This is a genomic window from Dyella sp. Tek66A03 (genome assembly GCF_052567735.1).
In genome coordinates, this window is record NZ_CP199584.1 from 3,656,292 (window position 1) to 3,886,977 (window position 230,686).

Sequence of the window (230,686 nt, forward strand, 5' to 3'; positions counted from 1 at the left end):
AACCTGCGCATGCGGGAATCAAAATCCCGTGCCTTAACCAGCTTGGCGACGCCCCAGTATCACTGGATGTTTCTGTTACTTACCTGCCCTGACGGCACCGCGATGGCGCGCCAGGGTCACATGCAACGGAGACGTGTTCACCCCCATGGCCACGTGGGCCGTAAAGCGGGGAGGACAACGTTCCGCTATGGCTTCGGCGCGTTCCGGGGACTCCGTCTCCAGGAACACACACGCACCGCTGCCGGAAAGCCTTGCCCGGCCGAACCCGCCAAGCCAGTCCAGCGCCGCGGCCACGCGCGGATGTCGCGCGCGAACTACGGGGGTGAACGTGTTCTCGACTGTTTCGCCCGAAGCAAAGGATGAAATTGTGGCTGGCGGAGCATTTCGTGTCAATTCAGGCGCTTGAAAAAGTGCGGCCGTGGGCACGTGTTCATGCGGCTCAAGCACCACATACCAGCGCTTTGGCAGGGTCAGCGGGGTAAGTTTTTCGCCGACGCCTTCGGCCCAAGCTGAACGACCACGCACGAAGACCGGCACGTCGGCGCCCAGTTCGCGACCCAGGTCGGCCAGCGCGTCATCGCCCAGTCCCGCGTCCCACAGCCAGTTCAGGGCCACCAGCACGGCGGCGGCATCGGAGCTGCCGCCGCCCAGGCCGCCGCCCATCGGGATGCGCTTGACCAGTTCGATGTCCGCACCTGCACCAGCGGGCGCATGCGACTGCAACAAGCTGGCGGCCCGCACTACCAGGTCGCTGTCGGCGGGCACATCCGGCACGTCGGTGAGTCGGTGAATCTCGCCGTCGTGGCGCACGCGCAGGGAGATTTCGTCGCCCCAGTCGAGCAGCCGAAACACCGTTTGCAACTCGTGATAGCCATCGGCTCGACGACCGGTGATACGCAGGAACAGGTTCAATTTGGCCGGCGCCGGCCAGACGCTCCATTCGCCCGCTGCCAGCGGCGCCAACGGGCGGCTCATGAATACGCGCAGGTCATCGGGAAATCCGTTTTCGCGATCGCGCTCGCGGGCAAAGGCGAACGCGGGATCGTCTTTGTCGACTGCGACGAAACCATGTTTTGCATAGAACGGCGCATTCCACGGAACATCGGACAGCGTGCCGAGATCGACCCGATGATAACCGGCTCCCCTCGCCCAGGCGCAGGCATGCTCGAGCAAGGCGGCGCCGATGCCGCGCTGGCCGTGGGACGGCAACACATCCATCTCGGCAATACCAAGGGCATCACCGCCCTCTTCCGCATCCAGCCACACGAAGCCGACCGGCTCGCCGGAGCCGATCACCGCCACCCATACCAGGCCGCGGGCAATCGCCTCGCGCAACACCTCGGGCGGCACCGAGACGCGCCGATACGACGGCCAGGCCTGATGGCCACGGAACAGTTCCACCGCGGCCCGCTCGATGGCGCAAAGGGCATCAACCTGGTCGGGGCGGGCGCGCTCGATCTTGACGGTCATACGGTGGCTTTTTGCTTTCGCCTCCCCTCCCCAAAGGGGAGAGGATTGAGGTGAGGGGTGGGTGCTCGCGGAAACGTCTTAACGAGGCGGGCTCTGCTCCAGCGCAATCGCTAGGCCGTCCCCTCACCCCAGCCCTCTCCCCTTTGGGAAGAGGGAGAACAAGGCTACTGGATGCTCCACGACTCGACCGACAGCCTCACCTTGTACGGCGGGTTATCGGCGAACACCTTCCTCGGCACGACAGGTTTGCGCGACGTGTCCCAACCGGGGTAGCTGACCGTCCAGCCATCCTGGATCAGCTGCGTCGGCAGGCCGTCGTCACCGAACTTCAGCTCGGCCGGGCCACTGTCCGCGCGCAGACCCAGCACCCAGGCGCGCAGGTCATGCAGCGGCACATGCCAGCCCAGCACGTTCTGCACCAGCGATTCCGCGTCCGGACTGCGGCGGGGGCCGCCATCCCCTCCTTCCAGCAGCGCGCCGTCGGGCGTCACGCTGAGGCGGAAGCTCTTGCTCCCCACCGGGCCATGAACTTCGAACTGGTAGCTGTCGCCGTTCTGGGTCCAGGTCAACGTGCCGCTGCCGCCCTGGCTTTTGCCATCGACCACGCCAGACACGCCGAGCTTGCCCTGCAGGACCCAATGATCGGTATTGGCCAGCAGGTGCTCGCGGGCCCGTTGCTGGTCGAGCAGGACGGCGTAATCGGCCTTGGGCGCCGCGGGACGCACCTGTTCCCGAGGGGCGCAGGCAGCGAGCAGCAGCGGTAACGCCACCGCAGAAAGTCGAAGGGAAAGCTTCATGGATTGAGGCGCTTGAGAGTGTTGTGGAGGTTGGCGCTTTGCGGATTGATCTTACGCACTTCGTCGAATACGTGCCGCGCGTCCTCCTGGCGCCCCTGCTTCCACAGCACCTCGCCAAGGTGCACGCCGACATCGGCATCCTTGTTGGCCTTCCAGGCGCTGCGCAGGGTCGTCTCGGCCTGATCCAGATGACCCAGTCGGTACTGCAGCCAGCCCCAGGAGTCCTGAATGGCCGGATCGTTCGGCCGCGCCGCGCGGGCGGTTTCGATCAGCCGTTGCGCCTCGGACAGATCGCGATTGGCATCGGCCAGCGTATAACCAAGCGCGTTGATGGCGTCGGTGTCGTCCGGCTTGAGTTCCAGCAGACGTCGGAAATCCGTGACCGCCTGGTCGACCTGACCCTCCTCGGCGTAGGCCAGGCCACGCCCGTACAGCAACGACGGGTCATCGGGCATCACCTGCAACGCCCGACTGAAGGCATGCTCCGCCTCCGTGTACTGTTGCTCGTCCATGTACAGCTCGGCGTCCGCCTCGTACGCGCGACGCAGCAGCGCCGGCTGGTCGAGATAGTCGGTCTGCATCTGCGCCAGCTGCTCATGCGCCTCGGCGCTGCGGCCGGTGGCCTGCAGCAGCACGGCGCTGCGCAGGTCCGCATCGAACGCATGCTCGTCGTCATCGGGCACCTGGCCATACCAGGTCAGCGCCTCCTGCTTGTGGTCCAGCATTTCGGCGAGCTGGCCGAGGAGATAGGCGCTGCTCTTCTGCGTCTCTTTCGGCGAACGCTGCAACTGGTTGTACAGGCGCGTCAGCGTCTTGGTGTCGTTGCTGCGGGCGGCCAGCGCCGCGCGCAGGGCGTAGGTGTCGGCATCCTGCGGACCGTTGTCCAGCAAGCGGGCAGCCGCTGCATCATCACCGCTCTGGCCAAGCAAAGTGGCGTAGGCGAGGCGCAGCCGGGTGCTCTTCGGGTCCTTGGCCAGGGCCTTGTCGAACAGTACTTTGGCACCCGCCTTGTCGCCGTTGTGGAACTTCATCTGTGCGGCCCAGGCGTAGGTTTCCGCCGTGCCGAAGCGCTTCATGGCTGCGTCGGCGATCTGCTGCGCATAGGCGTGGCGCTCCAACTTGTCGCCGAGTTCGCTCATCGCCAGCCACGCTTGGGGATCGGCCGGCAGTCGTTGCGGGGTGGCCACCGCCTCCAGCAGCTGAGCGGCCTGGGCGGCATCGCGACTACCCAGCAGGACCCGCCCGAACTGGCGCCAGGCATCCGGATCACCTGTGCTGACCAGCAGCTCGAGCTGCCGCTGCGCCTCGTTCGTATCGCCTTGAGACAGCGCCAGCTCGGCCCGCGCCTGGGCCAGCGGCGCCGGCTTGGCACCCAAGGCCTTCCAGCGCGCGATGGCGGCTTCCGCGGCGGGCACATCGCGCACCGCAATCGCCAAGGCCGCCGCCTGCTCGGCCACGCGAGGGTCGCTGGAGAGCATCATGGCCTGGCTATAAGCGGCGGAAGCCCCCTTGAGATCGGTATGGGTCAGCGCCATCTCGCCAGCCATCAGCTGGGCCACGAGATCGTGCTCAGGGTCAGACGTCGCCACTACCATTCGATTCAGCGGCTGCGCGGAGGCGGCCGACTTGTGGGCAGGCCTGCCAGGCGCTACGGCACAGCCGGCCAGCATCAGCACCACCACCCCGATCGCCGCAAAATGCCGCAGTTGCTTGAACTTGGACCACCTGCTCAGCACACTATTCTCCGCTCATCCGTCTGTTACGGCCGCTGTTACTCTAGAACGACCGGTGCTAACCCCTAGTTTACGCCGCCGGATGCTTCCCGCCTCGAATCGCCCTAAACCATGACGCTGATCGCCCTCGGGCTTAATCACCTCACCGCGCCGGTCACCCTGCGCGAACAAGTGGCATTCGATGCGGAGGCCACCGCCGCCGCGTTGCAGGCGCTCGCCCGTGAACCCGGCGTGGAAGAGGCGATGATCCTCTCCACCTGCAACCGTACCGAACTTTACGTGAGCGTCACAGCAGGAGCGGAAGGCGTTCCACAGGCATGGCTCTCCCGGCACCATCAGCTGACTGCCAACAGGCTGGATGAGTTCCTGTATCGCCACGATGAAGATGCCGCGGTCCGCCATATGTTCCGGGTCGCCACCGGCCTGGACTCGATGGTCCTGGGTGAGCCGCAGATCCTGGGCCAGGTGAAGGACGCGTATCAGCAGGCGCGCGATGCCCAGGCCCTGCGCGCGCCGATGGAGCGCCTGCTGCAACATACCTTTGCGGTCGCCAAGCGCGTACGCACCGACACGCGGATCGGCGCACATACCGTCTCGGTGGCGTTCACCGCCGTGCGTCTGGCCGAGCAGGTGTTCGCCGACCTGAGAGAAGCCTGCGTTCTGCTGATCGGCGCCGGAGACACCATCGAGCTGGCTGCCCGCCATCTGGTCGACAAACGGGTACGCAAACTCATCGTCGCCAACCGCACGCTGGAGAACGCGCAGGAGCTGGCCAGTCGCCATGGCGGCTATGCCATTTCGCTGCAGGACCTGCCGCAACATCTTGCTGATGCCGACATCGTCATCAGCTCCACCGCCGCGCGCCAGCCGGTGGTGACGCACGCCATGGTCGAGAAGGCGATCGCCACACGGCGGCGCAAGCCGATGTTCATGGTGGATATCGCCGTGCCGCGCGACATTGAACCGTCGGTCGGCGAGCTGGGCGATGTGTTTCTCTACGGCATCGACGATCTGCGCCAGGTGATCGATGACAACATCCGCTCGCGCCAGGCCGCCGCCCGCGAGGCCGAGGCCATCATCGACCTCCAGGTCGAGCGTTATATGGCCTGGCGTCGGGCGCTCACCGTGCGTAACCCCGCGGTGGACATGCGCCAGCATGCCGAAATCTACCGCGACGAAGTGCTGGAAAAAGCCCGTGCCATGCTGGCGCGCGGCAAGTCGCCCGACGAGGCGCTGGCTTTTCTCGCCAATACGCTCACCAACAAGCTGTTGCATCATCCCAGCGCCCGTTTGCGCGATGCCGCGCTAAGTGGCGACATGGAGCTGCTACACGCGGCAGGCCGCCTCTACGGCCTGGGGGAAACATCGGAAGTGAGCGAAGACGAGTGAGAAACGAGTAGATGCGCTGATCCACGCGTTACGCTTAGCGCCCTTGCTTGTCCTCACCTCGACCCACTCGCCGCTGCCCTATGACCCCATCGATCCGCCGCAAGCTCGAATCCCTCGCCGAACGCCATGAGGAGATCGGCCTGTTGCTGGCGCAGCCCGATGTGCTCGCCGACAACAACCGCTTTCGCGAGCTGTCGCGCGAATACGCGCAACTGGAGCCGGTGGCGGCCTCGTTGCGCGGGCACGATCAGGCAGAGCGCGAGCTTCGCGAAACGCGGGCCATGCTCGACGATCCCGAAATGCGCGACATGGCGCAAGACGATATCGGACGGCTGGAAGCGCACCTGCTGGCGCTGGACGCTGAGCTGCAAATCCTGCTGCTTCCCAAGGATCCACGTGACGAGGCGAACCTGTACCTCGAAGTGCGCGCCGGCACCGGCGGCGACGAGGCCGCCATCTTCGCGGGCGACCTGTTCCGCATGTATACGCGCTACGCCGAGCGTCGCCGCTGGCATGTCGAAGTGCTCAGCGAAAACCATGGCGAGCATGGCGGCTACAAGGAAGTGGTGGCCCGCATCGAGGGCAAGGGCGCGTACTCGCGGCTGAAATTCGAGTCGGGCACGCATCGGGTGCAGCGCGTGCCGGAGACCGAATCGCAAGGGCGCATCCACACCTCGGCCGCCACCGTGGCGATCCTGCCCGAGATGGATGAGATCGACGACATCGAGATCAATCCGGCGGACCTCAAGACCGACACCTTCCGCGCCTCCGGCGCTGGCGGCCAGCACGTCAACAAGACCGACTCGGCCATCCGCATCACCCACCTGCCCACCGGCATCGTGGTCGAATGCCAGGACGAGCGCAGCCAGCACAAGAACCGCGCCCGTGCGCTGAGCCTGCTCAAGGCTCGCCTGCTCGACGACGAGCGTAGCCGGCAGGCGGCCGTGCAGGCCGAATCGCGGCGCCTGCAGGTGGGCTCGGGCGATCGTAGCCAGCGCATCCGCACCTATAACTTCCCGCAGGGTCGCATTACCGACCATCGCGTCAACCTCACGCTGTACCGGCTTCCCGAGGTGCTGCAGGGCGATCTGGACGAGCTGGTCAATACGCTCACGCGCGAGCATCAGGCTGACGAGTTGAAGGCACTCACCGCCGGCTAAATTGCGCAGATTATTCACGTCCGGATTGGCAGCCGCGGCCCGCTGCGTTAGCGTGGGCGGATGAATGATCTCTTTTCCCCCTCTTCCCAGGCGCTGGTGCAGCAAATCGTCGACCAGCTGGAACTCGGCGCCTTTGCCGATGCCGAACATGCGGCCGCGCAGGCGCGCGAGCAGTACCCGGACGACGCCGAGCTGGCCCGCCTGCAAGGCATTGCCCTGCTGCAGTTGCAACGCCCCGCCGAGGCGCTCGGTGTGCTCGAACGGGCCGCGCAGATCGCGCCCCAGAACATTGAAGTGCAATGCAACCTGGCCAGCGTCCAACTGGCCAACGGCGATGCCGACGCCGCCATTGAACGGTTGCGCGCCGCGTTGCGGCTAGCCCCTGGCAACCCCGCCGTGCTGCTGGGCCTGGGCAATGCCCTGATGGCGGCGGCGCGTTTTCAGCACGCCCGTGAGTCCTATGCCATGGCGACCCATGGCGCCCCGTTCCACCCGGGCATCCGCCTCAACCTGGCCGGCGCCGAGCTGGAGCTGGGCAATACCGAACCGGCCCTGCGTCATATCGGCGAAGCGCTGGAAATCATCCCGCAGTTCGACGCGGCGTTCGCCCTGCGCGGACGCGTGTTGCAAGTGCAAGGCAAATCCCTCGAGGCCGCCGATGCCTGGCTGCACGCCGAAAGTCTGGCGCCGCAAAACGCCCAGTATCCGTTCGCGGCGGGTCAGGCGCTGGACGACGCCGGCCAGCTCACCTCGGCCGCCGATGCTTTCGCACGGGCGCTGCAGCTTGAGCCAAAGGATGGCCCGGCACTCGGCCAACTGCTGTTCGTGCGGCGCCGCCTGTGCGACTGGCGCGGCCTCGATCAACTGAGCGAACGCCTGCAACACGCCGTATCGAAGGAGAACGCGCTGGTCAGCCCGTTCGTCCTGCTGGCCGAGGATGTGGACGCGGCCGCCCTGCAACATTGTGCCGTCACCTATGCCGCGACCATCGCGCAGCAGATGGCACCCTTGCGCAAGCAGCTCGATTTCAAGTTCGCCAAGCCATCGCCGGACCAGCCGATCCGGGTCGGTTTCGTTGCCGACGGCTTCAACGAGCACGCCACCGGCCTGTTGGTCGTCGCGATGCTGGAAGCCTTGACCGGCGAAGATGTGGAACTCCACCTGTTTGCCACCACCGCGGACGACGGCGGCCCTATCCGTCGTCGCCTGGCGACCGCCACCACGCTGCACGATGTGTCGATGCTCAATCACGCGCAGGTGGCCCAGCGCATTCACGACACCGGCATCGAGATCCTGTTCGACCTCAACGGCTATGCCGGCAAGAACAACGCCGAGCTGTTCGCGTTACGCCCTGCACCGGTGCAGGTGAACTGGCTGGCCTTCCCCGGCACGTCCGGCGCACCATGGATGGACTATCTGCTGGCCGACGCCGCTGTGCTGCCGAATGCATCGCGCGCTTATATCAGCGAAAAACTCGTGCGGCTGCCGCGTTGCTACCAGCCCAACGACAACACCCGTGTCGTCGCTGAGCCGCCTTCGCGGGCGGCTTGCGGCCTGCCAGAGCAGGGCACCGTGTTCGCCTGTTTCAACAACAGCTACAAGCTCAATCAGGCAGCGTTCGCCCGCCTGATGCTGATCCTGCAGCAGGTGCCCGACAGCGTGCTATGGCTGCTGAGCGGCCCGGAAGGCGCGGACGATCGCTTGCGCGCCGCGGCTACGGCAGCAGGCACTGCGCCAGAACGCCTGGTGTTTCTGTCGCGCCTGCCGCACGCCGATTACCTGGCGCGCTACGTCCACGCCGACCTGTTTCTCGACACGCTGCCGTACAACGCCCATACCACCGCATCCGATGCACTGTGGGCCGGCTGCCCGGTGCTTACCTGCACCGGAAGCACGTTCGCGGGCCGCGTCGCCACCAGCCTGTTGCAGGATCTTGGCTTGCCGGAGCTGGCATGCGAGGACGAGGAGTCGTTTATCGCGATGGCCGCTCAGCTGGGCAACGATCGTGAAGCGCTCGGTACGCTCCGCCATCACCTGGCCCAGCAGCGCACGCAGAGCCCGCTGTTCGACATGCAAGGCTTCGCCCGTGATTTCCATCGCGTCCTGCAAGCGATCAGTACGCGCTACCGCATCGGCCGCCCACCCGTCGATCTGGATCTCTAGCATCGAGGAGCACAACCGTGCCCAAGAAGGACAAGTTCTACCGTCACGCGTTGGAAGAACTTCAACTCGAACTGGCCGGGCTCAATCAATGGCTGCTTGGTGGCGGCCGCCGCTTGATGGTGATCCTCGAGGGCCGCGACGCCGCCGGCAAGGGCGGCACCATCAAGGCCATCACCCAGTCCATGGATACGGGCGGCTATCGCATAGCCGCCTTGCACAAGCCGAACGACATCGAGTCGACCCAATGGTATTTCCAGCGCTATGTGCAGCACCTGCCCAGCGCCGGTGAAGTCGTGCTGTTCGATCGCAGCTGGTACAACCGCGCCGTGGTCGAACCCGCCATGGGTTTCTGCACCAAGGCCCAATACAAGGCGTTCATGGCGGCAGTGCCGGCGTTCGAGAAGCTGCTTACCGACGACGGCATCATCCTGCTCAAGTACTGGCTGGCGGTTGACCAGGAAGAGCAGGAAGAGCGTTTCGCCGAACGCGCCACCAACCCGCTCAAGCACTGGAAGCTCTCGCCGAACGATCTCGCCTCGCGCGAGAAGTACGCCGAGATGGGCCGTTTGCGCGACGTCATGATCGAGCGCACGCACCGCCCTCACGCCCCATGGTTCGTGGTCGACTTCAACGATCAGAAACGCGGACGGATCAATCTCATTCGGCATCTGCTGGAGCAGATCCCTCGTCACGACGAGGCTATACCCATCGTGAAATTGCCGAAGCTCAAGGGCAAATTGAAGAATGAGCATGTCACCAGCAAGGCCTTGTGGGTGCCCGACACGTGCGGTGACTGATCAGCGCAATACAGAGCGCTGGAGAGCGTCGGAAGGAGTCGTCATTCCGGCAAAAGCCGGAGTGACAAGTACGAGGCCTTCGTGGCCGCCCTAAGCCATCGCTTTTCGCAACATATTCAAGTCGATTTTCTTCATCTTCATCATCGCGTCTGTCATCTTGCTGACCTTCGCAGGATCGGAATGGCTGAGCATCTCGATCATCTCGACGGGAATCACCTGCCAGGAAAGGCCATAACGGTCCTTCAGCCAACCGCATTGCTGTGCCTTCTCGTCGCCGCCCTGGGAGAGCTTGCTCCAGTAGTAGTCGACTTCGTCCTGCGAATGGCAGTTGACCACCAGCGAGACCGCTTCGTTGAAACGGAATATCGGGCCACCGTCGAGCGCGACAAACGACTGGCCGTCCAGTTCAAAGGCAGCCGTCATGAGGGAGCCTTCTGGGCGCCCCGACGCCGCCGCGCTTTCCGCGTTGTAGCGCGTCGTGGTGACGATGCGCGAATTTTCGAACACCGACACGTAGAAGTTCGCGGCCTCTTCCGCCTGATGGTCGAACCAAAGAAACGGGGTGATGCGCTGGAAACGGGATGACATGAAGATCTCTCCTCTGTGGGTGCCTCGGCAGATGCGCTGCGGGAGCGTCCCGTAGCGGACGCTTCTTGCATACGACGAATGGGCCAGACCCCAATCGACACACGCTCCGCCTGAGCCAGGCCGCAGTCTCCGCTCGCCCGCGTGAAATCAGCCTCACGACGCCGCGAAATTCAGCCGGTGTGAAAGCCCTGCACCTCGGGTGCGGCAGACGCTTCGCGCGCCACCGCATCCACGCGCGCGGCCGCTGGCCCTTGCCAGAGCCAACGCTCGAAGGTGTCGATCGCAGATGCCGGACCAAAAGCGAGCACTTCCACACGACCATCCGGCAGGTTTCTGGCATAGCCGGAAAGTCCCAAGGCCAACGCCTGCTCGCGCGCGCTGGCGCGATAGAACACGCCCTGCACGCGACCGCTCACCAGAAAGCGCGCGGCGGCCATGGTCTATTTACCGATGCCGATGGCCTGACCGAGCGAGGTTTCGGTCACTGGCCCTAAGAAGCGCTTGGCCACCTTGCCGTCGGGGCCAATCAGCCAGGTCGTAGGCAGTCCGCGCGGCTCGTCGAAATCCTTGAGTGGCTTGTCCATGGTGACTTGGGCAATCGGATAGCTGACCGGGTGCTTGGCCAGAAATGCCTGGATATCCGCCTTGTCGCTGTCTTCGTAGGCCAGCCCGATGGCGGCGACCTTGTCGTGATGCGTGCTGACGAAGCGGGAGATATCCGGCATTTCCTTGATGCAGGGCACGCACCATGTCGCCCAATAATTCACGATCACCCACTTGCCGCGTAGCGCTGCCAGGTCGAACGACTTGCCGTCGAGCGTGGTGACCTTGATTGCGGGTTGCTCGGGCATGGCGGCGTGCACCGAACCTGCAAGCGCAAGCGCGACGCCAAAAGTGGCAACTGACTTCAACCATTTCATGAACGGAGATCCTCGGAATCGTTGGTGGCCGGTCTCGCCGGCGGATAGGCTTGATCCAGCCGCATGCCCAGCGTGGTATTGAGTGATTGCGCCGCCGTTTCGAGCAACGCGATCAACTCCGCCGGCAAGCGTATGCGTAACGCCTGTGCCTCTTGCGCCGGGCGCAGCGGCAGGCGGTAATGACCGTGAGCATATATGCGCAGCAAATCGGTACTGTCCAGGCTGCGACTCAACAGCCATCCGCCGCCTTCCTCGCGGCGGATCACGTCGGCGCGCTGCAGGTCTTCGAAATAGCCGGCGATCAATCCGCTGGGCAGATAGGGCTCGCTGATGCGCAAGCTAGTCGGATCAAGCTTGCGCCCGTGCCGATGCGCATCCACAAAATGTCCCAATACCACCAACAGTCCGAGCAGGGCAGCATCTTCGGACAGACACCCTGCTGGAGGCTGGTAATCGAACGCGGAGATCGAGGCGGCTATCGAGGCGCAAAGAATCACGATGACCCACGACAGGTAGATCCACAGCAGGAAAATCGGAATCGCGGCCATCGCCGCGCCATAGATCTGCTGGTAGGTCTGCGCATGATGGATGAATTGCGCGAAGCCCCAGCGCGCGATCTCGAACAGCAGCGCACCGAGCACGGCGCCGATTAGGGCGTCCTGCCAGCGTACCCGGCGATTGGGCACCACGAAATACAGCAGGGCCAAGGTCACGAAAGTGACGATGAAAGGCAGCGTGGACAACAGGCGATGGCGCAGCCCCAGTTGTTCAGCGGCGTCATTCAGTAGCGGGAGCGCGGTGACATACGACGACACGATAAGCCCACCCACAATGAGTACAGGACCCAAGGTGAGCGCCGCCCAATACAGCAGCAAGCGAGAGCCCCATCCGCGCGCGCGCTGCACTCGCCAAATGCGATTGAGCCGGTCCTCGATGCTTACCATCATCGACAAGGCACTGAAGAACATCACCAGGATGCTGATGCCGGTCAATTGGCTGGCATTGTCGGCAAAGCTGTTGAGGTACTCCTCCACCCTCACCCCGGCAGCGGGCACGAAATTGCTGAAGACGAAGCCCATGAGTGTGTTGCGCGCCTCCGAAAACACCGGAAACGCCGCGAACATCGCCAGCGAAGCGACGATCAGCGGCACCAGCGAGACCAGCGTCGTATAGGACAGCGCACCGGCAGTCTCGAAGCACTTGTCGTCCACGAAGCGATGCCATACGAAATGGCTGAAGCTGCGTAGCCGGTCGCGATCGAAGCGCAAGGCCATGTTTGTTCCTTCCTCGGCGTTCGGCATCGGAGGCAAGCCATGATGTCGCCGGCCCATGGGCGGGGCGTGAACCGACCGACAACACGGGCTTGGTCGACCGGTACACTAACCGATCACCCTGCGATCGCCCAAACCATGAGCCAAGACATTCTGGTCCTGTATTACAGCCGCACCGGTCATACCGCCCAACTCGCACGCTTGATCGCGCGCGGTGTAGAAGAAATACCTGGCATGCGCTCCCGCCTACGCCAGGTACCCCCGGTGGCACCGGTGACCGAACTGGCGCAGCCGCCCGAGCCGGAAGAAGGCGCGCCCTACGTGACCCGTCAGGATCTGATCGATTGCGTTGGCCTGGCACTGGGCAGCCCCACGCGCTTCGGCAATATGGCCGCACCGCTCAAGTATTTCCTGGATTCCACCGGTGCCGAATGGGCCAGCGGCGCGCTGGCCGGCAAACCCGCGGCGTTGTTCACCGCCACCAGCACCATGCACGGCGGGCAGGAATCCACCCTGCTGACCATGGCCTTGCCCCTGCTCCATCACGGCATGCTGATCGTCGGCCTGCCTTACACCGAGCCGGCGCTTAGCTCCACCCTGAGTGGTGGTACGCCGTATGGCGCCAGCCATGTCACCGGCGCGAAGGGCGAGAACGCGATCTCCGAACACGAACGTGAACTGGCCCGGGCCCTGGGACGCCGACTTGCCGATGTGGCGCGTCGCCTGGGCGCCAACGCATGAGTGCCCCCATCGCCACCACCTATCGCGTCGGCCTGGTCGCCTGGGCAGCGCTGCTCGTGCTGCAAGTGGTTTGGCACGGCTGGCTGTTTCCGGCGCAAACCATGCCCGTATGGCTGGTGCTGGCGATCACCGTCATCCCGCTGCTGTTGCCGCTGCTTGCCATCCGCGACGTGCGCCGCGCGCTGCTATGGGTGGGTATCCTCAGCCTGTTCTATTTCTGCCACGGCATCGCCGAAGCCTGGAGCTCGCCGGACGAACGCTGGCTGGGCGTGATCGAGATCATCCTGACACTCGTGCTGATCGGCACGCTGGGCGCCGGCGTCAAGCGCAAGCGCAAGGCATAACGTCGCCGTGCATGGCGCCTATACTCGACGAAACGGATTCGTCGAGGGCCGACCATGGGATTCCTGCAAGATCCGCCGCAACTTGCGCACCCGTATCGTGACGACCATCGGCTGCGCAGCATGCTCGATCGCGCCCTGCCTTCCGCACGCCGGGTCGCACTGAATGGCGACCTGCAGGCACTTGGCGATTACGCGCAAATGGCCTGGCTGCGTAGCTGCCGCAGCACGCGTCGCAAACCCGTACTTACCCAGTGGGATGCCTGGGGCAATCGGGTCGATCGCATTGAGCTGACCGATGCATGGCAGGAAGGTCCTCGCATCACCACGACGCACGCGATTCTCGCCTCAGGACACGAGGCCAGCGAGCACGCGCGCCTGGAAGAATTTGCCCGCGTTTACCTGTATCACCTGGCCAGCGAGTTTTATACCTGCCCGCTGGCGATGACCGACGGGGCCGCCACGGCGCTCAAGGCTTCCGGCAACAAGGCCTTGATGGAGCGCGCCCTGCCGCATCTGCTCAGCCGCGACGCCAACAGCTTCTGGCTAAGCGGCCAGTGGATGACCGAAAACACGGGCGGCTCGGATGTGGGAAACACCGAGACCGTCGCACGGCAGGACGCTACCGGCCAGTGGCGGCTCCATGGCCGCAAGTGGTTCAGTTCGGCCGTAGTGGGCGAGGCGGCGCTCGCGCTGGCGCGTCCGGAAGGCGCGAGCACGGGCGCCGGCGCACTGGCACTGTTCTACGTGGAAACCATGGACGGCGATCGCCGCAAGCCGCAGCTGATCATCGATCGACTCAAGGACAAACTCGGTACGCACGAATTGCCCACCGCGGAAATCCACTTGGACGGCTTGCCCGCCTGGCCGCTGGGCGACCTCGCCCATGGCGTACGTCAGGTCGCACCGATGCTCAATGTCACGCGCACCTGGAACGGCATCTGCGCCGTGGCAAGCATGGCGCGCGCCCTTGGCCTGGCGCGCGACTACGCCATGCGACGCCAGGCGTTTGGGCGGCCGTTGATCGAACAGCCGCTGCACGCGCAGACCCTGGCGGACATGCAGGCCGAGTTCGAAGGGGCGTTCGCGCTGGCTTTCGAAGTGGCACATTTGCTCGGTCGCGTCGAGCATGGCGCGGCCCAACCGCATGAAGCCGCCCTGCTCCGCCTGCTCACGCCGCTGACCAAGCTGTGGACCGGCAAGATGGCCGTCAAGCTGTGTTCGGAAGCCCTGGAGTGCTTCGGCGGCGCAGGTTATATCGAAGATACCGGCCTACCCCAGCTGCTACGCGATGCGCAGGTTTATGCCATCTGGGAAGGCACCACCAACGTGCTGTCGCTGGACAGCCTGCGTGCACTGGCGAACGACCACAGCATCCAGGCCTTGCGTATCGCCATCGAAGGCTGGCTGGCGGATAGCATCGATGCGCATGCGCGAGGCGAGATCCACGCGGCCTTGGACGCCGCCATGCACATGCTTGAGCGGCGAGCCCAGGATCGCGATGCGCTGGAAGCTGGCGCTCGCGGCCTCGCCTTTACGCTGGCGCGATGCGCCGCCGCGGCGTTGCTGGCGCGCCACGACACCTGGTCGGCGCCTCACGACGGTGCGCGGGCTGGCGCGGCATTGCGGCGTTTCGTCGGACACGGCCTGATACGCCTCGGCAGCACCGACGCCACCGACACCGCCTTGCTGCTTGGGCCGCACTGAGCCCATTGCTCGATGCAATGGCGGTTTACGCCCGTTCCGGCGAAAGCACGCGCTACCAGCTAAAATGCGCCCCCAATCCCCCTCGCGACTTCCGACCATGCAGCATCTGACCATCGTCACCACCGGCGGCACCATCGACAAGATCTACTTCGACGACAAGTCGGACTACAAGATCGGTGCGCCGCAGATCGGCGAAATTCTTGGCCAGCTCGGCGTAGCGTTTCAGTTCGACGTGATCCCGATCCTGCGCAAGGACAGCCTGCATATGGCCGCCGAGGATCGCGCCCTGGTGCGTTCCACCATCGAGGCGCAGCCGCATCGCCACGTCCTGGTGACCCACGGTACCGACACCATGGTCGAAACCGCGCGCGAACTGGCCCATATCAAGGGCAAGGTGATCGTACTGACCGGCGCACTCAACCCCGCGCGCTTCCAGGGTTCGGACGCGGTGTTCAATATCGGATGCGCCGTCGCCGCCGTGCAGACCCTGCCCGACGGCGTGTACATCACCATGAACGGTCGCGTGTGGGACCCGTCGAAGGTACGCAAGAATCGCGACGCCAATCGTTTCGAAGAATCGAACGGCTGACCCCATCCAGCAGCATCGCGCATCACGGGCCCTGGCGGCGATGCCAGGGCCTGTTGCGTTTCAGGCCTCCACTCAACCAAACAGTGCGCGCCCCACGATCAGCGGATCGGCCAGGCCAACCACCTTGTCGTCGCGGTTGGGATAGGGCATACGGCCAAGGACATGGCGCATGGCGTTGAGGCGCGCGCGCTTCTTGCAGTCGGAACGGATCACGATCCATGGCGAGTCGGCCGTATCGGTATGCGCGAACATCGCCTCCTTGGCGCGCGTGTAGGCGTCCCACTTGTCCAGTGAGGCGAGATCGACCGGGCTCAGCTTCCACTGCTTGAGCGGATGCAGCTTGCGTTCGCCGAAGCGGCGGCGCTGCTCGTTCTGGCTGACCGAGAACCAGAACTTGAAAAGATGGATGCCGCTGGCCACCAAGTGGCGCTCGAACTCGGGCACCTGCCGCATGAATTCGTCGTACTCCTTGGAACCGCAGAAGCCCATCACGTGCTCCACGCCGGCGCGGTTGTACCAGGATCGATCGAACAGCACGATCTCACCCGCGGTGGGCAAGTGCTGGATATAGCGCTGGAAATACCACTGCCCGCGTTCCGATTCCGAGGGCTTCTCGAGCGCCACGACTCGCGCGCCGCGCGGGTTCATGTGCTCCATGAAGCGCTTGATGGCACCACCCTTACCTGCTGCATCGCGTCCCTCGAACAGGATCACGACGCGCTGGCCGGTGTCGCGGACCCAGGCCTGCAACTTCAGCAGCTCTACCTGCAGCCGGTACTTCTGCCTTTCGTAATTGCGGCGCGACATCTTGTTTCGGTAGGGATACTCGCCCTTGCGCCAGCCCGCCGACAGCTCATCGTCCGGATGCCGATTGCTCGAACCGCGCAGCAAGGCGGGATCGCCCTCCAGCATCAGGCTGCGGAGTCGCTCGGCGTCGTCGGGCGAGAGGCCATCGAGAATGACCTTCACCGTGTCGACCAAGGTGTCGGGATCTTGCGAGGTCGCCTCGGACAGGATGTCCTGCATGCCATGCGCCATCAGCGCCTGGGCGGATTCGATCGCCTGGCCCACCCTCTCGCGCTCGTTCGCAAGCGCCATGCGTTCGGGCGAGGCCTCGTTTGCGTTCGGCGCATGAGCAGCTATAGCCGGCTGCTCGGCAACAAGTGGTTCGGCGACGGCACGGCGTCGGCCGTTTGGCGTGCGTTTGGAGATCGATGACGACAAAGCATCACCCCTCGATAGTTGGATGGGAGATTCCGCCTGGGGCGGCGCTCGGCGCGTGTGGCGCGTCATGCGCTCAGGACATCGATGCCTTGCGCAGGATGCTGTAGAGCTGGTCTTTCACAAGCAGCTTTTCCTTCTTGAGCTGCTCGATGAGCACGCCGCCGGCGGGCACCAGCCCCAGCTCCATGTTCTTGATCTCCTGATCCAGCTCGTTGTGGCGCTGGAACAGCCTGGAAAAGCGCGGATCCTGGCCTTTGAGGTCGGTGATCAAGCCGCGAAATTCGGGAAACATGCCGTGCTCCTGACGATCGAAGATCGGATCGCCAGTTTGACCTTCACTGCGCCACCGGAGCCTTGATGTGGATCAGGCGCACCGCGCTGAGGCCTTGCTGCAGGCGCGACCTATCGTCGCGAGACGGTCCAGCCTCGCGTGCATCAACATCAGGGAAGAGAGACCGACCGCCGCCCATTGGCGCGCAGATCGTGAACAAGCTCTCAGAGCATGCCGGTTTCGAGTTTTGCCGCGTCGGACATCATCGAATGGTTCCACGGCGGATCGAACACCAGGTCCACGTCGGCCTCGGCCACGGTGGGAATGAGTTCGAGCTTGGTGCGCACGTCGTCGACCAGGATGTCGCCCATGCCGCAACCCGGTGCGGTAAGCGTCATTTTCACATAGACCTTGCGCTGCTCCGCCGCCAGGTGGTCGACCGTCACGTCGTAGACCAGGCCCAGCTCGACCACGTTGATCGGGATCTCCGGATCGAACACGGTGCGCAGCTGCTGCCACACCAGCTGCTCCACGTCGGCATCGGTGGCATCCACCGCCAGCTCGATCGGTGCGGGCGGCTCCTTGCCCAGTGCGTCGGCGTCGTTGCCGGCGATACGGAACAGGTTGCCTTCCACATAGACAGTGAAGCTGCCGCCCAGGGCCTGGGTGATGTAGCCGATCTGACCGGCGGGCAGGCTTACCGTTTCCCCTTGGGGCACCATGACTGCCTGGCAGTCACGTTCCAGGGTGAAGGGCTCGCTGCTTAGACTGAAACCGCTCATGCCGATCCTGCCAAATCTCACTGAGGGGCGCGGCAAGGTGTCGCGCCGAGCTGACTATTATGCCGGTTGACGACCGGACACGCCTGCACAGATCAGGCCGGGTGACCCCGATCTCAAGGGGAATAGGTGCCGCCAGCTGTCTCAGGCCGGGCTTGCAGCCGGGCACGCCGCGCTATGATGAGAGTTTTACGCCAGAGAAGAGCCCGTGTCTGCAACCCTGCCTTCGTTTCCCCAGCCATGAGTGCACGGGTCGCGTTTTCTGCCTTGTTTGCGTTGATTAGCGCCGTGATGCTGGGCCTGGCCGCCGGCGCCGTGTGGATGGTGCCCACCCTCTACTTGCAGCGCCCGCTGCCGTGGCTGGCCCTGCCGGTCGGCTGGTTGTTGGGCAAGGCGGTACGCAACTGGGTTCGCCCGGCCGGCCGCGATGCGGCGCTATTGGCGGCATTGGCCACGTTCACCGCAGCAATTTACGTCAACCTGCTGACGGCGGCTGCCCGCATCGCCGGCCTGATGGGCATGGGCCTGATCGATGCCATGCGCACGGCCGGCTTCCGCCTTTTGCTGGAGCTGGCGACCTTGGGGCAAGCGGCCACGGACAACGTGTGGTTCGTTATCGGCATCGTCGTGGCCGCCCTGACGGCCCTGCGCGCCGCGCGTCCGAAGCAGGCGCACAGCTGAACGCGGTTTACGTCTCCAGGGTTTTCAGTTCCGTGACCAATTGCCCTGCCGCCGCCTGGCCATCGCCGTAGAGCATGCGCGCGTTGTCGGCATAGAACAGCGCGTTTTCGATGCCGGCAAAACCGGTCCCCTTGCCGCGCTTGACCACGATGACATGCTTGGCGTTGCCGACGTCGAGGATCGGCATGCCGTAGATCGGCGAGGCCGGATCGGTCTTCGCCAGCGGATTGACCACGTCGTTGGCACCAATCACCAGGGCCACGTCGGTGTTGGGGAACTCGGGATTGATGTCGTCCATGTCGGCAATGAGGTCGTACGGCACCCCCGCCTCGGCCAGCAGCACGTTCATGTGGCCGGGCATGCGACCGGCGACCGGGTGGATCGCGAACTTCACCTTCACACCCCGCTCGATCAGCAGCTTGGCGAATTCCCACACCTTGTGTTGCGCCTGCGCCACGGCCATGCCGTAACCCGGCACGATCACCACGCGCTCCGCGTAGGCCATCATCACGGCGGCATCGCTGGCCTCGATCGGCTTCTGGCTGCCGCCGATGTCCTGCGCCACCCCACTGGTTGCCCCGAAACTGCCGAACAGCACGTTGCCGATCGAGCGGTTCATCGCCTTGGCCATCAGCTGGGTCAGCAAGGTACCCGCTGCGCCGACCACGGTGCCGGCGATGATCATCGCCTCGTTCTGCAACACGAAGCCTTCGAACGCTACCGCCAGGCCGGTAAAGGCGTTGTAGAGGGAGATGACGACCGGCATGTCGGCGCCGCCGATGGGCAGGGTCATCATCAGGCCGAACAGCAGCGCCAGCGCGAAGAACGCCACGATCAAGGGCGGGGTCAGCTGGCCGCTGACGAGCATGCCGCCGAGTACGACGGCCCCGGCCAGCACCAGCAGGTTCACCACCCGCTGCCCTGGGAACACGAAGCGCTTATCCAGCCAGCCTTGCAGCTTGGCAAAGGCAATCAGCGAGCCGGAGAAGCTGACCGAGCCGATCAGCGCGCCCAGCACCGCCAAGGTCAATTGGGCCGCCCCCGGCGTGTCTGCACCGTTGGCGGTGAATTGGCCGCCATCGAGCAGGGTCACTGCGCTGCCCGCATAGCTGAACAACTCGGTCGCGCCGATGGCCGCGGCGGCGCCGCCGCCCATACCGTTGTAGAGCGCCACCATCTGGGGGATCGCCGTCATCGCCACCCGGCGACCCGACCACCAGGCGGCGCTCACGCCAATCAGCACCGCGGTCAGGATCAGCCCCCGGTTATGCATGTCCGGCATAGCGAACGTGGCGATGACTGCCACCAGCATGCCCACGCCGGCCCACACGATGCCTCCGCGTGCGGTGCGGGGGGAACTCATGCGCTTAAGACCGAGGATGAACAGCAGTGCAGCGAAGAAATAGCAGGCCTTGATGACGATCGGCAGCCACTCCATCACTTGGCCTCCTTGCCAGCTAAGGGCTTGCTGGACTTGAACATTTCCAGCATGCGTTCGGTCACCACGTAACCTCCTGCGGCGTTGCCGGCACCTAGTAGTACGCCGATAAAGCCGATGGCAACCTCGAGCGTGCTGCTGGCATGCCCTAGCGCGATCATGGCGCCAACCAGCACAATGCCATGGATGAAGTTCGAGCCCGACATCAACGGCGTGTGCAAAATCACCGGCACCCTCGCGATGATTTCGTACCCCGTAAACGCCGCCAGCATGAAGATGTAAAGCGCCAGGAACCCGTCGATCATGACCTCTCCCCGCCAGGACATCGTTATGCCCGCATCATACGGGCGTGGGTCAACCCGCGCGAGCCTCGGGCGTTGATGCACAAAGACGTACCAATGGAGTCTCAGCATGCCCGATCCGGCGAAGCGGACGATGACGCCATGAACAGTGCCGTTTCTACGCTCGAAGCCGACCTGCTGGCCGAAGACATCCGCGCGGTGCCGGTCTCGATGAATGCGTTCCTGGCGCAGGTCGAGCGCCGCGCGTTCCGTATGGCCGAGATCAATCTGGGCCATCGGGAAGATGCGCTGGATGCGGTACAGGACGCCATGCTGCGGCTGGTCAAGCATTACAGCGAGAAGCCTGCACAGGAATGGACCCCGCTGTTCTGGGGCATCCTGCGCCGGCGCATCGTCGATCTGCAGCGCCGCCGCAAGGTGCGCTCGATCATGGTGGCCTGGCTGGGCGGAAAAGACGAGGACGGCGACGATTTACCGCTCTGGGAACCCGCCGACACCGGCCCCGGACCGTTGGAAAGGCTGCGTGACACTCAGTCCTATGCGGACATGGCGGCAGCGGTGAAGTTGTTGCCTCAGCGCCAGCGCGAAGCATTCATGCTGCGCATGCTGGAAGGCTTGGACGTGGCGGAAACCGCCCAGGCCATGGGCTGTTCGGAAGGGAGCGTAAAGACACATCTGTCGCGTGCACTGCAACGTCTGCGCGACCAACTGGAGGACTGGCGATGAATGCGCCCGACAACCACCTGGAACGCCGCGCCCGCGAACTCTATCGCGAGGCCGCGCGACACCTTGACCCGGCGACCGTCGATCGACTGCGTGCGGCTCGGCGCAAGGCCATCGAAGGCGCCGACCGCTCGTCGCTGTCGCATCGCCTGCTGCAGCTGCTGCTGCCGGCCGGGGCCTTTGCGGCGGTCGCTTTTGCGGCACTGATGCTGTCGTCCCCGGTACAGGGGCCATCGGGCGCCTCGCCTGCCAGCTCGCTTTCTATATCCACGGCTGAGGTCGACGGCGACTTGCCGCCGGATGCGGCCGCGGCCGACCCTACCCTGTACCAGAACATGGACTTTTACGGGTGGCTGGCCAGGAACGGCGACAGCCAGGCGAACCGGTGATTATGCGTCGAGGCCGTCTTTTCATCGTGCTGATGCTCGCCTGCTGGCTGGGTAGTGCCGTCCCTTACGCGTTAGCGCAGAACGTACCGCCTCCGCCACCGGGGGATTCGTATCCGCCCGGGCCGCCGCCTGGACCACCGTTTGGGCCGCCGCCGGATCGGCCGCCCGGTCCTCCGCCAGCGCCGCGCTCATGGCAAAGCCTGTCGCCCGCCGAACGCGACGTGCTGTCGCCGCTTGCCGACAAGTGGGATTCGTTTCCGCCAGAGCGGCAGGCCCGCATGCTGGAGCGCGCCCAGCAATGGAAAACACTGCCGCCTGACCAGCGCCAGGCGATCCGCCAGCGCATCGACCAATGGCAGAAGATGACGCCCGAACAGCGGGAACAGGCCAGCGAGAACAGCAAGCGCTTCCAGCAACTGCCTCCCGAGGAGCGTCAGCAGCTGCACGCCGCCTTCCAGCATTTCCAGCAGTTGCCGCCGGATCAGCGCGAACAGTTGCTGCGTCAGTGGCACGAGGAAATGCACCATGGACCGCCTCCGCGCGGCCCCGGCGGCCCTCCGCCGCATCCGCCCAAGCGTTGAATCGAAAGCCCCGCCTTGGCGGGGCTTTTCCTTTCAAAGAAGCCGTTCGCGACACCGCCAGTGCATGGCCCGGGCCGGCGACATTCAGCGCTCACTCGAATCCCTGCCCACCCGGTGCCAGCATGTATCTTTACGACGGGAACGATGATCGGGGCCCCAGCCAGGGCGCAGTCCGTTATGGTGATCTTTGGGAAACGGGGAAAATCCGCCACTAAGCAAGCGACGCGTCGTTGTTAGCGCGGCGTCAGCCCAGCGCAGCGCAGCCAGAGGTCATATGAACGTGTCGAGGCAACGATGGTGGGCGGGCCTGCTCGGTTTGGCCGGTGCCATCCTGCTGGCCCTGGGCGATCAGGGTCTGTACTTCGCTCCCGTGAGTGGTAGCGACTTCGTCGCCCATCTGCGCGACATCGTGGCCGCGGCGCCGACCGATCGCATCCTGCTTGGCGCCACGGTCGGCCCGCTTGCCGTGCTGCTCTATCTATTCGGTTTCTGGCACGTGTATATGAACATCCGCGAGCGCCAGCCGTCGGTGGCAGGGGCCGTCGCTGTCGGCTTGGTGCTTAGTTATCTCGCTGGCGGCAGTTATCACGTGTTCTGGGCAGCCAAGGCGCTCGCCATTCAAGCTGCCGTCCACGCCGATGCCTCGTATCGTCCCGCCTCGGCCTTGCTCGATCAGCAGATCCACGATTTCGGTGCAAGGCTTTACAAGTTTGCCGAGCTGCCCGGTTATCTCGCCGGCCTGCTCTTGCTAATGCTTATCGCCTTCGGACGCACGGCATACCCGCGCTGGGTCGCCCTGGTCACCCCAGCGGTGCCAGTACTCTTGCTGCAAATGGTTGAGGCCTATATTCCGGCACCACTCGGTTCGCTCCTGGTGGGCAGCGCGGTCAACCTGTCATTCGCCGCGTTCTTCGCAATATCTCTCGCAACCACCACGCCCAGAGGCGCGGACGCGATCACGTCCCGCCCATGATCCGGGGAACGACTAGCCCTGGAAATGTGGCTCGCCGTTGCGCGTCACGCAGCTCTTGGCGATCAGCTCGTCGTTGAAGTCCGGCGCCAGCGTGTCGCCCTGCACCATCAATTCGACAAAGTTGTACGCGTTGCGCGCATACATCTCCGACGCGTGCAGCGGTGCCCCGGCGGGCAGATTCAGCGGACCGAGAATCACCACGCCGCGGTGCTCCACGCGCTGGCCGGGCTGGGTCAGCTCGCAGTTACCGCCGCCGTCCGCGGCGAGGTCGACGATCAAGGCACCTGGCTTCATGCCGTCGATCATGGCGGTGGTGAGAATCTTCGGCGATGGGCGGCCGGGCACCGCAGCGGTGGTGACGATGACATCCACGCCTTTGAGATGCTCGGCCAGCGCCTGTTGCTGGGCGGCCCGTTCCTCCGCCGACAGTTCGCGGGCATAGCCACCGCTGCCGGCGGCGCTGACGCCGAGATCCAGAAATTTGGCGCCGAGCGACTCCACCTGCTCGCGGGTTTCGGGACGCACGTCGTAGCCCTCGGTCTGCGCGCCCAGGCGGCGGGCCGTGGCAATGGCCTGCAGGCCGGCCACACCGGCGCCGATCACCAGTACCTTCGACGGCCGGATGGTGCCGGCAGCGGTGGTGAGCATGGGAAAGAATTTCGGCGCGGCTTCGGCCGCGATCAGCATGGCGCGATAGCCCGCCACCGCCGCCTGCGAGCTGAGTACGTCCATGGCCTGGGCGCGCGTGGTGCGCGGCAACAGCTCCAGTGAAAAGGCGGTGAGCTTGCGTTTCCCCATCGCCACGATGCGCGCAGCGGCGCCGTAGGGGCGCAACTGCCCCACTACGATGGTGCCTTCGCGCAATCCCGACCAAACGCTATCGTCCGGCGGCAGCACGCAGACGAACACGTCGGCCTGCGCCAGCACGCTGTGCGCATCCGCAAAATCGGTATCCGCATAGGTATCGTCCGGGAAACCCGCGGCCGCGCCGGCACCGTGCTCCAGCAGGACGCGCAGGCCCTTGCCGCGCAATTTCTTCGCCACTTCAGGCGTGATCGCCACCCGGCGCTCACCGGCGGCGGTCTCTCGCAATGCAGCCACGGTGATCGTCATCGTGCATCCCCTGCGGAAAGGTCCAGCCATCCTAGCCGATGCCTCGTCGCGCGAGCCACCAAGGGTTGGCGACGAACGGCTCCCGGCGGGGGTAGACTGGTCCGCCGCCGTCGAGGCGAGGGGTCCCCCAATGGAGATCCCGATGAGCGTGATCGTTGTTCCCGATGTCTTGCTGACCCTGGCGCGCGAGGCGCGCGAACAAGCCTATGCACCGTACTCCCGCTTCCTGGTGGGGGCGGCCGTGGTCACCAAGGACGGCCGCCGTTTTGCCGGCTGCAATGTCGAAAACGCCTCCTATGGCCTGTGCAACTGCGCAGAGCGAACAGCGTTGTTCAGCGCCGTGGCTGCGGGCTGCCGACCGGGTGATTTCGAGGCGCTGGCGGTCATCGGTGATACGCCCGGGCCGATCAGTCCGTGCGGAGCGTGTCGCCAGGTCATGGCGGAGCTGTGCGACGAAGACATGCCCGTATGGTTGGGAAATCTGCATGGGGCCGTGCAGGAAACGACCGTAGCAACCCTGCTGCCAGGCTCATTCCGGCTGGCTACCACGGGCTGAGCCCATGGCGCAGGGGTTCAGCGAAAAGCCGGCGGCATTCGCCTATGTCGGCCGGGCGGATTAGCATGAACGTTTGCCCCGACGGACGTCCCCGTGTCCCATCCTCTTTCCCTGTTGCAGCAACGTCACTCCGTCCCCTCCCGCCAACTCGGTGAGCCGGCCCCGGACGAGGCCCAGCTGCATGCGCTGCTGGAAGCGGCCATTCGCGTGCCGGACCACGGCAAGCTGGTCCCGTACCGACTGATTCTGCTGCAAGGTGCGGCCAAACTCGCTTTAAACGATCGCCTGGCGGCATTGTCGCTGCGCCTCCATCCGGACCTGCCGGAATCCAAGCGCGAGAAGGAGCGTACGCGTTATGTCTCCGCCCCGGTGGTGGTGGCGGTGATCTCGCGCCTCGATCCCTCCAGCAAGGTGCCCGTGATTGAACAGCAGCTCTCTGCCGGCTGCGTGGCCTACAACTTGCTGCTTGGTGCCGGAGCAATGGGTTATGGCGCGCAATGGCTCACCGGCTGGGCGGCGTATGATCGTGAAGCCGCCAGCATCCTTGGTCTGGCGCAGAACGAACAGGTGATCGGTTTCGTGCATATCGGCACGCCGCACATCGACGTGCCCGATCGCGACCGCCCCGCCCTCGCCGATGTACTCAGCACGTGGACACCGTGAGCCGCCCCGCCGCCCATCTGATCGATGGCAGTCTCTATGTATTCCGTGCCTGGCATTCGATGCCGGACGAGTTCCACGATGCGGACGGTCATCCGGTCAATGCGGTACACGGCTTCACGCGCTTCCTGTGCGAACTGCTGGAACGCGTGCGCCCCGAGCACATCGCGGTGGCCTTCGACGCCTCGCTGACCACCTCGTTCCGCAACGCGATCTACCCTGCTTACAAAGCCAACCGCGAGCTGCCGCCGCCCGATCTTGAACACCAGTTCGTGTTGTGCCGCGAGGTGGCGCTGGCGCTTGGCCTGCCGGTGCTGATCGATCACACCTACGAAGCGGACGATCTGATCGGCAGTGCGTTGTGGAGCCTGCGAGGACTTGGTTTCCGCAGCGTGATCGTGTCGGCCGACAAGGACTTCGGCCAGTTGTTGGGCGACGACGACGAGCAGTGGGATTACGCGCGCGGCAACCGCTGGGGGCCCGCTGGCGTGCACGAACGGCTTGGCGTGCACCCGCAGCAGGTCGCCGATTATCTGGCGCTGTGTGGCGACGCCGTCGACAACATCCCCGGCGTGCCCGGCATCGGTGCGAAAACCGCTGCGGCGCTGCTGGCCCATTTCGGCAACCTGGATGCGCTGCTCGAGCGGGTGGACGAAGTGCCATTCCTGCGCCTGCGTGGCGCGGCCAGTTGTGCGCAGAAACTGCGCGCGCATGGCGAGGCGGCGCGCCTTTATCGCCGGCTCACGCGTATTGCGCTGGATGCGCCGGTGCCGACCGATGCCGATGCCTTGCGCCGCCAGCGCGGGGAAGCGGACAGCATGGACGCACTGTGCGAGCGCCTGCGCTTTGGCCCGCTGACGCGTACGCGGTTGAAGGCGCTGATCGGCTGATCGGCGGCTCGGCTGATCGCGCAGTAACATGCAGCCCATGCCAGGCGTTCCCGACCGCTTCAACGCACACAGCGACGCCGCCGAGTTCCGGCTGCCGGCGCACCGCCCTGGCGTGGAGCTGTACCGCGCGCATATCGTTCGCCACGCCTTCGACCCGCATACGCATGACGGTTTCGGCCTGGGCGCGATCGAATCGGGCGTGGAACGCTTTCGCTACCGAGGCGCGGATCATCTGGCGCCAGCGGACTCGGTGGTGATGATGAATCCGGACGAGCTGCATACCGGGCGCGCCGAAACCGAAGGTGGCTGGCATTACCGGATGGCTTACATCGAGCCATCGGTTGTCGCGGACATCACCGGCGAATCCGGCTGGTGGTTTGGCGAGGTGGTGCGCGCAGATCTGCCAAGTGCCCGCGGCGTCACCGATTTGCTGGAGGCACTCTGGCAGGCACGCGAGCCGCTCGCTTTCGATAGCCTGCTGTTCGAATTGCTAAGCCAGTTTCGTCGCCACGCGCGTGTTCCGCGTCCGGCTATGGATGGACGCTCAACGCGCTTTGCGCCGGTGCTGGACTACCTGCATGCCCATCTTTCGCGGCGACTCACACTCGACGAGCTGGCTACGGTCGCCGGACTCAGTCCATTTCATTTTCTGCGCCAATTCCAGGCGCAGCACCACGCCACGCCGCAGCAGATGTTGATGGCCTTGCGCCTGGCCGAAGCCAAACGCCAGCTATCGCACGGCGAAGCGCCCGCGCAAGTCGCCGCTGCTGTCGGTCTCGTCGATCAGGCGCACCTGACGCGTACGTTTGCACGGCGCTACGGCACCACACCTGCGCGTTATCAACGCGCTCTACAGCGCTAAGCCCGCATCATCCGCGAGTCGTAACGTAGATTGCTGTCAGATGCTGTCAGCAATCACGTCGGCGGGAAGGCCTGCATGGTGGGTTTCGCTTGAGCCTGCAGGCATGATGAGCGGACCGTTCTACCGCCGCGGCTGTGCTCATGTCCTCACGTTCCACCATTGGTCCGCTCGCACTCGCCATCGGCGCGCTGTTGATCAGCATGTTTTCGTATCAATTTGGCGCGTCGCTGGCCAAGCACCTGTTTCCGCAGGTCGGCGCCCAAGGCGCTACTGCGTTTCGGCTGGGGCTTAGCGCGCTGATCCTGCTGCTGTGGCGGCGTCCGTGGCGACGCTCGGGCGGGCGGCGCGATTGGCGCGTGCTGTGGGGTTATGGCCTCTCGATGGGTGCCATGAATCTGGTGTTCTACATGTCGCTGCGCACGATCCCGCTGGGCATCGCAGTGGCACTGGAATTCACCGGTCCGCTGGCACTGGCCATGTTCGGTTCGCGGCGACTGCTCGACTTTGTCTGGATCGCGCTGATCGTTGCCGGGCTCGCCCTGCTGCTGCCGCTGCGCGGGCAAACGCAAGCGCTCGATCCGGTGGGTGTGATGTACGCGCTCGCCGCCGGCGTGGGCTGGGCCCTGTACATCGTGCTCGGCAAAAAAGCGGGCGCCGCCCACGGAGCGGACGCGGTGACCCTGGGCACCTCGATCGGTGCCTTGCTGGCGATTCCGTTCGGCATTGCGCACGCCGGCAGCGCCTTGCTGTCACCGGCGCTGTTGCCGTATGCGCTGGGCGTGGCGGTGCTCAGCTCGGCCCTGCCGTATTCGCTGGAAATGGTCGCGCTGACCCGCTTGCCCGCGCGCACGTTCAGCACCTTGCTGAGCCTGGAGCCGGCCATCGCGGCGATGGCCGGCGTGGCCTTGCTGGACGAACGCCTCAGCCTGCTGCAGTGGCTGGCCATTGTGGCGATCATCGTGGCGGCGGCCGGTACCGCCTTGAGCGTGCAACGTCCCGTGCTGACCGAGCCGCTGGCGAACTGAGGACCACGAACCATGCGGGGCCGCTTGTGCTGATGGCGGGTCCTGGCTGACAGCAAGCTGGTACAAGACGGCGCAATGGCAAACGGCCACGCTGTGATCCATGTGGACAGGAACGCTCTATGCCCTCGCCGCCGGCCTCATGTGGGGCCTGGTCTTTGTCAGCCCGCTGCTGTTGCCGGACTATCCGGCGGCGCTGCAGTCGGTGGGGCGCTATCTCGCCTTTGGACTGATTGCGCTGCCGCTGGCGTGGATGGATCGCGCGGCGCTGCGCCAGCTCGGCCGCGCCGACTGGCTGGAGGCGCTTAAGCTCGCCGCGGTCGGCAACCTGCTCTATTACCTGTGCCTGGCCAGCGCCATCCAGCTGGCCGGTGCACCCTTGCCCACCATGATCATCGGCACGCTGCCGGTGGTCATCGCCATCTCGGCGAACCTGCGCGACGCGCGACGTGACGGGCAGCTGCCGTGGCTGATGTTGGTGCCCTCGCTGGCGCTGATCGGCGCGGGCATCCTGTGCGTCAATCAGGCTGAGCTGGCGACGTTGGGCGAGATCAGCCAAGGCGACCTCGCCCGCTATGCACGCGGCGCCTTGTTCGCCTTCGGTGCCGTGGCGTGCTGGACCTGGTATCCGTTGCGCAATGCCGACTGGCTGCGTCGCCACCCCGGGCGCAGCCCGCGTAGCTGGGCCACCGCACAAGGCATCGCCACCTTGCCGCTCGCCTTGGGCGGCTACTTGCTGCTATGGCTGTTCATGGGCGTGAGTGGTAGCGCGTTTCCCATGCCCCTTGGCCCCCATCCGTGGTTGTTCGTCGGCCTGATGGCGGCGATCGGCTTGTTTGCGTCCTGGCTGGGCACGCTGTGCTGGAACGCCGCCAGCCAACGCCTGCCCACGGCCTTGAGCGGACAGCTGATCGTGTTCGAAACACTGGCCGCCATGACCTACGCCTTCCTGCTGCGCGGCCGCCTGCCCGGCCCGCTGACGCTCGCCGGCATCGCCTTGCTGGTGCTGGGCGTGGCATGGGCCGTACGCATCCGGCCCCGTCCGGTCGCCATCGCGATGGACGAGGAATGAAGGGCTGAGGTTGTAGCTGCCACATGGGCGCGGCAACATGCGCTCACCCTTTCGCCTGACGGCCAAGCCGATGAATCACCCAGACCGCAGCATTCCCCACGACGCCAACGCGCCGGTGGAAACCCTTTACGTCGGCAAGTGGCTGAGCCTGCGCAAGCGCGGCCGCTGGGAATACGCCGAGCGCAACAATCCCGGCGGTGCGGTGATCATCCTGGCGGTAACGCCGGAAGACAAGGTGCTGTTCGTGGAGCAGTACCGCGTGTCGATCCTCAAGAACACCATCGAGATGCCGGCCGGACTGGTGGGCGACCTGCACGAACACGGTGATGAGGACGTATTGCTCGCGGCCGGTCGTGAGCTGGAAGAGGAAACGGGCTACCGCTGCGAGCGGCTGGAGTTTGTCCATGAAGGGCCGTCGTCATCGGGCATGAGCACCGAGATGATCGCCTTCGTGCGCGCATGGGGCCTGCAGAAAGTCGGTCCGGGCGGCGGCGACGAGAGCGAGAACATCGTGGTGCACGAGGTGCCGCGCAAGGAGGCCGGCGCGTGGTTGTTCGCGCGCGCGGCCGAGGGTTACTCGATCGATCCCAAGCTGTTCGCCGGTCTGTGGTTCATCGAACACACCGGCCTGGCGATGCCAGGCTGAACGCAAGACACGGAGACGGCTAAAGAATCTGCTGGAACCGCCGATGTTTGTCATGTCGTTCCTTACTCCGACCTGACCCCATCGACGGATACCATCTATGAAGACTCTGCTCGCCTCCGCCCTGTTCCTGTTCGCCCCGCTCGCCGCACACGCCGCCTGCGGCCCGACCGATTTCGCCGTGCAGGACTTCAAGATGAAGGTCATGGGCAGCGGCATGACCGCCCGCCTGAGCCTCGCCGGCCAGCTGGTGAACCATTGCGCCGAAGCCGCCGCCGCCCAGATCACCATCGAAGCCAAGGACGGTACCGGCAAGGTGCTGCAGTCCAAGAAGGGCTGGCCGGCCGGCACCACCAATATCGCCCCGGGCCAGACCGTGGATTTCGATCTCGGCCGCCTGTTCCGCTTCGATCCGGAAATGCAGTCCTACACCGTTGGCGTCGCCGACGTGCGCACCTGGTAAGGCTCTGCTCAACACTTGCTTTGCTTGAGGCCCCGAAAGGGGCCTTTTTTGTGCCCCGATGTACCCCGACTCCTCATTTTGTGACGCAGTTCAAGTTTTCGCAGATTGGGCCGATACGCTGTCGACCAGCGACGATGACGTCGATCCGAGGGCCTCGGCCAAGGCCTGCGTGTCCCTGCGCTAAAGGGCCGGCGGAAGATAGGGAGCGCCATGCATCTGGACATTCCGACCCTGACCTTCGTCAGTCTCCTGATGGGTATCGGCGCCTCCATCGGCTTTACGTCGCTCATGACCGTGTTGCGCAACCAGACCGTGCTGCGCATCTGGGTGGCGAGCCTGTGGATCGCCACCTTGGGGGTGTTGCTGATCGGGCTGCGCAACCGGATTCCCGACCTGCTTTCCATCGTGGTCGGCAACGGCGCCATCGTTTTTTCCAACGCGCTGATGCTCAAGGGCATCGCCAAACACCTGGGCCAACCCATGCGCTGGCGTTGGCCAGTGTGCTTCGTGCTGGTCTATACCGGGTTCAGCGCGTGGCTTACGTATGTCACGCCCGACCTGGGCATGCGCCTGGTCATCGCCAGCCTGCAGGCGGTGATCTTCGATCTTGCGTATGCCTACCTGTTGCTTCGCTATGGCGAGCACGCGATCCGCACGAGTTGCCGCATTGCCGCGTCCATCATGCTCATCAACGCCGCCTTCTTTCTCGTACGCGCGTTCATGGCACCTGCGTACAGCGCCAACCAGGACATCATGCTGGCAGGCACGCCGGTTGCCGCAACTTATGTCGTCGGCATCCTGACCGGGCTGGCATCGTATTTCGCGCTATTGCAGCTGATTACCGAGCGACTCATGGTGGACCTGAGCCGCGCCGCCCATACCGATGGCCTCACCGGCCTGCTCAATCGCAGCGCCATCGTCGCCGAAGGGCGCGCCAGCCTGGCGCGCTGCCAGCAGCGCGGGCAACCGTTCACCCTGCTGATCTTCGACCTGGATCACTTCAAGCAGATCAACGATCGCTGGGGGCACGATGTCGGCGATGCCGTGCTGCGCCATGTCACGGCGATCCTGCGCAGCGGCATGGACTGGCCCAACCTGCTGGCCAGCCGCTACGGTGGCGAAGAGTTCGTGCTCGCCTTGCCCGGGGCCACCCTGGAACAGGGCATGGAAGTGGCCGAAAGGCTGCGTTATACGCTCGCACACTCGCATACCAGGGTCGGCGATCAGTCCATTCCGGTGACCGCCAGCATTGGCGTCGCCGTGGCCCGACCCGGTGCCCGCTTCGAACAGTTGGTGCGCCAGGCCGACGAAGCGATGTATCGCACCAAGTTCGACGGCCGTAACGGCGTGAGTCTGGCGGTAGCTGACGGCACACACCTCGCCGAAGCCGGTGACTCGCGCTGCTGATACCTACTTGGGAATACCCCTATGTAACCGCAGACTCTTGACCCTTGATACCGCGTGCCACGGGTATCCAATGACTTTAGACGCGCGGCAAGAGGCACTGGATGACCAGCTGCCCTGTTGTAAAGCGCCTCCAGCTTGACCAGCCCTTCGGCTGTTGAGAGCCGCAGGGATGACGTTCGGATGAGATCGCGGGATCAAAGACTTTGAAAGGGATCAGTGCAGGACGAACAGCTTGTCGAAACCGGCCACGCGCAAAGTGCAGCGCAAACCGCTGTCCGCGTTGACGATGCGGATCTCGGCGCGGTCGGCGCCGGCGTGCTCGCGCAGCAGCAACAGCATGCCGAGTGCGGAGCTGTCCATGCTGGCCACTTCGCCCAGGTCGATGACGTAGCTACGCGCGGCGCGCTGACCAAGGCAGGCCTCGTGAAAATCGCGATGCACGCTGAAGTCGAAGCGTTCGCCCATTTGCAGGGTCACGCAGTCGAGTTCGGAGTCGTGGTGAACAGTCAGGCTCATGGCATGCATCCTTAAAAGAGTTCGATCTCGCCGGCATCCATCGTGTTCTGCAAGGCCGGTCCGCGCGAGCGCAGGCGGGCCTTCTCGCGCTGGATGGCCAGGCGGCTGCGTACGCGCTCGGCGCGCTGCGCCAACAGCTCGGCATCAATCGGACTGCAGGCCAGTTCAGCGATATCGCGCGTGCACTCGGTGGTGATGTCCTGCAGTTCCACCAGGCGCATGCGCGTCTGGTTGATCAGCTGGCTCAGGATGTCCTCGAACTGCAGCGAGCGGATGGTGGTGGATACGTCGGTGCCCAGGCCGCGGTTGATCTCGACCACCTGGTCGGCCACCGCGCTGGTGCGCGCGTCGCTCTCGGTGACGTGCGCCATCATCGCGTCGATGCCGCCCTTGGCGGACAGGGCCACGTTGAGGTCCTGCGAAGCCATCGTGCCAACCAGTCCGCGCAACTGCTCCATCGCGATGCGTGCGCGCTCGACGTGGCTACCGATCTGCTCATTGAACTGGTTGGAATGGCTGGCCAGATTGCGGATCTCACCGGCCACCACCGCAAAACCGCGGCCGGACTCGCCCGCGCGGGCCGCTTCGATGGCGGCGTTCAGCGCCAGCAGGTTGGTTTCCTCGGCGATGGTGTTGACGTTCTTCAACAGGCCGAACACGGCGTCCATTTCCTTCGCCATGCCGTCGATGCGGTAGACGATGCGCAAGCTTTCGCGCGACATCTGCACCACCATGCCGACGAAATGCTCCAGCAGGTCCCCCGTGCGCGCGGCAAAGTCCTGCACCGACACGCCCTCGTTCTGCGCGTCGATGATCTGCCGCAGCAAGGACTGCTGCATGCCGGTCTTGCGCGACAGGCCGTCGAAACCGCCGCCGAGTTCGGACACGGCATCGCGCAGCAGGTCCAGCGCCTGATGCAGCTCGCGCGTGGCGTGGCCAAGTTCATCCACCAGCGAGCTGCGCACTTCTTCCAGTGCCTCGCGTACCGGCGCGTGATGGCTTAGCGAGGCTTCGATCACTGGCTCCTCGGCTGCCGGGACGCGGCGCAGTTCGACGATCCAGGCTGCCGTGAGCAGCACGATCAACACCGGGGCCAGCCAAGCCGACGGCCACAACAGCGTCAACAGCAAGGCGACCGCGCTCGTCGTCATGCCGACGACCGGGCGCACACGCAGGGAGGATGGGATGGCGTACATGGGGATATCCACAGATCAGGGCGCTGTTGCAACGGCGCGTTGAATGGGTTGATGCGCCAACGCAAGCAAGCGCGCGGCAAGATGGTCCAGTGGCAACTTCTCCGTCGCCGCGCCGAGCTTCCAGGCCGCGCCCGGCATGCCCCACACCACCGAGGATTCTTCGTCCTGCACCAGGGTGTGGGCACCGCCCTGCTGCAGCTCGAGCAGACCACGCGCGCCGTCGTCGCCCATGCCGGTCAGCAACGCAGCGACGGTTGCCCGACCCACGCTGGCCGCCATGGAACGGAACAGCACATCCACACTCGGCTTGTGCCGGTTCACCGGCGGGCCGTTGTGCAGGCGGCACACATGTTTGGCGCCGTCCCACATCACCAAAAGGTGCTGGCTACCCGGGGCGATATAGGCGTGCCCCTGCTGGATCGGCTGGCCGTCGCGCGCTTCACACACGCGCATGGCCGAGCAGGCATCCATGCGTGCCGCAAACGGCCCGCTGAACGCTGCGGGGATGTGCTGCGTGATGATGATGGGCGGTGCGTCGGGCGGCATCGCCTCCAGCACCACGCGGATCGCCTCGGTACCGCCGGTGGATGCGCCGATCGCAATGATCGAACTGCCACCACGCGTACCCGCCGACTGTGCGCGTGGCAGCACGGCATCGGCCGAAAGGCGCGGCGCCACGTCCAGCTTGCGCACGGCGGTGCGCTGACGCGGTCGCGCCAACGCCGCCAGCTTCACCTTGGCACAGATTTCCTGCGCGCCTTCGGCAAACGTACTGGCGAGGTCGTTGCTGGGCTTGGTGAAGAAATCCACCGCGCCCAGCTCCAGCGCGCGCAGGGTCACCTCGGCGCCTTCCTGGGTCAGCGACGACACCATCACCACCGGCATCGGGCGTAGACGCATCAGGTTTTCGAGGAAGGTGATGCCGTCCATGCGCGGCATCTCGACGTCGAGCGTAAGCACGTCGGGGTTCAGCTGCTTGATCTTCTCACGGGCGATCAGTGGGTCTGCCGCGGTACCGACGACCTCGATACCCGGATCGCAGGAAAGCATGGTCGACAACAGCTTCCGCACCAATGCGGAGTCATCGACCACCAGGACACGTACTCTTTCCATCGCTTTTAAGTCTCGCCTTCGTCGATCGGGTGGACTGGACGCGACCCACGCCTGCTGGCTCATGCCGGAGCCGGATACTGCCTATGCGAACCTGCTGCTGCGCACGAGAGCGCCGCTAGAACAGCTCCACCTCTCCCTTTATCGGATCATTTGCCAATCGCTTGAGATATTGCTTTTCGCCGTCCACCAGCACGGCGTCGGCGCGTCCACGCAACTGGCGCACGCGCGCCTTGCCGGTGGTGGGGAAAAACTGCACGTGGCGGGGATGCACGTCGCCGAGGTCTTCCGCGCGCACCGCAAGCCTTTCGGCCTCCAGATAGCGCTTCACGAAGGCGATATTGCGCTGACCGATGTCGGTCATGGTGGCCAGCACACGGCCGCCACCGAATACCTTGACCTCGAGGTCGGCGCGCTGACCGCCGGCCTTGAGAATGGCGTTGATCAACTGCTCCATCGCATCGTTGCCGTAGCGCGCCGCGCGTCCCACAGTGTCGGCCCAGCTGCCGCGCTCACCCAACGGTTCGGGCAACATGAAATGGTTCATGCCGCCGATATGCCGCTGCCTGTCGTAGATGCACGCCGAGACACAGGAACCGAGCACGGTGGAGATCATCTCGTCCTGCAAGCTCACGTAGTAATCGCCGGGCAGTACTTTGACGGTGATGCAGGCCTGCCCCGGATCCCAGAAGCGACGCAGGTGCTCAAAGCCAGGCAATACGCGCGCAGGATCGTAACTAGCGCCAATGGGGAGGTTGACTGCGGGGACGCTCATGCACTGCTTTTCCGGTAGACCGTGCGTCCGATCAGGTCGAAGTTGTCGTTGAGTCCGTACATGGACTCGGAATGGCCAAGGAACAGATAGCCGCCCTCGGGCAGCAGGCCGGCGTAACGCTGGAACAGGCGCTGCTTGGTGGGCTTGTCGAAATAGATGACTACGTTGCGGCAGAAGATCGCGTCGAACGGGCCTTGCATCGGCCAGTCGTGCAGCAGGTTCAGCGGCAGGATGCTGACCAACTCGCGCAGGCGCGGATGCACGCAGGCCAAATTGTCGTACTCGCCTTCGCCACGCAGGAACCAGCGGCGGCGCCGCTCGCTATTGACGCCTTCAAGGCGCTCGACCGGATAGACGCCCTTGCGCGCGGTTTCCAGCGCCTGTGGCGACAGGTCGGTGGCGAGGATCTTCGCATCCACCTGGCTGCCGTGCTTCTCCAGCGCCTCGGCCAGCACGATGGCGAGCGTGTAAGGCTCTTCGCCCGTGGCGCAACCGGCCGACCAGATGCGCAGCCGGCCGCCGTTCTTTTTCTCGGCCAGCCAGCGCGGCAGCAATTCGTTGGTAAGCAGGTCGAAATGATGCGACTCGCGAAAGAACGCGGTGACGTTGGTGCTGATGGCGCTGGCCAGCTCGCCCAACTCACCGTGAGGATCGCGCCGCAGCAGCTCGCAGTAGCTTTCGAAGTTCCTGAGCTTTAGCGCCCGCAGTCGACGCAGCAACCTACCCTGCACCAGCTGGCGCTTGTGCTCGCCCAGCGAGATGCCGCAGTGCTCGTACACGAACGCGCGCAGGAAGCCAAACTCGCTGTCACCCAGGGTCGGGCCATTGATGCCCGCCGCGGCGGTGTTGCCATCGGTCGCGGCGGGCGGGCTCATGCTCAGAATTCCTTCCAGGCGCCAGCATCGGCCGCCTCGGCGGAACGAGACGGACGCGCCTGTGCGACAGGCGAATTGCGTACGGCGGCGAACACAGCTTCGGCTTCGGCCATCACGGTCTGACCGCGTGCCTTTTCGGTCGCGGGCGTCGCCGCTTCATCGCCGAGCTGGAAGAAGCCGACCTGACGCGCCAGCTCACCCGCCTGCTCCTGCATGGCGCGGGCCGCGGCTGCCGCCTCTTCCACCAGGGCAGCATTCTGCTGGGTCATCTCGTCCATCTGCAGCACGGCGTGATTCACCTGATCGATACCAGCGGACTGCTCCTGGCTGGCCGCGGCGATCTCCGCCACGATATCGGTCACCTTCTTCACGCTGTCGACGATGTCGGCCAGGGCCTTGGCCGACTGGTCCACCAGCGACGAGCCCACGCGCACTTTCTCCGCGCTGTCGTTGATGAGGCCCTTGATCTCCTTCGCCGCACCCGCACTACGCTGCGCCAGGTTGCGCACTTCCGTGGCGACCACCGCGAAACCACGACCCTGCTCACCGGCACGGGCCGCTTCGACCGCGGCGTTGAGCGCCAGCAGGTTGGTCTGGAAGGCAATCTCGTCGATCAGGCTGACGATGTCGGCGATCTTGCGACTGGAATCGTTGATCTCGCGCATCGCCGCGCTGGCCTGCATAGCCACTTCGCCGCCGTGCTCGGCCTGTCGGCGCGTGGCGCTGGCGAGCTGGTTGGCGTGGCTGGCGTTCTCGGCGTTCTGCTTGACGGTGGAGGTCATCTCCTCCATCGAGGAAGCGGTTTCTTCCAGGCTCGACGCCTGTTCCTGCGTGCGCTGGCTCAGGTCGTCGTTGCCGCGTGCAATCTGCTGGGCGGCCGAACTTACCGAGCCCGAGCCGTGGCGCACCTCGCCGACAATACCGGTGAGACGCTCGTCCATGGTGCGAAGCGCGTCGAGCAGTTCGCCCAGCTCGTCCTTGCTGGTGGTGGCAATGCCGTGACCCAGGCGGCCCGTGGCGATAGCGTGTGCAACCGTTACCGCCTGGCTGAGCGTGTTGAGGATCGAGCGCATCAGCAACACGGCCATGACCAGGGCGATCAGGAGGCCCGCCGACAAGGCGACGATGCTGACGGCGCGAATCATGTGATAGCGCGACACCTGGCCATCGTAGATCTGCTTGGCATCGGCGCGCTGCGCTTCGACCAGCTTGGCCAGCGCTTCCTCGCGCTCCATCATCAGCGGGCGAACCTGCATTTCCAGCAGTTCGGAAGCACCGGTATCGCCTTGCTTGAGCGCATCGACCATCGAGCTTTTCGCATCAGTGTAGTCGGCATCGGTCGAACGCCACGCGTCGTAATGCTTCTTGACGGCATCGCTCATCGGGATGGTTGCGAGCTGCTTCTTTAGCGGCTCCATTTCGGCCTGCAGCTTGGCGTAATCGGCCAGCTTGGCCTTGACCTGATCGGCCTTGCCAACGAGCGATGCGGACTCGCCCAGCAGGATGAACGACATCAGATGGCGCTCGGTGATCTGCGAAACCAACTGGCTGGGCACGATCTCCTCGTCATAGATCTGACCCATGCCATTGTTCTGCAGCTGCATCGAGCCCAGGCCGATGACCGCGCCACCGATAAGCATCAGGCCAAGCAGGCCGAAGACCAGGCGCAGGCGACCGCGGACGGTGAGCTGGGGGACTTTCAGTGTGAACTTCTTCATGGAGTATCCAGTTCCGGCAAAAACAGTCAGGCCACGGCTTTGACATCAGAGGCGGCGGGCAGCGCTGCCTCCAGCATTTGCGCATCCTGCGGCTGCAACAGCTTGTCCACATCCAGCAGAAGCACCATGCGCTCGCCGGTGGCGGTCAAACCCTTGAGGTATTCGGTATCCACGGTGGTGCCCATGTCGGGCACCGGGCGAATCGCGTCATCGGCCACGTCCAGCACATCGGAAACGGCATCCACCACCACGCCAAAATTGCGTCCAGCAACGGCCACGATCACGGTGACCGTGGTGGCGCTGTACTCCTCGCGGGCGAGGCCAAAGCGCAGACGCATGTCGATCACCGGCACGATCGCGCCGCGCAGATTGAGCACGCCGAGCACGTAGTGCGGTGCCTGTGGAATACGCGTCACCGGCGTCCAGCCACGAATTTCGCGGACGGCGAGGATGTCGACGCCGTATTCCTCGTGGGCGAGATTGACGGTGAGGTATTGCGACTGGAGCGTCTCGCTCCGGTGGTTATCAGACATGATTGCCTCGTCGTCGGAGCCACCTGCTGGGCTCCCGTTCGAGATCTGGATCGGCGGGGAGTGGGGAAACTTGAGTGGTTTTGGCCCTGTGCGTGTGGACTGCGACGATGTTCGTTGCCTTGCTCTTAGCTCCCTCTCCCCAAAGGGGAGAGGGTTGGGGTGAGAGGTGGGTACTCGCGGGAACTCTGCTTGTGCTGTTGGTTTTCTTGCTCGGCTGGTGCGTCACCGCCACCTGGCTCGCCTGCCGCGGGCTTCCGTCCTCCTGCCGGAGGCCGGGTCACTTTCTCTTGCTTGCCCAAGAGAAAGTAACCAAAGAGAAGGGCACCCCGCTTGGCGCTTGCCGAGCTGATAGCTCGGCAAGTCCGTGAGGGTCGGCCGGGCTTTTCGACAGGGCTCCTGCCCTGACGAAAAGGGATCGACATCCTTGTCGATCCCCCTGCGGGCCTGATCGTCCGACCCTCACCGCCGCACAGGGGTCCTAAGGTCAAAAGCAGAGCCGTCGTTGTAGGAGCGCACCCTGTGCGCGATCACGGCGTCATCGCGCACAGGGTGCGCTCCTACAGAAGAAAATAAAGACACCGGGCGCACCGTGGTTTGGCTTTGGCCGTTGCTCTTAGCTCGTTGGGCCCCTATGGCGCGGCGGGTGGGTGGAGGAAAAGCCCGCCGGGTGGCTTGCAGGGATGCAAGCCAGTTTGTCGTCAGGGCAGGATGCCCTGTCGACAAACCTCCGTAACCCACCCGCGCACCTGGAGGGCGTAGCCCGAAAGGCGCGCCATCGGGGTGGCCTTTCTCTTGGTTACTTCTCTTTGGCCAAACAAAGAGAAGTAACCCGGGCCGCGGCAGCGGCTCGGAAGCCCGCGGCAGGCGAGCCCGATCGCGGGAGCGTTAAAACAGAGCGAAAGGCACTGGATGACCAGCTTCGCTGTTGTAAAGCGCCTCCAGCGTGACTAGCCATTCGGCTGTTGAGAGCCGCTGGGATGACGATCAAAAGGAACTGAGTCGCCGAATCACGCCGCCTTGCGCCGGCTTTGCAGACGCACCAGTCCCGCGATATCGACAATCAAGGCCACCGAGCCATCCGCGAGAATGGTCGCACCGGACACGCCCTGCACGCGGCGGTAATTCGCCTCAAGCGACTTCACCACCGCCTGTTGCTGGCCGATCAGGCCATCGACAAACAAGCCCACGCGGCTACCGTCACCTTCCACCACCACCATCAGGCCCTGGTCGATGGCACGCACCGCGGTATCGCAACCGAAGGCATCGTGCAGACGTATCACCGGGAGGTATTCGCCACGGAAGCGGAACAGTTCTCCGCCGGCCACGCCGCGTACCGCGTCCGCCTTGAGCTGCACCGATTCGACGATCGACACCAGCGGCACGATGTAGCGCTCCTCGCCCACGGCGGCCGTAAGGCCGTCGATGATCGCCAAGGTCAGCGGCAAGGTGATGGTGAACACGCTGCCCTTGCCTTGCGAGCTGCGGATGGTGACGGTGCCACCGAGGTCGGCCACGTTACGGCGAACCACATCCATGCCCACGCCACGACCGGACAGATCGGTGGTGACGGCGGCGGTCGAAAAGCCGGGCTGGAAGATCAGGTCGGCGACGGCTTCGTCGCTCAGGCCTTCACCACTGTCGAGCAGGCCGCGCTGCACCGCCTTGGCCACGATCGCGTCGCGGTTCAGGCCAGCGCCATCGTCGGATACTTCCACCACGATGTTGCCGCCGCGATGGGAAGCTGCGAGCTTGAGCGTGCCCAGGTCGGGCTTGCCCGCCGCGCGACGCTTGTCCGGCGTTTCCAGGCCGTGATCGATGGCGTTGCGCACCAGGTGCACCATCGGGTCGCCAATTTTCTCGAGCACGGTCTTGTCGAGCTCGGTCTGTTCGCCCACCAGTTCCAGCTTCACCTGCTTGCCCAGTTTCTGGCTGATGTCGCGCACCATGCGCGGGAAGCGGTTGAAGACGGAGGCGATCGGCAACATGCGGATGCCCATGACGGTTTCCTGCAGCTCGCGCGTATGGCGCGCCAGCTGGGCCAGGCCATGCTCCAGCAAGGCGATCCGCGACGCGTCGTAGTTGCCGCGGAACGTATCGAGCATGGACTGGGTGATGACCAGCTCGCCGACCAGGTTGATCAGCCCGTCGATCTTGTCGATCGATACACGTACGGAACTGGACTCGGCACCCACTTCACGCTGCACACGCGCAGCGCCGGCATCGGCCACATTCGCCGCGGCGGCGACGGGAGCCGCCACCGCGGGCGCATCGGCGGGCTTGGCAAGGACATGCTTAGCCTCGATGTCGAGATCGCACTCGTCCTCCACCCAATCGAACACCGCTGCGATGTCGGCGCGCTTGACTGGGCCATTCAAGGTGATGGTCCAACCCAGGTGGCACTCCGAGGGTTCGAGTCCGGCGAGCGTCGCCGGCAGGCGATCGAATTCGGGCGTGGCGACCAGCTCGCCGAGTCCGGCAAGCTCGCGAATCAAACGCAGTGGATCGTTGCCGCTGGCGAGCATGCCGGGATGAGGGCGGAAGCGAATCGTCCAGGCATCGGCCTGATCTTCCGCGCGCCGCGCCTGCACGCCGCCGCCAGCAACGCCGCGGCCCATTGCCGCGGCCAGTTCGTTGCGCAGTCCCTCGGCCACCGCATCATGGAGCGGCTCGCCCGCCTGTGCGCGGGCGAACATGCCGCGCAGGCAATCGACCGTGCGCAGCAAAAGTTCGATGATCGAACCGTCGATGGCACGCTTGCCGCTGCGCACTTCGTCCAGCAGCGACTCGGCCTCATGCGTGAACGAGGACATCTCCGGGAAACCGAAGGTCGCCGCACCGCCCTTGATCGAGTGCGCCGCACGGAAGATGGTGTGTACCAGCTCCCCGTCGCCGCCGTCGTCCAGCGCAAGCAGCGACGACTCCATCGTATCGAGCCCTTCCAGGCTCTCCTCGATGAACACCTGTTGGAACTGCGCCAGACCGGCCTTGCTCATGGGAGTCTTCTCTTAGCCCAACACGCGCTTGACGGTGGCGAGCAGCTGTTCGGGATCGAACGGCTTCACCAGCCAGCCGGTGGCACCGGCGGCCTTGCCTTCCATCTTTTTGTCGGTATGCGACTCGGTGGTCAGCATCAGGATCGGCACGCCCTTGTATTCCGGCATCGTGCGCAGCTCGCGCACCATGCTCAGGCCATCCATCACCGGCATGTTCACGTCGGCCAGCACCAGGTCGTAGCGACTGCCACGCGCCTGATCCAGCGCAAGCTGGCCGTTCTCGGCCTCGCTCACGTCATGACCCGCACCGCGAAGGGTGAAGGCCACCATGCCGCGCATCGAAGCCGAATCGTCCACCGCAAGAATCTTTGCCATCTTCCACCTCAGTTTCAGGCCGGCATGGGTGCCGGCAATTCCAGTACCTGTGCCAAGCCAAGCAGGGCGACTGCATCGCGCATCACCGCGCTGACGCCTTGCCATGTCGATGTCTTGCCGCGCGCCGCCGCTTCACGGCGAAACACCACCAGCAGCTGCAAGGCTGCGGTGTCCACGCGCTCCACGCGGGCGCCATCGATGTGCAATGCCGGCGCGTCGAGCGCTTCAATCAGCGTGGCCTTGACGGCGGCGAGCTCGGCCAGGCGAAAGTCTGTCGGCAGTGCCACCACGCGCGCCTCACTGTCGCCCTTTCGTTGTGCTGTCGCCTTGCCCATTGCTTGCTCTCGCTGCGCCCCGTGGCGTCCTTGGAGTGCTTATCGGCCGTGGCTGGCATCGCTTTAGCGAAACGATTCCATCTTGAGGTGATCACGGCGACCAGAACTTGACTCAAGTTTCCTGCGAACCCGCCGATGCACAAGGCACGGAAGGGCGCGCGCACGTCGCCCCGCCGCAAGGAGCTACGCTTTGGTCATACAACCCACCAGCTTGGCCGCCCTGGCCTGGGCCGGCGCTGCCTCGGGCAGTGCCGCCGAGAGCTGGCGCATCGGTACCGTGCTCGCCGCACGGCCGCTGGGGATCAATCCGGAAGGCTTGATGGTGCTGCAGATTGGCGCCATGGCGGTGGAAGCGGAAGCTCCGCGCAGCCAGCTGCCCTCGCAATTTCAGGTGCGCGTGCTCACCCTCGGTGCCCAGCCGCTGCTGGAAATCATTGCGCCGCATACGCCCGAGCCGGCCATCCAGGTCGCCTTGCGCGAACGCCTGCCGCAGCAGAATGGCTATGCACCCTTGCTCGCCACGCTCGATGCCTTGGCGCAACGCCCCGCACTTCGCCAGCTACCCGCGTATATCCGCCCCGCACTCGCGCTGCTGGAACATGGCGTGCGCACGCCGGCGGAGATCACCCGCGGCGAAGGACTCAGCGAAGCGATCAAGCGCAGCGGCCTGTTCCTCGAATCAGAATTGGCGCAGACACAGCTGGACATGGCCGCCTTGAGCCAGGAGGACTGGAAGGGAGCGCTGCTGCGCCTGGCCAGCCTGCTCGACGACTACCTGCCCGCGCGGCGTCCGCAGGCGAGCGACAGCGAAACACCCCCGCCGTTTCAGCAACGCGGACTGCAGGCGCAGCCACGCATCATGCTGCCGCCGGAATTGCTCAACGACGATGTCGACGCCCTGCTCGGCCGCCTGCACGGCGAAGTGCATGCGGCGCTTGCCCGCGTGGAAGTGGCTCAGCTCGAGGCCACCACGGTGTCCGCATGGATGATCGAGATTCCGCTGCAAGGCGAAGGCGGCCGCGACATTCTGCAGATCCAGATGCAGTACAGCACCGATGCGGAAGGCAGCACGTCGTGGGTACTCGGCTTCGCCATGGACTTGCCCGCGCTCGGCCCCGTGCAAGGCGAGCTGCAGCTGCGCGACCTGCGCCTGGCCGTGCGCTTGTGGGCGGAGCGCGCCGACACCGTGCACCGCCTCGAACACCAGTTCGGACCATTGCGCCAGCGGCTTTCCGCGTGCGGCCTGATCCTCGACCAGTTGAGCTGCCAGCAAGGCCTGCCGCATTCGACCGGTCCGCACAGCGCGATTTTGCTGAAGGCGATGGCATGAACACCTCGCTGCCTCCGGCCAAACGGCGCGTGAGCCTGCGTCTCTCCGGTGGCCCTGCGGACGCACCGGCGCCTGCGGTTATCCCACCGGAAGCGCTGGAGACCTTGCTGGCGCGCGCACGCGCGCTAGGCATTCCGCTGCACCACGATCCGCAGATGGCCGCCCTGCTTGCCTCATTGCGTCTGCGGCAGGATGTGCCGGCGATTCTTTATGCGGCGGCGGCATCGGTGTTGGCTTGTGTGTATGACGCGGTGGAAGATCACGGGGGGGCCTGATTTTGGCCTGCTCTGGTTTGCACTTCGCGTGTTGCGCGTTATGCCAACGAACGCGCAACGTCTATTGATTTTCTTTTGCACTAGCGCGATCGGGCTCGCCTGCGGCGGGCTTCCGCCCTCCTGCCGGAGGCCGGGTTACTTTCTCTTGCTTGCCCAAGAGAAAGTAACCAAAGAGAAAGGCACCCCGCTTGGCGCTTGCCGAGCTTAAGCTCGGCAAGTCCGTGAGGGTCGGCCGGGCTTTTCGACAGGGCTCCTGCCCTGACGAAAAGGGATCGGCGTCCTGCCGATCCCCCTGCGGGCCTGATCGTCCGACCCTCACCGCCGCACAGGGGTCCCGAAGGTCAAAAACCACGCCGCCGTTGTAGGAGCGCACCCTGTGCGCGATCACGGCGTCACCGCTGCGTAGGCTTATCGCGCACAGGGTGCGCTCCTACAGAAGAAAAGAAACACACCGGGCGCAGTGTGGTCTTGCTTTGGCTTTGCTCTGCGGCTCGTCGGGCCCCTATGGCGCGGCGGGTGGGTGGAGGAAAAGCCCGCAGGGTGGCTTGCAGGGATGCAAGCCAGTTTGTCGTCAGGGCAGGATGCCCTGTCGACAAACCTCCGTAACCCACCCGCGCACCTGGAGGGCGTAGCCCGGAAGGCGCGCCATCGGGGTGGCCTCTCTTTTGGTTACTTTTCTCTGGCCAAACAGAGAAAAGTGACTCGGGCCGCGGCAGCGGCTCGAAAGCCCGCGGCAGGCGAGCCCGGTCACGGCGGCATCACATCAGAGCGAAAGACACTAGATCACTAGCATCGCTGGGATGATGACCAGCTGGATCGAAATCATCAGATGCCGACGAGGACAACTTGCAAAAAGTCCGGCCGGAATTTACGCCGCCTCACTCTCCAGCGGCAACCGGCAAAACCTCCGCACATCGAGCAGCGCGACGAACCCACCCTGCCACGGCAACACGCCATGGACCGGATCATCCTCGCGCTCCGCGCGACCCGGCGGCGGTGGAGCAATCTGTGCCGCGTCCAACGCCACCAAGTCACCCACCGCATCAACACGCACCCCCACCAGATGACCGCCGTAAGCCAGCATCACCAGCCTAACGTCGGCATCGTTCCCTGGCTCCGCCTCGGGTAGGTCGAGACGACGACGGCCGTCGAGTACGGGCACGATGCGTCCGCGCAGGTGACGGATGCCGAGCAGATCGGATGCCGCACCCGGTACCGGGGTCAGTTCGCCATCCCGGATCACTTCGCTGACCTGCGCCAGTGGCGTTGCATAAAGCTGTTCGCCGAGGCGGAACGAAAGTCCGCGCTGGCTGGCGTCAATGGCGTAGGTATCAACGGCGGTCAAGACTGCGACTCCTCAAAGTGTGCTCGGGCGTTGTAGACGCCTCCCGGGTACGTCACGGACCACGATCCGGCATCACGGAGCGCTGGGCGGTGACGGTCATGGTGCCATTCGCCGGCGCGGATACCGATGTGGGCTCCTCATTGGGGTGACGCGCGGTGCGCGCAGGCCCCGCCAGCATCACCTTGTTCACCGGTAGATCACCGCCCGGCAGTATCTGGACCTTCGGTGCCGGAGCATTCGCTGGCGCGACGGCGACGGGAGCAGCGGCAGGCGCAACCGAGGAGGTCGACGCAGGCACTTCTTCCGCGTCGGCCAACTGCCCCATATGTTCGGCGTCGTTATAGAGGCGCTTGGGTGCATTCTGGTCGCTCAGCACGACCACCAGGACACGGCGGTTGTGGTTGCGGCCATCTTCGGTGGAGTTCGCCACGCTTGGCCGGTATTCACTCCAGCCGACAATACCGAGCCGCGTCGGATCGACGCCACGCTCGGAAAACAGTCTTGCCACGCTTGCAGCACGTGCGGCCGAAAGCTCCCAGTTGGAGGGAAACACCGAGGTATTGATCGGCCGGTCGTCGGTATAGCCTTCGATGCGCACGGGATTGGTGAACGGCTGCAGGATGTCGGCGATATCGTTGAGCACGCCATCGGCAGGAGTCGACAACCTGGCAACCCCGCTGGGAAACAGGATGTCGGTACGAATCTCGATTTCCAGCCAGGTGGTGGTGCGCCGTACGACGACCATCTGCTTGTCGATCAGCGGCTGTAGTGCGCGCTGCACCTGATCGCGGATGCGCTCCAGATTCTGTTCCGAGACGCGCTCCTGGGCTGAACGCAGATCGGCCGCACGTATCGGCACCGGTCGCTTCGGGATGGGTACGGCCAGCGGCGTCGTGGCGGCACCGGGCTGGCCTGGCGGCGCCGCGACGGCGGGATCGACATTGTGCGGCTGCGCGCGCGTCTGCGGCATCGCGGCGATCACGTGACTGGAGCCGTTGAACGCTTCGATGATCGACTCGGACATGACACGGTACTTGCCTTCGTTCACCACCGAGACCGCGTACATCACCACGAAGAACGCGAGCAGCAAGGTCATCAGGTCGGCATAGGGAATCGCCCATGCTTCGTGATTGACGTGATCCTCGTGGCGCCTTTTTCTAGTCACGGCAGATAACCCTGCAGTTTCGCTTCGATCTGGCGCGGATTGGCGCCTTCGGCAATCGACACCAGACCCTCGATCAGGATCTCGCGCATCTGCGTCTGCTTGTGCACCAGTCCCTTCAGGCGCGAAGCCATCGGCAACATCAGCAGGTTGGCCAGCGCCACGCCATAGATGGTGGCCACGAAGGCCGCGGCAATGCCGTGGCCGAGCTTGCTCGGGTCGGCGAGGTTCTGCATCACCGCCATCAGGCCCATCACCGCGCCGATGATGCCCATGGTCGGCGAGTAGATGCCGGCGTTCTCGTAGACCTTGGCGGCCGCCAGGTCGGCGTGCTCGCGCGCATCCACTTCCACCTCCAGCACGCCACGAATTGCATCCGGCTCACTGCCATCGACCAGCAGCTGCAAGCCCTTGCGTATGAAGGTGTCGTCCTCCGATTCGATCTGCGGTTCCAGGCCGAGCAGGCCCTGGCGACGCGAGATCTCGCTCCAGCCCACGATGCGGCTGATCAGATCGGACGGCTGATGTTTCGGCGGCTTGTACACCATCGAAAACATCTTCATCGCCTGCTTCAGCGCCTTGCCTTGGTTCTGCACCAGCAATGCGGCGATGGTGCCGAGGAACACGATGACGAACGCGGCCGGGTTCCACAGCGCTCCAACGTTGGAGCCCTTGAGGATGGTGCCGACGATAATGACCACGAAGGCCAGGATGGTTCCGATGAGACTTACCAGGTCCATGTCAGGCGATCACTTGCAGGGAGGGAAGGAGTTGGCCATCGCCACTGGCGAGGCCGGCGAGATCCATGACCAGGGCGAGGCGGCCGTCACCCGTCACCGTGGCACCGGCCACGGCGGGCACGCCTGCAAACAGGGGGCCGAGCGGTTTCACCATGACGTCTTCGCGCCCGAGCACTTCGTGCACCAGGCAACCGAGGCGCAGATGGCCGATATGCAGCACGACCACGTGCCGGCCGGAAGGACCTTCGACGCCGACCCAGCCGGCGAGATCCGCCAGCGCGAGGGCGCGACCGCGATGCGCAGCGACGATGCGACCGTCGAGTCGCTGATCCTGTCCTGGCGACAATTCGAATACTTCTTCGATATTACTCAGCGGCAACGCCAACAGACGTCCGCCGACGCGCACCATCAGCACGCGCTGGATCGCCAAGGTCAGCGGCACGGCCAGTTCCAGCGTGCTGCCGCGACCCAGTTGCGAGCGCACTTTCAGCGTGCCGCCGAGTTCGGCCACGCGCGTCTTCACCACGTCCATGCCGACGCCACGGCCGGAAATGTCGGACACCGTGGCGGCGGTACTGAAGCCGGGGCGGAAGATCAGTTCATAGCATTCGTTCTCGCTGAGGCGCGCGGCCTGGGCCTCGTCGATCACGCCCTTCTCCACCGCCTTGCGGCGCAGGATCTCGGGATTCATCCCGCGGCCGTCGTCGGCCACCGAGATGACGATGCGCTCACCGCGCTGGCTCGCCGAAAGCGTGACGTGTCCCTTGCGAGGCTTGCCCGCGCGCTCGCGCTCCTCGGGCATTTCAAGCCCGTGGTCGAGCGCGTTGCGAATAAGGTGGACAAGCGGATCGGCCAGCGATTCGACCAGGCTGCGATCGAGATCGGTGCTCTCGCCTTCCTGTATCAGTTCGACTTCCTTGCCGAGCTGGCGCGCGAGATCGCGCACGATGCGTGGGAAGCGCTGGAACAGGCGTCCCACCGGCTGCATGCGCATGCCGAGCACGGCGTTCTGCAAGGCATCGGCAACGCGATCGAGTTCGCTGGCCGCAAGTGCGAGCGTTTCATCGCCGTTACGTGCGGCAAGGCTAAGCAAGCGGTTGCGCACGAGCACCAGCTCGCCGGCCCGGTGCACCAGTGCATCGAGGCGTGCGGTGTCCACGCGCACCGTCGTTTCGGCAGCCGGCGCGGGGCTGCGCGCAGCGGGCGCCGCACTCGGCGCCCCAGCAACAACGGCGGCCGCTGCCGGGCTTGCCGCGACGGCGCCGGGTGCGGAACCCTTGCCATGCAGGTTGTCCAGCAGCGCCTCGAACTCATCGTCCGAGATCGCGCCCGAGGCCATCGCGCTAGAGGGCGCTGGGAAAGCCGCGGGCGCCGCGCTCGGCGCGCCGCCCTTGCCGTGCAGATTGTCCAGCAACGCCTCGAATTCGTCGTCGCTGATGCTGCCATTCGTCGTCGGCTCGGGCGCCTCGTCGAGCCCGGGCGCACCGCCCGAGCCGTAGAGGCTGTCCAGCAAGGCTTCGAATTCCGAATCGTCGATGGTGCCATCGCCAGGCGGAGCTGCCATTCGCGCAGCGGCCGGCCTGGGCGCCGGTGCCTGCGCAACCGCACGGGCCGGCGTCAGACGCATCAGCAAGCTCGGCGGCGGCATGGCCGACGCAGTGCCACCGGCCAACGCCGCCAGCATGTCGTTCAGCAGATCGAGCGCTTCCAGCAGTGCGTCCATGCGTTCGGCGTCGATCAACAGCCGACCGCCGCGCGCCACGTTGAGCAGATCCTCGGCGTGATGGCACAGCTGCACCATCGGCTCGAGGGCGAGGAAGCCTGCGCCCCCCTTCACCGTATGGAACGCGCGGAACACCGCATTTAGCAGCTCGGCATCGCGCGGCGCGGCTTCCAGCCCTATCAGCTGTTCGCCCAGGCGCTGCACCAGCTCCCCGGCTTCCACCAGGAAAGTGTCGCGCAACTCGGTGTCCAGCTCGGGAGTCATGCTCAGAATCCAAACTCGCTGAGCAGACGATCCGCCTCGTCCTGGCTGGTCACCTTGACCGGACCCACGGCGGCTTCGCCATTGGCCAGTGCGCCGGTGAGGCTTACCAGTTCCAGCAGCGACGACTCCACGCTACCGATGAAGTTCACCACTTTCTTGATGCGCTGGCCGGAAAGGTCCTGCCAGGACTGCGCCACCACGAACTCGGCCATGCCATCGCGACAGGCGGTGGAGAAGTCCTTGGCTTCCAGGGCTAGCACATGGGCGACGTCGCTGGGCGGCGTGCCATCAATCACGGCACTGGCGTTCGCGGCCAGCGATTCGGCCTTCGGGCGCATACGCTCGGCAAAATCGAGCGTGCGGTGCGCGGCCTGCGAACTCATCTCCAGCACGTCTTCCAGATGCTGGCGCGCATCGGCCACGCTGCCCGGCACGCCCTCCTGCGCGAGGTCGCCGCCGAGGCGGCGCACGGCGTCGTGCAAGTCGCGGGCAAGCAGGCCCAGCGCACGGAACACGCGCTGCTCACGCTCTCGCACCAGCACGTCCAGCGCCTGCTCGAATGCCGCGCCGTCGGCGCTGTTGAGCAGGTCGTGCAATTCCGGCGGCAGCGTTTCGCCGGCCATCAGGGATACCTGTGCGTTCATGCGGTGGCTCCGCTGGCGGCGAGCCGCTCGAAGATCTTGCTGAGTTTTTCCTGCAGCGTTGCCGCGGTGAAGGGCTTGACGATGTAGCCGTTCACGCCAGCCTGGGCAGCAGAGATGATCTGGTCGCGATTGTTCTCCGCCGTGACCATCAGCACCGGCATGCCCTTCAAGGCGGGCTCGGCGCGGATCGCGCGCAGCAGGTCGATGCCCGTCATATTGGGCATGTTCCAGTCGGTCACCACCATATCGAAAGAGGTGCTGCGCAACATGGTGAGCGCGTTTTCCCCATCGTCGGCTTCCTGGATCAGCGTATTGCTGAAGCCCAGTTCCACCAGCAGGTTGCGAACGATGCGCCGCATGGTGGAAAAGTCGTCCACCACCAGGATCTTCATATTCTTGTCCAAACCACTTTCTCCGCTTGCACCGTGCGGTCCGGTGCGCCAAGCCTCAGGGAATGTCGGGGGTACCGCTCAACCGTTTTCGCGCCACCCAGTCATGCGCGCTCGCAAGCGCACGATGGCCTGGCCGTGGATCTGACAGACCCGCGACTCGGTGACGCCGAGTACTGCGCCGATTTCTTTGAGGTTTAATTCCTCTTCGTAATACAGCGACATCACCAACTGCTCCCGTTCCGGCAGGCTGCCAATCGCGTCGATCAGCGACCGGCGCATGCCATCGTGCTCGACGCTGTCCTGCGGACTCAGGCTGTCCGCATCGGCCACGTCGAACGCTGCACCGCCATCACCGTCGTCCGGCACGGAGAGGCTGAGCAACCGTGCACTCGCCGCGTCGGCCAGCACCTGGTGGTACTCCTCGGCACCGATACCCAGTCGCCGCATGACCTCGGCGTCCTCGGCATCCGCGCCGGTTTCAATCTCGATCTGGCGTACCACTTCGGCCATCTCGCGCACCTTGCGGTGCACCGATCGAGGGGTCCAATCGGTACGTCGCAGTTCGTCGAGCATGGCGCCACGAATGCGGATACCCGCAAACGTCTCGAAGCTGGCGTTACGCCCGGTGGTGAAATTTCGCGCAGCCTCCAGCAGCCCGATCATGCCGGCCTGGATCAGGTCGCTCACGTCCACACTCGGCGGCAATCGACCCATCAGGTGATAGGCGATCCTTCGCACCAGCGGCGCGTGCAGGCGAACCAGTTCGTCGGCGCTCTGCTTTTGCAGTTGCAGATATTCGGAAGCCACGCTCATCTCACCACCCCGTCGCTGCTGCGGCCTGCCTGCTGAAGAAGGCGATACGGTCCAGCCCCAGTCGCTCGGGTTCACCCCATGTATCGACCGCACCCGCCAATTGCTTGAATGCCTGTCCCGACCGGCTGGAAGGCCACAGGTCCACCACCGAACTCTGTCGACGAATGGCCTGCTTGAGCCGTTCGTCATGCGGGACCATGCCCATGAATTCCAGCGTCACATCGAGGAAGCGATCGGTGACGCGCGCCAGCTTCTGGTGCAACTGGCGCGCTTCGCCGGCGTTGCGCACCATATTGGCCACCATGCGGAAGCGGCGCACGCCGAATTCACGACTGAGCACCTTGAGCATGGCGTAGGCATCGGTCAGCGAAGCGGGCTCATCGCAAACCACCAGCACGACGTCGTCGGCTGCGGCGGCGAACATCGCCACGTTGTCGGAAAGCCCCGCAGCGGTATCCACCAGCAGGTAGTCCGGCGGCGCGACCAGATCATCGAACGCGCGGATCACCGCCGCATGCTCGCTATTATTGAGCTGGGCCAGGCGTCGTGCACCCGAACCGGCGGGCACGACCTTGAGACCGCGCGGTCCGGTGATCAGCAAATCCTCAATACCGCAGCTGCCGTCGAGCAGGTGACCGATATGCCGCGTCGGCGTAAGACCCAGCAACACGTCGACATTGGCCAGCCCCATGTCCGCGTCGAGCAGAATCACCTCATGCCCGGCCACGGCCAGCGCCATGCCCAGGTTGACGGATACGGTGGTTTTGCCCACACCGCCCTTGCCGCCCGCGACCGCGATCGCACGACAACGGCGACCCGGGGCGGGACGCGCCAGACCGAAGGCCTGGTCGCGGGATGCAGGCGGCTTGGCCTGTCGCTCGGTCAACGCGCGCAACATGCTTTCCAGGCCGATCGCCTGATTCATTGCGAGAATGCTGTTCATGCGCTAGCCACCGCCATGCCAAATCGTTCAGCCATGACCTCGTCGTCGGAGGCCAAAACACCATTGCCCTTGAGCACCTGCGCTGCGCGGCACACCAGCGCGCGCGCATCGGCGGCGGCGATGTCTTCGGGCACACGCTGGCCGTCAGTGATGTAGTCGATCGGCAGCCGATGACGGATGACCACCGACAGCGCGCCGCCGAGGCTGGGCGCTTCGTCGAGCTTGGTCAGGATGCAGGCATGCGGCTTCAGCGGGAGATAGGAGCGCACGGCTTCGTCCAGCGACGGCGCCTGGGCATTCGCCGCCAGCACCAGGCAGGCGCGCAGGTCACCCGCATTGCTCAGCACATCCAACTGTTGGGCAAGACGCGGATCGCCACCCGCCACACCGGCCGTGTCGACCAGCACGGTGTTGCAACCGCGCAGCAGATCCAGCACGTGGCGCAGGCTGTCCGCGTCGTAGGCGGGATACACGCGCACGCCGAGCAGGCGGCCGTAGTGCTCGAGCTGCGCTGCCGCACCGATGCGATAGTGATCGGTACTCACCAGCGCCACCTGGGAGGCGCCGTGACGCATCACCGCGCGTGCGGCCAGCTTGGCGATGGTGGTGGTCTTGCCGACGCCGGTGGGGCCGACCAGGGCGGTGACGCCGGTACGCTCCGAGTGCTCGCGCCCGCTGATGGACAGGCTGCGGCTCAACATGCCCAGCGGCAGGTAGCGCGCCTGTTCGACATTGATCGCCACCGGCAGTTCGTCGGCCAGCTGGCGAGCCACATCGGGCTCGATGCCGAGCCGCGTCATCTCGCGCAGCACCCGGGCGCGCATCGGCTGACGGCGTTCCATGTCGTTCCACACGAGGCTGGACAATTGCGTCTCCAGCAAATCGCGCAGGCTGCCCAGTTCGGCGCGTACGCGCGCGGTGTCCTGCACGGCACGTTCAAGCAAGGGATGGATCGGCGCCGACGGATCGACGACGGGTGCTTCCGGCGCGACGGTCGACATGACGACAGCGGGCGTCGGCGGCGGCTCGACGGCCGCCGGGGGCACTGCATGCGTACGCGCAGGAATGGCGGTCAACACGGCGGCGCTGTCTCGACGCTGCGCCGCCGCCTTGTCGTCGCGCGATGTCATCACCGGCGCGGCTTCGACCTGCGGAGCAGCGGCCATGATTCGCGGCGTCCGCTCCTCGACATCCAGCGGCGCGCCGTGGCGCGCGGCTTCGCGAACCAAGGCCTCATCGAAATCGACGGCGGCGATGATCTCGATGCCTTCATCCATCCGGCGCGTGGAGAGGATCACCGCATCCGGCCCCTGCTCCTCACGCACTTCGCGCATGGCCTGTCGCATATCGGCGGCCACAAAGCGTTTGATCTTCATCGAGTGATACTCCGTGAACAGGCGCGCGAAAAGCAGCTGGTGATGCATGCCCCTGAGCTCATCCTGCGAAGCGACTGCTTGCCGAGTGCGCGCCCGCTACCCATGTGCCATCCGCTCTTTCTCATTGCCCAGAACCTCGTCCTTAGCGACCCAATGCCTGGACCAATCGCACTCGGCGGTTGTCCGGCACCTCGTTGTAGGCCAGTACGTGCAGGTTCTGTGCCACGTGACGAGTGAAGCGTGCGAGCCATGGGCGAAGCTGCGGCGCGACCAGCAACACGGCCGGTTCGCCGCTCATTTCCTGCTTGCGCGTGGCTTCCGCGACGCCTTGCTGCAAGCGGTCTGCAAGGCCCGGTTCCACTGCAGCGCCCGCTACGCCGCCATTGGCGAGCGAACCGAGCAGGATCTGCTCCAGTTCCGGTGCCAGCGTGATGACCGGGATCTCGGTACCCAGGCCGGTGATCTCCTGCACGATCTGCCGGCCCAGCGCGACACGCACGGCGGCGGTGAGAGTGCCGGGATCCTGACTCTGCCCTGCGTGCTCCGCCAAGGATTCGACGATGCTGCGCATATTGCGGATCGGCACGCGCTCGGCCAGCAGGTTCTGCATGACCTTGACCACCACGCCCAACGACAGGCGCTTGGGCACCAGGTCTTCCACCAGCTTCGGCGTGGTCTGAGCGAGACGATCGAGCAGTTGCTGCACGTCCTGGTGGCCGAGCAGTTCGTGCGCATGGCCTTGCAGGATGTGCGAAAGATGCGTGGCGATGACCGTGGCCGGATCGACCACGGTGTAGCCGAGGCTTTGCGCCTGCTCGCGCTGGCCCGGCTCGATCCACATCGCTTCCAGCCCGAAGGCCGGATCGCGCGTGCTGATGCCCTGCAGCCCTTCCTGCACGCGACCGGGGTTGATCGCCAGCAGGCGCTCGTTGTGCACTTCCGCCTCGCCCATCGGCACGCCCATCAAGGTGATGCGATAGGTGCTGGGGCCCAGGTCCAGGTTGTCGCGGATGTGTACCGGCGGCACCAGGAAACCCAGTTCCTGCGAGAGTTTGCGTCGTACCGACTTGATGCGTCCCATCAGTTCGCCGCCCTGGTGCGTGTCCACCAGGGGAATCAGCCGGTAGCCCACTTCCAGGCCCAGCGGATCGACGCTGGCCACGTCTTCCCAGCCCAGTTCCAGGCGTTCGGTCGGTGCGGCCGGCGCGGGTGCTTCGATGACGGACTGTTCGAGCCTTGCGTGCGCTTCGCGCTCGCGCTTGACCATCAACCACGCCGCACCACCGCAGGTGCCGCTCAACAACAGGAACGCGATATTCGGCATGCCGGGGATCACCCCCATCACGCCCAGCACCACGCCGGCGACCGCCAGCGCGCGCGGCTGGCCGAAGACCTGGCCGATCAGCTGCTTGCCCATGTCCTGCGAGCGCGACACACGCGTCACGATCACCGCCGTGGCAATCGACAACATCAAGCCCGGCACCTGCGCAACCAGGCCGTCACCGATGGTGAGCAAGGTATAGGTCTTGGCGGCATCGGCGGCGGAGAGCCCGTGCTGCATCACGCCGACGAAGAAGCCACCGACGATATTGATGATCAGGATCAGGATGCCCGCGGTGGCATCGCCGCGTACGAATTTGGAAGCACCGTCCATCGAACCGTAGAAGTCCGCTTCCTCGCGCACTTCCTGGCGACGGTCGCGTGCCTGCTCCTGGTTGAGCAGGCCAGCGTTGAGGTCGGCATCGATCGCCATCTGCTTACCGGGCATCGCATCGAGGGTGAAGCGCGCCGTCACCTCGGACACGCGCGTCGCACCCTTGGTCACCACCACGAAGTTGATGATGGTGAGGATGGCGAACACCACCAGGCCGACTGCGAAGTTGCCGCCAATGACGAACTCGCCGAACGCCTCGATCACCTTGCCCGCCGCACCGGGGCCGTCGTGTCCGTGCAACAGCACCACGCGGGTGGAGGCGATATTGAGCGCCAGGCGCAACAACGTCGCCATCAGCACCACGGTCGGGAAGGCGGCGAACTCCAGCGGACGCATCACGTAGATCACCGCCAGCAGGATCACCAGCGACAACGCGATGTTGAAGCTGAACAGCATGTCCAGCAGGAAAGGGGGCAGCGGCAACATCATCATCGCCAGCATGGCGAGCATGATCACCGGCGCGCCGACGCCGCGGCGGCCTAGTGATTTGAGGTTGTCGAGTGCGCTGGCTGCGGCCATGAGGTGTATCCGTCAGAATTTGTAAGGACCGAGCAGGTCCGGATCGACATCGGGCTTCGGCGCCTGCGGCGGTTCGTCACCGCGCGCCATGGCCTGTTTCAACTGGAAGACGTAGGCCAGCACCTGGGCCACGGCGATATAGAGCGAGGAAGGGATCTCGCGATCGAGCTGGGTCGTGGCGTACAAGGCACGCGCCAGCGGCGGTGCCTCGACCATGGGAATGCGATGGCTGTTGGCCACCAGGCGAATCTGCTGCGCCAGCTCGTCCACGCCCTTGGCGATCACGCGCGGCGCGCCCATGCGCCCCTCGTCGTAACGCAGCGCCACGGCGAAGTGGCTGGGGTTGGTGATCACCACATCGGCCTTGGGCAGCTCCTGCATCATGCGGCGGCGGGCCATTTGGAACTGCATCTGGCGAACGCGGCCTTTCAGTTCGGGATTGCCGTCGCTTTCCTTTGATTCGTCCTTCAGTTCCTGCCGCGACATGCGCAGTCGTTTGTTGTGGTCGAATTTCTGGTACAGCGCGTCGGCACCACCGATCAGCGCCAGTACCGAACCGAACCACAGCGCCGCGCGACCGAGCAGGCCGATCGCGCGCACCATGCCACTGCCGACTTCACCGCGTCCGGTATCCATCAGCTCGGTCTGCCAGTTCTTCAGCACCATCAGCAGCACGGCACCGATCAACAGCAGCTTGAACAGCGACTTGGCCAGCTCGACCAGGCCACGCACGGCGAAAATGCGGCCCAAACCACTGATGGGATCGAGCCGCTCGAACTTCGGCTCCAGCGCCTGCGCACTGAAGTTGAGCCCACCCAGCAGCACCGGAGCGGCCACCGCCGCGAGCAGGGTGGCCATGGCCACCGGAAGAAACAGACCGAAGGCCTCATGCATGGCGAGCGCCAGCACGCGAGCCGGCAGCTCGTCGCTGAACAATGCATCGCGTCCGTAAGTGAGGCCCAGGCCGTAGATGCGTCGCACGTGCTCCATCGAGCCTTTGCCACCGCTGATCAGGGTCGAGACACCGGCAAGCACCACGACGGCGCCCGACAGGTCTCGCGAGCGCGGAATGTCGCCCTTTTCCCGCGCTTCGCGCAGGCGTTTTTCTGAGGGTTGTTCAGTACGTTCCTGGTCGTCCTGCTCAGACATAGCCGGCTACCTCAACCACCGACCAGATCGTGCATCAGCGACCATGCGCTGGTTTGCAACGATTCGAATGCAGCGGGGAGGCTGTGCATCGACAGCCACAACGCCAGGAAGCCGAGCGTGATGGTGATGGGAAAACCCACGGCGAACAGATTCATCGCCGGCGCGGAACGACTGATCGCGGCGAAACCGATATTGACCACCAGCAACGAGGTCATGGCCGGCAAGGCCACGCGCACCGCGCCCCCAAACAGCTGAGCGGCAAAGCCCACCACCGCATACAGTCCGTTGGTGCCGATGCCTGTCGCGCCTGGCGGCAAGCTGTGGAAACTGTCCGCCAGCAAGGCGATCAGGCGAAGATGGCCGTCCATGGCCAGGAACAGCAGGGTCACCACCAACAGGTAGAACTGACTGATCGTTGGCGAACTGCCGCCGCCGCGAGGGTCCACCGATTCGGCGAAACCCAGGCTCATGCTCTGGGCCACCAATTGGCCGCCAAACGACACCGCCTCAAACGCCAGCTTCAACACGAAGCCCATCGACGCACCGATCAGCACCTGGTTGATCATCACCGTGATGCCATCCGCGCCCAGCGGATCGAAATCGGTCGGCGCCAGCGGCGCCAGCACCATCGTCAGCATCAACATGACGGCCAGGCGGATACGCGCAGGTGACACCGAATCGCCGAACAGAGGCGCGATCAGGCATAGGCCGCCTACTCGCCCCATGGCCCACATCAGCGAGCCGAGCATCTTCTGCAAGGTGGCCAGGTCGACCGTCGTCACTTGATTACGCTCGGCAGGCTTTCGATCAACTGGCGCGTGAACTGGACCAGGGTGCGCAGCATCCATGGGCCGGCGATCAGCATGACCAGGGCCATTGAGATCACCTTGGGGATGAAGCTCAAGGTCATTTCGTTGATCTGCGTGGCTGCCTGCACCACACCGATCACCAGACCCACGACCAGGGCCGTAAGCAGCAGCGGCGCGGCGATCATCATGGCCACGTAGAGCGCGTGTTGGCCGAACTCGATGACGGATTCAGGCGTCATGGCGGCTCCAGCTCCCTCTCCCCTCCGGGGAGAGGGTTGGGGTGAGGGGCGGGTGCTCGCGAAAGCCTCGCGTACTCGTCACCTGCGCGAAATCCGCTGACCTGCGCTGCGTGTTCCGGATGCCGTCGTTTGGCAGCAAAAGGCACTGGATTCCAGCTTCCGCTGGAATGACGGTGAGGGATGGCTGTGCTTTGGCGAGCACCCGCCCCTCACCCCAGCCCTCTCCCCAAAGGGGAGAGGGAGTAAGAGCTTGGTGTGCGCTCACGTGTAGAAACTCCCCGCCAGCGTGCCCAGCAGCAAGGTCCAACCATCCACCAGCACGAACAACATGATCTTGAACGGCAACGAGATGATCGTCGGCGAGAGCATCATCATGCCCATCGACATCAGCACGCTGGCCACCACCAGGTCGATGATCAGGAACGGCACGAACAGCATGAAGCCCATCTGGAAGGCGGTCTTCAGCTCGCTGGTGACGAAGGCCGGCATCGCCACGCGCAACGGTACGTCGTCCTTGCTGGCGTAAGGTTGCTCGTTGGCCAGATGCGTGAACAGCTGCAGGTCCGCTTCGCGCGTCTGGTCCAGCATGAAGCGCTTGAAAGGTGCGGCCGCGGCAGGCACGGCCTGCTCTGCGCCCATCTGCCCATCCATGTACGGCTTCACGCCATCGGCGTAAGCATGGTTGAGCACCGGCGACATCACGAAGAACGTGAGAAACAGCGCAAGTCCCAGCAGCACCTGGTTCGAAGGCGTGGACTGCGTGCCGAGCGCCTGGCGCAGGAAGCCAAGCACGACGATGATGCGCGTGAACGAGGTCATCATCAGCAGGACGGCCGGCAACACGGTCAGCACGGTCATCAGTGCGAGCAGCTGCAGCGACAGCGTCCAGTTCTGCGCGCCGCCCGGCGCGTTCTGTACGGTGAGCACCGGTATGCCGGCGGGCGCGCCCTGCGTAATGGGCGCAATCGGTGCGATCGGCGCGCCCCATGCGAGCATCGGAGCAAACATCAACACGATCAGAAATAGCCAGCGCATCGTTTTCATGGCGTACGCTTCCAGCGGGCAAGCAGATCGCCAAAGCCGATAGGCGGTGGATTCGGGCCTGGCGCGTCGCCGGTGGCCGCGTTGCCTTCGTAGACGTGCAAGGTGCGCATGCCGCCCTGGCCCACGCCGATCAGCAGGCGCTTGCCGTCGGCTTCGATAATCAGCAGCCGATCGCGTGCACCGATAGCCATCGATTCCACGCAGCGCAGGCGCCGCCCACCGGGCGAGGTGCGCGCCTGCAAGCGGCGGCTCATCCAGCCTGCGGCGAAGATCAGCGCGATAATGCCGAGCAGACTGATCAATACACGCGCCAGCTCGCCACCCACCTGAATGTCAGGTGCTGCGGCCACTGGCGCTACGAGAGCGAGCAACATGCCGGTCACCGCAGCTTGCGCACGCGTTCGGCCGGGCTGATCACGTCGGTAAGGCGAATGCCGAACCGCTCGTTGATCACCACCACCTCACCGTGAGCGACGAGCGTGCCGTTGACGAAAACATCCAGCGGCTCGCCTGCAGAACGATCGAGCTCCACCACCGAACCCTGGTTGAGTTGCAGCAGGTTGCGGATGCTGATGCGCGTGCGGCCCACTTCCATGGCCAAGGTCACCGGCACATCGAGGATCATGTCCAGGTTGACGTCGGCGCCTTCGGCCACGGAGCCGTTGAGCGGGTCGAATTCGACTCTTTGGGTTCCGCCAGCGACGGCTTCATTGGACGGGATCATACGAGGCTCTTCTCCGGGACAAGTTCAGTTGACAGGCGCATCTCGCGACGGCCGGTCGGGGCGTGGAAACGAACGGCGTTACGTCCGTTGGACTGGCCATAACGGCCACGAAACACGGGTACGTCTTCGGCGAAGACGGTGCTCAGATCCGGCACCTGGACGGGAATCACGTCGCCGGGCCGCAGGCGCAAGAAATCGCCGATGTTCATGCGCGTCTCCAGCAGCAGCGAACTCAATTCGACTTCCGCGTCGAGCACTTCTTCGTGCAGGTTCTCAGCCCAGCGATCGTCGCGATCCACGCGGTCGCTCTGCACGCCGGCATCGAGCAAGGTACGGATCGGCTCGATCATCGCGTACGGCAAAGTGAGGTTGATTTCACCGCCGCCGCCATCCAGCTCGACGTGGAAACGCGACACCACCACGGTTTCCGTGGGGCTGACGATATTGGCGAACTGCGGATTGATTTCCGAGTTCATGTATTCGAACTGCAACGGCAGCACCGGCGCCCAGGCTTCGACCATCGACGCGAACAGCTCAGCGAGCATGATCTGGATGACGCGGTTCTCCGTGGCGGTGAAATCGCGACCTTCGATACGCGCATGAAAACGCCCGTCGCCACCGAAGAAATTGTCGATCACGGTGAAGACCAGGCGGGGCTCCATCACCACCAGCGCCGTGCCACGCAGCGGCTTGATGCGGACCAGGTTGAGATTGCTCGGCACGGCCAACCCATGCACGTACTCGGCGAACTTGATCATCCTCACGCCGAGCACCGACACTTCGCAGGTCTTGCGCAACACGCCAAACACGGCGGTGCGGAAGAAACGCGCGAAACGGTCGTTGACCATTTCCAAGGTGGGCAGGCGACCGCGCACGATGCGGTCCTGCTGGGTGAAGTCGTAGGTTATGACGGCATCGGTGGGCAACGGCTCGTCATTGCCCGTCTCGACGGCACCGCCCTCGACACCGTCGAGCAGGGCGTCGATTTCCTCTTGCGAAAGGAGATCACTCATGGACTGTGCGCCCGCCCGTCACTGCATTACGAAACTGGTGAAATACAGCGCTTCGACGCCGGGGCGACCGAGTCGGTCACCGACGATCTTGCGCACGGCTGCCAACGCCTGCGCCTGCAATTTCTGCTTGCCCGCGGAGTCGCTGAGGATGGTGTAGTCCTGGCTGCTGAACAGCATCACCAGTGCATTGCGAATCACTGGCTCGGCATCCTTTGCCGCCGCCAGCGCCGCCGCGTCGTGCGACATCAGGCTGACGCCGACCTGCAGGAAACGCATGGACTGGTCATCGCGGAAGTTCACGACGAACGGCGGATCCAGCGGCAAGTACTGCTCCTGCTTCGACTCAGCCACCTTGGGTTCTGCGCCTTCCGCCGTTGCCTGATGACGTTGCCCCATCAGCACGTATGCACATACACCGGCCATCGCCAGTACCGCCAAAGCCATCACCCAGATCAGCGGCGACGAGCGCTTGGTCGCTGCTGCTGCCGGTGCTTCAAAACCCTGCTCGTTCTGAGCCATGCCAACCCCAATCCCTATCAGTCACGATGCGTCGACACCTCGCTAAAAGGCGCCCCATGCCCTCTGATAGCAAACGCCATGCCATCGCTGGAAAACGTTGCGATTGCTGGGTTTGCGGGATCCCGCAGGGCGCCGCGGCGCTTTCTTGACGCGCGTCGGGGATTAGTCGCGACGTGTTGGCGACGGTTGTCGGAAGCTCGTCGCGGGGGCTGGTGTTGCGCGGATACCGCGCTGGTCGTGGTCCCATTCGATCGCCCGACGAGCACAAAGCGTCCGATCACGCAGCCGTTTTGCCCGTCATCCCAGCGGCTCTCAACAGCCGAAGGGCTGGTCACGCTGGAGGCGCTTCACAACAGCGCAGCTGGTCATCCAGTGACTTTCGCTCTGGTGTTTTATTGCCACGACCTGGCTCGCCTGCGGCGGGCGTCCGACCATCTGCCGACGGCCGGGTCACTTTCTCTTGCTTGCCCAAGAGAAAGTAACCAAAGAGAAGGGCACCCCCGCTTGGCGCTTGCCGAGCTGTTAGCTCGGCAAGTCCGTGAGGGTCGGCCGGGCTTTTCGACAGGGCATCCTGCCCTGACGAAAAGGGATCGACATCCCTGTCGATCCCCCTGCGGGCCTGATCGTCCGACCCTCACCGCCGCACAGGGGGCCCGAAGGTCAAAAAGCCAAACCCGAGGGCTCGAGCAGCGCGGTGCGCTGCTCATCGGTCTTGTGCTGTTGCTTGAGCTTTTAGCTCTTGGCACTTCGGGCCCCTTTGGCGCGCGGGTGGGTGGAGGAAAAGCCCGCAGGGTGGCCGGCAGGGATGCCGGCCAGTTTGTCGTCAGGGCAGGATGCCCTGTCGACAAACCTCCGTAACCCACCCGCGTACCTGGAGGGCGTTAGCCCGGAAGGCGCGCCATCGGGGTGGCCTCTCTTTTGGTTACGTTTCTCTGGCCAAACAGAGAAAAGTAACCCGGCCTCCGGCAGGAGGACGGAAGCCCGCGGCAGGCGAGCCAGGTCGCGGCGACGCTAAACCAGAGCGGAAGCCACTGGATGACCAGCTGCGCTGTTGTAAAGCGCCTCAAGCCTTCGCCGGAATGACGAGCAAATACGACAAATGTCGCGGCGGAATTAAACGGCCGAAAGAAACCCTAGATCAGGCAAACGTATCCAACAACCCCAGCGCCTGCACCACCGGCGCCGCCACCTGGGCGACATCCCCATCGTCCGCGGCCCCGGCATCACCGCTGCCCGACGAACCCGGTGTAGCCCCCTGCCCCGCGCCGCCATGGTTACCCTGCTCCACCTGCGCCTGCCCCAAGGTAAGACCGTGGTGGGCCAGCATGGAGTCCAGCTGACTCAGCGTCTGCTGGACCGCGTGCACGGCATTGGGATGTTGCGCGATGAAGCTCACGTCGACGTGGTCGTGCCGCACACTCACCTTCACCTCGAGCTGACCGAGATCCTCGGGATGCAGCGTGATACGTGCTTCCTTGATGTCCTGGCCACCGAGCCAGGCCACGTGCTGGCCCAGCTCCTGCGCGAACGACGGGGTGCCCACGGATGCATTCATGGTCACGGCATGAGGCGTCGCGGCGATCGGTGCCGATGCCTGGGCTTGCATGAAGGGCGCGGTCAGATTGCGCAGGGCATCGAGTGGATCGCTGCGATCGCCTCGCGCCGAGGTAGCCGGTGTGGTTTGCGCGGCAGTCGCGAGCTTCGCGTCAACTGCGGTCGTCATGGGGGTCGTGCCGTCATCGGCGGCGCCCGCCAGGGCGGATAGCGCGCTGTCCTGCAATCCGTCGGTTGCTGTTGATGCATCCGCCGCGTCGCCGGCATCGGCTTGAGCAGATGCCTGGATTGCCCCCGTTAGCGGCATGCCGGGCATGCCCGAAACCTGTAGGGTCGAAGCGGTGACGGCCGCACTCTCGCTGCCACTGGTTGCCGGTGCCGCTGGCGTCGGAGCCGCGTTGGCGGGGATGCTCTGGCCGAGCAGTGCGAGCATCGCCGCCGCTGCACTGGTCGGCGGGTTCGCGTTGGTAGTCGTGGCTTGCTTGTCGTCGTCCTTGGAGTCCTTGCCCGCGGGGTTCCACGGCTTGCTGGTCGGCATCGATGTTGACGCGGCTGCCGCCGTGGATGTCGTGCTCGACGAGGGGGACGTCGACGCATTCGCTGCCGAGGCCGCGTGGGCCGACGCTGAAGGTCGTTGCGCCGATTGCTGTTGGCGTGCCTGATGCAGCGGCGCGGCGAAAGCGCTGGGCGATCTACCGTCGGACGAGCTGTTGCCTGCCGATGCAGGTACGGATGGCGCGGACGGCGGCGTCACGTTCGCGGCAAGGGCAAGCGGTGGCGTCATGCGGAATTCTCCGGGAAGGCATGGGGACGCGCCGTCTTCATGACGACCACCTCTGATGGGAGCGACGATGCTGCATGCGCTCGTCGACCTCGGCTTGCTCGCGGCGTTCCTCGCTTTTGCGCTCCTGCTCACGATAGCGATCGATCACGCTACCCAACGCGCGTTCGCGCGAGTGTGCGTCGTGCCACTGGCCCCGGACGTGGTCCAGTTGCCGGTGCAGCCGGGCGACCTCGGTGGTCTGCTGGGCGATCACCTGGTCGATACGCTCCACGAACTGGCGGCGGTTGAGCAAGGCAGCGACGCTGACCCCACCGGACGTGTCGGCGTACTCCTCCCGGTAGCGGCGCAGCTCGGTGAGCTGCTGCTCCGCCTTGGCCACGCGCTGCTGCTGCTCGGCCAGTCGCTGCATGGCTGTTTCCTGGCGTTCGCGCGCGACGTCGGCGGCGGGTTGCAGGCGATTGGCGCGCGATGTCACGGCGTGCCTCCGGCGGTAAGCTGCTCAAGCCCGGCGATGGCATCGGCGAGCGACATCGGCGCATCCACTTCTTGTTGCAGGAAATCGCGCAGGCGCGGCCACATGGTGATGGCGTGATCGACCTGAGGATCGGAACCCTTCTGGTACGCACCGACGGCGATCAGATCGCGCTGCTGACGATACGCCGAATAGACCTGGCGGAATCGTTGGGCCGCACGCAAATGCTCACGTGTCACCACGGCCGGCATCACGCGGCTGATCGACGCCTCGATATCGATGGCAGGGTAATGACCCGCCTCGGCCAGATCGCGCGAGAGCACGATATGACCGTCAAGAATGGCGCGCGACGCATCCGCGATCGGATCGTGGCGGTAGTCGTCGCCTTCGGTAAGCACGGTATAGAACGCAGTAATGGAACCGCGGCCTTCGGCGTCGTTGCCCGCGCGCTCGACCAAGGCCGGCAGCATGGCAAACACCGACGGCGGGTAGCCCTTGGTGGCTGGCGGCTCACCGATGGCGAGTGCGATCTCGCGCTGGGCCTGCGCGTAGCGCGTAATCGAGTCCATCAGCAGCAGTACGCGCTGGCCGCGATCGCGAAACCACTCCGCGATGGCGGTGGCGTACTGCGCACCACGCAGGCGCTTGAGCGGCGGCGCATCGGCGGGAGCCGCCACGATGACGGCACGTGCACGGCCTTCGGCGCCCAGCGTATGTTCGACGAATTCCTTGACTTCGCGGCCACGCTCGCCGATCAGCCCGACCACTACGACATCGGCGTCGGTGTAGCGCGTCATCATACCGAGCAGGGTCGATTTGCCGACGCCTGAGCCGGCGAACAAGCCCAGGCGTTGGCCGCGACCGACGCTCAGCAAGGCATTGATGGCACGCACCCCCGTATCCAGCGGTGTATCGATGGGCTTGCGCGCCATGGGATTGATCGGCTCGCGCTTGAGCGAAGCGTGCTCTTCCACGTCGAGCGGCCCCAAGCCATCGAGCGGCACACCGTCGGCGCCGATCACCCGGCCAAGCAAGGCCATGCCGACCGGCAGGCCGCTGGTATGTGCGCACGGACGCACGCGTGCATTCGGCAGCACGCCGTGCATCTCGGTCACTGGCATCAGCAACAGACGCTCGTCGGCAAAGCCGACCACCTCGGTGTCCAGTTCCTTGCCGTCGGCTGTGGCGACCATGCAGCGTGCGCCCAGCGGCGCCTCGCAGCCCTCGGCCTCCAGGGTCAGCCCGACCACCCGGCGCAGGCGACCTTCGACCGTGAGCATGCGCGTACCGCTGGCGCGCTGCCGACGGCGCGCCAAGCGTTCCTGCCACAAGCTAGCTGGCGACTCGTCGGCCGGCGGGTTCATCCGCGCACCTCGTCGGCATCGGCATCAATGTCTTCCGCCTCGGCGCCGATCACGGCATCGACCACGGCGGCCATGCGAGTTTCGACCCGTGAATCCAGGCGCGAGCGTTCGCTTTCCAGCATGCAGTCGCCGCGCTCCAAGCTGCCGTCAGCAACCAGCTGCCAGTCGGGCTCGGCTACGTGCAGCGAACGCAGCAGGGCGAGATCCTCGGGGTGCAGACGCACGCGCAATTTCGTCGTCGCGGCCGGCATGACCAGCACGGCCTGCCGTATGGCTTCGACCACCAGGTCAGGCGACACGCGTAACTCATGTGCGACCACCCGCCGCGCCACGGTCATGGCCAGGCGCGCCAGTTCCAGCTCCACCAGTTCATCCATGGAGCGCAAGGGTCGCGCGGCGGCTTCCAGGATCCAGTCGAGCCGCGCCATGCGCTCATTCAACACATCGCGCGCTGCGACCAGGCCTTCCGCATGCCCGGCGGCGTAGCCTTCGTCGCGCGCCTGTTGTTCCAGCGCTTCGAGGTCGCGCACGGTAGGTTGCACCGTCGCTTCGGCGGGTGCCACCTCCGCCACCGGCGGCGTACCCATCTCGGGCGGCAGCCAGCGCTGGAACGAGACGACGTTGTCGCGATCGAGGACGGCGCTCATGCGACCAACTCGTCACCGGTGCCGGAGAGATTGATCGCCCCCGAATCGGCGAGCTTCCGCGCGATGCCGAGCACTTCCTTCTGCGCGGAATCGACCTCGCTCACACGCACCGGACCGGACACCTCCAGGTCGTCGCGCAGCATGTCGGCCGCGCGCTTGGACATGTTGGCGAAGATTTTTTCGCGTACGCCCGGCTCGGCGCCCTTGAGGGCGGTGACCAGGCGCGCCGTGGGCACTTCGCGCAATAGCGTCTGCATGCTGCGGTCGTCCAGGTCGCCGAGGTCTTCGAACACGAACATCAGTTCTTCAATACGCCCACCCAGGCCCGAATCATGCGTGCGGATGGCCGCCATCAGTTCGTTCTCGCGGGTGGTTTCCATCGCATTGAGAATATTCGCCGCGGCCTTGAGGCCACCCACGCTGGCCGACTTGAGCTTCTTGGTATTACCTGAGAACTGGCGTTCCATGATCTCATCCAGCTCGTTGAGCGCGTGCGGCTGCACGCCGTCGAGCGTGGCGATACGCATCACCGCGTCGCTGCGCACGCGCGGCGGCAGGTAGCCAATGACTTCGGCGGCCTGGTCGGGCTCGAGATGGGCCAGCACCAGCGCGATGATCTGCGGATGTTCTTGGCTGATCATTTCGGCGATGGCGCGGCTCTCCATCCACTTGAGCGATTCCAGGCCCTTGCTGGAACGGCCCAGCAGGATGCGGTCGATCAGGCCACCCGCCTTGCTCTCGCCCAGCGCATTGACCAGGATCTTGCGGATGTATTCCTCGGTGCCGACGCCGAGCGAGGTGTGGCGGCCCATGTCGTCGTTGAGGCGATCGAGCACTAGCTCCACCTGCTCTCGCGACACGTTGGTGAGGCTGGCCATGGCCGAACCGACCGCCTGCACGTCACGCGCACTGAGATGCTTCAGCACCTCCGCTGCGTCCTGCTCGCCCAGCGTGAGCAGCAGGATGGCCGCGCGCTGCGCGCCGCCGATTTGCAAGTCTGCCTTCATAGTCCGTTCCACCCGCTTGATTGCGTACCCGACCCGGGTCGATGTGCCGCGGCGATACACGCGGCGTTGCTACGGCATATCGACCGTGCGCAAGCATTCCAAAGCCTTGCGACGCTGGTGGCGCGCGATGGCGAAATGCGCGTGTCATCAACCACCATCTTCGACCACCCAGTTCTTGACCACCTGCGCCACCTGTTTCGGGTTTTCGCCGACCATGCGGCGCGCCAGTCCAATGCGTTGCTCGTAGGCAATCGCCGGCGGGATGGCCAGGCGACCCAACTCATTGCCATCGTCTTCGTCATCCACACGGACGGAAATCGTCGACGGTGTCTGCTGCTTCGCCAACGCAAGGCCCTGGCCCGGCGCCGCCGGACGCCCCAGGCCACGCAGCAGTGGTCGCAGCAGGCCGAAGGCAACCAGCAGCGCAATCAGCACGCCGATACCCTGCTTGATCAGATCGAGCATGCCGGGCCGTTCCCAGAACGCCATCGGCGGTGGCGCGACATCACCCGAGACGTCCTGATGGAAAGGCTGGTTGATCACGCTGACGTTATCGCCGCGGGCCTCGTTGTAGCCCACGGCATTGCGCGCGAGCGTGGTGAGGTGCTCAAGCTCCTGCGCGGTGAACGGCACGCTCTTGTTGCCCTTCTCGCCCGGCATGCTCTTGTTGTCGACCACGACCGCCACGGTGAGGCGGGCAAGCCGGCCGGCCGGGTCGCTGACATGACTGATGGTGCGATCCAACTCGTAGTTGCGCGTGGCGCTACTGGTCGTCTCTCCCGGTCCACTGGACTGTTCCGTGGTCGCCCCTGCCTTGCCGGGGGCCTTGCCTGCCGCCGGGCGCGCAGCTGTCGGCTGGGCCACCGTATTGGGCGGCTGGTTGCTGAGTGCACCCGCCACGCCGCCATCGCTGGCGCCACCCGTGCGCTGCTCGCTATTGGTCTGTTCACTGCGCAACGCGGGATGTTCATGGCCGTAGGTCTCGGTGGCCTTCTCGGTCTCGCTGAAGTCCAGGTCCGCGTAGACCTGCGCACGCACCTTGCCCGGCCCGACCAGTGGCGTCAGCAGTTCTTCGATGCGTTGCGCATAAGTGTTCTCGATGCGTGTTGCCAGGCGCAGGCGCGTATCGCCCACGGCACTGGCGCTACCTGGATCGGTGCTGGTGAGCAGCTGACCTTGCTGGTCGACCACCGATACCTGCTTGGGATCAAGGTTGGGCACGCTCGATGCCACCAGGTGCACGATCGCCGCTACCTGGCTCGAATCGAGCTGACGCCCCGGATACAGCGTAACCAGCACCGATGCGCTGGCCTCGTGGCTATCGCGAATGAACGCCGATGGCTTGGGCAGCGCCAGGTGCACGCGTGCCGCGCGTACCGATTGCAGGCCCGCGATCGTGCTGCCCAGATCCGTCTCCAGCATCTGCTGGTAGCGTGTGCGCTCGGCCAGGTCGCTCATGCCAAACGGCGAATCGCTACCCGGCACCGTGGTGCTGGAAGCGCTCCCTTGAGGCAGCCCCTGCCCGGCAAGCCTCAGGCGAATCGCCGCCAGATCGGACGCCGGCACCATGATCGAATTGCCATCAGGGCCCAAGGTATAAGGCGTGTTGGAAGCCTGCAGCGCCTGCGTTACGGCAGCCGCATCTTTCTGTTCGAGCCCGGCATACAGCAAGCCGTAATTGGGCCCGCGCGACCACAGCACCACAGCCACACCCAGCGCGACCGCGCCCGCCACACCGATAAGCAGCAACAGCTGACGCGTGGCCGGTGTGCGGGCAAGCTGTTTGAGATCCAGGCGAGCACCGGCCTTGTCGTCGGTCGTCGCTAGGGCGTTATCGGCCATGAAGACTGCTCGTGCTCTGGGGAAGGGAGGGCTGCGTCATGGAACCGGTCAGACCGGCATATTCATGACGTTGTTGTAGGCATCGACGAGCTTGTTGCGCACCTGGGTCAGTGTGTTCAACGAGAGATCGGCCTTCTGCACGGCGACCATGGTGCGACCGAGATCGGCGCCGGGTTCGCCACGCTCAAAACTGGCGGCCATGCGACCGGCTTCCATCTGCGTGTCGCCCACTGACGCAATGGACTGCTTCAACAAGCTCGAGAAATCGGTTTGCCCCGGCGTCGCCGCCGTGAACGATTGTTCCGGCGCATGCACTTGTGAGGAGAGCTGGCGCATCTGCGACAGCAGGCTATTGACGTCGATCTGGGTCATGACGGAATTCCAACGCGTGACGGGAAACTGAGCTGTAAATGCACAAGCCGTGCCATACGCAAAACTTGCGTATTCAGGCCTGCAAACTCGGCTGCAAGCCGTACTTGCGCAGCTTCTCGACCAGGGTCGTGCGCTGCATGCGCAACAATTTCGCCGCATGCGCGACCACGCCACCGGTGACGTCAAGCGCTTGACGGATCAAGCCCACCTCGATATCCGCAAGGTGATCCTTCAGATCGAGTCCGCCTTCGGGCAACATCACCAGCGAGTCGGATGGGACCACCGTCATCGGCTCGCACATCACGCTCGACTGCCCCACCATCAACGACAGCAAGGCGGTGCCACGCACTTCCTCGATGATCTGCTGGCCGCGATATTTTTCCGGCAGATCGCTCACCCTGACCTCGCTGTGCGGGTACAGGATGGAGAGGCGCTCCACCAGGTTATAAAGCTCGCGCACGTTACCCGGCCAGCTGTAGCCGTGCAGCGCATGCACCGCGCCCGCGCTGAAGCGCACGCCGGCGAGGCCGCGACGCGACAGGCGCTGGTTGAATTCGGCCACCAGCTCCGGAAGATCCTCCAGATGCTCGCGCAGCGCCGGCATCTCCAGCGGAAACACGCTCAGGCGGTAGAACAGGTCCTCGCGGAAGCGACCATCATTGATGGCTGCCTCCAGGTTCCGATGCGTCGCGGCGATGATGCGCACATCGCAGCGCTGGGTGCGGTTGCTGCCGACTCTTTCGAATACACGCTCCTGCAGCACGCGCAACAACTTCACCTGCATCGGCAGGCTCATGTCGCCGATTTCATCGAGGAACAGCGTGCCGCCCTCGGCCATCTCGAAACGGCCCTTGCGGGTGCTGATCGCGCCGGTGAAGGCGCCCTTCTCGTGACCAAACAGTTCGCTTTCAAGAAGTTCGGCCGGAATGGCGCCGCAGTTGATCGCCACGAACGGCTTGTCGCGACGGGACGAACACTCATGGATGCTGCGCGCCACCATTTCCTTGCCGGTACCCGATTCACCCAGCACCAGGACACTGGAGTCGAACGGCGCCACCTGGCGGATCAGCGCATTCACGCTGGCCATCGGACCGGAGCTGCCGACCAGACGCACTTCGCTGCGACGGGCACCGGCCTGCGCCTGTGACCCGCGCAGGGCGTCGGTGAGCTGTTCATAGCGGAGAGGAAATTCGACGACGCCCACGCGGGCTGCGAACGGTGATGAATTCGCCGCCAGCCTCGACGCCCATTCCGAATCGGCGGCCAGCAGCACCAGCGCGTGCCCCGCGTCGCCGCCCAGCAAGGCGAACTGACGCTCCGCTTCCCCTGCATCGGCAACATTGCCCACGTAGACCGCGCGCCACGCATGGGTCGCCTGCTCCACCTCGGCACAATCTTCGCCGCGCTGCGGGCGATAGCCGAGGAATTGCAGTGCCGAAACGACCGACTCCGCCCTGCGGTGATCGGACTCGATCACCAGTACGTCGAACTTGCCCATGTATGACTCTCGTGCGTGCTGCTTCATCGGTAGGACCCCTGACCCTCGACTGCGCAATGCGCGTGTCGATATTCCGCCGTCGGCTCTTGCGGCTCTCAGGAGTCATTCAGCAAGAAAAAGGCCAGCACCGCGTGAAATTTCGTCGTCCAAGCCCCCAGCCTTCGTGCCGGTCAGCGTCACATGCGCGCGCAAGCAACCATGGGATGCGCAAACTTATGCCGCATCCCACTGAATCCATTAGGCAATTGGTTCGCAGGAAAACGGCGAAAAAGTGACCTGAAGCGGCACCCATCCGAGATCTGCGTCAAAGAATTTTCCTGTCGACTTTTCGTAACGTGATGTCCGTCACATAAGCCGGTGGCAGTAAGAAAGCGCTTACACGGAGGCCTGGCGACTTTCTGCCACTTTGCGTCGGTGATGGCGAAACACGAGCCGCTCAAGTGCGTCACCTGTCGCATCGCCTAGGGACTCGAAGGCCACGAAAACGTGATCGCCATCACGCTCTTGCACGAGTCGTGCCGGTAGCTCCAGGGGCAGCGCCATGCAGCCGTCGAAGTGCAGCCTCAGCATTGCGCTCGCGGCGCGGGCTGGCCAGAGCGCGACCGGCAGCAGGGCGCCGACGGCGTTGAATCGAATGAACTGGCGTGGCGGCAGGTCGGCGCCACGCTGGAGCAGCTGATCGAGCATGGCCATCATGACGTTGAGCTTGTTGTCCAGGCGCAGCATGTCCTGGGCCATCGGGCTCTCGTCGTCACTGGCATCACTGCGTCGCTCGCCAAACGCGGCCAGGGTACCGAGCACGTTCAGGTTGCGCTCGCGCAAGGCGACCAGCTGCAAGTCCCCGATGGGGGAAGCCGAGGCCACGCAACTCGCGTGCAGGCCATCTTCATAAGTGACTCGCTCGGAAAACGCCTGCCAGGAATCGTCTTGCATATGTCCCTCGATCGGTTCGGGTCATGGGTGGCAACGCTTGCCGCCCTGCCGAAGGAAATTATGCGCGTTCCTGCCAGGGCAACCGCAATGACGTGGCTTCAGTCGATGGTGGCGTGCAAATAGGCATTGAGCGCCCGGTGCGTATGCTGGTGCTGCCCGAGCGCCTCACCAAGCTCATCGCGCGCCTTGCCCGCCAGGGCCTTGACCTCCTCGTTGTGTGCCAACAAGGTCTTCATCGTTTCCAACGCAGGCGCGTCTGCCAGTGGCAATAAGCGAAGCAGGCGATCGCGCTCGGCACTCTGTGCCGCCACCTCTTCCCAGGCACCCGCGCGGGCCGAGGCCAGCATGTGGGCACTTAGCTCGAGGAGCTCGCCGGGTTCCATCGCGCCAGCCATCACGCCACCGTACCGGCGCTGCCCTGCGACGCCAGGTAGGTGTCACGTATCTGGCGCCACGCATCGCGCACGGGGCTGATCAGGTCGATGACTTCGTCCAGTGCCCGCTCGTCATCGTTGAGCTGGGCTTGCAGCAGGCGGCGGGCCATATAGTCGTAGAGCGAATCAAGGCGGGTGGCCAGTGCACCGCCCGCCTCATGGTCGAGGCTGCCGCGCAACTCGCCAAGGATGGCGAATGCACGCGCGAAATGCGTGCCCTTGGCAGGCACGTCACCTCGGCGCATCGCCCCGCGGGCCTGATTGATGCGGTCGACCATGCCGTCGTACAGCATCCCGGTCAGCTGGTGGCGATCGGCGCCTTCGACGCTGCCGCGCGCACTGGTGTCCTGGTAGGCCGCGCTGGCATTGCGCATGTATCCGTAGCTCATCGTCGCGTTCCTTGGCTTAGTTCTTCGAGCTGTTCGAGTTGTTCATCTGCGCAAGGGATTGGGTCAGGTAGCTGCTGGTGTTGTTGAGCTGCGACATCAAGGTGTCCAGCGCGGTGTACTGCTGCTGCAGCTGTTGCTGATAGGTGGTCATGCGGGTGTTGAGTGCGGTCTGCTTGTTACCCAGCTGGGTCAACTGGCTGTTGAGGCTGGTAACCCGCGAACCGATGATGCCATTACCGGAGGTATAGGTCGTGAGCGCCGAATTAAGCGTGGTCGCGTAGCCATTCGTGCCGTCGAACAGACTCTGGACGCTGCCGGGATTGGTGGACAAGGCAGTATTGAGCTTGCTCGAATCAATGGCCAGCGTACCGTCCGCCTTCCTCGTAATGCCGAGATTGGCCAGCGTGCCGATGCTGTTGCCCTTGACCGCCTTGCTCAGCACGGAGGAAATCTGCCGTTGCACGGACGTCAAAGTAGAGTCGCCAAGCAACACGCCGGCCGTACCGCTGGTCTGGTCGAAGCTAGACAGCGAAGACGCCGTGCTCACATAGCTGTTGTAAGCGGTGACAAAACCCTGGATGGCGTTCTGGGCGGCCGTATTGTCCCGCGACACCGTCAGCGAGTTGGTCCCCGTGGCGGTAAGTTTGAGCGTGACGCCATCCATCGCGCCCGACACGGTGTTCGTTGCGCTATCGACGGCGATACCGTTGATCGTCAACTTGGCGTCGACCGGTTCATTGCTTCCTGCGGTATTCAGCGTCGTGGCCAGGGACTGAAGACCTGTACTGCTACCGTTGCCGGCGCTCACCGAAAATCCGTTGGCCACGCCGGTCTTGCTCGAGCTGAGCATCAACTGCTGGCCATTGACGCCATTGATGATGGTGGCCGTCACGCCCGGGTTCGAAGACGCACCGTTGATGGCCGTAGCGATGTCAGACAAGTTGTTGGTGGCCGACACACTGATGTTCATCGTGGTCGAACCGACGGTCACATTGAGCGTCCCGGCGCCGACGGCGGCCGTGGATGCGTAGGTGCTGCTCGCACGCTGCTGCGCCGTGGCCAGCTGGCTCACGGCGACCGTGTAAGTCCCCGGCTGCGCGCTGGACATGGTGGTCGCAGCGCCAACGCTCGCGCTGCCACCCACCGGTGTCAGCGTGGCGTTGTAGCTGCTGAAGGTGTTGATCGATGTCAGCGTCGCCAGCGAACTTTGCAACTGGCCCAACACCGAGCTCAGCGAGTTGAGCCCGCCCAGGGTGCTGTTGATCTGGTTTGTCTGGCTGGTGATCTGCTGTAGCGGTGCCGCCTTCCGTGCATTGACCAGCGCAGTGACGATGGAATTGACGTCCAGTCCTGAGCCGATACCCAGCGACGTAATCGTGCCGCCAGCCGAACTGCTCGAGGACGAGCTGCTGGATGAACTGCTGGAACCGGTGCTGGTGCTGCTGGTGAGCTGGCTGAGCAGCGAACTCAAGCTGCTGCCGGATGTGGCGCTGGACGTGGTCATCGCACTGCCTTATCTGTTTCCCGAACAGGCCCCGTCTTGCGACGGGGAGCTTCGAGCCCCCGGCAAAACCCTCGTCACTCAAGGACTTTGCCGGTGGCTCCCGTGGTGGCCAGGGGGTGGGTTCGCCAACCCGCCAGCCGGTAAAGCCGGTCGCACGGAGCGGCGACCCGGGAGAGTCGCCGCTCCGCTTGCGTCCGTTACTGCAACAACTTCAGCACCTGCTGCGGGTTGGAGTTGGCCTGGGCCAACACCGAGATGCCCGCCTGCTGCAATACGTTCGCCTTGCTCATGTTCGCCGTTTCCGCAGCGAAGTCAGCGTCGCGAATGGTGGACTGCGAGGCCTGCAGGTTGGTCTTCTGCGCCGCCACCGTGGAGATGGTGGACTGGAAGCGATTCTGCACCGCGCCCAGCTGTGCCGCGAAGTTGCTGACCGTCTGCAGGGCCACGTCGACGCGCGAGATCAGATCGTTCGCACTGTCCACCGTCTGCACGCTGCCAGTGGCCAGCGAGCCGCCGGTGGTGGCCGGGTTGCCGGAGGCGTAAGCCGCACCCGTGTTGGCGTCCTTCGCGTTGGCACCGATGATGGAGCCAGCCACGTTCGACGTACCCACGGTATCGCTGATCGTAAGTGCGGATGACGAGTAGAAATTCAGGCCGTTGCCGTTGCCGTTCACCGCGGCGCTGACGCCCGGGACACCCGCCGCATTGATGGCGTCGGACACGTCCTGCAGGCTCTGCGCACCCGCCAAGCTGACCTTCGTGCCGTTGATGGTAAGGGTCTCGTTGGACGGGTCACCGGTGGAGGCGACAGCCGCAGTCGAAGCTCCAGTACCTGCCGCGGCAACGGTCGCCGGGAGAACCAAAGTCGCCTGAGCAGCGCCGCCGAACGCAACACCACCCGTCGGGCCGGTGATCTTGAGCTCGCCACTCGTCGCATCCACCGCGGCGATATTGCTGCCGGCTGCCGTATTAATTGCGGCAGCCAGGCTCGACACGGTCTTGTAGGTGCCAGCGGCGACGCTGACTGCGCCAGCGCCGCCGACATTCACCGTCAGGGCGCCGGATGCCAGCGTGAAACCGGTGCCGGTGTTGATGCTGCCCGTCGACACTTCCGCCACCTGGCCCACCGCGCTGGCCTTCACACTGGTGCCCAGGCTCACGCTGATGGTCTGACCGACGGAGGCGCCGATCTGGAAGCTCTTGGTCTTCATCGAGCCGTCCAGCACGTTCGAACCGTTGAACGTGGTCTGGTTGGCGATACGGGTGATTTCCGCCAGGCGCTGCTGCACTTCCTGGTCGATCGAAGCGCGGTCGGTGCTGGTATAGGTGCCGTTGGCCGACTGCACGGCCAGGTCGCGGATCGCCTGCAGGTTGGCGGTGACCTGGTCCAGTGCGGAGCCAGCCGTCTGTGCCAGGTTGATGGCGTCGCTGGCGTTGGCGCTGGCCTGGGTCAGGCCGCCGACCTGCGTCGTATAGCGCTGCGAAATGGCAAAGCCCGCGGCGTTGTCGGCCGCGCTGTTGATTTTCAGGCCCGACGACAGGCGCTGAGTCGCCGAGGACAAGGCGCTCTGCGACTTGCTCAGGTTGTTCTGCGCCATCAGCGACGAGATGTTGGTATTGATAATGAGAGACATGGATTTCTCCTACGGGACCGTTAACCGGTTTGTTGGCTTTGTATATGCCGGCGGCACGGTTTCCTGTATGGAACGCCATCCGCCTCAATAAGCTTTTCGGCCCGTGCTGCAATTACTTGAACCCTTCGCTGTCACTTCGTGATGCATTTCAACTTACGCACGCGTCGAACGTGTTCCAGCCACGGCGCAACCATCGCCCGCGTTTCGAGCACCCGGCAAAATCCTCGTCACGCAAGGACTTTGACGGTGGCTCGCGTCATGGCTGGCGGATGGTTTTGCCAACCGCCAGCCGGTGAAACCGGTCGCACGAAGCCACGACCCGAGGGAGTCGCGGCTTCGCTTACGCCCGTTACTGCAACAGCTTCAGCACCTGCTGCGGGTTGGAGTTGGCTTGGGCCAACACCGAGATACCCGCCTGCTGCAATACGTTCGCCTTGCTCATGTTCGCCGTTTCCGCAGCGAAGTCAGCGTCGCGAATGGTGGACTGCGAGGCCTGCAGGTTGGTCTTCTGCGCCGCCACCGTGGAGATGGTGGACTGGAAGCGATTCTGCACCGCGCCCAGCTGTGCCGCGAAGTTGCTGACCGTCTGCAGGGCCACGTCGACGCGCGAGATCAGATCATTCGCGCTGTCCACCGTCTGTACGCTACCCGTAGCCAGCGAGCCGCCATTGGACGCCGCCGTGGCTGCCGTATAGGTAGTGGCAGTATTGGCGTCCGTGGCGTTGGCACCAATCACATTGGCGCCGGTGTCCGTGACGTTCAACGCGCCGCTCGAGTAGAAATTGATGCCATTGCCATTGCCGTTCACGGCGGCACTGACGCCCGAGACGCCCGCGGCATTGATCGCATCGGACAGACCCTGCAGGCTGGTTACGCCCGTCGTGCTGATGGCGGTGCCGTTGATGCTGAGGCCTTCTGCGGCGAAGCTCGGCAGCGCCGATGTAGCGGCCGCGGCGCCCGTGGAATCCACGGTAGCGGCAGCAGCAACTGCGGCGGGCAAGCCCAGCGCCGTGGCGCCAGCGCCACCGAAGGTGGTGCCGCCGGTCGGGCCGGTGATCTTGAGTTCACCGTTGGTGTCCACTGCGGCGATGGCACTACCGGCCGCCGTATTGATGGCGGTAGCCAAGCTGCCGACGCTGCTGTAGGTACCAGCGGCGACATTGGTGCCACCGACCGTCAGCGAGCCGGCCGTGACCTTGAAGCCGACGATGTTGCCCGTGCTCACTTCCGCTACCTGGCCCATCGCGCTGGCCTTCACACTGGTGCCCAGGCTCACGCTGATGGTCTGACCGACGGAGGCGCCGATCTGGAAGCTCTTGGTCTTCATCGAGCCGTCCAGCACGTTCGAACCGTTGAACGTGGTCTGGTTGGCGATACGGGTGATTTCCGCCAGGCGCTGCTGCACTTCCTGGTCGATCGAAGCGCGGTCGGTGCTGGTATAGGTGCCGTTGGCCGACTGCACGGCCAGGTCGCGGATCGCCTGCAGGTTGGCAGTGACCTGGTCCAGCGCGGAGCCGGCGGTCTGCGCCAGGTTGATGGCGTCGCTGGCGTTGGCGCTGGCCTGGGTCAGGCCGCCGACCTGCGTCGTATAGCGCTGCGAAATGGCAAAGCCCGCGGCGTTGTCGGCCGCGCTGTTGATTTTCAGGCCCGACGACAGGCGCTGAGTCGCCGAGGACAAGGCGCTCTGCGACTTGCTCAGGTTGTTCTGCGCCATCAGCGACGAGATGTTGGTATTAATGATCAGTGACATGGATTTCTCCTACGGAACCGTTGGCCGGTTCGTTGGCTCGTTAGACACCGGCGGCAAGGCTCCCTGTGTGGAATGCCATCCGCCTCGGTCAGCTTTTCGACCCCCCTTGCGATTACTTGAGCAAATCGCCGCCAATTCGTGATGCGGTTCACTATGCCCCTGCGCCAAACCTGTGGTTTGGTACGGCGCATTCATCGCAAAAACCAACGTTTCGTGGCCCTCCCCGTTATCGCTTACCGCGTGCTCGTCTCGCCCGTTACTTGATGTAGTTGAACAAGCTCATCGACTTCACCTGGGCAAACACCTGCTGCGATGCCTGCAACGCCGTGGATTGCTGTGAAAGATTACTGATCGCCGTGTACGCATCCACGTTCTGCACGTCCGACAGCGCCGACTGGTAGGTGACATTAAGATCCTGATAGGAGCTCTGCTGTGCCTGCAGCGTATCGAGACGACCGCCAATCGCGACTTGCGCCGCGCTCAGCGTGGATTGCACCTGATCGATGGATTCGACCTGCCGGCTCATCACATTGGTGAGCTGAGTGTCGCTGCCACCGCTCTGCAGTGCATTGATCATGTTGGTGAGCGTGCTGAATACGTCCTGCTGGCCGCCCGCCTGCACCGACACGGTATCTCCCGCTGCGGGCGAGCCGCTCATGGAGATCGACATGCCATTGAAGCTGATCGCGCCGCCATCCTGGTAGGTGCCACCCACCGGGTTGCCGCTGCTGTCGAGCACGGGATTGCCTGTGGCATTGGTTGCCGTCCAGGTGTTGCCAGTACCAAACGTAATCGCATAACCGCCGCCACTGCTGGCTGCGCCTGCAGTCCACGCAGCCTGATCGGTCACGCTGTTGGCTCCCACCACAAGCGTGCCCGTATTGGCCGCGCCCGCGCTCGCCACGAACGTACCGTTGCCGGTCGGAATGTTCATGAACAGGTCGGCGCCAGAATCGTTGGTGGCGATTTGCAGGCCCGATCCGACTGCGGCGCGCTGCTGCCCACTATTGCCCTGATAGCTCACCGTGCCGTTCACGCCCACCTGAAATGGCGTCGTGGCGCTACTGGTGCCAGCGAACAGTGCATTGCCGTTGCTGTCGGTGCTGTTGGCCTGCTGAAGCAGCTGGTCGCGCATCTGGCTGAGCTGGCTCGCGATGCTGTTGCGATCGGTGTTGGAAAGCGTGCCGTTGATGGCCTGCAACGCGAGCGTGCGTGCGCTGTCCAGCACACTGTTCGCCGAGTTCAGCGTGCTGGCTTCGGTGTTCAGCGAGGTCGTCGCGCTATTGATGTTGCCGGTGTATTGCGTGTTCGCCGCGATGATATGGTTGAGGTTCACCACTTGTCCGGCACCGGCCGGATCGTCCGATGCCACATTGATGCGCGAACCGGTGGAAACCTGGTTGCGTGTGGCCGCCAACGCGCTCTGCTGATTGAGCATGTTGCTGAGCGACTGCTGATACATCCAACTGGTGGAGAGGCGCATGGCATTATCCGTGGATGGCGGTGAGCAGGCTGGAGAAGATGGTTTGAGAGGTAGCGATCACCTGCGCCGAGGCCTGGTAAGCCTGCTGGTATCGCACGAGGTTGGCGGCCTCCTCATCGAGATTGACGCCCGACACGCTCTGTTGCGAAGACACCGCTTGGTTGTAGAGACTGGTCTGCGTCGTGAGATTGGTCTGTGCCTGGCTACCCACCGTGCCGATATTCGTGGTGAGCTGGCCGTAGGAGGCGATGACCGACTGACTGCCGCCGTTGAGCACGCCCACATTGGACAGCGCGGCCAGCGACAGCGCGTTACTCGTATCCTTCAGGCCGTTGCTGTTCAGCCCGACGGTGAAGCTATCGTTGGCGGCCGGCGTACCCGACGGAGTGACGCTCCAGCCATTCGCGCTGATCGTCTGGCCAGCCGCATAGCTGCCGCTCGACAGTACGTTGCCCGCGCTATCGGTGACCTGATAGGTACTCGCCGAGGGAAAGCTCAGCTTGGCATTGCTCGTTAGCGCCGCGTTGGAGGCATTCTGCACGGTGACCGAGCCGATCTTGCCCGTGCCGGTATTGCCACTGGCTGCGGTCGAAGTGAGCAGTGCGGCCGCCGCGATGCCGTTCGGATCGGTCATGGTCACCGCCAGGCTGGTCGATGCCTGACGCGTCGGCTGGATCTGGAAGCTGTCACCCGCCTGCGCGGTGCCCGGCACGCTAAAGGTGAGTCCGTTCGCCGACAGGGTACCGTTGGCATTGGTGGTCAGTGGCACCGCCTGCCCGCTGGTTGTCTGCAGGTTCCACTGGCTGCCGTTGTAGCTCATGACGTAGTCGGACGAGGTCAACTGCGACACGTCCGTGATGCTTGCCGATACGCTGCCGGCGCCCTTGTTGGCGCTGCTGGGCAGCACGGTGGGCGTCGGCATGTTGAAGATCGCACCACCCTGCTTGCCGTTGAGATCCATGCCCTTGGCTTGCTGCGCATTGACGCTGCTGGCAAGCGCCACCGCCGACTGGCCGAGCTGGTTCTGCACGCTATCGAGCACGTTGCTGCGATAGCTGAGCAGTGCGCCCAAGCTGCCGCCACTGACCTTGTTGCTGATATCGGTGCCGGTCGCGTCGAAAACGTCGGTGCGCGTGGGGTCGTACGCCGTGCCGCCCGTCGATAGCGCGTAGGCCTTGTTGCCACTGACCAGGGCCTGTCCGTTCGAGGCATACACGCTGATGCTGCCATTCGGCTCGCTGACGGCAGACACGCCAACGTACCCCGACAGAGTCTGGATCATGGCATCGCGCTGATCGAGCAGAGCATTTGGCGGATTGTTTCCTGCCTGGCTGATCTGCGCATTGAGGGCGGCGATGCTGCTTGCCGTGGTGTTGATGCTGTTGACGGTGCCGCTGATCTGGCCATTGAGCTGGCTCTGCTGGGCGCTCAGCTGCTGGCCCAGCGTGTTGAGCACGGTCACTGCGGCCGTAGCGCTGCCCAGCAGCGATTGGCGGCTCGAGGCCACCCCTGGCGTGTTCGCCACGGTGCTGAAGGCGCCGTAGAAGCTGTCCAGTGCGGTTTGCAGATTGCCGCTGGCGCTCAAGGTGCTGTTCAAGGTGGAAGCGAGACCGTTGTAGGTGGTCGCGCCCTGCATGCTGGCATTGCTGCTCCACACCGCACTGGTGAGGAAGTCGCTGTACGCGCGTTGCACCGAGTCCACGTTGACGCCGCTACCGATGGTGTAGCGCCCGCCCGGTGCGGGGATGTTCTCGGACTGCAGCACCGACTGCCGGCTATACCCCGGCGTGTTGATGTTGGTGATGTTGTTGCCGATCGTGTTGAGTGCCACCTGGGCGGCATTGAGCCCCGAGACACCGGTGGACAGTAGGTTAGCCATGGTTCAATCCTGAACAGGTCACTCGGAGGAAGTCGGCTCGCCCGCCACTTTCTTGAGCGCATCGAGCGCATCACGCATGGCAGGGCTGTTGGCGATGGCCGCGATTTTTTGCGCATATGACGGGTCGGTGGCGTAACCGCCGTTGACCAGGCCCCGGGCGAAGCCGATCACATCGTCGCCATGATTGAGTGCTCGGGCATAGCGGGGGTTGTCGGCAACAAGCTGTGCATAGTCGTCAAACGACTGCGCCGGGTCGGCATAGGAGCGGAACTGGGCATTGCGCCGTACGGCCACGCCATCCTCGAATTCCAAGGTCGGGACGCTCACTTTCGCGCCATCCCAGCTGCTGCCCGCCTTCATGCCAAACAGATTGTTGCTGCTGTTGCCATCGGCATGCGTCGGCAGGTGCTGGCCCCACTGGGTTTCCAGCGCCGCCTGGGCCAGCACGGCGCGCACCGACACGCCGAGCTTGTCGGCGGCCTTTTGCGCATACGGGGCCAGTTGCCGCACGAAATCCTGCGCATCCTTGGGCAGCGACTTCAACGCTTGCGAACCCACCGCGCGCGCGGCACCGGCCACCGAACGCAGGCGCTGCCGCCAGTCGTCATCGACGGCAGCGACGGTGCCCGCGTCGGCACCACTGGTGCCGGCCATGCCGCCAAGTTGGCGCGTCAGCATCTGCGCGATGCCCAATCCATTACCGTGCTGCGACAGCTCGATCGACAGCTGCTGATCGAACATGTCGCGCCAGGCGTCGCCGCCCTGGCTGTCGAACAGGCCATCGCCCGCGCTCGCGTCGCGCATGGACTTGAGCATCATCTGGGTAAAGATGGACTCGAACTGCTTGGCCACTACCGGCAGTGCCGATTTGGCGTCGGCCTGCGCACTCTGGCGAAGTGCCGAGAACCCGGACAGGTCGGTCCAGGTGCTCACACTCTTCATGGCGTCGCCGGGCAGCGCCATCAGATCACCACCAGTTCCGCGTGCAAGGCGCCCGCCTGCTTGAGTGCCTGCAGGATCGAGATCAGGTCGCTCGGCGAGGCGCCGACCTGGTTCACCGCACGCACGATGGTGTCCAGATTCACGCCCGGACCAAACTTGAACATGTGGGCGCCGTCTTCGCTCACTTGCACATTACTGCTAGGCACCACGGCGGTCTGGCCCTTGCTGAACGGTTCGGGCTGACTGACCAGGGCCTGCTCTGAAATGGTGACCTGGATGGAACCATGCGCCACCGCGGCCGGCGTCACGCGTACTTCCGAACCGATCACCACGGTTCCGGTGCGCGAATTGACCACCACGCGTGCCGGCGCATCGCCCGGCGCGACTTCGATCCCCTGTATGGCACCCAGCCACGCCACGCGCTGATTCGCATCCACCGGGCCACGCACGCTGACCGAGCCGCCATCGATCGCACTGGCCGTACCCACGCCGTAGGTGCGGTTGACCGCCTCGGCAATATGTGCCGCCGTGGTGAAATCCGGCGTATTGAGATTGAGCACCAGGTCGCCGCCGCTATTGGAGAACGACGACGCCACGCTGCGCTCCACCGTCGCACCGTTGGGAATGCGACCGCTGGCCGAAATATTCACCTGCACGCTGGAACCACTCTTGCCCTGCGCGCTGACCCCACCCACCACCACACTGCCCTGTGCCATGGCGTAGACATTGCCATCGGCACCGCGCAACGGCGTCATCAATAATTCGCCGCCGCGGATGCTGCGGGCATTGCCGATCGACGACACCGTGATATCGATGGGCTGTCCGGGCTTGGCGAACGGCGGCAGCTGCGCGGTGACGGTCACCGCGGCCGCATTCTTGAGCTGCGGACGCGCATTGGCCGGCACCGTGATGCCGAACTGCACCAGCATGTTTTCCAGGCTTTGCGTGGTGAATGGCGTCTGCGTGGTCTGGTCGCCGCTGCCATCGAGGCCAACTACCAGGCCGTAGCCAATCAACTGGTTGCTACGCACGCCAGCGATCTGGGCGAGATCGCGGATCTTGTCGGCATGTGCTGGCGGCGCGATGGCACCGCAAGCACACAGCGAGATCGCCACGCCACGAAGTACCGATAGCAAGCGAGCGGTCCAACCGGCGCGCAGAGGTGACGAAGCGTTCATCAGTAGGGCATCCACTTGGAGCTGAAGAAGCGTGACAGCCATCCCTGCGTATTCGCGTCGGCAAGCGCCCCCTTGCCGGTATAGGCAATCTGCGCGTCGGCCACGCGCGTGGACGGCACGCTGTTGTCCTGGCCGATATCCTGCGGACGCACGATGCCGGAGATGCGGATCAGCTCTTGGCCCTGGTTGATGGTCAGCATCTTCTCGCCACGCACCTGCAGGTTGCCGTTGGACAGGCGTTGCGCCACCGTGACGGTGATCGATCCGGTCAGCTGGTTGCTCTGACTGCTGTCGCCGCTGCCGTTGAAGGCGCGGTTGGCGTTGAGCGACGTATTGGCGGTCTGGCCAGCTATCTTGAGCGTTTGGCCGAGGATGCTGGGCGCGCTGATGGTGCTGGCGTCTTTCTTGCTAGTGTCGGTGCTGGCCTTCTTGGAGGCCTGCGTGCTCTCCACCAGCGAGATGGTGAGGATGTCACCCACGCGATGGGCGCGGGCGTCATTGAACAGCTCCATGCCCTGCTCGGAGTGATAGATCGAGCCATCCGTCGGCGGTGCCGCGGAGGGCTCCTGCGGCAGCGTGGCCGCCCATTGATGATCGTCGCGTGGCGGCTGCATGAGGCAGCCCGCCAACGGGGCGAACACCAGGATGATGGCGATACGGAATAACAAGCGTCGTGACGACATGGCCATGCTCACATCTTGTCGGTGAGATCCTGCAGCATCTGGTCGGTGCTGCTGATCGCCTTGGAATTCATTTCGTAAGTGCGCTGCGTCTCGATCATGTTGACCATCTCGGCCACCACGTTGACGTTCGAGGACTCCAGCGAGCCCTGCAGCAGCGAACCCATGCCGTTGAGCGCCGGCTGCCCGGTTTGCGCGGCACCGCTGGAAGCCGTTTCCACATAGAGGTTCTCGCCCATCGGCTGCAGGCCGGCGGGGTTCACGAAATCAGCGAGCTGCAGCGTGCCGATGGTCGCGGGCGTGGCGGATGCCGTGGTGGTCGCCGACACGGTGCCGTCGGTACCGATCGTGATGCTCTGCACGCTCGGCGGAACGGTAATAGCCGGCTCCAGCGGATAGCCGTCCGACGTGACGATCTGGCCATTGGCGTCGGTATGCAGCGAACCATCGCGCGTATACGCCACGCTGCCATCCGGCATGCTCACCTGCAGGAAGCCGCGGCCCTGGATGGCCACGTCGAGCGAACTGCCGGTCTGCGTGATGCTGCCTTCGGTGAACAGCTTTTCGTTGCCCACCACGCGCACGCCGGTACCCAACATCAGCCCCGACGGCGACAGCGTCTGCTCGGTGGTCTGGCCGCCGGGCTGGCCCTTGTTCTGGTACATCAGATCCTGGAACGCCGCGCGCGAGCTCTTGAAAGCCGTGGTGTTGGCGTTCGCCAGGTTGTTGGAAATGACGTCCATGCGCGTCTGCTGCGCATCGAGGCCGGTCTTGGCAATCCACAAGGAAGAAAACATCGGTTACTCCAGAGTGCGGCTCGTGTCAGCTGGCCTGCATCAACTTGATGGCGGAATCGGCGTTGTCCTCGGACGTCTTGATGGACTTCACCTGCATGTCGTACTGACGCGATAGCGCGATCATCTTCACCAGCTCGGCCGACGGATTGACGTTGCTGCCTTCAAGCACGCCCGAGGCGAGCGTGACGGTGGGGTCGGCCTCGGCGGTGCCGCCGTCGGCCATATGCATCAGGCCATCCGAGCCTTGCGTCAGCTGCGTCGGATCGGGATTGACGAGGCGGATCTTGTCGATCGTGGAGACCGAGTTGGGTCCCTGCCCCAGCGGCACCGTGGAAATCGTGCCATCCGTGCCGATACTGATCTCGGTGCTTGGCGAAATGGTGATGGGCCCGGAACTGCCCATCACCGCATTGCCGCGCGAGTCGGTGAGCTGGCCGTCGGAAGTAAGCTGCAGGTCGCCGGCACGCGTATAGCCTTCCGAACCGTCCTGCGACTGCACCGTGATCCAACCCGCGCCGCGCACTGAAACATCCAGTGAGCGGCCGGTGGTGATCGACGAGCCCTGGTTGGCGCTCTGCCCGATGCCCTGGGCCACGGCATTGATGCGCGAAGGCGAGCCATCGCCCAGCACCGGCACGCTCTGGAACGCCGAGAGCTCGCTCTTGAAGCCGACCGTGGATGCGTTGGCCAGGTTGTGGCTCACCGCTTCCTGGGCGCGCATGATCTGCGTCGCCCCGGTCATCGCTACGTAGACGGAACGGTCCATGGCGATCTATCAGCGACCGACTGCGGTGAGCAGGGCCGATGCCAGCGTGTTGTCCGTCGACAGCACCTGGGCATTGGCCTGGTAGTCGCGCTGGGCCTGGATCATGTTCACCAACTGCGCCGTCGTATCGGCCGTATTGGAGCTTTCCAGCTCACCCGACTTGATATCGCCGAACTGGCCGACACCGGCCGTACCCATCACGGCGGGACCCGAATCGGAACTGGCGGCCCAGCTGGCGCTGCCGAGCTGGCGCAGCCCCTGCATGTTGGCAAAGTTGGCGACCGCCACCTGACCGATTTGCGTGCTCTGGTTGTTTGAGTAGTTCGCGGTGATCACACCATTGTTATTGATGTCGATGCCGGTCAGCGCGCCCGCCTCGAAGCCGTTCTGGTTGACCGTGCCGGGCGAATAGGCGGTACCGAACTGCGTGGTATTCGTCAGGTTCAGCGACAGCGTCAATGGCGACGAACCATTGCCGAGCGTCAGGCTGTTGAAGGCCAAGGTACCGTTCGACGGCGTAGCGAGGTTGCCACTGGTGTCGAACGTCATCGGCTGCGAGCCCGCGCTCTGGCCGTCTACGTACAGATTGGCATTCCATGCATTGGTGCCGGTCTTGACGTAATAAACGGTCGCCTGATGCGAACCGCCCTGCGAGTCATATACGGTCACCGGCTGGGCGTTGTTGTAGCTCGTCGAATCGCTGGTGCTGAACGGATTGGTCGGGACGCTGGCGCTGGCGGGCAGATTGGAGGTCATCGTCACCAGCGAGGTGGCCGTGGCGTTGCTCTGTGAGGTGGCCCAACTGAAGTCGCTCAGTGTGCTGGTATCAAAGCCACCGGCCCTATTGGACGGGTAAATCTGCAGGCGAGAACCGTCAGGGGTAGTGACGAAACCGTTCGGGTTCTTCTGGAAAGCGCCGGCTCGCGTATAAGTGACACCGCTGCCGTTGTTGACGGCGAAAAAGCCATTGCCGCTGATGGCCAGGTCCAGACTATTGCTGGTCGTCTGCAGGTCACCCTGGGCGAACTGCTGCGCCACCGCCTGCAAACGCGTGCCACTACCCACGGCCGTGGAGTTGAGGTTCAGGCCGGTGACCGCAAAGATGTCGGCGAACTCCGCACGCGAGCCCTTGAAGCCGGTCGTGTTGGCGTTCGCAATATTGTTGGCGATGACGTTGAGATCGGACTGGGCTGCGTTGATGCCGCTGAGCGCTGTGTTCAGAGCCATGTTCGGTTCCTATTTGAGAATGGATGCATGAAGCGTCAGAGAATCTGCGCGACCTGGCTGAGCGCCACGCCGCCCACGCCAGCGACCTGCAGATACGTACCCACCGTGCTGCCACCGAAGCCCACGCCGGTGACCGTGCCGGCCACGTACGTATCGAGATTCGCCGCGCCGCTGGTTGCCGCCAGCGTGTAGCTGCCATCGGCCACGGTGTTGCCGTTGTTGTCCTTGCCGTCCCAGGCGAACTGCGCGAGCCCCGCGCTCTGATTACCCAAGGGCATCGTGCGTACGACGTTGCCGCTGCTGTCGAGCACGTTCACGGTGACGTTGCCCGTACTCGTCACGTTCACGGCGCCGCCTACACTGTGGGTACCGTCGAAGCTCATCGTGCTGGAGGGCACCAGGACCGATCGATTCAGCAGGTTGGACGAACTCAGCACCTGCGTGGTCTGCATGCCCGCGCTGACCTTGCTGCTGAAGCCCTGCAGATCGGTGTCCAGCTGCTGCGTCGCGGAGAGCTGGCTGAACTGCGCCATCTGCGAGACGAACTGCGAGTTGTCCACCGGCTTGGTGGGGTCCTGCGCCTGCAGCTGGGCCGTCATCAGCTTGAGGAAGTCGGCCTGCGTCATCGTGTTGGACAGCGCCGTGCTCGCACTCGAAGTGCTGCTGGAAGCCGTGCTGCCGGTATTGGTCGTGCTGTTGCTGGGAATCGTGCTCATGGATAGCTCCTCCCGGCTCACTTGCCGAGGTCGAGGGTCTTGATCATCAACTGCTTGGTGGTGTTCATCGCCTCGACGTTGTTCTGGTACGAGCGCGAGGCGGAAATCATGTTGACCAGCTCATCGATGGGATTGACGTTGCTGCCGTACACATAGCCGTCGGCATCCGACATGGGATTGCCCGGCTCGTAACGCGCCTGCACGTCGGCCTGGCTCTCGCTCAAACCTTTCACCTGCACGCCGACCGCGCTGTCGCTATCCGCGCTTTTGGCGCTGCCAAGCGAACGCTGTACCGCCGCAAACAGGGGTTCCTTGGCGTGATACGCGCCTTCGGGCGTGCTCGATACGCTATCGGCGTTGGCGAGGTTGCTGGCTACGGTATTGAGGCGCAGCGACTGCGCCGCCATGCCCGAGCCGGCCACATCGAAGATCTTGAACATCGACATCACTGGCCTCCGGTAATGGCGGTGCGCAGCATGTGAATCTGCGCGGTGATGAAAGAAAGACTGGCCTGGTAATGCACGCCATTGGCGGCAAAGTTGGCCTGCTCGACCTGGCTGTCGACGGTGTTGCCGTCCATCGTCGGCTGGCTGGGCGTGCGCCAGGCGAGCTGGTCGGCAGACTGCGCCGAGGGATCGATCTGCCCCTGCTGGGTGATCGTCATCGGCAAGCTGTTGCCGTTGGCACTCGCGCTGGACAACGCCTTCTTGAAGTCGATGTCACGGGCGAGATAACCAGGCGTGTCCGCATTGGCCAGATTGCTCGCCAGCACTTCGCTGCGGCGCTGCCACAGATCGAGTGCCTGGGTGTGCACACCAAACAAGTTGTCGTTGATCGCAGTCATCGCTCACTCCTGCGGCTAGGGCCGCGGGAGGGTTTGAGCAATTTGCGTGCCACCACTTTTGAGATGCTTCGCAGGCCGCACCGCTGTTGGGTTTCAGCCGCTACGGGCGGTCTGGATTTGGGTGGCTGTTTGGCACTACGTCGGAAATCCGACGCGGGTGATAGCGGGTTCCCGTCGCTGGCACCCTGCTCCCTCTCCCCAGAGGGGAGAGGGCTGGGGGAGGGGCGGGTGCTCGCGGGAACGGTGACTTTGTCGTTGGTTTTGTCGCTGGTTTAGCGTTGCCGCGACCTAGTTCGCCTGCGGCGGGCTTCCGACCGTCTGCCGACGGCCGGGTCACTTTCTCTTGCTTGCCCAAGAGAAAGTAACCAAAGAGAAGGGCACCCCCGCTTGGCGCTTGCCGAGCTGTTAGCTCGGCAAGTCCGTGAGGGTCGGCCGGGCTTTTCGACAGGGCTCCTGCCCTGACGAAAAGGGATCGACATCCATGTCGATCCCCCTGCGGGCCTGATCGTCCGACCCTCACCGCCGCACAGGGGGCCCGAAGGTCAAAAGCCAAACCCGAGGGCTCGAGCAGCGCGGTGCGCTGCTCATCGCTCTTGGCTGTTCGCTCTGCTCTTGGGTTTTGCTTTTCTGCTGGTCGGGCCCCTATGGCGCGGCGGGTGGGTGGAGGAAAAGCCCGTAGGGTGGCTTGCATGGATGCAAGCCAGTTTGTCGTCAGGGCAGGAGGCCCTGTCGACAAACCTCCGTAACCCACCCGCGTACCTGGAGGGCGTTAGCCCGGAAGGCGCGCCATCGGGGTGGCCTCTCTTTTGGTTACGTTTCTCTGGCCAAACAGAGAAAAGTAACCCGGCCTCCGGCAGGAGGACGGAAGCCCGCGGCAGGCGAGCCAGGTCGCGGAGGTGCTCGCACCGGGCGACAAAAACCAACCACACAATCAGCGCGACCGCGAGCACCCGCCCCTCACCCCAACCCTCTCCCCTTCGGGGAGAGGGAGGAAGAAAGTCAAAACCGGTCGAAGGTTTCCGGCATCAGATCCAGCACCGCCTGCGCCAACACATCCGGCTGAAACTTCGCCACGAAACGGTCCGCATTCACCTCGCGCACCATCGACTCATTGAACAGGCCACTGATCGAGCTGTGCAGCACCACCTTGAGCGGACGCAGCGCCGGCGTCTCGCGAATCGCACGCGTCAGGGCATAGCCATCCATGCGCGGCATTTCGATATCGGATACCACCAGGGTAACGCCCTCACCTTCCGGCGCATCGGCCAGCTCCTGCAGACGTTCCAGCGCTTCGCGGCCGTCCTGCGCCACCACGCATTCCACGTCCATCTGACGGAACAGGCCTACCAGCTGCTGGCGCGCCACCAGGGAATCGTCCACCACCATCACGCGGCGCGGTTGCAGGTCATGCACGCGGGCCATGCGTTGCATCGGTGCGGAAAGCTCGGTGGGCGTTGCGTTGAGGCTGGCCAGTACATGCTCCACGTCGACCACGGCGACCAGCGCACCGTCGACCCGCGTCACCGCGTTGACGCGGGTACCGAAGCCTAGGGCGGGTGCCGGCGCCGCCAGCGACTCACCCTCGCAATGCACCAGCCGCTGCATGTCGGCGACCAGAAAACCCTGAATCGAGCGACTGAACTCGGTCACCATCAGGTGCGCCGACGAGTCTTCGCGCAGCGACGGGTAACCCAGCGCCCGCGCCAGGTCGATCACCGGGATGGTCTGGCCGCGATAGTCGCAGCTGCCGGCTACCAGCGCGTGCGCGTCGGGCATGCGTTCCATCGGCACGCGCCGCATCACCTCGCGTACCTTGAATACGTTGATGCCGAACAACTGCGCATCGCCCAGCCGGAACAACAGCATCGCCACGCGGTTGTGCCCGGCCAGCCGGGTCTGTTGCTCCACCTTATCCATCCACGCGCCGCTCATGCGGACTCCTCGCAAAGCGGCCTTGCCGCAGGGTACCGCTGGCGTATCGGCCGCGGGCATGCTGGCTTGAGCTGGGGCACCCACTTCCTATGGCACGTCGCTTGCTTCTCAAGTTCGGACGTTACCCGCCGATGCGGGGACGAACCCTGCAGGAAGGAATGATCCACCCATGAGTCTGATCTGGAGCCAGCATCTTGCCGAGCTTGCCCGCGCCGCCGCCGCGGGCGACCAGGCGCAGGTGGCGCAACTGTCGCGCCGTCATCCGGGTGCCGCGCAAGCGTTGGCACCGCTGCTGACGGCCATGTTTAGCTCGCGCCCGCCCGCCGCCGTGGCGTTGCAGACGCTGGAGCAGCAAGGCCTGGTGCTCGGCGCTGCGCAGCAGCTGGCGCGCGAGCAAGGGGCGATGGACCAGTCCGCCCAGGAGAGCAGGGATGGCGTCGGCCGATTGACGGACGGCAGCGCCGGGATCTCGACATCACTGCAACAGATCAATACCGGCCTCGACTACGCCCGCCAGACCGGCGAAGCCAGCGAGCGCAGCGTCAGCGAACTGGATGGCCAGCTGCGCCTGCTGCGCACGGCGCTGTCGGCCATGAATCGCAACCAGAGCAAGCTGGCCGAACAGGTCGCCCAGATCCGCAAGCTGACCGGCGTGGTGCAGGAGATCGCGCACCAGACCAACCTGGTGGCGTTGAATGCGGCGATCGAAGCGGCGCGTGCCGGTGAAGCGGGCCGTGGCTTCGCCGTGGTCGCCGACGAAGTGAAGCAACTGGCCGAGAAGACATCCCTGGCGACTGACGAAATCGAGCAGGTCACCGGCTCCATCGGCGAGTTCTCGCTGCAGCTGGACGGCGACGTGCAGCAAGGCTTGCAGCGCCTCGAGCGCGCGCAGGGCGGCGTCACCCAGACCGAGGCCTCGCTGCAGGACAGCGGCGAAGCGCTGCGCCAGGTCAACGAGCGCATCGCCACCATGCACAAGAACCAGGATACCCAGCACGCGCGTGCGGTTGCCGCCCAGGCTGCCTTGGGCGCCTGGCATCGCCGCGCCGCCGAGGCCAAGCGCCAGGCGGAGGCGCTCAGCCGCGCCGCCCTGCTCGCCCATCGGCTCGCCCTGGACTGGCTGGAAACCGAAAGCGGTGTCGATCCGGCCAGCCTCAGCCTGACCGTGCGCGAAGCGGCGCAGGGGCTGCGCCAGGCCATGGAGCTGGCACTGCAAGAACCGGCCGCACTGGATCGCCGCTGGTTCGACACGCAGGCGTTGAGCCGCACCCTGCAACGCCTGGCCGCTGGCCGCGACGGCCACCCGGCCGCCAGCGCACTTACCGCTGCCGGCGCTCGTCTGCGCGAACATGGCAATACGTTCGCTACCTTGCTGTGTGATGGCCAGCTCGACCAGGCCAGCCAGGTAGTGCAGCACATCGAAAGCGAACGCGAGCTCATGCTGGCCCAGCTCAACGTGTTGCTGGCTGACCTATGAGGTTACGCCCGCTGGTCGCACTGTTGCTGTGCGCCCTGACGCTGCCCGCCATCGCCGCGGAGCCGGCGCAGGCCGCGCGCGCCAAGGCCGAACAGTGGCTGCGCGACCAGTACGCGGCCGCGGGAGTCCGTGTGCTGGCGCAGGCCGCAACGCTCGATCCGCATCTGAGTCTTGCCCCCTGCACGGCGCCGTTGAGCGCCGGGCTGCAGGAAGGCACGCGCCTCGGACCACGCATGAGCGTCGTCGTCCGCTGCCTGGAACCCGCTGGCTGGACCCTGCGCGTCCCGGTCCAGCTGCAGGTGTTCCGGCAGGTGCTCGTGGTCACCCGTCCGCTGCAGCGCGGCGACGGCGTCCACCCCGACGACGTGCGCAGCGAGGAGCGCGACATCACCCGCCTGGGCTATGGCTATGTGAGCGAGATGGGCGAGGTCGAAGGCCGTTCCCTGTCGCGGGCGCTGGGCGCCGGCAGCGTGCTCACGCCGGGCGCCCTGGGCGGCCGCAGTGCGGTGCGGGCCGGCGACCAGGTGCAGCTCGTGTCGCGGCTGAACGGTATCGAGGTGCGCGCCAGCGGCGTTGCCCTGGGCGGAGGCGACAGCGGCTCCCGCCTGCGCGTACGCAATGGCAGCTCCGGTAAGGTGGTGGACGCGATGGTGACGGCGCCAGGACAGGTACTCGCGCTACCTTGATTAAAGTTTGCGGCCACCCGGCCGATCCTGTGATCAACAGGGCCAAAACCGCATAGAGAACGGACCCATGAACACGACCATAGCCAACAACGGTCTACCCAAGCTCCCGCAGGCACCCAGCGGCCAGGGCAGCGCGTCCACGCAGACGACCGGTTCGACGTCCAGCGAGGCAGCCAGCACCACGTCGGGTGCCGACGATCGGGTTCAGCTGACCGATTCGGCCCGTGCCCTGCAGGAAGCCTCGCGCACCAGCCAGGGCGCCACGGTCGACACCAAGAAGGTTGAGCAAGTGCGTCAGGCGCTGGCCAACGGTACCTATCGCATCGACGCCAGCCGCATCGCCGACCGCATGATGACGCTGGACAGCCAGCTCAACGGTAAGTCATGAACAGCGCACTGCAAGCCGAACTGGACCACGCCTTGACGGCCACGGTCGAGGAAATGCGGCTGGCAGTGGAGCAACTGGCGGATGCGCTGCAGACCGAGCGGACCGCCCTGGCAACGGCGGATGTCGAGGCGCTGAACCAGGCCGGCGCCAGCAAGCACGACCTGATGGTGCGACTCGAACAGTTCGACAGCGAGCGCGTGCAGCTCAGCCAGAGCGCCCCTGCAGCCAGCCATGCGCTGGCGCCGTTATGGCAGCAGGTGCTGCAGTCGCTGCGCGCATGCCAGCAACTCAACCAGCGCAACGGTTATCTGGTGGGCCTGCGTCTGCAGCAGGTGCGCAAGGCGCTGGCGGTACTGACCGGCAACGATACCGAGCCCAGCGTATACAGCCGTGGCGGCGAGCTGCATACCAGCTTGCGCTCGCAGACCCTCGCCGAGGCTTGAGAACCATGTTGCGCGCCATCGTTTGCAGGCAGCGCCTCCGTACGCACGCGGCGTATGCCGCAATCCCCCTCCACTGCCATCACGTCGACCGACCATGAGCGAAGCCGCGGCACTCCCCTCCGCCCACGAAGCCTCAGGTGCAGCTGCCAGCGAACATCCGCTGCCAGTGATCCGGCTGCCGATGCTGGACGCCAAGCGCGAACTGTTCGCGTACGAGATCGTGTTCCAGAACGATGACGAGGACGAAGCCGCGCTGATGCGGCGCGCCCTCGCCACTATTACCGACGGCGCACTCGCACGACTGGTGCGCGGCAACCGCACCTTTCTTCGGCTCACGCGCGACCTCCTGATGGAGGACACCGATGTGCTGCAACACCAGCCGCGCTTCGGCGTGCTGGTGGAGCCCGAGACTGCTGGCGATGCTGCCTTGGTCGAACGTCTGCAACGCATGGCGCAGCGCGGCTGTCCGCTGATGCTCGATGCGGGCGACACCGCGCTGGAGTTCAACGCCGCGGTCGAACCGCTGTTGAAATTCGTGCAGTTCGTGCGCCTGGATGCAAGCAAGCTCGATTCGGCCACGCTGCGTTCGCGCAGCGAGTACCTGCACGCACGCGGCACCCACGTCATTGCCGGTCACGTAGACGACCACGACACCTATCACCTGTGCGAAGAACTACCCCTACAGGCGATCCAGGGCCGCTTCCTGCTCAAACCCGAGCCAGTCGAAGTACCGGTGCTGACCGCCAGCCGCCTCAGCTTGCTACGCCTGATGAAGGCGCTGGAAGAAGGCAATCCGGGGCCGGTCGAACTCGGCCAGATCGTGCGCGACGACGCCATCCTCAGTTACAAGCTGCTGGGCTGCGTGAACTCGGCGTACTTCGCCCTGCCGCGTCAGCTCAAGTCGGTGCAGCAGGCGGCGATCTTCTTCGGCGCCACGCGCATCCGCAACTGGATCTACACCATGGCGCTCAGCGGCACCGGCGACCGTCCGCCTGAGTTGCTGCGTGCCGCGCTGATTCGCGCGCATATGTGCGAGAAGCTGGCCCAGCACATGCCCAACGAACAGCGTGAAATGGCCTTCACCGCTGGCCTGTTCTCGCTGCTCGACACGCTGATGGCAGCCCCGATGGACTTCGTGCTGTGGCATCTGCCGCTGGCACGCGAAATCAGCAGTGCGCTGCTCGAGGGCAAGGGGCCGTTCGCGCCGTTGCTGGAGCAGATCTATGCCTGGGAAGCCGGCAATCTACGCAGCGGCGATACGCAGCCGCAGGTGATCCGCCGCATGGCCGCGATCTACCTTGAAGCCACCCAGTGGGCCGATCACGTCTACGCGTTCGCGGACCAGCGGCCGAATTGATCTGGTGCTCTGCTCCCTCTCCCCTTTGGGGAGAGGGCCGGGGTGAGGGGTCAATCTTGCGACACGGCAGCTTCGAAGCAGGCTCTTTTGCGAGCCTACCGCGAGCACCCGCCCCTCACCTCAATCCTCTCCCCGCAGGGGAGAGGAAGCTAAAGCGTCGTCGCTCGAATGCGCCATACAGCAAGCCCCAAGCCCACCAGCGCAACCGCAAACCACACGCCGCCAACAACAACGTCCGTGCCCAACCACAGCACGCATGCCACGGCAGCAACCACCAGAGCCCCGGCACCACCGGCCAGCACCAGGTCGAGCCGCGTCCTGCGGCTTTCGGGCATCAGCAGCCATACGCCCAACATGCCTAGCAGCAAGGCGGCGAGACGGCGCGCCGTGACGAAGGACGGCGAGTCGGGCACGTCCGGTGCGACATCGGCCAGCGTGCGATCGCCGACCTGCAGTTCGTAGCCTTTGCCATCGAGAGCGTGCGCAGCCGGCACCAGTTCATCGCCGTCCACCTGCGCGAAGATCGTGACCTCTTGCGCCGGCACGGTTTCCCAGCTCACGCGCAAGTCACCCAGGCGCGGCTGCTCCGGGTGGGCACTCGTCACCAGGTGACCGTCGACCAGCGAAAAACTGGCGGCAAGGTTCGACGGCAGCGATTTGAGATCCGGCGGCAACGGGTCCCCACCCGGCAACGCATGCAACAGCGTCGGCGAAAGGGCGTAACCACCTACCCGCACCAGGCCCGCATCGAATTGCTTGCCGCGAATGGGGAAACTTTCCGGATTGACATGCCCCGAAGGCTGCGCGAAACGGTGGGAATCCAGTGGGCGATCGACCCAATCCAACTCGTAGTGGACGTCGGAACCCACGCGCACTTCGCGCCATTGGAACATCTCCACATGGCGAATCAGCACCGGTGTCTGGGCACGCTGGCCGAATTCAGGATCGTACGGCGCCTCGATCACCCGCACCGGCCCGGCCACGCGCACCATATAGCCATGCTGGCCGGCCTGCGGCGGCCCGCCTCCGCCTAGGTCGAGGATCTCTCCACCGTGCCGGGCCGAGGCGTGCTGACGATCGAGCAGGCTATGCTCAGTCATCGCGACCAACCCGATACCCCCCAACAACAGCAGTGCGCCCAGCGCGCGTCGCATCCATTCCTGCATATCGGCTCCGCCCCCCTGCGGTGTGTTCATAGGTGTCCCTACCCTCGCAATTCGCGCTGTTCGTCAGCGCTACCGTAGCGGCCACGCTCGTCGCGTACCACGCGGGCTACGGCGCAATCATGATCGTGGGTAAAGAACAACCGCACGTCACGCGCCAGCTTGTCTTCCAGGAAGACCCGCTTCTCGTCGATCAACTTTTCCGGCCAGCGGTCATAGCCCATGGTGATGGGCAAGTGCACCCAGAAGCGACCCGGAATCAGATCCGCGCAAAACACCACGCCGCCGACTTCGGACAGCATTAGTCCAGGCGTATGACCGTCGGAATAGCTGAAGCGCACCGCGGACCCAAGCGCTTTCGAAAACTCGCCCTCGACCAGCTCGAGCCGTCCGCTCGCTTCCAGCAACGGCTGCAGTTCGGGCACGAACGAGGCACGATCGCGCGGATGCGGCTTCAGCGCGCGGCGCCAGTGTTCGGCGCCCACGACAAAGGTTGCGTTGGGGAACAACAGGCGCGCCGACTGCCCTTCCTGCCATGCGGCGAGCAAGCCGCCGGCGTGGTCGAAATGCAAATGGGAGAGCACCACGACGTCGATATCTTCGTGCGCCAACCCGGCCTCGGCCAGCGAATCGAGCAGTACGTGACGCTCTTCCACCACGCCGTAGCGTTCGCGCAGCGCGGGCTCGAAGAAAGCCCCGATGCCGGCCTCGAACAATACGTTGCGGCCGTCCAGATCCTTCACCAGCAAGCAGCGGCAAGCCAGTGGAATGCGGTTTTCCGCATCCGGCACAATCCAGCGCGACCACAGCGCCTTCGGCGCATTACCGAACATGGCGCCGCCATCCAGCTGCTGCGAATTGCCGATGAGCGACCACAGCTGCATTACTGCACCTTGCCCAGACCCGACTCGCGGCGAGGATCGCTGGCGGCATCGAGCTTGTTGGTTTTTAGATTCCAGGTGACCACGTTCATGAAGCCCCAGGGATTGCGCTCCTTCAGCGTATGCCCCATCTGCGTCAGCGTAGCGGCCGTGGCCGGGTCGAACGCGCCCTGCTCCACGTCCACCCGATCGGGCATGTACTGATGGTGGAAGCGCTTCTGCGCCACGATGCCCGCCGCATCCTTGCCGTCAACAAACGCCAGGATGCCTTCCAGCACCTGGGTGATGATGGTCGAACCGCCCGGCGAGCCGATCACGGCCACGCGATCGGCACCGAATACGATGCTCGGCGTCATCGAGGACAACATGCGCTTGCCCGGCGCCGGTGCATTCGCGGCGCTACCAAGCAGGCCGTACACATTCGGCTTGTTCGGCACCAGGGCAAAGTCGTCCATCTCATCGTTCAGCAACACGCCGGTGCCTTGCGCCACGAAGGTGGAACCGAGCACGTAGTTCACCGTCAAGGTGATCGAGGCGATATTGCCGTCCGCATCTATGACCGAGAAATGCGTGGTGTGCATGCCCGGATCGACGCCCGTGCTGGCGAGCAGCATGGACGAAGGCGTCGCCCGGTCCAGCAGGATGGTCTGGCGCAGACCCGCCGCGTAGTAAGGCGACAGCAGCATGTCCAGCGGCATCTTCACGAAGTCCGGATCGCCCAGGTAGTCGTTATGATCACGGAACGCGCGACGCATGGCTTCGATGACCAGGTGCGTACGATGCGCCTGGTCGAGCTTGCTCAGATCGAAGCCGGACAGGATGTTGAGGATCTGCGCCACGGCCACGCCACCCGATGACGCCGGCGGCGCGGTGACCACGCGATAGCCGTGGTAGTCCACGGTGATCGGCGTGCGCTCCTTCACCTGATAGCTTTCCAGGTCCTTCGCAGTCCACTTGCCACCCGCGGCACGCACGGCGTCGACCAGCTTCTTCGCTGTCTCGCCGCGATAGAAACCGTCCGCACCGTGCTCACCGAGCAATTCGAGCGTGCGCGCCTGATCCGGATCGCGCCACACCTGCCCAACGGCCGGCGGCTTGTCGCCCGGAAGGAACTTCGCTACTGACGCCGGCCAGCGGCGGATATCCTTTTCGCGTTCCGCAATCGAGTTGACCAGACGCCCGTCCGGCTCAAAACCATCGCGCGCGGTGCGAATGGCAGGCGCCAGCGAATCCTTCAACGGCAGCTTGCCGTAATGGGCGGCAAGCCACACCAGACCCGCCGGCTCGCCCGGAATGCCGGCGGATAGCGGACCGTTGAGCGCGCTATCGCGGTTGGGCGTGCCGTCCTTGTTGAGGTAATCCTTGCTGTCCACCGCCAGCGGCGCGGTTTCGCGCGCGTCGATGAAGACCTCGTGTCCGTCCGAAGCACGATGCAGTACCGCCATGAAGCCGCCACCGATGCCGGAACTTTCGGGTTCCACCACCGAGAGCGTGGACGCCACCGCGATAGCGGCGTCGAAGGCATTGCCGCCCTTGGCCAACACTTCGAGACCGGCTTCAGTGGCATGGGAGTTCGCGCTGGCAATGCCGGCATGACCGGGGCGCTGTGCAAGGACTTGCGAAGGCGGTGCCGCAACGGGGGCAACGGACGGACGACTATCGGCGGCATACGCGACGCTTGCGGAAAGCAGCAGTGCAAACAGGGTCACGCGCCCATTCAACAAAAACTTCATGCCTGGTCCTTTGCCGCCATCAGATGTTGGTATTTGAGGTCGAGCTGCGCGTGCGTCTCGGTGTGCTCGGGATCGATGATGATGCACTCGACCGGGCAGACCTCCACGCATTGCGGTTGGTCGTAGTGCCCGATGCATTCGGTGCACAGCGACGGTTCGATCACGTAGAACTCTTCGCCCAACGAGATGGCTTTATTTGGGCAAACCGGTTCACAGACGTCGCAATTGACGCAGGTATCGAGGATTTTCAGGGACATGGGTACGAGTTTACACGGTAGAGAAAAGCCCTGCGGCATACCCCCGTGATCCGCCCTGGCCCGCCGCGACTGTAGGAGCGCACCCTGTGCCCGATCACGGCGTCACCGCTACGTAGGTTTTTCACTCGGGCCATCCTTGGCCCTCGCCCTGCGGGCAGCATGCGCTGTGCAAACCGGCAGTCCTGCCGGTTTGTCGCGCACAGGGTGCGCTCCTACAACGGCGAGGGTTTCCCTCACGGAAAAAGAAAGGCCCGCGGCACTCTCGCACCGCGGGCCCGATTCACTTGGCAGACGTGGCTTACATCGCCACGAAGCGCACGGTGGCGCCGGTCGGCTGCAGGGTCGCATTAACGCGATCCTCATCGGTCTTGTCACCGATGAACAGGATGATCACGTCCTTGAACGAACCCGGCTTGGCGTCCTTGAAGGCTTCGATCAGCAGGTCGGCGGTCTTGGTCGAGCTCGGGCCGGCAAAAACCAGCATGTTGCCCGGCAGTACGCCGCGAGCCACGGTGTCCTGCACCTGCTCGAGCTGACGCTGGTACTTGGCCTTGTCGTCATCGCTGTCGCCAGCCGGCACCAGGTACGGGAACGGACGGTCGGCCGTCATGCCCTGCATGTTCTTCTGCACGATCTGGCCGAGGTAGGCTCCCCATGCCTTGGTGTCGTTCGGGTCGGTCGGCTTGGCGGCGGCCTGGACCTGCTCGGTCGGCTGCGCAGCCTCTTCTTTCTGGCTGCAGGCCGTGATGGACAGGGTGCCGGCAAGCGCGGCGGCGGCGAGGAAAACATACTTGTACATGGTGGTCACCTTGGATGGCGGAATCGGGCGCTTTGATCCGTTGGATGACGGGACCATCCAGCCGCCATTTCGGCGGCACCGTGAAACCGGGAGAACGTGTTGCCAGCCGGAGTAAACCCCTTGCCATGCACCGTATCGCGCCCCGGGTTCGCGGCGAGTGACTGTCCTGTCCGCAGGATGCACGCGAGGATACACGAGGGCGGCCTGGGCTGACACTGGCCGGCGCGTGTTGCAGTGCAATGCGATGCGATACCTGTAGGAGCCCACCCTGTGGGCGATCAGCGGCGTGGTGTCACCGCTGCGTTGGCTGATGCCAGCGCTGGCGCATGGCCTGCTGCACGGCCGGGTGCACGAAGCCGGAAATGTCGCCGCCGAGGCGGCCGATTTCGCGCACCAGGGTGGAGGAGATGAAGCTGTACTGCTCGGCCGGCGTGAGGAACAGCGTCTCCGCCTGCGGAATCAGATGGCGATTCATGCTGGCCAACTGAAACTCGTATTCGAAGTCGGACACCGCGCGCAGGCCGCGAATGATTACGCCCGCGCCCACCTCGTCGACGAAGTGGGCGAGCAAGCCATCAAAACCGCGTACCTCGACGTTCTTGAGATCGGCCAGTGCCAACCGCGCCAGCGCAATGCGCTCGTGCAGGCTGAAACCCGGGCCCCTGCCCTTGTTGGGGCTGTCCGCCACGGCCACGATGATGCGTTCGAACAACGGTGCCGCGCGTGCCACCAGATCCGCGTGGCCATTGGTGATGGGGTCGAAGGTGCCCGGGTAGACGGCGAGACGTGTATTGACCGGCGGCTTGTTCACGTGGGGATGCTGCTGGGCCTGAGGGAGGGCTAGCTTAGAACCAGACCTTGATCCCCGACTAGGGCGCGTTCACCCGCGCCCAGGACCATACGGCAGCGTCAGGCAGCTGCCAAAACCCGCTGATAGAGCGCGTAACGCACTTCGCCCGCCACGCCCTCCCGGTGCGCGTTCCAGCTGACCGGCAGCACGGGGGCTACGGAGCGCGGCGATTCGACATAAATCCACGCATTGGAAGTCAGCCAGCCACCCTGCTCCAGCCGCTGCGCCATCGCCGCCCACAGGTCTTGCGCGAACGGCGGGTCCAGGAAAACCAGCTCGTATGGCTGCGCCGCTCCTTGCAGATAGGCCAGCGCATCGACACCAGCCACCTGCCCGCCCGGCACTTTGAGGCGCGCCAGGTTGTCTCGCAGGGCCTGTGCCGCGAGCGGCTCACGCTCCACGAATTGCACGCTGGCCGCGCCGCGCGACAACGCCTCGATACCGAGCGCGCCGGTGCCCGCACACAGATCGAGGCAGCGCGCACCGGCAATCACCGGCGACAGCCAGTTGAACAGGGTTTCGCGTACACGCTCGGCGGTTGGCCTGAGGCCGGGCAGATCCGGGACATCCAGGCGCGAATTGCGCAACTGGCCGCCAATGATGCGGATGCGCCCGGAGGCGCCCCTTACGTTGGCAGCCATGACTCAGGAGCTAGTACAGGTGGGGGTGGTAGCATGCCGCCCATTGTCTTTGAATCGCAGCCGCAATGCTCAAGTTCTGGAAGAAGAAACCCGCAGAAACGCCTCCGGGCCAGCCTGCCGCAGCCACCACGGAAGCCGCTCCGGCGGAACAGCTTGCGCACGATACCGACGCCACCTCGCTGGACAATGCGGTATCCGCACTGGGCGAAGCACTGGCCGAAACGCCGCCGCCCCCTGCCGCCCTGGCCGAAGACGACGTCTTTGAACGAACCGCCATTGCCGAGGCCGCACCGGCCAAGCGCAGCTGGCGCGAACGACTCTCAGGCAGCTCGTTTGCCAAGGGCCTGACGTCGCTATTCAACCGTCATCCGAAACTCGATGACGAGCTGCTCGACGAACTCGAAACCACCCTGATCACCGCCGACGTCGGCATCGAGGCCAGCACCGCCCTGGTCGAGGATTTGCGCAAGCGCATGCACAAGCGCGAGTTCGCCGACGCCATTGCCTTGCTGGCCGCCTTGCGGCAGTCGCTGATCAGCTTGCTCAAACCCGTGGAAACGCCGCTGGTCGTCAGCGGGCGGCAGCCCTTCGTGGTCCTTACCGTCGGCATCAACGGCGCGGGCAAGACCACCACCATCGGCAAGCTCGCTCGCCGCTATCGCGACGATGGCCACCAGGTGATGCTTGCCGCCGGCGACACCTTTCGCGCCGCTGCGGTGGAACAGCTCAAGACCTGGGGCGAACGCAACAAGGTGCCGGTGATCTCGCAAGGCCAGGACGCCGACTCGGCCAGCGTGATCTTCGATGCGCTGCAGGCTGCACGCTCGCGCGGCGCCGATGTGCTGATTGCCGATACCGCCGGTCGCCTGCATACGCAGGGCGGACTGATGGACGAGCTGGGCAAGATCGCCCGCGTACTGAAGAAACTTGACGCCGACGCGCCGCATGAAGTGCTGATGGTGATCGACGGCACCACCGGCCAGAACGCCGTGAATCAGGTGCGCCAATTCCGCCAGATCGTCGGCGTGACCGGCTTGGTCGTGACCAAGCTCGACGGCACCGCCAAGGGCGGCGTGGTGTTTGCGCTGGCGCGTGAGTTTGGGCTGCCGATTCGCTATGTGGGTCTCGGTGAAACCGCCACCGACCTGCGCGTGTTCGAAGCCGAGGCCTATGTGGATGGCCTGCTCCCGTCCAACCTGGGCCAGGGCTGAGGACCGCCGCCGGTGCCGCGCTGGCTGCGCCTGACCTTGTTGATCGCCAGCAGCACGACGCTGGTGCTGGTCGCTGTCGCGCTCACTGCCGTGCACCTGCTGCTGCAGCCCGAGCGCATCACGGCGGTGCTGCAATCACAGGCACGTGCCGCCGGCCTCGAACTCAACCTGGCCAGCCCGGCCACGCCCGCCCTGTTCCCGCGCCCGGCGCTCGAGCTCCAGGGCATCACGCTCAGCGCCCAGGGCGCGAACATGCCGATCCTGCTGGCCGCACGCGGCACGCTGGCGCTGCCATGGCGCACCTTGTTCGGCAAGGAAACCGTCATTTCGCAGATGGCCATCGATTCGCCGCGCGTCGACCTCGATGCACTGCAAGCCTGGTTGGTGCATCTGCCATCCGGCCCGGCCGGCACGCCGACACAGATTCCACGCATCGACGCAGGCGTGCGCATCACGCGTGGCAGCCTGGTGCGCGGCAACGCACTCCTGCTCGGCGAGGTGGAGCTGGAAACCGGTCAGCTGGCGGCCAACCAACCGTTCCCGCTCACGATTTCGGCCAAGGATGCGCAAGGCATACCCACCCAGCTGCGCCTGTCGCTGACACCCAGCATCAAGGGTGGCGCACTGCAGCTGGACAATATCGCGCTGCGCCTCTCCCACAGCACCACGCTGACCCTGCAGCTCTCAGGTGAAGCGCACTGGCGCGGCGCCGCCGACGCCTCGGCGCACCTGGACGGCAAACTCGATCATGCCGACAGCGGCCAATACGTCACCGCGATCGAGCTGATGCCGGCCGACGAAAGCAGCCCGCTGATGCTGGCGCTGAAGCTCGACGGCCCGAATAACCACGCCGACTTGCGCCTGCCACCGCTGGCGCTGGCCGACTGGTGGGCAGGGCTGGACCATGACGACGGTCCGCAGCTCGCGGTGCCGCCCGGCAGCGGCCACGCCGAAATCGCCAGGATAGATACCGGCAATATCACCATCGAAGGCTTGACCATCCAGGCCGGTTACAACGTGCCGGCCAGCGCAGCCAGCGCGGCAGTTCCCGCATCGACGAAATTTCCGCCGACGAAAGCTGCACCGACCAAGCCTGCAGCGGCAAAGCCCACGCCCGGCAGCACATCGCCATGAATCCCTTTGCTTCCGCTCTGCTGGCCTGGTTCGATCGCCACGGCCGCAAGGACTTGCCTTGGCAGCATCCGCGCGATGCGTATCGGGTGTGGCTGTCTGAGGTAATGCTGCAGCAGACGCAAGTGGTCACGGTCATTCCGTACTTCCAGCGTTTTGTTTCCGCGCTGCCTCGCTTGCGCGACCTGGCTGCTGCCGACGAAGACACCGTGCTGGCGTTATGGTCAGGTCTTGGCTATTACCGTCGCGCCCGCTTCCTGCAGCGCGCCGCGCAGATCTGTGTGTCGCAGCATGGCGGCGAACTGCCGCGTGATTTCGAATCGCTCGCCGCCCTGCCCGGCATTGGCCGCTCCACCGCCGGCGCCATCCTGGCCCAAGCCCATGGACTGCGCTTCCCCATTCTCGACGGCAATGTGAAGCGCGTGCTGACGCGCTATCTCGGCATCCACGGTCATCCTGGGCAAAGCGCCGTAGAGAAAGTGCTGTGGCAACACGCTGATGCACTCACGCCGATCGAGCGCACGGCCGATTACACACAAGCCATCATGGATCTGGGTGCCACCCTGTGCGTACGTTCGCGTCCGCAATGCGACGGCTGCCCTTTCGCGGACACCTGTGTGGCGAAGCGCGACGGGCTCACCGCGCAATTGCCCAGCGCCAAACCAAGCAAGGCCATACCTACGCGCGACACGGTGATGTTGATCCTGCGCGACGCGCAAGGTCGCGTGCTGCTGGAGCGACGTGGCCCGCAAGGCGTGTGGTCGGGATTGTGGAGCCTGCCCGAAGCCAGCGATCACGACGGCGCCTGGCGCGCGGCGCAATCGTTCGCACGCATCGATGACGCGCAAGCCCTGCCGCCCTTCAGGCATGTATTCAGTCACTACCGCTTGCAAGTCGAGCCGCTGTTGTTCGACGAGGCGACAGCCCACCGCGGTATCGCCGATAATCCCTACCTGCGCTGGTGCGATGCCGGCGAACGCGCCGCCCTCGGCCTGCCTGCCCCGGTGCGCAGCCTGTTGCTCGACCTTTGACAACTTCACCTGATGAGTAGCACCGCATGAGTCGTATCGTTCACTGCGCCAAGCTAGGCCTCGATGCCGAAGGCCTGGACTTCGCCCCCTGGCCCGGCCCGTTGGGCCAGCGCATCTATGCCGAGATTTCCAAGCAGGCCTGGCAGCAATGGCTGGCCCACCAGACCATGCTGCTCAACGAATATCGCCTCAATCCGCTCGATCCGAAGTCGCGCCAGTTCCTGAGCGCAGAAATGGAGAAATTCCTGTTCGGCGGCGACGTGAAACAGCCCGAAGGCTACGTCGCCCCCGACTCGGAGTCTTGACGCGCGGACCGACATCCGTTTTAATGCACGGCTCACGCAGTACCCGTGGCCGGGTAGCTCAGTTGGTAGAGCAGGGGATTGAAAATCCCCGTGTCGGCGGTTCGATTCCGTCCCCGGCCACCACGAAAAACTCAAGCCCCGCAACGGTTTCAGCCGGTGCGGGGCTTTTTCGTTGTGCATGCGAAAAAGTCCGTTGCTACACCTTTGCTACGCGCTCACACGACCACCGCCGCAAACGGTCGCAGCCACACCGCGGGATGCTGTCCCGTCATCAACGCACGGATGAATTGATTCTCCCCTGCATCGTCCAGGCCGTACCCCCTCAGCGTCGTCAGGTGCGGCGCCGCCGCATGCGCAAACACATCCGCGGCATGCTCCTGTACCGACGCGGGAGTGTGCTGGGGTGCGACCGCCTTCGCACTCAGCACTGCGGCGCGTGCCGCGACGGCACACCCCTCGACCGCCTGCACGAACGCGGCAGGTGCGGGCGGCAGTAGTAGGTTATCGATCCATGAGCAGGCTGCGGCAACGCTTGTGAACGTCCCGCCGATCGACTGTCCGTCGAGCAGTACTCGCCACTCACCACGCATGAGGCGCACGGCCACGCGCAGGCCACCGGCCAGCCGTGAACTACCGGTGTCGAAGTCCGACTGCCAGTGCGTATCTGCGGGCGTGTGCAACGTCTCTGCGCACCACGCGTCATCGGCCGTGCGCATCTTCGCCAACGCATAGGACGCAGCCTCGGCGGACACAAACCGCGGAGTGAACCATTGTGGCGCTGGCCGGCAGATAGCTGCTCGCCAGTGCTCGCACTGGCTTCGCCCCAACTTCACCAGTATGGCAATGCACTGAGGCTGCGGCTCACTCGTCAGCAGCTTCCACATGCCGTCACCACCCTCCTGCCAGTAAGTCCGGTCCGCTCGCGCACCGTATAAGCATTGCTTCATCGTTGTCTCCTTGATGATTTGTATGTGCATGCGCGTGCCTGGGCATCGGCGGCATGGGGGGACCGGGGCACTAGGGGGGCGTCGACACCCTCCCCCATTTACGTGCCCCTGTGTTGCCGGCCCCTCTGGTAGCTTTTTTCGTTCAGGCACGCGCCACGTCGCGGGGCTCGATCCACTCCGGTGGATGCCACAACTCAACGCCAGCCGGTGCGCCGCGCGGTCGGCAGGGGCGCCAGCAAAGCTGCCACAGCACCGTCGGCAATCGAGTCAGTGCAATGCCCGTCGCCCGGCTCAGATCATGCAGGGACCACTCCGTCAGACGTGAGGGCTCGACACTAGGCCCCGGGGGCAATCGTGCATACCAATCCCTCACACGTTCGAGGTCGGATGGCTTAGGTGGCACAACACGTAGAGTAGTGACGCTCATATTTAGCCTTTTGTATTCGTGACACTACATTTTGGGTTTTGGCGGGGCAGGTTCGGGACGCGTGGGACGCTTGGACGCTTTGTTTTCAGTCGGTGCTGCTGGGCTGGCGCTGCGCTGTGTATACGCACTGGCATATAGCTATGTTTTATAGACGAAGTAGTAATTCCTCCGTCCCTACGTCCCAAATCACTCGCAATCCCTGCCGCTACTGGGCTTCCGCCGGGACGTGGCCCTCAAATTCCCGCGTCCCGGCCACGTCCCGCGTCCCGAGGCCGTCCCCGCCGCACAGGGGCATGTTCGTCCCACCCTGCAGCAGTATCTTGCGTACGAAGTCCTCTCCGGCCCCGCACCACCGTGAGGGATCGTCGCGACGCGCGACCCAAACCATGCAGCGCTTGAGGTCGTGGACAGGCGAGCCTGCTTGGAACATCCAACCAATCCCTCGCGGCGGCACTCGGTATCGACCGATGCCCTCCGCCAGGATCGGACGCGCCCGCAATACTCTTGCGATGGCATGCGGTGAGTTACCCCGCCACTCCACGCCGTCCTCGACCAACGCTGCGCGGCAGTCCTCGACCAACACGAGGGGACGGTCGAACGGAAACTCCCGACGTTCAAAGCGGCCAATGAGGGAGTCCTCCACGCTGGACCGACTCGCCTCAACCATCCTGCGCTTGGATTGGCTGACGGGTGGCAGGGCGTGTGGGTTGAAGTTCGACACGCCAACCTGCTCGATGATGTCACGCAGAACGCCAGCACCTCGCGGGCTGTCGAGTAGTGCGTAGACCTCACTCGCAAGGTCGTCGGGCATACGACCCGCGGGGCTCTCGTAAACGACCCACCTCCGGTCGTCATCGTCCAAGTGCACCGCGTCTCCGTGATTGCTCGTCGCGAAAATGCTAACTGCGTTTTCCTGCTCGTAGCCCTTCGCACCCTTGGGGTGAATGCGAACCATCGGGCTTGTGATGATCGGCTTGAGTGCATCGGCCACACGGCGAGAGTCGCGCGCGCTTCCCATCCGCAGCTCCGGCATGGTGAGAATGCGTGAGTTCCTCAGCCAGTCATTGAACGGCGAGTCCAGCTCTCCTGCCGTGACGCTAGCAACGTTGTGCGAGCCAAACAGCAGGCGCGGGATCGCCTCGAGCAGCGTCGACTTGCCGCAACCTTGCGCGCCCGCCAGCAGCACCGCGACAGGCAGTCGCGCGCTCGGATGCTTGACCAGCCACGCCATCGACTGCCATATCCAGCAACGGAATGCCCTGCCCTCATCGCCCGGGGTCAGGTAGTTCAGGAATCTCGTCAGCAGCGCCAGTTCTTCTGGGGTGTGCGCGAGCCTTGCAGGCTCCCATGGCTGATAGAGGTTCGCGACCCTGCGAGTACCACGCACGTAGATGGCGCCTTCGCCAGGTGCGTACCCGAGGGTATCAACGCGCTCAATACTGCGCTCCGTACGTAGCAGATGCGCGAGGTTGATAGGCCGCTCGCTGTCGAGGGGTACGCGCCAGCTCTCCGACTCCACCACCCCCTCGCGCGATATCAACGCCCGCGTCTTGCGGTTGAGGTACGCGTTCTGCTCCGCGACATGGGTGTACTTCGCGGCTAAGTGGCTCGTAAGCGCCTCGCGACTGGTGCAGGTGACCGGGATCGTGACGTCGACCGGCCGCTGCCACCCCGACTGCTCAGCAGTCTGGACGAGCGCTGTAAGCGATGCCGTGCCGTTGGCGTTGTGCCACTTATCACGGAACAGGCGATCGCGGTCCCAGCCGTCGGCTGTCCACTTAGGCGACCGCGCCGAATGCTTCACGAGCAGGTCAAGGCGATCGTCCTGCGGCAGATGATCCAACGCGGCGACGGCGTGCACGACCTGCGCCCACCAAGGTTCCTGCGACCATACGGCGTCAGAACAGGCCGCCATCATCTCGTCCAGCAACGAGAGTTGTCGGTCGGGTGCGAGCGCATGCAGCCAGTCGTTGCGGGACGGCAGGCTTTGCGACAGTGCGCTGCCCGACGCGAACCCGACCAATCCCATGGGCGGCGTTCCCGCAATAACCGGCGCGCTCGCACCCCCAGCCATCCCGCCGCGCGATGGCGCGGCTTTACGCAGACGCTCCAAACCCTCGCGCATATCACTCACGGAGACCGCGCTACCCATCCTTACCAGACGCGCTGTGTTGCCGTGCTTGGTCCGCGTGCCCGGCGCCCGCAGCACGCGCGCGGCGTCTGCTGTCACGCAGTGATCAGCCAATAAACCCCAAGCTTCTGAGTACCGCTTTAGCGCATCGGCAAGCGGCTCCCATGCGTCTACAGTGAGGTCATCATTGAGGGCCCAGTAAACATGCCGACCTGCGCCTGAGTGAACTACCGCCGTCGGCTCGACGCCGACCGCCGCGACAAACGCATCGAGCGCTGCGTCCAGCGCTGCGTCGTCCCCGTAGGTGTGGTCACTCTTGCCACAGTCAATATCGAGGAACAGGCTGCGTAGACTCTGCACGTCCGACTTCTTGCGCGACACACCGCTTATCGGCTTGAACCCTGCTACCGCGTAGTAGGCATTCGCTCCTGCATCAGAGCGCGCACGCAGCGCCTCGGCCAGGGCCTCGACGCTCCCGTGGCGCACATGCCGCGCCCCACCCGCGCCCAGTTCCATCGACAGGTAACCACCGGTCGACGGCAGGACCGCCCGCAAGAACGCCAGCATGTCGGACATCACAGGCGCGACGGGAACGACGGCACCGCTCGCGGGCGACGATGCGACCGCGCCGCCCACCGGCATGCTCACTCTGCCCACGGCCTGCGCCGAGGGATAGGCCACGACCCCGCGCCCCTGCGCCCGCGCCATCAGCGTCTCAAGTCGATCGGTCATGGCGCACCTCCGTGCTCGATCACACGCCCGCCGATGGTAATGGGCTCGCCGGCGCGATCTGGCAGGTGGATGACGACCAGCGGACCAGTCTCGGCGACAGACATACCCGCAGCGCGCTTTGCTCTAGCATCACTGCGCACCTTGCTGCCCGAAAGCGCACCCAGCTCGCGCCCGACCTCAACGAGAACCGACGCCGACGTGTCCGGATCACTCAACAGACCCTCAAGACGATCCAGGTACGCGGGCATCAACCCTTGCGCCCGCGCCTCGATCAGCTCGCCGTCAAGGCGCATCCGCACGGCCTCGCGCGTCGCAGCGACAGCGACGTCCGCGTCGCCGAATCGCGCCCGGACGTCCGCCTCGGTCTCCCTCAACAGCGCGGCTGCGTCGTCCAGCATCAGCGCTCCCCCGAGCACACGAGCCAACGTGCCGATGACGTCGGCACCGTCAAAAACTGTGGGAAGCGTCATGCTGCCTGCTCCCCATTCCCCAGCAACCAGGCGTCCAGGTCGCCCTTGCGGTAGCGGATTAGGCGCCCGACCTTGGCATAGCGCGGGCCTGTCCCGTTGAAACGTCGCTGGTTGAGCGACTCAGGGGACAGGCCGACATACAGCCCCGCCTGCCTGGGCGAGAGCCACGCGGTCGGAGCGAGGGCGGTGAGCTCCGAAATAGGTAATGCTTTCTCGTGGTCTGTCATGGATAGTGACTCCCTAATATCTGGCGTTACTATCCAAACCCCGCCCCAACTCGAATAGGGACAGACGAATCACGACTTATCATGGCGCCGAACGAACCCGGGAAGCCCAGAGCCACACCGTTGAGTTCTAAGCGCCCAACGGCACCCAACGCGTCATTGAGCCCGGCTTTGCCGGTGGGGTAGGTAAAAATGTCAGAGAAGCCGAAGCAGCCAGCGAAGTTGCAAAGCGTGCCCAGTACGAAGCGGCCGGGATCGAGCGACGCGGCTCCGAAACGGATCATCGTGCACAAGAACCTGACGCTCCAGCAGATCGCGGATCTGATGCAACGGACCGGGGTCAAGCCGGGCAGCGTGCGAGTTCGCGTGAAGCCACACCTCGTGAAGTAACGGCCAGCCAGCCAAGTCCGCCAAGTCCGAGCAGCTCAAACCCATCGCTGCGTACCGGAGCCATGGTTTGCTCACCATCACAAAGTCTCCAGTTTTAGTGCGGCTTTACACCAATCTTCAGCGCTGTACTTGGTGGTGTTGCCACGAGAGTCTCCAGTTGCCGAGTCAGTCATTTCCAGGGTCTTGGATGCGATCGGGTTATTAGGGCTTGCCCAATTTGTTCTTGCCCGCGTCCCTGTCGTCCGCATCCTCGATCGTCTGCATGTCGGCGCGCCACTGGGGCGGTAGCAGGGCCTTGAGCGTGGTGTTGTCGAACAGCAGTTCCTGGTCCGTGGCCTGACCTTCAATCGGGACAAAGATGTGCATGTACTCCGACGTCTGCGCGCCGATGAGCAGGTGAGCGGCGGAATCTTCATCGAAGGAGAACCCGAGGTTTGTCGCTTGGATATTCTCCGTCGTGTACCTATGACCACCGCTCTGCAGGTCGTACACGACTTTTACCTTAGCGACCATATCGCCATCGACGTTAGGGTGGACCCGGACATGGGTGTCGCGTGGCACGCGCACGATTGCGATGTGCGGGTACGCGTACGTGGTCATCACCAACCTGTAGATGTTATCGACGATATTGTCCGAGTGGCCGGCCCGGTCGGACGCGAAGTCCATGACACTGAGCATGTCTGACGCCACGAGAGTGCCCGCCTTGCCGGTTGCCGGTGCCCAGGCGGAGAAGGTTTTGGTGGCCACGACCGCATCGCCGTAGGGGCCGTTTCCGGGGTGGAACGCAGCTTCTAGCTGCTTGGTGACAGTGAGGTCCGCGACGGTCCCTTTGCACGCAGGACAAGGCTCGTGGTCGGGGTTGACGACGTCAGTGCTAGCCTCAGGTTGGGCATGTGCTACGGGCTCAGGCCGTACAGTGGCAGCGTAGGCGTCGACCTTTGCCTTTGCTACGCGGCTGTCCAGCATCATCGCTTCATAGCCGCCATAAACCGCCATGGCCGTGAGCCCGAGTGCCAGGAGCACAACCAACGGGTTAGTGCCCTGCCGTGCTGCGGTTGTCTGCTTACCCTGCCAAACCCTTACCCCCTTAACCCACGCCGCGCGAGCCTTATCCTTCAGCCCCTCCTGGGCCAACTCTCCAGCCCTGAGGCGGATGTAGAGAGCGTAGGCCTGAGTTGGGTTGCCCGCTTCCGCTTGAGCCTTGACCCAAAGCGCCTCATCCAAGCGACCGTCATCCACTTCCTGCTGTGCTGCTGCGTAGTAATGCTTGTGAATCATCACTCCCCCTGTTCAATCATCATTTTGCCGGCAGCTTTGCACCACTCTTCGGCGGTCCGTTCGGACACGGGACAGCGGCGGATCGCCATTCGCTCCGGCACCGCCGTAACGACTGAGTCATTCTGTAGGGCCTTAAGCGAGTCGTCCACGCCCTTCGCAACGGCACACGTAACCTCGACCCATAACGACGCCCGGCCAGCGTCACCATCGTCGACATACCAAGCACGCCCCTTGACATCGGGAACGTGCCTATCGAGCGATCGCCCAATATCGAAGGCGCACAAGGGTCCATCGATCTCAAATTGTCCACCACGCTTTCGCGCGTCTGCGGGATGAGAGCGACTGGTTGCTCCCGTGTGCCGCGGGAGATGTTTACGCGGCCTACCCGGTAGCGGTCGGTTCTGTAGCACCGCGAGGTGTGCGTCATATAAGCATCGCGCCGCCTCCATCATTTCACCCATGAGTATGTCCTGTGTCGGCTTAGGCAACGCAGCAAACTTCTTCTGTGCTAGCACCTGCCAGTCAAGCTGTGTCAGAGGTGGAACAGGCTGGAGCCGCCTTCGAACGCGTCGACCCACGGCTTTGCGCCTGCGTCGAAGCCGTGTGTGATAGTCAGCTGTCACAGCCGGGCCCCCACACCTGCGTCACCGCCGTGAGATGCTCGCGCACCGCTGCCGTGCCGAGATGGACGTACGCCTCGGCACTGCGCGTCGACAGATGCCCCAGCGCCGCAGAGATCACATGCGTCGATGCACCGTTCGCGGCCAGCAGTGTGCCGATGGTCCGGCGCAGGTCGTGGATAACCACACCCTGCAGACCCGCCACCGCGCAGATGCGCGCCCACGGCTTGGTCGGTGTCTCCAGATGCCCCGATGCGCTGGTCGGTGACGGGAACACCCACGTTGATGATAAGCCCGCAGCGTCTCGCCCCTTGAGCACCGCAACGGCCAATGGGATCAGCGCCACTGCGATCGGCTTCTTGTTCTTCGATGCCCACGAGGGCACGGTCCATACCCCCGCTGCGAGGTCAACGTCGCACCACCGCATCGCAGCCACTGCGGTGCGGCGCGCGCCCGTCATCAGCAGCAGCCGGAAGTAGTCACCCCACTCCGGCTCCTGCTCGCAGGCAGCCAGTAGCTGGCGCACTTCGGCCGGACCGAGCACACGCTCGCGCACCGTCTCGGGGAACCGCGCCACACCGTGCGCTGGGTTCTTCTCGACCTCCCCTCGCCTGAGCGCAAGGGCAAACACCCGGCTCAGCAGTGCGACGATCTTGTTGGCCGTGCGCGGGTGCTGCGCACCGACCCGGCGACTGAGCCCCTCCACGTCGCTGGACGACACACCCTGCGCCTCCCGCTTGCCCAGTGACGGCAACACCCAGCGGTCCCACAGAGCCTTGTCCTGCGCCAAGGACCGAAGCCCTCTCGTCGATGCGTTATCGTGCCACTGCTTGAACAGGTGCGCGACCGTGGCCCCGCGCATGCGGTCACGCTTCACCTGCGCCCGGACGTCCACCCCCATCGCCGCGCGTCCGATCCACGCCCGCGCCGCATCCCGCGCAGCACCCAGCGACAGCATGCCGACCTTGCCCAGCGTGACACGCTCAGGCCGACCCTTGATGCGTCGGTACAGCACGAACGTCCGGGCACCGTTCGCCGTGATCCGCAACGCGAGTCCCGCGACCTCCGTGTCGTAGACATAGGTGCTGCCCTTGGCAGGGCACGGCTGCGACCGAACGCGAGCGTCAGTGAGTTTTGCCCGCAGAGGTTGCCTGGGGAGGGGTACAACATTAGAGGTTTGCAGGTGCATGCTTAGCTCCGATCCATGTCACCCGTTGCTACGCCATTGCTACATCACGGGTGATCTTCTGTGACCGAGGCTAACGGCACCGCTGAATTCCATGCAAGCTAAATCATTGATATCTACGGGGAGAAGTCCGTCAGAGTTATTCTGCATAGCGCTCAATAACTTAGGGGGCCATGATTGAAAATCCCCGTGTCGGCGGTTCGATTCCGTCCCCGGCCACCATTAAACTCAGATATTTACATCAAGCCGCCCGCAAGGCGGTTTTTTTGTGCCCGGCGTGCATCCGGCAAATGCCACTGGTCGGCAAACCATGCCCAGCGCATGATGCTTCGCCACCAACATGGACGACCCTTCATGGCACAACTGCCCACTGCGAATGTCCTGCGTCGAACTTTCCATATCAAGCTCAATGACAGCATCGGGACGTGCTTCACCGTCGATCATGAGGGGAGGCAATACATCGTCACCGCAAAACACGTGGTCGGTGATTTCCCAGGAACCGGACGAATCGAAATCGCCCAATCCGCTGGCTGGCTGTCACTTCCGGTTCGGCTTGTCGGTTTCGGTCAGCACGGTGCTGACATTGCGGTACTTGCAACCGAACAACCCATTTCGCCACCCGCACTGCCCTGTCCACCTGATAGCACCGGCCTGAGCGTAGGCCAGGACACATTTTTCCTTGGCTTCCCGTTTGGGATGCGGACGGACATTCCCGGCATAAACGGCCCCTTTCCATTGCCGCTGGTCAAGAAAGCCTGCGTTTCCACAATGACGGGGGATGCCCACACGCTCCATACATTTCTGTTGGACGGCATCAACAATCTCGGCTTTTCTGGTGCGCCAGTCGTCTTCTATCCGCCAAATGGGCCGGCAGAATTGCGCATAGCCGCAGTGATTTCGGGCTATCAGTGGAACGCGGCTCCTATCCATTTTCGCAATAACGCCACTGGCGCACTCAGCGATCAGCAAACGGCACTCGTGATGAAGGAAAACACCGGGATCGTCATTGCCTACTCAATCGTTCATGCGGTCCAGGCCATTGAAGCCAACCCAATTGGCGCACTGATTAGAGGCTGACTGCGCCCTCTTTGAGTGCGCTCTATTCACGGCCACGGGCCGGCCCGGTATCATTTTCCCACCATCAGGGGACGCCCATGCCGAACGATCACGCCGAACTGGCCCACGCCATATCAAAGGACCGAGTTGCTCGCCTTGATGCGCTCTCGGAGAGTCATACAGTAAAGTCGGGCTGAAAACGCCGATGGGCGATCATTTGATATTCCGGGGGGAATCATGGCGTGGTGGTATGCCGAGAAGGGCAGGAAGATCGGGCCGCTTGGGAAGGATGAGCTTTCGCAGCTTCTGCACGCGGGAAAAATCAATTCCAGAACGCTTCTTTGGCAAGAAGGGATGGAATCTTGGCAAGAGCTGAGAAATATTCCGGCGCTCGAATCCATCGCAGCGTCGATCCCACCAGAAATTCCCCGAGTGACAAGCCCGCAATTATTCGAACTGACGCCAGCCGGTCGGTGGCGCAGATGGCTTGCGCGCATTTTTGACGTCTGGTGGGAAATCTTATTGGTCACCGCCATTGCTGGGTATGTGCTGGGACGCTATTTCACTGGCTTCGCTAGCTGGATCAGCGAGCCCGGCATGAATCAGCTATTCACTATTGCCTGCTTGCCTCTCGCGCTGCTGCTGGACGCGGTCATCTATAAGCTAACTGGGAATACCCCTGGCAAGGCCCTGCTGGGTTTGCGTGTCACACATGTTGACGGTAGTCGTTTGAGCTTCCTTCAATATATCACCCGTAACTGTAGCGTCTGGGCGATGGGGCTCGCGTTTGGCATACCCCTTTTGAACCTCGTTACGATGGGAAACCAATCGAGCCTTATAAGCAGAGGCAAGCGTGCTAGCTACGACGAAGCTAGCGGCGATCAGGTCATGGGGCCACCGCTTCGATGGATGCCGAGTATCGTTTTTGGCGTGTGTTTCACTGCTCTATTGGGAGTGATGGGATGGTTGCAGACAGCCGCAGAACAGACCCGTCCGCAATCACCGACCACCAACAGCACGTCGCCGGTTGTCAGCAATATCGCGCAAACATATCAGTGGGAAAATCCAATCACGCACCGCACGGCTACGCTGGATTCCCGGTGGACGTATTCGGTTAAGCCCAACCCTGCTGGCGGGCAGGTATTTGTTTTCGCGGAGAAGACGGGACGGGCTGCCGTGGTTTTTGCCTCTGAAAGCGCACCAGGGTACGGCATGGGGGACTATTCACCCGCCTATCGCAAAAACAACGAGGCTACGCTTCATTTCTCAGATAGCGGGCGCTTCTTTGCCAGTGAAGGCCACGAAATGTGGGAGGGAAGCGGTTTTTTTGGGGATAAGACCACGGATCAGTTACACGTGCAGCTTGTTCACGATGGCGACCAGTTTTGGCGCGTCGTGACTGTCCAGAACCCGCCTTACGAATATTCTGATCAGACTGCTACGGCCCTAAAAGCTTCACTGCTGTCCACGGTCTTGTGAGCCAGCGGCAAATCGAGCACGTGAGGAAAGCTTCCCAAAGAACTTTGGGAAGCGTTGGGTTGGGGTTGGTTACCGATCTACCCCTGATACCCCGAATCACTTTGCCCGAATGAAAATTTGGCTTGGGGCGCGATGTCCGGCAATGATTGGGGCAAAGGGGAAAGCATGACTGACGAAAGCCAGCCCGAGGGGGCAGCGCAGGAGCAGCAACGGCAGCAGGGAGGCCATCCGCAAGACCTTGCGAAAGAGGAAAGGGAACTGCGTCAGCAGATGTTTGACAAGTTCCGAGACGAACAACTCACCCGTGAGAGAGCAAACAGCGACAAGTATGACAATACGATCCTGACTTTCTGCTCAGGCACATTGGCTTTGTCGCTGACGTTTATCAAAGACGTAGTTCCACTAGCAACAGCCAATCATATTTGGGCACTTAAAACGTCGTGGGTCTGCTTAGTCATCGCGATGCTATTGATGTTGGCATCCTTTCCAGTCGGCCAAGCAGCAAACCGCGAGAGCGTCCAGTTTGCCCAGGAGTATTACATCGATGATGTAAAAACCTCTTTCGACAAGAAGGGCACCGCTGGAAAAACTCTGACCTGGCTCAACCATCTTGCCGGCGCTACGTTCTTTATCGGCATCCTTCTCACAACTGCATTTGTCTGGATTAATGTTCAGGAGCACTCTTCGATGACCGATAAGTCTGATAAGAAGACCACAACTACGACGACCACCAAGACTACGACAGTGACCACTTTTGCGATGGACGGCACATCGTCGGCAAAGATGGCTCAAATGCCAATGGTCAATCTCCAAGGTGGTACGCCTGCTGCAAAGATGCAGGCCGTCAACAACCCGACACCGGCGTCCGCCCCTGCACCTGCCGCCGCCTCTACGTCGTCCACCACAACACCTAAAACGACTAAATAAGAGCGCACCATCGGAGAACGGCTATGACTGAGAACAAAATCTCACTGAAACGCCAGCCAGGGATTGAGACGGGAGGCGTGAAATCTGCATCGATGCAGAAAGTTCCGACGTCGAAAAATCCAGGCGGCGGCATAGCCAGGGCTGACGGCCAGCAATCCGCAAATATGCAGAAGGTCCCGACGCCAAAGCCACCAGCGCCCCCTGCTGCGCCCAAACCATCCTCCAACGCGCCCAAGCCCGCTAAGTAATCGCACTTCTTCGGAGAACGACTATGGCAGACCCAAAAGAATCATCAGCGGGCACATTTAACCTCAATACAGAGGGCACGGGCTCCGCTTCAATGCAGATCCTGCCCGACATGCTCAAAGGCATGCCGAGCGCGCAGATGCAGGCTCTCCAGACGTCAACGGTGCCAACAACGCCCACGCCAACACGCGCCGTGACGCCTAGCGCAACATCTACCACAGCAAGCAACCCCGCACCCTCTTCTTCCAATCAAAGTGAGTGAGGCCATTGGGTTGGGATGTGCATAGCCCTCAGCCAACTCCACCCACCCCGAATAAGCGCACTCCCTAGGAGAGTGAACATGGCCGACAACAAGATCACACCGACCGGAAAGCCTGGACTTCTAAACGAAGGGACGACATCCGTGTCAATGCAAAGAATCCCGTCAACGCCTGCGACCAAAGGTACGCCGAGCGCGAGTATGCAGACTGTTCAGGCACCTGCACCTGCACCTGCACCTGCACCTGCGAGCGCACCGACCCCAGCACCATCCAAGCCCAGTAAGTGAGCGCGCTACGGAATGTGATTGACTGACGTTCGCACTTGCAAACGGTTCGAACGCCTATCAACGGATAGGCGTGCATTTCAAGAACGGGGTCAGGTTCACTTCTTCCCAGCTCGATAGCGAGAAAGTGAACCTGACCCCGTTTTCCAACCCCGTTTTCGCACCAAGCATTGACGTCCCTGTTGAACGACCAGTTAGGCCACTGGTGCTAGGGATAGAGCTTTTCGCCATTGGCTAACATTTCAATGAACTGTGCGATCTTCCTGGCACGAGTTTCCGCCTTTTTGACGTTCTGAATTCTGAAAAGGATGGAGTATCGGTTCTGGCTATTGAGCGTTGCAAAGAATGCTTTAGCTTTTTTGTTGGCATTGAGGGCCTTTTGCAAGTCATCCGGGATGGTCGATTTACTCGCTGATGAATACGCACGCTCCCAGCGACCATCTTGCTTGGCTCGGTCGATTTCAATCATTCCAGCAGGTTGCATTCTTCCCGCAGAAATAAGAGCCTCAGCTTTTGCCTTGTTGATCTTGGACCAGATACTTCCGGCAGCCCTAGGCGCGAATCGCTGGAGCCAGTAGTGTTCGCTCTCCGCCCGCTTTTGAGCGTCAATCCAGCCGTGGCAAAGCGCGCTTTCAAGCGCTTCGGCATAGGAGACCGTTTGTTGATTGGCGGTTCTTTTTGCAAGGCGAAGCCACGCACCGGATGTCACGCTTCCATTGAGTTCAAGCCAAGACTCCCACTCGGCTTGATTCGTAAAGGTGAGTGTTGGATCGCTCATGGGTAGCCTTTTGTTATGTGACCAGCTCGCTAGATACATATTCGGCTATCTCTCTGGTGTTTCTGACAAACTCCGCCTCTAAATCAATGCCACACTTATTTGCAAGAACAATAATCGACCATAAACAGTCCGACAATTCATGACCAAGTTTAGCTTTGCAGTCATCAATATTTCGGATACCAGCGTTTGCCTGGATCAGTTTTGCCAGATCGCCTACGTCCCCTACGAAACCAAGCGCAAGTTCTTCTGTGGTCCAGATGCGCCCATACCTCTTGATCTCAAGCTGTTCGTAGAGCTCGTTTAGCTGTAGTGCTGACTTTTCAAGATCACTGAGTTTCATGTTGATTGCACCTAACACTGGTTATACGGCGGGGTGATGATGGCGCTCGCCGATACGAAAACATCGAGCCCGGCGTTAATCTCATGATCAACTTCGACGGGGCATCTGAAATCACCTATCTCAACGTAATGGCAAAGGCGTCCTTGGCTGAGGAGTGAGAACCAATCGCCGTCATGTCCGCTTCATGCACTGAGCCGTTCCGTCAACTCTACGATTCAGCGTCACGTGACCTGGCGGAAACGCAACAGTCGATATCAATGGTTGGAGTCGCGCAGGATCTTCTGCGCGTCGACAATATCCACGCCCTGCATCTGCCCCAGCAGACTATCGAACCAGGGTTTGTGGCTGGCACCGACGACTACCAAAACGCGTGCGCCAGGATGGTCAGCGAACGCGGCACGGACGTTGGCCACCATGCGCAGGTTGCGGATCTCCCAGCCGGCGACGTAGAGCTGTCCGTAGTGTTGGGGCGAAGGGTCGCGTAAGGCGGCGGCGAAGTCGATCTCGGCCCTTCTCTGTTCGACGGCGGGGGTATTGATAAAGCGGTATAGCTCCAGCATGTCGCCGCGCAGTTCCAGCTCCCTCTCTCCGTCATTGATGGTCGCGGCCCGTGGTGCGGCTTTATCCCAGGCCCTCTGAACTGCTTTGCCGTACGCCGCGTTATCGTCAATGGGTACACTGTCACCGGTGTGGTCATCGACAGCGTAAACACGCTGCAAGCCAAGCCTTGCCGCGAGGCGCGCAGCAATCTGGTAGCTCTCGTTGGGACGGCTTTCAGCCTTTTGCAGCTGCGTTACCAACGCATCGCTGAGCCCATCACCGTCATGTCGCTCAGCCTCGGGTAACTGCAGCCACTGGACCAAACCCGAGGCCGGTTCGCCCGAGGCAAGAAATACCGCGGCCAGATGCCGGCGCTGCGCGGGCGTCGGAGTGCTTGGCCAGGCCTTCAAAAGTTGTCTTGCTTCGGCGATTGCCGCGGGGATATCCAAACCCGTCGCGGATTTCGCCTCCGATGTATCCCGACAGTACGTATGAACGTCCTCCAGTGAGTAGACCGTCGGATGACGCGCCATCAGATCGCAGGTTTCGCCGGAAAGACCTTCGATCGTAATGATGGTGGGGCGATAGGCAGCAAGCCTATCTAGTAGGGGTTGTAGCTGCTCTGGCTTGACCTCCACGCCTTTGGGAAGTTGTGATAGATGCACGCTGCCGAGCACCAGAACCTCACTGCGCGGCCCCACCATGCCCGCGTCCAGTGCCGACAGGTTCACCCGTGCCATAACCAAGCCCGGTACAGCCAAGGTCAACCACAAGAACCGTCCTGCTAAACGCTGCTGCATGCCAACCTCCATTGTTCGCACTTATCGGACAGGCCTGCCGGCAGTAAGCCGCCTGCGGCCGGAAACTTATATGGTTGCCAGTCCCATTATTTGCATTCGCTGTCGAAGACCGTCGAGCCTTCGTCGCGTTTGATCGTCCGCAGGTAGCGAACGGCGGTTCCGGGCAGCCGCGTGCAGTGATATCACCGCGGCGAGCACGAGGCGATATGCGTAACGTCATGGATTCCGAACGGAAACGTCACCTGCTCCCGAGGAAATGGCGTCCGCCACACTCACTGGTGAGGACAAGAGCGTCGAAAAAAGGTGTAAGGGACAATTAGAGGTGGCTAGATGGTCGCCCGATCGGTCGCACTGCGGTGGAGCGACCTGCCCTGGCTTCGACCCACGAACGAAACCGATCGTCGCCGGCACCTTCTGCTGTCGCAGATAGCTGCGGATCTCATCGACAAGATGGTTGGGCAAGGCGTCGTCAAACAGGGCCCGGTAGGCGTTACCAAGTAGGAACAATTGCGTAAGGCACAGCGGATCGACGGATAAGCCTTTGCGGCGATCCATGTAAGGCAAAACCCTGTTTCGAGGTAAGGCATCACCAAGGTGCGGTGCACCGCCCAACCGGCCGGTGCACCGCGGGAACGATCACAAGGACGCGCTTACCCGTTCATCGGTCGGTTGTTGCTTAGCTGCTTGGCGTACTGCTCCAGGCACTGGATCGCCACGGCTACTCCGTCCTTGAAAAGCGTTGGGAGCGGCCATGTTAGGGGCTGGGCATTGGGGTGCTTTGCCTTCGCCTTTCGATACAGCTCGTCCTCAAACCACAGTCGCGAAAGCGCGTAGTGCGCCAGTGCAACGTCGTCGAAGGTCGTGCCGCGTGGCGAGGGTGCCTGTGGACGATGAGCCGATAGACCGGCAGCGGGCGAGTCGGTGAACGGGTCACCCAAGGCGAGAAACGACTGGCGTGCGGGTACCGTATGATCGTGGACAGCCATGATCAACTTCCAGTTAGTTGGTGATGGTTAGCGGGTCGTGGGTGCTCGAACACCTGCGGCCCGCGCCTCATGACATTGCTGCCATGGTCACTCGCGTAGCCCGAACAAAGAACGCCGCGAGAGACGGGCCGAAATTAGCAAAGGCAACGATCCCCGCCTGTCAGGGATTGCCGTTGCGCCGCCTCCGTTCGTGTGACATTGCTGCTGTGGGCCTCGGACTTCGGACGTGCCTAATTATCGGCCCGGTGCATCGGTGCTTGCGTCCAGGTCCGGCAGATACCGTCTTAGCATCGTTGTGCTCAATCCGTTGGCATGGGCGATGTCTCCGTAGAGCGCGGCCGACGGGCGGGGCGTGCGGCGGAAGTCGTGATCGTAATCCACCGCGATCAAACCGAATTTGGCGTCGAAGCCCTCATTCCATTCGAAGTTGTCGACCAGCGACCAGTGGACATAGGAGCGGATGTCGACACCGTCCCGGCGCGCGAGCCAGGCTTCGCGAATATGCGCGACCAGGGAGCGTTGCCTTTGCTTGTCGTCGTCGGCGCCATCGGCTGTTCCGTTCTCGAGGATCATCACAGGCTTTGCATAGCGCTTGCCGACCTTGGTCAGCATCTCGTAGAAGCCGTGCGGATAGGAAGGCCAGCCCAGGTCGTTGCGCTCCTCGTGCGGCAGGTCGGGCGCAACGTTGCCGACGTCGGGCGCGAAGGGATGGCGCCAATCGCCGCGCACGTAGTTTCGGCTGTAGTAATTGACGCCGACATAATCCTCGGTGCCGGCCAGACCCTCGATGGGGAGGTCGATGTCGGTCGTGGTGAGCCGCATGCGACCGCTGGCGACCGCGTCCAGGAAATCCCAGTTCCAGGCCTTCCCGACGACCCAGGCGAGCGCGCGATCAAGCGGCGAATAGCGGTTGTACGGCTCGAAGACTTCGAGATTCTGGGTGAGCCCTACGGAAACCGATGCGCCGCGTGAGCTGGCGACACGGTGCAGGACACGATAGGCCAGGACATGCGCCCGCAGCAGCGCGGCATAAACGTCCCGGGCGCCGGCGAAGTCACCGCGCTTCTCGCCCGGCGGGTAGGAGCCGATGACATAGCCGTCGTAGAGATAAACCATCGGCTCGTTGAGCGTGCACCAGATGCGCACCTCGGGAATGAAGTTCTCAGCGACCGCATCGACGTAGGTCTGCCAGAGGGCCTGCGCATCGGCGCGCTCCCACCCGCGTTTGCCATGGACGTCCGCGTCGAAGAACCAGGCCGGCGAAACATAGTGGAACAGGGTCACCACCGGCTCGATGCCGCGGCTTCTCATCGCCGCGAAAACCTTGTGGTAATAGGCGATCGCGTCGGGGTCGGGCTGGGTCATGCCAGCGCGCGGAAACAGGCGCGCCCATTCGATCGAGACGCGAAAAGCATTGAGACCGAGTTGGGCAGCGGCGTCGATATCCTGGTCGTAACGTAGGTCGAAACCCGCCTTGTGGCTTCGCACCTGCTCGGGCCATCGACCGAAATCGCGGATATGGCCAGGCGGCGTGGCACCGAGTTTCTCGCCCTGGGCGAAACGTTGGGCGCGAAACACCTCCGCCTCGAACTTCGTCCAGTCGCTGGCTGGCACGCTTTCCGCCTGTTGCCCGGCGATCGCTACGCCCCACAGGAAGTCCTTGGGAAAGATCATCGCCTGCACTGGAGCCGGCGTTTCGCGCGGCTCGCCACGCCCCGGAAGGGCCACGCTCAATACGGCGCCTCCGACGACGAGTAGCGCGAAAACGCCGATCGCCGCGAAACGCTTCCAGGTGTGTCCGGTCATAAGCCAATCCGTCCCGTCTCGTGATTCACGAACACTACTTGCCGGCGGCCGCCGCATCCACCTGCGCGATGGTCGCGGTGGAAGGCGCTTCCGTTGCCTGCAAGCGCTTGGCCACGGCAGCAGCCTCGCGCATGACACGCAACATGTTGCCGCCGGCCAGCTTGCTCAGCTCCGCGTCGGTCCAGCCGCGTCGTGCAAGCTCCTGGAACAAGGCCGGATACCGATCGACGCCTTCCAGGCCTCGCGGTGCCTCGGGAATGCCATCGAAATCCGAACCGATGCCGACAGCGTCGATCCCAGCCACCTGGCGTATGTGCTCGATGTGATCGGCCACCATCGCCAGCGTGACCACCGGCTTCGGGTGCTGACGATCCCATTCGGCCAAGGCCGCCTTCGCCCGCTCGGGCTGACCGATATAGAGACCGGCATAGGGAGGTGCGTTGAAACGCGTCTGCTCGGCAGCCCGATCGGCTTCCCAGCGGTTGCGCTCAGCCGAGACATAGGTGCTGGCGAAGGTCGCCATGACGATGCCGCGATTGCGCGCCACCATCTTCAGCACGTCGTCCGGCACGTCGCGCGGATGATCATTCAGTGCGCGGGCGCCCGAGTGCGAGAACATCACCGGTGCCACCGACGTGTTCAAGGCATCACGCATCGTGTCTGGCGACACGTGGCTCAGGTCGACCAGCATGCCGAGGCGGTTCATCTCATGCACCACAGTGCGGCCGAAGGGCGTCAGGCCATGGTGCTTCGGTGCATCCGTGGCCGAGTCGGCCCAGTCGTTATTCAAGGTGTGGGTGAGCGTCATGTAGCGCGCACCGAGCAAATACATGTCGCGCAGTACCGGCAGCGAATTGTCGATCTGGTGGCCGCCCTCGATACCGATCAAGGAGGCGATGCGGCCAGCCTTGTGTGCACTGACGATGTCGTCAGCCGAATAAGCCATCTGCAGATCCTTCGGATAACGCGCCACCATCGTGTGGACGATGTCGATCTGCTCGAGCGTCATCTTCACCGCCTCCGATCCGGTGACCGTGGGCGGAATCCACACGGACCAGAATTGGCCGCCGACGTGGCCCGCGCGCAGGCGCGGAATGTCTGTCATCAACGGCGTTGGCGTTTCGCCGTCCTTGGCTTTCAACGGCAGGTTCGCCGTATGGGTGCTCAGATCCACACCTGCAACGTTGCCGAACAGGGTGCGGATCGCCCATGGCAGGTCATTGTGCCCATCGATCAGCGGCGTGGCGGCCAATACGCGATCCGTTCGCGCGGCCAGCGCAGCGTCGCTCGGTGAGGCGGCGTGAGACGACCCGCACAGCATGAGTGCAACGGCCATGGCCGTCTGGACAGAGAGGGATCGCGTGGTCGGTTTCATGGCAGATGTCTCGCAAGAAGATAGGTATTCGATGCTGATGACGCTTATGCGTTGGAGGATAGCCGTAGCGCCGCGTCGACCAGTTGCTCGAACGCCGCACCGCCGCGCATGGGGTCGGCTACCGGCAAGCCGAGTCGCCTGCTCTCGGCCAGCAACAGCTCCTGCGCCGTATCGGTATCAAGCGTGCCGGTATTGAGGCTCACCCCGGCGCAGCGTATCAAGGGATTGGTACGCCGGCCCATGCGGATCGTGATGTCGATCACTTCCTCGATCTGCGGCATGGGGAAATCCGGATAGCCGAGCATGTGAGCGCGGCCCGGCTCGTGGCAGACGACGAAGACATCGGGCTGGCTCCCATGCAGCAAGCCGAGCGACACACCAGCATAGGCCGGATGGAACAACGAGCCCTGCCCCTCGATCACGTCCCAATGCTGCGGCGATGCCGCCGGGCTGAGCAGCTCGGCGGCCCCTGCCTCGAAGTCGGCAATCACCGCGTCCATCGGGATGCCGCCGCCGGCGATCAGGATGCCCGTCTGGCCGGTGGCACGAAAATCCGCGTCGACACCACGAGCAACGATGGCCCGCGCCAGCGCCAACGCGGTGTATTTCTTGCCGAGTGCGCAGTCGGTGCCGACCGTGAGCAGCCGCTGGCCGGGACGTTTGCGTCCGGATGCCACGGGTATGTTGCGTGGCGGCGTGCGGATGTCGATCAGGCGGCGGCCAAGGCGCGTCGCGGCAGCCGCGAGTGGCGGAATGTCGGCCAGCCGCATGTGCATGCCACTGACAAGGTCGAGCCCGGCCTCGAGCGCTTCGATCAGCGCCGCGACCCAGTGGTCGGGAATGAAGCCACCGGCATTCGCCACGCCGATGACCAGCCCACGTGCACCGCGCGCCGCTGCCTCGTCCGGGGTGAGCGTCGGCAGCCCCGTGCTGACCGTCGCGCCGCACGACCATTCGCCAACGCAGCGATCACCTGCCCAATCGCGCAGCCCGAATGCGGTCTTGGCAAAGCCGGGTTCGCTCGTATCGCCAAGAAAAAGCAGGTAAGGCTGCGGCAGCATGCGTACCTGCGCATCCGAAGAAGAATGAAGCGTACCCATGCGACCTGGTTCCTGATGATGTTCGGGCCGGACTCGCATCGACATCGACGCGAATGCAGGCCGAGAAGGCATGGCTATTTCGTCGCGTGGACCGGGGTGAAGCGCAGATCCTGGTAGTCCCAGCTGAAATCGGCGATCGGCGAGATCGCCTTCATGGTCATCTGATCGATGCTGCCGTCTGGTGTCAGTGCGAAGGTGACATAGGCGTCCTCCACGTCCGGCATCGTCCAGTGCGTGCGGAACGTGTCGTACTGCACGTGCTCCAGCGTGCTATGCATACCAGGCGAATGGTCGAAACTGATCGTCAGCGCGCCCTTGCTGTCCTGGCCAAGCGTCGCAGTGCCGTACCACGGATCACGGTAGACACCGACATATTGGGACAACGGCAGCGATGGCCCGCGCGCGGCATGCGTGGCGGTTGCAGGTGATTTAAGCGCGGCTACGGCGCTGGCATTGATTCCGTCGAACACCTGTTGGTAGCTGGCGGTCCAATCCGGCGAAGGCAAGCCCAGCAAGGTATCGAGCAGATGCTCGCGCATGGCGAACAGCGTGCCGACATCTTCGGAGTTGAGCATGATGGCAAACGCCGCACGCCGCTCCGGAATGATCACCACGGCCGAGACGCCACCCAGCACGCCGCCGAGGTGGGTGATGATCTTGTGCCCGCGATAGTCCTGCACCTCGAAGCCCAAGGCGTAAGCCTCGAACTGCGGCTGCGCCAGCGCCAACGGCTTGGGCGATGCGGAAATCGGAATCAGTGTCTGCGGCGTCCACAGCATCTGCGCCGCCGCCTCGCTGAAGATCCGTCTGCTCTTGTCCAGTTGCCCGCTATCGAGTTGCAGGCGCAACCAGGGCCCCATGTCCGCCGCGCTCACCTGCAGTGCGCCGGCTGGCGCGAATACCTTGCCGGTCATGACCGTGGTAAGCACCGACTGCTTGCCGACGCCGCGTACTGCCGTGGTGTTCTTTGCATGCAGCGACACCTTATCGGCGGGGGCAGCGTCTATGCTGACCTGCGTGTCACGCATCTGCAGCGGATCGAGGATGTGCTGCTGCACGAAATCCTCCCAGCTCTGGCCTGAGACGGCCTCGACCAGTGCCCCGGCTACGATGTACAGCACGTTGTCGTAGTCATAGCCGCCGCGAAATGAACGCGCCGGCTTCAGATAGCGGATGTCGTGCACCAGCTGCGCACGCGAGCGATCGGAGGTCGGAAACATCATCAGATCGCCCTCCCCTAGCCCCAGGCCGCTGCGATGCACCAGCAGGTCGGTCACGGTCATCTCGCTGGACGCATAGGCGTCGTACATGCGGAAGCCCGGCAACTTGTCGACCACACGGTCGTCCCAACGCAGCTTGCCCTGGTCGACCAGGATCGCCAGCGCAGCCGTGGTGAAGGCCTTGGTGTTGGAGCCGATCGGGAAGATGGTGTGCGCATCCACCGGGGCCGCATCACCGAGCTTGCGCACGCCATACGTGTGCGTGGTGATGACGTCGCCATCGACTATCGTCACCGCCATGCCAGGCGTGTCGAACGTCTGCATGGCCTTGTGCGCGAACGCATCGAGTTCCGGCGTCGACACCAACGACGGCGACGCTGATGCCAACGCGCACCAGGATACCAGCAGCGTCACACACGCACTCGTACGCCAGCGCTGCAGCATGATGCGCGAGGCGGCATTTTCGCGGGAACAGCGGATCATCAAGAACACTCCCCTTCTGTGGACGCTGCCGACCGAGCCACGAAGCGTCGACGTGACGCAAGTTTCAGGCTTTGGGCTTGCCGCGAGGCTTGCTGGTAACCGTCTTTGGTGACTTCCCGGCCTTACCGGGTTCGCGCTTCTCTATCGCCGGCGCTTCGACGTAGCCCACGAGTTTTTGCCGCAACTGCGTGATGTCACCGATGCGATCGAACATGTCGCCCTGTTCGCGGGTGACCGCGCCGATAAGCAGGCTCAATAAGCTCGTGGCTGCGGTGAAGTTGTGCCACGGCCGCGTCAGGTCGGCTGGCAGCATCAATACATGGCTGGTGAGCTGGCGCGCCCAATAGCACTGGCTGTCGGTGATGATGACCAGCGGGATGCCGCGTGCGGCCGACTCCTCGGCCAGGATGCGGAAATGCCGCGAATAACGCCGGAAGTCGATCAGCAGCACGCAGCTCTTCTTGGTCGAATCGAGCAGCAGATCGGTATAGGCGCCGTCGAGGCCTTCGTGAAAGATCGTGCGCGGCTTGACGTGCTGCATCAGGCTGGCGAAACCCAGGCCAAGGAAACGGCCCTGGTGGAAACTGGCCACCGAGACTCGATCGGCGTCCACCAGCAGCTTGACGATGGCTTTCCACTCCGCGGTGCGCGTCAGCCCATGCGCAATCGTGATGCCGCGGATCTCGGCCTTGAGGCTCTCAGACATCGCAGCGGAATCGCCAGCCTGATCCGGGTTCTTGTACAGCTGCAGCCACGGCGCATCGCTACGCAGTTCTTCCTTGAGTTCGTTCAGGCCCGCATAACCCAGGCTGTGCAGAAACCGGCCGACGGTCATGGGGCTTACGCCCACGCGCTGCCCCAGCGATGCGGCGGTCTCGAACGGAATGCCGTTGAGATTGTGCAGCAGGTAGGTGGCAATTTTCTGCTCGGACGTGGTGAACGTGTTCCAGCCGTCTTTAAGCTTTTTCTGCAGATCCCTGATCATCGGCACTCGCTCAGCGGGCCAGCACCGTGGTGCTGTCGGCTTGTCCATGTTGCCCAACGCCGCTATGGCGGCGATTGAGCATATACAAAAGCGCGGCGGATAGTCCGGCGACCGCACCGATCAACACAAAGAACGCGCCGTGGCCCATGCGGCTCCACAAGGTACCCAGCGCGCCGGCCAGCAGGTTGCCGAAGAACCCGGCAAAGAACCAGGTGGCGATGCTGGTGGCGCGAAAACCATCCGGCGCCATGCGCCCGAACAAGGCCAGTCCGGTCGGCAGGATGTACAGCTCGCCGATGGTGAACACCACGAACCAGACGAACAGCCAGACCCAGCTGGCACGCGTTCCATGGGCGTCGCTCCATGCCGCGACCAGACCTAACGCAACATAGGACGCCCCCACGATAGCCGCACCAAAGGCCATCCGGCCCAGCAAGGGCGTCACGATGCCTCGCCGTGCCAGTCGTGCCCAGCGCGCCACCAGCACGGGCGTCAAGGCGAACACCGCCAGCGAGTTGACCGACTGGAACCAGGTCATCGGTATCGTCCAGCCGGGTGCCAGCACCCGGTCGATGCCGGTGTCGGCCCATAGCGCAATGGTATTGCCGTTCTGCTCATAGGCGCCGCGAAAAATCACCACGATGGCGGCAATGCCGATCAGCAGGCCAAAGCGCTCGCGCGCCGCCCGGTCCATCGGCGGGCGGACCGCCCGTGTTGCAGCGCCAAGCGCCGGTTCGGGCGGCAGGTAACGACGCCCGGCCAGATAGATCACCAGCGACAGCAGCATGCCGATGCCCGCCGCAGCAAAGCCCCAGTGCCAGCCATACGCCTCGCCCAGGGTGCCGCATACCAGGGGCGCCAGGAAGCCGCCCAGGTTAATGCCGACGTAGTAGATGTTGTACGCGCTCTTGCTGCGCTCGTCGCCGGTGCGATACAGCCCTTCGATCTGGCTGGCGAGGCTGGGCAGGAACAGGCCGTTGCCCAGCGCGATCATGCACAACGCCGGATAGAACAAGGCTTCGGACGACATCATGAAATGTCCGAGCGCCATCATTGAACCGCCGATCACCACGGCACGTCCCTTGCCCAACCAGCGATCGGCAAGCATGCCGCCAAACACCGGGGTGAAGTAGACGAAGGCCGCGTACACGCCATACACCACGGACGCGAATTCCTGGTCCATATCCAGGTGCTTGGTCATGTAGTAGACCAGGATCGCGCGCATGCCGAAGAAGGAGAACATCTCCCACATTTCGGTCAGGAACAGGATGGTCAGGCCACGTGGATGGCCAAACCAGCTTTTCTCCGTTGCCGGGCTCGTTACGAAGGCAGTCATGCGGACGGGCATCCTCGCTGATGGCGCTTGTTCACTAGGTCGAGGCCGACACTGGGCCACCCCAGAGCGTGTCGGGACACCAGATAGTGCCATTCTCGTACACCACGGAGGGCTGGTAATCGGCAATCAGGCTGATCGGACCATCGAGGTCCACCACATCGCACAACTGGCCCACCACGAACGAGGGCGCCATCGCCAGCGAAGAACCGCCCATGTTGCCGACCATCAGGTCGAAGCCAAGTTTGCGCGCCTCTTCGGCAATGGCCAGCGCCTCGGTGAGTCCGCCGCACTTGTCCAGCTTGATGTTGATGACGTCGACGCGGCCCACCATCTTGGCCAGGTCGCTGCGATCCTGCACGCTTTCGTCCGCCGCGAGGCGAATCGGTCGCTCCAGACCATCCAGCCAGGCCTCGCTGCCCACCGGGAACGGCTGCTCCACCACGTCCACGCGGGCCTCGACCAGGGTCGGTAACAGCTTCGCGAACGACTCACGGGTGAAGCCCTGGTTGGCATCGACCATCAGCCATACATCCGGGCGCGCATTGCGCACGGCGAGCACCCGCTCGGCATTGCGCCCGTCGTCAGTGAGCTTGAGCTTAATGGCGCGGGCCACCGCGTAGGCGCTCGCACGCTCGGCCATGACCTCCGGATCCTCCGCACCCACGGTATAGGTGGTCAGCAAGGGCTTTGGCGCGGACAGGCCGGCCAGCTGCCAGACGGGCTTGCCGGCACGCTTGGCTTCCAGGTCCCACAAGGCGCAATCGAGCACGTTGCGTGCGCCGCCGGCCGGTAGCAGCTGCTGCAAGGCTTCGCGCGTGATGCCTGCCTCGATATGCGCGCGCAACGCCTCGATCTGGACCAGCATCGAGTCTGGCGTGTCCTGGTGGTAATAGACGCCCTGCGCTTCGCCACGCCCGGTCAAACCCTGAGCGTCGGTCAGCTCAACGATCAGCGCATCGAATGCGGTGAAGGTGTAGCCGGTAATGTGGAACGGCGTATGGATCGCCCAGCTCTTGCGCGTTGCCTGCAGGCGCAAGCGCCCGTCAACATGGATATTCATGCTTACTTCCTCGGATGGAGCGCGCGGCGACGGTGCTACGCCGCCGCGCAATGAACTCAGTAGTGGGCGCTGAAACTGACCAGACCAAACGTAACGATCAGCCACACCAGGTAGATCGCCGCCAGCGCCAGCAGGGTCTCGCCAGCCAACACCCAGCGGCCGCGACGCGGAGCCATCCAGCTACGCACGGTATGCGCCACCACGGCGAGGGCGCCGAGCAGGCCCAGCACGCCAAGCACGTAAAGTACGTAGAGCCACGGCGTCATCGTGCCCTGCAACAACATATCGTCACTGATCGACGAGACGACCAGCAGGCCCATCCAGCCTGCCAAAACCACGAACAGGGCGAGCACACCGAACCGCGACAGCAGGCGCGAACGGCGCTGCGAGGCATCCAGCGCGAGCGGACGGCGATAGTGGCGACGCACCCAGGCGCCCACGCCCCAGCTCAACAATGCGACGACCAAGAGCAGGCACGACAGCCCAGCCCACAGACTCACCGAGCCCATCGAGCGCGCGCCCGAGACGTGCTGGAACACGAACACCGGCACCTCGACGTCGGTCGCCCAGTACGCAATGTTGCCATCAGTGTCATTGACGAACTTCAGGTGTGCATCGCCGTTGACCTGACGCCACGTCGACGGACCCACCTCGCGCCAGTACAGCGGCTTGCCCGCGTAGTTGTTCCACACGGATACCACGATGGTGCCGTCCGGCTGTGCCGTCACGCTGGACTGACCGAACAGGTACAGCGGCTTCAGCGCACTTTCGTTGCGCCGGCTCGATTCGTACCAACCGGCCACATGTGCGGCATCGGCCTTGGCGGTGGCCAGGGTTGCCTCTTCCGGCGCGCTGTACGGGAAGTAGCGATCCAGGAAGGTCTGGAACACCGCCTTGCGGATCACGTGTGCGCCACCCTCGTTGCCGGCGCTGTTGAAGGACATGAAGACGCCGACGTTCGCATCCAGCATCAGATGCAGGTCGCTGTGAAACACCTCGGTATCACCGGCATGGCCGATGATGCGCTGGCCGTGGCTATCCTCGTGGTAGAAACCCAGCGCAAAGCCACTAAGCCCCGGCGCTGCCGTGTGCTGCGTGCTGTGCATCAGCTCGGCCGTGGCCTGCTGCAGGATGCGCGTATCGCCGAAACGGCCCTGCTGCAGGTGGGCGATCATGAAGTTCGCCATGTCCGTCGCCGAGCTGCTCAGCGCACCGGCCGGCGCGGGGTCGACCGGCTCGAACGGATGCGGCTTGCCGTCGGAAGCGCTCTTGTAACCATTCGACAACAGCGCCTCCAGCTTCGGCGGCAGCGGCTGCTCGAAGCTTGAGCGCGTCATCTGCAAGGGATCGAAGATGTGCTTCTGCACGTAGTCCTCGAAGCGCTCGCCGGATATGCGCTGCACGATATAGCCGGCCAAGCCGCAGCCATAATTGGAGTACGCCACGATCGTGCCCGGCGCATAGATACGCGCGGGGATATGCGACTTCAGGTATTTCTCCAGGTTCACGGTATCGGTGGAGGCCGGCAGCAGGTCGCGTGCGGTGTCCTCGAAACCCGGAGTGTGGGTCATGATGTTGCGCAGGGTGATCGGCTTGCCATCATGCGGCGGGATCTTGAAATCCAGGTACTGATTGATGTCGGCGTCGAGATCCAGCTTGCCTTGCTCGACCAACTGCATCACCGCCGTCCAGGTGAACAACTTGGACGTGGAGCCGGGACGGAACAACGTGTTCTCCGGCGACGGTACCTGGCGCGTCTTGAGATTGGCGTAGCCGTAGCCACGCGCAAAGATCACCTTGCCGTCCTTGACTACCGAGATCACGCCGCCGGCCACGTCGCCACGCTCCAGCGCAAACGGCACCAGACCGTCGAAGAAGCTCGACAGGTCTTCGGTGGTGAGCGCATGCGGCTGGTCGCTCGGGTTAGTCTTGGTATCCGGCACGACGGTGGCGGTTGCCGGCGCCGGATTCGGCGGTGGCGGCACCTGCGCCAGACACAGGCCGGTGGCGAACGTCACCACCAGTGATGCGAGAAATTTCCTGTAGTGCTTCATTACGCGAATGCTCCAATAATGCCAGCGTGCCATGCTCAGAAATCGAGGCCGAGGGTGACGCCCACCGTGCGCGGTGGCACGTAGGCCGCATTGAACGGGCTGCCCTGCGGATCGGTCGTTTCAGATGCCAGTGACGTGATGCCACGCTGGTTGGTCAGATTCTTGACGTAGCCCTTGATCGTCCAGTTGCCGATATAGGTGCCCGCGTGCAGATCGATGCCATGGTAGCCGGGCACCGAGATGCGCGGGCCGGGCACGGAGAGGAAATCGGACTCGCGTCTGCCCACATAGTTGTAACTGCCGCCCACGAAACCGGACCAGCCACTGCCCAGCGGGAAGTCGTATTCCGCACCCACGGTGGCATTCCATTTCGGCACCCACGGCAGGCGATCGCCGTTGTAGCCATACAGCCCCGGCGGCGTATCCGCGGTCAGTGCTGCGTCGGTCCAGGTGGCGTTTGCCGACAGCACCAGGCCGCGCACGGGCGCGTACTTCCAACTGCCCTCCAGGCCCTGGCTCTTGGCTTTGCCGCCATTGCTGAGGTAAGCAAAATTGGCGTTGACGGTGGTGAGCTGGATCTGGCTCCAGTCGATATAGAACGCATCGGCCTCGAAGGTCATGCGCTGATCGAGCAAGGTGGATTTGAAGCCAAGCTCGTAGCTGGTCAGCTTGTCGGGCGCGAAGGTCAACGGCGCGCCCAGGCCTGGTGGCACGCCTACGTTGGCGCCGCCGGGACGAAAGCCCGAAGCCACGCGCACATAGGCCATCAGGTTGTCAGTGAACCGGTAGCTGGGATTGAACAAATAGGTGGTGGGGTTATCCGAGCTGCGCGTGGTGAAATCGGCGGCCCCCGTCAGCAGGCCGCTGCTCACTTGCGAGTACGACGTGCTGTCGTGAGTCCGGCGGGCGCCCACCAGCACACTCAGCTGTGAGGTGGCATGCCAGGTCACGTCGGCGTAGCCAGCCCATTCCTTGAAGATGCCCGGGCCGATGGAGATGTCACCCAGGCTGGGCAGATCGATCGGCACCCCGGTCGTCGCGTCGAAGACATTGACGGTCTGATGATTCGTTGTGCTCTCACGCGTGTAGAACACACCCGCGCGCCAGGCAAGCCATTGCTCTGCCGGCGACTCCAGCCGAAGTTCCTGGGTGAATTTCCCGAGCGTAATTGGCTGGGTAACCGAATATCCGCCGTTGTCCAGACCAAAGACAGGGTTGAGCAGCGGACCATACGCGGCGGTGACATCCCCCGTCTGGTCGACTTTCTGCGAGCCGTAGCTGCTCGAAGAGACCAGCTTGGCCCAACCGAAATCCGCATTGACCGAAAGATCGTAGAGACGATATTGGATGGCCAACAGGCCGGTGCCGGCGGCACGACTCTGCTTCTGGTAGCCATAGATGGGCTGCAGCGTGGCCGGATCCACTTCCACGCCGGTGTTGGCGAGGCCGTCACCCCTGAGGTTCTGGGCGAGCGCCGAGAGATTCACCGATACCTTGTCCGTGGGCGTCCAAAGCAATTGCGCCCGTCCGCCGCTGACCTTGGCCTCGTTGACTTCCTTTTTGCCGGTAGCCACGTTGTCGATATAGCCAGGATCGTCGCGGTCGTAGGCATTGACCCGTAGCGCCAGCTTGCCCTCAACCAGCGGCAGGTTGAACATCGCACGTTCGGCGAAACCGCTACCACCGCCATCCACGCTGGTGTAGTCGACCGAAGCGCGACCGTAAGTGCGCGTGGAGTCCGGTGGCGTGGTGACGAATTTCACCAGTCCACCCAGTGAGTTCGAACCGTAAAGCGTACCCTGCGGGCCACGCAGTACCTCGATGCGCTCGATGTCGGCCGGATCAATATCCGGTGTCAGCAGGCTACCCGCGGAATACACCGTGCTGGAGCCATAAGGCGCATCGTCGATATACGTGCTGACGCTTGAGTTGGCCTGCGAGCTGCCCGACGTAATACCGCGCAATACCAGCTGCGTTTGCCCCGTCGAGGTGGAGATCAGGTTGAGCCCGGGAATCTGGGCAGCATAGTCGGCGAAGCTGTTGGCGCCCTGGCGCCGGAGGTCGTCGCCGGAAAGCGCCGTCACCGCCATCGGCACCACCTGCAGGCGCTCCTCGCGCTTGTTGGCGGTCACCATCACGGTCCCCAGATTGATGGGCGCCGTGTTGCTGGATGCGGCCTGCGGATTCTGTCCCCCTTGGGCCCCAGCATCCGTCGCGGCCACCTGGCCCTGCGCTGATTCACCGTTCACGACCGCCGACGCTGCGAGATCACCGCCAGCGGACGCCGCTGGCTGTGCCGTTGCAGCAAAAGATCCAAACAAGGCGATAGTGATGGCCACACTAATGCAGCGGCGCCTTGGCCGCAGTTGCCTAAATCGCATGAGGTTCTCCCCCCGGAGAATCACGTGGACAGTCCACGCTACGACTGATATCGCATTACCACAGTTGTGTCAATGATATTTCTATATCAGACGGAACGCGGCGGATTGCCCGTTATCCGTGAAAAATCCCCGCGCCGACGCTTCGATTCCGTCCCCCGGCCACCATCGCATGCAGCAGAAAGCCCGCTCGCCAGAGCGGGTCATTGGTTTGCGTCAATGAAGCGCGGGCGGCAACGATTACGCGTCAATGGTCGAATACAGCCGCTCGGGTAGCTGGGCACGTAGCGCCACGGCGTCCAGGTGAACGAGATTCTTGTCCACTTCCAGCATCGCCCGCAGGCGGGTGGATGCATTCAGATGTTCGCGCATCGCGCCCAGAAAAGCAGGCGCGGCGATCAACACGAATGCATCGAACTGGCGTTCCATGCACGCCTTGTGCAGGAACCGGGACAGTTCGATCGCGAAGCTCCCCATCTCATGCGCCGTGGCCGAGGTATCGGGATCTTCGGCATGACGGCCTGGACCGAATCGTTCGAAGCCGCGCCCAGGGCGATCGGACACCAGCTCCTGATCCAGCATCCGCCCTTCGGGATGGATGAACGAGTCCATTTCTTCCAGCGGCCCTGTCGGCTGATTCGTCCGGAACAACCGCGCCACGGCGCGATTGGCGACCACGACCCAAACGGACTTTTTCATCACGCGCTCCCAGAGAGTTTCACCAGGAATGCCCTGCCAAATCAGCCGCCACGCAGGGTAGGAGCCAAGCCTCGTCGGCTTTGCTGCAGTGCTCAGGTTCCCGGAAAAGGCGTCAAGCGGACGTGAGTAGTCCGCTTGAGGCTTCGCTTCGTGGTTAGACGCTGCGAAATAACGTGAGTTGATCCACGATCTGCTCACCCTCGACCTTGAGCCAGGGCTCTTGCAGGACCGCATCCGTGCAGGGACCCAGGGTGCAGACGCGAATTTCCCGCTTGCTCGCTTCGTGTTTCAACATATCGAGCACGCTGCGCAGCACCGCACCCTTGAACGGCGTGTAGAGATAGAACACCGTGCCTTCGGACAGATCGGCCAAGCGCACGTCCTGCTGGATAAACGTCACGCGCTGCAAGCCGAGAGCCTGCGCACCGCGGCGAGCACAGTCGGCATAAACGCCTTCGATCTCGATGCCGATACAGCGCGCGCCCGTGCAGATGCTGGCCACCAGGGGAACATGCCCCAGACCTGAGCCAAGATCGATCAGCACGTCCTGCTCATTGAGCGCGGTGCCATGGATGAGATCGAAGATGAAGCGCGCCGGCGTGGGCTGATAGAACACCATTTCCGGCGGGAGCTCGGCAATCCCGCTATCGGGCTCGTCAAATTTCAGGACGCCGGTTACCAGTGCGTCGAGATAGTCGTAACCCACGCCGTTCAACTGATAATCCGCGTGTACCGCCGGATCGTAAATCCTGGCCCAGTCGAGCAAGCGCTGCGCCCCGTCACCTCGACGGATCTCGGCGCGAATCTCCTGATAGAGCTTATGGTTGGCCACTTCCAGATTGCCGGAAATGGCTTCGACGCGGTGTTGCAGCGCAGACGCCTGGTCAATCTCAGCTTCGCTTTCCGGGCGCGGCATATGAAAAAGGCAGGTTTCAATGCGATCAAGCGCTTCTAGGCGTCGCCGCAGTTGATCCGGCTCGTACAGTGAACGGTCTTGCTCCAATTCACTTACCAGATCTCGTAATACACCCATCATTCGCCAACATTTCCTTGATAAAGCCACGCGGAGTACACCGTGCACCCCGCGCCAGCATGCCAATGCTGTCACGATCGGCGCGCCATTCCCACCAAAGCTTCAGTCGGGGCTCGCAGTGCGCGTCGGGTGGGCCCCGGTGTACGCACAGATTCCGCCCAGCTTCATCAGCGATTTGGACCGAGGCAGCTGTTGGCGCCGGGGACCGCGAGGGCGGCCCAGGGCAAGGCCGGCCGACCATCCAGTTCGTGCCCCGGCGGCCGCGGCCACGCCGTTGGGCACTGGCGTGGCCACCGTATTCACCTAAACCGATAGGCCGATGGCTAGGTCAGTGTTGCAGCCCTAGGTGCGGGTGCGGATCGCGGTGAGCAGCGCCGCGCCGACTTCCGGCAGGCTGCCGTCATTGACGATGGTGAGCGCGTCGCCCGGTACCACGTAATGATCGTTACGCGCGAGGCGTTCCTCGATCTGTTCCGCCGTCTCGCGCCCATGCGCCATGAGACGGTGGGCGATGCTCTCGCGACTCGCCGTGATCAACACGGGCACCATGTCATGGAAGCGCGCGCGAGCCAGCGGGAAGGCATGGCGCGAACCATTCACCAGCACGTTGACGCCCTGCCTCAGCCAGTGCTCGATCTCCTTGCCAAGGCCACAACGCAAGCCATGCGCCTGCCAGGTGAGCACGAACAGGCCGCGGCGCTCGCGCCGCTCGAATTCCTCGGCACTCAAGGCCACATGAAGTTCGCCATCCGCCTGCGCCGAGCGGGTGATGTAGCGATGTGCACACACCACCGCATAAGAAGGACTATTGTCACGCGCCCAGCCAAGCACACTGTCCTTGCCGGCACCGGAGGGACCCATCACGTAATAAAGCCGACCTGCACTCATGCCGCGGACACTTTGCGCAAGGCGAAGCGCTCCAGTGGCTCGAATGCGGCACCTGGCGAAGCTTCGACGCACAAGGTGAGTGCGTCGATGCGCGCGGCGGGCAGCATCGCGGCGCGCAGTGCAAGCCAGCGTTGCAGCGCACGCTCCTCGTCAACCGAGGCGGGTGCCGAGAGCGTCATGTGAAAGCGGTAGCGTTCGAACACGTAGGGGTATCCGTAGCGTTGAAGATAATGGGTTTCGATGGCGTCGAGCTCGGCGGCGCGACGCTGGAATTCCGGTTCGATAAGCGGCGCGCGAACAGGCTCGACGGCTTCGGTGCAGGCCGCCGCCAGTACATCCACGGCACGGCACTCGCTGACCGGCCGCAACGCAAGAAACCCATCCAGTCGACTGACCCGCAGCGACAGGTTGATCGGCGCATGGGCCTGCGCGATCGAGGACAGCACACGACGCAAATCGCCGACTTCATGATCGGGGGACAGCGTGAAGGGCGAGCGCAACGTGGCATGCCAACCGTAGCGGCGCACGTCGGCCAGTAGCGCATTCCAGCGCGACAAGGGAATGCCCGAGATGCCGTCGGGCGTCAGCTCGGCGCTCAGCCAGTCGCGACCCAGCGCGGCCAGCGCGCTGGCCGGTGATGGGCAGAAATAGATCGCGTAGCGCATCAGCCGTCCGCCAGCGGCATGAGCTTCAGCGCATCGCTGGAGCAGCGGGTGATGCCGATCCGCGCATGTTCATCGCGCGGTTCGGGCCGTCGTGACGTGGCGAACATGCGTTCTTGCATGCCATCGTTGATACCAAACTCATGCTGCCTTCGGGTCACGGAGCGGGTACGCCAGTAGCTGTCGGGGAGATTAGGAAAGCGCTGTCCCGGAACATACGCTGTGCTGTGGTCGACAATATGACCGTCCACCGCGCTCGGCGCGTCCAGCAGCCCCTGCCATATGAGTGCCTTGAACAGGCCGTCAGCCAGGACGTCTCCCATCCGGCTCCGCCCCCCGCCGTACCTCGCACCGGCCACCCGTTTCGCATCCCTTCGTCGTCATGGCATCGGCACGCACCGAACCGAAAGCACGATGCCCCGGCCTGCCTAGCTAACTAAACCTTTGTGACAAGACGAGGAAACCGCATGGACGCCGCCATCCGGCGGCATCCCTGGTCGCATGCTTCGGCGCTAGAACGAGCCGAACATCGTGCCGAGCACGATGACCGCGACGAGGCCAAGGACGGCGCCGACGATGCCGACCATGACGATGTCGCCATAGCTCTCGCCATGCTTGGTGCCACATACCGCCAGCAGTGTGACCACCGCGCCGTTATGCGGCAGCGTGTCGAGCGTGCCCGAACCAATCACGGCGACCCGATGCAGCAGCGCCGGGTCCATGCCGATGGCCGCCGCACGTTCCATGTAGGTTGGGCCGAGCGCATCGAGCGCGATGGTCAAGCCACCCGATGCCGAGCCCGTCAACGCCGCCAGCACATTGGTGGCCACGGCCAGCGAGGTGAGCGGTCCACCGCCGATATTGAGCACGGCGTCGCGAACCCCGGCAAAGGCCGGCATCGCGGCCACGACGGCGCCAAAGCCGACCAGACTGGCGACGCTCACCGCAGGCAACACGGCAGCGTTGGCCCCGGCATCCAGCGTCGCGCGCAAGGCCGCCAGCCGACGGAAGTTCAAGGCCAAGGCGACGGCGATCGCACACGCAAGCGCCGTCACCACGGCCCACACGCCACCGACCCGGGCCAGCGACGTATTTCCCCACTGCGGCTGGTTGAGAAAGCTCGTATCCAGCGCCGGGAGAATAAACAGCGACATGGCAAGGTTGACGGCTACGACCGTGATCAGCGGTAGGGCGGCGGCCAGTGTCGACGGTGCAGCGGCCTCGGTACCGTGCACGATCTCGGTGGGATCGAATTCATGCGCGGTGGTGGCACGCTCACGCAGCGTCTCGCGCTTGGCAATGTCCTGCGCTGACAGCAGGTCGCCCTGGCCGAAGCCCTCGCCCAGTTTTCTTGCCGATGCCTCGCGCCGCCCGAGCCACCACATGCCGAACGCCATCATGATCAGCGCTGCGATGAAGCCCAGCCCGGGCGCGGCAAACGGCGTGGTGCCGAAGAACGGCATCGGGATGGCATTCTGGATCGACGGCGTACCCGGCAAGGCCGACATGGTGAACGTCGAGGTGCCCAGCACGATGGCGGCGGGCATCAAGCGGCGAGGTATCCCGGCGGTACGGAACAACTCCTGCCCCATCGGCGCCAGCACGAAGAACGCGACAAACAGGCTCACGCCACCGTAGGTAACGAACGCACCGGCCAGCACGACGGCCAGCACGGCATGCTTCTGGCCAAGCTTGCTGATCATGAAGTCCGCGATGGCCGTGATCGAACCGCTGTCCTCCATCAGCTTGCCGAATACGGCACCGAGCAGGAACAGCGGAAAGAACTGGGCGAAGAACCCGGCGCCGCTGACCATGAAGGTCTGCGTCCAGTGCGCCAGCAGCGGTTGGCCAGCGAACAGCGCGGCGATCAAGGCCGCCATGGGCGCCAGCAGCAGCACGCTCCAGCCGCGGAAAGCCAGCCAGACCAGCAACGCCAGGCCGAGCAGGATACCTAGCAGTCCCATGGCTCAGCACTCCGCCAGCAGTGTGTCGAGATCGGCGGTGGAACGATGACCGAGATCGTCCCCGTGCAAGCGCAGGAACTCGTCCGCGCTGCGCCGCCCCTCCTCCTTGAGCAGGCTGAGAAACTCCCATTCGGCATTGAGTTTCGACGACGCACCAAACGTTTCGAGCTTTTCGGTCATGATCCGGTGCACCCGCATACCGGCCCACAGTGCGCCTTCGCCATGGCCGGGGTCGGCCACCTGGCGCAGCAGCGCGATCATGCGCAGCTCCTTCATCAGCGGTGAATTGAAGGAAATCTCATCCAGGCGATTGCGAATCTCGTTCGCCGTACGCGGCGTCTCCTTGCGCTGCCGCGGATTGATCTGCACCAGGATGCTGTCGTGCGCATCGCTCTCGCGGATCAGCGGGGTAATCGTCGGGTTGCCGACGTAGCCACCGTCCCAATACGGCTCGCCATCGATCTCCACCGCCTGGAACATCGTCGGCAGGCAGGCGGAGGCGAGCAGTACGTCCACCGTGATCTCCGCGTTGCGGAAAATCCGGCCGCGGCCGGTGTGAACATTGGTCGCGGTGACGAACAGTTTTATCGGCGCGCTGGCGAGACGCTCGAAATGGATACTGTCGGCCAGCACGCTCCGCAACGGATTCATGCCAAGCGGATTCACGTCGTACGGCGAGAACACGCGTGATGCAAAGTCCATGGCGATATAAGCCGGCGACGTGTCCAGGCCCCAGCGCCCCATGTACCGATCAATCGGTGAGCGCTGCAGCGGGCTGAACATCGCCGCCTGCGCCACGCGAAGCCAGTACGCATCGAGCGCCGCGCGCGCGCCCTCGGCTCCGCCCTTGGTCCAGCCGTCCACAAAGACGACGGCATTCATCGCACCGGCTGACGTGCCGGAAATGGCGTCGATCCGCAGCCACGGCTCGTCCAGCAGGCGATCGAGCACGCCCCACGTATAGGCTCCATGGGAGCCGCCCCCCTGCAAGGCGAGGTCGATCAACACCGTGGGACGTCCTGCAACAGATTCGACGCGGGGCGTCGACCTGCCCTTCGCCTCCGCTCGTTTACTTGTCACGGGCCGGCCCCTTTCCGCCCGGGCCACCAGGCGTGGGCCACAGCTTGCTCCACTGCGCCATCACGTCGTTCCACGGCGCATTGCCGGCCGATACGCCGCCCACGCTGCCGAGCGCTTGCGACGTGTCCTTCTGCCAGGTCATGACCGCCTCCTGCAGTCCTTGCGCGAAATGCGCCTGCAAATTGGCGGCGATCTGCTTGTTGACTTCGGTATCACCCATGCGCTGCTGCAACAGGCGCCAGAACGTCTCGCCCGGCATGCTTGCCAGCGCCGTCCAGTCCTGCGCCTTGAGCAACTGTTCCACACGCGCCGTCGATTCGCTGATGCCGTCGTCGACGGCGCGGCTGGATAGCTCCAGCCACTTCTTCCAGTTCTCCATGACCAGCTTGCTCACGCGCAACTGGAACTCGGTGTTGGCCTTGTAGAGACTCAGCGGGAGTTCGCTTGGATTGCTCATCGGTCATGCCCTCGGTGGAGTGATGCATCCTGCGACGGGGCCAGCGGCCCAACGACTTGCCCTTCGTTTCAGCAAAAGCGCGCAACCCATGCCGCCGGTAGCGGATATCAATCACCACAACACAGGGGGCGGCGCTGCCATGCGCGGCTCGACCGACCACACCGGTCAAGCGATGGCACCGTACGAGCCAGCCCCTGTCCATCGTCAGCATGAATGTAGAGATTCGGTTGAGCTCGTTTTGACACTACCTTTCCAATCGTGATGCCGATGTCACGGCTGCCGATGACGTATTTCTTACGCTCATCGCCCCCGTATCACCGCCACCGCGATTCAGCTCACGGTCCGTTTTGCATTCACCGAAAGTTGCAATGGGCGGACGAGCAACAGGGCTATACCAAAGTGCATGACCTGAGCTTTGGTCATGGCGTTTGGACGGCCAAGGCGCGCAGCGCGGATGGGCAGAAGGTGGCGCTGCGCATCGACCCGAAAACCGGCCGGGCTTTTCCCAATGAGCAGGTATCGCGCCTAAGCGAAAGCGACGTACGCGCGGCGCTATCCACCAAGGGCGATACCCACGTACACGACCTGGATTTCGATAATGGCGTCTGGACCGCCAAGGCCGACAATGCGGCCGGCAGCAGCGTACGCCTGCAGATCGATCCCGACACGGGTCGGATCATTGGCGACGACAAGCGCTGACCGATAGGGTGGGACGGATGGCCTTTACGGCCGGCGCCCTAGTCTGCAGTGGCATGCCCGCCCTTGCGGCGGTTGCCTAGTGTGCAGAACCCGTCAGGTGCGGCGAGACCGCCGCACCTGACGTCTGATGCTATCGAACGACTACGCTCAGAGAGCGGCGTCCTTCAGCTTCTTCAGCGGGCGAACCTTGAGCTTCACCGTGGCAGGCTTGGCAGCGAACCACTGCTCTTCCTTGGTGAAGGGGTTGATGCCCTTGCGCTTCGGCTTGGCCGCAACGCTGACAGCGGTGATCTTCAGCAGACCCGGCAGCGTGAAGTGGCCAGCGCCCTTCTTGTGCACGGAGCCCGTAACAGCCGCTTCGAGCGAAGCCAACACGGCACGGACGTCCTTGGCCACCACGCCGCTGGATTCAACGATGTGTGCAACCAGGCCCGACTTGCCCAGGGCTTCCTTGATCGGCTTGTGAACGACTGCCTTCGCGGCGGCCTTCGGAGCTGCCTTCGGAGCGGCCTTCTTCTTTACTGCTTTCTGCGCCTTCGCCATACGTTTCCCCGTGGTCATCAAGATGATGGTGTGTGCAATGCCTCTCGGCATGCGGAATGTATGGCATGCCAGGCCATCGCGCCAAGCTGCAACACGGAAAAAATGCGGTTTTTTTGCGTTCGGGGCCGAAAAGGGGTGAAGAAAGTCACGATTGGGCCTAGCAGAGGTCTGTTTTTTAGGACTTTTCCTATCGGCCGACGACCGCCACACCCGTTTACGCGAGCGTCAGGCTATGGACCGGCGAGGCCAGCGCTATCTACTATCGAGCTTCGTTTCCCCCGCCCAGGTGTCGCCTATGAAGCGTTTGGCCTTATCCATTCTTGCCCTGTCCGTGTCGTCGGCGCTTTTTGCCGCAGCCGCCACGAATGCCCCCAGCATCGACCCGCACCGCTTGTCGGACGAGGTCAAGACGCTTTCCTCCGACGCCTTCGAAGGCCGTGGCCCGGCTACCGCCGGCGAAACCAAGACGGTCGACTACGTCGTCGCGCAGCTCAAGGCAGCCGGCGTGCAGCCCGGTGGCGACCTGAAGAACGGCAAGCGCGAATGGACCCAGGCGGTACCGCTGCTGCGCACCGAGATCGTCGGCACGCCGTCGCTGTCGTTCGCCAACAATGGCAAGGTCGAAGCACTGACCCAGGGCGACCAGATCGCCGTGCGCGCCGCGCTGGACGGCTCCAAGCAGGTGTCGATCAAGGACGCGCCGCTGGTGTTCGTCGGCTACGGCGTCAAGGCGCCGGAGCGTAAGTGGGACGACTTCAAGGGCGTGGACCTGCACGGCAAGATCGCCGTGGTGCTGATCAACGACCCGGACTTCGAAACCGGCGTGGGCGACTTCGGCGGCAAGGCCATGACCTACTACGGTCGCTGGACCTACAAGTACGAGGAACTGGCACGCCAGGGCGCTGCCGGCGTGCTGATCGTGCACGAGACCGCACCGGCCTCGTATGGCTGGGCCACGGTGAAGAATTCCAACACCAACACCATGTTCGATATCGTGCGCGACCACCCTGCCGCGCTGCATCCGCAGGTGGAAGCGTGGATCCAGCGCGACGTGGCGGTGAACCTGTTCAAGAACGCCGGCCTGGATTTCGAGGCGCTGAAGAAGCAGGCGCAGACGCGCGACTTCAAGCCGGTCGTGCTGAAGGGCCAGACCTTCTCGGCCAACTACAAGGTCGATTCCAAGGTCATCACCTCGCACAACATCGTCGGCCGCATCGAAGGCAGCAAGCGCCCCGACGAGACCGTGATCTATAGCGCCCACTGGGACCACCTGGGCGTCGGCGAGCCGGACGCCAAGGGCGACCGCATCTACAACGGCGCGGTGGACAACGCGACCGGCACCGCCGCGCTGATCGAACTGGCCCGCGCGTTCGCCAGCCAGCCGAAGCCGGAACGCTCGGTGGTCTTCCTCAACGTCACCGCCGAGGAGAAGGGCCTGCTCGGCTCCGAATACTACGCCGCCAAGCCGCTCTACCCGCTAGGCAAGACCGTGGCCAATATCAATATGGATGCGCTCGACCCGCATGGCCCGGCACGCAACTTCACCATCTCCGGCAGCGCCAAGCTCGATCTGCTCGACGAGCTGACCGATACCGCCAAGAAGTGGAACCTGGTGTACGAGGCCGATCCGAAGCCGGAAGCGGGCCACTTCTTCCGCTCCGATCACTTCTCGTTCGCCAAGCGCGGTGTGCCGGCCATCTCGTTCGGCTCGGGCAATGACTGGGTCGATGGTGGCCTGACCGCCGGCAAGGCCGCCGAAGACGAGTACGTCGCCAATCACTACCACCAGCCCTCGGACGAATGGCAGGCCAGCTGGCCGTTCACCGGCATGGCGCGCGACCTGCAGATCCTCTACACGCTGGGTAACGACCTGGCCAATTCGGACACCTGGCCGAACTGGAGCAAGGACTCGGAGTTCCGCGCCGCCCGTGATGAGACGGCTGCGCAGCGCAAGTAAGCGGATCTGAAAACCAAGGTGGAAAAAACGGCTCGCAGCGATGCGAGCCGTTTTTTTGCACCTATTGAACAGCCTTTTCACGTCTCGCCGAATTACATGACGTTTGCAACACAACCGCAGCATGGGCGTCATCGGCCCGCCAGCCGAGCGCCATCTAACCGTCGCCACGGAATAACGGCGGCGTCATGGTACGCAGGCAGGCTAGAGCACCATCAGCCGTCGATGACTGTGCCTACCATGCTGGCCCAATACGTCTACCCGTCGAAAACCGGCCTTTTCCGCATCATCCGCCATGGTCGTCAGTGGCGCGTGCTCTGCGAAGTCCAGGAAATCGGCCGCCACGAGACCGCCGAGGCCGCCCTGATCGCCGCCCGCATCGCCTGCCCACAAGCGCGTTTGCCGGGCTCGCTGGAGCAATGGAGGCATCTGCCCGAATTGGCACTGGCCCACTCGCGCGTCTCGTGTGACGGTGGCACGCGCTGGCAGTTGGCGGGCTGCGCTTTAGCTCCCTCTCCCCTGCGGGGGGAGGGCTGGGGTGAGGGGCCAATCTTGCGGGAACGCCGGCTTAAAACCTCGCCCTATTGCAGCTCCCGCGCGAGCACCCGCCCCTCACCTCAGTCCTCTCCTCGCTCCTCAAAACCGGGGCCATCCATGGCCCCTCCCCGCGTGCCCCGGAGGGGAGAGGAAGTAAAAGCGTCACTCCTGCGCGTTGATTACTGCGAGGAAATCCTGCCCATAACGCTTGAGCTTGGCCTCGCCGACACCGCTGATCGACGACATCTCGTCTTCGTTGGCAGGCAAGGCCCGCAACATCGCCAGCAAGGTCGCGTCATGGAAGATCACGTACGGCGGCACGCCATGCTGTTTGGCGAGTTGGGTGCGCAGCTTGCGCAGCTCGTCCCATAGCGGCTGTTCGTAAGCTTCCACGCCAAGACTGCTACCGGTCACCAGCTGGCTGTCGCGGCGCTTACGCGATGCTCGCGCCGGCCGCGCGTCCTCGCGCAAGCGCACGGGCTGGTTGCCGGTGAGCACGTCGCGACTGGTCTTGGTCAGGCGCAAGGTGCCGAAGCCTTCCGCGTCGGCCTCCAGCAAACCCATAGCCAAGAGTTGCCGGAACACCGAGCGCCATTGCTTCTCGTCCATCTCGGCGCCGATGCCGAAGGTGGACAGGCGGTCGTGGCCCAGGTCGCTCATGCGCGTGCTGTCCTCGCCGCGCAGGATGCTGATGACATGCCCGGAGCCGAAGCGCTGACCACTTCGGTAGACGCAGGACAGCGCCTTCTGCGCTGGCACAGTGGCATCCCACGTCTTGGGCGGTTCGATGCAGTTGTCGCAATGCCCGCAGGGGCCGTGATAAACCTCGCCGAACGCCGCCAGCAGCAACTCGCGGCGGCATTGCGTGGCTTCGGCATACGCCAGCAGAGATTCGAGCTTCTGCCGCTCCACCCGCTTGCGCTCATCCGCGGATTCGGACTGGGCGATCATCTGGCTCATCGTCACCACGTCCGACAGGCCGTAGATCATCCACGCTTCGGCCGGCAGGCTGTCGCGCCCCGCGCGACCGGTTTCCTGGTAATAGCCTTCCATGCTGCGCGGCAAGTCGAGATGCGCCACGAAACGCACATCGGGCTTGTCGATGCCCATGCCGAACGCCACCGTCGCCACCATCACCAGTCCATCCTCGCGCAGGAAACGCCGTTGATGCACATTGCGCGTAGTGGCATCCAGGCCCGCGTGATACGGCAAGGCGTCGAAGCCTGCCTCGGCCAACCACGCCGCCGTCTCGTCCACCTTGCGCCGACTGAGCGCATAGACGATGCCCGTCTCGCCGCGATGCCGCTCGAGGAATTCCATCACCTGGCGACGCGCGTTATGGCGTAGACCCACGTGATAGCGAATGTTGGGCCGATCGAAACTGGAGACGAACTGCTTCGCGTCCTGTAGCGCCAGGCGTTCGACGATTTCCTCACGCGTGCGGTCATCCGCCGTCGCCGTAAGTGCGATGCGCGGCACCTGCGGAAAGCGCTGATGCAGGACCGCAAGGTCCCGGTATTCCGGGCGGAAATCGTGCCCCCATTGCGATACGCAATGCGCTTCGTCGATGGCGAACAGTGCCACCTCGGTGCGTTCGAGCAGGCTGAGGAAACGGCCCGTCAGCAATCGCTCCGGCGCCACATAAAGCAGGTTCAACTCCCCCGCCAGCAGGCGCTGCTCCACCTGGCGCTGGTCTTCCGCGCTCAGGCTCGAATTGAGGTAGGCCGCGGCGACACCGGCCTCGCGCAGCGCGTCCACCTGGTCCTGCATCAAGGCGATCAGCGGTGACACCACGATGGCGGTGCCCTGCCGGATCAACGCAGGAATCTGATAGCACAGCGATTTGCCACCGCCCGTAGGCATCAGCACGAGCGCATCGCCGCCCGCAATCAACTGCTCGACGATCGCCTGCTGCGGACCGCGGAACTGGGTGTAACCAAAAACACTTTGGAGGATGTCGAGGGGGGAGGAAGGCATCGCGAGATGCTAGCAGTGGCACGGCTGACTCGTTCGGCGCCGATGACTCTCGCGAAAGAATCCGATGAAGAAAGAGTAATTTATTACGCCGCGGAGCGATGAAAACTCACGTCCAAATTGATGGAAGCTTGCGAACTTAAAGTCATTGCCTTGCGGAATCTTACGCAGTTCGCGCCTTGTTGACAAAACAAGTCATTGCTAAAACACGAGCTGCAAGTCCATGTATTTGCGCGAAACAAATTTCTACGCCGCAAACATGCGAATAGTTCGTTGACAAATTGTTATTTTCCACCGTAAGTTTGGGGCAAGGAAGCGGGGGAGTGCCGCAATTTCCTGTCCTGTTGGCTTAAGCACGGACCTGTGAGAACAGGCCTTTAGGGAGGCTTTTGCCTCAAAAAAAGGCCGCCATCGCGCGGCCTGATTGTTGATTGCAACCACGGATTTGGGGAGTTCATACGTGAAAGGTTTGACTACTAGCAAGCTTGCGGCCGCCGTCCTCGCCGCCATGGCACTCAGCTACTCACATGCATATGCGGCACCCGTGCCGCAAGACGCTTCATCCACTGCGCAAGATGCCGACGCCGCCAAGGCGCGGCGACTGGACTCCGTGACCGTCACGGGTTCATTGATCCCGCAATCGCAGGTGGAAACGGCGACCCCGGTGATCACCATCACGGCGGAACAGATCAGGGCGCAGGGCTTCTCCACGGTAGCCCAGGCCTTGCAGTCGGCCTCGTTCTCCACCGGCAGCGTACAGGGTGCCTCGACGTCGGCGAGCTTTACCCAGGGCGCACAGACGCTCAGCCTGTTTGGCCTTAACCCGGGCTATGTGAAATACCTGATCGACGGCCGCCCGATGGGCGATTTCCCGGCGCTCTACAACGGCAGCGATGCCTTCGTCAACCTCAGCAGCATTCCGTCCGAGATGGTCGAGCGCATCGACATCCTGCCGGGTGGACAGTCCTCGATCTATGGTTCCGACGCTATCGCCGGCGTGGTCAACATCATCCTGAAGAAGAAGCTCGACGCGCCCGTGGTGGACGTGCGCTACGGTTGGACCACGGATGGCGGCGGCTCCGACCGCCGGCTCTATCTGGCCGACAGCTTCAACGTGGGCAAGTTGAATATCATTGCCGGCGTGCAGTACCAGAACGTGTCGCCGATCTGGGGCTTCGATCGCGACGTGACCAGCCAGTTCTTCAACCAGGGCACCTCGCCTGCCACGGCCTCGCGCGACTTCCTGGTCAATAGCGCCACCGCAGTTCGCAACAGCTACGTCGATCCGCGCAACCCGTTGCTCTCCAACCCGGACGGCTGCGCCAATACCACCAGCCTGTTCCGGGGCACGGAAGGTCTGCAATACCGCAAGAACAGCGGCTACTACTGCGGTTCGCTCTCCTCGCCCGGCTACAAGACGGTGTCGAATGGCAGCGAATCGGCCAACCTGTACACGCACGCCACGTTCGACGCCACGGACAACCTGCAGCTGTACGGCGACCTGCTCTACAACTATCAGGAAACCAAGTTCTCCTCCGGCTCCAGCTATATGTGGTGGGGCACATCAGCGGACTACGGCGCGTTCTACGACCCGAACCTGGACGACTTCGTAAACCTGCAGCGCGCCTTCGCGCCGGAGGAAGTCGGCGGTTACAACTCGATCATGAACAAGAACACCGAGAACTCTTACATGCTCACCCTGGGCGGCAAGGGTACCTTCGGGCATTCCAACTGGGACTACGACGTCTACTTCACCCACTCGGACGATCATCTGACCGAGCGCAGTTTCGTTCGCTGGGCCAATGCTATCGACGGCTATTTCCAGAACAAGGTGCTGGGTCCGGATCTGGGACCCGATCCCTATGGCTTCGGTTACGAGACCTACGCGCCCAACTACGCGGCCTTCTACCAGCCGATCTCGGTGGCTGATTTCCGCAGCTTCACCGGCTACGCCAACAGCTATTCCAAGACCTGGGACAATGTGTTGCACGGACAGGTGACCAATACGTCGCTGTTCCACCTGCCGGGCGGCGAAGCGGGCCTGGCCGTGGTGGTGGAAGGCGGCAACCAGGGATGGGATTACACGCCCGCTCCCGGCCTGCTCAACGGCGATGTCTGGGGCCAGACGGCGGTATCCGGTTCCGGCCATCGTTCGCGTTACGCGACCTCCGCCGAGCTCAACATGCCGCTGCTGCAGCAGCTGACCGCCAACCTATCGGGCCGCTACGACAACTATCGCGTCGACGGACGCAACGTCGACCACGGCACCTATAACTTCAGCCTAGAATACCGTCCATTCGAAACCTTGCTGGTGCGCGGCAAATACGGCACCGCCTTCAAGGCCCCCACCCTGGCCGACGAATTCCAGGGCCAGAGCGGCTACTACAGCTCGGTGACCGACTACTACAACTGCGCGCAAGCGGGCTACTCGGGCGCCAACATCGGCAACTGCCCGAACAAGTACTACAACGCCCAGTTCTTCGGCATCCAGTCGGGCAATACCGACCTCAAGCCCATCACGGCCAAGGTCTGGAACGCCGGCCTGGTGTGGGCGCCGCTTCGCGGCATGTCACTTAAAGCCGATTACTACGGCTACAACATCAGTAACCAGGTGAATCTGCAGAGCGCCGATACGCTTTCCCAGGAGGATTACCTCTGCCGCACTGGCACCCTCGACATCAACTCGCAAAGCTGCCAGCAAGCACTATCGCAAGTGATCCGCCTGCCGCAGACCAACGGGCAGTTCCTCGGCGACATCGACACCATCTCGACGCCCAAGATCAATGTCTCGAAGGAAAAGTTGAACGTCTTCGTGGGCGCGTTCGACTACCTGTGGGCTATCGGCGCTTACGGCAACCTCAACTTCGATCTGTCGTACACCAATATCCTCAAGCACGAGCAGCAGATGTATCCGGGCGACCCGGTCATCGACCTATTGCGCAATCCGTACTACAGCACCGACTTCAAGACCCGTGCGAATGCGTCGGTGACGTGGTCAATCTCCAAGTGGAGCGCCACGCTGTTCGCCAACCGCTTTGGCAAGTCGCCCAATTACCTGTCTACCGTCGTGAACAACTACACCGATCCGGGCACGGGCACGTTGGCGCCCTGGATCCGCTACAACGCCAGTGTCAGCTACGCCGCCATGGACAACCTGCAGCTGTCGCTCGCGATCAACAACCTGTTCAACTCGATGCCTCCGGTGGACCACAGCTACCCCGGTACCTCGGGCTCGCCCTACAACGACCAGAACTACAACGTGTACGGCCGGACGTTCTACTTGCAGGCAACGTATAAGTTCGGCAAGAACCACTGATCGATTGGCGGACTCTTTCCACGGAGAGAGTTCGCTTAGCACCCCGACGGAGTCCCGCAAGGGGCGCCCTTTTTACGGAGTCCCGCAAGGGGCTCCGTTTTTTTGTTCCGATGTAGAAGACCACCGCCGTCGATGCAGCGACTTCGCCGCCATCCAGAATCAGTCGGGGAACCCCCACAAAGCCCGATCCAAGTCCGCATCCATGCCGAAACTGGCCAGTGGCACGCGACCGTTTTTTACGATTACACCTTCGGCGCGCAATAAGCGGCATTGTTCGCGAAAGCCGCGGCTGCCTGTCGGCAATGCGATCTGGCCGCTGGAGCGCAATACCCGATACCAGGGCAGGGTCATGCCCTCAGGGGTTTCTCCCAGGAGCTTGCCGACCAGCCGCGCCCTGCCCGGCAAGCCGGCACGGGCGGCGATCGCACCGTAACTCGCGACGCGACCTCGGGGAATGGCTGCAATGGCGGCGTAGACGCGAGCATTGGCTTCGTTCATTACATACCCTGACGGATTGAACAGGCTCTTTACACCGGGTCGTGGCACAGTAGCGGTGGCGAAACTGCCTGCCAAGGAGCTCGCACCATGCATCATTTCGAAGCCGTGCGTTCCCATATCGGCAGCATGCATCAGTTGCGCCACAACGACCCGTATCTCATCAGCTTCGATCTCACGCTGCCGCACGATCGCCACCAGGGCATCTATCTCGCCGAACTGGAAGACGAGGGCGGTCGGCGCTACCTGCGCATTTCCACCCCGATCGGCCCACTGGCGGGCACCGACCCGCGCCGTTGCCTGCGTTTCAACTGGGAGCAACGCCAGGGTTTTCTGGCCCTGGCCGACTTGGACGGCTCGCCCTATCTGCATCTGTGCGAGAACCGGCCCTACGAGCTGCTGGATGCGACTGAACTGAAGCGGCTGATCGAGGAGCTGGGCGACCTGGGCGACCAGCTGGAACGGATCGTCGCCACCGGTGGCGACGATCTCTGAGTTCAGGCCAAACCCATTCGAGGGATGGTCGAACGCATCCGATGGGGTGGTCGAACGCACCCGATGACTGTAGGAGCGCACCCTGTGCGCGATCACGGCGTCACCGCTCCGTTGGTTTTTCACTCGGGCCATCCTTGGCCCTCGCCCTGCGGGCAGCTAACGCTGTGCAAACCGGCATTGCTGCCGGTTTGTCGCGCACAGGGTGCGCTCCTACAACAAACGAACAAGATGTCAGAACAACGCGGCGAGACGCACCATGCCGTAGGCGAGCAAGGCGGTGACGGGCAGCGTGAGGATCCATGCCCACACCATGCGTTCCACCACCGACCAGCGAATGGCATTCCAGCGCTTGGCCGCGCCTACGCCCATGATCGAGGCGGACACGTTGTGCGTGGTCGACACCGGAATACCGAAGGCCGAAGCCGTGAGGATCACGGCCGCTGAGCTGCCTTCGGCGGCAAAGCCGTTGATGGGATGCAGCTTCACCATCTTGTGACCCAGCGTCTTGATGATGCGCCAGCCGCCGCCCGCGGTACCCGCCGCCATCGTCAGCGCACATACCACGGCGACCCATGCCGGCACGTTGAAGCCGCCGTCCGAAGCCCCCTGGATGCGCAGGAAATGCAGCCACGCCGGTAGTCCTTCGAATTGACCTGCGGCTGTCGCGCCGGCAAGCGCGAGGGCAATGATGCCCATGCTCTTCTGGGCATCGTTCATGCCGTGGGCGAGACCCATCGCACTGGCCGAGAAAATCTGCGCCTTACCAAAGAAACTGTTGACGAAGGGAGTGCGGCCAAACCGACGCAGGAAGCCGGAACGGCTGGAAAGCCAGCTGAGCAGCCCATACAGCGAACCCATCAGCAGGAAGCCGAGCACAAAGCCCATCAGTGGCGATATCACCATGGGCAGGATCACTTTCGGCACGACGCCATTGCCCTGCCACCAGTGGCCGCCACCTTGCCACCAGATCACCGACGCGAAGTTATTGCCCGAGGCGGCGACAGCCGAACCAACCAGCGCGCCGACCAAAGCGTGGCTGGAACTGGACGGCAAGCCCAGCCACCAGGTGATGAGATTCCATACCGTCGCCGCCAACAAGGCGCAGATCAGCAGTTGTGGCCCCGCGGCAATCACATGGGTATCGATCAAGCCTGCCGCGATGGTCTTGGCCACCGCGGTGCCCCACAAGGCACCGATCAGGTTGGTGATCGCCGCCATCAGCACGGCCTGGCCCGGCGTCATCACCTTGGTCGCCACCACCGTGGCAATCGAGTTGGCGGTGTCGTGGAAGCCGTTGATATAGGTGAAAGCCAGCGCGATGAGTACGACGGCAATGGCGAGGCCGATACTCATGCGCACACTCCGCGCAGGGCACGCACGATGACGTAGGCCCGGTATGCGACCGGGCGGCACAGGTAAGGCGAGGTCATCAGGCCGGCCTCAGGAGTTCTTCAGCACAATCGAGTAGACGGTGTTGCCGACGTCGCGGCACTTGTCGATCGCCTTCTCGAGCAGCTCGAACAGATCCTTGGCCAGCATCGCGCGCATGGCGTCGTTGCCTTCCACGTAAAGCGTGCGGTACGGCGAGAGCAGCATGCGATCGCCTTCCGACTCCAAGGTCTGCAGGCGGTCCTGCAGCTTCTTCACCGGGTCGATGCGCAGGCCGCGGCGCAGCTCGCCGATCATCTCGGACACCACCTCGGTGGCGCGCTCAAGCACGTGCGCACGCGCGGCGAAATCGACATCCACCAGGCGCGCGGCAACGATCTCGTAGCGCTCGGCGAACTTCTCGATGGTCTTGGGAATCTTGTACAGCGCCGAGTTCAGCGCCTCGATGTCCTCGCGATCGAGCGCGGTGACAAAGGTATTCACCAGCTCCTCGCTGATCTGCCCTGCCAGCGCCTTCTCGCGCTGGCGAGCCGAGGCGAAGGCGGCCATTACCGGCGCATGGTCCTTGCGGGTGACCAGTTCGTGCAGGGCCTTGGCGCTTTCGCGCGCAGCGTCGGCACTCTGCTCGAGCAGGCCATAGAACTTATCGCCTTTGCCGAAAATCGTTTGCAATGAAAACATGCGGTTATTGCCTGGGTGCGGGGACGGCGGTGTGACGGTTATGTTACAGGACGCCCGTACTGCACCGCATCACTTGAGTCTGGCTGGGCTTCCAGAGCCCGCTCCAGGTAGCTGGAGTCCATCAAAGGCGGCTGAAAACCCGCCGAGGCCTTACACTGCGTCTCATGCCCACCCGCGACCTTCCCCGCGACTGTCCGCCACCATGCTGACCGAAATCGCGCTCGTCATCGTCCTTTCGCTGTTCAACGGCTTCTTTGCGCTCTCCGAGATGGCGCTGGTGGCCTCGCGCAAGAGCCGCCTCAAGCAGATGGCTCGCACCAGCCGACGCGCCCGCCTGGCGCTGCGGCACGCGGAAGCACCCGAGCGTTACCTGTCGACTGTACAGGTGGGCATGACCCTGGTGATCCTGATCACCGGCGCCCTGGCGGGCGATGTGCTGGGCGACCATATCGCCACGGCCATCCACGGTGGCCGCGCCGCCTGGATGGAACCCTATGCCAGGGTGATCGGCCTGGTGCTGGGATTCATGCTGATCTCCTACATCCAGATCGTCATCGGCGAGCTGGTGCCCAAGCGTCTGGCGCTCTCTTCGCCCGAGCTGATCTCGGGCTACGTGGCCATGCCGATGCTGGTGCTGTCGCGTGCGACCACGCCCTTCGTGTGGCTGCTCAATTTCTCCAGCAGTACGCTGTTGCGCTTGCTGAACGTGCGGGGGCGCCGCAGCGACGTGGCTTCGGAAGAAGAACTTCGCCTGCTGGTGGCCGAAAGCGCCGAACACGGCGTGCTCGATCGCGACGAACACAATATGGTCAATCGCGTGCTCCGCCTGGGCGATCGCTCGGTGGATAGCGTGATGACGCCGCGCACACGCGTGGTCTGGCTGGACCAGGCGGCCAGTTACGAAGTAAACGTCGAGATCCTGCGCAGCACGCCCTACTCCCGCTACCCGGTCTTTCGCGGTGATGAGAGCGACATCCCTGGCGTGGTCGAGGTCAAGCGCCTGCTGCGCGGCTTTGCCGAGGGCAAACCGGACCTGTTTGGCCAGCTGTCCAAGCCGCTTTACGTGCCCGCGACAGCGCGGGCACTCGACCTGCTGGAAGAGTTCCGCGACGCGGAAACGCAGCTGGCCCTGGTAGTGGACGAATACGGCGACATCGTCGGCCTGGTCACGCTCAACGATCTGCTCGCGGCCATCGTGGGCGCGACCCAGCTCGGCAGCAGCGGCTCTGAAGAAACCCAACTCATCGTGCAACGCGAGGACGGCAGCTGGCTGGTCGATGGCTCCCTCTCGACCGACGACCTGCGCGAGCTACTGCACGTAGACGCGCTGCCCGGCGAGGAAGAACACGAGTACCGCACCGCCGCCGGCATGGTGATGGCCGCGCTTGGACATATCCCGCAAACCGGCGAAGTGTTCGAGTGGCGCGGCTTTCGGGTGGAAGTGGTGGACCTGGATGGCGCGCGCATCGACAAGCTGCTGATCACGCCGGTGCCGCACGTGGATGTGGACGAGGACGGGTTTTAGGCGCTGCTGCCAACGCTCTGCACGGCCACCGCCAACGAGAATGAATGTAGGAGGGGTTCAGTCCTTCGACTCCTTCAGGTAGTTGTTGGCGATCTGCGCCATGCGCTGGGCATCGGCGAAGATGCCGTGCATCACACGCAGTTCGCGCTCGTCCATCTGCGCGCGCTGGAACAGCTTACGCAGGCGCAGCATGATCGTGGTCGGCGCGCGGCCCTTGTGGAAGTCGATGTCGTCCAGCATCTGCCCGAGGTGCTCGTAGAAGCGTTCCATCTGGGCGGCATCGGCCGGCAACTCGGCATCCGCGCGAAGCGGGGGCGCCACTTCGCCCAGCGAGGCAACGCGCAGCTCGTAGGCCATCACCTGGACTGCCTGCGAGAGGTTGAGCGAGCTGAAATCGTCCACGCTGGGGATGCGCACCATGGCGTGGCACCGGGCCAACTCCTCGTTCTCCAGGCCGGTCCGCTCGTTGCCGAACACCAGGGCTACCTGCTCGCCGCGCGCCGCGGCGGCCAGGGCACGGCTGGCGGCCTCGCGTGGCGATATTTCCTCCAGGTCCACTCCGCGACGGCGGGCCGACAGTCCCAGGGCCAGGCTGGTGCCGGCCAAGGCATCGACCAGCCCCTCATGGATGCCGGCGCTTTCCAGCACGTCATCGGCGCCAGCGGCCAGCGCCGAAGCCTCCCGGTCCGGGAAACGCAGCGGCGACACCAGGGCCATGCGGCTGAATCCCATGGTGCGCATGGCCCGGGCCGAGCTGCCGATATTGCCCGGGTGCGAGGTGCGCACCAGCACGTAGCGGATGCGGGCGGCGAGGTCGTTATCGGTGGTCATGGAGGGGAAATCGCGGCAAAACGGGGGCAAAGCTTGGAAACTGTCGGCCGGTCTGTCAAACCGCCCCAGCCGCCCGGCCTCGGGCCGCCTGCCCGCGACCGGCTTCTCTGCTAAACTCCGCGGCCGAAAACCCCGTTCTTTTGCAAAGTCGAAGCCATGCCCAGACCCGCCGTCAACGTCGCGGTGCGCGCCGCGCGCTCCGCAGGAAACATCATCCTGCGTTACATGAACCGCATCGACGGCCTCAATGTCGTCGAGAAGCAGCGCATGGACTTCGCCTCGGAAGTCGACAAGCTGGCCGAAGCCGAGATCATCAAAGAACTCAAGCGCGCCTACCCGACGCATGCCTTCCTCGCCGAGGAAAGCGGCGCCATGGGCAAGGGTCCGCTGGTCTGGGTGATCGATCCGCTCGACGGCACCCACAACTACCTGCGCGGCATCCCGCATTTCTGCGTGTCGATCGCCCTGCTCGATAAGGGCGAGCCAGTTTACGCCGTGGTGTTCGACCCGCTGCGCGACGAACTGTTCACCGCCAGCAAGGGCGACGGCGCCTATCTCAACGACCGCCGCATGCGCGTCAGCAAGCGCGAAAATCTCGGCGGCGCGATGATCGCCACCGGCTTTCCCTACCGTCAGCGCGCCCATCTGGAGCCGCAGCTGGACATGACTCGCGCCGTGCTCGGCCAGGCCGAGGACATCCGTCGCTCCGGCTCCGCCGCGCTGGACCTCGCGTATACCGCGGCCGCCCGCTACGACGGCTATTTCGAGATTGGCCTCAAGCCCTGGGACATGGCCGCTGGCGTGCTGCTGGTGCGCGAAGCCGGTGGTCAGTATTGCGACTTCGCCGGCCGTGACGGCATTCCGGAAAGCGGCAACATCGTCGCCGGCAATCTGCACATCGTCCAGGCCATGGTCGACGCCTTCAGCGCCAACGCCACGCCGACGCTGCTGCGCGCCTAAGCACCGTCAGCCGGAACCGAAGAGCGCCCTGCGGGGCGCTTTTTCTTGCCCTGTAGGAGCGCGCCCTGTGCGCGATCACGGCATCGCCGCTCCGTTGGCTTTTCACTCGGGCCATCCCTGGCCCTCGCCCTGCGGGCAGCTGGCGCTGTGCAAACCGGCAGTCCTGCCGGATGGTCGCGCACAGGGTGCGCTCCTACAACCATAAGGCGCGACGTCAGGCGCCGGGCTCTGCTTCGCGCAGGAAGCCGCGCAGGAACGGTACGGTGATGCGCCGCTGCGCGGCAAGCGACGCCTGGTCGAGCCGATCGAGCAGATCCAGCAGTGCGCCAAGGTCGCGCGCGTAGCGGTTAAACAGCCAGTCGAGCACGGTGTCGTCCAGCTCGATGCCACGGGAGGCGGCCTGCTGCCGCAGCACGGCGCGGCGTTCGGCGTCGTCGAGCGGTTTCAGCAACGCTTGCTGGCAGGCACCCAGTCGCGAGCGCAGATCGGGCAGGCCAAAACCCAACTGCGAAGGCAGGGCTTCGGCGCCGAACAGCAGCGCCGCGCCTTCGGCCCTGGCACGGTTGTAAACGTCGAACAAGGCGTGTTCCGCGTCGCGGTCACCCACGATCGCACCGAGATCATCCAGCGCCAGGAATTCGCTGCCGGCCACGCCACGGATGGCAGCCGCCTTGTCGCGCAGGCTGGCCAAGGGCAGGTATTGCACTGTACGCCCGCCCTCAATGGCCGCCTGGCAGGCAGCCATCAGCAAGTGGCTTTTGCCACTCCCGAGAGGACCACACAGGTAGAGCCACGGCGTGCCGGCCGTGCGCGCCAGCTGCTCCACCGAGGCGAGCGTCGCGGCATTGGCACCGGGATGGAAATGTTCGAAGCGCTGGCGGCGTGGCCAGCGCAGGGCGAGCGGCAACTGCGGAATCATCTTGGTGGTACTACGTCCTTATCGTCAGCATGACCCACGATCGTGCTGGTTTTTACGGCGCCCTCGGGCGTATCGACCGTGGCATCCACTTCAGTGAGCACGGGATCCCCACTGCCCTCTTCCATGTACAGGTCACTTTGCTTGTAACGCTCGGCCAGGTAGCGCAACAGCACCAGGATCACCGACGCCGCCGGCAGGGCCAGCAGCACGCCGAGGAAACCGGCCAGGTACCCACCCGCCAGCACTGAAAAGATCACGGCTACCGGGTGCAGACCAATCTTCTCACCCACCAGCCGTGGCACCAGCACATAGCCTTCGAGCAGCTGGCCCGCCGTAAAAATGCCCACCACGAGCAAGATGTGGTTCCAGTCGCCGTACTGCACCACCGCAGCAATCAGCGCGGAACCAAAGCCGACGATGAAACCCAGGTAGGGCACAAAACTGAGCAAGCCGGCGACCATGCCGATCAGCGGACCGACCGACAGCCCCATGATGGTCAACGACGCGCCGTAGAAAATACCCAGCGCCAGCATCACCAACAGCTGGCCGCGCACGAACGCACCCAGAACACTGTCAGCCTCATTTGCCAGGTGACGGATGGTCGGCTCGACCGAGCGCGGCAGCATGCGATCGATCCATGTCACCAGGCGGTTCCAGTCGCGCAGCAGGTAGAAGGCCACCACCGGGATCAGCACGAGGTTGGTGAGCCACATCACCATGCCGAGACTCGAACGCGAAATCTTGCCCAGCAGCGTCGATGCCGCGTCGCCGATCGAGCCGATGTGCTCTTTGAGCTGCGCCATCAGGCGATCGGTATCGAACGCGCTGGGGTCCAGATGCAGCTTGGCCTGGACCCACGGCATCGCCGTGTTGCGCGCCCAGTCCACGTAGCGAGGAAGGTTCTGCACCAGGTTGTCGACCTGGCGCGAAATCAATGGAATCAGCAGCAGTAGCGCACCCACCGTAAGCAACAAGAGCACGGTGAAGACGATGCTCACCGCCAGCGTGCGCCCCATGCCCAGACGCTGCAGGCGATCAGCCAGTGGGTCACCCATATAAGCCAGCATCGCGGCGAACGCGAAGGGCATCAGCACCGGCGCCAGTAGCCAGAACACATAGAGGATGGCCGCGGTAATCGCGAGCATCTGCCAGCGGCGGGAGGTGTCATGAGTCATCAATGTGGCTCCGCGATTCAATGCACCCAGCGCAAGCTGGCATCGGCATCACGGTGCGCATCGCCACGCAACAGACGCCCGCCCGCCGCGAGATTGGCAGACAACGAATCCATCGGCAGGCTGGCCTTGACCGCGAACAACATGCCATCGTTTTGCGCGCTCATCGTGGTGACCTGGCGCACGGCCGGGTCGGCACGCAGCGTCGCCAGCAGATTGGCGTAATCCATGGCTGAATTGATCCCTGAAATCCACAGTTTGCCGTCGACGTTGGCCGTGCCGATCACGTTGAGCTGCTTGGCCAGGCGATCGGCAAGGCCGTTGCCGGCGTCGGTGAGTGCCGCGGCCGCATTGGCGCCATCGTTGTTCCAGCGCTGCTGGGGACCGCCGGACAGCAACACCCAGTCACCGCTGTTGCCGTGCATCTGGCCGAGCAGGATCAAACCCGTCTTGTACTGCCTGGCCAGTGCAGCCACCTGTTCCGGGTCGGTACTGGTGAGGTTCGGCGTGTCACCGGTTTTGGCGGGATCCGCCAGCACGGTGCTATAGCCGCGCGCAGCGATCGCCTGGGTGAGTGCGGTCAGGGCGTCCCTGGTCAGCACGCTGCCGTGCTCATCACGCACCACCAGCAGCACGGGCGGCTTGGAGCCGGCGCTGGCCACGCCCATCTGGGCCACGGCCCGCTGCACCGCCCCCTGATCGAAGGTCACTTCCATGCTCAGCCCGGTCGCGGCGCGCTGATACTGAAACTGCTTCACGATACCGGATGCCCCCTTGAGCACATCGTCATAACCCGGCTTGCTGCTCAGGTCCTGCCCACCGGAGGTGCGCGCCAGCACCTGGGCCAGGGCATCGCTGAAAGCATTGTTGCGCGCCGCATCGCTGGTATCGGCGACCGAGACCACCACCGTGTACGGTGACACCTGACCTTGCGCGTGCACGGACAGCAGCGGGGCAAGTCCAAGCATCAGACAAACGAGCAACAGACGGGACAGGCGCATGGGGCGGGGGAATCCGGAGGGGAACGCCCGGAAGTCTGCCCAATCCGGCCCGCAGCGTCCATCGGAACGAGCCGCAAATCAGCGCCAAGTCCTGCTAATTCCGTCCAGGGCCTAACATCGGGCAGGCCTACCGGTTCACTGCTACAATTTGTCGTTTCTCCCCGCCGGGTTGCCCCCATGTCCGACGCCCTTACCTACCGCGCCGCTGGTGTCGATATCGACGCGGGCAATGCCGTGGTCGAACGCATCAAACCGCTGGTCAAGCGCACCTTCCGCCCCGAAGTGATGGGGGGACTGGGCGGCTTCGGCGGCCTGTTCGACCTGTCCGGTCGTTTCAAGGAGCCGGTGCTGGTCTCGGGCACCGATGGCGTTGGCACCAAGCTCAAGCTTGCCCAGCAGTTGGGTCGTCACGACACCATCGGCATCGACCTGGTTGGCATGTGCGTCAACGACGTGCTGGTGCAAGGCGCCGAACCGCTGTTCTTCCTCGACTACTTCGCCACCGGCAAGCTGGACGTGGACACTACGGTTGCTGTCGTTGGCGGGATCGCCAAGGGTTGCGAACTGGCCGGTTGCGCCCTGATCGGCGGTGAAACGGCTGAAATGCCGGACATGTACCCCCCGGGCGAATACGATCTGGCCGGCTTTACCGTGGGCGCGGTAGAGAAATCCGCCCTGCTCAGCGGCGAGGGCATCGTGGCCGGTGACGTGATCCTGGGCGTTGCCGCGTCGGGCCCGCATTCCAATGGTTACTCGCTGATCCGCAAGATCCTCGAACGCGCCGGCAGTCCGCTGGACCTCGACCTCGGTGGCGTCAGCCTGGCCGATGCGCTGATGGCGCCGACCACCATTTACGTGAAGCCCCTGCTGGACCTGCTGAAAAATCAGTCCGTCCACGGCATGGCCCACATCACCGGTGGCGGCCTGAAGGAAAACATCATCCGCGTGGTACCTGATGGCCTGGGCATTGCGCTTGATGCGTCCAGCATCGTGCTGCCGCCGGTGTTCGACTGGCTGATGCGCGAAGGCAACGTGGCGCGCGAGGAAATGTGGCGCACGTTCAACTGCGGCGTTGGCTTCACCATCATCCTGCCGCGCGACGCCGTTAATAGCGCGTCGGCTTTGCTGGCCAAGCATGGCCTGGCCAGCTCGGTGATCGGCGAGATCGTGCCCGCCCAGGGCGACGAGCGCGTGCACATCGGCTGAGTCTCGTGACTTTGCCGCGTCTTCGTGTGGCCGTGCTCGCTTCCGGGCGCGGCAGCAATTTGCAGGCCTTGATCGCCGCACGCGATGCGGGCGAGTTGCCGGTCGACTTTGTCTTGGTCGGCAGCGACAAGGCCAAGGCCGGCGCCCTGCGGCTGGCCGAAGCGGCCGGCATTCCCACCTTCACGCTCGACCCCAAGCGCTACGCGCATCGGCGCGACTACGACCTCGACCTGTTCGCGCAGCTCGATGCCAGTGGCGCGCAGGTTCTGGTGCTGGCCGGCTTCATGCGCATCATCGATGGCGAAACGCTCAAGCCCTGGGTGGGGCGCATGATCAATGTCCACCCTTCCCTGCTGCCCAAGTATCGCGGCCTGCACACACACCGCCGGGCTCTGGCAGCGGGCGATGTGGAGCACGGTGCCAGCGTGCATTACGTCACCGCGGAACTGGACGGCGGCCCGGTGATCGCGCAGGCGCGCATCGCGATCCAGCCCGGTGACGACGAGCACAGCCTGGCCGCACGCCTGCTCGCCCACGAGCACCGGTTGCTGCCCGCCGTGCTCCGTTTGATCGCGCAAGGGCGTTTGGCCCTGACGCCTCCCGATATCATCGAACGCGGCGGCCAGCGCCTGCCCGCGCCGCTGCAACTACGCGACGGCGATTTGGTTGACTTAAGGGTGCTCTGATCTATTCAACGCGGGTGTCACCGGTTCTGTCTGCCCGCAGATGCGTGCTGCGTCGGCGCACGCGGGGAGAGGACATGGATGTCCTCGGCTTTGAGGAGCGAGGAAGGCAGGCTGGCTGCCTGTCGAGACGGCGCGGCGCGGAGCTGCGGGCAGACAGAGCCGGCCCTTCGGGTGATGTCCAGAAAGTCCGCAGGCCGCGGTGCGCGGCTTGCCCAGGCAGCAAGCCTGCGCGGCGCCACGCCCCACACCCTGCGGACTTTCTGGACATCATGCCACCCGCGTTGAATAGATCAGAGCATCCTTCGGAACGGACTCTCTACAACCCGTTCAGGATGGGCGCGTAGACTGCGGACCCCATGAACAAGCCAACCTCCCTCCGCACATTCGCCGCCGGCCTGGTGCTGGCCTTCTCCACCTCTGCCGCACTGGCGGCCGCACCGACGCCGTTCACCGCGACCTACCAGGTAGCGCAGGGCGGACAGGTGATGGGCGAAGCGGTGGTAACGCTCAAGTCGGTCGGCAACGGCGTGTGGGAATACAGCAACCAGACCCACGGCACCTCGGGCCTGGCCGCCGCACTGGGCGCCAACTCCACCGAGACGACCCGCTTCCGCTGGAACAACAACGCGCCGGAAACCGTCAGCTCCGACTACCACATGGAGGCTGCGATCAAGAGCAAGCAGCGCCATACGGAAGTGAACTGGGCCAGCAACCAGGTCAGCGTGGATGAGGGCAAGGGGCCGATGACCTACCCCAGCGTACCGGGCATGGTCGACCGCAACACCGCACCGCTGGCCATCGGCCTGGCGCTGCGCGGCGGCAAGCAGACGGTGGCGCTTCCGGTAGCAACCAAGCGCAATGTGGAAAACCAGCAATTCAAGGTCGCCGGCAGCGACAGCGTCAAGGTGCCGGCCGGCAGCTTCCAGGCCGAACGCGTCGTGCGCAGTGACAGCGACAAGGCCTTCAGCGCCTGGTACGCCCCGCAGAAATACCCGATGCCGGTGAAGCTGGCGCAGAGCGATGGCGGCAATCTGGAATTGCAGCTGGTGAGCTACAAGAACGGGAATTGAGTGCCGCCGCGACCGGGCTTCGTCCGACACCTCAGCCCGTCATCCTCACCATCACCCTCGCCGTCATCCCAGCGAAAGCTGGGATCCAGTGCCTTTGAGGCGTCGGGCCAGAGCGAAAGACGCTGGATCCCAGCTTTCGCTGGGATGACGGCGAGGGGATAACGGCGCTGGTATGACGGCGAAAAGTCCCTGCTCCGAACACGAAAAAGGCCGCATCAGCGGCCTTTTTCTTAAGCGCTACAGCAAACCATCACGACGGCAAACGACGGATCTTGGCACCGAGCACACCCAGCTTTTCCTCGATGTTCTCGTAGCCGCGATCGATGTGATAGACGCGATCCACGATGGTGTCGCCCTCGGCCACCAGACCAGCCAGCACCAGGCACGCCGAGGCGCGCAGGTCGGTGGCCATGATCGGCGCGCCGCTCATCTTCTCCACGCCCCTGATGATCGCCGTATTGCCTTCGAGCCGGATATCGGCGCCAAGGCGCTGCAGTTCCAGCGCGTGCATGAAGCGGTTCTCGAACACCGTCTCGGTGATCACGCCCACGCCTTCGGCCACGCAGTTGAGCGCGGTGAACTGCGCCTGCATGTCGGTGGGGAACGCGGGGTACGGCGCGGTGGTGATGTTGACGGCCTTCGGGCGACGGCCGCGCATGTCCAGCTCGATCCAGTCGGGGCCGGTCGAAATATGCGCGCCAGCCTCTTCCAGTTTGGAAAGGACGGCATCCATGGTGTCGGCACGGGCATTGCGGGCGCGAACCTTGCCGCCGGTCATGGCCGCACCGACCAGGAAGGTGCCGGTCTCGATACGGTCCGGCAGCACTTCGTACTCGGCGCCATGCAGGCGCTCGACGCCATGGATGACCAAGGTGGAGGTACCCACGCCTTCGATCTGCGCGCCCATGGCGATCAGGCAATGCGCCAGATCGACCACTTCCGGCTCCTGTGCCGCGTTCTCGATCACCGTGGTGCCCTGGGCCAGGGCCGCCGCCATCATGATGTTTTCGGTACCGGTGACGGTGACTATATCCATCGAGATGCGGGCGCCCTTCAGGCGCTTGGCCTTGGCCTTGATGTAGCCGTTTTCCACGACGACTTCGGCGCCCAGCGCCTGCAGACCGCGAATGTGCTGATCGACCGGGCGCGAGCCGATCGCGCAGCCGCCCGGCAGGGACACTTCCGCCTCGCCAAAGCGGGCCACCAGCGGGCCCAGCACCAGGATCGAGGCGCGCATGGTGCGCACCAGGTCGTATGGCGCGAAGCAGCGATCGGTGGGGCGCGGGTCGATGTGCATCTTCATGCGGTCGTCGAGCACCAGTTGCGTGCCCATCTGGCCGAGCAGTTCGATGAAGGTGGTGACATCGTGCAGATGCGGCACGTTGCTGATTGCCACCGGCTCGTCGGCCAGCAGGCATGAAGCGAGAATCGGCAGTACGGCGTTCTTGGCGCCGGAAATGCCTACCTCACCGTGGAGCGGCTCGCCGCCACTGATCAGGATCTTGGCCATCGTAGTCCTTGCGAAAGTGCTTGGGAGTCACAGCGCAGCCCTCAACGGCGCGCCGCGACCTCCTCGGGAGTGAGGGTTTTCAGGGCCAGCGCATGAATCGCACCGCCCATGAGATCCCCCAGCGTGGCGTAAACCAGGCGGTGCCGCGCGAGCGGCAGCTTGCCAGCGAACTGTGCAGCCACCACTTCAGCTTCGAAGTGCACGCCGTCGTCGCCATTCACGGCCGCCCGCGCACCGGGCAGGCCTTGTTCGATCATTGCCTGGATGGTGGCAGCGTCCATGGGATGGGTTATTCCACTTGCAGATGGTGGGTCAACGTCGCGGATTCGAAAGGCCGGTGAATCCAATGCCGTCGACTATGACGTTAAAATGCGAATATGCCATGTTAATGGAAAACCTCTGGCGCAGAAACGACACGAGTAGGCGGCGCCCCTCGCACAGCGCTTGCCAACCACCTCCAAAGTCATGATTTAACGGAATATTCCAACGTCGCCACGCGCTTTCTGGCAGTGACGAAATTCCGGCACCAAACCCGAGGATGCATGAACGCCCACATCGCCCCAGCCAGCCAGAACGCGATCAACGCCGAGACTATCGTGCGCAATGCGCGCACCGTGATCGCCACCGAGGCCGCCGCCATCCGCGACCTGGAGCTGCGGATCGGTCCGGAGTTCGTCGAAGCCTGCCGTCTGATCATGGCTTGCGCCGGGCGCGTGGTGGTTACCGGCATGGGCAAGTCCGGCCACGTCGCGCGCAAGATCGCGGCCACTCTGGCCTCCACCGGCACCCCGGCGTTTTTCGTCCATCCGGGGGAGGCCAGCCATGGCGATCTAGGCATGATCCTGCCGCAGGACGTGGTGCTGGCCCTCTCCAATTCGGGCGAAACCGATGAAGTGCTGTTCATCCTGCCGGTGATCAAGCGACAGGGCATCCCCTTGATCGCCATCACCGGCAACGCCCATTCCTCGCTGGCCGACGAGGCCAACGTGCATCTGGATGCCAGCATCGCCGTCGAAGCCTGCCCGTTGGGGCTGGCGCCTACCGCCAGCACCACCGCAGCCCTGGTCATGGGCGATGCCCTGGCCGTGGCCTTGCTGGAAGCCCGTGGCTTCACGTCCGAAGACTTCGCCCGCTCGCACCCAGCCGGCAGCCTCGGGCGCCGCTTGCTGCTGCATATCAGCGACATCATGCACACCGGCGAAGGCATTCCGGCCGTGTCACCCGAAGCCTCATTGACCGAGGCACTGATGGAAATGACACGTAAGCGTCTGGGCATGACGGCGGTCATCGATGCCGACCGACACCTGCTTGGTGTGTTCACCGACGGTGACCTGCGCCGCGCCCTGGACGACGATGGCGTGGATCTGCGCGGATCGGCGGTGGCCGCCTTGATGACGCGCGGCCCCAAGACCATCAGCGCCGACAAATTGGCCATCGAAGCCGCGCAGCTGATGGAAAAGCATCAAATTCACGCCCTGCTGGTCGTTAACGATCAGCAGCAGGTCGTGGGTGCGCTGAACATTCACGACCTGCTCCGCGCCCGTGTGGTCTGATCCGGCCTCTCGGCCGTTTCAGGCTTAAGCCGCATCGCCGCGTCCACCGTCCGAGCGCTCCCACGTTTGACGGTACCGCCCTTCCGCCCACCTGCCGACACCTCCTATGTACCTGGCCGACCTACCCGCTGACATTCTTGCCCGTGCCGCCAAGGTCCGCCTCGTCGTCTTCGATGTGGACGGCACGCTGACCGACGGTCGCCTGTGGTACGGCGAGGACGGCCATGAAACCAAGGTGTTCCACGTGCACGATGGCCTGGGTCTCAAGCGCCTGCTGGCCAATGGCGTGCAAGTGGCGATCATGTCGGCGCGCATCAGCCACCCGGTCGCCCTGCGCGCCGAAGAGTTGGACATCGCACACGTCTATCAAGGCCAGTCCGACAAGCGCGCCTGCCTGGACCAGTTGATGGAGGCCCTGTCGCTGGCGCCGGAACAGGTGGCCTTTGTCGGCGACGACCTGCCCGACCTGCCGCCCATGCGCATCGTCGGCCTGGCCGTGGCCGTGGCCAACGCCCATCCCTGGATCCTCGAACAGGCGCACTGGCGTACCCGGCTTCACGGAGGCATGGGCGCGGCACGCGAAATCAGCGACATGATCCTGCACGCCCAAGGCAAGTCGGCCGCTGAGCGGGAGCGATGGCATTGAATCTGCGCAAATACCTGCGCGACCGCGGTATACCGGTGGCGATCGTGTTGATTGGCCTGGCGACCGGCGGCGCCCAGATGCTGTACTGGTGGCTGGCACCTAGCCCGAAGGAAAGCGACTTCGTCGGACCACCCCGCTCGGGTTACGTACTGACCAACTTCAAGCTGTGGGCTTTCGACGTCGATGGCCTGCCCAGCTTCCACATGGTCGCGCCCCACCTCGAACGGCGTGAGAACGACGAATCGCTGTACATCAATACGCCGAATTTCGAGATGCCCTCGAACCAGCCCGGCGTACCCCCGTGGCTGGGCAATTCGTTGTACGCCTGGGTCGACAAGAGCGGCACGCTACTGAAACTGCAAGGACCGGTGTTCATGCATCGCGCCGCCTTTGGCGATACGGCGGCGGCGGAAATGCATACTTCGGACGTGACCGCCTGGCCCAAGGAGAACCGCATGGAGACGGCGGCTCCCGCGCATATGGTGCAGGGCGACAGTAAACTTAGCGGAGTTGGCATGCGTGCCAACCTCAACACCAATCATCTGGAGCTGCTCGATGAAAGCCACGGCACGTACCCGCCGCGCAAAAACAGGACCCAAGCTGGGTCTCAGCCTGCTGTGCCTGCTGGGGCTGCTCATCCTGCAGCCGGCCCTGGCCAAGCAGGATGACCGTAATCAGCCGATGAATTTCGCGTCCAAGACCGTGGACGGCTTCAACCAGCCCAACACCATCACCACCCTCACGGGGAACGTGGTGGCCACCCAGGGCACGATGAAGGTCACCGGCGACGTCGCCAAGTTGCATCTGGACGCTGATACGCAGGTCGCACGCATCGTGGTCACCGGCAAGATGGCGCACATCGAGCAGCTGGACGACGCCGGCAACCTGATGCAGGGCGATGCCGACAAGCTCGACTATGACAACGTCAACGGCATTGCCGTGCTGATGGGCAACGCGGTGGTGCGACAACAGGGCCGCGGCGAGTTCCATGGCGACAAGCTCACCTACAACACCAATACCGCGCTGATTACTGGCGAAGCTAGTGGCGACGGCCTGGTGCACGGCGTGATCGTGCCCAAGACCAAGCCAGGCGCTCCGGCTGCACCAACCGCCAAGCCGGTACCGGCTCCCCCTGCCACCACGCCGACCAAGCCGGCAACCCAGCCGACCGGGAACCCGTAATCGATGCTTTCCGCTGAAGGTCTACAAAAAAGTTTCAAGGCACGCCAGGTCGTACGTGACTTCGCCTTCTCCATTCGCGAGGGCGAAGTGGTCGGCTTGCTCGGCCCCAACGGTGCCGGCAAGACCACCTGTTTCTACATGGTGGTCGGCCTGATCGAGGCCGACGCTGGCGTCATCAAGCTCGACAAGCAGGACATCACCGGCCTGCCGATGCATTCACGTGCCAAACTCGGCATTGGCTACCTGCCACAGGAAGCCTCGGTGTTTCGCCGACTCAGCGTCGCCGACAACATCATGGCCGTGCTGGAGCTGCGCGAAGGCTGGGACGAAAAGCGGCGTACCAGCGAGCTGGAAAGCCTGCTGGATGAATTGAAGATCGCGCACATCGCCGATCAGAAGGGCATCAGCCTCTCCGGTGGCGAGCGTCGCCGCGTGGAAATCGCCCGCGCCCTGGCCGCGCATCCCCGCTACATGTTGCTGGATGAGCCCTTCGCTGGCGTCGACCCGATTTCAGTGGGCGAAATCCAGCGCATCGTGCGCCATCTCAAGGAGCGCGGCATCGGCGTGCTCATCACCGACCATAACGTGCGTGAAACCCTCGGCATCTGCGACCGCGCCTACATCCTCAACGATGGCGAAGTGCTCTCGCGCGGCACGCCAGCGCATATTCTTGCCGACGAGAAGGTACGCGAGGTGTACCTGGGGCGCGAGTTCCGCTTGTAACACTTGGGCGACAGCTGAGCGACAGCGGTAAATCAGAGGTAGTACACGATTCCGCCTTTGACCTATGGCCGACCCTGGGCACAGGCGTTAGGATGACCCGGAAGTTCATTCGACCCAGCTGGCATGAAACCCGGACTGCAGTTTCGACTCAATCAGCAGCTCACCCTGACGCCGCAGTTGCAGCAGGCCATACGCCTACTGCAACTGTCGCAGCTAGAGCTGGAGGCCGAGCTGCGGCAAATCGCAGAGGGCAACCCGTTGCTCGAGTTTTCCGAGGACAACCCGGAAGACGTCGACGTCGACGGCGACGAGCGTGAGGTCGTGGATCTGCTGCCGGCCAGCAACACCAGCACCTCCGCCAAGGACACGGTGGACGACGCCGAAGCACCGGAATGGAGCGACGGAGACAGCGGCGGCGAAGATCCGATCGACTTCTCCGGCAGCGGCAGTGCCACGCGCAGCAACGGCAATGCCGACGACGACGGTTTCGAGCCGCAGAGTGCAGCGGCGGAAACGTTGCAGGAACATTTGCTGTGGCAGCTCAATCTCACGCATATGAGCGTGCGCGAGCGCACCATCGCCACGGTATTGATCGATGCGCTCAGTGCGGATGGCTACCTCACCGAGAGCATGGAATCGCTGATCGGCGCCCTGCCGCCGGACCTGAGGGCCAACGCGGCGGAAGTGGAGCAGGTGCGGCGTACGCTGCAGCGCTTCGACCCCACCGGCGTTGCCAGTGTGGATTTGCGCGACTGCCTGCGCGTCCAGCTGGAACAGTTCGATGCCGAGCTGCCGCAACGCGAATTGGCCTTGCGCATCGTCGACGGCGAGCTGGAGCTGCTTGCCCGCAACGACATCGCGCGGCTCGCGCGCAAGCTGCGCGCCAGCGAGGACGACACCGCGGCAGCCGCGGTACTGATCCGCAGCCTCGATCCCCGTCCTGGCGCCGCGCTCGATGTGACGCCAGTGGAGTACGTGGCACCGGATGTCTATGCACGCAAGGAAGGTGGACGCTGGCGCGTCAGCCTCAATCCCGACTGCCAGCCCCGACTGGGGCTCAACCAGCATTATTGCGGCCTGATCGCGCAGGCGCGCGGCACCGACGCCAGCTGGATGCGCGGCCAGCTGCAAGAGGCCCGCTGGCTGATCAAGAGCCTGGAGTCGCGCGCGGAAACGCTGATCAAGGTGGCCGAGGCCATCGTGCGTCGGCAAAGCGCCTTCCTCGATTACGGTCCTGAGGCGATGCACCCTCTGGTGCTGCGTGAAGTCGCCGAGGAAGTGGGCATGCACGAGTCGACCATTTCACGAGTCACCACGCGCAAATACATCCATACGCCGCGCGGTACTTTCGAACTGAAGCACTTCTTCTCCAGCGGCGTCTCCACCGAAGACGGTGGCAGCGCCTCGGCCACCGCCATCCAGGCCATGCTGCGCAAGTTGGTCGGTGCCGAAGATCCGCGCAAGCCGCTGTCCGATCAGGCCATTGCGGAGGAACTGCACCGCAAAGGCATTCAGGTTGCGCGCCGCACCGTGGCCAAATACCGCGAAGGCATGCGCATTCCAAGCTCCAGCGAGCGCCAGCGAGCCAGTTGAGGCGATACTTAATCAGCATCGCCTTAATACCTCTGCGACAAGGCGTCCCGGGAACTTGCCGGGATAAAAGACGTCCCCATTAGAGGAGAGAGTCTTGCTGAAGGAAAAGCTGTCATGTCTACCTGGTGAAGGTCCGCGTAACGCGGGCTTTGCGATAGAAGTGCATAGTGAATTCCCTGCCTTGAAGAGGAGATGGTGACCCCTTGGAACACCCCTGAAATTGAAGGTGCGATTGAAGGTGTGTCGGCCACGGTCCCGCGACCGGCGCATCGACCCCAGCCGCGACCAGCGGCAAGTATCAGAGGAGGCGCAACATGCAAGTACAACTCAGCGGTCAGCAGATTGAAGTCACCCAGGCTCTTCGGGATCACGTGAACAGCCGGCTCGACCGCCTTACCCGCCTCGACGATAAAATCCTCAGCCTCAGCATCGTGCTTTCAGTGAACAAGCTGCAGCAGCGCGCCGAAGGCACGGTCAACGTCTCGGGCGCCAGCCTGCACGCCGAAGCCCTTGAGGCCGACATGTACGTCTCCATCGATGTTCTGTTCGACAAGCTGGTCACCCAGCTGCGCAAGCATCGTGAAAAGATCTGCGACAAGCACCAGCGCGCCGTGCGCGAAGAGCGCCAATACGGCTGACCTGTTGCCCCGGCCCGCCCCGATCTGGGGCGGGCCGGATCCTTCCTTGGATCCCATGCAAAGTCTTTCCCTGCGACAACCTTCGCTGGTGGCGACTCCTTCTCCCCTCCGGGCGACCCGAAGGTAGTCCCTGTGGGAGATAAGGCTGGGATGAGGGGCGGGTGCTTGCGATGACGCTTCAATCGAGCGATCACGCCAGCTTGGCGCTTGCACAGCGAGCGATATGGCTCGGTTGTCGCGCGGTCGCGAGCACCCGCCCCTCACCCCAACCCTCCCTCCAAAGGGGAGAGGGAGCCAAGGGCCCGCCATATCGGCGGCAACGGCGCGAAAAGGCGCCCACTTGTGTGAACTGGCACAATGTCCATGTAGCTGCCTGGGCTTAGACGGCCCCCTACCCCGCGGCGCAAAGGACCTGGCTTGGATCGGCTTACCGCACGACAGCTCTACGATGGCGTTCACGAGCGCATGGCGCTGCGCTGGGTTTCCGGCATGCGCGGCGAATCGCGCGTGCTGGAACACGGCGCCACCACCACGCGCCGCCCCTCGCTGATCGGCTACCTCAACGTCATCTACCCGAACAAGATCCAGATCATCGGCACCGAGGAGCTGAACTTCCTCGACGGCCTGGATGCGCGCCAGCGCTGGGAAGCGATCAACAAGATCTCTGCCTACCAGCCGGTCGCCATCATCGTGACGAAGGATCAGGCGATTCCCGCCGACCTGCGGGAAGTGGCGGAGGAAACCAACACGCCACTGTGGATCAGCTCCAAGCGCGGCCATGAGCTGTTGACCTGGATGCAGTACTACCTGGCGCGTATGCTCGCGCCGAAGATCACGCTGCACGGGGTGTTTCTCGAGGTGTTCTCCATCGGCGTCCTGATCACCGGCGAATCCGGCTCGGGCAAGAGCGAGCTGGCGCTGGAACTGATCAGCCGCGGTCACCGACTGGTAGCCGACGACGCTACCGAATTCACCTTGATTGCGCCGGACGTGATCGACGGCGCCTGCCCCGAATTACTGCAGGACCTGCTGGAAGTGCGCGGACTGGGTGTGCTCAATGTGCGCGAGATGTTCGGCCATACCGCGGTCAAGCCCTCCAAATACATTCGCCTGGTGGTGCACTTGAAGCCGCTGCGCGAAGGAGAGGACACCGACGGGCTCACCCGACTCACCGGCGACATCGGCCATCGCGAGATCCTGGAAGTAAAGGTGCCGATGATTACCATCCCGGTGGCGCCCGGCCGCAACCTGGCCGTACTGGTGGAGGCTGCGGTGCGCAACCATATGCTCAAGAGCAAGGGCATCGATCCGGCCCAGACCTTCATTGATCGCCAGGCGCACCAGATGCGCCGGCTGCCTCCGTGGTGAACTCATGAGCGATATGACGCCAGGCCAAACCATCCACCAGCCCGACACGATCCACTTGATCGTGCTCTCCGGCATGTCCGGCGGCGGCAAGACGGTGGCCTTGCGCGCGCTGGAAGACCTCGAGTTCTACTGCGTCGACAATCTGCCCACCGCCCTGCTGCCACAGCTGGTGGCCGCGGTGAGCCGCGGCATGAGCGACAAGCGCCGCAACGTCGCCGTGGGCGTGGACGTGCGCAACCGCGAGGAAGACCTCAAGCGCATGCCCGAGATGTTGTCGGAACTGGCGGCAGAGGGCGTCGATGCGCACCTGATCTTCCTCGACTGCCGTGACGAAGTACTGATCAAGCGCTATTCCGAAACGCGCCGCCGCCACCCGCTGTCAGGGCGCGGGCTGTCGCTGGCCGATGCCATTGCCGAGGAACGGCGCTTGCTGCGCTCGCTCTCGGCGATTGCCGACAAGGTCATCGACTCCAGCGACATGAACGTGCACCAGCTGCGCCGGCTGATCGCCACCGGCTATGCGGAGGCCACGGAAGGGCTCACGCTGATGTTCCAGTCGTTCGCGTTCCGTCGCGGACTGCCGCTGGACGCTGATTTCGTATTCGACGCACGCTGCCTGCCCAATCCGCATTGGGACCCCAAGCTGCGCCCGCTTTCAGGCAAGGATGCAAAGGTACGCGACTACCTGGAGGCACAACCGCTGGTGGCCGAGTACTTCGCCGATACGGCGCGCTGGCTGGATGCCTGGCTGCCGCGCTTCGAGGCGGACGACCGCAGCTATGTCACCATCTCCATCGGTTGCACCGGTGGTCGCCACCGCTCGGTCTACCTGGTGGAAAAGCTGGCGGCCCACTATCGCGCGCAGCGCAACGGCGTGCTCACCTTCCATCGCGAACTCGAGTGATTGCCATGCTGTCTACATTGACTGATCGGAACGGCACGCCGTCATGAGCGTCGGCGTACTGCTGATGACCCACGAGGCGGTCGGCAAGGCTTTGATCCTGGCCGCCCATCACGTGATACCGAAGCTGCCTTTGCGGGTGGAGGCAGTGGAAGTGCCCGCACAGGCCGATCCGGATGTCATGCGAACGCTTACCGCCAAGCATGCCCGGGCTCTCGATGAGGGTGACGGTGTGCTGGTGCTGGCCGACCTGTACGGCGCCACGCCTTGCAATATAGGGCTTTCGCTGGGTGCGCTGGGGGTTCGTTTGCGCTGTGTGTCGGGGCTCAACCTCCCGATGCTGCTGCGCGTGCTCAACTATGCAGAAAAACCATTAGACGAACTGGCGGAGCTCGCCGCCAGCGGTGGACGCGGGGGAATTTTCATCGATCATGCTTGAACAAGACATAGTGGTATCCAACAAGCTCGGCCTGCATGCCCGTGCCTCGGCCAAGCTGGTACAACTGGTGCAGGGCTTCAAATCCACGGTCTGGCTGGTCAGCAAGGGGCGCGAAGTCAACGCGCAGAGCATCATGGGCGTCATGATGCTCGCAGCCGGCATCGGCACGCAGCTAACCGTCCGCGCGGATGGGCCGGATGAGGAATCCGCCATCCATGCCGTGGTCGCCCTGTTTGACCGCAAATTCGACGAAGGAGCCTGAGTGGGGAAAGTCATCGCCCGAGCACGCCGCCAGGAGGCCGTTTCCACGGCCCCATGCGTCGTGCCGTGCTGCCTTTTCGGGTCGAAAGCCCAGGTCGTGGTGGCCGGATGCCACCGGCTTGACCGACCGCACAAGTCGCTGCACCAGGGAGGGTACGCATGAGACAAACACTGACCGGCACCACGGCCGCACGGGGCATGGCCCTGGGACGGGCCCGTTTGGTCCAGCCAAGCCGCTATCTGGTCGACACGCGCCCGTTGAACGAGGACGAGGTCGAGGTCGAGCTGCAGCGCCTGCACCGGGCGCTGGAAACCGCGCGACAGGAGCTGCACGAGCTGCGCGGCAAACTGCATGGTGCCCTGGCGCGCGAGGTGAACGAGTTCATCGACGCGCACAGCCTGCTGCTGGACGACCCGGAGCTGCTGCGCGGCCTGGACGACCTCGTACGCATCGGCCATTACCGTCCGGGCGCAGCGCTCAAGAAGCAGCGCGATCGCCTCGCCGCCGTGTTCGAGGCGATGGACGATCCCTACCTGCGTTCGCGCAAGGAAGATGTGGACCAGGTCATCGGCCGGGTCATTTCCGCCTTGCAGCGCCAGACCAGCCGTGAAGAACGCAAGCTGGCCGCGCGCGTGGGCGAAATCCTGATTGCCGACACCATCGCACCGGCCGACATGGCGCACCTTGCCGGCAGCGGCCTGCTCGGCGTGGTAGCCAGTTCGGGCAGCGCGTACTCGCACAGCGCCATCCTCGCGCGCAGCCTGGACCTGCCCATGCTGGTGGGTGTGCGGGATGCCTTGTCGAGCATCCACGATGACGACCTGATCCTGCTCGACTCCGAGCGCGGCGAAGCCGTGGTGCATCCCACCGCGCAGGACCTTGCCCGCTATCGTTCCTGGCAACGTGAGGCCATACAGGAAGGCCGCCGCCTGGCCACCCTCGCCAATGCCCCCACGCGCACGCGTGATGGTGTCGACGTACGCCTGCTGGCCAATGCCGAGATGCCGGCCGATATCGCCATGGCGCGTGCGCGCGGCGCCGACGGCGTAGGCCTGTATCGCACCGAATTCCTGTTCCTTCGACAGAAAGGCCTGCCCACCGAGGACGAACAGTTCATCGCCTACCGCGACCTGGTCCTGGGCATGGGTGGCCTGCCGGTCACCATTCGCACACTGGACCTTGGCGCCGACAAGGCCGATGCCGCCGGCCTGGTCCTGCGCGGCGAAGACAATCCTGCCCTCGGTGTGCGCGGTGTACGCCTGTCCCTGCGCTACCCGGCCGTGTTCACCACGCAGATTCGCGCCATCCTGCGTGCGGCCTGCTACGGTCCGGTGCGCGTGCTGGTGCCGATGGTGACGCAGCCCGATGAACTCATCGCCGTGCGCACCCTGTTCAAGCTGGCGCGCCAGGAACTCAAGCGCGAGAACGTGGACCTGCCGGAGAAGCTTGCGCTGGGTGCGATGGTCGAAGTGCCCGCCGCGGCGATCAATGTGCGCGCACTGCTGGAGTATTCGGACTTCCTTGCCATCGGCACCAACGACCTCGCCCAGTACGTGCTGGCCGCCGATCGTGGCAACGATGCGCTGGACAATATCTACAACCCGCTGCAGCCCGCGCTGCTGCGCCTGTTGTCCTACGTGATCAGCGCCGGACGTCGCGCCAAGAAGCCGGTGAGCCTGTGCGGTGAAATCGGCGGCGACGTCAACTTCACAGCCCTGCTGCTGGCGCTTGGCCTATGCGAGTTCAGCATGCATCCGAGCCAACTGCTGCATGTGCGCGATCGCCTGGCTACGCTGGATCACGCCAACCTGCGTGCGAACGCGCCACGTATCCTGCGCGCGCATACGCACGAACAGGCAGAAGCGTTGCTCGCCGAGATTATCGGGTGAGTGATCGCCGTTGAGCGGACATCGGCGAGATCAGCCACGCCCGCTGAATGCGTCGCCCAGAAACGCTTCGATCAGTGCACCGCGATAACGCTGGCGATGCAGCAGCAGCGACAGCTTGCGTTGCAAATCGAGAAACGGCGTCTTCAGTGTTTTCAGGCGCCCGCTCATCACCGCATCGGTCACGGCCACTTCGGGCAGGCAGGCGATACCGAGGCCGGCAATCACCGCCTGCTTGATCGCCTCGGTCTGGTCGAGCTCCAACACCGTCTCACCCATTGGCAAACTGGATAGCGCGCGCTCGCTCAGGCTGCGCGTGGCCGAACCGGGTTCACGCAAGACCCAGCGCGCGCCGGCGAAATCATTCGGCTGCAAGCGCCGTTTGCGCGCCAGTGGATGATCCGGCGACGCGCACACCACCAAGGCATCGTCACGCCAGGGACGCACTTCCAGCGAAGGATGTGCCACCGGCCCCTCCACGCAGCCCAGTTCCAGCGCGTGATCGAGCATGGCGGCGACGATTTCGGCCGTATTGGACACCCGCAGACGAACCGAAACGTGGGGATGGGCGCGCACGAAATCGCCCAGCAGTTCGCCCACGCGATAATTGCCTACGGTGTTGCTGGCGCCCACCCGCAACTCGCCGCCCAAGGTCTGTGCGCTGCCGCTGCCGATGCGTCCGAACTCGGCATAGCGCTCGAGCAGCTCTTGCGCCAATGGCAACAGCTCGCGGCCGCGGGTATTGAGCCGCAGGCGACCGCGTTCGCGCGCGAATACCGGTGCAGCCAGCTGCCGCTCCATCTCGGCCAGGGCCATGCTGGCGGCGGGCTGGGTGAGATATAGCGTTTCGGCGGCGGCTCGCACGCTGCCCAGGCGGGCAATCTGCACGAACACCTCAAGTTGGCGGGGGCTGATATTGATCATCAGTTAATCTTATGCCATCCATCAGAAATTCAAAGTTTTATTGATGGATATGCAAGCGGAGAATGGCGCCGTCGTAAGGAGTACTCCGTGAACGCCACCGCCACCACCCTCTCCGCTCCTACCCTCCATCAGCGCTTGCCGGGCCTGCTGCTGTCAGTCGCCATCGCCCTGGTCGCGCTTGGGCTGGGGAAGGCGGTACCGCTGATTGGCGGCCCGGTGTTCGGCATCGTGCTGGGCATTGCGGTACGCAACCTGGTGGCACCGGGTGGCAGCTACACGGCGGGCATCCAGTTCGCCGGCAAACAGGTGCTGCAGTGGTCGATCATTGCCCTGGGGTTCGGTCTGAGCCTGAATCAGGTCGCCAAGACCGGTCTTGAGTCCCTGTCGGTCACCCTGGTGACCATGACGGTGGCCTTCCTCACCGCCTGGCTGTTGGGACGCCTGCTGAAGGTGGACGACAAGCTGAAGATCCTGATCGGCGTCGGCACGGCGATTTGCGGCGGCTCGGCGATTGCCGCGGTCACCCCCATCATCAAGCCGGACGACCACGACACCGCGTTCGCCATCTCCACCATCTTCCTGTTCAACCTGGTTGCCGTGCTGCTGTTTCCGCTGCTTGGCCATCTGCTGCACCTGTCCGACCTCGGCTTCGGCCTGTGGGCCGGCACCGCGATCAACGACACCTCGTCAGTGGTGGCGGCGGGCTACAGCTTCAGCAAGCAAGCCGGCGACTACGCCACCATCGTCAAGCTGACCCGCGCCACCTTGATCATCCCGGTCTGCCTGGTGCTGGCCTTCGCCATGGCCTGGAAGCAGAAGCAGCAGGGCGCCAGCGATTTCAGCCTGGCCCGCATCTTCCCCTGGTTCATCCTGTGGTTCCTGGTGGCCTCGGCGGTGCGTACGGCGGGCCTCATACCGGCAGCGATCCAGCCTGCCCTGCACATGGCGGCGGAGTTCCTGATCATCGTGGCGCTCACCGCGATCGGTCTCTCGGCCAACCTGCGCCGCATGGCCTCCACCGGTGCCCGTCCCATCCTGCTGGGCCTGGGCGTGTGGGCGGCGGTGTCGGTGAGCAGCTTGCTGGTGCAGCTGGTGATAGGGCAGCTCTAAGCCTTGCCCTGCTCCACCAGCGTCAGCGCCACCTTGTCGCGCAGATAGACCGGTAGCGCATGCTCGGGAGCCGTAGCCCGTCCCGCAGCGAATTCCAACGCGGCCAGTTCGGCCACACGACGCGCCTGCGGATAGCAGGCGCCGTCCGCAGTACGCAGCTCGCCGGTAAGACGAGCGCGCAGCGCCTCGGCATACGTGCCCCAGCCGGTGCCGACCACGTGCCAATGGGAAGCGTGTGGCAACGCCAGTGCAGCGGGCATGCAGACACGCTCTTCGTCAAGCGCAACGAGGCCGCCGTTGTCGTCACGACGATAGCTCGCGGCATAGATCTCACCCATGCGTGCATCGATCACGGCGAGAATGGCGGCATCGTCTTCCGGTGCCTCCAGTGCCAGTGCCGCCAGCGACGAGACCGTGACGACCGGGATATCCAGCGCCAGCGCCATGCCCTGTGCCAAAGAAATGCCAAGCCGCACGCCGGTGAACGCGCCCGGTCCACGCCCCACGGCAATCACGTTGAGCGCATGACGCCCCAGGCCGGCTTCGGCCAGCAGCGCGTCGGCCATCGGCAGCACCAGTTCGGCGTGACGGCGGGGGGCGATTTCGCTGCGCGCAATCACTTCATCGCCATGGATAAGGGCGACGGAGCAGGCTTCGGTAGCGGTTTCGATGGCGAGCAGATTCATGACCGCTCCATGATAGCCGGTGCCGGCCCCACCGCGCCGGGCACGCTGGCGTACCAGTCGATGCGCCGGGTCAGGTACATGAGCAGGGCCACTGTCAGAGTGAGCACGCAGGCGCCAATCAGCAACGCATATTGTTCGGCGGCAAGCACGACATAGAGCATGGCGTAGACCAGGGCCAGGGCGCCGCCCAGTAAGACGCCTGCGCGCCGCGCGCCGAGTACGGCCATCGCATAGCCGCCGACGATGAGCACCACCGACGTCGCCGCCACGGCGTACGCTCCAGCGAAACCGACCTGCTCGGACAAGGCCAGCAGCAGTACGTAGAACGAGGTGAGCGCCGCGCCGATCAGCAGGTATTGCACCGGATGAACGCGCAGCCGCTTGAGCACTTCGAACAGAAAGAACGCCACGAAGGTCATGGTGATGAAGAGCAGTCCGTACTTCCCTGCGCGCACGTTGCGCTGATAGACGTCTACAGGCTGGAACAGCGCCACGCCGAATGGGGATGCCTGCATCGCGCTGTTCACCCGCTCGTCGTTCGCATTCCAGTACTGGCCATAGCTTCGATTGAGATCGAGCATATGCCAGCGCGCGCTGAAACCCTGGGCATCGACGTGTCGTTCCACCGGCAACGCGGCGCCGATAAAGCTGGGATCGGGCCAGGGCGCATGCAATTTCACGTCCAGCGCGCGCGCCCACGGCAGCAGCTGCAGCGACTGCGTGCCGGCCAGGCGGAAATTCAATGAGAAGTCGATCGGCTGCCCATCCAGTGCATCGAGATCGATCGGTACGGTCACCGTCGACCAGTGCCCGCCGAACGTCGTCGCCGATGACGAAAACTGCTGCGGTTTGCCATTGATCAGCAGCTCGGTCACCTCCTGCAGGCCGCGCAAATCGCCCACGACCAGCCGAAGCTCGGCCTTGTCGCCTTGCCATGTCGCGCTATCGAGCTGGCGATATCGCGTGATCTCCCCTGGCAGGAAGCGACCATGCAAGGTCACGGTCGAGGCGAACACCGGTGCCTCGTAAATTCCGTAGCGCCGCTTGTCGACCGTCATGGCGACATCCATCGCAGCGGTGTCGGGCAGGACCAGCGTCGTGCTTTCCTGCACCCGGATCTGGTTGTTTCCCATATCAAAGCTCTGGCGTGTAGGCACCGCCAGTAACAGGCCACCCAATACCTGTTCACCGCCCCAGCCTTGCGCGATCTGATCAACCGCCGACTGGCGCAGGCCTTGCCGTTCGTCCACCAGCGACTGCACTTTCCACAGCGGCAACAGCATCAGCAGTGCCAGCAGACCGATGCTCAACACCTTGGCAGTCCAACCTCGCATCCAGCTTCCCATGGCCTTCGTCTCCCGATGACAAGGCCATGATGGAAACACCGCCTACGGTGGCGAGCCGGGCGTCATGCGGCCAAAGCACGGCGCGTTCGTGGCGAAATGAAGATCATCCGGCCGGCGGCTGCCACAGTTCAACGCGCGTGCCTTCGGGGTCGACGATCCAGCCGAAGCGACCGAATTCGCTGTCCTGGACGTTCTCATCCACGGTCACACCGGCTTCACGCAGCTGCGCCAGCAGGCCATCGAGATCGTCCACGCGCAGATTGATCATGTACGGTTGCGCACTTGGTCCGAAATAGTCCGTATCCGCCGCAAACGGTGACCACAGCGTATAGCCCTTGCGCTTCTCGTCTTCGTCGTAGCGCGTGCCACCCCAGTCATCGACCGGCAGGCCCAGATGTCGCGCATACCATGCGCTCAAGGCCTTTGGATCGCGTGACTTGAAGAAGATACCGCCCAGACCGATCACCTTAGCCATGTCCTGATCCTCTCGAAGTGAAACCACTACGCGGGTGAAGACATCTCGCCCTCGAAAAACGCCTGCACTTCCTTCAATTCGCGCGTTCGCGGCATGGCCGGAAGGCTGGCGAGAAACAGACGTCCATAACCCTTGCTGGTCAGGCGCGGATCGCATAGCACCAGGACACCACGGTCGCGCACATCACGAATCAATCGACCGGCGCCCTGCTTGAGCGCAATGACCGCGCTGGGTACCTGCCAACCCATGAAAGGGTTGATACCGGCATGTTCCAACGCCTCCAGCCTCGCTTGCAGCACCGGATCATCCGGCGCGGCAAACGGCAATTTGTCGATCACCACCACGCTCAAGGCCTCACCGGCGACATCCACCCCTTCCCAGAAGCTGGCCGCACCGAGCAGTACGCCGTGGCCGCTGCTGCGAAATTCCTCCAGCAGTCGATGACGTGGCGCCGTGCCTTGCACGAACAGCGGCCACGGTACGCGTTCGCGCAGCAGTTCCGCCGCGCGGCGGAGCGCGCGATGCGAGGTGAACAGCAGGAAAGCCCGACCACGGGATGCATGCAGTACCGGCAGCACGGCATCGAGGACGCGGTCCGTGTAGTCGCGCGTTGAAGGGTCGGGCAAGGGCGTTGGCAAGTAGCACAGCGCCTGCGTGGCGTAATCGAAAGGACTCTCCACCAGCAGCGTCTGTGGATCTTCCAGGCCGAGCTGGCGCGCGAAGTGATCGAAGCTGCCGGCCACCGACAAAGTGGCTGAGGTGTGGATCCACGCCGCCTGCGTCTGCTCGCGCATCGCGCGCAAGGGCGCGGCCAGGTCGAGCGGCGTGGCGTGCAAGGCGAAGCCGCGCGGAAATAGTTCATACCAGCGCACATCCCGCTCGCTATCGCGCTCAGCGATGCGATCGAGGCGCTCGCTCAGATGCGCCGCGCGCTCATGGGCGTTGGCAAAACCACGCGAGCGCTCCGCCTGGGAGGCAAGCACATCGGTGAGCGCCGCAAGCACCTCACGCATGTCGTGCAGCGACGTGTGGATGGATGCGCTGGCTTCCAACAGGTGGAACGGCCCGCGTTCCGGCAACGTATCCATCGCCAGTCGCAGCCTGCGTACGGCGTCCTGCAACGCCTCGGCGGGCTCCAGTACCACGCCGATCGCGCCGGTGATGCCATTGCACTCGCTCAAGCTGTCCTGGGCCAACTCGCTGAACTGGCGTGCGCTGATGCTCTGCGAAAAGAACTGGCCTGCCAGTTCCGGAATCTGGTGCGCCTCGTCAAGGATAAAGGCGTGGGCACCGGGGAGAATTTCGCCGAAGCCTTCCTGCTTCAAGGCAAGGTCGGCAAACAGCAAGTGATGGTTGACCACCACCAGGTCGGCTTCCTGCGCTTCACGGCGCGCTTTCACTACGTGACAGTCATCGTAGAACGGACATTCCACGCCCAGGCAGTTGTCCGGCGTCGAGGTGACCCGCGGCCATAGCGGCGACTCTTCCGGCACCTCCGCCAGCTCGGCGCGATCGCCGCGTCGCGTGCGTGAGGACCAAGTGCGGATGGCCGCCAACTGCGCTGCCTGCCCTCGATCGAAGGTCGCGCCTTCACGCACGGTCTGGTCGAGCCGGTACAGGCAAAGATAATTCGCGCGCCCTTTCAACAGCGCCGTCTTCAGTCGCGCGTCCAACACCGAGCGTACGCGCGGAAGATCGCGGAAATACAGCTGATCCTGCAGCGCCTTGGTCCCGGTGGAGACAATCACACGCTGGCCGGACAGCAGCGCCGGCACCAGATAGGCAAAGGTCTTGCCGGTGCCGGTGCCAGCCTCGGCAATCAGGGTTTCCCGCTCGGCGATCGCGTGCTGCACCGCACGCGCCATCTCCTGCTGGGCGGCGCGTGGCGCGAAATTCGGCAGCTCGCGGGCAAATGGGCCTTCCGTGCCCAGCAGCGCGGCAACATCCTCATGATCGATCATCGCGAAAGTATCGCCGACCTTGGCCGCGGCTGCGAATACCTAGGGCGTGTTCACCCTAACCAAGTAGCGCGCGCCGGGAGCTGTTTGCGCGCAGGCCAAGGAAGAACGAGGGCGTGTACGTCCGTACACAACCGAGTGATGACGCCGGCATTCGGGCAAACAGACCCGGCCCGAAGGGTTGCCTTGCCCAGGCCGCCAGGCGGTAGCGCGCCGCTTGGCCAGGCAGCCAGCCTGCCCGGCGCGACGCACTACCACCTGGCGGCCTGGGCAAGGCAACGCGCACTACTTGGTTAGGGTGAACACGCCCTAGACTGTGCCGGCCCCCGTCTGCGGAGCCTGTCCATGTCCACGCCCATCAGCGGTATCGGTCAGATCGCCATCACGGTCAGCGATGTCGACCAGGCACTCGCGTTCTATCGCGACATTCTCGGCCTGCCATTCTTGTTTCGCCCGGCCCCAAACCTGGCCTTCCTCGACAGCGGCGGCGTTCGCCTGATGCTGTCGACGCCACAAGGCGCTGGCGCAGTCGGCGGCAACTCCATCCTGTATTTCAAGGTGGCCGATATCGGCACGACCTTTGCCGCGCTGCTCAATCGCGGCGCGGTCGGTGAACGTGAGCCCCAGGCTACCGCCGAGCTGTCCGACCACACCTTATGGCTCGCCTTCCTGCGCGACCCTGACGGCAACCTGGTGGGGCTGATGGAAGAGCGCCTGCGCGCCCGATAAGCAGGCTTCGACGAGACGCACGTCAGGCATGCCTTCGGTGCGCAAGGAACTAACCGTGCCACGACTCCACTAGACCGGGGCCCGCAGATGCATCAGAAGCGCTGCACGCCTTCCACGTGACACTGCTGCAGCGACTTGCTGGCCGTGGCCGCGCCGGCATCGTCGCCGGCACGTTCGCGCAGCTCGGCAATGGTCTGCCAATTGCGCGCGCATAGCGGCCCCAGGCGCGGACCCAGCTCCCACGAACGCTGCGCGAGCTTTTCGGCGTTCGCGTAATCCTTGAGCCGGATCGCCAATTCCGCACGATCCTGCAGCAGATCCGGCGAGTTGGGGCTCAGCTTGAGTGCCTGGTCGAGCTTGACTGCCGCTGCACTGTACTGGCCGGTGCGCATGTCGCCAGCCGCCGCGTCCTGCAAGTTGGCCACGCCCGGCTCACGCAACGGATTCACGTCGATGGCGGACTTTTCCTTGTCGCCCGCGGCATGGATGGACGCCAGCATCTGCTCGTCAGAACGGGTAGGACGCGTCGCTTGCGCGGGTGCGCTGGGTTGGCTGCAGGCAGCGAGCAACAGGACGGCCAGCGTGGCTGGCACGGCGGAGGCATGGAAGAGTCGACGCGACATGATCAGTCTCGAATGGGAGCCGGGGAAGCCGGTGCGGGTGCTTGGTCACCGCCGCCGAAGAGATTGCCTACGTGCTGCCAGAAGCAGCCCTCGGCATCCTGCGACAGTGTACCGGCCACGACCGGTAATTGACGCGCTCCCTCGCAGCCCTGTTCCGTGCGCTTGCCATCGGACGGATTGATCCAGGCGAGCTCAAGACCCTCGCCAGGCGCTGCCGACAACGGCTTCGTCGGTAGCTTGCGGAACAATTCCTGCCACGCGCGCAGACTGCCGGTGGCGCCGTACAGGCCGCTCGGCTTGTTGTCGTCGCGGCCCATCCAGAACACGGCCAGATGCTCGCCGGTGAAGCCAGCGAACCAACTGTCGCGCATATCGTTGCTGGTGCCGGTCTTGCCGGCCGCATTGAGATAGGCCAGGCCGGAGGTGCCGATTGACGCCGCCGTTCCCGAACGCGCCACCTGTTGCATGGCCCAGGTCACCAGCCGCACCGCTGACTGGTATTCACCCGGTCCGGTTTTCACCTCGTAGCGCTTGATGGTCTGGCCCTTGCCATCGACGACGCCACGCACGGCGACCAGCGGCAACGCATGTCCGTCGGCAGCGATGTACTGATAGAGCTGGGTCGCCTGCAAGGGCGACATGTCCAGTGCACCGATCAGCAGCGACGGACTCGGGTTCACATCGGTAAGGCCAAACGATTCCAGGAAGGCCTTGATGCGCGACACGCCGATATTCATGCCGAGATGGATGGTGGCCAGGTTCCACGAATGCACCAGCCCGTCGATCATCGGCACCGGACCGTGCGCATCGCCTTCGTCGTTCTTGGGCATCCACATCGTGCCGTCGGGCTGTTTCATGCTGATCGGCACATCCTCGATCAGGCTGCCGAGATTCCAGCGCTCCGGCTGGGCCAGGGCCACCAGATAGACCAGCGGCTTCACCAGTGAACCGATCGGACGACGCGCATCGAGTGCACGGTTGAAACCCTGGTCGCCCGGCAGCTTGCTGCCCACCACCGCCAGCACGGCGCCGGTCTGCGCCTCGGTAATCACGGCAGCGGCTTGCGCCGCGTCACCACGCTTGCCGAGGCTGGCCATGGTGGTTGTGATGGCCTGCTCCGCATACAGCTGCGCGGCCGGATCGAGCGAGGTGAAGACGCTGAGATTGCCGTTGGAAAGTGTCTCGTCGTCGAAGTCGGCGGTGATCTGGTCACGCACCAGCTGCATGAACGCCGGGAAGCGGTTATGCGGCAACTGTCCGATGCTGACGATGCCAAGCGGGGTGGCCTGCGCCGCCTTGGCCTCATCGGCCGTCATCACGCCGGTTTCGGCGAACTGCTCGAGCACCAGGTTACGGCGCGACAGCGCGCGCTCCGGATAACGACGCGGATCGTAATAGCTCGGCCCTTTCACCATGCCGATCAGCAGGGCCATTTCCTGCGGCTTGAGGTCTTCCATGCGGCGACCGAAGTAGAACTCCGACGCGGCGGCAAATCCGTGCACGGCCTGGCTGCCTTGCTGACCGAGGAAGACCTCGTTGACGTAGGCTTCGAGGATGCGGCTCTTGTCGTAGTGCGCCTCGATCAGGATCGACATCAAGGCTTCGTTGAATTTGCGCGTGAAGTTCTGCTCGCGATCGAGGAACAGGTTACGCACCAGCTGCTGGGTGAGGGTGGAGCCACCCTGCACCGTGTGACCGGCGCGCAGGTTGGCGAACGAGGCGCGCAGGATGGCGGTGAGATCGATGCCGAAATGATGCTTGAAGTCGCGGTCCTCGACGGCCTGCAGACCCGACAGCAACATCGGCGGCACATCGGCCAGGCGCACGATGCGGCGCTCCTCCTGTTGCGCGCCATACAAGGTGGCGATGCGCGCCGGATCGAGATGCGCCTGCTCGAGGGTCTTGCCGCTGGCCGTGTCCTTCACACTGGCAACCTGCCCCTTGCCCAGCGCCACGCGAACGCGTTTGGGCAATTCGCCGCCGTCGGGTCCGGCGTAACCGCGCGAGGCGATGGTGTAGGTGCTGCCGTCCTTCAGCCAGGTGCCGGCCACCTGGCCATGACCATCGTTGCCGTAGCCGGCGAAGGTCAGCTCCAGCTCCAGCGCGGCCGACGTCATCGGCGTGCCAGGTGCGAGCGCGAGTGGCCGCGCGTAGATGCGGGTAGGCACCGCGAACACCAGATCATTGAAGCGATCCTGCACGCGCTTGTTCAGCACCAGCGTGTAGGGCAGCACGAAGCCGAACAGCAGGCCCATGCAGATCCAGAACGGGATGCGCACCCAGGGCCACACGCCACTGGCGAACGAACGAAGACGGGGCAAGAAGGCCAAGGAGGGAGAATCCTGAACAGGAAGGCAGGGGGGATCATAGGACCTGCTGCCCGGCGGGCATCTGAACGCAGGCGGTGGTTTATGGCAAAGGGCGGGCAAGTTGGGGCCGCCGCTCTGTTGTTGAGAGTGGGGGTGGCGGCTCTGACGCTACGTTGGTTTCGCGCACAGGGTGCGCTCCTACCTGGGGCCGGGTGGGGTCCAGCAGGTGGCGTCGGGGAGGAAGGGGCGTGGGGAGATGCCGAGAAGGCGCTGGACGTCGCTATTGTCGGCAATCAGATTCGCTTCCAGCCGGGTCAGCGGGCCGCGCAAGCGCGGTACGGCGTGGCGGCCCATGCGCAACAACCAGGCCGGCAGCGGCACTGGCAGCGTCGCCACCGGGAGGCTGGAGCGGACGCGGGCAAACATCTCGGACGCCGGCAGACGCTCGCCACCACCCAGCGCCAATACGCGCCCGGCGGCTTGCGGCTGGTCGAGCGCCGCCATCACGGCCTGGGCGATGTCATCGGCGTGTACGGGTTGGCGCAACCCGCGTCCGGCGAGCAACGGGAACACGCGCTGGCGCATGGCCCGGCGGGCGATCGGGCTAAGGCTCTTGTCCAGGCCGGCGCCGTAGATGATCGTGGGGCGAAACACGGTCCACGGATAGCCCTGGCGTTCGCATACGGCCGCCAAGGCCGCCTCACCCTCGCGCAGCATCTGGGAGATGGCGCGCTCGGCTGGCACCTCGGACGCCTGCTTGGATTCGGCGCTCATCGAACTGGTGGCAATCACGCGCGTCGATGGCGACGGCTCGAGCGTGGCCAGCCATTCGGCAAACGACAGCAGCGGCCCGAAACTGATGATGGCCGAGGGGCGTTCGATCGCCGGCACGGCATCCGGCAACTGCCCCTTGAGCCAACTGATGCCCGGTTCGCCGGGATGCGCACGCCGGCTTATCGCGATCACGTTCTCGCCGCGCGCCTGGAGGCGCGGCAGCAGGAAATGGCCGATCTGGTTGCTGGCCCCGAATACCACAACCGTCATCGAAACATCCTCAGGAGCCGGCCTGCAGGCGCGCCGTCAGCGTGGCCAGACGCGGATTGCCCGGCGCCAGCTTGCGCGCCCTGTCCAGCGACTGGGTCGCACTGGCACGGTCACCTTGCTGCAACTGCTGTTCGGCCTGGTCCAGCCAGGCGTTGGCCAGACGCTGGCGCAACACGCCCTGCCCTGCACTTCCCGGCGAGAGGTCGGTGAAATCGGCGAGACGATCGCCAGCCACTGGCAGGTTGCCGCTGGCGAGCGCCTGGTTGAACTGATTCATGGCCAAGCCGGGCAGCATTTCCAGTCCATGCCGGGCCGTTTCGTTATTGCCGTCAATCGCCAGCGCACCGCGATAGAGGTCGTACGCGCTGTCGCCCGGAGGCAGCATGAGATTGCCCTGCTGGGCGGCGCTATCGGCACGCTGGATCATCCGCGCGAGGTCGGTGCTCTGCTGCGCGGTGAGCACCGGATGCTGCGTTGGTCCCGCAACGTCCTCCTCCGCGTCGCCCGCGACCGGGAGCGCGGCCGACGCCTTGTGGGTGCCGCCAAGGCGCGCCTTGGCCGCCGCAAGATCGCCAGAGCCGGGCGCCAGTTCGGCCGCCTGATCGAGCAGCTTGCGTGCCTGCGCCTGGTCGCCGCTATCCAGCGCGGCGTTGGCTTGCGTGATCAGCGCCTGAGCTACCTGACCGAGGCCGGCCTTGGCATCGGCATTGTCGGGGTCAATCGCCAGCGCCGTCTTGTAATCGGCGAGCGCAGTGTCTTCGCCGGCGCCGCTGATGCGACCCTCGCGCATGGCGTCCTGGGCTTGATTGAGCGCGTCGGCCAAGGCATTGCTGTCCTGCTTTTGCTCCGTCACCAGAGCCGCGCGCAAGGCAGGCAGTTCGCCGTAGTTGGGAATGAGCGCAGCCAGTCGATCGACCAGGGCGGAGGCTGCCGCGCGATCGCCCGCATCCAGCGCCTTGTGCGCCTGGCTGGCCAGCGCGTCGCCCACCTTGTCCAGCCCGTGCGCCGCCACGGCATTGTTCGCGTCGGCGCCGAGCACCCGGCGGTACAGCGTGCCGGCGCCATCGTCGCCGTCCAGTTTGCCGGCATCGAAAGCCTGCCGTGCCTGCTCGATCAGGTGATCGGTCTGCGCCGGGCCCGTGCGCGCCGTGGCAAGCGCCTGGGTCAGTCGATCCACGTCACTGCCGCCACCGAGCAGCTCGCGCGCGGCGGCAAGCGCCTGGTCGGCGTCATCCAGCTTGCCGGCCTGCAAGGCCGCATCGGCGCGTGCGATCTCGGCCAGGCCGACCTTGCGCAGGCCGTCGCGGGCACGGTCGTTGTCGGGCTGCAGCGCGCGTGCCGCTTCGAACAGCTCACGCGCGCTGGTGCCGTCATTGCCGTCCAGACGTCCTTCCTGCAAGGCGACTTCGGCGCGTCCGAGGATCCCACCCAACTCGGTGCTCGGCACCAGGCCGCGCAACTTGTCCTGCCCCATCCACAGCGTGGTGCCCACGCCAATCACCAGCAGCAGCAACAGCGGGATCAACCAGCCACGACGGCGGGACGAGCGCCGCGGCGGCCGCGACGACGTGCCGCGACCACGATCCGGATCCAGCGTGACCCGCGGTAGACCGTCGTCCCACTTCGACTCCGGAGACGGCGTATCCAGATGGTCGAGATCACCCAGGGTAGGTTCGGTGCGGCCCTGCGACCCGGGGTCGTGCTGGTCTTTGCGTCCGTTCATGGGCTCACGAAGGTGTGATCAAGGGGGTGGGATCAATCTGCAGCAGCTTAACATCGCGCCGGGCCGGCACCCGCCTGCTAACGCGCGTCGTTCAGCCAACGCTGACGCGGCGTGCGTCGACCACGTTGGGCATGGCGACCAGGCGCCCGAGCAGGCCGGACAGCTGTTCGAAGTCGCGCACTCTCAAGGTGAAGCGCATCTCCACCTCGCCGGTCTGGGCGAACACCCGGCTGGACGAGGCAATGATGTGGGTGCCGGCATTGCTGATCATGCTGGTGACGTCCTTCTGCAAGCCCTTGCGGTCGTAGCCGTGCAGCTCGATCTCCACTTCATAGGCCTGCGCGGACGCCTTGCCCCACTCCATGTCGATCACGCGATCCGGATCGCGCCGTGCCAGTCGCGCCAGGCTGATGCAGTCGGCGCGATGCACCGAGACGCCACGTCCGCGGGTCACAAAGCCACGCACCGCATCACCGGGCAGCGGCTGGCAGCAACGGGCCAGGGTCGTGAGCAGATTGCCCACGCCCTCGATGCTCAAGGCGCTGTGATCGCGCGGCGCCTGACGCGGCGACGCCGGTGCCGCCGACTGGGTCACCGCTGGTGGCGGCGCTGCGGCCTCCTGCAGGACGCGTGCGATCTGGCCGGGCGCGACTTCACCGAGCGCGAGCGCGACCAGCAAATCGTCGTGCGTCTTGAGGTGGAAATGCGCGGGCAGCTTGGCCAGGTCGGCCGTGGGCAAGGCAAGCCGCTTGATCTCCCGCTCGAAGATGCTACGGCCGGCTGCCAGGTTGGCGTCATGCGCGATGCGGCGGAACCACGTGCGCACCTTTTCCTTGGCGCGCGAGGTGTGCAGATAGCCGTGGTGCGACGACAGCCAATCGCGGCTGGGTTCGGCCGCCTTGGCGGTGAGCACTTCGATGCGATCGCCGCTGTGCGGCTGGAAGGTCAACGGCACGATGCGGCCGTTGACCTTGGCGCCACGGCAGCGATGACCGACTTCCGTGTGCACGTGGTAGGCGAAGTCCAGCACGGTGGCGCCACTGGGCAAGTCCACCACTTCGCCCTTGGGGGTGAGTACGTAGACGCGATCCTCGAGCAGCTCGGTCTGCAGCGCGGCAGCCAGGTCGCCGTCACTGTCCGCGCGCGGCTCGAGCAGGCGGCGCATCCAGGCGATCTTCGCCTCGAACTCGCTGTCGCCACTGCCGCCTTCCTTGTAGCGCCAATGCGCCGCCACGCCCAGCTCGTTGATGCGATGCATCTCGTGCGTGCGGATCTGCACTTCCAGCGTCTTGCCGCGCGGGCCGATCACCGCGGTATGCAGCGAGCGGTAGTCATTGCCCTTGGGCCGTGCGATGTAATCGTCGAACTCGCCGGGCAAGTGCGGCCACAGCGTGTGCACGACACCGAGCGCGCCGTAGCAATCGGCCACGTTGTCCACCAGCACGCGCACAGCACGAATATCGTAGAGATCGGAGAATTCCAGCGCCTTGCGCTGCATCTTCTTCCAGATCGAATAGATGTGTTTGGGCCGGCCGGCCAATTCCGCCGGGATGCCGGCGGCTTTGAGCGAGCGATTGAGCACCTCCAGCGATTCGCGGATGAATTCCTCGCGGTCGCTGCGCCGCTCGTCGAGCAGACGCGCGATGCGCTTGTAGATATCCGGATGCAGGTAGCGGAAGCCGAGATCTTCCAGCTCCCATTTGAGCTGCCAGATACCCAGGCGATTGGCCAGCGGCGCATGGATGTCCTGGGTCAGGCGTGCCAGCAGCTGGCGCTCGCCTTCCGGCAGCGCACTCGCCGCACGCATGCGCGCCAGATGTCGCGCCAGCAGGATGAACACCACGCGCAGGTCGCGGATGATTGCCAGCAGCAGGCGGCGCAAGCCCTCGGCGCCGTGGTCGGCACCATGCTCCGCGTGCAGCGCCCAGACCCGCTCGGCAGCCACCTGGCCGGCGACCAGTCGCTGCAGCTCGGGCGCCAAACCCGGCTCGCGCTTCGCCCACGACACCGGATCGATGCGCGCCACCTCGAACCACAGCGCGGCGGCCTGGGTCTGCGCATCACAACCGAGCATGGCCAGCAGGTCGAGCACATCCACGCCTTCGGCGCGGCTCACTGGCAGTTGCGCGCACACCTCCAGCGCCTCGGCCAGTACGGACGGGACGCTGCCGGCGCGACTGCGCCACTCGGCAAGATCCGAGCTTGCGTGGGGGGCGGCTTGAACCATGCGGCCATTCTAGTGCAGGCGAGCCCTTGGACCCGCGCTTCTCATGAACCGGCGGTTCATGCCGTGTATGCTGCGCCAGCGCTGTTCCTTCCCTATGCTCGAGAGGATTGCCCCCATGCGTCTGGTCCGCCTGCTGCCGTTGTTGATGAGTGTCGCCCTGACTGTTCCCATGGTTTCGCACGCCGCTGACCAATACGTGCCGCTGCAGCAGCGCATGTCGCCGGAGGAGTTCAAGGCCGCCGGCCTGGACAAGCTCTCGCCGGACGAGCTGAAGAACCTCGACGGCTGGTTGAGCGGACATGCCAAGGCCGCGACGAAGATGGTCGACCAGGCCGGCAAGCCGGTGTTCTATCCCAGCAGCGAGAAAGCCGGCCCGATCCAGGCCCGCGTGCAGGGCAGCTTCAACGGCTTCGGCGGCCACGGCGAGTTCACCCTGGACAATGGCCAGGTGTGGAAGCAGGCCGACACCAGCAAGGTTTCGTGCCTGAGCAGCAACAACCCGAAGGTGACGATCCGTCGCTCGCTGATGGGCAATTGGATGATGGCGGTGGATGGCTGCAATGACACCACCAGCGTGGTGCGGACCAAGTAGACAGCAACCCGCCTGTGTAGGAGCGCACCCTGTGCGCGACAAACCGGCAGGATTGCCGGTTTGCACAGCGCAAGCTGCCCGTAGGGCGAGGGCCAAGGATGGCCCGAGTGAAAGGCCTACGTAGCGGCGAGGCCGTCATCGCGCACAGGGTGCGCTCCTACAGGGTTTCCAGCGCCCGGTTCAGGCGTTTGGCGGAGACCGGCTCGGCCGTCTTCAACTCCTGCGCGAACAGCGAGACGCGCCACTCCTCGATCAACCAGCGCAATTCATCCAGGCCGTCACTGCCGGCAGCGCGATGCTTCAGGTATTCGCGCCAGAACGGCAGCACCTGCAGCAGGCGCTGCTGGTCCTTGGCCGGGTCCTGGCGCAAGCGTTCCGCGCGCAAGCGCATGGCCTTGAGGTAACGCGGATAGTGCGCCAGCCGTGCGGTCGGCAGGTCGCGCAGGAAACCGGGGATGAGCAAGCCGTCGAGCTGCTCGCGCAGATCGTCGTAACTGGCCCGTGCAAAGCCCATCAACGGCGGCTCAAGCCACGGCTTCAGTTCCGCCTGCGCCTCGATGATCGGTTCGGCCAGCTTCAACCGCTCCACGGCGGCGGCGAACAGCTCGCGTGAGGCCTGCGTGTGCAGCGCTTCGAACGCACCCGCGGTGCGCACATCCAGCGCATGGCGTTCCAGCATGTCGCTGAAACCGCCTTCCACCAGATCTTCGCGCAGACCATCGACACCGCCCAGCGGTGCGTACTTGAGCGCCAGTGGATTGCCGACCGGCAGACGACGGCGCGCCTGCTTCATGTCGCTGGCCAACGCATTGCGCAACAGACGCACCACGCCAAGACGGTGCGCCTCGCGCGCTTCGTCACTACGTTCGAACACGCGCAGCGCCACCGTTTCGCCCAAATCGACCAGGGCCGGAAAAGCCAGCAGGCCGCCAGTCGAGCGCACCTGGACGGGAATTTCTTCGAAATCCCAGCTGGCGATGTCCTCACGGGTCAGTTCGATATCGGTCTTGCGCGAGAACGCTTCGCGCGCCTGGCCTTCCCACTGCGCGCGCATGTCGGCGAGGTCGCGGCCGGCGGCGAGGGTACATCCGTCTTCGTCATGCAATCGATAGCGCATGCGGAAATGCGCAGGCAGCTCAACGACGGCGAATTCGCCCGCCGCCATGTCCACGCCGGTGGCGCGCTTCAGGAAGACGGCCAGGACTTTGGCGAGTGGCTCGTCGCGCGGCGCTTCCGCCTCGACAAAGGCGCGGGCGAAGTCCGGGGCCGGTACAAAATTGCGTCGCAGCGCCTTGGGCAGCCCACGAATCAGCTCGGCCACCTTCTCTGCGAGCAACCCGGGCACGAGCCATTCGCAGCGCGCGGCAGGTAGCGCATTCAACATGGATAGCGGCAAAGGCAGGGTGACGCCGTCGGCCTCGTCGCCAGGGACGAAGCGGTACTCGAGCCGATAACGCTGCACGCCCATTTCAAGCGTAGCGGGAAACGCCCGGGGATCGAGCCCTGCCCCGCCACTCATCACATCGTCCAGCGACCAGCGCAGTGCCGCTTGCTCGGCAGGACGTGCCTTGCGATACCACGCATCGAGCGCGCGGCTGTCGGCGATGTCCTGCGGCAGTTTGCCTTCGAAGAATCCGACCAATTCGTCTTCGTGGCGCAGCAGGCCTTCGCGACGCTGCTTGGCCTCGATGCCATGGGCGTCTTCGAGCACGCGCTGGTTGGCACGGATGAAATCCGCGCGTGCGTCGATATCGCAACGCACCAGTGCCTCGCGCAGGAAAATCTGGTGGGCAAGCGCCGGGTTCTGGCGCTGGAACGTCACCGGCCGACGCTCGATCAGGGTGAGTCCGAACAGGCTCACCTGCTCATACGCAACGACATGGCCGCGCTTGCGCGACCAGTGCTCGTCGCGACAAGATGAACGCAGCAAATGCGCAGCCTGTTGCTCGATCCACAGCGGCTCGACGCGGGCGCAGGCCATGCCCCACACGCGGCCGCCCACATCGAGAATCTGCGCGGCGAAGATCCAGTTTGGTGGCACTTTGGACAGCGCCGAACCGGGAAATACCTGGAAGCGGCGTTCGCGCGTGCTGCGATAGACGCTCTTTTCGTCCTTGTGACCTACCTGGGTGGGTAGGCCAGCGAGCAGGCTGCGGTGAATCGCTTCGTAGTGCAGCGCCGCCTCGTCCTCGCTCCCCTTCGGGGAGAGGGCTGGGGTGAGGGGCGGGTGCTCGCCAGACGCTTTCCTACCTTGCTTCTTTTCCGGAGCAACAGCCTTTGCCTTTGCAGCACCTCGCGAGGTTGCCCCCTCATCCCAACCTTCTCCCCTGCGGGGAGAAGGAGCAACAGCTTCGAGGCTCCAACCCAGCTCCTGCACCACCAGCAACAACTGCCGGTGCAGCTCACGCCATTCACGCATGCGCATAAAGCTGAGGAAGTGCCGCGAACACCAGTCGCGCAGCTTCGACTGCGTCAGGTCTTCATGCGCCTTGCCGTACTCGCGCCAGAGGTTGATCACGCCGACGAAATCGGACTTGGGATCAGCAAACGCCGCATGCGCGGCATCCGCTTGCTGGCGTGCATCCGCCGGACGCTCGCGCGGATCCTGGATGCTGAGGAAGGACACGATGGTCAGCACGTCGCGCAGGCTATGCAGCTTTTCCGACTCCACCAGCATGCGCGCCAGCTGCACGTCGATCGGCAAGCGGGCGACCGTGCGCCCGATCGGGGTGAGATGACGCGCCTCGTCGATCGCCGAGATCTCCGCCAGGCGTCGATAGCCATCGGCCACCACGCGCGGATCGGGCGCTTCGAGGAAGGGGAACTGCTCCACATCGCCCAGTTCCAGCGAGAGCATGCGCAGGATCACGTTGGCCAGCGACGAGCGCAGCAGCTCCGGGTCGGTGTAGGCGGCGCGACTGCTGTAATCGGCCTCGTCGTAGAGGCGATAACAGGTGCCCGGCCCCACACGTCCGCAGCGGCCCTTGCGCTGGTCGGCGGCGGCCCGGGAAATCGGCTCTACATGCAGGCGTTCGAGTTGGCTACGCTGGCTGTAGCGTTTGACGCGTGCCTGGCCCGAGTCGATCACGTAGCGGATGCGCGGCACCGTCAGCGAAGTCTCGGCCACGTTGGTGGCCAGCACGATGCGTCGTTTCGGACCGGGCTTGAACACCCGGTCCTGGTCGCCCGCGGAAAGGCGCGCATACAGCGGCAGCACTTCGGTTTCGCGGTATTGCCGGCGCGACAACAGCAAATGCGTGTCGCGGATCTCGCGCTCGCCGGGCATGAAGATCAGTACGTCGCCGCGCGGGTCGTCGTGGGTGATCTCGTCCAGCACCGCTGCGACGTGTTCGGCACTGCCTTGCTGCATGTCCCCAGCCCGCTGTCCGCGCCTGGCAGCCACTTCATCGAGCGAGCGCCAACGCACTTCCACCGGATAGGTACGCCCTTCCACCGACACGATCGGCGCGCCGCTGAAATGTTCGGCAAAGCGTTCGGTATCGATGGTGGCCGAGGTGACGATGATCTTCAGCGTGGGCCGCTTGGTCGCCAGCTGCTTCAGATAGCCGAGCAGGAAATCGATATTGAGGCTGCGCTCATGCGCTTCGTCGATGATGATGGTGTCGTACGCGCTGAGCCACGGGTCGCCCTGGGTCTCGGCCAGCAGAATGCCGTCGGTCATGAACTTGATCAGGCTGCGCTCGGACACCTGGTCGTTGAAGCGCACTTGGAAACCAACTTGCTCGCCCAGCGGCGTGCCCAACTCCTCCGCCACGCGGCGCGCCACTGAGCGCGCAGCCAAGCGGCGCGGCTGGGTACAACCGATCATGCCCGCTTCGCCGCGGCCGGCAGCCAGGCACAACTTGGGCAGCTGGGTGGTCTTGCCTGAGCCGGTTTCGCCGGCGATCACCACCACTTGGTACTTGCGGATCAGCTCGACGATCTCGTCGGCTCGGGCCGTAATTGGCAGCGATTCATCCAATCGGATTGCGGGTTTGGCCTCCACACGAGCACGACGCTTTGCCGCGGATACCTCGATATCAGCGCTCAGCGTCGTCAGCTTTCGTTCGTCGAAGCGGCGCGAGAGTTCACGCAGGCGGCCTTGCAGCCGGCCGTAATCGCGACTGGAAACGTGGTCCAGCGCCTTGCGCAGATCGCGCAGGCGGGCGTCGGACGCGGAGGATGGGGGGGCGGAGGCATGGGTCATCGGACCGCACATGATAGCCGCTGACTATCGCCAGTATCGGAAGGATTCATTTCCCGATGACTTCCTGGCTCGATACGCTCAGCTCCAGGTTCCACCCACCTACCCTCAAAAGGAGCAATCCATGGCCATTTCCATCGGTATCGCCAAGAAGGACCGGGAACAGATCGGCAAGCAGTTGTCCAAGTTGCTGGCCGACACCTATTCGCTCTACCTGAAGACGCACAGCTTTCACTGGAACATCACCGGCCCGCAGTTCAACAGCCTGCACACCATGTTCGAGACCCAATACAACGAGCTGTGGCTGGCCGCCGACGAGATTGCCGAGCGCATCCGCACGCTGGACGTGTTCGCTCCCGGCTCTTACAGCCAGTTCGGCAAGCTGACTTCGATCAAGGAAGAGGCTGGCGTCCCCGACTGGAAGGACATGGTCGGGCAGCTGGTCGAAGGCCATGAGATCGCCGCACACACGGCGCGCGAAGTCATCAAGGCGGCCGATGCGGCCGGTGATGAAGGCACCGCCGATATCGTCACCGGGCGGCTGAAGGAGCATGAGAAGACGGCGTGGATGCTGCGGTCGCTGTTGAAGTAAGCGCTTTGCTTCCGCTCCCCTTCGGAGAGAGGGTTGGGGTGAGGGGTCAATCTTGCGGTGACGCCAGTTCGAAGGACGCTTCGAATGGTTTCTGTCGCGAGCACTCGCCCCTCACCTCGGTCCTCTCCCCAAAGGGAAGAAGAAGAAGGCTAGGGTCTCGCTTCCAGCACCAGGTTGAACGGCGTCTCGGTCGCACGCCGGAACTGGCGGAAGCCGCCGCCGTCGACCACGACTTCGCGCAGGCGCTTCTCGCCTGCCTGTGCGCCCAGGGCAGGCCCTTTGCGCGCCAGCGACACCGGCACGCAGATCTGCGATGAGGCGGCATAGTAGACGCGTCCGACCGGGTTGAGATTGTCCTGCACCTGGTCGCCCGCAAACGGCTCCACGATCATGCAGTTGCCATCATCCTTGAGCGCCTCGCGTGCATGTCTGGCCGCGCCCACGGGATCGCCCATGTCGTGCAGGCAATCGAAGAAGGCGATCAGGTCGAAATGCCTGCCCGTGTAACCGACAGCATCCGCCACATCGAAGCGCGCGTTTTCCACCCCGGCCGCCTTGGCGCGCTCGCGGGCCACGTCGATCGAAGGCGCGTGGTAGTCGTAGCCGACGAACTCGGAGTCGGGAAACGATTGCGCCATCAGGATCGTGCTCGCCCCGTGGCCACAGCCCACGTCGGCGGCGCGGCCGCCCCGGCGCAGCTTGTCCACCACCCCGTCCAGCGCCGGCAACCACGCCGTAATCAGGTTGGCGTTGTAGCCCGCGCGGAAAAAACGTTCGGTGCCATGGAACAGGCAGGGGTGATGCTCGCCCCATTCCATGCCGCGGCCATTGCGGAAATTGGCCAGCGTGCGCTCCTTGGCGTGGAACATCGCCTCGACGATGGCGTACGCGCCAGGCAGGTCCACCGGGCCGTGGGGGTCGGCCAGGCATAGCGCCTGTTCTTCGCTCAAGCCGTAGCTACCGCTGGCCGCGTCGTACTCCACGTAGCCGCCGGCGGCCTGGTTGCCCAGCCACTCGCGCACGTAGCGCTCGAACGTGCCCGTACGTTGGGCCAGTTCGGCCGGGGTAAGCCGTTCGCCGGCCAGCGCCTTGTAGAAACCGAGTTCGTCGCCGATCTGGATCAGGGTGGCGCTCGTCGCCGCACCCAGGTCGCAGATCGCCTTGCCCAGAAACGCCTGCAGTCGTTGTTCGTCGATCGCCATGGCACAACTCCGCGACACCGCCCACACGACGGTGGAGTAGGATCAAAAGCTCTGCATACGCCACGGCCGGCATGAGCGCCTGTCCCAAACCGGACAGCCCGAAAGCACTAGGTCCCATGGCGGGGAGCCTCTCATGCCAGCGAATGCACCATACGTGGACGCCCTCCACACCCCCGCGCCGAGCCGCACGGAAGACCGGCACGATGCCGACGTTTCCGCCGTCCTCCTGGGTCAGCTGCTCGATCAACTGCTGATCGGCGTCATCCTGGCCGATGCGGACTCGCGGCTGCGCTATGCCAACCGCGAAGCGCGCCGCATCCTGGCCAGTCATGATGGTCTGGCGGAGGGTCCTGATGGCCTGAGGGCCAGCACGGCGGCCAGCACGCGCCGCCTGCGCCATGCCTTGGCGCTGACGGGCCTGGCGCAGGCAAGCGACGATGGCGCGTCAGCGGCACGCTATTTGTCACTGCCCCGATCGGATCCGTCAATGCGGGCGCCGTTGCTGCTCACCTTCTCGGCCCTGCCCGGATCGCCGGGTCGCACGGCGATCTTCATCGACGTCCCCGAGCACCGTCACCCGGTTTCCCGTGGGGCCATAGCGGAAGTCTTCGGCCTCACTCCGCGCGAGGCTGCCCTGGCCGCCCTGCTGGCGGATGGCCACGAGCTGCGCGATTGCGCCGGCTTGCTGGCCATGGGTGAAGGTACCGCTCGCAACCACCTCAAGCACCTGTTCGAGAAGACGATGAAACACAGCCAGGGAGCGCTGGTGGCGCAGTTGTGCCGTACAGTGGGTCCGTATCGCTAGGGCCCACGCTACCAAGCCACGGATTTCTTGATCGAAGCGTGATTCACGCCCCGGACTCGGTGGCTCTGTAAAGTGCGCTAGGCAATGGATTCTGACCTTCGCTGCCGACACTGGCCTGACCTTGCGCTGACCACCCCGCCCTCTCTTTATTGAGGGAAATGCGCTGCATGGTTAAGCTCCTCACGCTTTTCGGCCTCGTGTGAGGCAGCCACGGGGATCGTTTTGAGCGCCACACAAACCAAGAGTCTGGTTTCATATTCCAAGTACCTCGCGTTGCGCTTGAGCGGTTGCCAGGCGGCGGCGCGTGGCGCAGCGCCTGCCTGGCTGGCAGGTCAAGCCGCGCGCTGCCGTCTGGTGACCGCTCAAGCGCAACCCTACGGGCCGGGTCTGTTTGCCCACAGGGCAGCGTCATCGCTCAGTCGTGTACGGACGTACACTCCCTCGCTCTTCCTTGCCCTGCGCGCAAACAGCTCCCGGCGCGAGGCACTTGGAATATGAAACCAGACTCTACCGACAGCCGGCATCCGCTGCTCGCAGGCATCCTGCTCGCCCTGATCGTTGCGGCCATGAACATCGGCTTGTGGTGGTGGAGCAACCTGCCGCATGGCCCCGAGGACTGGAAAGGTCCGATCGGCGGCTTTGCACTGTCCGCCTTCCAGCGCTACCAGAACCCGCTGAAGAACGATTTCCCCAGCGAGGAAGAGATCGCAGGCGACCTTAAGCTGCTCAGCGGCTATACCCCACGCATCCGCACCTACTCGATGCTGCTGACCCCGCAGGTGTATCGCCTGGCCGAGCAGGAAGGGCTGCAGGTGATGGCCGGCGCCTGGATCGATCGCCGCCTGGACAACAACGAGAAGGAAATCGAGGCGCTGATTGCCCAGTCGCGGCGCTATCCCAACTCGATCAACCGGGTCGTCGTCGGCAACGAGGTGCTGTTCCGCAACGATATTCCGCCCGAACAGCTGATGGCCTATGCCGACCGCGTGCGCGCGGCGGTGCACCAGCCGGTGACCATTGCCGAGCCCTGGCATATCTGGGCCAAGTACCCGGAACTGGCCCAGCACGTCGATTTCATCACGGTGCACCTGTTCCCGTACTGGAACGGTATCAACCGCAGGGACGCCATCAAGGACGCGATGGGCAGCTACAACACGCTGCGCCAGATGTTCCCCGGCAAGCTCGTGGTCATCGGCGAAATCGGCTGGCCGTCGAACGGCGACCGCTTCAAGTATGCCGACCCGTCGGTGTCGAACCAGGCGATCTTCCTGCGCGAATGGTTTAACGCGGCCAAGCGCAACAACGTCGACTACTACGTGATGGAGGCGTTCGACCAGCCCTGGAAGGAGAAGCTCTCCGGCCGTACTGAAGCCTACTGGGGCATGTTCAACGCCGATCGCCAGCTGAAGTTCCCGTTCACCGGCCCGGTGACCGAGGACACCGCCTGGCCGTGGAAGGCGCTGGCGGCGAGCCTGCTCGCCCTGCTGCCGATGATCTGGTTCGCCCGCCACTACAGCCGTTTCAAGCTGATGGGGCGGTTCTTCTTCTGTGCCCTGATCCAGCTGGCCTGCGGCCTGGTGGTGTGGTCGGCGACCCTGCCGTTCAACTTCTACCTGAGCTGGATCGACTGGACCATGCTGGTGCTGTTGTTCCCGGCCCAGATCGCGATCCTCGCCATCCTGCTGATCAACGGCTTCGAGTTCACCGAAGTGCTGTGGCGCCGCGACTGGATTCGCCATGCCGGCCTGCTCCGGCCCGATCCGGTCGAGAAACAGCCGTTCGTGTCGATCCACCTGGCCTGCTACAACGAGCCGCCGGAGATGGTCATCATCACGCTCGACTCGCTGGCGGCGCTGGAATACGAGAATTACGAAGTCCTGGTGATCGACAACAACACCAAGGACCCGGCCGTATGGAAGCCGGTGCAGGACTACTGCGAAAAGCTGGGCAGCAAGTTCCGCTTCTTCCACCTGGAGCCGTGGCCGGGCTATAAGGCCGGCGCGCTGAACTTCGGCCTGAAGGAAACCGACCCACGCGCCGACGTGGTGGCGGTGATCGACGCCGACTACGAGGTGCGCAAGGACTGGCTGGCCACGCTGACCGGCTACTTCCACAACCCGAAGGTGGCCGTGGTGCAGTGCCCGCAGGCGCATCGCGAGTTCGAACACAACCGCTTCCGCCGCATGACTGCGTGGGAATACGACGGCTTCTTCCGCATCGGCATGCACCATCGCAACGAGCGCAACGCCATCATCCAGCACGGCACCATGACCATGGTGCGCCGCTCGGCCCTGGAAGGCACCGGCGGCTGGTCGGAATGGACCATCTGCGAAGACGCCGAGCTGGGCCTGCGCCTGATGCACGCCGGCTACGAGCTGGTCTACGTCGACGAGCTGATGGGCAAGGGCCTGACCCCGGCCGACTTCAAGGCGTACAAGAGCCAGCGTTACCGCTGGGCCTTCGGCGCCATGCAGATTCTCAAGGGCCGCTGGGACTGGATGACCAAGAGGGGCCCGCTATCCGGCGGCCAGCGCTTCCACTTCCTCACCGGCTGGTTCAGCTGGTTTGCCGATGCGCTGCACCTGATCTTCACCATGATGGCGATCTTCTGGACCGCCGGCATGGTGGCCTTCCCCACCCTCTTCAGCCTGCCGATGCAGCTGTTCCTGATTCCGGTGATCGGGTTCTTCTTTGCCAAGGCGATCTTCGGCATCGTGCTGTACCGCGCCCGCGTGCCTTGCAGCTGGTACGACACCTTGATGGCCTCGCTGGCCAGCATGGGCCTGTCGCACGCGATTGCCCGCGGCATCCTGCATGGCCTGACGCGCGAGAAGACCTCGTTCGTGGTCACCGCCAAGAGTCGTCGCCTGGGCGGCAGCAATTTCGCCGCCTTCGCGCCGGTGCGCGAAGAACTGCTGATGGCGATTGCGCTGTTCTTGTGCATCGCCGGCATGGGGATGCGCTTCGGCACGCATTACATCGAAGGCGTGCTGTGGATGTTCATCATGGCTGCACAGTCCATCCCTTATGTCTCGGCCGTGGTGGGCGCGTGGATTGCGCACAAGGCAGGCGACAAGGCAGGCTGATGCCTTATTTGCAATTCATGGGCCGACCAGTGACGGTCAGCTAAGCTGCGGGCAGGCGCGTCAAAGCGTCTACCCAAGGCTTCCAGGATGGAAACACCAAACGCATGGGTCGACTCCGCCGCCTGACGCTGCTGCCATTGCTGCTGTTCCCGTTGCTTGCGCAGGCGGGAGTGCAGCTGGTGGTGGACGGCGTGGAGGATCCGCTCAAGTTCGCCGTCAGCTCGGGCGTGGGTGTCGCCCAATACGCCAACCGCAACGTCACCGACGCCCAGATGCAGCGTCTGTACGGCCAGGCGGTGGACCAGGCGAAGAGCGCGATGGAGCCCTACGGCTATTACGAGGCGAGTGTGGATGGCCGGCTCGAGTCGCTGGGCGGAGGCAACTGGCGCGTCACCCTCCACGTGACCCCGGGTATCCCGGTGACCGTCACGGCGGTCAACCTGCAGCTCGACCCGAAAGCCGCCGAGATTCCAGGTATCCGGCGCGCCAAACGCGCCATCGAAGACCTCAAGGGCGAAACGCTGAATCACGGCGTATATGACTCTGCACGCGATGCACTGAGCAGTGCGCTGACCGCCGACGGCTTTCTCGACGCCCGACTGACGACCCGTCGCGTGGAAGTGAACCGCGGCGAGCGCAGCGCCGTTATCTTCCTGGCCTGGCAGGTCGGTCCGCGTTATCGCTTCGGCGATGTGCACTTCGAAGGCTCGCAATTCCGGCCGGGCTTTCTGCAGCGCTACGTGCCGTTCAAGCACGGTGACTATTTCTCGCAACGCCAGCTGCTGCAGCTGCAGCAGGCCTTGAACGGCGCCGATTACTTTTCGGTGGTCAACGTGCAGCCCGATGTGGACGACAAGAAAAACGGCGTGGTCGACGTCAAGGTAGACCTGGCCCCGGCCAAGCGCACCATCTACACCGGCGGACCGTTCTTCGGCACCGATACCGGCTTCGGTGTACGCGTCGGCATGGAGCGGCGCTGGACCAACCGACGGGGCCACAAATGGAAGAACGAGCTGGTGCTGGCGCAGAACCTGAAGACCCTCTCCACGCAGTACATCGTCCCCATGCCCGGCCCGAACCAGCGCAGCTTCAACTATGGCGCCATCTATCGCGATTCGAACACCGACACGTCGGTGTCGAAAACCCTGGAAATCGTGGCGAACGAAACGCGCCAGTGGTACGGCTGGACCCGCAGCATCGGCATGCATGTGCTTGACGGCACATTTACCGTGGGCAAGCGCGGCAACGAGCCGGACAATACGCCCGGCCTGGAGCACGGCCAGAGCACCCTGGTCTATCCCGAGATGTCGCTGTCACGCAAATCCGGTGACAACCCGATCTTCGTGCGCAATGGCTGGTCCTTGATCTTCACCGCCCGCAGTACCGTCGGCACCCTGCTCTCGGACGCGAGCTTCAGTCAGGTCACCGCCGATGCCAAGTGGATCAACTCGTTTGCGGGCAACAACCGCCTGATCCTGCGCGGTTCGGCGGGTGCCACCTGGACCAATGATTTTTCCGACCTGCCGCCACAGCTGCGCTTCTTCGCGGGTGGCGACCACTCGGTTCGCGGCTATGGTTTCCAGAGCGTCGGCCCGGAGAATAGCTACGGCCGCGTCATCGGCGGTCAGAACCTGCTGGTGGCGAGTACCGAAGTGGAGCACTACTTCTCGCGCACCTGGGGCATCGCGAGCTTCGTCGATGCCGGCAACGCGTTCACTGGTACCGACTACAAACCCGCGATCGGCGCCGGCCTCGGCGCCCGCTGGTTGTCGCCGGTGGGTATGATCCGGGTTGATCTGGGCGTGCCCGTGCACAACGCGACGCACCACGGCGTGGAACTTCACGTCGTGATCGGTCCGGATCTGTGAGAGAGACGCGATGACCACCGCGACACCGGCCCCCGCACCCGCTTCCGCGCCTCCACCGCGTCGTCGCTGGCTGCGCTGGACGCTGCTGTCGCTGGTCACGCTGCTGGTCCTGATCGGGCTGTTCATCGGCTGGCTGATCGGCACCGGCCCGGGCCTGCGTTTTGCCCTGGCGCGCGCCGAGGGCATCACCCATGGCGCGCTGTCGGTGCAGTCGGCGCAGGGGCGACTGGTGGGACCGCTGGACCTGGTCGGCCTGCGTTATGCGGACGGCAAGGGCCTCGAGGTGAAGGTGGCGAAGGCTCACTTGGACCTGCGCGTACCTTCGCTGCTGCACAAGCGTGTGCATGCGCTCGATCTCAACGCCGATGGTGTGGATATCGCCTTGGCCAAGAGCAACCCGCAGAGCGAAAGCAGCAGTTTTTCACTGCAGCCGCCGTTCAACATGGTGCTGGATCGCGCTCATATCGGCTCATTCCGACTGACCCAGGACGGCCAGCTGCTGTTCGCCTCGCATAGTCTGGATCTGATCGGTTCGTGGACGTCCCAAGGCATCGAGTTGCGGCAGCTCGCCCTGCGCGCGCCGGATGGTCATGTCGATCTCGACGGCACCCTGGTGCTGGCCGGCAACTACCGCGGCAACGGCAAGCTCAGTTTCGCCTGGAGCGCGGCCGGCACTGACTATGCCGGCCAACTGGACGCACGTGGCGACGGCAAAAGCGCCCATGCCGACCTGCAGCTCACCCAGCCGATGGCAGCGCATCTGCAACTGGCGTTGGCGCAAAGCGGCAACTACGACTGGACAGCACAGCTGGACGCGCCAAGCTTCAACCCCAAGCCCCTGCTCGGTGAGAGTTCCCTCACCGCCCTGACCGTGGCACTCGCAGGCCATGGCGATCGCCGCAGCGGCACCCTGACCGGTCAACTGGGGCTCAACGACTACCAGCTGCAATTGCGCCCGCTCAGCGCGCGTTTCAGCGACGATTTCAAGACACTCACACTGGAACAGGTCGACCTGGCGTCGCCTCAGTTCAAGGGCGATGTCACGGCGCGAGGGGTAGTGCAGCTCGGCGATCAACCGATGTCGGCGGACCTGACGGTCGACTGGGCGGGTCTCGAACTGCCCGAGACACTGGTCGGACAAGCGCTATGGAGCCATGGCAGCCTCAAAGCCAAGGGCAGCGTCGATCAGTTCCATGCCGAGGGCGACCTCGCGCTCGGACCACCGGGAAAGCTCGCCGACATTTCGCTCAGCCTCGACGGCACGCAACAGTTGATCACGCTGCACTCGCTCACCATCAAGCAGCCACAGGGCCGCATGGACGCCAAGGGCACGCTCACCGTGCAACCTGCATTGGCCTGGGATCTGGAGGCCACCGCCGACAAGTTCGACCCCGGCCATTTGCTGGCGAAGTGGCAGGGTTCGCTCGATTTCGACATCGCCTCGCAAGGCACGTTGCCGAAGGATCGACCCGATGTCACGCTGGAGATCCGCAAGCTGGTTGGCCGGCTGCGCGATCGCACCGTGCGCGGCGAAGGCAAGCTGCATTTGCCGCCTGAAGGCGTGCTCAATGGCCAGCTGCACCTCGTCTCCGGCGGCAGCGACGTACGCATCGACGCGCGGCCAGGCAACAGCAACAACGTCGCCATCAGGCTGGCCATCGCCACGCTGGCGGACTGGCTGCCCGACGCCGCCGGTCGCGTGCAGGGCAATATCCAGGTACTCGGCCACTACCCCGGGCTGGCCGTCGATGCCAACTTGCAGGGACAAGCGCTCAGCTACGCGGGGCAACGCGTGGATAGCCTGCGCCTGATCGCCAACGTGCCCGACATCAGTCGTCCCGGCGGCAGGCTCGACCTGCAGGCGTCGGGCGTGAATGCAGGCGGCCTCGCCTTCACCCAGGTGGCCGTGCGCGGCGACGGTACGGCAGAACGACACACCCTCACGCTCAATGCCCACGGCGCCTCGCTGTCGACCACGCTGGCGTTCAATGGCAGCCTGCGGGGCTCGGCCTGGAATGGCACGCTGTCCTCGCTCACCATCGACGTGCAGGGCTTGCCGCCGTGGCGCCTGCAGCAGTCCACCCAGCTTTCGTACAACGACGGCGCGATGAGTGTTTCCGAGTTGTGCCTGACCGCCGGCGAGCCGCTGCTGTGCGCCGCCGCCAAACAGGACAAGGCCGGCAACCTGGATGCGAGCTATCGGCTGCGCAGCCTGCCCATCGCCCTGGTGCTGAGCGTGGTGAGCAGCAGCAAGGTGCCCATGCGTGTGGAAGGTACCCTGGAAGGCAGTGGCAATATTCGGCGCAATACCGCGGGCGCACTGAATGGCACGGCATCGATCACCTCCGCACGCGGTTCGATCGCCTACGCCGATCGTGCTGACCAACCCCTGCTGACCTACGACAACCTCGCGCTCAACGCGCAGCTGAGCCCTTCGAATCAGCGTATCGACCTGCATGCGGGGCTTACCAACAACGGACGTCTAGATGGCCAGGTCACGGTCAGCGGCGCCCAGCAGGCCCTTGCGGGTCGCGTCTCCATGCACGTAACCAACCTGGCGCTGCTGGAGATCTTCACCAACGCGGTGGTCAAGCCCAGGGGCGCCATAAGTGGCGACTTCAGCCTGGGCGGAACGGTGGCCCAGCCAGCGATCAACGGGCAAGCGACGGCCAGCGATCTGGCCGCCGAGATTCCCGCCATGGGATTGAAGCTCAGCGAGGGTCGGATCACCGTCAGCACGCGGGACGCGCGGCACTTCATTATCGATGGCGCGCTGCATTCGGGCAGCGGCAGCGTCGCGCTAAAGGGCTCCGCGGCGCTTGGCGCCGACGCACAAGCCGTGCTGTCGGTCAGAGGCAGCAATTTCACTGCCGTCGACATTCCTTCGGCCAAGGTGGCAGTCTCGCCCGATCTCTCACTGCGCCATGGCACCGAGGGGTTGGACATCAGCGGCTCCATTACTCTGGACAGTGCCGACGTGGATCTTTCCAAGTTGCCGGGCGCGGGAGCGACCCAGGCATCACCCGACGTGATCGTGGTGGACGATCCCCATCGTGAGGAACAGGCGGTCAGGTTGCCGATCACCACCACCGTCACCATCCATCTGGGCGAGAAGACCCATCTCGTCGGCATGGGCCTGGACGGCCAGCTGCGAGGCCAGCTGGTGGTGAGCGAACGTCCCGGCCGCAGTGCCCTGGGCCAAGGCCAGATCGACGTGAGCGGTACCTATCGGGCCTACGGTCAGAACCTGCAGATCTCGCGCGGCCAGCTGCTGTTCGCCAGCACGCCGATCGACAACCCCGGCCTGAATATCCGCGCCGTTCGTCGCCTCAATCCCAACGCGACCATCAGTGATGGCCAGGAGGTGGGACTGATCGTGACCGGCACCGCGCAACGCCCGGTGCTCAACGTCTTCTCGCAACCGGCGATGCAGCAATCGGACGCCCTCGCCTACCTGATTACCGGCAGGCCGCTGTCCCAGGTCAGGGGCAATGAAGGCAATATGGTGAACGCGGCCGCGCAGGCCCTGGGCTCGGCCGCGGGCAACCTGTTGGCCAAGAGCATCGGCGCTCGACTTGGCATCGACGATGTCGGCGTCACCAACAACGATGCGCTGGGCGGCGGTTCCGCCTTCACCGTCGGCAAATACCTCTCGCCCCGACTCTATTTCAGCTATGGCGTCGGGCTGTTTGATCCCGGCCAGGTCATCACGCTGCGCTACCACATCAGCGGCCGCTGGAATTTCGAGGCGCTTACCGCCACCGAATTCAGTCGTGCAAGCATCAACTACCGCTTTGAACGGTAAACGATCCCTCCAACCACCAATACCCTAATGCGCTCCTACAGAACCGAGGTTCATTTCGGACTCAGGGCTGTTGCTGCCGCAGGCGCACGAGTTCCTCGGTCAGCCAATCGGCGGACAGCTGCTCCTTGCCCTCGCAATTCACCTTGTAAGGCTTGCCGCTGAAACTGCTGGCGCTGCCCGCGCGCGCGATGAACTGTTCGGCGGAGTTGATCAGATCCCGGCGTTCCAGATATTCCAGCTTGTATTGCAGATGCGCCCTCGCGTCCACCCCGCTGTAGGAGCTGCCGTTGCGGATGAAGGTGCAATTGCTGTTGCCGACAAAGGCCAGCAGTGCCGCCACTTCCCGTTGCCCGGTGGCATCCAGTGCCGCATACGCGTTCATCGCCGGCCAGCCGCTAGCAGCGATCGCTATCAAGGCCATGCCCAGCCGCTTGATCACATTCATGCCTACCTCGACTGACCTCGCTGCATGAGATCCTCCCGGAGCGGCGTTTCCGCCGCCTTTCCAGACCCCTCGTGGCCCTGCGATACCGCATTTGAAGGGTCAGCGAGCGGCCCCCTCAAGCGCCGTGGCGATCCGATAGTCCAAAGGTCATACCCACGCGAACGGGCCGTGGGACTATCGTTAGGTTTTTCCTACCCAGGAGTATCGCCCCATGCGGCAATATCGTTGGATTCTCACGGCTGCAGCCCTGACCAGCACCTGCGCCCTGGCGGCCGCCCCTGCAGCGCCCGCGGCGGTACAGGCACCCGCACGCAGCCCCAGCGGCATCGACCTGGCCGGCATCGACCATAACGTAAAGCCGGGCGACGACTTCGACAACTTCGCCAACGGCAACTGGAAGAAGACCGCCGTGATTCCGGCCGACCGCTCGAGCACGGGCATCTTCCTGCAAGTGTTCCAGAAGGCGGAACAGCGCACGGCCGACCTGATCCGCGACACCGCCAAGGGCAATCCAGCCGCCGGCAGCAACGAGCGCAAGATCGCCGACTACTACGCCGCCTTCATGGACGAGGCCGGCATTGAGAAACGTGGCCTCACGCCGCTGCAGCCCCAGCTCAAACAGATCGACGCCATCCACAACCAGGCCGACCTCGCTCGCGTGCTGGGCGGTGGCCTGCGCGCCGATGTGGACCCGGTCAACGCCACCAATTTCCACACCGAAAACCTGTTTGGCCTGTTCGTCTCGCACGCCCTGGTGGATGCCAACCGCAATATCCCCTATCTGCTGCAAGGCGGCCTGGGCATGCCCACGCGCGACTACTACCTGTCCAGCGACAAGGAGATGGTGGCCACCCGCGACAAGTACCAGGCCTATATCGCCGCCCTACTCACGCAGGCCGGTGTGGCCGATGCGGAGACCAAGGCCAAGTCCATCCTCGCGCTGGAAACCAAGATCGCCAAGGCACACGCGGACATCATCGACAGCCAGGACGTGCACAAGGCCAATAACCCATGGCCGGCGGCATCGTTCAGCCAGAAGGCACCGGGCCTGGACTGGAACACCTACTTCAAGGCCGCCGGTCTGGAGCAGGCGAAGATCGTCAACGCGTGGCAGCCGCAAGCCATCCAGGGGCTCTCCGCGCTGGTGGCCAGCGAACCGCTGCAAACCTGGAAGGACTACCTCACCTTCCACGCTCTCAATGAAAGCGCCAGCCTGTTGCCCAAGGCCTATGCCGACCTCAGCTTTGGCTTCTACGGCCAGACCCTGCAGGGTACGCCCAAGCAGCGCGATCGCTGGAAGCGCGGCGTGGCCAGCACCAATGAGGCGCTCGGCGATGCCGTGGGCCGGATCTATGTGAAGCAGTACTTCCCGGCCTCGTCCAAGCAAGAGGTCGAGCAGATGGTGAAGAACATCCTCGCCGCATTCGACGAGCGCGTAGACCATCTCGACTGGATGACACCCGCCACACGCCAGAAGGCCAAGGCCAAGCTGGCTGCAATCCGTGTCAGCGTTGGCTATCCGGAGACCTGGCGTGACTACGGTACGCTGGACATCCATGCCGACGATGCCCTGGGCAACCAGCAGCGCGCCGACAAGTTCGAGTACCTGCACCAGCTGGCCAAGCTCGGCCAGCCGGTCGATCGCGGCGAATGGTGGATGACACCGCAGACGGTGAATGCGGTGAACCTGCCGTTGCAGAACGCGCTGAACTTCCCGGCGGCGATTCTCGAAGCACCGTTCTTCGACCCCAAGGTGGATGCGGCAGCGAACTACGGTTCGATCGGTGCCGTGATCGGCCATGAGATCAGCCACAGCTTCGACAATCTCGGTGCCGAGTTCGACGCCCAGGGCAACCTCGCCAACTGGTGGACGCCGGAGGACCTGACCCACTTCAAGGCCGCGGGCCAGCAACTGGTCAAGCAGTTCAATGCGTACGAAGCCCTGCCGGGCCTGCACGTCAACGGCCAGCAGACGCTGGGCGAGAACATCGCCGACCTGTCCGGCCTGACCATCGCCTATGCCGCCTACCAGAAGTCGCTTGGTGGCAAGCCCGCGCCGGTGGTCGACGGCCTCACCGGCGACCAGCGCTTCTTCCTCGCCTTCGCCCAATCCTGGCGCGAAAAAGTCCGCGACGAAGCGCTGCGCCAGCGCGTGATCAGCAACGAACACGCACCGGGCCGCTTCCGCGCCCAGACCGTGCGCAATATCGATGCGTGGTACGACGCGTTCGAGCCGAAGGCGGGGCAGACGCTGTACCTGGCGCCGCAGGATCGGGTGCGGATCTGGTAAGTCATCGGCCGTAAACCGAAACAAAAAGCCGCGCCCCTCACAAGGCGCGGCTTACTTTTTTGATCAGGTACTCAGCTGATGCAGTGGCGACACCCCGAGCCACGCAGCCTACCGGCCACCCATCCGCTTAGAGTTTTTTCGTCATGAAGACACTATGGGGGTCCTCGGCATAATCCGCGAAGGGGCCGCACGGCTCAAACCCAAACCGCGCGTACAGCTCACGCGCCGGAGCAAACGCCGCAGGCGCTCCCGTTTCCAGACTCAGCCGCAGGTAGCCACGCCGACGCGCCTCCCCCAGGATGTACTGCAGCATGGTTGTTGCCACACCTTCGCGCCGGTGACGCGCCGACGTACGCATCGACTTGATCTCGCCATGTGCCGCATCCAGCTGCCTGATCGCCCCACAGCCCATTAGCTCACTGTGCTGCCACGCCGTCCAGAACGTGATTTCTGGTCGCCGCAACGCGTCGAGATCGAGCGCGTGAATACTTTCAGGTGGCGAGTGGAGCGCCATGTCGCGCAAATGCTCATGCAGGAGCGCGGCAATCTCGGGGCCGCGCAGATCATCGATGCGAATGTGTAAAGCTGCCGGCATATAAGCGCATTCCCGCGTTTCGTTGATCTTCGTGCGAAGCCTAAGCGACCCTAACCAACACCCAGCCCTTCGATGCCGATGATGTCGTGACCGTCGAAGCCGGCCCATTCGGCGAAACGTCGGCCACGTTCGGCATAGTCATGAAACTGGTCGAAGCTTGGGGCGCCAGGAGACAGCAGCACGATGCCACCGGCGGGCGTGAGTGCCTTGGCGCGAGTCACCGCGGCGTCAAGGTCGACCACTTCTTCAATGGTGGCGTTCACGCCGGCCTCGTGCAGTTCCCGCGCGATGCGGGGGCCGTTCGCGCCTTGCGCAACGATCGCGTGGGGCGCGCGGATCTGCATGGCCACGCAGAAGTCGCCCCAGTCGAGGCCGCGGTCATGGCCGCCGACGATGACCGTGACTTTCTGTCCTTCGAGGCTGGCGAGTGCGGCAAGCGTCGCTTGCGGCGTGGTGCTGATGGAATCATTGATCCATACCAGGCCACCCGACTCACCCAAAGGTTGAAGGCGGTGCGGCAGCGGGCGGAAGCCGGCCAGTGATCCAGCGGCGGCGACGGCGGCGAACCCCATCGCTTCCAATGCAGCGAGCGCCGCGCAGGCGTTCAGTGCATTGTGTTCGCCCGGTGCGCGGAGCTTGGCGATCTCGAACACCTGTTGCGTATCGCGACAGATAAAACCACCGGATACATGCCACCCCGCGACATCGCCGAACACGATGCGGTTCGGATGTTGCGCTGTGCGCTCCAGCAGGAACGGTTGGGTGGCATTGACCAGCAACTGCCTGGAAACATCGGCAAGCTTGAGCTTGTCGTCGATATACCGTTCACGCGAACCGTGCCAGTCGAGATGTTCCTCGTACAAGCTGGTGATCACACCAAGTTCGACCGGGCCGGCGTCGCCGGTCTGGAAACTCGACAGCTCGATCGCCCAAAGCTCGGCCGACTGATCCAGCAGCTCCAGCAGGGGCATGCCGATGTTGCCGGCCAGCGCCGTGCGCACGCCGAGCGAACGCGCGAGATGGGCGATCAGCGCGGTGGTCGTGCTTTTGCCCTTGGTGCCGGTGACGGCGATGACGCGCGACGAGGCATGCTCGGCGAACCACAGCGCCGTACCCGAGGTGATGCGAATGCCTGCTTCAGCCGCAGCCAGCAGTGGCGGCTTGTAGGCCGAGATACCCGGCGATTTCACCACCACGTCGAACATCGCCAGCGCAATCGCATCCGGCTCGTTGCCATGCACCGTCAAGGACGCATCGAAGGCCTTTGCCGCCGGCCCTTCCGACTCGCTGCAGAAAAGCGTCAGCGGCAGTTGCGGCAAGCGGGCGCGAATCGCCGTGATGGCGGCACGTCCTTCGCGACCGAAGCCCCAGATCGCCACCCGCTGGTCGGCGAGATCGGCGATGCGCAAGGGCGCCCGAAGTTTCGTCACGCGAAGATCGCCAAGGCGGGCTGCAAGCGTGCCGGAATGCGGTGTTCGCCCGACGGTTGCAGCCAGGGCTCAAGCGCCAGCTCGCTCGCGTCGAGCTGCGGCAGGATCTCGCTGCGAAAGCGATCGACCAAGGCGTCTTCCTGCCACTCCGAGCGCTGGCTTAGTGCAACCATCGCTGCACGCGCCTCGGCACCTTCGCCCACGCACTCGAACGGCTTGTGGTCCTGGTATTCCAGCAGCGCATCGAAACCGGGCGCAAGGTTCTCGTCATCCAGCAGATTGCGGCCAAAGATCGACAGCAGGCGCGGCTTGGCCAGGAACGGTGCCAGCGCGAGAAACACGAAATGGCACTTGGGACATTGCCCGCACCAGCGATCGGCCGGCTTGGGACCAAGCAACTTGAAGTTGCGGTTGCAGCTGGAGAACACGTCGAAGTACGGCGTGAGCTTGGCGAATGCCCGCGTCACCGCCAGCTCCGAATACGGCCGCAGCAGCGAGCAATACGTGAGATCGGCGGCCACCTGCTGCTGCAGCCAATCACCCAGCAACTGCTCGAAGGCGTAGCCCTTGCTCCACTGGTGATTCACCTGCTGGCCTTCGTATTCCAAGGTAGCGGCGGAGGCGGAGCGCTCGTTGGCGAACGCGATGCTGTCGAAGCCATAGAGGATGGCCGCCACCGCCAGGATCGCGGAATTCACCGCCGTGACCGGGATATGGCCGTTCCACGCACCATGCCGGTTGAGCTCGAACAGGCCTGGCGCCAGCTCGCGCTGGATATTGAGCATGGGCAGGCCAGTGCGCTCGGCGCAGGCGGCGATCAGTGGCGAGTTGCCCACCCACACCGCGGTCGCTTCGCTCCCAATCGACTTGATGGCCTCAACGGCCACCAGCGAGTCCTTGCCACCACCGATCGGCACTAGGGTGCGGCGCGGCAGGCCTAAAGCCTTGGCTGCAGGCCGGGCAGCACCACCGCGTGGGAACGCGATGCGACCACGCAGATCCAGCCCGTTGCGATAGGCAAACTCGGCCAGGCCATGCAGATACAGCGCATCGAGCAAGTCGGCGGTGGCGTCATCCAGCTGCCCATCCGCTACGTCGATGCGCGGCGGTACACCCGCCTTGTAGTAACTCACGCCGGCGATCAGGTGCAGCATGCGCAGCGCCGCTTCGAACGCCGGCTGGTGGCTTGCCGGCAAGGCCGGAGCCTGCGGGAAGCGCACGCGCTCGATCAGCTCCTCGCCATGGTCAAAGGCATACACCAGCTCGGCCACGCCGTCGGCATAGCTGCAGCGCACAAAGCGGAAGGCCTGGGTCAGGCGGGGTTGGATGTTGGTTGTCACGCTCAAGTCTCCGCGGGTATTACTCCCTCTCCCCTTCGGGCGACCCGAAGGTAGTCCCTGGGGGAGAGAGGGTTGGGGTGAGGGGCCGGGCTTGCCAATGCCTCCATGATCACCTCAAGTACGCTGTCCAAATTCTTCAAGACATCATTGTTCCAGAAACGCAGCACGCGATATCCCATTTCCTGAAGCTTCAGCGTACGCGTCTCGTCATAAATCAGCTGCTAGCCATGTTGTCCGCCGTCCAGCTCCACAATCAGGGCAGCGTCGGCACATACAAAGTCGACGATATACAGGTCGATTTCGTGCTGGCGACGGAATCTCCAGCCGTGCAGGCGCCGATTACGTAGTCGATGCCAAGGGGCTTGTTCGGCATCGGTTTGAGCTCCACGCAAGCTACGCGCTCTGTCCACATTTAGACGCTTCATCCTTGAATGTCCTCCGTTGCCAGTCTTTCGCGAGCACCCGCCCCTCAACCCAACCCTCTCCTCGCTCCTCAAAGCCGGGGCCATCCATGGCCCCTCTCCGCGTACCCCAGGGGGGAGAGGGAGTAAGGAGAGGCTACTCGATGATGATTTCCTCAGCCTCATCACGCATGTTGTAAGGCGAGGACATGACCTTGCCGTAGGCACCGGCCTGGGCAATCAACATCACGTCACCCTCTTCCGGCTCCGGAAGGCGGCGGTCGGTGCCGAGCACGTCGCCGCTTTCGCAGATCGGGCCGACCACCTGGAACAGCGCGGTGGCGGCTTCGTCGAGACGCGTCAGATTGACGATTTCGTGCCAGGCCTCGTACAACGCCGGACGGATCAGGCTGTTCATGCCGGTGTCCACGCCGAGATAACGCACGGTACCGTTGCCCTTGCCCTTGGTCTGCGTCACACGGGTCAGCAGCACGCCGGCATCGGCCACCAGGTAACGGCCGGGTTCCATCCACAGCTTGTAATGTGGATAGGCCGCCTTCACCTCGCGCAGCACGCGATCGAGAGCGGCGATATCCAGCCGCGCCTCGCCTGGATGCGATGGCACGCCAAGGCCACCGCCGATATCCAGGAAGGTCACGCTGCCGATGCGCTCGGCCAGGCTGGCCAGCTGGCCATAGACCTCGCCCCAGTGAGCGTCATCGAGGATTCCCGAGCCCAGGTGGGCGTGCAGCCCCCGCACAATGACACCGTGCGTGTCGGCCAGACGCAGGAACACGTCGACCTGCTCCACCGGCAAACCGAACTTGCTGCCGCTGCCGCCCGTACGCACCTTCTCGTGATGACCCAGGCCACGACCCAGATCGATACGCAGCACGATCTCTCGGCCGCGGAACAGTTCGCCCCACTGCTCGAGTTGATACAGCGAGTCGAGCGAGAGCGTGGCGCGCGTCGTCAGCGCCCAAGCGTAATCCTCGCGCGGAGCGAAGTTCGGCGTGAAGAGCAGCGGCGCCGTCTCGGGCACCACCGCCATCACGGCTTTCAGTTCACCCGGAGAAACGCACTCGAAACCGAAGCCTTCCGCGGCCAAAGCCTTGAGGATGTCCGGATGCGTGTTCGCCTTCACCGCGTAATGCAGGCGATCGACCGCGGCCAGCGTCTTGAGGTCGCGCGCCTGCTGGCGCACGGTGGGCAGGTGATAGACGTAGCGCGGCGTCGCCTCGCTAGCGAGTTTCAGCAGCGCTTCGCGGCGATCCGTACGCCACCAGGCGGCAGCGGGCGGCGGTACGTCGCCACTACCGTACAGAGCCTGCCAGCTGGGGCCGAACAGCGCGCTGTCGTCCGTGCGCAAGGCACCGGCGGTGATCAGCAATTCGTGCAGATGCGGCAGCAGTTCGTCCACCACGTTCTCATCTACCACGAAGGTGAGATTGAGGTTGTTGGAGGACTGCGAAATCATGTGCACGCGCAGTTGGCCAAATTCGGCCAGCACGCCCGACAGCGTATGCAGCATGGAGCGCATGCCACGGCCCACCAGGGTGATCGCCGCACACGGCGCGATCACCTTCACCCGGCAAACCTTGGCCAGGTCGCTGGCCAGCGCGGCAAGCGCGTCGGAGTCGAGCAGGTTCTCGGTCGGGTCGAGCGACACCGTGACGTTGGTCTCGGCCGAACCGATCAGGTCCACCGACAGGCCATGCTGCTTGAACTGCGCGAACACATCGGCGAGAAAGCCGACCTGCTGCCACATGCCCACCGACTCCATCGAGACGAGGGTGATGCCCTTGCGTGCACTGATCGCCTTGACGCTGGGTGCGTGCTCGCGCACCTCGGGGCCAATCAGCGTGCCTTCCAGCTCGGGACGATTGGTGTCCTTGATCAACAGCGGCACGCGCGGTTCGCGCAGCGGCGACAGACAGCGCGGGTGCAGCACCTTGGCGCCGGTGGAGGCGATTTCCTGGGCCTCTTCGTAGTCGAGCCGCTGCAGCAGACGCGCACTCGGCACCTGGCGTGGATTGGCGGTGAACATGCCGGCCACGTCGGTCCAGATTTCCACGCGCTGCGCTTTCAGCAAGGCGCCGAAATACGACGCCGAGGTATCCGAACCGCCACGGCCGAGCAGCACGGTGCGGCCCTGCGTTTCGCGGGCGATGAAACCCTGGGTGATGAAGACGTCGCCCCGCTGTGCCAGGCGCGCGTTCAGTGCCGGATCGGGCTTGGCCTCAACCATCGCCGAAAGCAGCTTGGTACGCTCGTTCTGGTTCGGCAGTGCTACCGCGGCGAGGCAGTCACGCGCATCCAGCCATTGCGTGGGCAATCCGCTATGGGTGAGGAAGGCCGAGCCAAGCGCGCTCGACATCAACTCACCATGCCCCTGCACCAACGCAGCCCAGGCCAGCTCGCCGAGTGCCGCCGGGCCGTCTTGCGCCAGCGACGCCAGTTCGGCCAGTCGTGCACCGAGCGTGTCCGGAACCGCCAGCTGCATGTGATCGAGCAGCTCGTAATGACGCTTTGCGATCGCTTTCGCAGCCTCGATGCGTTTGCCCTTGTCTTCCTGTGCGCACAGTTGTTTGAGTGCGTCGGTGATGCCGGAGAGCGCCGAAACGACCACCAGCACGCGTGCGCCTTCGGCGCGACGGCTGGCGACCAGTTCCAGAATGTTCTGCCAGCGCGGCAGGGTGGCGACACTGGTGCCGCCAAACTTCATCACGATCCAGGATGCGTCGGCAGGAAGCGACGCGTGGGCATTCGAGGTCACGGTTCTCTCGGTTGAGTTGCGGGAAAAATATTCGGCCAGTGTTGCGCCGCAGCAGGCGGAATGCAATGGGACGATGCCTACGGGCGTTTGGATGGCTAAATGCGGAGCGGCTTCAGCTCCCTCTCCCCTTCGGGGAGAGGGTTGGGGTGAGGGGTCGGCCTAGCCTCGGTCTCCATCAGGCGAAAGCTCGCTCAAGAAGGGCCCTCGCGAGCACCCGCCCCTCACCTCGGTCCTCTCCCCGGAGGGGAGAGGAAGCAAGGCGTCAAGCCACCACCACCGGAATCTTGCCAATACGTGCCTGCCATTCCTTCGGCCCCGTCTGGTGCACCGAGGTACCGGCCGAATCCACGGCCACGGTCACCGGCATGTCCTGCACTTCAAACTCGTAGATCGCCTCCATGCCCAGATCGGCAAAGCCGACCACGCGGCTAGCCTTGATCGCCTTGGACACCAGGTAGGCGGCGCCACCCACGGCCATCAGATACACCGACTGGTGTTGCTTGATCGCCTCGATGGCAGCCGGGCCGCGCTCGGCCTTGCCGACCATGCCAAGCAGCCCGGTCTGGGCCAGCACCTGCTCCGTGAATTTGTCCATGCGCGTCGCCGTGGTCGGACCGGCGGGACCCACCACTTCGTCGCGCACCGGATCGACCGGACCGACGTAGTAGATAAAGCGACCCTTGAAGTCCACCGGCAGCGGCTCGCCCCTGTTGAGCATGTCGACCATGCGCTTGTGCGCGGCATCGCGGCCGGTAAGCAGCTTGCCGTTGAGCAGCAGCACTTCGCCAGGCTTGAACGTGGCAACCTCTTCCTTGGTGATCGTGTCGAGATCGACGCGGCGCGCATTGGTCGGGTTGTAGGTGAGCTGCGGCCAATCCTTCAGCGACGGCGGATCGAGCATCACCGGACCGGACCCGTCCAGCGTGAAATGGGCGTGGCGTGTGGCGGCGCAATTCGGGATCAGTGCCACCGGCAGGTTCGCGGCATGGGTCGGGTAATCCTTGACCTTGATGTCGAGCACCGTGGTGAGGCCACCCAGGCCTTGTGCGCCGATACCCAGCGCATTGACCTTCTCGTACAGCTCGAGGCGCAGTTCTTCCGCGCGATTGCTCGGGCCACGCGCGATCAGGTCCTGGATGTCGATCGGCTCCATCAGCGCTTCCTTGGCCAGCAGCATCGCCTTCTCGGCGGTGCCACCGATGCCGATGCCGAGCATGCCCGGCGGGCACCAGCCGGCACCCATGGTCGGCACGGTCTTGATTACCCAGTCGACGATGGAGTCGGACGGGTTGAGCATGGCGAACTTCGACTTCGCTTCCGACCCGCCGCCCTTCGCCGCGACGATCACGTCAACCGTATCGCCTGGCACGATCGAGACATTGATCACCGCCGGCGTGTTGTCCTTGGTGTTCGTGCGCTTGCCGGCCGGGTCGGCCAGCACGCTGGCGCGCAACTTGTTGTCCGGATCGTTATAGGCACGGCGCACGCCTTCGTTGACCATGTCTTCCAGCGACAGGGTGGCGTCCCAGCGCACGTTCATGCCGACCTTGAGGAAGACGGTGACGATGCCGGTGTCCTGGCACAGCGGGCGATGGCCTTCGGCGGCCATGCGCGAGTTGATCAGGATCTGCGCCATCGCGTCCTTCGCGGCCGGCGACTCTTCGCGCTCGTAGGCGGCGGCGAGGTTGGTGATGTAGTCGACGGGATGGTAGTAGCTGATGTACTGCAGGGCGTCGGCGACGGACTGGATCAAATCGTCTTGCTTGATGGTGGTCATGGCGAGCTTCGACTCCGGGGAATACCGCGTCGAAAACGGCCGTTTGCGACGCACAATCCCTCTATTGTGCCGCAACTTGGCCGAGGGACCGAAAATCCCCGCTGCCCAAGACCCCCGCAAACGGCCGGTGCGATTGGGTACGAATGCGTAGACCGAACGATATAGGCGCAATATTTTGCCTGCAACTTTCCAAGCGCGGCGCGGGATTGGCAATATTTTGCGAAATATCAGCCACTTCCAAGAGCCACCCGATAAGCGCTAGTTTCGGCCGGCAGGTGCGGATGATCTTCAGGGGGCCGCCCTGGCTGTTGGGGCAACAGATGACGAACCACGACCAGCCGGGCGGTGGAGCATCACGTCAGTGATGCCGCAGCGCCGCTCAGCGTGACCGTTTCTACCCTTGGAGATAGCACATGCTAAAGAACTTGCATCGCAAGTCGCTCGCGGCCTCGTTGGCGCTGCTGCTTTGTGGCTTCACCACCGCATCCTTCGCCGCTGGCGGTTCGGCGCCTGCTGACCTTGGCGCCAGCAACGCCAGTCAGAAGGTGAATGTCACACTCGTGCTGGGACTGCATAATCAGGCCGCGCTGGAAAGCTATATCTACAGCACGGTCACCCAAGGCAATCCCTCCTATCACCGCTTCCTCACCACCGATCAGTTCGCGGATCGCTACGGCGCCACCGCCGACGAGATCTCCAAGGTCCAGGCCTTCATCAAGCAGCAGGGGCTGACCCAGGTCCAGCTGTTGCCAAATCACCTGGCGATCCAAGTGAGCGGGACGATCGGCCAGTTCAACAAGGCGTTCCAGACGTCCGTTCACGATTATCGCGCCGTCGATGGCTCGACCTTCCATCGCCCGAGCAAGGCACTCACGCTGCCGAGCGCGCTTTCCGGCACCTTGGTGCTGGCCTCTGGCTTGAACAGCGAGCCGCATTTTCGCTCCCACCGCGTAACCGCATTGGAGCCACCGCAGTCAAACAGCCAAGCCAATGCGCTGGCCAGGAGCGCGACCGCCGCACCGGCCGTCACGCCGTGCACGGGCAATCCGACGGCGACCTGCACCCCTGGCCACTTCACCGTGGGCGATGTCGCCAACCGCTACAACGTCAACCCGCTCTACAACGCTGGCGTCAACGGCAAGGGTTCGACCATCGGCATCGCCACCCTGGCTGACTTCGTGGTCGACGACGCGTATGCCTACTGGAGCGACATCGGCCTGCCGGTAAAACCCAACCGCATCACCAAGGTGCCTGTCGACGGTGGTGGACCGCTAAGCGGCCCCAATGGCTCGGGCGAGACGTCGCTTGACGTCGAGCAGTCCGGTGGCTTGGCACCATGGGCCGATATCATCGTCTACCACGCGCCCAACACGGATGCCGGCTTCTTCGACATCTTCAATCAGGCCGTGTCGGACAATAAGGTCGACAGCCTGTCCGTGAGCTGGGGCGAGCCCGAGGTCTTCTACATCCTGCAGCTGGACGCCAACGTCGCCTACATGCAGTCCCTGCATCAGGTGTTCCTGGAAGCGGCTGTACAAGGCATCACGATGTTCGCCACCTCGGGCGACTCCGGCGCCTTCGACACCGTGCGTTGTTGTGGCGGCCTACCCTCTGACCCGGTGCCGCCGCCGCTCACCGCCGATTCTCCGGGAGCGGATCCCTTCATCACCACGGCGGGCGGCACCACCGTGCCCTTCACCTATAGCTTCCGCGGCGGCCCGCAGGCATCGATCACCAAGGAAAGTGTCTGGGGCTGGGACTACATCGCCAACTACTTCCAGACCAATCTCGGCATCAATCTGCTCCCGAACGTGTTCTCCGTCGGTGGCGGTGGCGGCGTGAGCGTGTTCTGGCCGACGCCGCGCTACCAGCAGTTCACCTCGGGCATCCGCAAGACCGAGAAGAACCAGACCTGGCTGGCGCCTGAGTTCGGCGTCAACTACAAGCTGCCGGCCAACTTCCGTGGCCGCAACGAGCCAGACATCTCGTTGAACGCCGACCCTGAAACCGGCTACAGCTTCGTTTCCTCGACCGACGGCGCCGGCCTGCTAACGTTCGAAGGCGGCACCAGCTTCGTGGCGCCCCAGCTCAATGGCATCGCCGCCCTGCTGAGGCAGTCGACGCATGGCCGCACCGGCTTCTGGAACCCGCAGATCTACCCGCTGCAGAATATCTTTGGCTACGGCCCGTTCTCGGCCTTCAACGATATCAAGGCGGGCGACAACTGGTTCTACAAGGGTGTCGGCGGCTATGAGCCGGGCGCGGGCATTGGCACGCTCAACGTGACCAACCTGGCCATTTTCCTCAGCGTGTTCTGACCTTCCGTTTGGCAAGACCACCCGAAAGCCGGCGCCGCAAGGTGCCGGCTTTCGCTTTTTTGCATTCTCCAAAGCCCAGGGCTTGCTGAGGCCGGACTCAACCGCCATGCTCGCTGGCACCTCTAATCGTGCAAGGTTCCATGAGCGAATCATCGACGTCTGGTGGCTACTTGCGCCGCCTCCGCCCATGGGACGCGGCCATGATCGTGGTCGGCGGCATCATCGGCGGCGGCATCTTCCTCAACCCGTACGTCGTGGCGATGCGCACATCGTCGGGCTTGTCGCTGCTGCTCATGTGGGTGGGCGCGGGCCTGCTCACCCTGATCGGCGCGCTCTGTTATGCCGAACTGGGCGCACGGCGCCCCCATGCGGGCGGCAGCTACGTATATCTGCGCGAGGCATTCGGGCCGCTGGCCGGTTTTCTGTTCGGCTGGAGCATGCTGCTGGTGATCTATTCGGGATCAACGGCCGCGGTGGCTACGATCTTTGCCAGCTACGCGGCGGCTCTGTTCGGCCTGCCCGCCAGTGCTACCACGAGCTTGGCCATCGGCGCATTGGTTTTCGTAGCGCTGATCAACCTCTTTGGCCTGCGCCTGGGCGCGCAGATCCAGAACGCATTCACGTTGCTCAAGTTGCTGGCGGTGGCCGTGCTGGTGGTATGCGGGTTGTTCCTGGCCGGTGTGAACGGCCACGCCATGCTGGCCACCGACCCGCAGACGGTTGACGTGGGTTTCATGGGCGCGGCGCTGCCAGTGTTGTTCGCCTATTCCGGATTCACTTACCTCAACAATCTGGCCGGCGAAGTCAGTGAGCCGCAACGCACCCTGCCCCGTGCCCTGTTGATCGGCATGTTGCTGGTGATTGCGGCCTATGCGCTGGTCAACCTGGCTTATCTTGCCGTCCTCGGCCACGCCGGCCTCGCGGCCAGCCGGGCGCCGGCGGCAGACGTCATGCAGCGCGTATTTGGCACGGCGGGCGCCAAGCTGATCGCCGTGGGCGTGGCGATTTCTGCGCTGGGATTCTGCAATATCACCCTGGTGGCCGGAGCCCGCGTGCTGCAGGTGATGGGCGAGGATGGCTTGTTCTTCCGCAGCGTGGCCCGGCTGCATCCAAAGCACCGCACGCCGAATGTCGCGCTATTGCTGCTCTCGGGCTGGGCCATCGTGCTGGTGTGGTCCGGCAGCTACGGTCAGTTGCTCGACTACGCCACATTTGGTGACTGGCTCGCCTGCGCCGTGGGCGTGGGCACGTTGTTCTGGTATCGCAAACACGAAGGGGCCAAGGTCAGTTTCCGTGTGCCAGGCTATCCGCTGCTGCCGCTGATCTTTATCGCCACGATCGGCCTGGTCATGGTGCAGAGCCTGCGCGCCAGCCCCATGAACACGGGCATCGGCCTGCTCATCATGGTCACTGGCGTCCCGGTTTACCTGGTCTGGCGACGCCTGTTCAGCCGGGTCACCTCCTAAGCACTGCGCTGCGATGCCACAATGCGCGGATAGAGAAGGAGAGTCTCACCGATGGCGCAAGTGCAAGACCCGATCCTGACGCCCCACCCGACCAATGCCATCGTGCCCGAGAAGGTGCGCGAGGGCATCGATCTGGAGATCAACGGCAGGCCGTACCGTCACACCGGCGACGCGCAGATGCCGCTGCTTTGGTATCTAAGGGACATCCTGCGACTCACCGGCACCAAGTACAGCGGTGAGCATGGCGAAGGCGGTCACGACCTGGTGCTGGTCGACGGCAAACTGGCTTCCGCCACCCATGTCCTTGTCGCCGACCTGGCTGGCAAGCCGATCACCACGGTGGAAGGCCTGGCTGCCGCCGACGGCAAGCTGCATCCGCTGCAACAGGCCTTTGTGGACGAAGATGCGATCGGCTGCGGTTACTGCACGCCAGGCTGGCTGATGGCGTCGCTCGACCTGCTCAATCGCCATTCGCAGCCCAGCGACAACGAGATCAACCAGTTGCCCAATCTCTGCCGCTGTGGCTGCCAGACGCGTGTGCGCCTCGCCATCAAGCGCGTCGCCTCCAGCGGGAGCCACGCATGATCGGTAGCCCGAACGACGGCACGCGGCTTTCGCGTCGCCGCTTCCTGCAGGTTCTCGCCGGCACGGCCGGTGCGCTGGTGGTGGGCATTCGCCTGGCCGATGCCACCGACGCACCGGTGCCGCCCGCCCTGCTCGGCGACACCTTGTACGGCCTCGGCCCGTTCGTGCGCATCGATGCCGACGGCAACGTCATCATCGGCGCACGCGATCCTGACACCGGCACGGGCACCACCACGTCGCTGCCGCGCATCATTGCCGATGAGCTCGACGCCGACTGGACCCGTGTCAGCGTGGTGCCATTGGGCCTGGGCGTTGAGGACGACAACGGAAAGCCGCGCTGGCCTTATGGCCATCAGACCAGTGGACTCGGTAATTCGATTCCAACCGCGTGGGCCGACTTGCGCGAGGTCGGCGCGCTCGCTCGCTGGCTGCTGCTGCAGGCGGCAGCGCGACGCCTCGGCGTGCCCGCCGAGCGGCTGCGCTGCGAGGCCGGCAATGTCATCGCTCCCGATGGCCGTCGTTTCAGCTACGGCGCCCTGGCCGAGGCGGCCGCGCAGATCGCGCCGCCCACGTCACCGGTGCCGCTGAAAACGCCTGACAAATACACTTTGATCGGTCACCCCGCAGGCACCGTCGACGCACGCGCCGTCGTGACCGGCCAGGCCATCTTCACGCTCGACAGCTATGCCGGCGACATGCTGACCGCCGTGCTCAGCCATTGCCCTTGGCCGGACGGCAGCCTGGACAACCTCGACACCACGGACACCATGGCGGTGAAAGGTGTGCTCAAGGTCGTGCAGCTCAAACCCGAGCCCGGCCAGCCACTGGGCCACACGGTGCGCTCGCCGGCCGTGGCGGTACTGGCCGACAGCACCTGGGCGGCCTTGCAAGGTCGCGCCAACCTCAAGCTCCAGTGGAAGCCCGGCAGCCAGAGCGAAAGCAGTGCCTGGTTCGAGCAGCAGGCCGCCGACCTCGTCAACAACAAGGACGCGGCGCCCACCACCCGCGTGCGCAACGATGGCGACGTCGACACTGCCAGCAAGAAGGCCGCCCACCGCGTCGAAGCGACCTATGTGCAGCCGTGGCTGGCCCATGCCACCGCCGAGCCGATGAACTGCGTGGCGCACATCGACAAGGACAGTGCCACCTTGGTGGTGCCGACCCAGTCGCCGCAGGACGCATGGCGTATCGTGCAGCGACTCACCGGCCTCTCGCCCGCGCAGATCCAGATCAGCGTGCCGCGTGTCGGCGGTGGTTACGGCCGCCGTCTCGACCACGACTACGTCGCTGAAGCGGTCATGCTCGCCAAAGAGGCGGAAAAGCCTGTCAAGCTGATGTGGACGCGCGATGAGGACATGACCCAGGACTTCTATCGCTCCGCCTGCGTGCACAAGCTCAACGCCACGCTCGACGGCAAGCGCCAGGTCGTCAGCTGGAACCAGCGCATGGCAAGTGCTTCCGCGCTGGCGCAGCGCGGCGTACCCGACAATCGCTTTTGGACGTCCGAAGTGGATGCCCATCAGCTACCTGCCGGACTCGTGCCCAACCTGCGCAGCGACTGGCACTCCCTGCCCTCGGCCATGCCGCGTGGCCTGGCTCGTGGCATGCCACACCTGAGCAACGCGTTCGCGGTCGAAAGCTTCGTCGACGAGATTGCGCACAGTCTGAAGGAAGATCCGCTCGTCACGCGCCTGCGCCTGCTCGGCGAGCCGCGCCAGATTCAGCTGGGTGAAGGACAGACGCTCGACACCGGTCGTCTGATCAATGTGCTGAAGCTGGTGGCCGATCGCATCGAATGGAAGAACTGGCTGCGCACGGTCAACGGTTTGGGTATCGCCTGCTGGTACGTCGACGGCGCGTATGTCGCGCATGCTGTCGAGGCATCCCTGCAAGGTGATCGCCTCAACATCGAGCGTGCCGTCTGCGCGGTCGATGTTGGCCGCGTGATCAACCCCAAGGGTCTCGAAGGCCAGGTGGCCGGCGCCACGCTCGATGCGTTGTCCACCACACTCAATCTCTCGGTGACCTACAAGGACAGCCAGGTCCAGCAGCGCAACTGGAAGGACTACCCACTCGCCAGCATGGCGCAGCTGCCCGACACCACGGAAGTGATCCTGGTACCTGGTGAGGGCGAGCCAACGGGCGCCAGCTTCCTGGCCATGCCGACCGCGGCACCCGCCCTGGCCAACGCCGTGTTCCGCGTGAGCGCAGTGCGCGTGCGTCGACTGCCGTTGATGAAAGAACTGCTGCGCATGCTGTGACGGCGGCATGGCCCGTTCGCAGGATGGGCCATGCGTCGATTGAACTGGCTCGGTCTGCTGCTGCGGCCCTAACCATGAAGCCAACAACCTGTTCCGGGAATCTACTCGGAGCAGGCTCTTGGCTGTTTGGTAGTTTTACTGCCTCAGGCACCGTGGAACTTCGATCGACAAGCCCCGCAGGGTGGGACAAGCTGGTGCGCGGCCATCGCGTGGCATCCACGATCCGCCTCGCACAATGCGCCTTGCCCGCCCGGGTCTTTCACCTAGGAGTCGACGTCATGAAACTGCTGCGTCTCCCGCTCATCGTCATGGCCTTGGTGCTTGGCGCGTGCTCGACCGTCAGCATCACCAATCAATGGCGCGATCCGTCCTGGGCCGGCCCGCCGGCATCCAGCGTCGTGGTCGTCGGCATCTCGCGCAGCGATGTCATGCGGCGCATCTTCGAGGACACCTTCGCGCAACAGCTGCAGGCTGCCGGCGTGCAGGCTTCAGCCAGTTATACCCAGATACCGCCTGGCAGTGGCGGCTCCGTGCGGCTACACGACCTGGTCAAGGGCAGCGGAGCGCAGGCGGTGCTGGTTACGCGCGTGCAGCGTGTCGAGCAGAAGATCAACGTGACGCCGAGCGGCCCGTACTACGGCGGCTTCTACGGCTGGTACGGCGGCGCCTGGGCATCCACGCCTGACATCCAACAGTATGAAGTGATCACGCTGGAAACCAGCGTGTGGGACGCGCGCAGCGAAAAGTTGATCTGGTCGGTGACCACCGAAAACGTGGCCACCAACGACATTCCCAAGACCTCCACGCAGCTGGCGCAGACGCTGATTCCGAAGCTGAAAGCAGACGGAATTTTGCGCTGAGGACGCCGGCGGCCGCATCACACCGCCGGCGCGGACGTTTTTTGTAGGAGCGCACCCTGTGCAGCCGTGCGTGGGCAGGCGATCTGCAACTCAGTGAAACTGGTCGCTCGCCGGCACCCAGGTGCTACCCGCCCGCGCCGGCACCGGATTCACCACCGGCGGATCAACCTCGCACCCTGGCGGCAGCGGTCCGCCACCCACCCGCGCCGCGGCGCACTGAGCACTATTGTCCAGCTTGGCCGTTGCTACCACCGCTGATGCCTGCGTGGCGGCTGGTGCCGGCGTTACCAGCGGATTGCTCGGCGCAAGTTTCATCCTTTGATAGACGACGTCGTCTACCGGCTTCGGCGGCGGATCGCCATTGCCGCAGCCGAACAAGGCCATCGGGAACAATGGCATCACCACGCACTCGACACGCACGCCACGCGGCAAGTGGAAGGTATGCCGCATGGTGGTCTTTTCCACCGCATGGCGAAGCGCCGTATCGATGGAACTCTCTCCCTCCGGCGTCCAGTCCTTGTCGAAACGAGTCGACTCGTAGCCAATATTGGGCGTGCCGTGCGACATGATTTCGGTATTGCCGTGCGGCTTGAGCTGGACATAGGTGCCGCTGGGTCCTCCGGACGGGTTCTGCCCTTGCGGTCCTTGCCCATTGCCCTGACCGGCAGGCACGGACAGATTCAAGCCGTTCTTGCCGGCCACCGCGGGCGACTGGTTCGCGCCGTTAGGCTGTCCGGGCGTTCCAGCGCTACTGCCTTGTGGCGTGGCATTGGGCGCACTGCTGGCGCCCTGCTCACCGGCCGACTTGCGGCTTTCGCTGCTGGCCGTACTTTCCTGGGCGGCCGCTGCACTTTGTGCTTGTGCCGCGGAGGGCGTCGACGTGGGAGCCGCGCTTGCCGGGCTCGGTGCCGCCTCTGACGGTGGCTCGGCCGAGATCTGCGGACGTTCGATCGTCGGCTGGTTCTCCAGCGCGATCGCCTTGGGCGCTGCGGTCTCCAGGCGCGGCGCCTGCGGGCGCTGCATGCTTGGCTGTGGATTCGGCGGCAGCGGAACCGCTTCGAGTTCGGGCTCCGCCACCTGGATGGCAGGTGCCTCGATCCGCGGTTGCTCGCGTGAGACCACCGGCGTGACGGTAGTGGGCTGCGGCTCCAGGTTCACCGTCGGTGCGGGCTGCGCCGGCAACGGCACGGCCTGCATCTCCGGCTCCGGCGGCGCGGCAGGTTCCTGTGGCCGGGCCACGGGCGCCACGCTGGGCGGCGTATTGACCGGCGCAGCCTTCTCCATGGCGACGCTGGGCGCCTCCACCACGGGCGCCGATTGCGGCGGTATCTCGGGCAGCGCCAGTGACGCCGGCGGCGGTACCGGCTCGTTGCCTTCCACCTGAGGCTTGCGCACGGGCTCGGGCTGGAACTTTGGTGGCACCGGCTGCGCTACGGGCGGCGTCTCCAGTGCCACCTGCGGCGGCTGGGCAGCGCTCGGCACCGGCTGCAGCTCTTGCGTGGGTGCAGGCTTGGGTACGGTCACCGGCGGCAGCGGCGCGGCCGTGATCTCCGGCTTGGGCGCGGTCGGCCTCGCTGCCGTGGCGATCACCGGCGCCTCCAGCGCAGGCACGGGCACGGGCGAGATGTCGTTATTGGTGCGCGTTGCTGGCGTGCTTCGCTTCGCCGTATGCGGCGCGTTTGTCGCATTACCACGATGCACCGGTCCTACCTGCTTGGGCGGCGTGCCGCGCACGGGCGGTGGCGGTGGTGGCTCTTCCTGCTTCTTCTCGATCAGCCGAACCTGCAGCGCCGTCGTGGATGCTTCGTTCAGCTCTTCCTGGTCATAGGCCGGGCCCAGGATGGCTCCAACCAGGAACACCAGATGGACGACCAATGCACCCACCAGGGCGAGGATGCGCAACCAGCGATCGCGCGGTCGCTCGGCGCGCCGACGGCGATACACGGCACCGCCCTCCGCCGCTGACTTGGGCGATGGAAGCGACACAGTCAGTCGGGCGGAGGATTCCCTGTCCATGGGGCAAGTGTAGCCGGCGACCCGGGTTGTCTGAGAAGCCCCCACGCAACGCGTGACAATGGCTATCCGCCGTTTTGCTCGCCCTGGTGAGCTGCGCGATCGCGCAGTTCGGCATCGACGGATCGCGTAGGCGTATCGACCGGGCAGCCCTGCGGCAACGGTTTGTCGGCACGGTAGATCGCAATGCACTCGTCCAGACTTGGCGGGGACGGCGTCGACGTGCTCGGCGCCAGCGCGCTGGCCGGTGCCATGTTGAGGCGCATGTCGCCGCTCTTCGACGACGGCGGCGGCGGCGGATCGCCCCCGCAACCACCCGCCAGCGCGGCGAACGAGATGGCGCAGTGGATGCGCACGCCAGGCGCGATATGGAACGTCTTCTTCACCGTCGTGCTGTCGACGGCGCGCTGCAACGCGTCGTCGACGCTGCTGCCGCCGTGCGAAAAGCCCTCTTCGAAGCGCGTTGGCTTGTAGGTGATGGGGCTGTCGTGCTGCATCACCTTGGTATCGCCTTGCGGCGTCCGTTGCACATAGCCGGGCGCTGCGGCGGGCGCCGCACTGCTGGCCGACGGCAACAGCGGCTGTGGAGGCGCTTCGTTAGGCGGAGGTGACGGTGCAGGCGTTGGCGCGGCCGCAGGCATGCTCACGGTCATCGCGTTCTTCGCGGGCGCTTCGTGCACCGGTGGCGGCTTCACGACCTCATGCGGCATCGCGACCACGGGGGCAGGCGGGGGCGGTAGCGCCAGCGGGGCTAGCTCGGTAGCAGGACGAATGGCCGCGCGTGGAATCAGGCGAACCTGCAGGGCGTTGTCGCGCCGGTGCGCCAGCACGGGCAGGTTGCGCAGCTTCATTTCGTGCCAGGTAAGCAGGCCGAACAAGGCATGCAGCAGCAACACCACGCCCAAGGCCGCCCATTGGCGCCGCCGGTTGGGCGGCGCCTTGCGCCAGCGCATCTGGTGCAGCAGTGCGCGGGTGGGGCCATCGAGGGGCGCCAGTCCGCGCTTCAGGGAGTCGGGCGACGTCCAGCGATGATGTTCGACCTGCTCGGTGTGCTCGATGGCGAGTCCCTTCCGGCTTGCATAGGGAAAACCGCACTGCCTGCATCCTTCAGGCCGCGCGTGGGGTGGAGACTGATGCTGACAAGTCAGGCGGGGCTTCGGTTCCCTGCCCCGCAGTGCAACTTGACCCCGCGCGACATTGGCTCAAGGCTATGCGGACGGCCTCCCCGGCCGTTATCCGCCATGACCGCCCCCGCGTCCCGCACGCCTGGACGACCATGACGGCCCGCCATCGTCAGTCGCTCGTGCGGCTTCGTGCGGCGCCGCAGGTCATCGTCGGCACGATCCCGCGCCCTGCAAAGGAGGGTCGCATCGTGTCGTACAACACGGAAAACATCCGCAACATCGCACTCACCGGCCATGCTGGTGCCGGCAAGACCAGCTTGTTCGAAACGCTGCTCCATGCCGGCGGCGTCATCCAGGCGCAGGGCTCGGTCGAAAAAGGCACCACGCAATCGGATACGGACAGTCAGGAAAAGGCGCGCGGCCATTCCATCGACAGCTCCATCGCCGGCATTCCCTATGGCGGCAGCCACATCAACCTGATCGATACCGCCGGCTATACGGATTTCCGCGGCCCAACGCTTTCCTCGTTTGCAGCCGCCGAAACCATCGCCATCGTGGTCAACGCGATCAACGGCATCGAATACGGCACGCGACGCATGATGGAGCGCGCCGCACAACGTCGCCTCGCGCGCGTCATCGTGGTCAACAAGATCGACTTCGAAGGTGCCAAGCTGGGCGCCCTGGTCGACGCGCTGCGTGAGGAATTCGGCACCCAATGCCTGCCCGTGAACCTGCCATGCCAGGGCGGCAAGCATGTGCTGGACTGTTTCTTCCACGACAAAGGCACGACCGATTTCTCGACCTTGGCGGAGGCGCATCAGCGCATTCTCGACCAGGTGGTGGAAATCAACGAATCGGTGATGGGGCACTACCTCGATTCGGGTGAAGGCGACCTCAGCCCGCAGGAGCTGCATGACGCTTTCGAACAGTGCCTGCGTGAGGGGCACCTGATTCCGATCTGCTTCGTCAGTGCACGTACGGGCGCTGGCGCGAAGGAATTTCTCGAACTCGCCGCGCGACTGCTGCCCAACCCCGCCGAAGGCAATCCGCCACCCTTCGTCAACAGCGAAGGCGAACGCATCACGGTCAATGCCGATCCCGCCCAGCACGTGATCGCCGACGTGTTCAAGATCGTCAACGATCCCTTCGTCGGCAAGCTCGGCGTGTTCCGCGTGTGGCAGGGCACGATCCGGCGCGACACCCAGCTGTTCATTGACGACAACAAGAAGGCGTTCAAGGTCGGACACCTGTTCCGCCTCCGTGGCAAGACGCACGAAGAGATCGAGCAGGCGATTCCCGGCGATATCGCCGCGATCGCCAAGGTGGAAGAAATTCACTTCGACGCCGTGCTGCACGACTCCCACGACGAAGACAGCATCCATCTGTCGCCGATGCAGTTCCCGCAACCGATGTTCGGGCTTGCGCTGGAACCCAAACACAAGGGACAGGAGCAAAAGCTGTCGCAAGCACTCGCCCGGCTGTCAGAAGAGGATCCTTGCTTCCGCGTCGAACACCACAAGGAACTCAACGAAACCGTGGTGCGTGGCCTGTCCGACCTGCATCTGAAAATCATGCTTGAGCGAATGAAGGAGCGCTATGGCGTGGAGGTGGCTACGCATCCACCGCGTATCGCTTATCGCGAGACCATCGCCGGCCATGCGGAAGGCCATCATCGGCACAAAAAGCAGACGGGTGGCGCCGGCCAGTTCGGTGAAGTATTCCTGCGCGTCGAACCGCTCGATCGTGGCGCCGGCTTCGAGTTCGTGGATGCGGTGAAGGGCGGCGTGATTCCCGGCCAGTTCTTGCCGGCGATCGAAAAAGGCGTGCGCCAGGCGCTGGAAACCGGAGCGGTTGCCGGCTTCCCGCTCCAGGATCTGCGCGTAACGGTGTACGACGGCAAGTACCATCCGGTGGACTCGAAGGAAGTGGCCTTCGTCAGTGCGGGAAAGAAGGCGTTCCTTGATGCCGTGGGCAAGGCGCGCCCGATCGTGCTCGAGCCCATCGTCGACGTCGAAGTGGCGATTCCCGAAGGAAGTGTAGGCGACGTGACGGGCGGCCTCGCCGGCAAACGCGCACGCATCCTGGGCACCGATTCGCTGCGCGGTGGCGAACTGGTGATCAAGGCCCAGGCACCGCTCGCCGAGCTCACCGACTACCCCACCGAGCTGAAGGCCATGACCGGGGGCCGCGGTCGCTATAGCCTGGACCTGAGCCACTATGAACCCGTGCCACTGCCGGTACAGAAGCAGCTCACCGAGGCCTGGAAGCCGCACGTGGAAGACGACTGATCCGCATCGCACCGACGACGTGCCCGACCGTTGTCGTGCACCTCGCCTAGGCGTGCGTCGCGCTTGATGCGCGACGTAACGCCGCCATGTCAATGAACAGAGCATGCGCCGGTGCAGCCGGCGCTGGAGGCATGAAATGAGCCGCGCCTTTGTGAAGGATGCGGACGAGTCCGTCGGCGAACGGCTGCCGGACATCCCGCTGAGCGAGCATCCGAACTACGTCACCCCGCGCGGACTGGTGCAGTTGCGCGAACGCATGATCGCGGCGCGCGAGCGGCGCGACGCGCTACGTGCCAACAGCGAAGTTCTGTCGCTGCAGAGCGAGCTCGCCGTGGTTGAACGTGACCTGCGCTGGCTCACCGCGCGCGTAGGCAGTGCGATCGAAGTGGACTTGCCGCAACAACCCCGCGACCGCGTCGCGTTCGGCGCCGAAGTCATCGTCGATAGCGACGAAGGCCAGGCCCGCTACCGTCTGGTGGGCGAGGACGAAGCCGATGTTGAGCACGGACTGGTCAGCTACGTATCGCCGCTGGCGGCGGCATTGCTTGGTGCACGGGTCGGCGATGAAGTGGTGTGGCATCGGCCGGCGGGCGATCTCACCGTAGAGGTGGTGGGGATCAGTTATCCCGAGACGGGGGCTTCGCGCCCATAGGAGCGCACCCTGTGCGCGATCACGGCGTTACCGCTCCGTTGGCTTTTCACTCGCCCTGCGGGC

Annotated in this window: 206 protein-coding genes, 2 tRNA genes and 1 pseudogene (1 of these 209 running past the window's edge); 75 read left to right on the forward strand and 134 right to left on the reverse strand. The window is 64.2% G+C overall.

What is annotated here, in order from left to right; translation table 11 throughout:
- The 4 genes from ACT01B_RS16345 to ACT01B_RS16360 form a co-directional block, all read right to left on the reverse strand.
- Positions 1 to 56: transfer RNA gene (locus tag ACT01B_RS16345), tRNA-Gln, on the reverse strand; it reaches 21 nt to the left of the window's first position.
- 19 nt (positions 57 to 75) lie between these two features.
- Entirely contained in the window at positions 76 to 1,470 is a 1,395-nt protein-coding gene (ispE, locus tag ACT01B_RS16350; protein ID WP_445144275.1) for a 4-(cytidine 5'-diphospho)-2-C-methyl-D-erythritol kinase, read from the reverse strand.
- Positions 1,471 to 1,634: 164 nt separating this feature from the next.
- Entirely contained in the window at positions 1,635 to 2,267 is a 633-nt protein-coding gene (gene lolB / locus ACT01B_RS16355; protein WP_445144276.1) for a lipoprotein insertase outer membrane protein LolB, read from the reverse strand.
- Positions 2,264 to 4,003, reverse strand: a complete 1,740-nt coding sequence (locus ACT01B_RS16360; RefSeq protein WP_445144277.1) for a tetratricopeptide repeat protein — start codon at positions 4,001 to 4,003, stop codon at positions 2,264 to 2,266. Before ACT01B_RS16360 ends, lolB begins: the two co-directional genes overlap by 4 nt.
- Positions 4,004 to 4,111: 108 nt before the next feature.
- Between ACT01B_RS16360 and hemA the strand changes: the two genes are divergently transcribed.
- From hemA to ppk2 (ACT01B_RS16380), 4 genes are all read left to right on the forward strand, one after another.
- Positions 4,112 to 5,389, forward strand: coding sequence for a glutamyl-tRNA reductase (gene hemA, locus ACT01B_RS16365; protein ID WP_445144278.1), 1,278 nt, complete (start codon positions 4,112 to 4,114; stop codon positions 5,387 to 5,389).
- Between the two features lie 80 nt (positions 5,390 to 5,469).
- A complete protein-coding gene (gene prfA, locus ACT01B_RS16370) occupies positions 5,470 to 6,549 on the forward strand; it encodes a peptide chain release factor 1 (protein WP_445144279.1) in 1,080 nt (359 codons plus the stop codon).
- A 60-nt stretch (positions 6,550 to 6,609) separates the two neighbouring features.
- Positions 6,610 to 8,712: an O-linked N-acetylglucosamine transferase, SPINDLY family protein gene (locus ACT01B_RS16375; RefSeq protein ID WP_445144280.1), complete on the forward strand. Its 2,103-nt coding sequence runs from the start codon at positions 6,610 to 6,612 to the stop codon at positions 8,710 to 8,712.
- 17 nt (positions 8,713 to 8,729) lie between these two features.
- Positions 8,730 to 9,509 carry a polyphosphate kinase 2 gene (ppk2, locus tag ACT01B_RS16380; RefSeq protein ID WP_445144281.1) on the forward strand — a complete coding sequence of 260 codons (780 nt, stop codon included), beginning with the start codon at positions 8,730 to 8,732 and terminating at the stop codon, positions 9,507 to 9,509.
- Positions 9,510 to 9,599: 90 nt separating this feature from the next.
- Here the strand turns inward: ppk2 (ACT01B_RS16380) and ACT01B_RS16385 are convergent, their stop codons facing one another.
- The 4 genes from ACT01B_RS16385 to ACT01B_RS16400 form a co-directional block, all read right to left on the reverse strand.
- A complete protein-coding gene (locus tag ACT01B_RS16385; protein WP_445144282.1) occupies positions 9,600 to 10,097 on the reverse strand; it encodes a VOC family protein in 498 nt (165 codons plus the stop codon).
- Positions 10,098 to 10,267: 170 nt separating this feature from the next.
- Entirely contained in the window at positions 10,268 to 10,534 is a 267-nt protein-coding gene (locus ACT01B_RS16390; RefSeq protein WP_445144283.1) for an acylphosphatase, read from the reverse strand.
- Between the two features lie 3 nt (positions 10,535 to 10,537).
- Positions 10,538 to 11,017, reverse strand: coding sequence for a TlpA family protein disulfide reductase (locus ACT01B_RS16395; protein WP_445144284.1), 480 nt, complete (start codon positions 11,015 to 11,017; stop codon positions 10,538 to 10,540).
- Positions 11,014 to 12,291, reverse strand: coding sequence for a YihY family inner membrane protein (locus ACT01B_RS16400; protein ID WP_445144285.1), 1,278 nt, complete (start codon positions 12,289 to 12,291; stop codon positions 11,014 to 11,016). The genes ACT01B_RS16395 and ACT01B_RS16400 overlap by 4 nt, the downstream gene beginning before the upstream one ends.
- Before the next feature lie 135 nt (positions 12,292 to 12,426).
- Here ACT01B_RS16400 and wrbA point away from each other — a divergent pair, with 135 nt between their 5' ends.
- The 4 genes from wrbA (at position 12,427) to ACT01B_RS16420 (ending at position 15,666) form a co-directional block, all read left to right on the forward strand.
- Entirely contained in the window at positions 12,427 to 13,029 is a 603-nt protein-coding gene (gene wrbA / locus ACT01B_RS16405; RefSeq protein ID WP_445144286.1) for an NAD(P)H:quinone oxidoreductase, read from the forward strand.
- Positions 13,026 to 13,373 carry a DUF2069 domain-containing protein gene (locus ACT01B_RS16410; protein WP_445144287.1) on the forward strand — a complete coding sequence of 116 codons (348 nt, stop codon included), beginning with the start codon at positions 13,026 to 13,028 and terminating at the stop codon, positions 13,371 to 13,373. Before wrbA ends, ACT01B_RS16410 begins: the two co-directional genes overlap by 4 nt.
- Positions 13,374 to 13,427: 54 nt before the next feature.
- Positions 13,428 to 15,077, forward strand: coding sequence for an acyl-CoA dehydrogenase family protein (locus tag ACT01B_RS16415; RefSeq protein WP_445144288.1), 1,650 nt, complete (start codon positions 13,428 to 13,430; stop codon positions 15,075 to 15,077).
- Between the two features lie 97 nt (positions 15,078 to 15,174).
- The gene (locus ACT01B_RS16420) at positions 15,175 to 15,666 is read left to right on the forward strand and encodes an asparaginase domain-containing protein (RefSeq protein WP_445144289.1); all 492 of its coding nucleotides are present in this window, start codon (positions 15,175 to 15,177) and stop codon (positions 15,664 to 15,666) included.
- Between the two features lie 72 nt (positions 15,667 to 15,738).
- Here the strand turns inward: ACT01B_RS16420 and ppk2 (ACT01B_RS16425) are convergent, their stop codons facing one another.
- The 3 genes from ppk2 (ACT01B_RS16425) to sufT form a co-directional block, all read right to left on the reverse strand.
- Positions 15,739 to 16,764: a polyphosphate kinase 2 gene (gene ppk2, locus ACT01B_RS16425; protein ID WP_445144290.1), complete on the reverse strand. Its 1,026-nt coding sequence runs from the start codon at positions 16,762 to 16,764 to the stop codon at positions 15,739 to 15,741.
- 199 nt (positions 16,765 to 16,963) lie between these two features.
- Complete coding sequence (locus tag ACT01B_RS16430; RefSeq protein WP_445144291.1) at positions 16,964 to 17,182, reverse strand: YdcH family protein; 219 nt, start codon at positions 17,180 to 17,182, stop codon at positions 16,964 to 16,966.
- Between the two features lie 203 nt (positions 17,183 to 17,385).
- The gene (gene sufT / locus ACT01B_RS16435; RefSeq protein ID WP_445144292.1) at positions 17,386 to 17,943 is read right to left on the reverse strand and encodes a putative Fe-S cluster assembly protein SufT; all 558 of its coding nucleotides are present in this window, start codon (positions 17,941 to 17,943) and stop codon (positions 17,386 to 17,388) included.
- A gap of 237 nt (positions 17,944 to 18,180) precedes the next feature.
- Between sufT and ACT01B_RS16440 the strand changes: the two genes are divergently transcribed.
- On the forward strand, positions 18,181 to 18,621 hold the full coding sequence (locus tag ACT01B_RS16440) for a hypothetical protein (protein ID WP_445144293.1): 441 nt from the start codon (positions 18,181 to 18,183) through the stop codon (positions 18,619 to 18,621).
- A 7-nt stretch (positions 18,622 to 18,628) separates the two neighbouring features.
- Here ACT01B_RS16440 and ACT01B_RS16445 read toward each other — a convergent pair whose 3' ends face one another.
- Positions 18,629 to 20,059, reverse strand: a complete 1,431-nt coding sequence (locus tag ACT01B_RS16445) for an NAD(P)(+) transhydrogenase (Re/Si-specific) subunit beta (protein WP_445144294.1) — start codon at positions 20,057 to 20,059, stop codon at positions 18,629 to 18,631.
- Positions 20,059 to 20,364: an NAD(P) transhydrogenase subunit alpha gene (locus tag ACT01B_RS16450; protein ID WP_445144295.1), complete on the reverse strand. Its 306-nt coding sequence runs from the start codon at positions 20,362 to 20,364 to the stop codon at positions 20,059 to 20,061. Before ACT01B_RS16450 ends, ACT01B_RS16445 begins: the two co-directional genes overlap by 1 nt.
- A gap of 138 nt (positions 20,365 to 20,502) precedes the next feature.
- Here ACT01B_RS16450 and ACT01B_RS16455 point away from each other — a divergent pair, with 138 nt between their 5' ends.
- From ACT01B_RS16455 to ACT01B_RS16470, 4 genes are all read left to right on the forward strand, one after another.
- Positions 20,503 to 21,087 carry an RNA polymerase sigma factor gene (locus ACT01B_RS16455; RefSeq protein ID WP_445144296.1) on the forward strand — a complete coding sequence of 195 codons (585 nt, stop codon included), beginning with the start codon at positions 20,503 to 20,505 and terminating at the stop codon, positions 21,085 to 21,087.
- Positions 21,084 to 21,473 carry a hypothetical protein gene (locus ACT01B_RS16460; RefSeq protein ID WP_445144297.1) on the forward strand — a complete coding sequence of 130 codons (390 nt, stop codon included), beginning with the start codon at positions 21,084 to 21,086 and terminating at the stop codon, positions 21,471 to 21,473. Before ACT01B_RS16455 ends, ACT01B_RS16460 begins: the two co-directional genes overlap by 4 nt.
- Positions 21,474 to 21,475: 2 nt before the next feature.
- Positions 21,476 to 22,054, forward strand: a complete 579-nt coding sequence (locus ACT01B_RS16465; protein WP_445147508.1) for a DUF3106 domain-containing protein — start codon at positions 21,476 to 21,478, stop codon at positions 22,052 to 22,054.
- A gap of 274 nt (positions 22,055 to 22,328) precedes the next feature.
- Positions 22,329 to 23,027 carry a DUF6796 family protein gene (locus ACT01B_RS16470; protein WP_445144298.1) on the forward strand — a complete coding sequence of 233 codons (699 nt, stop codon included), beginning with the start codon at positions 22,329 to 22,331 and terminating at the stop codon, positions 23,025 to 23,027.
- A gap of 12 nt (positions 23,028 to 23,039) precedes the next feature.
- Here ACT01B_RS16470 and ACT01B_RS16475 read toward each other — a convergent pair whose 3' ends face one another.
- The gene (locus tag ACT01B_RS16475; protein WP_445144299.1) at positions 23,040 to 24,140 is read right to left on the reverse strand and encodes an NAD(P) transhydrogenase subunit alpha; all 1,101 of its coding nucleotides are present in this window, start codon (positions 24,138 to 24,140) and stop codon (positions 23,040 to 23,042) included.
- Positions 24,141 to 24,282: 142 nt separating this feature from the next.
- Here ACT01B_RS16475 and cdd point away from each other — a divergent pair, with 142 nt between their 5' ends.
- From cdd to ACT01B_RS16520, 9 genes are all read left to right on the forward strand, one after another.
- Positions 24,283 to 24,696, forward strand: a complete 414-nt coding sequence (gene cdd, locus ACT01B_RS16480; protein WP_445144300.1) for a cytidine deaminase — start codon at positions 24,283 to 24,285, stop codon at positions 24,694 to 24,696.
- Positions 24,697 to 24,789: 93 nt separating this feature from the next.
- Positions 24,790 to 25,359, forward strand: coding sequence for a nitroreductase family protein (locus ACT01B_RS16485; protein ID WP_445144301.1), 570 nt, complete (start codon positions 24,790 to 24,792; stop codon positions 25,357 to 25,359).
- Positions 25,347 to 26,246: a 5'-3' exonuclease gene (locus tag ACT01B_RS16490; RefSeq protein WP_445144302.1), complete on the forward strand. Its 900-nt coding sequence runs from the start codon at positions 25,347 to 25,349 to the stop codon at positions 26,244 to 26,246. The genes ACT01B_RS16485 and ACT01B_RS16490 overlap by 13 nt, the downstream gene beginning before the upstream one ends.
- 37 nt (positions 26,247 to 26,283) lie before the next feature.
- Positions 26,284 to 27,108, forward strand: coding sequence for an AraC family ligand binding domain-containing protein (locus ACT01B_RS16495; protein ID WP_445144303.1), 825 nt, complete (start codon positions 26,284 to 26,286; stop codon positions 27,106 to 27,108).
- A gap of 140 nt (positions 27,109 to 27,248) precedes the next feature.
- A complete protein-coding gene (locus ACT01B_RS16500; protein ID WP_445144304.1) occupies positions 27,249 to 28,133 on the forward strand; it encodes an EamA family transporter in 885 nt (294 codons plus the stop codon).
- 100 nt (positions 28,134 to 28,233) lie between these two features.
- Entirely contained in the window at positions 28,234 to 29,202 is a 969-nt protein-coding gene (locus ACT01B_RS16505) for a DMT family transporter (protein ID WP_445144305.1), read from the forward strand.
- A 70-nt stretch (positions 29,203 to 29,272) separates the two neighbouring features.
- Entirely contained in the window at positions 29,273 to 29,848 is a 576-nt protein-coding gene (locus ACT01B_RS16510) for an NUDIX hydrolase (RefSeq protein WP_445147509.1), read from the forward strand.
- A gap of 97 nt (positions 29,849 to 29,945) precedes the next feature.
- Positions 29,946 to 30,308: a hypothetical protein gene (locus ACT01B_RS16515; protein ID WP_445144306.1), complete on the forward strand. Its 363-nt coding sequence runs from the start codon at positions 29,946 to 29,948 to the stop codon at positions 30,306 to 30,308.
- Positions 30,309 to 30,518: 210 nt separating this feature from the next.
- Complete coding sequence (locus tag ACT01B_RS16520; protein ID WP_445144307.1) at positions 30,519 to 31,715, forward strand: diguanylate cyclase; 1,197 nt, start codon at positions 30,519 to 30,521, stop codon at positions 31,713 to 31,715.
- Between the two features lie 213 nt (positions 31,716 to 31,928).
- Here ACT01B_RS16520 and ACT01B_RS16525 read toward each other — a convergent pair whose 3' ends face one another.
- The 10 genes from ACT01B_RS16525 to ACT01B_RS16570 form a co-directional block, all read right to left on the reverse strand.
- Positions 31,929 to 32,231 (reverse strand): STAS domain-containing protein, encoded by a 303-nt coding sequence (locus ACT01B_RS16525; RefSeq protein WP_445144308.1) that lies wholly within the window; start codon positions 32,229 to 32,231, stop codon positions 31,929 to 31,931.
- An 11-nt stretch (positions 32,232 to 32,242) separates the two neighbouring features.
- On the reverse strand, positions 32,243 to 33,427 hold the full coding sequence (locus ACT01B_RS16530; protein ID WP_445144309.1) for a methyl-accepting chemotaxis protein: 1,185 nt from the start codon (positions 33,425 to 33,427) through the stop codon (positions 32,243 to 32,245).
- A gap of 15 nt (positions 33,428 to 33,442) precedes the next feature.
- Entirely contained in the window at positions 33,443 to 34,540 is a 1,098-nt protein-coding gene (locus ACT01B_RS16535) for a protein-glutamate methylesterase/protein-glutamine glutaminase (protein WP_445144310.1), read from the reverse strand.
- A 115-nt stretch (positions 34,541 to 34,655) separates the two neighbouring features.
- Entirely contained in the window at positions 34,656 to 35,312 is a 657-nt protein-coding gene (gene cheD / locus ACT01B_RS16540; RefSeq protein ID WP_445144311.1) for a chemoreceptor glutamine deamidase CheD, read from the reverse strand.
- Positions 35,309 to 36,187 carry a CheR family methyltransferase gene (locus ACT01B_RS16545; RefSeq protein WP_445144312.1) on the reverse strand — a complete coding sequence of 293 codons (879 nt, stop codon included), beginning with the start codon at positions 36,185 to 36,187 and terminating at the stop codon, positions 35,309 to 35,311. Before ACT01B_RS16545 ends, cheD begins: the two co-directional genes overlap by 4 nt.
- A gap of 2 nt (positions 36,188 to 36,189) precedes the next feature.
- Positions 36,190 to 37,905, reverse strand: coding sequence for a methyl-accepting chemotaxis protein (locus ACT01B_RS16550; protein ID WP_445144313.1), 1,716 nt, complete (start codon positions 37,903 to 37,905; stop codon positions 36,190 to 36,192).
- A gap of 26 nt (positions 37,906 to 37,931) precedes the next feature.
- Positions 37,932 to 38,438, reverse strand: a complete 507-nt coding sequence (locus ACT01B_RS16555) for a chemotaxis protein CheW (RefSeq protein ID WP_445144314.1) — start codon at positions 38,436 to 38,438, stop codon at positions 37,932 to 37,934.
- Between the two features lie 1,007 nt (positions 38,439 to 39,445).
- Complete coding sequence (locus ACT01B_RS16560; protein WP_445144315.1) at positions 39,446 to 41,431, reverse strand: chemotaxis protein CheA; 1,986 nt, start codon at positions 41,429 to 41,431, stop codon at positions 39,446 to 39,448.
- 12 nt (positions 41,432 to 41,443) lie between these two features.
- Positions 41,444 to 41,806 (reverse strand): response regulator, encoded by a 363-nt coding sequence (locus tag ACT01B_RS16565; RefSeq protein WP_266152325.1) that lies wholly within the window; start codon positions 41,804 to 41,806, stop codon positions 41,444 to 41,446.
- Between the two features lie 14 nt (positions 41,807 to 41,820).
- Entirely contained in the window at positions 41,821 to 42,141 is a 321-nt protein-coding gene (locus ACT01B_RS16570) for an STAS domain-containing protein (RefSeq protein ID WP_445144316.1), read from the reverse strand.
- 190 nt (positions 42,142 to 42,331) lie between these two features.
- Here ACT01B_RS16570 and fliK point away from each other — a divergent pair, with 190 nt between their 5' ends.
- A complete protein-coding gene (gene fliK / locus ACT01B_RS16575; protein WP_445144317.1) occupies positions 42,332 to 43,471 on the forward strand; it encodes a flagellar hook-length control protein FliK in 1,140 nt (379 codons plus the stop codon).
- Entirely contained in the window at positions 43,468 to 43,746 is a 279-nt protein-coding gene (locus ACT01B_RS16580; RefSeq protein WP_445144318.1) for an EscU/YscU/HrcU family type III secretion system export apparatus switch protein, read from the forward strand. The genes fliK and ACT01B_RS16580 overlap by 4 nt, the downstream gene beginning before the upstream one ends.
- Before the next feature lie 868 nt (positions 43,747 to 44,614).
- On the opposite strand, the gene ACT01B_RS16585 is transcribed toward ACT01B_RS16580, so the two are convergent.
- The 44 genes from ACT01B_RS16585 to ACT01B_RS16800 form a co-directional block, all read right to left on the reverse strand.
- Entirely contained in the window at positions 44,615 to 45,091 is a 477-nt protein-coding gene (locus tag ACT01B_RS16585) for a chemotaxis protein CheW (protein ID WP_445144319.1), read from the reverse strand.
- 52 nt (positions 45,092 to 45,143) lie between these two features.
- On the reverse strand, positions 45,144 to 46,256 hold the full coding sequence (gene motD, locus ACT01B_RS16590; RefSeq protein ID WP_445144320.1) for a flagellar motor protein MotD: 1,113 nt from the start codon (positions 46,254 to 46,256) through the stop codon (positions 45,144 to 45,146).
- Complete coding sequence (locus tag ACT01B_RS16595) at positions 46,253 to 46,993, reverse strand: flagellar motor protein (RefSeq protein WP_445144321.1); 741 nt, start codon at positions 46,991 to 46,993, stop codon at positions 46,253 to 46,255. Before ACT01B_RS16595 ends, motD begins: the two co-directional genes overlap by 4 nt.
- 1 nt (position 46,994) lies before the next feature.
- Positions 46,995 to 48,980: a chemotaxis protein CheA gene (locus ACT01B_RS16600; protein WP_445144322.1), complete on the reverse strand. Its 1,986-nt coding sequence runs from the start codon at positions 48,978 to 48,980 to the stop codon at positions 46,995 to 46,997.
- Positions 48,981 to 48,982: 2 nt separating this feature from the next.
- The gene (locus tag ACT01B_RS16605; RefSeq protein ID WP_445144323.1) at positions 48,983 to 49,624 is read right to left on the reverse strand and encodes a protein phosphatase CheZ; all 642 of its coding nucleotides are present in this window, start codon (positions 49,622 to 49,624) and stop codon (positions 48,983 to 48,985) included.
- Positions 49,621 to 50,028: a chemotaxis response regulator CheY gene (cheY, locus tag ACT01B_RS16610; protein WP_445144324.1), complete on the reverse strand. Its 408-nt coding sequence runs from the start codon at positions 50,026 to 50,028 to the stop codon at positions 49,621 to 49,623. The genes ACT01B_RS16605 and cheY overlap by 4 nt, the downstream gene beginning before the upstream one ends.
- Positions 50,029 to 50,094: 66 nt before the next feature.
- Positions 50,095 to 50,829, reverse strand: coding sequence for an RNA polymerase sigma factor FliA (locus tag ACT01B_RS16615; RefSeq protein ID WP_445144325.1), 735 nt, complete (start codon positions 50,827 to 50,829; stop codon positions 50,095 to 50,097).
- Position 50,830: 1 nt separating this feature from the next.
- Positions 50,831 to 51,772, reverse strand: a complete 942-nt coding sequence (locus tag ACT01B_RS16620) for a MinD/ParA family ATP-binding protein (RefSeq protein ID WP_445144326.1) — start codon at positions 51,770 to 51,772, stop codon at positions 50,831 to 50,833.
- Positions 51,769 to 53,148: a flagellar biosynthesis protein FlhF gene (flhF, locus tag ACT01B_RS16625; protein WP_445147510.1), complete on the reverse strand. Its 1,380-nt coding sequence runs from the start codon at positions 53,146 to 53,148 to the stop codon at positions 51,769 to 51,771. The genes ACT01B_RS16620 and flhF overlap by 4 nt, the downstream gene beginning before the upstream one ends.
- 142 nt (positions 53,149 to 53,290) lie before the next feature.
- Complete coding sequence (gene flhA, locus ACT01B_RS16630; protein ID WP_445144327.1) at positions 53,291 to 55,381, reverse strand: flagellar biosynthesis protein FlhA; 2,091 nt, start codon at positions 55,379 to 55,381, stop codon at positions 53,291 to 53,293.
- Between the two features lie 12 nt (positions 55,382 to 55,393).
- Positions 55,394 to 56,530, reverse strand: a complete 1,137-nt coding sequence (flhB, locus tag ACT01B_RS16635; RefSeq protein ID WP_445144328.1) for a flagellar biosynthesis protein FlhB — start codon at positions 56,528 to 56,530, stop codon at positions 55,394 to 55,396.
- 11 nt (positions 56,531 to 56,541) lie between these two features.
- Positions 56,542 to 57,312: a flagellar biosynthetic protein FliR gene (gene fliR / locus ACT01B_RS16640; protein WP_445144329.1), complete on the reverse strand. Its 771-nt coding sequence runs from the start codon at positions 57,310 to 57,312 to the stop codon at positions 56,542 to 56,544.
- A complete protein-coding gene (gene fliQ, locus ACT01B_RS16645; RefSeq protein WP_266184040.1) occupies positions 57,309 to 57,578 on the reverse strand; it encodes a flagellar biosynthesis protein FliQ in 270 nt (89 codons plus the stop codon). The genes fliR and fliQ overlap by 4 nt, the downstream gene beginning before the upstream one ends.
- Before the next feature lie 261 nt (positions 57,579 to 57,839).
- Complete coding sequence (gene fliP, locus ACT01B_RS16650) at positions 57,840 to 58,622, reverse strand: flagellar type III secretion system pore protein FliP (RefSeq protein WP_445144330.1); 783 nt, start codon at positions 58,620 to 58,622, stop codon at positions 57,840 to 57,842.
- On the reverse strand, positions 58,619 to 58,996 hold the full coding sequence (gene fliO, locus ACT01B_RS16655; protein WP_445144331.1) for a flagellar biosynthetic protein FliO: 378 nt from the start codon (positions 58,994 to 58,996) through the stop codon (positions 58,619 to 58,621). The genes fliP and fliO overlap by 4 nt, the downstream gene beginning before the upstream one ends.
- Before the next feature lie 5 nt (positions 58,997 to 59,001).
- Positions 59,002 to 59,346: a flagellar motor switch protein FliN gene (gene fliN, locus ACT01B_RS16660; RefSeq protein ID WP_266184038.1), complete on the reverse strand. Its 345-nt coding sequence runs from the start codon at positions 59,344 to 59,346 to the stop codon at positions 59,002 to 59,004.
- Positions 59,343 to 60,359: a flagellar motor switch protein FliM gene (gene fliM, locus ACT01B_RS16665; RefSeq protein WP_445144332.1), complete on the reverse strand. Its 1,017-nt coding sequence runs from the start codon at positions 60,357 to 60,359 to the stop codon at positions 59,343 to 59,345. Before fliM ends, fliN begins: the two co-directional genes overlap by 4 nt.
- Positions 60,360 to 60,377: 18 nt before the next feature.
- Complete coding sequence (locus tag ACT01B_RS16670) at positions 60,378 to 60,878, reverse strand: flagellar basal body-associated FliL family protein (RefSeq protein WP_445144333.1); 501 nt, start codon at positions 60,876 to 60,878, stop codon at positions 60,378 to 60,380.
- Positions 60,879 to 62,016: 1,138 nt separating this feature from the next.
- Complete coding sequence (locus ACT01B_RS16675; RefSeq protein WP_445144334.1) at positions 62,017 to 63,216, reverse strand: flagellar hook-length control protein FliK; 1,200 nt, start codon at positions 63,214 to 63,216, stop codon at positions 62,017 to 62,019.
- Positions 63,217 to 63,253: 37 nt separating this feature from the next.
- Positions 63,254 to 63,691 carry a flagellar export protein FliJ gene (gene fliJ, locus ACT01B_RS16680; protein ID WP_445144335.1) on the reverse strand — a complete coding sequence of 146 codons (438 nt, stop codon included), beginning with the start codon at positions 63,689 to 63,691 and terminating at the stop codon, positions 63,254 to 63,256.
- Positions 63,688 to 65,052, reverse strand: coding sequence for a flagellar protein export ATPase FliI (fliI, locus tag ACT01B_RS16685; RefSeq protein WP_445144336.1), 1,365 nt, complete (start codon positions 65,050 to 65,052; stop codon positions 63,688 to 63,690). The genes fliJ and fliI overlap by 4 nt, the downstream gene beginning before the upstream one ends.
- Positions 65,049 to 65,699, reverse strand: a complete 651-nt coding sequence (locus ACT01B_RS16690; protein ID WP_445144337.1) for a flagellar assembly protein FliH — start codon at positions 65,697 to 65,699, stop codon at positions 65,049 to 65,051. The genes fliI and ACT01B_RS16690 overlap by 4 nt, the downstream gene beginning before the upstream one ends.
- On the reverse strand, positions 65,696 to 66,688 hold the full coding sequence (fliG, locus tag ACT01B_RS16695; protein ID WP_445147511.1) for a flagellar motor switch protein FliG: 993 nt from the start codon (positions 66,686 to 66,688) through the stop codon (positions 65,696 to 65,698). Before fliG ends, ACT01B_RS16690 begins: the two co-directional genes overlap by 4 nt.
- A 165-nt stretch (positions 66,689 to 66,853) precedes the next feature.
- Positions 66,854 to 68,548, reverse strand: coding sequence for a flagellar basal-body MS-ring/collar protein FliF (fliF, locus tag ACT01B_RS16700; RefSeq protein ID WP_445144338.1), 1,695 nt, complete (start codon positions 68,546 to 68,548; stop codon positions 66,854 to 66,856).
- A 48-nt stretch (positions 68,549 to 68,596) separates the two neighbouring features.
- A complete protein-coding gene (gene fliE, locus ACT01B_RS16705) occupies positions 68,597 to 68,920 on the reverse strand; it encodes a flagellar hook-basal body complex protein FliE (RefSeq protein WP_445144339.1) in 324 nt (107 codons plus the stop codon).
- A gap of 73 nt (positions 68,921 to 68,993) precedes the next feature.
- Positions 68,994 to 70,418 (reverse strand): sigma-54 dependent transcriptional regulator, encoded by a 1,425-nt coding sequence (locus tag ACT01B_RS16710; protein WP_445144340.1) that lies wholly within the window; start codon positions 70,416 to 70,418, stop codon positions 68,994 to 68,996.
- A gap of 375 nt (positions 70,419 to 70,793) precedes the next feature.
- A complete protein-coding gene (locus ACT01B_RS16715; RefSeq protein WP_445144341.1) occupies positions 70,794 to 71,351 on the reverse strand; it encodes a PilZ domain-containing protein in 558 nt (185 codons plus the stop codon).
- 98 nt (positions 71,352 to 71,449) lie between these two features.
- On the reverse strand, positions 71,450 to 71,698 hold the full coding sequence (locus tag ACT01B_RS16720) for a flagellar protein FliT (protein WP_445144342.1): 249 nt from the start codon (positions 71,696 to 71,698) through the stop codon (positions 71,450 to 71,452).
- A gap of 47 nt (positions 71,699 to 71,745) precedes the next feature.
- Positions 71,746 to 72,174, reverse strand: a complete 429-nt coding sequence (gene fliS / locus ACT01B_RS16725) for a flagellar export chaperone FliS (RefSeq protein ID WP_445144343.1) — start codon at positions 72,172 to 72,174, stop codon at positions 71,746 to 71,748.
- Between the two features lie 16 nt (positions 72,175 to 72,190).
- Positions 72,191 to 73,678: a flagellar filament capping protein FliD gene (gene fliD / locus ACT01B_RS16730; protein WP_445144344.1), complete on the reverse strand. Its 1,488-nt coding sequence runs from the start codon at positions 73,676 to 73,678 to the stop codon at positions 72,191 to 72,193.
- A 197-nt stretch (positions 73,679 to 73,875) separates the two neighbouring features.
- Positions 73,876 to 75,312 carry a flagellin N-terminal helical domain-containing protein gene (locus ACT01B_RS16735; RefSeq protein WP_445144345.1) on the reverse strand — a complete coding sequence of 479 codons (1,437 nt, stop codon included), beginning with the start codon at positions 75,310 to 75,312 and terminating at the stop codon, positions 73,876 to 73,878.
- A 349-nt stretch (positions 75,313 to 75,661) separates the two neighbouring features.
- On the reverse strand, positions 75,662 to 77,062 hold the full coding sequence (locus ACT01B_RS16740; RefSeq protein WP_445144346.1) for a flagellin N-terminal helical domain-containing protein: 1,401 nt from the start codon (positions 77,060 to 77,062) through the stop codon (positions 75,662 to 75,664).
- A gap of 256 nt (positions 77,063 to 77,318) precedes the next feature.
- The gene (gene flgL / locus ACT01B_RS16745) at positions 77,319 to 78,545 is read right to left on the reverse strand and encodes a flagellar hook-associated protein FlgL (protein ID WP_445144347.1); all 1,227 of its coding nucleotides are present in this window, start codon (positions 78,543 to 78,545) and stop codon (positions 77,319 to 77,321) included.
- Positions 78,546 to 78,549: 4 nt separating this feature from the next.
- Positions 78,550 to 80,424, reverse strand: coding sequence for a flagellar hook-associated protein FlgK (flgK, locus tag ACT01B_RS16750; protein ID WP_445144348.1), 1,875 nt, complete (start codon positions 80,422 to 80,424; stop codon positions 78,550 to 78,552).
- Positions 80,425 to 80,442: 18 nt separating this feature from the next.
- Positions 80,443 to 81,387, reverse strand: coding sequence for a flagellar assembly peptidoglycan hydrolase FlgJ (gene flgJ / locus ACT01B_RS16755; protein WP_445144349.1), 945 nt, complete (start codon positions 81,385 to 81,387; stop codon positions 80,443 to 80,445).
- A complete protein-coding gene (locus ACT01B_RS16760; protein WP_445144350.1) occupies positions 81,387 to 82,544 on the reverse strand; it encodes a flagellar basal body P-ring protein FlgI in 1,158 nt (385 codons plus the stop codon). The genes flgJ and ACT01B_RS16760 overlap by 1 nt, the downstream gene beginning before the upstream one ends.
- Complete coding sequence (gene flgH / locus ACT01B_RS16765; RefSeq protein WP_445147512.1) at positions 82,544 to 83,227, reverse strand: flagellar basal body L-ring protein FlgH; 684 nt, start codon at positions 83,225 to 83,227, stop codon at positions 82,544 to 82,546. Before flgH ends, ACT01B_RS16760 begins: the two co-directional genes overlap by 1 nt.
- Before the next feature lie 8 nt (positions 83,228 to 83,235).
- Positions 83,236 to 84,021, reverse strand: a complete 786-nt coding sequence (gene flgG, locus ACT01B_RS16770) for a flagellar basal-body rod protein FlgG (RefSeq protein ID WP_445144351.1) — start codon at positions 84,019 to 84,021, stop codon at positions 83,236 to 83,238.
- A gap of 25 nt (positions 84,022 to 84,046) precedes the next feature.
- Positions 84,047 to 84,787 (reverse strand): flagellar basal-body rod protein FlgF, encoded by a 741-nt coding sequence (gene flgF, locus ACT01B_RS16775; protein ID WP_445144352.1) that lies wholly within the window; start codon positions 84,785 to 84,787, stop codon positions 84,047 to 84,049.
- Positions 84,788 to 84,796: 9 nt separating this feature from the next.
- Positions 84,797 to 86,014, reverse strand: a complete 1,218-nt coding sequence (flgE, locus tag ACT01B_RS16780) for a flagellar hook protein FlgE (RefSeq protein ID WP_445144353.1) — start codon at positions 86,012 to 86,014, stop codon at positions 84,797 to 84,799.
- A gap of 35 nt (positions 86,015 to 86,049) precedes the next feature.
- Positions 86,050 to 86,730 carry a flagellar hook assembly protein FlgD gene (locus tag ACT01B_RS16785; RefSeq protein WP_445144354.1) on the reverse strand — a complete coding sequence of 227 codons (681 nt, stop codon included), beginning with the start codon at positions 86,728 to 86,730 and terminating at the stop codon, positions 86,050 to 86,052.
- A 17-nt stretch (positions 86,731 to 86,747) separates the two neighbouring features.
- Complete coding sequence (flgC, locus tag ACT01B_RS16790) at positions 86,748 to 87,176, reverse strand: flagellar basal body rod protein FlgC (RefSeq protein WP_445144355.1); 429 nt, start codon at positions 87,174 to 87,176, stop codon at positions 86,748 to 86,750.
- Entirely contained in the window at positions 87,176 to 87,574 is a 399-nt protein-coding gene (gene flgB / locus ACT01B_RS16795; RefSeq protein ID WP_445144356.1) for a flagellar basal body rod protein FlgB, read from the reverse strand. Before flgB ends, flgC begins: the two co-directional genes overlap by 1 nt.
- Before the next feature lie 999 nt (positions 87,575 to 88,573).
- Positions 88,574 to 89,506, reverse strand: a complete 933-nt coding sequence (locus tag ACT01B_RS16800; protein ID WP_445144357.1) for a chemotaxis protein — start codon at positions 89,504 to 89,506, stop codon at positions 88,574 to 88,576.
- A 169-nt stretch (positions 89,507 to 89,675) separates the two neighbouring features.
- Here ACT01B_RS16800 and ACT01B_RS16805 point away from each other — a divergent pair, with 169 nt between their 5' ends.
- The 5 genes from ACT01B_RS16805 (at position 89,676) to ACT01B_RS16825 (ending at position 93,857) form a co-directional block, all read left to right on the forward strand.
- Entirely contained in the window at positions 89,676 to 90,983 is a 1,308-nt protein-coding gene (locus ACT01B_RS16805; RefSeq protein WP_445144358.1) for a methyl-accepting chemotaxis protein, read from the forward strand.
- Positions 90,980 to 91,669: a flagellar basal body P-ring formation chaperone FlgA gene (gene flgA, locus ACT01B_RS16810; protein WP_445144359.1), complete on the forward strand. Its 690-nt coding sequence runs from the start codon at positions 90,980 to 90,982 to the stop codon at positions 91,667 to 91,669. The genes ACT01B_RS16805 and flgA overlap by 4 nt, the downstream gene beginning before the upstream one ends.
- A 67-nt stretch (positions 91,670 to 91,736) precedes the next feature.
- Positions 91,737 to 92,057, forward strand: coding sequence for a flagellar biosynthesis anti-sigma factor FlgM (gene flgM, locus ACT01B_RS16815; RefSeq protein ID WP_445144360.1), 321 nt, complete (start codon positions 91,737 to 91,739; stop codon positions 92,055 to 92,057).
- Positions 92,054 to 92,500, forward strand: a complete 447-nt coding sequence (locus tag ACT01B_RS16820; RefSeq protein WP_445144361.1) for a flagella synthesis protein FlgN — start codon at positions 92,054 to 92,056, stop codon at positions 92,498 to 92,500. The genes flgM and ACT01B_RS16820 overlap by 4 nt, the downstream gene beginning before the upstream one ends.
- Before the next feature lie 94 nt (positions 92,501 to 92,594).
- Positions 92,595 to 93,857, forward strand: coding sequence for an EAL and HDOD domain-containing protein (locus ACT01B_RS16825; protein ID WP_445144362.1), 1,263 nt, complete (start codon positions 92,595 to 92,597; stop codon positions 93,855 to 93,857).
- A gap of 149 nt (positions 93,858 to 94,006) precedes the next feature.
- On the opposite strand, the gene ACT01B_RS16830 is transcribed toward ACT01B_RS16825, so the two are convergent.
- From ACT01B_RS16830 to rsmD, 7 genes are all read right to left on the reverse strand, one after another.
- Positions 94,007 to 95,053 (reverse strand): TMEM43 family protein, encoded by a 1,047-nt coding sequence (locus ACT01B_RS16830; protein WP_445144363.1) that lies wholly within the window; start codon positions 95,051 to 95,053, stop codon positions 94,007 to 94,009.
- Positions 95,054 to 95,061: 8 nt separating this feature from the next.
- On the reverse strand, positions 95,062 to 95,904 hold the full coding sequence (locus ACT01B_RS16835; protein ID WP_445144364.1) for an MBL fold metallo-hydrolase: 843 nt from the start codon (positions 95,902 to 95,904) through the stop codon (positions 95,062 to 95,064).
- A complete protein-coding gene (ggt, locus tag ACT01B_RS16840) occupies positions 95,904 to 97,634 on the reverse strand; it encodes a gamma-glutamyltransferase (protein ID WP_445144365.1) in 1,731 nt (576 codons plus the stop codon). The genes ACT01B_RS16835 and ggt overlap by 1 nt, the downstream gene beginning before the upstream one ends.
- The gene (locus ACT01B_RS16845; RefSeq protein WP_266184004.1) at positions 97,631 to 97,891 is read right to left on the reverse strand and encodes a YfhL family 4Fe-4S dicluster ferredoxin; all 261 of its coding nucleotides are present in this window, start codon (positions 97,889 to 97,891) and stop codon (positions 97,631 to 97,633) included. Before ACT01B_RS16845 ends, ggt begins: the two co-directional genes overlap by 4 nt.
- 298 nt (positions 97,892 to 98,189) lie before the next feature.
- Positions 98,190 to 98,690: a hypothetical protein gene (locus ACT01B_RS16850; RefSeq protein WP_445144366.1), complete on the reverse strand. Its 501-nt coding sequence runs from the start codon at positions 98,688 to 98,690 to the stop codon at positions 98,190 to 98,192.
- 292 nt (positions 98,691 to 98,982) lie between these two features.
- Positions 98,983 to 99,501, reverse strand: a complete 519-nt coding sequence (gene coaD / locus ACT01B_RS16855) for a pantetheine-phosphate adenylyltransferase (protein WP_445144367.1) — start codon at positions 99,499 to 99,501, stop codon at positions 98,983 to 98,985.
- Positions 99,502 to 99,599: 98 nt separating this feature from the next.
- On the reverse strand, positions 99,600 to 100,181 hold the full coding sequence (gene rsmD, locus ACT01B_RS16860) for a 16S rRNA (guanine(966)-N(2))-methyltransferase RsmD (RefSeq protein WP_445144368.1): 582 nt from the start codon (positions 100,179 to 100,181) through the stop codon (positions 99,600 to 99,602).
- A gap of 65 nt (positions 100,182 to 100,246) precedes the next feature.
- Between rsmD and ftsY the strand changes: the two genes are divergently transcribed.
- From ftsY to ACT01B_RS16885, 5 genes are all read left to right on the forward strand, one after another.
- Positions 100,247 to 101,392, forward strand: a complete 1,146-nt coding sequence (ftsY, locus tag ACT01B_RS16865; RefSeq protein ID WP_445144369.1) for a signal recognition particle-docking protein FtsY — start codon at positions 100,247 to 100,249, stop codon at positions 101,390 to 101,392.
- Positions 101,393 to 101,404: 12 nt separating this feature from the next.
- The gene (locus tag ACT01B_RS16870) at positions 101,405 to 102,526 is read left to right on the forward strand and encodes an AsmA family protein (RefSeq protein ID WP_445144370.1); all 1,122 of its coding nucleotides are present in this window, start codon (positions 101,405 to 101,407) and stop codon (positions 102,524 to 102,526) included.
- A complete protein-coding gene (gene mutY, locus ACT01B_RS16875) occupies positions 102,523 to 103,554 on the forward strand; it encodes an A/G-specific adenine glycosylase (RefSeq protein ID WP_445144371.1) in 1,032 nt (343 codons plus the stop codon). Before ACT01B_RS16870 ends, mutY begins: the two co-directional genes overlap by 4 nt.
- Positions 103,555 to 103,580: 26 nt before the next feature.
- Positions 103,581 to 103,859 (forward strand): oxidative damage protection protein, encoded by a 279-nt coding sequence (locus ACT01B_RS16880; RefSeq protein WP_266152426.1) that lies wholly within the window; start codon positions 103,581 to 103,583, stop codon positions 103,857 to 103,859.
- Positions 103,860 to 103,906: 47 nt separating this feature from the next.
- A tRNA-Phe gene (locus tag ACT01B_RS16885) sits at positions 103,907 to 103,982 on the forward strand.
- A gap of 92 nt (positions 103,983 to 104,074) precedes the next feature.
- On the opposite strand, the gene ACT01B_RS16890 is transcribed toward ACT01B_RS16885, so the two are convergent.
- The 4 genes from ACT01B_RS16890 to ACT01B_RS16905 form a co-directional block, all read right to left on the reverse strand.
- Positions 104,075 to 104,806 carry a hypothetical protein gene (locus ACT01B_RS16890; RefSeq protein ID WP_445144372.1) on the reverse strand — a complete coding sequence of 244 codons (732 nt, stop codon included), beginning with the start codon at positions 104,804 to 104,806 and terminating at the stop codon, positions 104,075 to 104,077.
- A gap of 632 nt (positions 104,807 to 105,438) precedes the next feature.
- On the reverse strand, positions 105,439 to 108,096 hold the full coding sequence (locus tag ACT01B_RS16895) for a primase-helicase family protein (protein WP_445144373.1): 2,658 nt from the start codon (positions 108,094 to 108,096) through the stop codon (positions 105,439 to 105,441).
- Positions 108,093 to 108,566: a hypothetical protein gene (locus ACT01B_RS16900; RefSeq protein WP_445144374.1), complete on the reverse strand. Its 474-nt coding sequence runs from the start codon at positions 108,564 to 108,566 to the stop codon at positions 108,093 to 108,095. Before ACT01B_RS16900 ends, ACT01B_RS16895 begins: the two co-directional genes overlap by 4 nt.
- A complete protein-coding gene (locus tag ACT01B_RS16905) occupies positions 108,563 to 108,793 on the reverse strand; it encodes a helix-turn-helix transcriptional regulator (RefSeq protein ID WP_445144375.1) in 231 nt (76 codons plus the stop codon). The genes ACT01B_RS16900 and ACT01B_RS16905 overlap by 4 nt, the downstream gene beginning before the upstream one ends.
- A 189-nt stretch (positions 108,794 to 108,982) precedes the next feature.
- On the opposite strand from ACT01B_RS16905, the gene ACT01B_RS16910 reads away from it, so the two are divergent.
- Positions 108,983 to 109,180: a hypothetical protein gene (locus ACT01B_RS16910; protein ID WP_445144376.1), complete on the forward strand. Its 198-nt coding sequence runs from the start codon at positions 108,983 to 108,985 to the stop codon at positions 109,178 to 109,180.
- A 201-nt stretch (positions 109,181 to 109,381) separates the two neighbouring features.
- Here the strand turns inward: ACT01B_RS16910 and ACT01B_RS16915 are convergent, their stop codons facing one another.
- Positions 109,382 to 110,458, reverse strand: coding sequence for a hypothetical protein (locus tag ACT01B_RS16915; protein WP_445144377.1), 1,077 nt, complete (start codon positions 110,456 to 110,458; stop codon positions 109,382 to 109,384).
- A gap of 612 nt (positions 110,459 to 111,070) precedes the next feature.
- Entirely contained in the window at positions 111,071 to 112,267 is a 1,197-nt protein-coding gene (locus tag ACT01B_RS16920; RefSeq protein WP_445144378.1) for a tyrosine-type recombinase/integrase, read from the reverse strand.
- Positions 112,268 to 112,618: 351 nt separating this feature from the next.
- Between ACT01B_RS16920 and ACT01B_RS16925 the strand changes: the two genes are divergently transcribed.
- The 3 genes from ACT01B_RS16925 (at position 112,619) to ACT01B_RS16935 (ending at position 115,726) form a co-directional block, all read left to right on the forward strand.
- Positions 112,619 to 113,341, forward strand: a complete 723-nt coding sequence (locus tag ACT01B_RS16925; protein ID WP_445144379.1) for a S1 family peptidase — start codon at positions 112,619 to 112,621, stop codon at positions 113,339 to 113,341.
- A gap of 216 nt (positions 113,342 to 113,557) precedes the next feature.
- The gene (locus tag ACT01B_RS16930) at positions 113,558 to 114,799 is read left to right on the forward strand and encodes a GYF domain-containing protein (protein ID WP_445144380.1); all 1,242 of its coding nucleotides are present in this window, start codon (positions 113,558 to 113,560) and stop codon (positions 114,797 to 114,799) included.
- A gap of 165 nt (positions 114,800 to 114,964) precedes the next feature.
- Positions 114,965 to 115,726, forward strand: a complete 762-nt coding sequence (locus tag ACT01B_RS16935) for a hypothetical protein (protein WP_445144381.1) — start codon at positions 114,965 to 114,967, stop codon at positions 115,724 to 115,726.
- A gap of 998 nt (positions 115,727 to 116,724) precedes the next feature.
- On the opposite strand, the gene ACT01B_RS16940 is transcribed toward ACT01B_RS16935, so the two are convergent.
- The 21 genes from ACT01B_RS16940 to ACT01B_RS17040 all read right to left on the reverse strand — a co-directional run bounded on the left by ACT01B_RS16940 (position 116,725) and on the right by ACT01B_RS17040 (position 140,540).
- On the reverse strand, positions 116,725 to 117,294 hold the full coding sequence (locus ACT01B_RS16940) for a YdeI/OmpD-associated family protein (protein WP_445144382.1): 570 nt from the start codon (positions 117,292 to 117,294) through the stop codon (positions 116,725 to 116,727).
- Positions 117,295 to 117,307: 13 nt separating this feature from the next.
- On the reverse strand, positions 117,308 to 117,634 hold the full coding sequence (locus ACT01B_RS16945) for a nucleotide pyrophosphohydrolase (protein ID WP_445144383.1): 327 nt from the start codon (positions 117,632 to 117,634) through the stop codon (positions 117,308 to 117,310).
- Between the two features lie 254 nt (positions 117,635 to 117,888).
- A complete protein-coding gene (locus ACT01B_RS16950; RefSeq protein WP_445144384.1) occupies positions 117,889 to 118,974 on the reverse strand; it encodes a DUF5694 domain-containing protein in 1,086 nt (361 codons plus the stop codon).
- A gap of 650 nt (positions 118,975 to 119,624) precedes the next feature.
- On the reverse strand, positions 119,625 to 119,960 hold the full coding sequence (locus tag ACT01B_RS16955; RefSeq protein ID WP_445144385.1) for a hypothetical protein: 336 nt from the start codon (positions 119,958 to 119,960) through the stop codon (positions 119,625 to 119,627).
- Positions 119,961 to 120,194: 234 nt separating this feature from the next.
- The gene (locus tag ACT01B_RS16960) at positions 120,195 to 121,823 is read right to left on the reverse strand and encodes a glycoside hydrolase family 1 protein (RefSeq protein ID WP_445144386.1); all 1,629 of its coding nucleotides are present in this window, start codon (positions 121,821 to 121,823) and stop codon (positions 120,195 to 120,197) included.
- On the reverse strand, positions 121,801 to 123,102 hold the full coding sequence (locus tag ACT01B_RS16965) for a dipeptidase (RefSeq protein ID WP_445144387.1): 1,302 nt from the start codon (positions 123,100 to 123,102) through the stop codon (positions 121,801 to 121,803). The genes ACT01B_RS16960 and ACT01B_RS16965 overlap by 23 nt, the downstream gene beginning before the upstream one ends.
- Before the next feature lie 83 nt (positions 123,103 to 123,185).
- A complete protein-coding gene (locus ACT01B_RS16970; RefSeq protein ID WP_445144388.1) occupies positions 123,186 to 124,241 on the reverse strand; it encodes a DUF1611 domain-containing protein in 1,056 nt (351 codons plus the stop codon).
- Positions 124,242 to 124,315: 74 nt separating this feature from the next.
- A complete protein-coding gene (locus tag ACT01B_RS16975; protein WP_445144389.1) occupies positions 124,316 to 125,944 on the reverse strand; it encodes a serine hydrolase in 1,629 nt (542 codons plus the stop codon).
- 64 nt (positions 125,945 to 126,008) lie between these two features.
- Positions 126,009 to 126,929: a MurR/RpiR family transcriptional regulator gene (locus ACT01B_RS16980; protein WP_445144390.1), complete on the reverse strand. Its 921-nt coding sequence runs from the start codon at positions 126,927 to 126,929 to the stop codon at positions 126,009 to 126,011.
- Between the two features lie 10 nt (positions 126,930 to 126,939).
- Positions 126,940 to 128,265, reverse strand: coding sequence for a peptide MFS transporter (locus ACT01B_RS16985; RefSeq protein WP_445144391.1), 1,326 nt, complete (start codon positions 128,263 to 128,265; stop codon positions 126,940 to 126,942).
- Between the two features lie 34 nt (positions 128,266 to 128,299).
- Entirely contained in the window at positions 128,300 to 129,325 is a 1,026-nt protein-coding gene (locus ACT01B_RS16990; protein ID WP_445144392.1) for a dipeptide epimerase, read from the reverse strand.
- 56 nt (positions 129,326 to 129,381) lie between these two features.
- Entirely contained in the window at positions 129,382 to 131,412 is a 2,031-nt protein-coding gene (locus tag ACT01B_RS16995; RefSeq protein WP_445144393.1) for a serine hydrolase domain-containing protein, read from the reverse strand.
- Between the two features lie 2 nt (positions 131,413 to 131,414).
- The gene (locus ACT01B_RS17000) at positions 131,415 to 133,760 is read right to left on the reverse strand and encodes a TonB-dependent receptor (protein ID WP_445144394.1); all 2,346 of its coding nucleotides are present in this window, start codon (positions 133,758 to 133,760) and stop codon (positions 131,415 to 131,417) included.
- Positions 133,761 to 133,997: 237 nt separating this feature from the next.
- Positions 133,998 to 134,456: a host attachment protein gene (locus ACT01B_RS17005; protein WP_445144395.1), complete on the reverse strand. Its 459-nt coding sequence runs from the start codon at positions 134,454 to 134,456 to the stop codon at positions 133,998 to 134,000.
- A gap of 154 nt (positions 134,457 to 134,610) precedes the next feature.
- Positions 134,611 to 135,564, reverse strand: a complete 954-nt coding sequence (locus tag ACT01B_RS17010; protein WP_445144396.1) for a hypothetical protein — start codon at positions 135,562 to 135,564, stop codon at positions 134,611 to 134,613.
- A gap of 267 nt (positions 135,565 to 135,831) precedes the next feature.
- Entirely contained in the window at positions 135,832 to 136,377 is a 546-nt protein-coding gene (gene phnN / locus ACT01B_RS17015) for a phosphonate metabolism protein/1,5-bisphosphokinase (PRPP-forming) PhnN (RefSeq protein ID WP_445144397.1), read from the reverse strand.
- Complete coding sequence (locus ACT01B_RS17020; RefSeq protein WP_445144398.1) at positions 136,374 to 137,042, reverse strand: DUF1045 domain-containing protein; 669 nt, start codon at positions 137,040 to 137,042, stop codon at positions 136,374 to 136,376. The genes phnN and ACT01B_RS17020 overlap by 4 nt, the downstream gene beginning before the upstream one ends.
- Positions 137,042 to 137,362 (reverse strand): hypothetical protein, encoded by a 321-nt coding sequence (locus ACT01B_RS17025; protein WP_445144399.1) that lies wholly within the window; start codon positions 137,360 to 137,362, stop codon positions 137,042 to 137,044. Before ACT01B_RS17025 ends, ACT01B_RS17020 begins: the two co-directional genes overlap by 1 nt.
- 189 nt (positions 137,363 to 137,551) lie before the next feature.
- Positions 137,552 to 139,003, reverse strand: a complete 1,452-nt coding sequence (locus ACT01B_RS17030) for a GntP family permease (protein WP_445144400.1) — start codon at positions 139,001 to 139,003, stop codon at positions 137,552 to 137,554.
- Between the two features lie 3 nt (positions 139,004 to 139,006).
- Positions 139,007 to 140,011 (reverse strand): patatin-like phospholipase family protein, encoded by a 1,005-nt coding sequence (locus ACT01B_RS17035; protein WP_445144401.1) that lies wholly within the window; start codon positions 140,009 to 140,011, stop codon positions 139,007 to 139,009.
- Between the two features lie 61 nt (positions 140,012 to 140,072).
- The gene (locus ACT01B_RS17040) at positions 140,073 to 140,540 is read right to left on the reverse strand and encodes a phasin family protein (RefSeq protein WP_445144402.1); all 468 of its coding nucleotides are present in this window, start codon (positions 140,538 to 140,540) and stop codon (positions 140,073 to 140,075) included.
- A 363-nt stretch (positions 140,541 to 140,903) separates the two neighbouring features.
- Between ACT01B_RS17040 and ACT01B_RS17045 the strand changes: the two genes are divergently transcribed.
- A complete protein-coding gene (locus ACT01B_RS17045; RefSeq protein ID WP_445144403.1) occupies positions 140,904 to 141,239 on the forward strand; it encodes a PepSY domain-containing protein in 336 nt (111 codons plus the stop codon).
- Between the two features lie 147 nt (positions 141,240 to 141,386).
- On the opposite strand, the gene ACT01B_RS17050 is transcribed toward ACT01B_RS17045, so the two are convergent.
- The gene (locus tag ACT01B_RS17050) at positions 141,387 to 141,782 is read right to left on the reverse strand and encodes an HU family DNA-binding protein (protein ID WP_445144404.1); all 396 of its coding nucleotides are present in this window, start codon (positions 141,780 to 141,782) and stop codon (positions 141,387 to 141,389) included.
- 295 nt (positions 141,783 to 142,077) lie between these two features.
- Between ACT01B_RS17050 and ACT01B_RS17055 the strand changes: the two genes are divergently transcribed.
- The gene (locus ACT01B_RS17055; protein ID WP_445144405.1) at positions 142,078 to 143,739 is read left to right on the forward strand and encodes a M28 family metallopeptidase; all 1,662 of its coding nucleotides are present in this window, start codon (positions 142,078 to 142,080) and stop codon (positions 143,737 to 143,739) included.
- 696 nt (positions 143,740 to 144,435) lie between these two features.
- Here the strand turns inward: ACT01B_RS17055 and recQ are convergent.
- Positions 144,436 to 146,250: a DNA helicase RecQ gene (gene recQ, locus ACT01B_RS17060; RefSeq protein ID WP_445144406.1), complete on the reverse strand. Its 1,815-nt coding sequence runs from the start codon at positions 146,248 to 146,250 to the stop codon at positions 144,436 to 144,438.
- A gap of 457 nt (positions 146,251 to 146,707) precedes the next feature.
- On the opposite strand from recQ, the gene ACT01B_RS17065 reads away from it, so the two are divergent.
- Positions 146,708 to 149,563 carry a TonB-dependent receptor domain-containing protein gene (locus ACT01B_RS17065; protein ID WP_445144407.1) on the forward strand — a complete coding sequence of 952 codons (2,856 nt, stop codon included), beginning with the start codon at positions 146,708 to 146,710 and terminating at the stop codon, positions 149,561 to 149,563.
- Positions 149,564 to 149,722: 159 nt separating this feature from the next.
- On the opposite strand, the gene ACT01B_RS17070 is transcribed toward ACT01B_RS17065, so the two are convergent.
- Entirely contained in the window at positions 149,723 to 150,061 is a 339-nt protein-coding gene (locus tag ACT01B_RS17070; protein WP_445144408.1) for an MGMT family protein, read from the reverse strand.
- Positions 150,062 to 150,148: 87 nt separating this feature from the next.
- Here ACT01B_RS17070 and ACT01B_RS17075 point away from each other — a divergent pair, with 87 nt between their 5' ends.
- Entirely contained in the window at positions 150,149 to 150,553 is a 405-nt protein-coding gene (locus tag ACT01B_RS17075) for a hypothetical protein (protein WP_445144409.1), read from the forward strand.
- A gap of 231 nt (positions 150,554 to 150,784) precedes the next feature.
- Here ACT01B_RS17075 and ACT01B_RS17080 read toward each other — a convergent pair whose 3' ends face one another.
- On the reverse strand, positions 150,785 to 151,906 hold the full coding sequence (locus ACT01B_RS17080) for an anion permease (protein WP_445144410.1): 1,122 nt from the start codon (positions 151,904 to 151,906) through the stop codon (positions 150,785 to 150,787).
- A gap of 87 nt (positions 151,907 to 151,993) precedes the next feature.
- Positions 151,994 to 152,623, reverse strand: coding sequence for a DUF47 domain-containing protein (locus ACT01B_RS17085; RefSeq protein WP_445144411.1), 630 nt, complete (start codon positions 152,621 to 152,623; stop codon positions 151,994 to 151,996).
- A gap of 202 nt (positions 152,624 to 152,825) precedes the next feature.
- Between ACT01B_RS17085 and ACT01B_RS17090 the strand changes: the two genes are divergently transcribed.
- On the forward strand, positions 152,826 to 154,148 hold the full coding sequence (locus ACT01B_RS17090) for a hemolysin family protein (RefSeq protein WP_445144412.1): 1,323 nt from the start codon (positions 152,826 to 152,828) through the stop codon (positions 154,146 to 154,148).
- 57 nt (positions 154,149 to 154,205) lie between these two features.
- On the opposite strand, the gene ACT01B_RS17095 is transcribed toward ACT01B_RS17090, so the two are convergent.
- Entirely contained in the window at positions 154,206 to 154,979 is a 774-nt protein-coding gene (locus tag ACT01B_RS17095) for an RNA methyltransferase (protein ID WP_445144413.1), read from the reverse strand.
- A gap of 156 nt (positions 154,980 to 155,135) precedes the next feature.
- On the opposite strand from ACT01B_RS17095, the gene ACT01B_RS17100 reads away from it, so the two are divergent.
- Positions 155,136 to 155,939, forward strand: coding sequence for an inositol monophosphatase family protein (locus ACT01B_RS17100; RefSeq protein WP_445144414.1), 804 nt, complete (start codon positions 155,136 to 155,138; stop codon positions 155,937 to 155,939).
- Between the two features lie 214 nt (positions 155,940 to 156,153).
- Here ACT01B_RS17100 and hda read toward each other — a convergent pair whose 3' ends face one another.
- From hda to ACT01B_RS17115, 3 genes are read right to left on the reverse strand one after another with little or no spacing between them, the layout of a single operon-like run.
- Positions 156,154 to 156,858: a DnaA regulatory inactivator Hda gene (gene hda / locus ACT01B_RS17105; RefSeq protein ID WP_445144415.1), complete on the reverse strand. Its 705-nt coding sequence runs from the start codon at positions 156,856 to 156,858 to the stop codon at positions 156,154 to 156,156.
- Complete coding sequence (locus ACT01B_RS17110; protein WP_445144416.1) at positions 156,855 to 158,033, reverse strand: AI-2E family transporter; 1,179 nt, start codon at positions 158,031 to 158,033, stop codon at positions 156,855 to 156,857. The genes hda and ACT01B_RS17110 overlap by 4 nt, the downstream gene beginning before the upstream one ends.
- Positions 158,034 to 158,050: 17 nt before the next feature.
- Complete coding sequence (locus ACT01B_RS17115; RefSeq protein ID WP_445144417.1) at positions 158,051 to 159,031, reverse strand: DUF2066 domain-containing protein; 981 nt, start codon at positions 159,029 to 159,031, stop codon at positions 158,051 to 158,053.
- A 177-nt stretch (positions 159,032 to 159,208) separates the two neighbouring features.
- On the opposite strand from ACT01B_RS17115, the gene purM reads away from it, so the two are divergent.
- The 3 genes from purM (at position 159,209) to ACT01B_RS17130 (ending at position 161,993) form a co-directional block, all read left to right on the forward strand.
- Entirely contained in the window at positions 159,209 to 160,237 is a 1,029-nt protein-coding gene (gene purM / locus ACT01B_RS17120; RefSeq protein WP_445144418.1) for a phosphoribosylformylglycinamidine cyclo-ligase, read from the forward strand.
- Positions 160,238 to 160,242: 5 nt separating this feature from the next.
- Complete coding sequence (purN, locus tag ACT01B_RS17125; RefSeq protein WP_445144419.1) at positions 160,243 to 160,923, forward strand: phosphoribosylglycinamide formyltransferase; 681 nt, start codon at positions 160,243 to 160,245, stop codon at positions 160,921 to 160,923.
- A gap of 356 nt (positions 160,924 to 161,279) precedes the next feature.
- Positions 161,280 to 161,993: a DUF3108 domain-containing protein gene (locus ACT01B_RS17130; RefSeq protein ID WP_445144420.1), complete on the forward strand. Its 714-nt coding sequence runs from the start codon at positions 161,280 to 161,282 to the stop codon at positions 161,991 to 161,993.
- Positions 161,994 to 162,243: 250 nt separating this feature from the next.
- Here ACT01B_RS17130 and murA read toward each other — a convergent pair whose 3' ends face one another.
- Both murA and ACT01B_RS17140 read right to left on the reverse strand, forming a co-directional pair.
- Positions 162,244 to 163,503 (reverse strand): UDP-N-acetylglucosamine 1-carboxyvinyltransferase, encoded by a 1,260-nt coding sequence (gene murA, locus ACT01B_RS17135; RefSeq protein ID WP_445144421.1) that lies wholly within the window; start codon positions 163,501 to 163,503, stop codon positions 162,244 to 162,246.
- Positions 163,504 to 163,544: 41 nt separating this feature from the next.
- Entirely contained in the window at positions 163,545 to 163,784 is a 240-nt protein-coding gene (locus tag ACT01B_RS17140) for a BolA family protein (RefSeq protein WP_445144422.1), read from the reverse strand.
- Between the two features lie 261 nt (positions 163,785 to 164,045).
- On the opposite strand from ACT01B_RS17140, the gene ACT01B_RS17145 reads away from it, so the two are divergent.
- From ACT01B_RS17145 to ptsP, 12 genes are all read left to right on the forward strand, one after another.
- Positions 164,046 to 165,056, forward strand: a complete 1,011-nt coding sequence (locus ACT01B_RS17145; RefSeq protein WP_445144423.1) for a KpsF/GutQ family sugar-phosphate isomerase — start codon at positions 164,046 to 164,048, stop codon at positions 165,054 to 165,056.
- A gap of 106 nt (positions 165,057 to 165,162) precedes the next feature.
- Positions 165,163 to 165,702: a KdsC family phosphatase gene (locus ACT01B_RS17150; protein WP_445144424.1), complete on the forward strand. Its 540-nt coding sequence runs from the start codon at positions 165,163 to 165,165 to the stop codon at positions 165,700 to 165,702.
- Positions 165,699 to 166,370, forward strand: coding sequence for an LPS export ABC transporter periplasmic protein LptC (gene lptC / locus ACT01B_RS17155; protein WP_445147513.1), 672 nt, complete (start codon positions 165,699 to 165,701; stop codon positions 166,368 to 166,370). Before ACT01B_RS17150 ends, lptC begins: the two co-directional genes overlap by 4 nt.
- Before the next feature lie 13 nt (positions 166,371 to 166,383).
- Positions 166,384 to 166,884 (forward strand): lipopolysaccharide transport periplasmic protein LptA, encoded by a 501-nt coding sequence (lptA, locus tag ACT01B_RS17160; RefSeq protein ID WP_445144425.1) that lies wholly within the window; start codon positions 166,384 to 166,386, stop codon positions 166,882 to 166,884.
- Between the two features lie 3 nt (positions 166,885 to 166,887).
- The gene (lptB, locus tag ACT01B_RS17165) at positions 166,888 to 167,607 is read left to right on the forward strand and encodes an LPS export ABC transporter ATP-binding protein (RefSeq protein ID WP_445144426.1); all 720 of its coding nucleotides are present in this window, start codon (positions 166,888 to 166,890) and stop codon (positions 167,605 to 167,607) included.
- 123 nt (positions 167,608 to 167,730) lie between these two features.
- Positions 167,731 to 169,200 carry an RNA polymerase factor sigma-54 gene (locus tag ACT01B_RS17170; RefSeq protein ID WP_445144427.1) on the forward strand — a complete coding sequence of 490 codons (1,470 nt, stop codon included), beginning with the start codon at positions 167,731 to 167,733 and terminating at the stop codon, positions 169,198 to 169,200.
- A gap of 314 nt (positions 169,201 to 169,514) precedes the next feature.
- Entirely contained in the window at positions 169,515 to 169,838 is a 324-nt protein-coding gene (gene hpf / locus ACT01B_RS17175; RefSeq protein WP_445144428.1) for a ribosome hibernation-promoting factor, HPF/YfiA family, read from the forward strand.
- Positions 169,839 to 170,303: 465 nt separating this feature from the next.
- Complete coding sequence (hprK, locus tag ACT01B_RS17180) at positions 170,304 to 171,206, forward strand: HPr(Ser) kinase/phosphatase (protein ID WP_445147514.1); 903 nt, start codon at positions 170,304 to 170,306, stop codon at positions 171,204 to 171,206.
- A gap of 4 nt (positions 171,207 to 171,210) precedes the next feature.
- Positions 171,211 to 172,110, forward strand: a complete 900-nt coding sequence (rapZ, locus tag ACT01B_RS17185) for an RNase adapter RapZ (RefSeq protein ID WP_445144429.1) — start codon at positions 171,211 to 171,213, stop codon at positions 172,108 to 172,110.
- Between the two features lie 43 nt (positions 172,111 to 172,153).
- Positions 172,154 to 172,546 carry a PTS sugar transporter subunit IIA gene (locus ACT01B_RS17190; RefSeq protein ID WP_445144430.1) on the forward strand — a complete coding sequence of 131 codons (393 nt, stop codon included), beginning with the start codon at positions 172,154 to 172,156 and terminating at the stop codon, positions 172,544 to 172,546.
- Positions 172,539 to 172,808: an HPr family phosphocarrier protein gene (locus tag ACT01B_RS17195; protein ID WP_266149484.1), complete on the forward strand. Its 270-nt coding sequence runs from the start codon at positions 172,539 to 172,541 to the stop codon at positions 172,806 to 172,808. The genes ACT01B_RS17190 and ACT01B_RS17195 overlap by 8 nt, the downstream gene beginning before the upstream one ends.
- 158 nt (positions 172,809 to 172,966) lie before the next feature.
- Positions 172,967 to 174,697, forward strand: a complete 1,731-nt coding sequence (gene ptsP, locus ACT01B_RS17200; protein ID WP_445144431.1) for a phosphoenolpyruvate--protein phosphotransferase — start codon at positions 172,967 to 172,969, stop codon at positions 174,695 to 174,697.
- A 30-nt stretch (positions 174,698 to 174,727) separates the two neighbouring features.
- On the opposite strand, the gene ACT01B_RS17205 is transcribed toward ptsP, so the two are convergent.
- Positions 174,728 to 175,618: a LysR family transcriptional regulator gene (locus ACT01B_RS17205; protein WP_445144432.1), complete on the reverse strand. Its 891-nt coding sequence runs from the start codon at positions 175,616 to 175,618 to the stop codon at positions 174,728 to 174,730.
- An 87-nt stretch (positions 175,619 to 175,705) separates the two neighbouring features.
- On the opposite strand from ACT01B_RS17205, the gene ACT01B_RS17210 reads away from it, so the two are divergent.
- Entirely contained in the window at positions 175,706 to 176,728 is a 1,023-nt protein-coding gene (locus ACT01B_RS17210; RefSeq protein WP_445144433.1) for a YeiH family protein, read from the forward strand.
- Here the strand turns inward: ACT01B_RS17210 and tsaB are convergent.
- From tsaB to ACT01B_RS17230, 4 genes are all read right to left on the reverse strand, one after another.
- A complete protein-coding gene (gene tsaB, locus ACT01B_RS17215; RefSeq protein ID WP_445144434.1) occupies positions 176,725 to 177,414 on the reverse strand; it encodes a tRNA (adenosine(37)-N6)-threonylcarbamoyltransferase complex dimerization subunit type 1 TsaB in 690 nt (229 codons plus the stop codon). The two genes, ACT01B_RS17210 and tsaB, sit on opposite strands and share 4 nt — an antisense overlap.
- The gene (gene creD / locus ACT01B_RS17220; RefSeq protein WP_445144435.1) at positions 177,411 to 178,760 is read right to left on the reverse strand and encodes a cell envelope integrity protein CreD; all 1,350 of its coding nucleotides are present in this window, start codon (positions 178,758 to 178,760) and stop codon (positions 177,411 to 177,413) included. Before creD ends, tsaB begins: the two co-directional genes overlap by 4 nt.
- A gap of 103 nt (positions 178,761 to 178,863) precedes the next feature.
- Entirely contained in the window at positions 178,864 to 179,235 is a 372-nt protein-coding gene (locus ACT01B_RS17225; RefSeq protein WP_445144436.1) for a VOC family protein, read from the reverse strand.
- Between the two features lie 26 nt (positions 179,236 to 179,261).
- Positions 179,262 to 181,196, reverse strand: coding sequence for an ATP-dependent DNA helicase (locus tag ACT01B_RS17230; protein WP_445144437.1), 1,935 nt, complete (start codon positions 181,194 to 181,196; stop codon positions 179,262 to 179,264).
- 342 nt (positions 181,197 to 181,538) lie between these two features.
- Here ACT01B_RS17230 and ACT01B_RS17235 point away from each other — a divergent pair, with 342 nt between their 5' ends.
- The gene (locus ACT01B_RS17235; protein ID WP_445144438.1) at positions 181,539 to 181,922 is read left to right on the forward strand and encodes a VOC family protein; all 384 of its coding nucleotides are present in this window, start codon (positions 181,539 to 181,541) and stop codon (positions 181,920 to 181,922) included.
- 92 nt (positions 181,923 to 182,014) lie between these two features.
- Here the strand turns inward: ACT01B_RS17235 and ACT01B_RS17240 are convergent, their stop codons facing one another.
- From ACT01B_RS17240 to ACT01B_RS17260, 5 genes are all read right to left on the reverse strand, one after another.
- Positions 182,015 to 182,545 (reverse strand): tetratricopeptide repeat protein, encoded by a 531-nt coding sequence (locus ACT01B_RS17240; RefSeq protein WP_445144439.1) that lies wholly within the window; start codon positions 182,543 to 182,545, stop codon positions 182,015 to 182,017.
- A 2-nt stretch (positions 182,546 to 182,547) separates the two neighbouring features.
- The gene (mrcB, locus tag ACT01B_RS17245; protein ID WP_445144440.1) at positions 182,548 to 184,875 is read right to left on the reverse strand and encodes a penicillin-binding protein 1B; all 2,328 of its coding nucleotides are present in this window, start codon (positions 184,873 to 184,875) and stop codon (positions 182,548 to 182,550) included.
- 177 nt (positions 184,876 to 185,052) lie between these two features.
- Positions 185,053 to 185,898, reverse strand: a complete 846-nt coding sequence (locus ACT01B_RS17250) for an NAD-dependent epimerase/dehydratase family protein (RefSeq protein ID WP_445144441.1) — start codon at positions 185,896 to 185,898, stop codon at positions 185,053 to 185,055.
- 10 nt (positions 185,899 to 185,908) lie between these two features.
- Complete coding sequence (locus ACT01B_RS17255; RefSeq protein WP_445144442.1) at positions 185,909 to 187,621, reverse strand: hypothetical protein; 1,713 nt, start codon at positions 187,619 to 187,621, stop codon at positions 185,909 to 185,911.
- Positions 187,622 to 187,712: 91 nt separating this feature from the next.
- Entirely contained in the window at positions 187,713 to 189,848 is a 2,136-nt protein-coding gene (locus ACT01B_RS17260; protein ID WP_445144443.1) for a RelA/SpoT family protein, read from the reverse strand.
- Between the two features lie 115 nt (positions 189,849 to 189,963).
- Here ACT01B_RS17260 and ACT01B_RS17265 point away from each other — a divergent pair, with 115 nt between their 5' ends.
- Entirely contained in the window at positions 189,964 to 190,440 is a 477-nt protein-coding gene (locus tag ACT01B_RS17265; protein ID WP_445144444.1) for a hypothetical protein, read from the forward strand.
- A gap of 157 nt (positions 190,441 to 190,597) precedes the next feature.
- Here the strand turns inward: ACT01B_RS17265 and hrpA are convergent, their stop codons facing one another.
- Positions 190,598 to 194,647, reverse strand: a complete 4,050-nt coding sequence (gene hrpA / locus ACT01B_RS17270) for an ATP-dependent RNA helicase HrpA (RefSeq protein WP_445144445.1) — start codon at positions 194,645 to 194,647, stop codon at positions 190,598 to 190,600.
- Positions 194,648 to 194,768: 121 nt separating this feature from the next.
- Here hrpA and ACT01B_RS17275 point away from each other — a divergent pair, with 121 nt between their 5' ends.
- On the forward strand, positions 194,769 to 195,236 hold the full coding sequence (locus ACT01B_RS17275; protein ID WP_445144446.1) for a Dps family protein: 468 nt from the start codon (positions 194,769 to 194,771) through the stop codon (positions 195,234 to 195,236).
- Between the two features lie 149 nt (positions 195,237 to 195,385).
- On the opposite strand, the gene ACT01B_RS17280 is transcribed toward ACT01B_RS17275, so the two are convergent.
- On the reverse strand, positions 195,386 to 196,438 hold the full coding sequence (locus ACT01B_RS17280) for a class I SAM-dependent methyltransferase (protein WP_445144447.1): 1,053 nt from the start codon (positions 196,436 to 196,438) through the stop codon (positions 195,386 to 195,388).
- Positions 196,439 to 196,571: 133 nt separating this feature from the next.
- Between ACT01B_RS17280 and ACT01B_RS17285 the strand changes: the two genes are divergently transcribed.
- The 4 genes from ACT01B_RS17285 (at position 196,572) to ACT01B_RS17300 (ending at position 206,002) form a co-directional block, all read left to right on the forward strand.
- On the forward strand, positions 196,572 to 197,243 hold the full coding sequence (locus tag ACT01B_RS17285; RefSeq protein ID WP_445144448.1) for a helix-turn-helix transcriptional regulator: 672 nt from the start codon (positions 196,572 to 196,574) through the stop codon (positions 197,241 to 197,243).
- 494 nt (positions 197,244 to 197,737) lie between these two features.
- A complete protein-coding gene (locus ACT01B_RS17290; RefSeq protein ID WP_445144449.1) occupies positions 197,738 to 200,329 on the forward strand; it encodes a glycosyltransferase in 2,592 nt (863 codons plus the stop codon).
- A 104-nt stretch (positions 200,330 to 200,433) separates the two neighbouring features.
- Positions 200,434 to 202,197: an autotransporter assembly complex protein TamA gene (locus ACT01B_RS17295; protein ID WP_445144450.1), complete on the forward strand. Its 1,764-nt coding sequence runs from the start codon at positions 200,434 to 200,436 to the stop codon at positions 202,195 to 202,197.
- A 10-nt stretch (positions 202,198 to 202,207) separates the two neighbouring features.
- Complete coding sequence (locus tag ACT01B_RS17300) at positions 202,208 to 206,002, forward strand: translocation/assembly module TamB domain-containing protein (RefSeq protein WP_445144451.1); 3,795 nt, start codon at positions 202,208 to 202,210, stop codon at positions 206,000 to 206,002.
- Between the two features lie 61 nt (positions 206,003 to 206,063).
- On the opposite strand, the gene ACT01B_RS17305 is transcribed toward ACT01B_RS17300, so the two are convergent.
- Positions 206,064 to 206,447: a DUF5329 domain-containing protein gene (locus ACT01B_RS17305; protein WP_445144452.1), complete on the reverse strand. Its 384-nt coding sequence runs from the start codon at positions 206,445 to 206,447 to the stop codon at positions 206,064 to 206,066.
- 211 nt (positions 206,448 to 206,658) lie between these two features.
- On the opposite strand from ACT01B_RS17305, the gene ACT01B_RS17310 reads away from it, so the two are divergent.
- Entirely contained in the window at positions 206,659 to 208,737 is a 2,079-nt protein-coding gene (locus ACT01B_RS17310; protein ID WP_445144453.1) for a M13 family metallopeptidase, read from the forward strand.
- A 127-nt stretch (positions 208,738 to 208,864) separates the two neighbouring features.
- Here the strand turns inward: ACT01B_RS17310 and ACT01B_RS17315 are convergent, their stop codons facing one another.
- The 6 genes and pseudogenes from ACT01B_RS17315 to ACT01B_RS17340 all read right to left on the reverse strand — a co-directional run bounded on the left by ACT01B_RS17315 (position 208,865) and on the right by ACT01B_RS17340 (position 217,056).
- Positions 208,865 to 209,332, reverse strand: a complete 468-nt coding sequence (locus ACT01B_RS17315) for a GNAT family N-acetyltransferase (protein ID WP_445144454.1) — start codon at positions 209,330 to 209,332, stop codon at positions 208,865 to 208,867.
- Between the two features lie 50 nt (positions 209,333 to 209,382).
- Complete coding sequence (gene murD / locus ACT01B_RS17320) at positions 209,383 to 210,741, reverse strand: UDP-N-acetylmuramoyl-L-alanine--D-glutamate ligase (protein WP_445147515.1); 1,359 nt, start codon at positions 210,739 to 210,741, stop codon at positions 209,383 to 209,385.
- A gap of 17 nt (positions 210,742 to 210,758) precedes the next feature.
- On the reverse strand, positions 210,759 to 212,102 hold the full coding sequence (murL, locus tag ACT01B_RS17325) for a UDP-N-acetyl-alpha-D-muramoyl-L-alanyl-L-glutamate epimerase (RefSeq protein WP_445144455.1): 1,344 nt from the start codon (positions 212,100 to 212,102) through the stop codon (positions 210,759 to 210,761).
- A gap of 2 nt (positions 212,103 to 212,104) precedes the next feature.
- Positions 212,105 to 212,527: pseudogene (locus ACT01B_RS17330) on the reverse strand (endonuclease domain-containing protein).
- Between the two features lie 133 nt (positions 212,528 to 212,660).
- A complete protein-coding gene (locus tag ACT01B_RS17335) occupies positions 212,661 to 215,228 on the reverse strand; it encodes a bifunctional aspartate kinase/diaminopimelate decarboxylase (RefSeq protein ID WP_445147516.1) in 2,568 nt (855 codons plus the stop codon).
- A 313-nt stretch (positions 215,229 to 215,541) separates the two neighbouring features.
- Positions 215,542 to 217,056 (reverse strand): fumarate hydratase, encoded by a 1,515-nt coding sequence (locus ACT01B_RS17340; RefSeq protein WP_445144456.1) that lies wholly within the window; start codon positions 217,054 to 217,056, stop codon positions 215,542 to 215,544.
- Positions 217,057 to 217,469: 413 nt separating this feature from the next.
- Here ACT01B_RS17340 and ACT01B_RS17345 point away from each other — a divergent pair, with 413 nt between their 5' ends.
- The 5 genes from ACT01B_RS17345 to ACT01B_RS17365 all read left to right on the forward strand — a co-directional run bounded on the left by ACT01B_RS17345 (position 217,470) and on the right by ACT01B_RS17365 (position 224,546).
- Positions 217,470 to 219,374, forward strand: a complete 1,905-nt coding sequence (locus tag ACT01B_RS17345; protein ID WP_445144457.1) for a S53 family peptidase — start codon at positions 217,470 to 217,472, stop codon at positions 219,372 to 219,374.
- A 140-nt stretch (positions 219,375 to 219,514) separates the two neighbouring features.
- Positions 219,515 to 220,840 carry an APC family permease gene (locus tag ACT01B_RS17350; RefSeq protein ID WP_445144458.1) on the forward strand — a complete coding sequence of 442 codons (1,326 nt, stop codon included), beginning with the start codon at positions 219,515 to 219,517 and terminating at the stop codon, positions 220,838 to 220,840.
- 51 nt (positions 220,841 to 220,891) lie between these two features.
- A complete protein-coding gene (locus tag ACT01B_RS17355) occupies positions 220,892 to 221,425 on the forward strand; it encodes a (2Fe-2S)-binding protein (RefSeq protein WP_445144459.1) in 534 nt (177 codons plus the stop codon).
- On the forward strand, positions 221,422 to 223,686 hold the full coding sequence (locus tag ACT01B_RS17360) for a molybdopterin cofactor-binding domain-containing protein (protein ID WP_445144460.1): 2,265 nt from the start codon (positions 221,422 to 221,424) through the stop codon (positions 223,684 to 223,686). Before ACT01B_RS17355 ends, ACT01B_RS17360 begins: the two co-directional genes overlap by 4 nt.
- Positions 223,687 to 223,964: 278 nt before the next feature.
- Positions 223,965 to 224,546, forward strand: a complete 582-nt coding sequence (locus tag ACT01B_RS17365) for a DUF4136 domain-containing protein (protein ID WP_445144461.1) — start codon at positions 223,965 to 223,967, stop codon at positions 224,544 to 224,546.
- Between the two features lie 90 nt (positions 224,547 to 224,636).
- Here ACT01B_RS17365 and ACT01B_RS17370 read toward each other — a convergent pair whose 3' ends face one another.
- Positions 224,637 to 226,562, reverse strand: coding sequence for a hypothetical protein (locus tag ACT01B_RS17370; protein ID WP_445144462.1), 1,926 nt, complete (start codon positions 226,560 to 226,562; stop codon positions 224,637 to 224,639).
- A 62-nt stretch (positions 226,563 to 226,624) separates the two neighbouring features.
- Positions 226,625 to 227,512 carry a hypothetical protein gene (locus ACT01B_RS17375; protein ID WP_445144463.1) on the reverse strand — a complete coding sequence of 296 codons (888 nt, stop codon included), beginning with the start codon at positions 227,510 to 227,512 and terminating at the stop codon, positions 226,625 to 226,627.
- 419 nt (positions 227,513 to 227,931) lie between these two features.
- Between ACT01B_RS17375 and fusA the strand changes: the two genes are divergently transcribed.
- Positions 227,932 to 229,971, forward strand: a complete 2,040-nt coding sequence (fusA, locus tag ACT01B_RS17380; RefSeq protein WP_445147517.1) for an elongation factor G — start codon at positions 227,932 to 227,934, stop codon at positions 229,969 to 229,971.
- Between the two features lie 136 nt (positions 229,972 to 230,107).
- Positions 230,108 to 230,623 (forward strand): GreA/GreB family elongation factor, encoded by a 516-nt coding sequence (locus tag ACT01B_RS17385; RefSeq protein WP_445144464.1) that lies wholly within the window; start codon positions 230,108 to 230,110, stop codon positions 230,621 to 230,623.
- The last annotated feature ends 63 nt before the right edge of the window (positions 230,624 to 230,686 follow it).

Coding starts and splice junctions, on each gene's coding strand:
- ispE (WP_445144275.1), bottom strand. CDS start 1,470: ATGACCGTCAAGATCGAGCGCGCCCGCCCCGACCAGGTTGATGCCCTT.
- lolB (WP_445144276.1), bottom strand. CDS start 2,267: ATGAAGCTTTCCCTTCGACTTTCTGCGGTGGCGTTACCGCTGCTGCTC.
- hemA (WP_445144278.1), top strand. CDS start 4,112: ATGACGCTGATCGCCCTCGGGCTTAATCACCTCACCGCGCCGGTCACC.
- prfA (WP_445144279.1), top strand. CDS start 5,470: ATGACCCCATCGATCCGCCGCAAGCTCGAATCCCTCGCCGAACGCCAT.
- ACT01B_RS16375 (WP_445144280.1), top strand. CDS start 6,610: ATGAATGATCTCTTTTCCCCCTCTTCCCAGGCGCTGGTGCAGCAAATC.
- ACT01B_RS16385 (WP_445144282.1), bottom strand. CDS start 10,097: ATGTCATCCCGTTTCCAGCGCATCACCCCGTTTCTTTGGTTCGACCAT.
- ACT01B_RS16390 (WP_445144283.1), bottom strand. CDS start 10,534: ATGGCCGCCGCGCGCTTTCTGGTGAGCGGTCGCGTGCAGGGCGTGTTC.
- ACT01B_RS16395 (WP_445144284.1), bottom strand. CDS start 11,017: ATGAAATGGTTGAAGTCAGTTGCCACTTTTGGCGTCGCGCTTGCGCTT.
- ACT01B_RS16400 (WP_445144285.1), bottom strand. CDS start 12,291: ATGGCCTTGCGCTTCGATCGCGACCGGCTACGCAGCTTCAGCCATTTC.
- wrbA (WP_445144286.1), top strand. CDS start 12,427: ATGAGCCAAGACATTCTGGTCCTGTATTACAGCCGCACCGGTCATACC.
- ACT01B_RS16410 (WP_445144287.1), top strand. CDS start 13,026: ATGAGTGCCCCCATCGCCACCACCTATCGCGTCGGCCTGGTCGCCTGG.
- ACT01B_RS16415 (WP_445144288.1), top strand. CDS start 13,428: ATGGGATTCCTGCAAGATCCGCCGCAACTTGCGCACCCGTATCGTGAC.
- ACT01B_RS16420 (WP_445144289.1), top strand. CDS start 15,175: ATGCAGCATCTGACCATCGTCACCACCGGCGGCACCATCGACAAGATC.
- ppk2 (WP_445144290.1), bottom strand. CDS start 16,764: ATGGCGCTTGCGAACGAGCGCGAGAGGGTGGGCCAGGCGATCGAATCC.
- ACT01B_RS16430 (WP_445144291.1), bottom strand. CDS start 17,182: ATGTTTCCCGAATTTCGCGGCTTGATCACCGACCTCAAAGGCCAGGAT.
- sufT (WP_445144292.1), bottom strand. CDS start 17,943: ATGAGCGGTTTCAGTCTAAGCAGCGAGCCCTTCACCCTGGAACGTGAC.
- ACT01B_RS16440 (WP_445144293.1), top strand. CDS start 18,181: ATGAGTGCACGGGTCGCGTTTTCTGCCTTGTTTGCGTTGATTAGCGCC.
- ACT01B_RS16445 (WP_445144294.1), bottom strand. CDS start 20,059: ATGGAGTGGCTGCCGATCGTCATCAAGGCCTGCTATTTCTTCGCTGCA.
- ACT01B_RS16450 (WP_445144295.1), bottom strand. CDS start 20,364: ATGATCGACGGGTTCCTGGCGCTTTACATCTTCATGCTGGCGGCGTTT.
- ACT01B_RS16455 (WP_445144296.1), top strand. CDS start 20,503: ATGAACAGTGCCGTTTCTACGCTCGAAGCCGACCTGCTGGCCGAAGAC.
- ACT01B_RS16460 (WP_445144297.1), top strand. CDS start 21,084: ATGAATGCGCCCGACAACCACCTGGAACGCCGCGCCCGCGAACTCTAT.
- ACT01B_RS16465 (WP_445147508.1), top strand. CDS start 21,476: ATGCGTCGAGGCCGTCTTTTCATCGTGCTGATGCTCGCCTGCTGGCTG.
- ACT01B_RS16470 (WP_445144298.1), top strand. CDS start 22,329: ATGAACGTGTCGAGGCAACGATGGTGGGCGGGCCTGCTCGGTTTGGCC.
- ACT01B_RS16475 (WP_445144299.1), bottom strand. CDS start 24,140: ATGACGATCACCGTGGCTGCATTGCGAGAGACCGCCGCCGGTGAGCGC.
- cdd (WP_445144300.1), top strand. CDS start 24,283: ATGAGCGTGATCGTTGTTCCCGATGTCTTGCTGACCCTGGCGCGCGAG.
- ACT01B_RS16495 (WP_445144303.1), top strand. CDS start 26,284: ATGCCAGGCGTTCCCGACCGCTTCAACGCACACAGCGACGCCGCCGAG.
- ACT01B_RS16500 (WP_445144304.1), top strand. CDS start 27,249: ATGTCCTCACGTTCCACCATTGGTCCGCTCGCACTCGCCATCGGCGCG.
- ACT01B_RS16505 (WP_445144305.1), top strand. CDS start 28,234: ATGTGGACAGGAACGCTCTATGCCCTCGCCGCCGGCCTCATGTGGGGC.
- ACT01B_RS16510 (WP_445147509.1), top strand. CDS start 29,273: ATGAATCACCCAGACCGCAGCATTCCCCACGACGCCAACGCGCCGGTG.
- ACT01B_RS16515 (WP_445144306.1), top strand. CDS start 29,946: ATGAAGACTCTGCTCGCCTCCGCCCTGTTCCTGTTCGCCCCGCTCGCC.
- ACT01B_RS16520 (WP_445144307.1), top strand. CDS start 30,519: ATGCATCTGGACATTCCGACCCTGACCTTCGTCAGTCTCCTGATGGGT.
- ACT01B_RS16525 (WP_445144308.1), bottom strand. CDS start 32,231: ATGAGCCTGACTGTTCACCACGACTCCGAACTCGACTGCGTGACCCTG.
- ACT01B_RS16530 (WP_445144309.1), bottom strand. CDS start 33,427: ATGTACGCCATCCCATCCTCCCTGCGTGTGCGCCCGGTCGTCGGCATG.
- ACT01B_RS16535 (WP_445144310.1), bottom strand. CDS start 34,540: ATGGAAAGAGTACGTGTCCTGGTGGTCGATGACTCCGCATTGGTGCGG.
- cheD (WP_445144311.1), bottom strand. CDS start 35,312: ATGAGCGTCCCCGCAGTCAACCTCCCCATTGGCGCTAGTTACGATCCT.
- ACT01B_RS16545 (WP_445144312.1), bottom strand. CDS start 36,187: ATGAGCCCGCCCGCCGCGACCGATGGCAACACCGCCGCGGCGGGCATC.
- ACT01B_RS16550 (WP_445144313.1), bottom strand. CDS start 37,905: ATGAAGAAGTTCACACTGAAAGTCCCCCAGCTCACCGTCCGCGGTCGC.
- ACT01B_RS16555 (WP_445144314.1), bottom strand. CDS start 38,438: ATGTCTGATAACCACCGGAGCGAGACGCTCCAGTCGCAATACCTCACC.
- ACT01B_RS16560 (WP_445144315.1), bottom strand. CDS start 41,431: ATGAGCAAGGCCGGTCTGGCGCAGTTCCAACAGGTGTTCATCGAGGAG.
- ACT01B_RS16565 (WP_266152325.1), bottom strand. CDS start 41,806: ATGGCAAAGATTCTTGCGGTGGACGATTCGGCTTCGATGCGCGGCATG.
- ACT01B_RS16570 (WP_445144316.1), bottom strand. CDS start 42,141: ATGGGCAAGGCGACAGCACAACGAAAGGGCGACAGTGAGGCGCGCGTG.
- ACT01B_RS16580 (WP_445144318.1), top strand. CDS start 43,468: ATGAACACCTCGCTGCCTCCGGCCAAACGGCGCGTGAGCCTGCGTCTC.
- ACT01B_RS16595 (WP_445144321.1), bottom strand. CDS start 46,993: ATGGACCTGGTAAGTCTCATCGGAACCATCCTGGCCTTCGTGGTCATT.
- ACT01B_RS16600 (WP_445144322.1), bottom strand. CDS start 48,980: ATGACTCCCGAGCTGGACACCGAGTTGCGCGACACTTTCCTGGTGGAA.
- ACT01B_RS16605 (WP_445144323.1), bottom strand. CDS start 49,624: ATGAACGCACAGGTATCCCTGATGGCCGGCGAAACGCTGCCGCCGGAA.
- ACT01B_RS16615 (WP_445144325.1), bottom strand. CDS start 50,829: ATGAGCGTGGCTTCCGAATATCTGCAACTGCAAAAGCAGAGCGCCGAC.
- ACT01B_RS16620 (WP_445144326.1), bottom strand. CDS start 51,772: ATGAACAGCATTCTCGCAATGAATCAGGCGATCGGCCTGGAAAGCATG.
- flhF (WP_445147510.1), bottom strand. CDS start 53,148: ATGAAGATCAAACGCTTTGTGGCCGCCGATATGCGACAGGCCATGCGC.
- flhA (WP_445144327.1), bottom strand. CDS start 55,381: ATGGCCGCAGCCAGCGCACTCGACAACCTCAAATCACTAGGCCGCCGC.
- flhB (WP_445144328.1), bottom strand. CDS start 56,530: ATGTCTGAGCAGGACGACCAGGAACGTACTGAACAACCCTCAGAAAAA.
- fliQ (WP_266184040.1), bottom strand. CDS start 57,578: ATGACGCCTGAATCCGTCATCGAGTTCGGCCAACACGCGCTCTACGTG.
- fliP (WP_445144330.1), bottom strand. CDS start 58,622: ATGAAAACGATGCGCTGGCTATTTCTGATCGTGTTGATGTTTGCTCCG.
- fliO (WP_445144331.1), bottom strand. CDS start 58,996: ATGTTGCTCGCTCTCGTAGCGCCAGTGGCCGCAGCACCTGACATTCAG.
- fliN (WP_266184038.1), bottom strand. CDS start 59,346: ATGATCCCGTCCAATGAAGCCGTCGCTGGCGGAACCCAAAGAGTCGAA.
- fliM (WP_445144332.1), bottom strand. CDS start 60,359: ATGAGTGATCTCCTTTCGCAAGAGGAAATCGACGCCCTGCTCGACGGT.
- ACT01B_RS16670 (WP_445144333.1), bottom strand. CDS start 60,878: ATGGCTCAGAACGAGCAGGGTTTTGAAGCACCGGCAGCAGCAGCGACC.
- ACT01B_RS16675 (WP_445144334.1), bottom strand. CDS start 63,216: ATGACGCCACCGCTTGCCCTTGCCGCGAACGTGACGCCGCCGTCCGCG.
- fliI (WP_445144336.1), bottom strand. CDS start 65,052: ATGAACCCGCCGGCCGACGAGTCGCCAGCTAGCTTGTGGCAGGAACGC.
- ACT01B_RS16690 (WP_445144337.1), bottom strand. CDS start 65,699: ATGAGCGCCGTCCTCGATCGCGACAACGTCGTCTCGTTCCAGCGCTGG.
- fliF (WP_445144338.1), bottom strand. CDS start 68,548: ATGGCCGATAACGCCCTAGCGACGACCGACGACAAGGCCGGTGCTCGC.
- fliE (WP_445144339.1), bottom strand. CDS start 68,920: ATGACCCAGATCGACGTCAATAGCCTGCTGTCGCAGATGCGCCAGCTC.
- ACT01B_RS16710 (WP_445144340.1), bottom strand. CDS start 70,418: ATGGGCAAGTTCGACGTACTGGTGATCGAGTCCGATCACCGCAGGGCG.
- ACT01B_RS16715 (WP_445144341.1), bottom strand. CDS start 71,351: ATGCAAGACGATTCCTGGCAGGCGTTTTCCGAGCGAGTCACTTATGAA.
- ACT01B_RS16720 (WP_445144342.1), bottom strand. CDS start 71,698: ATGCTGGCCTCGGCCCGCGCGGGTGCCTGGGAAGAGGTGGCGGCACAG.
- fliS (WP_445144343.1), bottom strand. CDS start 72,174: ATGAGCTACGGATACATGCGCAATGCCAGCGCGGCCTACCAGGACACC.
- fliD (WP_445144344.1), bottom strand. CDS start 73,678: ATGACCACGTCCAGCGCCACATCCGGCAGCAGCTTGAGTTCGCTGCTC.
- ACT01B_RS16735 (WP_445144345.1), bottom strand. CDS start 75,312: ATGTCTCTCATTATCAATACCAACATCTCGTCGCTGATGGCGCAGAAC.
- ACT01B_RS16740 (WP_445144346.1), bottom strand. CDS start 77,062: ATGTCACTGATCATTAATACCAACATCTCGTCGCTGATGGCGCAGAAC.
- flgL (WP_445144347.1), bottom strand. CDS start 78,545: ATGCGCCTCTCCACCAGTTGGATGTATCAGCAGTCGCTCAGCAACATG.
- flgK (WP_445144348.1), bottom strand. CDS start 80,424: ATGGCTAACCTACTGTCCACCGGTGTCTCGGGGCTCAATGCCGCCCAG.
- flgJ (WP_445144349.1), bottom strand. CDS start 81,387: ATGGCGCTGCCCGGCGACGCCATGAAGAGTGTGAGCACCTGGACCGAC.
- ACT01B_RS16760 (WP_445144350.1), bottom strand. CDS start 82,544: ATGAACGCTTCGTCACCTCTGCGCGCCGGTTGGACCGCTCGCTTGCTA.
- flgH (WP_445147512.1), bottom strand. CDS start 83,227: ATGTCGTCACGACGCTTGTTATTCCGTATCGCCATCATCCTGGTGTTC.
- flgG (WP_445144351.1), bottom strand. CDS start 84,021: ATGTTTTCTTCCTTGTGGATTGCCAAGACCGGCCTCGATGCGCAGCAG.
- flgF (WP_445144352.1), bottom strand. CDS start 84,787: ATGGACCGTTCCGTCTACGTAGCGATGACCGGGGCGACGCAGATCATG.
- flgE (WP_445144353.1), bottom strand. CDS start 86,014: ATGGCTCTGAACACAGCGCTCAGCGGCATCAACGCAGCCCAGTCCGAT.
- ACT01B_RS16785 (WP_445144354.1), bottom strand. CDS start 86,730: ATGAGCACGATTCCCAGCAACAGCACGACCAATACCGGCAGCACGGCT.
- flgC (WP_445144355.1), bottom strand. CDS start 87,176: ATGTCGATGTTCAAGATCTTCGATGTGGCCGGCTCGGGCATGGCGGCG.
- flgB (WP_445144356.1), bottom strand. CDS start 87,574: ATGACTGCGATCAACGACAACTTGTTTGGTGTGCACACCCAGGCACTC.
- ACT01B_RS16800 (WP_445144357.1), bottom strand. CDS start 89,506: ATGAGCGGCGCGTGGATGGATAAGGTGGAGCAACAGACCCGGCTGGCC.
- ACT01B_RS16805 (WP_445144358.1), top strand. CDS start 89,676: ATGAGTCTGATCTGGAGCCAGCATCTTGCCGAGCTTGCCCGCGCCGCC.
- flgA (WP_445144359.1), top strand. CDS start 90,980: ATGAGGTTACGCCCGCTGGTCGCACTGTTGCTGTGCGCCCTGACGCTG.
- flgM (WP_445144360.1), top strand. CDS start 91,737: ATGAACACGACCATAGCCAACAACGGTCTACCCAAGCTCCCGCAGGCA.
- ACT01B_RS16820 (WP_445144361.1), top strand. CDS start 92,054: ATGAACAGCGCACTGCAAGCCGAACTGGACCACGCCTTGACGGCCACG.
- ACT01B_RS16825 (WP_445144362.1), top strand. CDS start 92,595: ATGAGCGAAGCCGCGGCACTCCCCTCCGCCCACGAAGCCTCAGGTGCA.
- ACT01B_RS16830 (WP_445144363.1), bottom strand. CDS start 95,053: ATGAACACACCGCAGGGGGGCGGAGCCGATATGCAGGAATGGATGCGA.
- ACT01B_RS16835 (WP_445144364.1), bottom strand. CDS start 95,904: ATGCAGCTGTGGTCGCTCATCGGCAATTCGCAGCAGCTGGATGGCGGC.
- ggt (WP_445144365.1), bottom strand. CDS start 97,634: ATGAAGTTTTTGTTGAATGGGCGCGTGACCCTGTTTGCACTGCTGCTT.
- ACT01B_RS16845 (WP_266184004.1), bottom strand. CDS start 97,891: ATGTCCCTGAAAATCCTCGATACCTGCGTCAATTGCGACGTCTGTGAA.
- ACT01B_RS16850 (WP_445144366.1), bottom strand. CDS start 98,690: ATGTACAAGTATGTTTTCCTCGCCGCCGCCGCGCTTGCCGGCACCCTG.
- rsmD (WP_445144368.1), bottom strand. CDS start 100,181: ATGGCTGCCAACGTAAGGGGCGCCTCCGGGCGCATCCGCATCATTGGC.
- ftsY (WP_445144369.1), top strand. CDS start 100,247: ATGCTCAAGTTCTGGAAGAAGAAACCCGCAGAAACGCCTCCGGGCCAG.
- mutY (WP_445144371.1), top strand. CDS start 102,523: ATGAATCCCTTTGCTTCCGCTCTGCTGGCCTGGTTCGATCGCCACGGC.
- ACT01B_RS16880 (WP_266152426.1), top strand. CDS start 103,581: ATGAGTCGTATCGTTCACTGCGCCAAGCTAGGCCTCGATGCCGAAGGC.
- ACT01B_RS16890 (WP_445144372.1), bottom strand. CDS start 104,806: ATGAAGCAATGCTTATACGGTGCGCGAGCGGACCGGACTTACTGGCAG.
- ACT01B_RS16895 (WP_445144373.1), bottom strand. CDS start 108,096: ATGACCGATCGACTTGAGACGCTGATGGCGCGGGCGCAGGGGCGCGGG.
- ACT01B_RS16900 (WP_445144374.1), bottom strand. CDS start 108,566: ATGACGCTTCCCACAGTTTTTGACGGTGCCGACGTCATCGGCACGTTG.
- ACT01B_RS16905 (WP_445144375.1), bottom strand. CDS start 108,793: ATGACAGACCACGAGAAAGCATTACCTATTTCGGAGCTCACCGCCCTC.
- ACT01B_RS16910 (WP_445144376.1), top strand. CDS start 108,983: ATGTCAGAGAAGCCGAAGCAGCCAGCGAAGTTGCAAAGCGTGCCCAGT.
- ACT01B_RS16915 (WP_445144377.1), bottom strand. CDS start 110,458: ATGATTCACAAGCATTACTACGCAGCAGCACAGCAGGAAGTGGATGAC.
- ACT01B_RS16920 (WP_445144378.1), bottom strand. CDS start 112,267: ATGCACCTGCAAACCTCTAATGTTGTACCCCTCCCCAGGCAACCTCTG.
- ACT01B_RS16925 (WP_445144379.1), top strand. CDS start 112,619: ATGGCACAACTGCCCACTGCGAATGTCCTGCGTCGAACTTTCCATATC.
- ACT01B_RS16930 (WP_445144380.1), top strand. CDS start 113,558: ATGGCGTGGTGGTATGCCGAGAAGGGCAGGAAGATCGGGCCGCTTGGG.
- ACT01B_RS16935 (WP_445144381.1), top strand. CDS start 114,965: ATGACTGACGAAAGCCAGCCCGAGGGGGCAGCGCAGGAGCAGCAACGG.
- ACT01B_RS16940 (WP_445144382.1), bottom strand. CDS start 117,294: ATGAGCGATCCAACACTCACCTTTACGAATCAAGCCGAGTGGGAGTCT.
- ACT01B_RS16945 (WP_445144383.1), bottom strand. CDS start 117,634: ATGAAACTCAGTGATCTTGAAAAGTCAGCACTACAGCTAAACGAGCTC.
- ACT01B_RS16950 (WP_445144384.1), bottom strand. CDS start 118,974: ATGCAGCAGCGTTTAGCAGGACGGTTCTTGTGGTTGACCTTGGCTGTA.
- ACT01B_RS16955 (WP_445144385.1), bottom strand. CDS start 119,960: ATGGCTGTCCACGATCATACGGTACCCGCACGCCAGTCGTTTCTCGCC.
- ACT01B_RS16960 (WP_445144386.1), bottom strand. CDS start 121,823: ATGCGGCGGCCGCCGGCAAGTAGTGTTCGTGAATCACGAGACGGGACG.
- ACT01B_RS16965 (WP_445144387.1), bottom strand. CDS start 123,102: ATGGCCGTTGCACTCATGCTGTGCGGGTCGTCTCACGCCGCCTCACCG.
- ACT01B_RS16970 (WP_445144388.1), bottom strand. CDS start 124,241: ATGGGTACGCTTCATTCTTCTTCGGATGCGCAGGTACGCATGCTGCCG.
- ACT01B_RS16975 (WP_445144389.1), bottom strand. CDS start 125,944: ATGATCCGCTGTTCCCGCGAAAATGCCGCCTCGCGCATCATGCTGCAG.
- ACT01B_RS16980 (WP_445144390.1), bottom strand. CDS start 126,929: ATGATCAGGGATCTGCAGAAAAAGCTTAAAGACGGCTGGAACACGTTC.
- ACT01B_RS16985 (WP_445144391.1), bottom strand. CDS start 128,265: ATGACTGCCTTCGTAACGAGCCCGGCAACGGAGAAAAGCTGGTTTGGC.
- ACT01B_RS16990 (WP_445144392.1), bottom strand. CDS start 129,325: ATGAATATCCATGTTGACGGGCGCTTGCGCCTGCAGGCAACGCGCAAG.
- ACT01B_RS16995 (WP_445144393.1), bottom strand. CDS start 131,412: ATGGCACGCTGGCATTATTGGAGCATTCGCGTAATGAAGCACTACAGG.
- ACT01B_RS17000 (WP_445144394.1), bottom strand. CDS start 133,760: ATGCGATTTAGGCAACTGCGGCCAAGGCGCCGCTGCATTAGTGTGGCC.
- ACT01B_RS17005 (WP_445144395.1), bottom strand. CDS start 134,456: ATGAAAAAGTCCGTTTGGGTCGTGGTCGCCAATCGCGCCGTGGCGCGG.
- phnN (WP_445144397.1), bottom strand. CDS start 136,377: ATGAGTGCAGGTCGGCTTTATTACGTGATGGGTCCCTCCGGTGCCGGC.
- ACT01B_RS17020 (WP_445144398.1), bottom strand. CDS start 137,042: ATGCGCTACGCGATCTATTTCTGCCCATCACCGGCCAGCGCGCTGGCC.
- ACT01B_RS17025 (WP_445144399.1), bottom strand. CDS start 137,362: ATGGGAGACGTCCTGGCTGACGGCCTGTTCAAGGCACTCATATGGCAG.
- ACT01B_RS17030 (WP_445144400.1), bottom strand. CDS start 139,003: ATGGGACTGCTAGGTATCCTGCTCGGCCTGGCGTTGCTGGTCTGGCTG.
- ACT01B_RS17040 (WP_445144402.1), bottom strand. CDS start 140,540: ATGAGCAATCCAAGCGAACTCCCGCTGAGTCTCTACAAGGCCAACACC.
- ACT01B_RS17050 (WP_445144404.1), bottom strand. CDS start 141,782: ATGGCGAAGGCGCAGAAAGCAGTAAAGAAGAAGGCCGCTCCGAAGGCA.
- ACT01B_RS17055 (WP_445144405.1), top strand. CDS start 142,078: ATGAAGCGTTTGGCCTTATCCATTCTTGCCCTGTCCGTGTCGTCGGCG.
- recQ (WP_445144406.1), bottom strand. CDS start 146,250: ATGCCTTCCTCCCCCCTCGACATCCTCCAAAGTGTTTTTGGTTACACC.
- ACT01B_RS17070 (WP_445144408.1), bottom strand. CDS start 150,061: ATGAACGAAGCCAATGCTCGCGTCTACGCCGCCATTGCAGCCATTCCC.
- ACT01B_RS17075 (WP_445144409.1), top strand. CDS start 150,149: ATGCATCATTTCGAAGCCGTGCGTTCCCATATCGGCAGCATGCATCAG.
- ACT01B_RS17080 (WP_445144410.1), bottom strand. CDS start 151,906: ATGAGTATCGGCCTCGCCATTGCCGTCGTACTCATCGCGCTGGCTTTC.
- ACT01B_RS17085 (WP_445144411.1), bottom strand. CDS start 152,623: ATGTTTTCATTGCAAACGATTTTCGGCAAAGGCGATAAGTTCTATGGC.
- ACT01B_RS17090 (WP_445144412.1), top strand. CDS start 152,826: ATGCTGACCGAAATCGCGCTCGTCATCGTCCTTTCGCTGTTCAACGGC.
- ACT01B_RS17095 (WP_445144413.1), bottom strand. CDS start 154,979: ATGACCACCGATAACGACCTCGCCGCCCGCATCCGCTACGTGCTGGTG.
- ACT01B_RS17100 (WP_445144414.1), top strand. CDS start 155,136: ATGCCCAGACCCGCCGTCAACGTCGCGGTGCGCGCCGCGCGCTCCGCA.
- hda (WP_445144415.1), bottom strand. CDS start 156,858: ATGATTCCGCAGTTGCCGCTCGCCCTGCGCTGGCCACGCCGCCAGCGC.
- ACT01B_RS17110 (WP_445144416.1), bottom strand. CDS start 158,033: ATGACTCATGACACCTCCCGCCGCTGGCAGATGCTCGCGATTACCGCG.
- ACT01B_RS17115 (WP_445144417.1), bottom strand. CDS start 159,031: ATGCGCCTGTCCCGTCTGTTGCTCGTTTGTCTGATGCTTGGACTTGCC.
- purM (WP_445144418.1), top strand. CDS start 159,209: ATGTCCGACGCCCTTACCTACCGCGCCGCTGGTGTCGATATCGACGCG.
- ACT01B_RS17130 (WP_445144420.1), top strand. CDS start 161,280: ATGAACAAGCCAACCTCCCTCCGCACATTCGCCGCCGGCCTGGTGCTG.
- murA (WP_445144421.1), bottom strand. CDS start 163,503: ATGGCCAAGATCCTGATCAGTGGCGGCGAGCCGCTCCACGGTGAGGTA.
- ACT01B_RS17140 (WP_445144422.1), bottom strand. CDS start 163,784: ATGGACGCTGCCACCATCCAGGCAATGATCGAACAAGGCCTGCCCGGT.
- ACT01B_RS17145 (WP_445144423.1), top strand. CDS start 164,046: ATGAACGCCCACATCGCCCCAGCCAGCCAGAACGCGATCAACGCCGAG.
- ACT01B_RS17150 (WP_445144424.1), top strand. CDS start 165,163: ATGTACCTGGCCGACCTACCCGCTGACATTCTTGCCCGTGCCGCCAAG.
- lptA (WP_445144425.1), top strand. CDS start 166,384: ATGAATTTCGCGTCCAAGACCGTGGACGGCTTCAACCAGCCCAACACC.
- lptB (WP_445144426.1), top strand. CDS start 166,888: ATGCTTTCCGCTGAAGGTCTACAAAAAAGTTTCAAGGCACGCCAGGTC.
- ACT01B_RS17170 (WP_445144427.1), top strand. CDS start 167,731: ATGAAACCCGGACTGCAGTTTCGACTCAATCAGCAGCTCACCCTGACG.
- hpf (WP_445144428.1), top strand. CDS start 169,515: ATGCAAGTACAACTCAGCGGTCAGCAGATTGAAGTCACCCAGGCTCTT.
- hprK (WP_445147514.1), top strand. CDS start 170,304: ATGGCGCTGCGCTGGGTTTCCGGCATGCGCGGCGAATCGCGCGTGCTG.
- rapZ (WP_445144429.1), top strand. CDS start 171,211: ATGAGCGATATGACGCCAGGCCAAACCATCCACCAGCCCGACACGATC.
- ACT01B_RS17190 (WP_445144430.1), top strand. CDS start 172,154: ATGAGCGTCGGCGTACTGCTGATGACCCACGAGGCGGTCGGCAAGGCT.
- ACT01B_RS17195 (WP_266149484.1), top strand. CDS start 172,539: ATGCTTGAACAAGACATAGTGGTATCCAACAAGCTCGGCCTGCATGCC.
- ptsP (WP_445144431.1), top strand. CDS start 172,967: ATGAGACAAACACTGACCGGCACCACGGCCGCACGGGGCATGGCCCTG.
- ACT01B_RS17205 (WP_445144432.1), bottom strand. CDS start 175,618: ATGATCAATATCAGCCCCCGCCAACTTGAGGTGTTCGTGCAGATTGCC.
- tsaB (WP_445144434.1), bottom strand. CDS start 177,414: ATGAATCTGCTCGCCATCGAAACCGCTACCGAAGCCTGCTCCGTCGCC.
- creD (WP_445144435.1), bottom strand. CDS start 178,760: ATGGGAAGCTGGATGCGAGGTTGGACTGCCAAGGTGTTGAGCATCGGT.
- ACT01B_RS17225 (WP_445144436.1), bottom strand. CDS start 179,235: ATGGCTAAGGTGATCGGTCTGGGCGGTATCTTCTTCAAGTCACGCGAT.
- ACT01B_RS17230 (WP_445144437.1), bottom strand. CDS start 181,196: ATGATCGATCATGAGGATGTTGCCGCGCTGCTGGGCACGGAAGGCCCA.
- ACT01B_RS17235 (WP_445144438.1), top strand. CDS start 181,539: ATGTCCACGCCCATCAGCGGTATCGGTCAGATCGCCATCACGGTCAGC.
- ACT01B_RS17240 (WP_445144439.1), bottom strand. CDS start 182,545: ATGTCGCGTCGACTCTTCCATGCCTCCGCCGTGCCAGCCACGCTGGCC.
- ACT01B_RS17250 (WP_445144441.1), bottom strand. CDS start 185,898: ATGACGGTTGTGGTATTCGGGGCCAGCAACCAGATCGGCCATTTCCTG.
- ACT01B_RS17255 (WP_445144442.1), bottom strand. CDS start 187,621: ATGAACGGACGCAAAGACCAGCACGACCCCGGGTCGCAGGGCCGCACC.
- ACT01B_RS17260 (WP_445144443.1), bottom strand. CDS start 189,848: ATGGTTCAAGCCGCCCCCCACGCAAGCTCGGATCTTGCCGAGTGGCGC.
- ACT01B_RS17265 (WP_445144444.1), top strand. CDS start 189,964: ATGCGTCTGGTCCGCCTGCTGCCGTTGTTGATGAGTGTCGCCCTGACT.
- hrpA (WP_445144445.1), bottom strand. CDS start 194,647: ATGACCCATGCCTCCGCCCCCCCATCCTCCGCGTCCGACGCCCGCCTG.
- ACT01B_RS17275 (WP_445144446.1), top strand. CDS start 194,769: ATGGCCATTTCCATCGGTATCGCCAAGAAGGACCGGGAACAGATCGGC.
- ACT01B_RS17280 (WP_445144447.1), bottom strand. CDS start 196,438: ATGGCGATCGACGAACAACGACTGCAGGCGTTTCTGGGCAAGGCGATC.
- ACT01B_RS17285 (WP_445144448.1), top strand. CDS start 196,572: ATGCCAGCGAATGCACCATACGTGGACGCCCTCCACACCCCCGCGCCG.
- ACT01B_RS17290 (WP_445144449.1), top strand. CDS start 197,738: ATGAAACCAGACTCTACCGACAGCCGGCATCCGCTGCTCGCAGGCATC.
- ACT01B_RS17295 (WP_445144450.1), top strand. CDS start 200,434: ATGGGTCGACTCCGCCGCCTGACGCTGCTGCCATTGCTGCTGTTCCCG.
- ACT01B_RS17300 (WP_445144451.1), top strand. CDS start 202,208: ATGACCACCGCGACACCGGCCCCCGCACCCGCTTCCGCGCCTCCACCG.
- ACT01B_RS17305 (WP_445144452.1), bottom strand. CDS start 206,447: ATGAATGTGATCAAGCGGCTGGGCATGGCCTTGATAGCGATCGCTGCT.
- ACT01B_RS17310 (WP_445144453.1), top strand. CDS start 206,659: ATGCGGCAATATCGTTGGATTCTCACGGCTGCAGCCCTGACCAGCACC.
- ACT01B_RS17315 (WP_445144454.1), bottom strand. CDS start 209,332: ATGCCGGCAGCTTTACACATTCGCATCGATGATCTGCGCGGCCCCGAG.
- ACT01B_RS17335 (WP_445147516.1), bottom strand. CDS start 215,228: ATGAAGTTTGGCGGCACCAGTGTCGCCACCCTGCCGCGCTGGCAGAAC.
- ACT01B_RS17340 (WP_445144456.1), bottom strand. CDS start 217,056: ATGACCACCATCAAGCAAGACGATTTGATCCAGTCCGTCGCCGACGCC.
- ACT01B_RS17345 (WP_445144457.1), top strand. CDS start 217,470: ATGCTAAAGAACTTGCATCGCAAGTCGCTCGCGGCCTCGTTGGCGCTG.
- ACT01B_RS17350 (WP_445144458.1), top strand. CDS start 219,515: ATGAGCGAATCATCGACGTCTGGTGGCTACTTGCGCCGCCTCCGCCCA.
- ACT01B_RS17355 (WP_445144459.1), top strand. CDS start 220,892: ATGGCGCAAGTGCAAGACCCGATCCTGACGCCCCACCCGACCAATGCC.
- ACT01B_RS17360 (WP_445144460.1), top strand. CDS start 221,422: ATGATCGGTAGCCCGAACGACGGCACGCGGCTTTCGCGTCGCCGCTTC.
- ACT01B_RS17365 (WP_445144461.1), top strand. CDS start 223,965: ATGAAACTGCTGCGTCTCCCGCTCATCGTCATGGCCTTGGTGCTTGGC.
- ACT01B_RS17370 (WP_445144462.1), bottom strand. CDS start 226,562: ATGGACAGGGAATCCTCCGCCCGACTGACTGTGTCGCTTCCATCGCCC.
- ACT01B_RS17375 (WP_445144463.1), bottom strand. CDS start 227,512: ATGCGCTGGCGCAAGGCGCCGCCCAACCGGCGGCGCCAATGGGCGGCC.
- ACT01B_RS17385 (WP_445144464.1), top strand. CDS start 230,108: ATGAGCCGCGCCTTTGTGAAGGATGCGGACGAGTCCGTCGGCGAACGG.